Origin of the sequence: Cellvibrio sp. UBA7671, from assembly GCA_002483145.1 — a bacterium.
In the GTDB taxonomy this organism is placed as follows: Bacteria; Pseudomonadota; Gammaproteobacteria; order Pseudomonadales; family Cellvibrionaceae; genus Cellvibrio; species Cellvibrio fibrivorans.
On sequence record DLHJ01000003.1, the window covers coordinates 1 to 230,686 of the forward strand.

Sequence of the window (230,686 nt, forward strand, 5' to 3'; positions counted from 1 at the left end):
TGCCGGCGTGATGTTGGCGCGTACTGCTGAAGCACAGACCGGTACACCGACTAAAAGCTGTTTGGTATTTTCCGGTGGTGGTTGCCAAAAAGATCGTTGGTATCCAGTAAACGGCGTGTTCCCTGAGCAATCCGCGCCTTTGCAAACCCATTACAGCCGAATTGCGATGATGAAGAATGCATCGCTCACCGGCGCGGGTCACGGCATCATGTTCCATCGCTTTGATAACGCCAGCTTCTCGCGCGACAGCTTTGACGTAAACATGGGTCGCACCATCGGTGCCAACTATCCGGTGAAATACCTCAACGTAGGTACCACCGAAGAGTCGCAACTGAGCCGTGAAGGTTCAGCCAACAAGCCGACCATTACCAGCCCGCAAACTGCACTGGACATATTGTTCAGCGGCGGCACCAACACAGGCACTGGCACTGCACCAAGAAAATCGATTGTGGATTTGCACTACCCGGCGGTGAACAGTTTGAAAACCAAACTGGGCCAGCATGAAAAAGAAAAACTGGACAGCCACTTCACGGCGATTCAGGAAATTGAAGCTGCGATTGGATCTGGAACTGGCGGTGGCGGCGGTGGTTCATGCCCGAAACCGGCAAGTACTGCAGTTACCGGATTTGATGCACTGGCAAAACTGCAAACGGATATCGCTGTGCTTGCACTGAATTGTAATTTGACTGCGTCTGTGTCAATTGCCTTCGGTTCAGATGCGCACAACCATATCTTCGATAAGCTCGGCGGCCGTTCATCGCACCAGTCGCACCACTTTAACCAAGTGCAATACTCTGAAGATATTGCCTACATGCAGAGCTTGACCAAAAACCTGTTGGATAAATTGAATGCCAACGGCTTGTTGAGTTCGACTACGGTGTTCCAGATGTCGGATATGGGTATTGCGGACGCGCACGGCAATGATGATGTACCAATGATTCTCGCCGGTGCCGGTATTGCCGGTGGTCAATTGCTGGATATCGGCAAGAAAACCCAGGCAGATATTTTCCATACACTCGCTTTGAAAATGCGCGCCGACCAAAGCCCGAACAGTACAGCTTATCGTAACTGGGGCGGCTCGATTATCGCTGGCTTGTAATACCTGATTGCACCAGAGTGATAACAAAACCCCGACTTAAAAAATCGGGGTTTTGTTTTTTTGTGGTGGATTATTTAACGTTGTGCGATTTCCTTTTGATTTTTAGTTCGGCAGTTACCGCAGCAACATGATCTTTGGTTTAGCGTGGGCTACTTTTTCCATTTGCCAAATATCCCAAACCAAAACAAGCCCTCAAAAATAAGCCCCAATAGCAGAAAAACTACACCACCAGCAGGAATCCCGAAAAAATAACATCCGATAGCGGCAAATAAGCAAGCTACAACGATTACGACTCTAATGGTTGCTTTCAATTTAACGTCCTTTAATAAATTGGTTTAAAACAGCCGTTATAAATTCAAAATAACTGAGCTAGTTGCAATTGACACTCCTCATCAAGTGCGAATGGTGAGCGAAAAACTTTAAAGCAACTTATCCCTTTCCCTAAAGCCCAACAAATACAAAATCGCATCCAAACCCAAATTAGAAATCGCATGTTCTGCAGACGCTTTTACTAATGGTTTTGCGCGGAAGGCGACGCCGAGACCAGCAACACTCAGCATCGGCAAATCATTGGCGCCATCGCCCACAGCGATCACCTGCTCCAACGCAATACCTTCCTGTTTTGCGAGCATCGCCAACAATTCAGCTTTGCGTTGGCCGTCAACAACAATGCCTTTTACTTCGCCAGTGACTTTGCCATCCACAATATCCAGTTCATTGGCGTAGACGTAATCGATGCCGAGTTTGTTTTGAATATATCGACCAAAGTAATTAAATCCACCCGATAAAATCGCGGTTTTGTAACCGAGTTTTTTAAGCGAGGAAATTAATTTTTCTGCGCCTTCAGTGAAACGTAATTGCTCGGCAATTCCCGCCAGTACGGATTCATCCAAACCTTTAAGTAAAGCCATGCGCTGTGCAAAACTTTGCTTGAAGTCGAGTTCACCGCGCATGGCTGCTTCAGTAATTTCAGATACCAGATGACCTACACCTGCGGCTTTGGCGAGTTCATCAATGACTTCTGCTTCGATTAATGTCGAATCCATATCGAAACACACCAGGCGGCGGTTGCGGCGATAAACCGTATCGCGCTGGAAGGCGACATCGATATTCAAACGTGCTGAGAGCTCCATAAAATCCGCGCGCAATGCCATTAAATCTGCAGGCATTCCACGCACCGAAAACTCCACACAGGCACTGCTTTTTTGCTCTTCGCCTGCATCCAGATCCGCAAGCGGGACGCGACCGGACAAGCGGTTGATGCTGTCGATATTCAATCCATGTCTGGAAGTAACGGCGGTTAATTCAGCAATCATCGCTGCATCAATTTGGCGTGCAAGCAAGGTGACTATGTGACGGGTTTTGCCCTGTTGCTCGGCCCAATGCTCGTAGCTTTCAGCGGTGATGGTCTGGAAGCGCACCTGTATACCAAGTGGCTGGGTAGCTTGTTGGATCTGGTCAAGCAGTTGCGCACGCACGCTAGCAGCAATACGCAGCTCGACCAGAATGCCCAGCGCGAGGGTGTCGTGGATAACGGCTTGGCCTATATCCAGTACACGTGCACCACACAGGGCAAGGACATTGGTAATAGCGCGGGTGATGCCGGGCTGATCCTGCCCCGATGCATTAATCAATAAAAGTTCGTTCACAGTGCCTCTCTATAAGGGGTAACAAACATACGTATTGGCCCGGTGCGTGCTAACTTTTACTACCGGTCACCGCCGCATGTACTTGGGGGCGATTGCGCAAAGCGCGCATTCTAGCGGAATTCATGGCCGCTCACAGCAGCTTCCAGATACGAACTGTGCCTTAGCACGCATCGATAACTTAGGCTAGAATGCGATTCCACACGACATATTGCTGCCATTGCGGCGAGCATGTGTCTGACCACCGACCCCGGCAGGAACTGGGGTTGAATCATGAACGCAACATGACGAGCACGGACTTAACAACAAAATGGCATTGATCAATACCTACCGCACCTACCCACAGCTCAGCCTTTGCAGCCTGCTTCTGATCGCACTCGGTGCCTTTGGTGCCTGGGCCTATATTCACAACAGCGAACAAAACCAGCGCGAGCAGATCAGTCACTATGGCCAGGTGCTCGCCAACAGCGCAGCACGGCAAGCTGTGAATGCCACCCTGCAACAGGACTTGGTAAGCCTGCAGGCGATCCTCCTCGAAGTCGGCCAATATCCCAATGTAGTAGGTGCGACCATCCACAATGTGGAAAACCAGTTGCTGGTGCAAAGCGGTTTTAAACCCAACCAGGAAATTAAAGGGCGTCGCTACAATTTTTCAGCGCCCATCGCATTGCACAATAATGTCGCGGGTTATTTGGAAGTGACGCTGGATATGCCGGTTCACACCGAGCGCGACTATCGCTTTTTTATGCTGTGGATGGCGGCGGTATTTTTCTCGCTGCTGGTGATCTGGTGGTCGATCCAGCGCCAGTGGTGGTCGCAATTAAAAGATAAGCTACCAACCGCGAGTGAGATAGTCACTGCGGTAGTGGAGAAAATGCCTACGATAAACGAAGCGCCCGAACCCGAACCGGAATTACCAAAGCAAGTATCGGTGCGGTTGAGTTTGGACATTGTGAATATGGGCAAGCTTTACCAACAATTGAACAGCGAAAGTTTTGCCACTGTATTGCGCCGTTTTGAAAAACAATTGCAGGGCGTGTTGAATTTATACAGCGGCCAGCGCCAGATGTTATCGGGCGAAACACTCATTATCGATTTCACCGGCGAGGCCTTTTACGAGTGCAGTTTTCGCGCGGTGTGTGCGGCGCAATTACTCAATAGCCTCGCTGCCAAGAGCGTCAGCCCACGCTTGCATTTGGCCGCTGCGGTACATGAATTATCGGCGCCGGTGAGCTCCAATAAATCGCTGCTGAAAGATTTTGTGGTGCAACACAACAATCATTTGAAACCGGACAAAGGCGAAGTCTTAATTAGCCAGCGTTTGATCGATAGTGATCTACAGGAGCATCTGGAAATTGTGAGCGACAGCGGCAAGCTTATCGGTTTGAAAGAGCCCTATGCCGCGTTGCTGGCGAAGCAGGAAGAGCAGTTAGTGGGGGCGACGGCTTCTTAATGATTCGTGTTGCGGATTGCGGTGTCCTGTGCGAGACGCGCCGTAAATACATCCCTGTAGGCTCGACTGCTGCCGCTAGCGGACCTGCCAACAGGTAAACCTGTTGTCGTTCAGCTACGCGCAAAGCACGCTTTGCAAATGCTTGCTTCACCCATGCAGCAGACGGTCTCGCACAAGACACCGCAATCCACCTGCAAGATCTTCGCAATATTTCGAACATCAGTGTCACACACCTGCAACAATTCCATCACATAACCGTCACTGATTAGTCATAGCCTTGCAGTATCGCCCATCGCAAGGTTGTGACTGCCATGCTCAATATCGAACAATCCATTACTAATAAATTCCCCGGTTTTAACCAGCAAGCGCCGATTGTGCGCAACTCCACGCTCAGCATTCTGCGCAAGCTCACCCACGAGCGCGAGATCAATGCGTTTTTGCGCGAGCATGAAGGCAACCGCGGGATTGATTTTATCGACCGGATTTTTGAATATTTTAATTTCAGTTACAGCATCTCCCAGCGCGAGCGCAACAATATTCCCTCTCAAGGGCGGGTGATTATTATCGCCAACCACCCCATTGGCTCACTCGATGGTTTAGCACTGCTGCGGTTGGTAAGCGAAGTGCGCAAAGATGTAAAAATCATCGCCAACGATATGTTGATGGCATTTGAACCGCTGCACGATTTACTCCTGCCGCTCGACAACATGACCCGCGCGGCCTACAAGCAAAGTTACAAAAATATCCTGCAAGCACTCAATAACGACGAGGCGATTATTATTTTCCCGGCGGGCGAAGTATCGCGCGCAAGCCCTACCGGTATTAAAGATGGAAAATGGCAGGCGGGCTTTTTACACTTTGCGCGCAAAACCAACGCACCGCTGCTGCCGATATTTGTCTCCGCCAAAAATTCCATGCTGTTTTACAGCGCTTCCATGATTTTCAAACCGCTCGCGACTGCCCTGCTCGCCCACGAAATGTTTAACAAGCGCTCGGCGGAAATTAAATTCCGCGTGGGCGAGATGATTCCACATCACGCATTGGAATCCGATCAGCTGGCTGATAAAGCACTGATTAAACGCCTGAAAAAACATGTATATAAAATCGGCAAGGGCAACTCATCCAAAAAAAATAACGTTCCGGTTTTTGTAACGGAAAAAACCATCGCCCACCCTGAAGATCGCTCTGCGCTGAAAAAAGAATTTAAAAATGCGCAACTGATTGGCAGTACGCGCGACAATCACAAAATATTCTTATGTGATTACAACCAACATCCGGTAGTGCTGCGCGAAATTGGCCGCCTGCGTGAACAGACATTTCGCATGGTTGGCGAAGGCACCGGCAGCCGCCGCGATTTGGATAAATACGATCACTACTATCGCCATTTAGTCTTGTGGGACGAAGAAAAACTCTGCATCGCTGGCGCCTATCGTTTGGGTGAAGCGCACAAGTTGATGAAGAAAAAAGGCGCTAATGCGCTCTACACCGCAGAGTTATTTGATTTCCATTCCTCGCTCACACCTTATTTGGAACAGGGCTTGGAATTAGGCCGCAGCTTTGTGCACCCGGATTATTGGGGCAAAGCCAGCCTGGATTATTTGTGGCAAGGCCTCGGTGCTTATTTGTCGCATCACCCGCAAGTGCGCTTTGTGTTTGGCCCAGTGAGTATGAGCGCGCATTATCCAAAAGCCCTGCGCGATTTATTGGTGTTTTATTACGAGCGCTACTACTCAGTCAAAAATGCGAATGATGAAAACCTTGCAGAAGGCAATCATCCGCATGAAATCGATGAAGACGTGTTAATCGATTTACAACACCGCTTTGCCAAACTCGATAGCGAACAAGGTTTTGAACTATTACAGGAAGAATTCAAGAAACACGACTGCAAAATCCCCGTGCTATTTAAACAATATGCAAGCCTGTATGAAGAAGGCGGCTACCATTTGCTCGCCTTTAGTGTGGACTCGGAATTTGGCAATTGTGTGGATGGTTTATTTATGGGCGATTTGACCTGTATGAAAGAAGCAAAACGGAGCCGCTATTTAAAACCCACTCAATTAACCGAGTAACCAAACTCTTCCGGCTGAAACCAATAGCGGGAATCTTTGGCGTGAGTGTCAAATGGCAAACGCGGATTATTGATTTCAATCATGCGCAACCCTTTACTACCGGACAAGGGAAACGCCTTGCGAGTTAATGGATGTGCGTGCATATAGCGAAGAAATTCACCTGAATCAATCATGGCTTCCAAACCCTGCTCAATCCAGAGCGCCAGATCTTCATTCTTTTGATTGACAAAAAAATACAACCCAAAGGGATAGTGCAGCACCAAGGATTCATACAAGATTAGATCAGGGTGCTTTTTTTTGCGGGCATTGATTTCAGAATAGGCCTCAAAAAAGCCACGGGGAAAATAATCGCACTTAAGCAGGTCGAGCTGCTGAAACATGCGTTCAAAGCTCGCAACTTCAATCACGCGCAAACCAGCAGCACGTAAAATAGGAGTGTCCGGCCAGTCTTTTCCCTGACAGGCTACTAATGGCCTAAGGCCGCTAAGTGAATGTACGCCATCAAATACGTGTGTCATTGATTGGCGGGTAATAAAGCGGCGGTAGCCCAATAAACCGCGATCCAGGGGAATCCGGATTGCGCGCAGCTTTTCTTCGCGTTCAGGATCAGTTCCCATCCAATAAACATCAATAATTTTGCCTCGCACCATTTCTTGCAAGCCCTGCTTTTGCTCCATCAAACTGACCTGCTGAATTGCCGGTACTGGCCGCCCTTGCGCGCCCAGCTCAAGCGCACGCTTAAGTAAGCCGACAAAATAATCTTGTGCAATCGCGAATTCGGCTTTAGCCGATGCCACCCTGACTACCTGAGGTGCCAGGCTCTGCGCCAATACCAGGCTATCACCACAAAAAGCAATTAACAGTGCTAGCAAGGCGCGGCGAACCAATATCCATAACGCGGGCATGAATGAAAACTCCTCTCACATTCGTCCACGGCGGCAACTTGCTGGAAAGTATAGGTGAAGCACCAAAAGTAAAATCAAAACATCCATGTTAAATGTGACTAAGCATGGGGATTGATATTCTCAGCGCATGGGTCATGCCCTGAAGAAAGGATGTTGACAGGGTCAATTTTGCGCAGGGGAAGAGGCGCTATCCTGAACCACAAAATCACTGGATTGAAACCAATAGCGAGGATTTTTTTCATCCGATAGCGCGGGTAAATTGGAGTTAGGGAGCGTTAAAAAACGTTTGGGCTCAGCTCCAGACAATGGAAAAGCGTGACGCGTATGTTCTTGCTCTTGCATATAAGCAATAAGTTCGCCGTCATCGATCATTTTTTCCAGCCCATCCTGCAACCATTGCGCTAGGGCGTGATTTTTTGGATGCACGTAAAAATAAGTCGCAAATGTGTAATGCAGCATCAGCGGCTCATAGACAATTAAATCGGGGAAAGCGGCAGCGCGGCTGGACACCTCAACCTTACCCTGATGAATACCGCGCGGAAAATAATCGCAGCGTCCCGCCGCTAATTGTTTAAACAAGCTTTCGTAATTAACACTGGTCACCAAGGGCAAGTGCGCGGCGCGCAATATTTCTGTATCGCCCCATTGCGCGCCATGGCAGGCTTTAAACTTGGCCAAATCTGTCAGCGTTTTTATTGCATCAAATTCTGCAATACGCTCTTTGCGAATAATAAATTGGCGATAGCCCACCAAACCGCGCTCAAGTGGCACCGGCACCATCAATAAATCACGCGCACGTTCCTTACTGCCGCCCAACCAGAAAATATCAATAATGCGATCTGCTCTCAGCTCACGCACCATGCGATCTTCTGCCATCTCAATCGTTATAACGAGTTGCGGCACGGCGCGCCCCTTGGCACCCTTCTCTAAGGCTTTTTGCAATAATCCGGAGAAGTATAAATAGGCAGGATCATCCGAAGCGCGCGGCTTGGCAATGTGCAATACCGATAGCTCTGCGGCACAAAGCCATGAAGGCCAAAGCAGCACTAAAACACAGAGATTGGTAAACCATAATTTCATAAACAAACATCCAGACCAGCAACGGCAGTGAGACCCAATGACCCCTAGGCTGATAATTATTGTTGGAGAGATTGCGGTAATGCGCTTCCCCTGTGGGATTCAATTGACATCCCGTCGGAGCAGAGAGTTGCAATCATCGAAAAAGTATAGGTTAATCCATGCCATTAATCTGAACCCTTTAATCAGCACCTTCTTTCTTCTCACAGAGTTTTCTATGCATATTCATATTCTCGGCATCTGCGGCACCTTTATGGGCAGCCTCGCGCAACTCGCCAAAGATCTCGGCCACCGCGTCACCGGCAGCGATGCCAATGTTTACCCGCCCATGAGTACACAACTTGAGCAGGCAGGGATCGAACTGATTCAGGGCTTTGACCCAATCTATTTGCAAGCACCGCACATGCAAACCCCGCCAGATCTGGTGATCGTCGGCAATGCCATGAGCCGCGGCAATCCGAGTGTGGAATATGTGCTCGACCAAGGCATCGCCTACACCTCTGGCCCGCAGTGGCTGCGCGACCATGTATTACAAGGCAAATGGGTATTGGCGGTGGCGGGCACCCACGGCAAAACCACCACCTCTTCCATGCTGGCGTGGATTTTGGAATACGCGGGAATGGAACCGGGTTATTTAATTGGCGGCGTGACGAAAAACTTCCCCACTTCTGCGCGCTTGGGCGGCACCCCCTTTTTTGTGGTGGAGGCCGATGAATATGACAGCGCCTTTTTTGATAAGCGCTCCAAATTTGTCCACTACAATGCACGCACAGTGATTTTAAATAATCTCGAATTTGATCACGCCGATATCTTTCCGGATCTCGCCGCCATCCAAAAACAATTCCATCATTTGGTGCGCACAGTTCCCAACAACGGCCTGTTAATTTCGCCGACCAATGACAAAGCCCTCGCTGAAGTGATCAAACAAGGCAGCTGGACACCACAACAACAATTTGCAGTGATCGACAACACCAGTGACGCGACTACCGAAACAAATAATTCTGCCGCCGAATGGCAAGCAAAGTTGTTAGCAGCCGATGGATCGTCATTCGCGGTGCTACATAACGGCGAAGAAGTCGCGCAAGTACATTGGCAACAAACCGGCATCCACAATGTAAATAACGGCTTGGCTGCAATTATCGCGGCGCGCCATGTAGGTGTAACACCGGAACACGGTGCAAAAGCTTTGGAACAATTTGCCGGTGTAAAACGCCGCATGGAAATATTGGCTGATGTTCACACCATAAAAGTCTACGACGACTTCGCCCACCACCCCACCGCGATTAAAACTACCCTCGCCGGTTTACGCGCAAAAGTCGGCGACCAAAAAATTATCGCCATTATCGAACCCCGCTCTAACACCATGCGCATGGGTGTACACAAAGGCGCACTAAATCAAAGCGTCACCGATGCCGACGATGTACTTTGGTATCAACCCGCCAACGTAGATTGGGCAATGGATGAAGTCGTCAACAAAAGCCCCGTCCCCGCAAAACTCTTGCGCGATTTGGACGAATTAATTCACTGCGCCATATCACTCAGTGAAGCGAATACGCATATTGTGATTATGAGTAATGGTGGGTTTGGAGGGGTGCATCAGAGGTTGATTGAGCAGTTGAAGAAGCATACTTTGTAACTCGCATGACGCAGCGATCGAACGCGATCCACCGCAAATTATCAATACAAAAACAATGGTTAAAGGAGAATGGAGATGACCGAGAACAAGCCACAAGACTCATGCGTCACTAAAATAAAAAAGTGGGGCATAAATTTTTATACAGCTCCTTGTTTTTGGTTGAAGACAATTCCACTGTCAGTTCTTTTTGGTCTAGCAGCTATTGGCTTGTATCAAATAGTTACATCAGCATTTCACTACTTTAGTACACCTCTTTCTTATTTTGATCCTGAACGACTAGGACAACTTGGTGATTTTTTAGGTGGCACACTTAATCCTATTTTTGGATTTGTAACAGTGTGCTTACTCCTTTGGTCTGTTTTTATTCAAAGAAAGGAGCTGAGCCTAACAAGAAAAGAATTAACCAAATCTGCTACAGCGCTAAATAATCAAGTCAGGCTAGCAACGGATGAATACAACAGAAAACAAATAAATGAATCACTTTCAAAGCTCTACGAAACACTTGGCACTTTACACAGTCACCACATATCACCACCGCAACCATTTGATTATGTGAGGGGAGAGTTGAAATCCCAAAGTATTTTTACATGCCTGAGAGACGTATCAGTACTACCCACCAATGAAAAAACAGGTGCTTTAATTCAAATTGATGGAATTAGAGAAAAAATAGAAATATATCAAGATGTGAATTTATTCGACATAAATACATTACCCAAACTGCTAGCAACAATTCATATGGTGTTAGAGAACATATCAGCTCTTACGCAAGAAACGATAAAGCTAACACAAGTAAAATCAATTAGAAAAGCCAGCCACCTAGAAATTCAAAGAGAAATTGAAAAATTTCGAGAAATAAAAGTAATATCTAATCAGCAAGCCATAAACTTTATGATTCCAATAAATTCACTAATTTGAACTTCATACCTATGAAAACTCAGAATATTAAATAAACAATGAATTACAAAAGCGTAAACCTAGGCCTAATCATCGTAGCAACCCTACCCCTAGCCTGCCTACAAATGGCTTTCATCCTGCCAGAAGGCCTGCTCGGCGCGGGCAATACAATCGCAGAGCGTAATGAATTTATCCAAAACAATCTTAGATTGTGGCAATTGGGTTGGTTCAACTGGATGCTCGCCGCACTTGGGTTACTCACCTTTTGCATAATGCTACTACCGTTTATTCCAAAATCCGAATGGCGAGTATTGGGAATATTATTAGTGGCGCTTGGAATAGTGCCGGACACTAGTGCAGAAGTTATTTTTGCGTTTGTGATTCCGTACGGCCATACGATCGACCCAACCTTGGCAACAATGCAAACACTGGAATTAATTGCAGTGCAGCTCACCGGCACATTGGGTAATGGTCTCTATAACATTGGTGGATTGCTCTTAAATGTTTTACTGCTCAGCAACCAACGCCTACCGCGCAAATTAATTTTAATCGGTATTCCCGGTTGGTTTTTTGGTTTTGGTTTAAGTATCACCTGTGCAATGCAGGCATTGGATGCGGCGAAATTTTTCACTGCAGCGGGAATGGTGTGGAGTACCGCATGGATGTTTGCGCTGACGATTAAAGTGTTTCCGCGCTCACAGGAATTAAAAGTCGATTACTGATATGGCAACTATCGATATATTCGTTGCACTAAAAATTCTGCATATCGGCTCACTGGTTTTTTGGCTCGGGCCAAGCCTGGGTACATGGTTTATTCTGATGGCGATGCGCAAACAACTGGGTGAGATTACGCCCGCGACACATCTGGCGTATCGTATTTTTATAAAAATGCTTATTCTTGAACACGTTGCATTTGTAGCTTTGATTGTCAGTGGTATTGGAATGGCAATTCTGGTTTTTGGATTTAGCCAACCTTGGCTGCAATGGAAACTACTGATTATTCTGCTGTTAATTGTACCGCTGGAGATACTGGATATTTGGTATGGCAACATCAAGCTGCCACAAATTTTTTCTCGATTGAATGAAGTGGGCTACGACACAAAACAAACTCGCACACTCCATATCTATCACGCTTTTGTAACGCGTATTGCCATCGCGATTATTCCGCTCAGTGTATTAGTCATTATGTGGCTAGTGATTGCAAAACCGAGCTTAGCTAACCTCTGGTGAATATATTGATAGGTTTTAAAGATAGATATCCCACAAAATAGGGCGCAGCAAGCAGCCCCCTACGGATGCAATGTTATTTGTAGGGGCGCCGCTTGCTGCGCCCTTATCATTAAAACCACCCCTTCCCTTCAATTAACCCGCCGCCCCCTATATCATTACTACTTCTGCAAAAGATCGGTCATTACCAGCAAACAGTGCCGAAGAGCCTGTCACAAAACCCCTTTTCTATTCTGAGAGAGCTTTTGCCATGAAAATTGCATTAATGAACGAATTCAGCCAAGCCGCGAAAAACGCGATTGTGTTGCAGCAACTGCAAGAAGTCGCCGCTGTACAGCAACACAGCGTATTTAACGTGGGCATGAGTGATGACAACGACCACTACCTGACGTACATCCATCTGGGAGTAATGGCCAGTTTGTTATTAAACTCCAAAGCAGTAGATTTTGTTGTGAGTGGTTGCGGCACGGGTCAAGGCGCGATGATGTCTCTCAATGCTCATCCGGGTGTATTCTGCGGTTATTGCATTGAACCGACAGACGCTTACTTATTCGCACAGGTAAACAACGGCAATGCGCTGGCACTGCCATTTGCCAAGGGTTTTGGTTGGGGTGCTGAGCTGAATATCCGCACCATCTTTGAAAAAGCATTTACCGGCGTGCGCGGCCAGGGTTACCCTGCGGAGCGCCGTGAATCTCAAGTGCGTAATGCGGGAATTTTGACCAATATTAAAATCGCAACGGCAAAAAATTATTTGGATGGACTGCGCGCAATAGATCCTGAAATCGTAAAAACAGCGGTGACAGGGGAACGCTTCCAGACATGTTTTTTTGAAAACTGTCAGGACGACAGTATTCGCGCATTCGTCAGGGACGTATTAGGGCAATAACAATTTATGATTTTTTGGAGGCGACCATCAATAAACGAAGTCGCCTCTATTAATATTCAGAATATGTAATTTTTAATTATTTTTGACTATGCATGTGATCGTATTTGATAAAGTATTTGCGCGCGATGACGACCAATTGCTCATCGCTGGGGTGATCGCTCGGCACCACGCCGATGATTGCTTTTGCAATAATTGGGTCATGACGTTCGCAGTGAGCGCGAAATTCATCTTTGGCCTGCGCCGGGCCCGTCACTAGAATTTCTTTTACTTCCGTTAATGCCTGCGCAATTTTATGGTAGTAATCCTGATCGACGGTAGCGTGCCCGCCTTCCGGGGAGTGATGCCCGTGTGCGCTAGCGCGCCCATGCATATTTTGATGAGTTCCCGCGTGACCTCCGGGCGCAAGATGGTGGCTACGCGATTTGATACGCTCCAATTCAACAACTCCTTGTTCAAACGTAATAATGTGAGCCTCTTTACGATCCAACCAGACAACTGCGTGATAACTAGTCATGAGCCTTGCTCCTTTGAGAGTAGTATGCGATTAAAACGCGATATCAGCCGTTCAATTATACTGGCATGGCTGCGGACTTGCCGCTTGATTAATATCGACATAAGTTGATTTGCAGCAAGGATAGCGATATATAACAAAGCCTCATATCATGATAAGTAATAAGACGACGCAGGGATTAAATTCCCTGCATCTATACATCAACGAAGCAAATCCTTAAAAAGCGGAGCCAATCATGAAACCACGCTCAGTCACCCTCGCGATTACCGGCGCTTCCGGCGCCCAATATGGTTTGCGTTTGCTGCAGTGTTTGTTGGCAGCGGATTGCAAAGTATTTTTGATGATTTCCAGTGCTGCAGAAGTGGTAATTCGCACAGAGACAGATCTGGATTTACCGCGCGAGCTGGAGGAGCAGCAAGCGATGTTGTGTGAAATGTTTGGTGCCGATGAAGAGCAACTGCAATTGCTTGCAAAAGACGATTGGTTTGCAGCAGTTGCTTCGGGTTCAAGCTCGCCCAGCTCAATGGTGATTTGCCCTGCAAGCGGAGGAACACTTTCAGCCATCGCACACGGCGCCAGCAATAATTTAATTGAACGCGCTGCAGATGTAGCACTGAAAGAGCGCCGCAAATTAATTGTGGTGCCGCGCGAGACGCCCTACTCTGAAATTCATTTGGAAAATATGCTAAAGCTGACGCAGATGGGTGTGATTGTACTGCCCGCCAGCCCCGGTTTTTATATGCAACCGCAATCCGTTGAAGAGCTGGTGGACTTTATTGTGGCGCGCATTCTCGATCAATTGGGCGTACCACAAGATTTAATGCCGCGCTGGGGTGAGGATTAATTTTTATTATGAATTTACCGAAAAAAGTTCGCATTGTAGAAGTTGGCCCGCGCGATGGATTGCAAAATGAAAAGCAAGCAATCCCTACCTTTGCCAAAATTCAGCTAATTGAAAATCTTGTCGATGCTGGTTTGACTTATATTGAAGCAGGCAGTTTTGTAAACCCGAAATGGGTACCGCAAATGGCCGACAGTGGCGATGTATTTGCGGGCATCGCACGCAAACCCGGCGTCACTTACGCCGCACTCACACCTAACCTGCAAGGTTACGAGCGCGCGCTTGCCGTTAACGCTAATGAAGTGGCGATTTTTGCAGCGGCATCGGAAGCGTTTAGCCAAAAAAATATCAATTGCTCCATCAGCGAAAGCATCCAGCGTTTTGAAACATTGATTAATGCGGCTAAAGCACAACAAATTCCCGTGCGCGGTTATATCTCCTGCGTTGTAGGCTGCCCATACTCCGGCGCAGTTGATGTACAAACTGTTGCGAATATTGCAAAAGAATTATTAGCCATGGGCTGCTACGAAATTTCGCTGGGTGATACCATCGGCGTCGGCACGGCCGGGCAAATCAAACACTTAATTGAAACACTCGCGCGCGACATCCCGATCGAAAAAATTGCCGCCCATATGCACGACACCTACGGGCAGGCACTCGTGAATATTTATGCCGCACTGGAAATGGGCGTAAGTGTGATTGATTCGTCTGTCGCTGGTTTGGGCGGCTGCCCTTACGCAGTGGGTGCAACGGGCAATGTCGCTACGGAAGATGTGGTGTATTTATTAAATGGTTTGGGTATTGAACACGGCGTGAATTTGGAAAAATTAATTTATGCAGGCAACACCATCAGCACCGCGTTAAATAGATCGAGCAACTCAAGGGTTGCGCAGGCACTGAGTAAACAATAATGACCAACGAAATCGAACAACAAATCAATTTGGAAACCGCGCAAATTCACTGGCACGAACTGCAACGTTTTTTCGCCAGCGGCAATGCCATCGCCGTAGACGCAATACTGGATTTAACTCATGTCGCTGCACAAATCGTTGCAGATAACGCCGTACAAATAAAAATCTGGATGGACGCAGGTTTAGTCGATGCAGTAAAAGATAACCAAGCGCAATTATGGTACGAGCAAAATGCATTGGTATGGGCAGTGGTGATAAAGCCCTGGGTGTTGGTGCAGCCGATTACCGAGCAAGCGAATTAAATATGCGCAGCATTCGCCGAGCTACCAAAGACGACGCCGAAGCTATTGCCAATTTATACCGCGAGCTAAATACACTCTCGCCTGTTTCAGTATTGCCGGAGCGAATTGACGCAGTCGCGAAAAGCAGCAACACCTGCTTGCTAGTATGCGATGATTCAGGGCAAATAATCGCCACTGCGCTTATCTGCCTGTGTCAGGATGTCATGTTCGACAACCAGCCTTTTGCGCTGATTGAAAATGTAGTGGTCAGTGCTAACTATAAACGCGAAGGCATTGGCAAAAGCATGATGGACTATATTGAAGCGTTTTGTTTGGAGAAGGACTGTTCCAAGATCATGCTACAAACCAGCAGCGGAAACCGAAATGCGCGGAATTTTTATACGGCTATGGGTTACGACCCGGATGCCAAAATCGGCTTTATAAAATACCGTCGATGCTTTTCGCAATAAAATGTGTGTTTAATAATCCCCCCGACTAAAAACCATTAGGAAATTATTATGAATCTCACAGCCAGCGGCGTTGCATTGCGTTTTTTGTTCGCGCTCTTATTGGTACTACTCAGCTATAACCCCAGTGGCTATTCCTATTTTCACTGGGTTCACTATAGCTTCAGTGATATTACGCCTTACGTTGTGATTGCGGGAATCATTCTGCTGATTGGCTGGGGCATTTATATTAAGGCCACACTGAATTCGCTCGGGCTAATCGGCGTAATTGCACTTGCAGCACTGTTTGCTTGCCTTGTGTGGTTGTTTATCTATTGGGGGTTTTTAAGCGTTAACGATATATCAGCCATGGCCTGGGTGATTGAAGTTTTATTAGCGGCAATGCTCGCCGTCGGTATGTGCTGGTCGCACTTCACTCGCCGTATGAGTGGACAAGTCGATGTAGATGAGATTGAAGATAAATAATTTTTAGCCTTGGCTTGCAAGCTTTACTAAAACTTAACAGCTGAACTTTTTGTAAAAATAATCCTCCGCTAGTTAGCGGAGGATTATTTGGAGTAACGTAAAGTACTTCATTAAATAGCTGATTTGCCAACCGCTGCAGCGGGTAAATCGTCGTAACTAACTGCGGGATCTGCAAACATTCGCTTAGCCAAAGTTGCACCTTTCAAACCCTGGATCGACAACGTGCACAGAAGCCCACCAATCATGGCGCCAACCACTCCGCAACCAAGCGCATCCTGCCCAGTTAGATAAAGCCCTGCTATCTGCGTTTTTGGACGCAACCAGGTTTGATTGAAACGCTCGGGTGTGTGATCGAGGCCGTAAAGCTCTCCCCTGCCATAACGAGAAAACCAGTTGGTAGAAAGCGGAGTAGACACTTCGTAATAATCAATTTTTCCACGCAATTGCGGTAATTTTTTATAAAGCTCTTCCAATAATTGTGCTGCAATTTTCTCCTTCAATGCGTCATATTCTTCACCTCTTTTTCCCCATGCAGTGTCTTTCCATGATTCAAATATTTCATAACTGGTGGGTGCAACAATCTCAATAGTGGAAGTGCCTGGATAGCGACGCGCGTAACTTGGATCTTTAGTAGAAGGAAAAGAAATATAGACTAGCGGATATTCCCCTGTTGGATTTGCAAGAAAGCGCGCGACATTATCATCGTGATGCTCGTCTTGATAAATCCAGAAATTGGTATTGGGCAAATTCAACTCTTCAGTCGTGCCTTTCAGACCAATATAAAGACCAATATGCGGCATGGATTGATCCACTCGTTTACGTTGTTTTGCATAACCCGAACGCTTGACGCATTCTTCTGGCAACAACTTTTCAAATGTGTTGATCAAGCCGGCATTACTGATAATGGTGGTTGAGCGAATAACAGTTCCATCCACCATACGCACACCAACAGCACGGTTTTTCTCAATTACTATTTCCTTAACATCAGCGTAGGTGAATACGTCGCCACCACTGCGTTGAATTATTGGAATAATTTTTCGCGCTATTTCCGATGCACCGCCTACAGGATAAAAACCACCATTGATGTAGTGATTGGCAATCACGGAATGGGAAATAAAACTGGATTTTTTTGGTGGCACACCACAATCCCCCCACTGGCCTGTAATCGCGCCGATCAAGGCTTCATTTTTTGTCAGCCCGGACAATACACTGTACGTCGTTTTATTAAACCAACGTGGCAGTATCATTTTCAGTGCACTACTTATAAAACGCGGGACAATTTTACTCACTGCATACATCTGCATCGCGATAGTCGCTTTATCCAACAAACCAATGTAACGATCAATTGCATCCTCTTCTTCCGGAAAAGCATCTACAAATGTTTTACGAAAATTTTCTTTTCCGGCACGCAAATTTATTTCGCGCTTATCAAGATAAAAACGATCGTAATTTTCATCCATTGATGACCAGGCGAGCTTGCCATCTGTAACATAGTCAAACAGCTTTCGTGGTAGCGACTCAGGTAAATTCATTTCACCAACGTAATGTACCCCCACTCCCCATTCATATCCATTGCGCGAATAACTATGTGTATAGCCCCCAGCCGTATAATGCTGCTCAAGCACTAACACTTTCTTTCCTTCTTTGGATAAACAAGCTGCTGTCGTCAAACCACCTATACCCGAGCCAATCACAATGGCATCGTAATTAGTGTCCAAACGACTCACACGATAACGCCGGCCGACACGCACATCATTGGGACCGACATCAGAAGCCGCAGTAGATGTTGCAAAATTATTATTCATAAACCTGCTCCTTGTAGCCACATTTAATTGGAGCTTTACTATATAGATTTTATGTGACGGCGGAAGGTAAAAGATGTTTGCGGGTGATTAATGTCACGTATGGATAAGTCAATTCGTAAATTTAAACGTCAATTTAAGAATGATAAAAAAATAATGCGGATTTGATTACAAAATTAGTTGAAGGATACGCCAAGCCACGAAAAATAATTGCACCTTTTTTACTGAAAGGCTGCGTGAACACTCTGACAATATCATCAAAGCGCGCGTCCGAATGAATTTCAATCCACAAACGAACGCGCGCAGGGGCGGAAAAATAATACGTTAACAAGCCTCCTTTGTTACAACCCTAGGTTAGTGTGCGAGCAAACGAAATTCTTTGCGCAGTTCCCGCCAAACCTCCAGCCCTATGGCTAGAGCGATAGTCATCACCACCGAATACACAATCATCACATAGGCATAGGGTGCAACATTGTTCCAGGGGCGCGCGATCCCCAGATAACATGAGTAGAGCCAAGACACGAGCGATATCACAGCAGTGACAAGCACCAAAAACTGCGCCATGCGACTAGCACCAATAAAACCGGCGGGGGACGTTAACACGCGAAAACTGTAGTGGTGCAAAAATAGTCCGTTGAGTGTCAGTATGCTTACGACGGTAAATTTAGCCCAGAGTTTTTGGTTCATTAGGTAAGCCGGATTATCCAGGTAGCCGATAGCCACTATCACCAACCCTGAAACCCAGAGCACAACCAGTGCGAGCGTGACCAAACCGGAGTTGCGATGAAGATTCTCGATAGCGGCAGCATCCATCGCCCGCCCGCGCCATTTGGCGAGCGCTATGTCTTGCACAAGGAGAACGCCGATGGCGAGGCAAGCGGCGATTAAATGAATGTAGACCAGGAGTGTTTTAAGCATCGTCAGGTTCCTCTTTCGTTATTATTAAAACCGCCACCATTATCAATGGCTGTTTCCAGAGGATTTTTGATCTAGCGCAATAAAAACTATAAATGCTGCAATCCCAACACGATTATTTCGCGCTGGTCATATCCCGCTCCAAGCCACTTGGCCCGGCGGGTTTTTTAGGCTCCCATACCCAGATTAATCCGCGCACATAACCATCACCTTTGATGCCGGTGTGATCAAGCCCTTCCATCGCATAATTAAGCAACTCCAAACCCTGATATTTGCGTGCGGCCAGCTGTTTTTGAAAGTCGATGATTGGATCGCGAAAGGCGGGATATTCAGTGGTGCCGTAGGAGATAAACATGCGTCCGTTTAAAGCTTTATGTTTTTTGGCATAGTGGCTATCCACTTTTACAAGCGCTTGTTTATCCCACTCTACCGCAGGGCTCAGGGCGATATAGCCGGAAAAAAAACCAGGTGCTTGATAGGCAGCAGTCAGCGTCAGCAATCCACCCAGTGAATTGCCTGCAATCACGCGGTCGGTTTTTTCGCCGCGATATTGAGCTTCAATAAGCGGGGCAACTTCTTGCTGGATAAAATTCAAAAACAAATTCGCCTTACCGGATTTTTCATCCACCGCAGTAAAGGTGTAATCAATGCGCCGTTCTTTACCGTAATCCGCAGTTGAAGGATAAGACAAGCCCACCATAATAAATTCAGGCACCTGGTTGTCATAAATTAAATTGCCATAGGTTGATACGAGCAGCGGCGTATCCCAGTAGGCATCAAGATAATAGAGGACGGGATATTTTTTAGCGGGATTGGTTTTGTAGCTGGAGGGATAGACCACCACCAATTCGTGGTCTCGTCCGGTAATTTTTGAATGGATAGGAATAATTTCGGTGTTGTTTAATACAAACTGTTTATGGGCTTGCTGTGCAAAAGCGTGTGCTGTTATTCCTAGCAGCATGACCAACAGGAACACATATTTTTTATACATAGACACCTCGTTTTAAATTTATATTGATTCTGGTGTGCTTGACCTATTTATCTACCCCAATTAAGTCAATCAAGGCTTATTGTATAACTCCCAAGTCTCCTGCTTTTTCTTCTCGCTCTTACGCAGCAACACATAGGTTGCACCGAGCCAACCGTGACGTTTTTGCGCTGAATGGAATGCCATAACTTCATCCAGCTGCGGCAACCAATGCGCCACACAACTTTTAAGCTGTGCTGGCTGCTCCCGCCCTTCCCCTTTACCGTGCGTGATTAGGGCGCAGCGAATGTCATGTGTCATGCAATCCTTAACAAATTGAAATACCGCGCTACGCGCCTGCTCGATGGTCATATTGTGCAGATCGAGCCGAGCATCAATCTGATATTTGCCCATACGCAGACTGCGGTAAACGCCGTGCTGCACACCATCTCGTTTAAACTCAACAACCGCTAACGGATCAAGCGGCTCTATGTATTCACCTGAGAGGAAATTTTTGTCTTTCGCAAGCTCGGCAGTCGCCGCTTTGCGCCGGGTTTCTACGCTGGTTTTATCCAGGTGCGGGGATGCCAGGGTGACTTTTTCTTCCACTTTGATGGGTTTTACATCCTTCATTTGTTGAAGGAAAAGATCAGCATCGGGGGTTTTATTGGTCATAAAAATAGACTGGAACAAAAAGATCGGGGGTAGAATTGTGCAGGATTTGGCGCTGAACTGGTAGCGCAAATTACCCGGAGCAGTGTAGGCAGCACATATCGCGATATGCGCTGCCTCCCACCTTAAAGGCGGGTGTTGCTGACAAACGCAATCTGGGAGCCGTCGGGCGACCAGCTGGGCACATTGATACTGCCCTGCCCGCCATACACATAAGCGATAATTTCCGGATCACCACCCTCCGCTGGCATTTCGCGCAGATACACATGGCGATAGAAAGGATGATCACCTGGATCTATATCATCCATGTAACTCAGAAAAACAATTTTCTTACCGTCAGGCGATACATGTGGAAACCAATTGTTGTGATTGTCGAAAGTGAGCTGCTGTTGATTGCTACCATCCGCGTGCATGCGCCAAAGCTGCATCATGCCCGTGCGATTGGAATTGAAATAAATATATTTGCCGTCAGGGCTGAATTCGGAGCCATCATCCAGAGTGGGCGTGTCGGTCAATTGAGTCTCTTTGCCCGTTTTAATATCGACACTGTAAATATCGTATTGCCCCTTACGTTCGCCGGTAAAAATTAAGGATTTATCATCCGGCGAAAAACCATGCAGGTAAGAATGACCAGCACCTTTGGCAGTAATGCGCGTAGGCTTTTTGGAGCCTGTTATCGGCAGGGTATAAATCGTCGAGTGATTATTTTCGTCGGCAACGTGATGGCTAATACCAATTAATTTACCACTCCAGGAAAGCACGTGATCGTTATTATTGTTGTTCGCAAAACCCGATTCCAGCACCGTGCTTTTGCCGCTTTTGATATCGAAATTAAATAATAAACCTTTGGAATTATAAATCAGCGTTTTACCGTCCTGCGTCCAATTGGGAGCCTGAATCGAATCGGACGAGCGATACACAATGCGCCGATTTTTGGTTTTCATATCCATAATTTCCAGATTACTGCCAATGTAATCTTTATAGGGGCGAAAATCTTTTGCGGCGGGAAGGATAATTCTTACATTGGAGAAAACGGCTGTCTCTACTGCATCGGGATTGTGTGCGCACAGACTTAGACCTGCATAAATTTTTTCACCGAGTTTGATATTGGAAACTGAGGTCACCTGAAACGGCTGCCCCATTTTTGCTGCGCTCATAATATAGGTATCGCCACGGCGCTCCAGCTGAATCACATCGGGAGCTTTGATCGCCATCGGATACTCTTGCGTATCACCGCCCGCGCTCGCGCGAAATTGCAAAGAGGTTAGACCATCACCGTGCACTGTTGCATGAACATTGGGTGAGCCCGTATCGAGACTGGTGCGTAAATTCCAACCCACTTTTCGATGCGGATCGACACCTGTTCCCTCAAAAGCAACATGGGCACGCAAAATAAAATCGCCCGTCAGTTGGGTGTAGGCGTAATGTAATTCGTCTTCGCCCACCCACATGTTTTTACCCGAACCACTCATGCGATATTGCTGGGAAGCTGGATCATAGATCGCGGCGCCCTTGTGTTTGACTGCGCCTATATCACTGCTGGCAGAAAATTGACCAATGGATCCTGCACAAGCAAATAAAGGAGGTAAAAACCAGAGCATAACAATCACCCATAGCTTGGCTATTCTTATCATCACTATCCCCTCAGTGCAAAACGGTCGCCGATTAGCTTACAGATACTGCTCTACTTTTCCTCTACTACTGAAACCTTTTACCGATTTTTACCCTAAGGCCTCATTTTTTGTTGATGGGAATTTCATGAGATTAAAGTGCACTTACTAATAAAAAATTCCATAAAAAAAGGATGCAATTTCTTGCATCCTTTTGAGCTATGACTCGCATATTTACAATAGTGCGAAATTATTTATTTGCGCGATTCTCAATTAACTCATTTACCACCGCCGGATCGGCCAGAGTTGAAGTATCGCCTAGCGAATCCAATTCATTCGCGGCAATTTTGCGCAGAATACGACGCATGATTTTTCCGGAGCGGGTTTTCGGTAAACCCGGTGCCCACTGGATTACATCCGGACGCGCGATAGCGCCAATCTCTTTTACCACTAACGCCAGCAATTCTTTTTTCAACTCATCGCTTGGCTGCTCGCCCGCCATCAAAGTGACATAAGCGTAAATGCCCTGACCTTTGATATCGTGCGGATAGCCAACCACTGCGGCCTCGGCAACCTTATCGTGCAACACCAATGCGCTTTCCACTTCGGCCGTGCCCATACGGTGACCAGACACGTTGATTACATCGTCTACGCGGCCGGTGATCCAGTAATAGCCATCGGCATCGCGGCGCGCGCCGTCGCCGGTGAAGTAGTAGCCAGGATAAGTGCTGTAATAGGTGTCTATACAGCGCTGGTGATCGCCATACACGGTGCGGATCTGACTTGGCCAAGCGGCCTTAATGCATAGATTGCCCTCGCCTGCACCTACCACCTCCTTGCCTTCCGCATCCAGCAATACCGGCTGCACACCAAAGAAGGGGACAGTGGCCGAGCCGGGTTTGAGGTCGATCGCACCAGGTAATGGGGTAAGCATGTGCGCGCCGGTTTCGGTTTGCCACCAGGTATCCATAATCGGGCAGCGGCTATCGCCGATCACTCGGTAGTACCACTCCCATGCTTCGGGGTTGATCGGTTCACCTACGCTGCCGAGTATTTTTAAACTGGCGCGCGAGGTCTTGGTGACGTAGTCATTGCCTGCGCCCATTAATGCGCGAATCGCTGTCGGTGCGGTATAGAAGCTATTGACGCCGTGCTTATCGATGACCTGCCAGCAGCGGGAAGCATCGGGGTAAGTGGGCACACCTTCAAACATTAGCGTGGTTGCGCCATTGGTGAGCGGGCCGTAGACGATATAGCTGTGGCCGGTCACCCAACCTACGTCGGCGGTACACCAGTAAACATCGCCCTCGTGATAATCGAACACGTACTTGTGAGTCATGGCAGCTTGCAGCAGGTAGCCACCGGTAGTGTGCAATACGCCTTTGGGTTTGCCGGTTGAGCCGGAGGTGTAGAGGATAAACAGCGGATCTTCGGAATCCATGACTTCAGGTTCGCAATCATTTGCCTGACGCTCGACGAGATCCTCGTACCAGAAATCGCGCTTTTCATCCCAAGCGATATCGCCACCGGTGCGCTTGACCACTATGCAGGTATGGACGCCGGGGCATTGTGCCAATGCGATATCAGCATTCTTTTTCAGTGGGACGCGCTTGCCGCCACGCAGGCCCTCATCAGAAGTAATTACAACCTGACATTCCGCATCCTGGATGCGGTCTTTTAATGCTTCGGGCGAGAAGCCTCCGAATACGATTGAGTGAATTGCGCCGATACGGGTACAGGCGAGCATGGCATAAGCAGCTTCCGGGATCATCGGCATGTAGATGCATACGCGATCACCCTTTTTCACGCCGCGTTCGCGCAGGGCATTAGCGAGGCGACAGACTTGATCGTGCAATTCTTGATAGGTAATAAATTGGTCTTCGGAAGGGTCATCGCCTTCCCAAATAATGGCGGTTTGGTTGGCGCGGGCGGGCAAATGACGGTCGATACAGTTAACGCTGACGTTCAGTTTGCCATCGATAAACCAGCTCACTTCGCCTTTGCGCAAATCGCTTTTGGTCACTTGTGACCAGGGTTGCTGCCAGGTCAGGAAGGTTTTTGCCTGCTCCGCCCAGAAAGTGTCGGGGGCATTGATCGATTGGTCGTACATTTCCTTATAGCGCGCCAGATTGATCGCTGCCTTGGATTTGAAGCTTTCAGGAACCGGATACAGATGTACTTCTGACATGGTTTTATCTCACTGCCGTTATCTTGTTATTGATCGAAAGGGTAGCGACGGATGAAATTGGTGACGCGCAACATCCACGCTGTGAACTGGGGTCAAGCTTAGCAGGATTGGAGCTAAAAGCTCAATGACAACGTTGTCCAAAACAGTGCGAAAAGTGTAAATTTCGCACTGCAATGAAGCGTAAAAATGAAAAACTTATCCATTAGGGTTTCTTGAGACCCGGCCCTTCGCGATCCAGGCGCTCCAGCTCTTTTGCGTAGGCATCTATATCCTCCCAGTCAAACGCAGTACCGGCATTGATATGATCAGGATGGAGCGCACGTGCCTTGGCATTTTCTTGCAGCGTGTGTTCTTTTTCAGGCTCACCATCAACCTGCAAATCGTCAAAGCGCTTGAGAATATCGTCTGCTTTAGTGGTCATATACCTACTCCAGTGACACAGTAAATACAACAAAAAAAGGGCCGCATCGCGACCCTTTTCAATCCCGCCATCCAGACCCTACGCGACTTGCATAGGAATCGTATTGGACGTGCGATTCACGGTGTTATCTTCATTGAGATACACCAACTTCGGTTTGTGGTTGATCAGCTCAGCCTCGGTGAAATGGCCATAAGTCGCAATAATCACTCGATCGCCCACTGCCACTTTACGCGCTGCCGCACCGTTCATCGAGAAAGTACCTGAACCGGGCTCAGCAAGAATGATATAGGTGTGAAAGCGCTCGCCGTTGTTCACGTTGTAGATATCGATTTGCTCGAATTCGCGCATGCCGGCAAGGGCAACCAAATTGGCATCGATCGCACAGGAACCGTCATACCACAGCTCCGCCTGGGTGACTTTGGCCATGTGCAACTTGGCTTTGAGCATATGTGAAAGCATGGAATCCTCCGGGGAATCACTTGTGTAGCCTGCTAAAAATTAGCCCAGCACTACAGAAACGTTGTCAATTAACCGCGCGCCTTGCGTGTACATGGCGCCGAGTATAGTGATCTCCCGATCATCGTGTGCCGCCATTTCCAGAGTGCGGCTATTGCAAATACTGATGTAGTCCACCCGAAACCCGGCCGCTTCAATCTGCGTACGCGCTTCGTCCACCAGTACCGTAAAATCACGGCGACCATCAGTTATCGCCTGCTTGATCGCATTCAAACTGCGGTTGAGTACCGCCACTTTCGGGCGCTCATCCGGGGTAATAAACCCATTGCGCGAGCTCATCGCCAAACCATCGGTTTCGCGGAAGATCTCACCGGCAGTGATTTTAATCGGAATACACAGGTCTTCCACCATCCGGCGAATCACCGCCAACTGCTGGAAGTCCTTGATCCCGAACACCGCTTCATCCGGCTGCACAATATTAAACAACTTGGTGACTACGGTTGTCACGCCCTCAAAATGACCGGGGCGGCTCGCACCGCAGAGTACGTCGGTCATGGTCGGCACAATTACACGAGTCTGCTCGGCCATACCATTGGGGTAGATTTCTTTTTCATCGGGGCAGAACAGGTAATTACAACCCACGGCCTCCAATTTGGCCGAATCCGCTGCGAGGGTGCGCGGGTATTTATCCCAGTCTTCGTTCAAGCCAAATTGCAGCGGATTGACGAAAATACTGGCCACAACAATATCGCAGCTGCGCTGGGCGATTTTCACCAACTCGATATGGGCATTGTGCAGGTTGCCCATAGTCGGCACAAATCCGATACGTTTACCGGCTTTGCGCTCGGCGGCCAAGGCTTCACGAAGGGAGTGGATATGGTGAAAAACCTGCATATTCATGCCTCAAACTGCCCTTGAAATAGGCTTGGATTCGGGCGCGCGATCATACACGGTCAGGATGGAGAAGTACATTTTAAGATCAAAAATTGACCAAGCTTTCCACGCGAGTCAATTTACCTTACTAAGGGAAAAGTCGCTCTTGGCTATCGATTACGGGCAAACGAATAACCGCGTCCCCGACGCTAAAAGCACCGCCCTGAATCACTTTCGCACACAATCCGCCATAACCGAACATAGCGGCAGTGCCGCCCTTGCCAAGTGCTTCATCCATACGTGAACAGGGATGGCAGAGGGCGTTGGTTTCGAGGATGACATCGCCGATTTGCAACCGCTGATAGCGCAGCAAATTCATGTTCATACCAGAGATCACCAGATTGCGGCGCAGCAGGCGGGGGTCTATCGAGGAGTGTCCGGTGTGACGGCAAATTGCCTCAATGTATTCACTACTGATCAACGTAACCTGGCGCGCGGAACCCGGCGTTTTTTTCATCCGGTGATCGCCCACTAAACCCAGACCTACAACCGCTTCGGCTTGATCGATGACCACCACTTCGCCACGCCGTTCACTGCGCAAACCAATCCATTCCAGTTTTCCAGGAGCGATATTGGCGCAGAGCTTATCCAGTAGACGGGCTTGGCTATTCATAACCACCTTGATGGAGATATTCAGGTGCAAGGTTATCGAAACGGGTGTATTTGCCGACAAACGCGGCGCGGCAAGTGCCGATTTCGCCGTTACGTTGCTTGCCGATAATCAACTCAGCCATGCCCTTGTCCGGGCTGTCTTCGTTGTAGTATTCGTCGCGGTAGATAAACAGGATTACGTCGGCGTCCTGCTCGATGGCGCCGGATTCACGCAAGTCGGAGTTCATCGGGCGCTTGTTGGGGCGCTGCTCAACACCGCGGTTTAACTGCGAAAGTGCGATCATCGGGCATTCAAATTCTTTGGCGATACCTTTGAGCGAGCGCGAAATTTCCGAGATCTCTTGCGTACGACCTTCACCGCCACCGGCTACAGTCATCAACTGCAGGTAATCGACCATGATCATCCCGGGGTTGCCGTGTTCGCGCGCGATACGGCGGATACGGGCGCGCATCTCCTGCGGATTCAAGCCACCGGTATCATCGATAAACAATAGTTTGTCTTTCATTTTGGCAACGGCGGATGACAGTTTCGGCCAATCCTCCTCGGTGAGCTTACCGTTACGCATCTTGCCCTGGTCGATACGGCCGATGGAGGACATCATCCGCATCACCAGCGCCGCCGAGGGCATTTCCATACTGAACACCAGCACCGGTTTGGGCTGATTAAAGAGCGCACCCTCTACAAAGTTGAGCGCAAGCGCAGTTTTACCCATAGACGGACGAGCGGCGAGAATAATCAATTCGCCCGGCTGCCAACCTGAGGTGCGCTGGTCGAGATCGGTAATACCCGAGGGCACACCGGTGATATCGCTGCCGGAACGGAACAGTTCATCGATTCGCTGTACCGTGGCTTTAAGGAGCTCGTTCACCCCCACCAAACCGCCTTCTTTGGGACGATCTTCGGCAATTTCAGCCACGCGTTTTTCAGCGAGCTGGAGCAGGTCGTCAGAATCCAGACCGGCCGGATTCATACTCGATTTACTGATTTCCTGCGCCGCAGCAATCAGCTGGCGAAGGGTCGAGCGTTCGCGCACGATTTTGGCGTAAGCGGCGATGTTGGCAGCACTCGGGGTGTTGTTGGCCATCTCGACCAGATAACCCAAGCCACCCACGCGCTCCAGCTCATCGTGTTTGTGCAATTCTTCAGAGAGTGTGATGACATCGAGCGGCTGACCCGCTTCCTGCAGTTCAATCATCATGCGGAAGATGAGCTTGTGGTCATCGCGGAAAAAATCGCTTTCCGAGACCACTTCCAGCACCGCATCCAGACGATTGTTATCGAGCATTAACCCGCCCAGCACTGACTGCTCGGCCTCAACCGAATGCGGTAATGCAGCGTGGTTGGATAGCTCGCTGGCGAGGCGATCCTCAAAACTGGATGATTCGAAACTGGATTCAGGCATAGGTTTGCTTAGTTATTCGTCAATTCAAGTGCAAAAAAAATCGGACACTAGCGGTTCAACCAAAAGGTTGTCGATAGTGCCCGATTTCATATTGCTTGTCAGCAGATGCTGACGCGCAATGCTACTGCTTCCGGGTTATTACTCGGGAACAACAGCCAATTTAACAGCTTGGATCACTTCAGCATGCAACTGAACGTCGATCTCGTATTGACCGATTTCACGCAGTACACCTTGTGGCAAGCGAATTTCTGACTTGGCAACTTCAACGCCAGCAGCAGTAATTGCTTCAGCGATGTCGCGCGTGCCGATAGAACCGAACAGACGGCCTTCGTCACCTGCTTTAGCAGCGATGGTTACTTCCAACGCAGCCAATTTCTCAGCGCGTGCAGTAGCACCAGCGATTTTGCCAGCAGCAGCAGCTTCCAACTCAGCGCGACGCGCTTCGAATTCAGCGATGTTTTTAGCAGTAGCAGCAACAGCCTTGCCTTGTGGCAACAGGTAGTTACGGCCATAGCCAGATTTAACGGTAACTTTGTCACCAATAGCGCCTAAACGGCCTACTTTATCGAGCAGAATAACTTCCATCTCTATACCCCTTACTCGTGGCTGTCAGTGTATGGAATCAAAGCCAGGTAACGAGCACGCTTGATAGCAGTAGCCAACTGACGTTGGTATTTAGCTTTGGTGCCAGTGATACGGCTTGGAACGATCTTGCCAGTTTCGGTGATGTAAGCTTTCAGCGTTTCAACATCTTTATAATCGATGCGCTTGGTGCCTTCAGCGGTAAAACGGCAGAATTTGCGACGACGGAAAAAACGGGCCATGGTTATACCTCCTGCTCTTCTTCAAAATCATCTGCATCAACACCGTCTTCGTCAGACAGGTCTTCTGCGTCATCACGACGTTCAGCGCGTGGTGGACGTGCCTTGCGCTCGCGGCCTTCTTTCTCAGCCTTCATGATGAATGATTCTTCAGTAACAGCGGCATCTTCACGCAACACCATGCTGCGCAAAACGGCGTCGTTGTAACGGAAGTTGGTGGTCAGCTCTTCCAACACAGCTTCAGAGCATTCTACGTTCATCAGAATGTAGTGGGCTTTGTGCACTTTGTTGATTGAGTAAGCTAATTGGCGACGGCCCCAGTCTTCCAGACGGTGAACTTGGCCACCATCGTTTTTGATAGCAGAGCTGTAACGCTCAACCATAGCTGGAACTTGTTCGCTTTGGTCTGGGTGAACCAGAAAAACGATTTCGTAATGACGCATTTATAGCTCCTTACGGGTTAAAGTCTCCCGCCTTATCTATTAATAGTGAGGCAGTGAGACAAGGAGTAGCCAGTTTTCCGGCCTGCACAGAATGCAGTGCCATTCCCCCCGGCTGGTTTGGGGTGCGGAATTGTACGGATTCACCCCGGCAGATGCAAGGATAAAGAATGATCACGCCAAACCAAGCAATCGATAGCAGCCAACAATATAATGACAGCGATGTCAGGAACCGGTTTCATCGATTAAAAATGCGTTTACCTGTGGGTGAATATGAGCAATAACACGCATAACCCAATGGATATTCCGGATTTTTAGTAAATAATCCTGCGTTACCCTTGTGGCACAATAATCATCATTTCAACTGCCTACCTATACTAGGTGGAACTCTCGGGCACAGGGAAGCCGATAAATAATAAGCCGCCCCACTGGCGGAGAAAAACCCACAGAGTCAACCTGGATCCAGCATCCTCTAACTTGCGGGATCTGATTAACACGGCAAACTTCCTCTGAGACTCTAATAATGAAAAAACTCTTAAATAGCCCGTTGGCAGGCATTTCCCATTCAATTCGCAAATTCACCCGTGTCGCTGCGACAGTCGCTTTGGTTGCCCAAGCGGGTCATGCCATTGCCGATGTAGCGCCCCTGTCGGTACAAGGCAATAAAATTCTTGCCGGTGGTCAACCCGCCAGTTTTTCTGGCATGAGCATGTTCTGGAGCAATACCGGTTGGGGCGGCGAAAAATTTTATAACGCCCAAGCAGTTTCCTGGCTGAAAACCGATTGGAACGCCAAGTTGGTTCGCGCCGCTATGGGTGTGGAAGATGCCGGCGGGTATCTAACTGATCCAGCGAATAAAACCCGCGTAATGACTGTCGTTGACGCCGCGATAGCCAATGATATGTATGTCATCATCGACTGGCACTCCCACAACGCCCACCAATATAAAACCCAATCCATCGCATTCTTCAAAGAGATGGCGACCAAATACGGCAACAAAAACCACGTAATTTACGAGATCTATAATGAGCCGCTGCAAGTGTCATGGAGCAGCGTGATCAAACCCTATGCACAAGATGTCATAGCCGCCATACGTGCGATTGACCCGGATAACTTGATTATCGTGGGCACACCCACCTGGTCACAGGATGTGGACGCCGCCTCACGCGATCCCATCGCTGGTACCAATATTGCCTACACACTGCACTTCTACGCCGGCACCCATGGCCAATCGCTGCGCGATAAAGCCACCACCGCACTCAATAATGGCATCGCCCTGTTTGTGACCGAGTGGGGTTCAGTCAACGCCGATGGCAATGGCGGCGTTGCTAACAGCGAGACCAATGCGTGGGTCAGCTTTATGAAAGCCAACAACATCAGTAACGCCAATTGGTCATTGAACGACAAGGCCGAAGGCGCATCGGCACTAGTGCCAGGTGCTAGCCCGAACGGTAGTTGGGCAACTTCGCAGCTGACCGCATCTGGAGCATTGGCCAAAAGCATTACCCTCGGGTGGCCGAGTTACAGTGGCAGTACGGGCAGCTCGGCAGCACCCAGCTCACGCAGGAGTTCAAGCATTGCAGCTGTTTCGTCTTCTCGTTCAAGCATCGCCCCCAGCTCAAGTTCGCGCTCAAGTGTAGCGCCCGCGTCCAGTTCACGTGCTAGCTCTTCAGTAAGTGCAGGAAGCGGCAAATGTACACAAGTCGTGAGCAACCAATGGAACAACGGCTTTACCGGTGCAATCCGCATCTGCAATACCGGGACCAGCGCAATCAATGGCTGGAACCTTAGCTGGAATTACAGCGATGGAACACGTGTTACCAATAGCTGGAATGCCAATGTGACTGGCTCCAACCCTTACACGGCGACACCACTGAGCTGGAACAGCAGCATTCAGCCCGGGCAATGTGCAGAAGTCGGGTTCCAGGCCAGCAAACCGGGTGCAAATGTCACCACTCCAACCATCACCGGTGCAGTCTGCAAATAAATACCTTTTTGTACCGTCAAAGCCCGGTTATTGCCGGGCTTTTTTAATTGTTGCCCACGCCTTTCTTGCCCTTTCCCAACGGCCCGATACCGTCATCATTTTGTCATCAGATAAGCCTAGCGTGATGCGAATAACCCGCAATCCACCCGGAGCCTGCCCATGCCGAATGATTCCCCCAGCTACAGCATTGATTATGAGCGCCTGTTACAAGAGGAAATGCTCGACAACCTGGACGAAGAGCTGGAGTTGGAGCTTGATGACGACCGGCTGGAAGCCTTGGCTGAAGGTGAGGAGACCGGTGCAAGCATGGATCGCCGTGTCTATTTCCGCGAACTGTTGCGCCTGCAGGCAGAACTGGTGAAGCTGCAGGATTGGGTGGTCGATAAAAAGCTAAAAGTCGTCGTGTTATTTGAAGGCCGCGATGCTGCTGGTAAAGGTGGCGTGATCAAACGTGTGACACAGCGCCTCAACCCTCGCACTTGCCGTGTAGCTGCCCTGCCAGCTCCCAGTGACCGCGAGCGCAGCCAGTGGTATTTCCAGCGCTACGTATCCCACTTGCCCGCTGGCGGTGAAATTGTGTTGTTCGACCGCAGCTGGTACAACCGCGCCGGCGTCGAAAAGGTGATGGGGTTTTGTAACGACGACGAATACGAAGAGTTCTTCCGCACCGTGCCGGAGTTTGAACGGATGCTGGTGCGCTCCGGCATCATCCTGATCAAGTACTGGTTTTCCATCACCGATAGCGAACAGTACAAACGCTTTTTAGCGCGGGTGCATGACCCGCTCAAACAATGGAAGTTATCGCCCATGGATATGGAATCGCGCCGCCGCTGGGAGCAATACACCAAAGCGAAAGAGGTGATGATTGATCGCACCCATATTCCTGAAGCACCTTGGTGGATAGTGGAAGCGGTCGATAAGAAACGCGCGCGCCTCAACTGTATCAACCACCTGTTGTCACAAGTGCCCTACGGCGAAGTCGATCATCCGAGGGTCGAATTACCCGCCCGTGTTTACAACCCCGACTACTATCGCGCGCCGATTCCCGATGAGCTATTTGTGCCCTCTATTTATTAAATCAAGCTGTGAGGAGCCCCGATCAACCAAACTCAGTCACCCCCAAAAACCTCACTCCAGTGGCGTCAATTCGCATGGCTAACTCAGCCAAATGGCGGGTTGGCACCGCTGGAAACAAATGGTGTTCGGCGTGATAAAACATGCCGCAGGTTAAAAAATTGACCACCCGGGAACGACAGGAGCGCGCATTGACAGCTGAGCCCTCACACTGGCGATGTACTGCCCAAATACCGACCATGGGCGCCGATAAATTGGCCACCAGCATCATCAAACTGTAAAGCCCATACACGGGCGATTCGAACCACACGAGCATCATGCACTGCAACAACGCACTGACGGCAAGCTCGGCCAGTATCCAACGTTTTTGCAGCTTGGGCGCATCCCGCAAAGCAACGATATGGATATAAACGGGATAAATCGGGCTTTTAAGCAATGCTCGCCCAAACGGCAGAGTGGCCAACTCGCCTTCAACATCGCCTTTTTGCATGCAGTGTTTATGATGGTACATGTGGGTGTAATTGATCGCATGGGATGAGCCCAACATCATCACACTGATAACCCCCATGACCCAATGATCACCGCTGGGCGTCAAACCCAAGGTGCCATGAAACGCATTGTGTGCTACCCGCAAACCCAACATAAACACATAGATAACAGCGATACCCATCGCAACGATCCAACCCCACTGTACCGAACCAGTCGCACCCACTGCCGTTGCTTGCTGCCCGCAGACGACCGCTAACAACAACCAGGGCAAGGGCAAGCACAACTCGCGCGCCGTTTCAAAACGCTGATACTTGACCAAATCCTTCCAGCGCACCGACTGCGTATCAAGCAGAGCATGGGCATGGGCATGGGCATGGGCATGGGAATGACGATGAGAATCGAGATTATTCATTGCGGCTCCCTTCACACAGGTTGGTCGCACCGTCGATGCGGCTGAGTGCGCCGGGGCGCAGGCGGGTAAATAAGCGATAAAAACGATCGCATTGGGCGGCGAGGCGCGGGTACTTACGCAACAGGCGGGCAAGGTGACGGTAGCCCGGTAAATACGACCACATCACCAAATGCCCCGCGAGGCCGATATGCATCTTGCCCTGAGCATCCAGTACATGCAGCAGTTCCATCGCCGCTTCAAATTCCGCGCCCATGCTCTCCGCTAGTTGGCGCTGGCTGCGCAGGTCAATCCAGTCGATGCGCTGGTCTTTATCCAGAGTTTTACAAAAAGCGACTTCGCGCCGGCAAATAGCGCAGTCGTTATCAAAAAAGACACTTATCACTGCGGCGGGGTTTGATGGTGTGGACATGGCAGTCTCCTGAAAAGCGCTAATACGCTGGGAATGACTGCACTCTAGGGAAGTGAACGAGCAGTAACTTCCTTTTTGATAAAACAGGTGCAGATATCTCGATTAATAAATTTAAGTGTTTAAAATCATAAGGTTAGAAAATTACAGAATGATAAAAATGGAGTGAGTCATGAACAACAGCGAATCTCTCCGGTGGAGAACTACTGCAGATATTTATGAAGTGGCACTTACCACTTTAGGTCGCAACCTAAAGTAGGTGGTTTGCCTCGAGCACGAGGATTGAAATGACATCACCTTGTATAGGCAAGGCCCCCTGAATTACAGGGGCATGTTCAATGACACAACCCAGGTGAATAATAATGAACAATAATCGTCACGGTTGCGCGGCCACAGGTGCGCACCACTCTCGTCCACGTAAAACGCTGTTCGCAAGTCTGGTAGCCGGTCTTACCAGTGTTGTTTTTTGTAGTGCGGCCATGGCTGCAGTCCCGGCCTTACAGGTGCAAGGCAACAAAGTTCTGGTTGGTGGCAAATCTGTCAGCCTTGAAGGTGTCTCCCTGTTTTGGAGTAACACCGGCTGGGGCGCAGAAAAGTTTTATACCGCCGCTGCGGTCAAACGCGCTAAAACCGAATTCAACGCCAACCTGATCCGCGCCGCCATCGGCCACGGGGAAGGTGGTGGTATCCAGGATGACTGGAACGGCAACATGGCGCGCCTCGATACCGTTATCCAGGCAGCCATCGACAACGATATGTATGTAATCGTTGACTATCACAGCCACAAAGCACACGAGAATTGGGGTTCAGCAGAAGCCTTCTTCAAACAAGTGGCGCAAAAGTGGGGCCAACATAACAACGTCATTTACGAACTCTACAACGAGCCATTGGGTGTGGATTGGCACTCAGTACTCAAACCCTATGCAGAGCATGTGGGTGGCAAAATCCGCGCGATCGACCCCGACAACCTGATCATCATGGGCACGCCTAACTGGTCGCAAGATGTTGATGTCGCATCAACCAACAAAGCCAACGTCTCTAACCTGGCCTATACCGTCCATTTTTATGCCGACAGCCACCGCGGTTCCTATCGCGCCAAGGCACAGACCGCGCTCAACAACGGCGCGGCGTTGTTTGCCACTGAATGGGGCGTAGGCCATGCCAATGGTAGAGGCACAGTGAATCACGCCGAAACCTGGGCCTGGATTGACTTCCTGCGCGCTAACGGCATCAGCCATGCGGGCTGGGCGTTCCACGACAAAGAGCGCGACCAGGCGACGGGCGAAGTGGAAACCTCATCCTTTTTCTGGGCCGATGGCTCATTGAAAGAATCCGGCAGATTTGTGAAAGAAATTCTCGCTGGCCGTAAGCCGATAGATGGCGGTGGCGGAGGTGGTGGTGGCGACGGTGGCTCAACCGGTTCCTGCCAAAAAGCTGGTGTAGGCGATACCTTGCAAGCTGAAAACTTCTGCCAAGCCAGCGGAATACAAACGGAAACCACTAGCGATGCCGGCGGCGGCCAGAACGTGGGTTACATCGACAACGGCGATTGGCTGACCTATTCCGTCAACGTCCCTGCAACCGGCACTTATAAAATAAGTTATCGCGTTGCAGCGTCTGCTGGCGGCGGGCAATTCCAGCTGGAAAAAGCCGGTGGAAGCCCCGTTTACGGCAATGTGAATGTTCCTGCCACTGGCGGCTGGCAAGCCTGGCAAACCGTTTCTCACAACGTGGTATTACCAGCGGGCGAGCAGTTAATCGCTATAGCCGCGGTGACTGGCGGTTTCAACATCAATTGGTTAAAAGTGGAAAGTACTGGCACTCCTCCGGATACCAACCCAGGCCAAGTGATCACCACCCTACAAGCTGAAGATTACAGCCAGCAACAAGGTACCCAGCTGGAAAATACCACTGATGCCGGTGGCGGTAAAAATGTGGGTTATATCGACGCAGGTGATTGGCTGTCTTACGCCGGTACGCCAGTGAATATCCCCAGCACTGGCAGCTATGTGATCGAGTATCGCGTTGCCAGCCAAAACGGTGGCGGCAGTCTGGCATTTGAGGAAGCGGGTGGCGCTCCAGTGCACGGCACAATCGCTATCCCGGCCACCGGTGGCTGGCAGACCTGGACGACCGTCAAACACACCGTCAACCTGAGCGCGGGTAGCCACAAGTTCGGTATTAAAGCCAACGCCGGCGGTTGGAACATCAATTGGATTCGCATCAGCAAAGCGAATTAACAACAACAGAGTCCAGTAAGTGAAGTCATTGGCCGCCTTCGGGCGGCCTTTTTTATTTTGCCTGTACCGGAATCGAATTGACTGGCTTCAACATCTGCTTGCGATACTCCGACGGCGTCATACCCACCATTCGCTTGAAAAACCGGTGAAAAGCCGATTGGCTGTTAAAGCCGGATTTATACAAAATGTCCAACACTGTATCGCCCGCACATTCCGGCGCTGCCAACAAGCGCTTGGCCTCTTCCACTCGCTGGCTGTTGATGAACTCAAAGAAATTCTGCTGGTGATGGTCATTGATAATGGTCGATAGCTCGCGCGGCTTGATGCCAATCTGTTCAGCAAATCGTTCCAGATTGATCTGGCTCTCCAGATGCAATCGCAATTCGCTGATACCGCGCTGTACCGCCTGACGCTTTTCATCAACCTGTGGCATCTCCTGCAAACGATCCTTCTCCGGCTCTACTGCCACCACCAATTCCTGCTGCAACAGCTCGCGGGTATTGCGCCAGCCAAACAGGAACAGGCCATTAATTAACAATACCGTCAGGTAGTTATTCACTATGCCGAGTAGGTCATTGGTTTCGCCGCTGACATATCCACCCAGAAAATAGGCGACAAATGACCAGAGCCAGTGGATAAAAAATCCACCCAACACCCAATCCGCTAGACGCAATTCGCGCTCTGCGATGCTGGAATACATCTGCTTCAACTGCTTACGCAAACGGTATTCGGTGTAGAAACAGGCAAGCACATAGATAAGAGGGGAGCACTTCACCAAAAACCAGACAAAAGCCAGCGCCGCTCGATCAGCCACTGACAAAGCTGCCCAATGCCAGGGCAGCCAATCATAGATGCTGAGGTCGTAGGCAAAAATCACCCCTACGGCCAACAAGGCAGGTACCAGATGCACCCCATGGTGCCAGTGCTGAAGGTCAATCGCGCGCGACAGCGAACGCAGATAAAAGAACAATACCGGCCCCTGCAATAGCAGACAGGCTGACAGCAGCGCAGGTATCCATGGGTAATTAGCAATCGCCATAGATTGGAAACTGGCATTCCAGGTGATCAGCGTAGTGGCCAGCGTGCCCACCACCAACAGGAAGAAAACCTGTAACAAACGCCGCGGCTGCTTCCTTCCACCGGGCAAGATCCCAAGTGCGATACATAGGATCAGGGCTTCCAGAATGGTCAGAGCGATGACCACTTCGTGCAGGTTGAGTAGTAGATTCTTCATTATTTTTGTCTCTTGAGCCGGCACCCCGGTGGTCCGGCAGTCCTGTTGTTTTTATGAGTGAAATTATAAGCGACAAGAGTGCAAGGATCTGGGTGATCCAAGTCGTAATTATCGCCATAACCTGGCCTTCCCACCCGTCCCACTTTGCATTTTTACTAAGTGGGGCTTCTCAGTTTTATCTGGTATGCAAAAAACAGGAGGATTATCCCTTGTGCGAGGTGAAATAGTGATCACCAATGCAGCGACTGAATGCATTCAACTCTAACAATAATGAGAGGCTTCACTAATGAAAAAGCTAGCCAATGCTATTGGGCTACTCCCTATTGCACTTTTACCCCTGCTTATTGGACAAGCTGCTCAAGCACAAACCTGTGGTTGGAACCAGGTTTGGAAAGATGATTTCAACGGCACTGCCATTGACCGCAACAACTGGTCGCAAGAAGTGAATGGCGATGGCGGTGGCAATGGTGAACTCCAGTACTACACCGATCGCCCCGAAAACATGTGGGTGAGTGGTGGCATGCTGAACATCAAGGCAATCCGCGAAGCCTACAATGGCAAAAGTTGGACCTCTGCCCGCCTGCGTACCAAAAATGCGCAGGATTGGACTTATGGCAAGATCGAAGCGCGCATGCGCATGCCCAAAGCCTCTGGCACCTGGCCTGCATTCTGGATGATGTCTACCGAATCGCAACGCGATAGCCACGGCTGGCCGAACAACGGCGAAATCGACATCATGGAAGCCGCGGGTACACACGAAGATATCAGCGGCACATTGCACTATGGCGCCTACTGGCCCTACAACGGCAACACCGGCTGGCCGAATCCCGACAACCTGATCGTGCCCGAAGCTGGCCGCACCAAGACCGATTTCCATATCTACGCGGTGGAATGGTACGAAGACCGCATGGTCTGGTCGATTGACGGTGTACCCAAAATTTCCAGCTCACGCACCAAGCTCGACGGCGTAAACCCGGTGCGCTCCAACTGGGATTCTTTCTACAACCGCCCCTTCCACGTGATCCTTAATCTGGCGATTGGCGGCTGGTTTCCCGGCTTCCCTGACGGCAGTGAAGGCCCTGAACAATTGATGCAAGTCGACTATGTCGCCGTTTACAAAAACGACGAGAGCTGGTCGGTTGAGGGCGATACCTATATGTATCGCGGTGAGAACTTTAAAAAATACCGCATCGATGGCCCTACTACTGCGAGCTACAACTGGTCTGTTCCTGCTGGGGTTACCATTGTGTCCGGCCAAGGCACGCGTGAGATTGTGGCTTCCATCGGCAACTCAGCGCGCTCCGGCAACATCAGTGCAACCTTCAACTCCGGCTGTAGCGTTAAAACGGTCAGCAAACCCGTCACCATCGAGCAAGGCCGTACCCAAACACTTGCAGCCTATGAAAGCGGGTTAGGGCTTACTCACCTGCAAAACGGCGTGGCACTTACCAGCGGCGCTATTGTTAATAACCCGGCACCGGGTTCAGTCAACACTTCCAGCAAAGTACTGCACTATGTGCGCGATGCCAGCCAGCAGTGGGATAACCTCAAGCTCACCGGGTTTGGCAAGCTGAACGCAGGCGAATTGCGCTCTGGCCGCGCCAAGATTTTTGCGGATATCTACTACCCCGCAGGCGCCACTAATCTGCTTGGCAAAGAGATCGGCGGCGGGCTGGAAAACAACGCAGTAGTTAGTGTAACCCCGAGTTGGGATGGCAATACCGGCCGCCTCGCGCGCTTCAAAGGCACCATTGGTAAAGCCGGTGAATGGCATACGGTTGAGCTGGGCTTTACCGGCACGCCGGACTCGGGTATCGCCGCAAGCCAAGCCGATAATCTGGTATTGATGGTGGAAGCAGGCTTCAATCGCCCCGCCGATTTCTACATGGATAACGTCCGTATCGTGTGGCCAGATAATGGCTACACCCTGAAACAAACCATCGCCAACTTTGATGGCACCAGCAACGGTGCGATCAAAGCTGCCCCCGCCACCAGCGGTGTGCGCACGATTGTCGCCAACCCGGCACCTAACGCAGTGAATTCATCGCCAAATGTGCTGCGTTATGTGCGCGATGTGGGTGCGACTTACGACACTCTCGCATTCAACGGCATCACCGGCATTCCCGATGCGATGGATGCCCAACATGGCATGGTGCGCGTCGCCGTGGATGTTTACACCACAGCGCCAGTGGGCACGATCATTTCCATGAACCTTGAAAACGAGCTGCAAGTGAGCGCGGTTACCCCGGCAGATTGGCAAGTCGGCCGCCACAGCTTCTACCAAACCGAGACCACCAAAACCGGCCAATGGGAAACCCTGGAGTTCAACTACAACTTCGCGGCCGCCTTGGGCGATTGGGCGAATAACAAAGCGTCTGCGCCTTTCACCGGTGTCGATCAATTGATTTTCCTCATTACGCCCGGCGTGGCCAGCAGCGGTACTTTCTACTTCGATAACTTCCGCGTCATGGCATACAACAAGGATGCACCGGCAACTGTGGGCACCTCGTCGTCTACCACCAGCAGTAGCTCGATCGCACCACCATCCAGCGTAGCAAGTAGTAGTCGCAGTTCAGTTGCACCGAGCAGTGTTGCACCTTCTAGCATTGCGCCTTCAAGCACTCCACTGAGCAGCTCGCGCAGCAGCGTAGCGCCCAGTTCTGTAGCGCCAACAAGTAGTATCGCCAGCTCAAGCTCTGTCGGTTGCACCAACTGCCCACCGGTATTGGTATCACAAGGTCGCACCGTCACTGCCAGCACCGCATTGACTGCAGCAGCTAATGCGGTGGATGGCGATGGCGGCACTCGTTGGGAGTCGGCACATGCGGTTGATCCAAGCTGGATCATGGTTGATCTGGGCAGTTCACGGGCGTTGTCGCAAGTGGTAATTGATTGGGAAGCAGCAAATGCCGCCAACTATCAAGTTCAAGGCTCCACTAACGGCACCAGTTGGACCACCCTCAAAACCGTTACCGGCGGAGCCTTTGGCACCCGCACGGATACGCATGCTGTGAGTGGCAGCTATCGCTATGTGCGCATTTACGGCACCGCGCGCAGTGCAGGCAACCAATGGGGTTATTCCATCTGGGAACTGAAAGTCTATGCGCAAGGCACTCCTGCAAGCAGTTCCGCTGCCAGCTCAAGTGTGGCTCCAGCCGCCCTGCTGAATATTGCCAGCGCAACCGCCAGCACCGCATTAACACCAGCGGCTAATGCGATTGATAAAAACAGCGGCACCCGCTGGGAATCAGCTCATGCGCTCGACCCCACATCCCTGACCCTGGATTTAGGCAGCGCCAAAACCCTAAGTAGTATTGCGATTGATTGGGAAGCAGCCAACGCGGCGAATTACACCGTGCAAGGCTCGAATGACAACACAAACTGGACCACCCTCGCCACCCGTACCGGAGGCAGCTTTGGCAACCGCACCGACACCCTCGCCATCGCTGGCAGCTACCGCTATGTGCGCATTAACGGCACCGCGCGCAGTGTGGGGAATCAGTGGGGATATTCAATCTGGGAAGTGCGTGTACTGGGTTGGTAAAACCCAAATTTAACAAGATCACATCAACAACAATATTTACCACAGCTCCCTCAATCCATTCCCGCTGACCGGGCGGGGATGGAGGCTTCACACCCGGCATTGCCAGCAATGCCAAGGCCGGGTGATTTTTTAACGGAAGAACAACAAGGCCAGACAGTTTTAACAATAGCAAGCCACTCGTGTAGACCCGCCTGAATGCAGTGCGGCTTTTATCAACTCCTTACCAAATAAAAAATAATTCCCTTGGAGGAACTATGCGTTTCCTACTACAAAAACAACCACTTACTGCGGTAATCATCAGCCTTGGGCTGGGCGCAAGCGCGACCCAAGCCCAAACCGCCTACAACGATGCCTGGTGGGCAAGCCCCAACGCCAACACCAGCTTTGTCGATCAATTTGATGGTGTGAGCATCAACCGCACCAAATGGCTGGTAGAAAAAAACATTTTCGTTAACGGCGAAGATATTGATTATCAAGATGTGGAGTACCCCGCCGCTGACTGGACTTTCCGCGTCGGCCAGCCAGATGCAGGCGCGAGCGATGGCAAGGTACTGAACCTGAAAGCCCGCTATATGGATGGCCAGATCCAAGACTACTACGGTGGCACCGCCGGGCAAGGCAAGCCGCTGTTTATCCGCGCCGGCCGGATCGAATCACAAATCGCCGATGACTCCACTTTTGTATTCGGTAAATTCGAAGCCCGTATCAAAATGCCACCGGCGCGCAACGGCGAATTCCCCGCTTGGTGGTTATTAGGTAATTTTCCGGATGTAGGTTGGACTGCCTGCCAGGAACTGGACATCATCGAGTTCACCGGTGCCAACGCCAGCAAAGCCCCGCAAACCCGCTGGTCGGCGCCCTACCCGGCTTATGGCGGCAATCCGTTCGGCACCACTTACGCACAATTGGGCATTAGCCCGAGCGACCAGTACATCACCTACGGCGTGATCAAAACCCCCGAATACATCGAGTTCTATATCAACGGCGTCAAGACCTATAGCTGGACCAAAGCCGAGCGCGGCGACCAGCCCTGGCCCTACCTCACGCCCATGCGCATGATCCTCAACCACGCCATCACCCATGTGGAATGGCCGGATGTAGGCAACTACAACAAGTTCAGCACCGACGCGAACGTGGCCAACAAAACCGGCTACACCCGTGTGACCAACGGCGTGACTGAATACGAATACCTCGATACCGCGAGCATGAATACCAATATCGGCCGCGCTGGTACGGATTTCCTGGTCGATTACGTTGCGCACTGGCCGCTGCCAACCACCGACAGCTGGAAAAAATATACCGACGAGGGCAAATACAGCTTCTTCCGCCCAAGCAACAACACCAAGGGTTTCTACCCGCTAAAAGGCTGGATGGCGCCAGTGTCGGTCACTGCGGATGCTTACTTGCAAGAGGGCGATAACGCCTACCGCGACAACAGCGCCAAAAACGCAGCCGATGGCTACGTGGGCTCCAAATGGGCAACACCACGCGACGACAATATGCACTCGGTCACTATCGACTACGGCATGGATAAACCGATCAAATACTTCTGGATCGAGTGGAGTTGGAACCTGCCCAAGTCCTATGACATCTACGGCAAAACCTCGACCGGCAACTGGGAATTTATCCGCACCTCCGACCAACAAGCCGTCGGTTGGGCGACCCACACCTTCGACGTCAACAAGACTTACCGCTACGTCAAACTGGTGACCAAAGGGCGTATCGATAAAGCTGAGCCAATTTGGCTGCTGGAATTCAAAGCCTTTGAAGATGTTGCCGATGTCTATCCAAAACCGGCCGGTACTGCGTTGGTTGACCGCGCCATTAACGTACTGGGCAATGGCAACTTCGCCACTGACCTGAACGGCTGGGTCGGCGAGAACTATGACGGTTCAGGTGCGGCTTATTCAGTCGTCAACGGCGAAGCGCGCATCACTGCAGCGGCGCAAGGCACTGGCGCTGGTTCCTACCAGTTGCACACCCAAGGCTTTGGTTTGAAACGCAATTACCGCTACCAAATCAGCTTCCGCGCCCGTGCAGCATCGCCACGCAACATTCAAGTGCGCCTGTCAGAAGACCAGTTGAACCCATCGGCGGCCGGTACCTATTTGTTACAAACTGTCGCGCTTGGCACCACTATGAGCAATTACAGTTTTAATCTGGATTTCACTGGCGGCGACAACGCTGGTCGTCTCGCCTTCCTGTTCGGCGCTATGGGCAATGCGACTACCTTTATCGATGATGTTGTTATCCGCGAGATCGCCTATATCGGTGCCGGCGATCCATTGGTTCCTGCGATCAGCGCGACCAATTTCACCGGTGCCAGCAGCGGTTGGGAAACTGAGTGGTGGGGTGCAGCAGCGCGTGCAGTTGACGGCTCAACCGGCAACAAAGCCAGCGGTAAACCCGGCATAGCAGACAATCAGGATCTGTGGGTAAGCGTGAATATCGACCCGGATTTTGAAGTGAAAGAAGTGTTGGTTGCAGGCGATAAATCCGCGCCGCGCAGTTTGGCCCAGTTCAAAGTGGAATACGGCACCGCCAACAACACCATGATCAACTGGACCAACAGCAATAACGATGGCACCTATGAAGGCTTCACCGGTTTCAGTGCTTATCCACCAGCGAACGAGCGCAACTTCCGCTTCTGGTTCCGTCCACCGGCTGGCCAAGTAGTTGAAGTCGCTGACGTGCAGTTGATGGCAGTTGATCTGAAACCGCACCGCATCTACACCATCAATCTGGATAACGCGGGCAGCATCGCACCAGCGGGCACCCTCCGTTACAGCAAAAACAACACTGACTCGGCGACTTACACCTTCAATCCACCGGCGGGCCAACAAGTCGCCAACGTGATTGTGGACGGTGTTTCTCTGGGCGCGATGAACAGCTACACGTTCAACGCGATCTCCGCGAGCCACACCATTGCAGTGTCGTTCACCGGTTCAGTGCCAGCCTCATCGGCAGCGAGTTCCAGTGCACCCTCATCAACGCCATCAAGTGTGAGCAGTTCAAGCGCACCAGCGTCGGTATTGGTATCGCAGGGTCGCCCGGTTACTGCCAGCACCAGCTTCCAACCTGCCGCTAACGCGGTCGATGGTGTGGCCGGCACCCGCTGGGAATCCAACCACGGCGTGAGCCCAAGTTGGTTGATGGTGGATCTGGGTAGCAATCGTTCACTGACCCAAGTGGTTATCGATTGGGAAGCAGCCAACGCCGCTAACTATGAAGTGCAAGGTTCTACCAACGGCACCAGCTGGACGACCTTAAAAACCGTCACCGGCGCCGCTTTTGGCAACCGCACGGATACCCATGTAGTCAGCGGCGCCTATCGCTATGTGCGCGTCTACGCTACTGCACGCAGCACCGGCAACACTTGGGGCTATTCAATCTTTGAATTGAAAGTCTTTGCACAAAACGCAGCAGCGAGCAGCAGTTCTGCATCAAGCACCGCAACCCCTGCCCTCTTAACACCGGTGAGCGCGAATGCGAGCACCGCGTTAACCGCGGCGAGCAATGCGATTGATAAAAATGGCGGCACTCGCTGGGAATCGGCGCATGCGATTGATCCGAGTTGGATTACTTTTGACTTGGGCAGTGCAAAAACGCTCACCCAAATTACGATCGATTGGGAAGCAGCAAATGCTGCGAACTACACAGTGCAGGGCTCCAATGACAATGCTAACTGGGTCGATATCGCCAGCAGAACCGGCGGTGCTTTTGGTACTCGTACCGACACCCTCACACTAAGTGGCAACTACCGCTACGTGCGCATTAACGGCACCGCGCGCAGTGCTGGCAACCAATGGGGTTATTCAATTTGGGAGGTGCGCCTGACAGGATTTTAATTAAAAAACAATTCATTAAAAAACAGTTTCATTATTCGGTCATACCACTAAGCCGCCCGTATTTTTGCGGGCGGCGTTTTTACATAACAACAGAAAGAAAAGTACAAAACAAAAAAGCCTTATTAAAAATCAACTAATGGACGAAACAATCATGCACAAGACCAAATCACTTTTATTATCAATGCTACTGTCACTCGGCCTCGGCAGTGCAATCAGCGCCCAAGCTGCCGTTATCACCTTCGACGATTTACCCGCGACCGAACTCGATGCAATCCCCGATGGTTATCACGGATTTAACTGGGGTGCATCACACATGGTGAACGTCAATTATTTCCACAAAGACCTGCTGCCCAATACCGGTTTTGAAAACGGTGTTGTCTCAGGCGATTACGCAGCGTTTAATTTTCTCGCTACTACCAGCACCATCACCGGCAATCAATTTGATTTTAACGGCGCTTATTTAACAGCAGGCTGGAATGATGGTTTAAACATTGAAGTCACCGGTTTTTTAAACAACGCCTTATTGTTTACCCAAACCGTAATCGTCAACACCAGCGCCGCGCAGTGGTTTGACTTTAATTTCCTCGGCATCAACTCCCTCAGCATGCGGGCCTGGGGCGGAGTGCCAATTGATCCTGCTAATGGTGGTGAGATGTTCATCATGGACAACTTCACCTACAACGAACCCACCGCAGTCCCCGAGTCATCATCACTCGCGCTATTACTGCTCGGTGTAGCCGGAATTTTATTAGGCCGCAAAACCAGAAAAGCCTAATCACACGTCAGTAATAGCGTCCCAGCTTTGCCGCTACCAAGCGATTGGTGGCGGCGTTTTTGTTTTTGGGGTAGGCTCCCCCTCACTTTTTCACAGCCGATAATTACTTGGAATAATCTACGCATCTTCGTGTTTATCGTAGAGTGTGTAATTACTCGCGGTATGTGTTGTTAATAAATTAAAACAGAAGGGATTAATAATGATCGATCAAAGTACCTGTCATTGCAGCGCAATAAAATCTGAAGTAAAAAACTGCAACGGCTCGATCCGCAATAAAAGCAGTTTTTTACATTCGATCAGGCTGCATCGTCCTTTCCTTCGATTGATTGTGATGTTAACGGGGCTCTTCGTCCTGAACGCTGCTGCGCAGGAGGAACCGCGAGTACGAGCACGTGATCTAGGTGTTGCACCGGGTATCTTCAGTCCTGGCACTAACAACGCGATCACCGACGTCGCCGGTGTACGTGTCGGCCAGGTGACGTTACGAAAAGGCGACAAAGTCCGGACCGGTGTTACTGCGATCCTGCCACACCCCGGCAATGCCTACCGCTCACGGGTGCCCGCTGCACTGCATGTGGGCAATGGCTTCGGCAAATTCATCGGCACCACCCAAATCAATGAGCTGGGCGAGTTGGAAAGCCCGATCTTGTTGACCTGCACCTTATGCGTGTGGAAGGCGGCCGATGCCATGGTTGAGTGGATGCTGGCGCAACCGGATATGGAGCAGGTGCGCTCGCTGAATGTGGTCGTGGGCGAGACTAATGACGGCAGACTCAATGACATACGCGCACGCCCGATCACCGCTGCTGCGGTACGCACCGCATTGGAAAGCGCAAAGAGTGGGCCAGTGCAGGAAGGCAGCGTTGGTGCGGGCACCGGCACTACGGCCTTCGGCTGGAAGGCAGGTATAGGTACGTCATCGCGCAAACTGCCCGAGAGTTTGGGTGGATTTACGGTGGGTGTGCTGGTACAGGCCAACTTCGGTGGAGTACTGCAGGTGGCAGGTGCGCCCGTGGGGCGTGAGCTGCATCGTTATGCGTTCCAAAACGCAGTCGCTGCGCGGGAAAATACCCGTGGATTAGCCGATGACCGCGGCGATGGTTCAATCATCATTGTTATTGCCACCGATGCGCCCTTATCGGATCGCAATCTGCAGCGCTTGGCCTCACGTGGCATGATGGGATTAGGGCGTACCGGCAGTTCCGCATCCAACGGTAGCGGCGATTACATATTGGCATTTTCGACTGCCGAATCGGTGCGACGCCAGTTTGATGCGGCGCGGCTGCAGACTACCGAATTGGCGAATGAGCAAATGAGCGCTGTGTTCCAGGCCAGCGTGGATGCAGTGGAAGAGTCGGTCTACAACGCCTTGTTTATGGCGACCACAGAGAGCGGCAATGGTCAAACAGTTGAGGCTATTCCGCTGGATCAGGTGCGGAAAGTGCTGAAGGCACATGGTATAGAAGTACCTGCGCGATAGGGAGCGCAGATGCCAAGGTAACTATCCCGCAGCAATATCCATAAAAGCATAGGCACAACCAAATAGAATTTGGATAAAGACCAGGATTCAAACAACATGAAGTTTATTGATAGTAGAAATTTCAATAGCAGCTTGTCAGACATGGCCCAGAGGCTAACCAACAAAGGAATTCTGGTTTCCACAACCGACGACTATGCAAATATTCCAGGCAAAACATATGTTGCCCAAAAAATCAAAATGGGAATTTGGATTCATCTTAATCACCAGTACGATGATGCTATCGCTGTGATTGCCAATCCAAAACACGAACCAACCAGCAGGCTTACATTTGAACAAATGGAAAAAATTCGGACAGAAGCAAAACACCAATTTGGCAAGATAGTAGAAAGTGCTTTTACAAAATGCATAACTTATTTTTTAGCCCTGGGACTTTTGTTTTTACTTGGTTATATATTGATAAACATTTTATTGTAGGCTGATGGTGATGAACGTCCCCAACATGATCATTTTGCGGAGATATTCCGACGTGAAAAATATGCATTACCAAGCAGCGTTTGGGAACGAGAAAAATAGATGTAAAGATTTATCATGGTAGATTTGCGACGCTACAAAATTTGAAATTGAAGCGCCGGGTGAAGCAGAAAGCACTATTTACGCAAAATAGGTTTTAACCTTTGCAACCATTTGAGTGGCGGTCAAGTTATCGACCGTCTCACATCCAACAATACGGTTAGCAAAGCCCTTGAGTTCAAGACGTTTTTTAAATTCGCCTTTTGCTTCACCGGGGCCAAATATTAAAATAGACGTAGCGTCTTTCAAATGCGGTATGACCTCATCGTAATATTGATTAAGGCGATTAGCGTGGCGCCTTTCGCGCTGATCTTCTGATGGACTTGCGCCTTCTGTAGCATGTTCGGAATAACGAATATGCTTATCATTAGATGATTGCGCATCGGCTCTATCATCACCGTTGAACAACACAAATGCTTCTTTGTGATCGATCCAAACACCGACTTCTTGCTTTACCGCTTGTTGACTGCTCATGTTGTGACTCACCGTTTAGTTAAAACACCTAACTTACACGGCCTTACAACAAGCCTCTGTGCGTGAGCACACCTAGCCAGTTAGAATCACCATATGGCAATTTGAAAAACAGGTATTACCAACCAAAGCTTGGGAACGAGAAACAAGAGAGATTGAAATGATTTACCAAGGCACTTGCCATTGCGGCGCAATACAATTTGAAGTGGAAGCACCCGACGAAGTGGAGGTTGAAAATTGCAATTGTTCAATCTGCAATATGACGGGCTTTTTGCATTTAATTGTGCCACAGCGCAATTTCCGGCTTATCAGCGGTGAAGACAACATCACCACTTACACTTTCAACACTGGCGTGGCAAAACACACCTTTTGCAAAACCTGCGGTATCAAACCCTTTTACATTCCCCGCTCTAACCCCGATGGGGTGGATGTGAATATGCGCTGTTTAACTACGCAACCAAAATCCGTAAAGATTGTGAATTTTGATGGGCAGAATTGGGAAGCTAATGCGCATACCGTTGCGCATAGGAGCCTGTAGCGCTTAGGCATCAAGGACGATGCCCAAGAATCCGCGAAGGCAAAAACAAGATCGCGCGCAGAAATTCAAACACTGCATCAAACGCGATGCCGAGAATTCGGAAGGGAATGGAGATCAGCCAGACAATTGGCCAGAGCACCAGAGCAAGCAGCGCCAACGGCCAACAGATAACCCACAACAATAACCAGCAGATAAACGTCAACATACCAAATCCCCCAAGTGAGTAAGCTATTGTTATCTTGGACGCGATTTAAGGCAAATTGGATTCAGTAGCCCGTAATAAATACAGGCTACTGATGAGCAGTTAAGGAGCGAGGGTCAAACTGCCTTGCATGATGGCGATATGGCCGGGGAATGAGCAGAAGAAAGTGTATGCAGTACCAGCCGCCAGTTTGCTCACCGGAAAGGTCACTGACGCCGTTTCGCCGCCGCCGATCAGCTTGGTGAACGCGATTACGCGCGCATCGCCCGGTTTGACGTATTGGTTATCGACGCCTGCTGCAATACCTTCGCTAGCAACCGCTTTGGCATCATCCGCCTTACTCAGTACCCAGTTATGCCCCATCACCGTTTTTGGCAGCGTTCCGGTATGCGCCAGATTCAGGGTAAATTCCTTACAGGTTTTGGCGACCACAATGGCTTTTTGGTCAAACTGCATGGCGTCATTACTTTTAAGTGTGAAACTACACTCATCCGCCTGCGCAAATTGCGCTCCTGCCATCAATAAACCTGCTAATGCAAATGCATATTTTTTCATCATTAATCTCCGTTACCAGTTGCTGTAGTTAGCTAATAGTGTATACGCTACTTTACCCAAAAGCGGTCAAGCCAGGCATGATTATTTGTGATTAGATTGGTTAATTGCTACAGACGTATCTTTACTGTTACTGATAGTGGCTTTTACGATTGGGAGATTACACATGTTAAGCCTGCTCGGTTAAACGCCACGACTCTTTATTGCACCATTAAGATAAGATATTTGGTGAGATGTGGCGCAATTAGTATATAACCAGCTATTTTTTGGCGCGATTATGGCGCCACTCTAAAAATCGCGCCAAATATCATGAGGTTTGACAGGTCAAAATATGAAGATCACCAACAGGGATTGGATAATCCAAAGCTTGGGCCACGAAATAATCACGATGCAGAAACGGCGATGCTGAGATTGTTCAGAACACAAATAAAAAAGCCAGGCAATAAGCCTGGCTTTTTGAAGGAAAAAATAACGCTTAAAAAGCGAAATTAATACTCAAAGAATACATATCCAAGTCATCATTCAGCATGGTGTATTCCAACTCAGAAAAAAACCGATTAGTTAACTTATAGCCAACACCAACGCCGCCAGAAAAATCTGAGTCTTTGTCAGAAACTTTTTCGACGGGCAATTGACCAAAATCATCGAATTCTTCATCGCCTTCAGCCGCTGTAAAAACGATCGGAGCATTACCTAACACTTCCGCATAAAAATCGAATGCTGATGGTTTAATTGTCAAGGTAGTTTTTTCAGAGAGATAACCCGCTTTCACTTTAAAATAGAGATCACCGCTTGAGCGATACACACCATAAATTGCCGAGGTTTCAATACTTGCATCAATATTTACCGCAAGGTCAATCACAGCGTATGGAAATACACCTTGAATTTCGTTGAGCGTTGTACCTGGATTCATTTCCAGAATTGATTCCCACCACTCATCAGTGACATCAATGCCCTCCTCGATATAGGTTGCCTTGGCATTATTGACTGATTTCGAGTATTGACCCTCAATAAAGAAATTTTCCGAGAGCTTGTATCCAAGCTGGATAAAGCCATTATCTGCATCAGAAAAACTGATTTCATCATCTTCTGGAACAGCAACAGTTCCGTAACCTACACCAGCATAAAAATTCAATGGTTTTTCTTGAGCGGCAACCACACTGGAAATAAACACCCCTAAAACCCCAAGCGACAACAATGTCTTTTTCATAAATCAATCCTGTTTTTCTGGAAAATATCCAAATTATTGCCTAATAATGTCCGCACACTAGCGCGCGCTGACTCTATCACAAATTCCGGTAACAAATCAGCACCGGCAATAAAACGTGATGCGCGGTATTAAATGAGGTCGATACAGTAAGTACTCTCGACTTTCCTCTTGCTTATTAAAGGAAAAAACATGCTAATCCGCCCACACAACTCCAACGACACCGCCGCCATCTGTGCCATATACAATCACTATATTGAACATACCGTGATTACCTTTGAAGAAATTCCGATAGCGGTTGCACAAATGCGCGAGCGTATCGCGGCCTACACACAACTTTATCCCTGGCTAGTGTGTGAGGATGCAGGTGAAATAGTGGGTTATGCCTATGCAAGTAAATGGAAAGAGCGCAGTGCTTATAAACACACCGCTGAAGTTACTGTGTATTTAAAGCATGATGCGACACAAAAAGGCTATGGCAGTGCACTGTATGAAGAATTAATTGCGCAGCTTAAAGCAAAAGATTGCCATGTATTACTGGGTTGTTTAGCTATTCCCAACGAGCCAAGCGCAAAATTGCATGAGCGTTTTGGTTTTAAGCAGATTGCGCACTTTACCGAAGTGGGACGCAAATTTGAACGCTGGATCGATGTGGGTTATTGGCAGAAAGTGCTGTAGCGCACCGAGCAAGCCGATACATCAGACTTATACTCAGACTTATACTCAGACATAGAGATATTCGACTATCTGGTTGTTAGTAATCGTTTATTTTATTAATTAAAAAGACAGCGATATTTTTTACTATCTATTAACAAAGGAATTTCACGATGAACAAGACATTCTTAGGCATATTATCGACAGTGGTATTACTTAACACTGCCTGTGGCCCAAAACAAGACGATGCCCCAAACAGTACAATACAAAGCTCCTCTTTGCCCACATCATCCGCTTCAGCTGCAGCTGCCTCATCGGAAATGGCTGTAACGCCAGCAGAAACACCTAGCCCGCCCAATGGCGAGCTGCTCAACACTTATTGGAAACTTATCCTGATCAACGACACTGAAGTCACTGTGGTAGATAATCAGCGCGAACCACACATTACCTTCAATGCTGAAAACCGCGTATCCGGCTCAGATGGTTGTAACCGTTTAATGGGCAGCTACCTGTTAGAGGGAGACAAGCTTACGCTAGGGGAAATGGCAGGAACTAAAATGGCTTGTGCAGAGGGGGCAGAACAAACCCAAGCTTTTAATGAGGCATTGACGAAAGTGGCAGGCTACACAGTGCATGGCGACCAATTGGAATTGCGCGATGCTAGCGGGCTGGTTGTTGCCCGGTTTAAGGCGGTTGCGCTGCCTTAGCCGTCGAGCATCAAACTTACCCATTAAAAAGCCCGTTAGATAAACTATCTATCGGGCTTTTGTTTGTGTCATTCAAGGTAAATCGGATTAATTAACTATATCACCACGCTGCCGGTATTCCGTTGGTGTTACTCCGACCATACGTTTAAAAAAGCGGTGGAACGCCGAGGGGCTGTTGAAGCCGGATTTGTAAATAATTTCCAGAATCGTTTCGTCTTTTAATTCCGGCAAAACCAACAAACGTTTGGCTTCTTCTACACGATAGCGATTAATAAATTCAAAAAAATTCGATTGGTAATGCATTTTTAGAATCGCGGAAATATCGCGCGGCTTTAATCCTATCTGTTCAGCAAAGCGCTCAAGGTTGATGTTGCTTTCCAAAAATAATTTATCTTCGTGAATGGCTTTTTCGATGATCGCAACCTTGTGATCCATTTTGGTTGGCTGCACCGGTTTAGCGGTTGGCACTACATGTACGCTGAGTAATTGGCGGGTGTTGATCAAACCAAATACAAACAAACCATTCACCAACATGACCGTGAGATAGTTATCGATAATACCCAGCGTATCGCTCACCGATGCACTTACCCACCCCTCCAACAAATAGGCGAGTAGCGACCAAAGCCAATGCAGACAAAAACCCGCGAGCACCACATCGGCGAGTTTTAATTCCGACATCGAAATATCGGCATACAGATGTTTTAAATTGTCGCGCAATTTATATTCAGCAATCACGCAGGCAATGATGTACCCCAGCGGAGAAAGCTTCACCAGTGCCCACACAAATGCGACCGCCGCATTTTCCGCACCTGCTAATTCTGTCGCGGGCTGCCATTCCAAACTATCGATATCAAATACCACCAACAACATCACGGCAACGCATGCGGGGAAAAGGTGAATTATATTTCGCCAGCGCAACAGCTCAACTTGCTGCGACAGAGAACGCAAATAAAAATACAACACCGGCCCCTGCAATAATAAACAGGCCGATAAGATCGTGATGATAAATGGGGAATGGTTAATCGGCGTGGTTTTTAAATCGCCATTCCAGACAATCAGGGTGGTCGTTAATACCAGCGCAATCAGCAAAAAAAATCCGGACAAAATACGGCGCGGCTGAACGTGTTTGGCAGGCAACAAATTCAGTAAAACCGCCAACACACAGCACTCCACTGCCGTGAGGACCAAGACCAGGTCGTGGATATTTAGAAAGTTGGTTTTCATTAGACCTTTCTCGTGTAAGCACGGCCAATTACCCTCGTGGCAGGGCAAGTTCTCTCTGGCTGTGGATTCTAATTATAGGATGCAACGGCCTCTGCAGGCCTATTTGAACACGCAGTGCTTGGCGTAATCCTTAGCCTCGTTCATGGTGAGCTCGCCTTTGGGTTTTTCTTCGATGGATTTACACCACTCCGGGCTGCCTACTTTGGGCGCGCAGGCGGATACCAGGTGAACCAAGGTCACAACCAATAGCAACTTAACCATTCTTAAAAAAGTGGGCATAAAAAAATCCGATTATTGGAGTTATGAGGTAGGAGCCGCTTGCCAAGCGCATGCAATGAATCCGTCAGGTGAATTCACATGGGCAAGAATAGCAGAGGTTATCACCAATAAAAAACGCCCGCGGCTAAGAGCGGGCGTTTTGGTTTGGAACTGTGAGGGAGCTATCCCTCACGAGGGAATTACTAAGGCAACGCTTTCAAATGATTACCAACAGGCACTGAGAAGATACGGCCATCTTTTACATCCCAGTTGATCGACCAAGTCATTACACCACGGAAGTCAGCATAGGCAGCCAGTGGAGTATTGCTACCGCAATTGGTGCGTTTCACCAAACAATCCACTGCTTTATTGATATCAGCGGTAGTCGCTTGGCCCGAACCGGCAGCGCGTGGGCCAGACGGTAAGCCAAGCGCGACTTGATCAGGACGCAAGCCCTTGAAGTTACCGGCAGTACCGTTGGCCAATGGGAAGCCTTCAATCAGCATACGCGCAGATGCCACCATCATATCCACTGTGCCCGCTTGATAAGCTTGCGCCGCATAAGGTGTTGCCAAGCCGCCGTTGTTGTACAACTGCACGTGTAACAAATCCAGCTCGTTGCGCAATTGGTCGATCATCGGCAAATAAGCGCCCCAGATCCCGGTGTAGGCTACATAACCACCTTGTACATAGGGATGCTCAGGCGCCATGGAGACATACAGATCGGGATACATGGCGTTGAGTTGTTTGATCGCCGACACCATGTTGCTGATAACCGGCGCGCCGTGCATCACACCCGCACCACTTTCCAGGTCGATATCCACACCATCAAAACCGTACTCATTGATAATCGCCGCGGTGCTGTTAACGAAGTTGGCGAGATTGGTGGAGTTGTTCAAAGTCACAGTGCCTTTTTCACCGCCGTATGACAGCACGATGTTTTTACCTTGCGCGCGTTTTGCAGCAACATCAGCAATAAATTGCGCTTTGTTCAAGGCAGGATCCAGACGGAAATCCACCGAACCATTACCGGCATCATCCACGAAGGCGATCACAATCACATCCCAGGATGCATCGACATCGGCCAAACGAATCACACCGCTGCCGTTGTCAAAGTTATGCCAGTAGCCTACCAACGCATGTTTTGGCAGCGCTGCTGCATCGCCCGGTACGCGGTTATTGCCGCTGACGCTGGATGATGAACGGCTGCTTGTGCTACTTGCGGAAGAGGTTGAGGAAGGCGCAACCGAAGAGGATGATTTTGAGCTGGGCGCAACACTGCTAAGCACACTGCTTGATGCGGCACCGCAGGATTTCACCAACTCCCACGCCTGTTGCCAGTGCGCGCCGGTACCCGGGGCATACGCCCAACCGGCAGTTGAACCGCACCAACCGGCAATGGTACAACGATACTCACTCCCCGCGTTCTGCACTAACTGACCCGCCGCATACGCGGTACCAGCAGCATATTGTGGCGATGAACAATTGCCACCCGAAATTGATGAGCTGGAAGGAGCAATTGAACTGGAGGATTTTGAACTGGGTGCAACGCTACTCGGCGCAGATGAAGACGGCGCAACAGAACTTCTGGGGGAAGATGACACAGCGCCATCACAAGCACCCAGCAGTGTCCACTCTTGCCACTGGCCAGAGTAGCTGGCCGGGCTGTGGCCCTGCGACCACCAATTGGCTTTGTAACCCTTTCCTGCTTCTTGTACCTGGGTGCCGCCACCGTAAGCAGCGGGGCTGTTCCACACCGGAAAACCAGCACAACTTACTGCAAACGCGCTGGTTGATAAAAAACTCGCGCCCAAGGCGGCAAGTGCAATGACTGAACGTTTCATAGACCCCTCACTGTATTTGTATTTTTTTAGACAAAAGAATGCCGTAAAGAAATTGCGAAAATTTCTTTTTTGTTGATGCAATGCAACGAGATTTTTTGGCGGTTCCGGGGATCAAGTACTCGACGCTGCAAGGCGCAACGCCCGTCCGTACTTTTGGACACACACCCATCCTGTTTAAACGGTTGGTGAGCTCCCTCTGAAATTTCTCTCAGGCCGTGAATCCTGACGAATAATTTCTGGCGCGGCTTTCATTTATTTTTCCGCATGACAACGTTGCCATATATATCACCCGTTTCAGGCGATGGCAATCAGGGATATGACCAAAAGATGACAATTACGCAAAGTTTTTATTTCATTAGAATAAAAATTTTGCGTAACCGCGAAAAAGAATGGGGGATAGATGATTGGGAAATAACGGCTTATTGAGTGGCTGGTTTAGTTAGTCGGAACACGGCGCTGACGCACCGCCTCAAACAGACAGACACCCGTTGCGACTGATACATTCAAACTACTCACGGTGCCCGCCATCGGAATATTCATCAAATGATCGCACGTATCCTGCGTCAGACGCCGCAGGCCATCGCCTTCAGCGCCCATCAAAATTCCAATCGGCCCAGTGAGATTGCATTCGTATACCGACTGCTCCGCTTCACCCGCCGCACCGAATAACCAAATACCTTTTTCCTGTAAATTCTTCAGCGTGCGCGCCAAATTAGTCACAGGAATAAAGGGCAGCACTTCGGCAGCGCCGCAGGCAACTTTGCGTACTATGGGCGTAATGCCGACTGATTTATCCTTGGGTGCGATCACTGCATGCACACCCGCCGCTTCGGCAGAACGCATGCATGCGCCGAGGTTGTGCGGATCGGTGACGCCATCGAGGATCAATAAAAAGGCCGGCTCGTTAAGGTTTTCAATCAGCTTGAAGAGATAAGCTTCGTCGTAGGTTTCACCGGGCGTGCAAATCGCCACTACACCCTGATGGTTTTCATCGCCCACCAACTCGTCGAGTTTATTACGGTTGACTACCTGGCAGTGAATGCCATTGCTTTGCGCCGCGTTGACAATTTTTTGCAAGCGTTGGTCATTGCGACCCTGCACCATGTAAATTTCAATCACACGTTGCGGTGCACTTTTTAATAATGCCTGCACCGAGTGCAGGCCAAAAATATGTTCACGTTTCAAAACACATACCTAACTTTTAGTATTAACACTTGCGCAAGCTTAACGCTCAGAGAGCCGCGTTTCACGCTCGCGCAAGATGCGATCTTTCACAACATAAATTTCACGGTTCAGTCTTTCGTCGAGTACAAAGTTTTCACTTTGTAACCAGCGATCAATCCTTTGCCTTAGTCTTAGCCACCGGTTTTTTAGCAGTTGTCTTCGCAGCCCCAGTGACAGCCTTGCCTTTTGTTGCCTTTGGCGCAGGCGATTGAACTGTTGTTGGCGCTGCCTTGCTTGCAGTTTTCGCATTTTTACGGCCATGATCAACCTCACCTTTGGATTTTGCACTTGCAGGTTTCTGTGCTGATACTTTTTTCGCAGCAGGCGCTTTGGTCGCTATCACTTTCTTCGCTGGCGCCGGCTCTTTTTTCGCGGGTGCTGCAGTAGCATCCGCCACTTTTTTCACCACAATCTTTTTAGCAACAACGGTTTTTACGACTGGCGCTTTTACTACCGGTGCTTTTGCTGCCGGTTGCGCTGCGCTGGTCTTTTTGCCACCGGCATTAGTTTTAACTGCTGGCTTTGTAGTTTTGTCCGTTTTTACTTTTGCAGCGGATTTAGCATCTGTCGTTTTTGCGGACGATTGTTTAGTTGCCGGTTTTTCACTCGAGGCTTTTTTAACAACAATACCTGATGACGATTTTTTACTGTCTCCAGTTACACCACCAGACGTGGTTACAACGGGAGCTGCAAAATGTTTTCCGCCGCCAGCTTTTTTACCTTCTGTCTTTTTCTTATCGGGTGATTGAGATGCACCGCGTTTGGCAACCTTGGGTTTAACGGCCGATTTAGGACGACGAACTGCATCCGCTGATTCGAGTTCAAAATCAATTTTGCGGTTATCCAGATCCACACGCACAACACGTACAACCAATTCATCACCAAGACCAAATACTTTGCGCGTACGTTCACCCACTAACCGGTGTTGCGCAGGTTCGAATCGATAATAATCGTGCGGCAGTGAAGTGATATGGATTAAACCTTCTACATACAAATCATTCAATTCAACAAACAGACCGAAACTGGTAACCGCACTCACGTGACCCGCATAAACAGCGCCCACTTGATCGCGCAGGTATTCACATTTCAGCCAGCTGACCACATCGCGGGTCGCTTCATCGGCGCGGCGTTCGGTGCGTGAACACTGCTCACCAAATACCACCATATCGCTCGCGGTATAGGGGTAAATAAATTTCTTGGGAATTGCTTTGGCTGTGTCAACACGGCGCACATGGGTAGTCGGTTCAGTGCCGCGCACTACCGAGCGAATTGCGCGATGTACCAACAAATCCGGATAGCGACGAATCGGCGAAGTGAAGTGGGTATAAGCCTCATAACCCAAACCGAAGTGGCCGTGGTTTTCCACCTGATACATCGCCTGGCGCAAACTGCGCAACATCACTGTCTGGATTAAATGGCCATCGCTGCGATCCTGAATCATTTGCAGCAATTGTTGGTAATCGCCCGGTGTAGGCTTATCGCCACCGGCCAAGCCCAAACCTAATTCGGATAAGTACGCGCGCAAATTGGCGAGCTTGGTTTCCGTCGGGCCTTCATGCACGCGGAACAAACCAATCAAATTATGTTTTTCAATAAATTGCGCGGCACACACATTCGCGCACAGCATGCACTCTTCAATTAATTTATGCGCGTCGTTACGTTTGATCGGAACAATACGTTCGATTTTGCGCTCTTCATTAAATTGGATGCGTGTTTCAACGGTATCAAAATCAATTGCACCGCGTTCATCGCGCGCAATACGCAGGCATTGATAAAGTTTATGCAAGAGTTCGAGCTGCGGAACAACCGCTTTGTATTCTTCATGCAAAGCAACGCGTGTATCGCCCTCACCAGTGAGGATCTCTCCCACTTTGGTGTAGGTCAGGCGCGCATGGGAATGCATCACGCCTTCATAAAACTGATAGCCGGTGATGCGACCTGAATCGCTGATTGTCATTTCACACACCATGCACAAACGATCAACATGGGGGTTCAATGAACACAAACCGTTTGAAATTGCCTCGGGCAACATGGGCACAACATAATCGGGGAAATACACCGAGTTGCCGCGCGCGCGCGCTTCTATATCCAGCGCACTTTCTACCGGAACATAATGGGATACATCCGCAATCGCCACATACAAACGCCAGCCGCCTTTGCGACGCTCACACAAGACCGCATCATCAAAATCGCGCGCGTCTTCGCCATCAATAGTGACAAAAGGTAAATGACGCACATCAACGCGATGTAACTTATCTTTCTCCAAAACCTCATGAGATAACAGCGCCGCTTCGGCAAGCGCAGCACTCGGCCATTCGCTTGGAATACCATGGGCCTGGATCGCCAATTCGATTTCCATGCCCGGCGCCATATGGTCGCCCAACACTTGAATCACACGGCCAGTTGGCAAGCGGTTTTTATCCGGCTGCTGGGTAATTTCCGCAACCACAATTTGCCCGTGTTTGGCACCACCGTAGGCGCCAAAGGGAATCATGATGTCATGGGTAATACGCGGATTTTCCGGGCGCACAAACTGCACACCCTCTTCATTGAAAAAGCGCCCGGCCAATTGCGTGGTATTACGGATCAGCACATCAACAATCGCGCCCTCCTCCTTACCTCGATACTGCTCACCCGAAAGCCGGACAATCACCTCATCGCCATCAAACACTTTGCGCATCTGGCGGTTATGCAGGTAGATGTCTTCGCCACCATCGGCGCGAATCACAAACCCGTAACCATCGCGATGCCCCTGCACACGGCCGCGCACCACATCGATCTTATCAAGGCGCACATAGGCATCGCGGCGGTTGCTGATCAACTGGCCATCGCGCGCCATGGCAATCAAACGGCGGCGCAAGGCTTCAATCTGGTCTTCACCAGTGAGCTTGAGCATGACGCACATTTGTTCATGGGTAACGGGCTGATCGGCGCTATCGAGAAGGTCGAGGATATACTCGCGGCTGGGAATGGGGTTTTCGTATTTTTCGGCTTCGCGCGCGGCGAAAGCATCGCGGGGCGGGGTTTTACGTTTAGTCAATTGGGCATCCTGTGGTCAATTTTGGCGGTTTTTGAACGTTCCTGAAGGTCATGAAAGGATTATAGGGCAGCAATCATGACAAACCTACAAATAAAACCGAAAACCCTGTTGACAGCCATAAGGCCGATATTTATAGTGCGCGACCTCAGCCAAGGCTGAGTACGCCCAGATGGTGAAATTGGTAGACACGCCAGCTTCAGGTGTTGGTGACGCAAGTCGTGGAGGTTCAAGTCCTCTTCTGGGCACCAAACATGAAAAAAGCCCCGTTACGCAAGTGACGGGGCTTTTTGTTTTGGGCCTATTTATATATTTCACCGTAGATTGGGTGGCAATGCAAAGCATACAAATTAAAGCGCGTACTGAAATATACAAATGATTGAATAAACCCCACAGTAATTTCAACTCTTCTTTGAATGGAATTTTACCCAGATATAAACACCAAATTTGTAGGAGAAGAGAACCGTTCAAGCACAATCCCTTGCCATACAAATTTTTACATATTGTAAACGTTTGCTACAACTATAAAATGCGCTTGAGATTGCTGCTCAAACAACTCTCTTAAGATTTTATTAGTGCAAAAAGCTGCTGTGGTGTGCATTTTCCACGATGAACATCATCATGGCAGACATTACATAAAGTGATCAGATTGCTTACTATATTTTTACCGCCATCAGCATGATGATCAATATGATGTAATTCCAATAAATTTCTAATTCGATCAGCATGATTTCGATTTGCGATATTCCATCCGCAAAATTTGCAAGAAAAAGAATCCCGCTCAAGCACTTCAATTCTCACCGGGTCAGGAATTCTTCGATCATGAACTTCGGCCTGCCTATCCTCCTCTAACATATAAACACCAACATCCAAATCAGGCCTACCAGAGGCCCGAGTCATAACGGGCCATCCCTCTTCAGTCCTCAACTCACGAATACGCCTAGCCCATTCAGACTTTCCATTCGCAAGATAAATTAGCTCTTCACCAGTAACCTTTTTGCCAACATTCTCACGGAGATAACGTAATATTTTATCCTTAACAGAACTCGCATCTTTTCGGATAGTGTTCGCTATATTCCAACGTAGAGCAGAATCCCTATCTTGCTCTATAGAGGCAAGATAGTAGGTATCAGTCTTTGCCTCTTCAACTTGTTCAGATGTTAAATCAACATCCACATCTCTAAGAGTGGAACCACTCAGAATTGCCCACCCAAATTCAACTCTAAGCTCACGAATCCTACGAGCATATTCACTTATGCCAGCAACAACCATCAATTCATCGCCATGAAGAAGAACCAGTGGATATTTTTTGAAATAAGCTAGAATTCTATCCCGCGCAGAATTAACTCCCTCTTCATCTACCAAAGAACTACCAAGATCCCTAAGCACATGATTAGCAGGCACAAGAGCCTTTACCTGATCACGTAAATTTTCCTCTCTCAATTTACTTTCAAAATCATTTAATAACTTTACCAGCTCTGAGCGTAGGGCTTCAGGGTTTTTCCGCCTAGATCGTCTTGCCAATTTATGCCACCTTTATTTTTTTTGAACTAACTCGACACTCTAAAAGAGAATGGACATAGTTAGCTATGACGCCAGCAAATATAGGAGGGACAGCATTACCAATTTGGCGAGCTATTTCTATTTTGCTACCGACAAATGAAAAATCATCAGGGAATGACATCAATCTTGCCGCTTCTCTATGAGTAATTGGCCGGTTAGCCTTCGGGTGTAAATACCGACCTTTTTCAGGCTTAAAAAACTCAGTTCGTATAGTCACAGACGGACGATTCCACCACAAACGCCCAAACAGATCCGTCCCACCTGATGTTTTATTGATCCAACACTGGGGAGTAATATCAGGCCTGTTTCGTTGCAAATCAAAACGATTTCCACCAATTGGAACGGCCTTATATCGTTCCAAACTCATAGGGGTTGGTTTGCGCCCAAAGTGTAAATTTAGAGGAGCCCCTTCACTAACACGAATATCTGTACCTTGAGGCTTACTGGGTAAATCGCCAATAAACTCCTTCACAGTCTTCCATGCCGGTAGATTCGAGGCCTTACCCGGAGCACAATATGTAGGATCGGGAGGAAATGATGGCAGAGCAGTTAAAGCGAAGTCTGATCGTTTAATTCCAATTGCAATCGTTCTCTTTCTAGTCTGCGGAACCCCATAATCTGCCGTATTCAATATTGCAGAGGCCAAAATTTCGTAACCTAACTCATAAGCTTTTGCACAAATATCAAGAAACTCTGGACTCTTTAATAATCCCGGCACATTTTCCATGATAAATACAGAGGCGCCAGAGAGCTTAACTATCTCAAGATATGGCTCCCACAATGCTCTTCTAGCATCGCCACTCCGATTCTTATTCAACAAGCTAAAACCTTGACATGGTGGCCCACCAATAACTACGTCTGCAGACGGAACTTCACCGTTGTCGAGCCAATCCTCAATATTTGCCTGAACACAATGTTCATTGCGCCCAAAATTACTATTATAAGTCTGGGTAGCAGCCAAATCGTTATCGATCGCAAATATGCTTTGAAAATGCCCACAATAGCGCTTATCAACAAACCCAAGCGTCATTCCACCAGCACCGCAAAACAGATCTATCAACTTATATTTACGTTTCATCTATATCACTTTAATTTGAATAAACTTGGCAGGGGAGATTACGAAGGCACTGTATAATAATACAGTGATTAAATTCCCCTGAGCAACTACTTACCAGCCACATTAGATTTTACCAGCCACATTAGATTGAATTTTTACCGGATGTATTAATGAATTTAGCCTAAGTTGAGTCGCCCTTTGTACCCTAATGACACCATTTAGCCAACCTCCTTTTGGGGGATTACAATTAACCCATCAATCTATTATTTATTCGACATATGCCCTTTACCATCAATGCTTAAGTCGTATTCTGGCTTGCGTTGACAACCCCACCCTCATCCCCTAACCTGCCCCCGCTGCGGTAAAACCCGCAGCCGGGATTGCAACCCCCGCGCTTCTAACCGGCACGAGACGTGAGTCTTAGTGTCCTCGCACAGCTTTGCCTGTTGTTATGGCGGCTGGGTGAGGCCGCCTTCGGGCGGGCCGGTGTGGTTAGAGCCGGTGGTTGCAACCTCGCTCAGTCCGCCTCCATGAATTGCAACCTCATGAGGCATTTGGCAAATCTAACCCTGAGATTTTTATTATGGATAATGCAACCTCTTCCCCCGCTTTCCCCAATTCCTGTTCCATCAAACTCGATCAATCCCAATACGCGTTTTTTCAACAATCACGTCTTGAAATTCATTCGCCCGAAGGCAAAGTGCTTACGGTGATGAAAAAGCCTGTGCCGAATAAAACAGATGCCGATGCGGTTTACCAGTTGTGGTGCCAGGCGTGTTTGTTGGAGGTAGTGTTTGATGAAGTTAGGGACAAGATAAAACTACCGCCGAAGGCGATTAATTCTATTGCGCATGTGATTGACAGGATTGATTTGCATCTTAAACAACAGATGCGGATGTAGAAAAATTAAAGGCGGCTTTTTTGGCCGCCTTTAGTTGATATGAGAGGGAATAACGCTTTACTTGTCAGAAGCAGCAGAAGCTAGCTGCCAGAGCACCAATAACATTATCACTACCACTAAGAATCCCATATCTCCTCCCAGAGAATTATCTTTCGATGACGTTTGTACAAACATACAAGCAAGTTCAACCTCTAATGGCTAGCTAGTTTAAGTAATTGTTGGGTCGAGCGACCAGTGGGCGAAGGACATATTTCGTGTGAGATATATCTTACAAGACTCGGCACATCGATCGTCCGGTAACAGTATTAGCTCACTCGCACTGCATCATTTCCTACGCCATCAAACTCGACCAATCCCAATGCATCTTTTTCCAACAATTTCATCTTGAAATTTATTCATCCGATAGCGGAGTGCTTACGGTCATTAGTAAGCTGTGTCGAATAAAGTTGGCGGCGGTGTTTGATGAAGTTCAGTGCAGAATAAAATTACCGAAGAAAGCGACTATTAGTATCGCGCATTTTGTTGACAGGATTGTTGTGCACCTCCATCAGGCTCTGGAGCAATTTTAACGGCGTTGACGGCAGCATTTGAACAGGTACACTCCCGCTCATAACTGCCAGAAATCTAACCCGGCCTTGGCCCTAACCGTTTTTCAGAGCGAGGGGCTTCATTAATGATTTTGTCTCCCAGATAACCACGGGCACAAATTTGCCGAATACCTTTCAAGCTTTCACGCGCTTGTGGCCCAATAATTAAAGCATGGGTTCCAGGTGCACCATTAGCTTCCCTGAAAGTTTCATAACTATACTTCGTTCCTTCCTCATCTATATCCACCTCGGTCTTATAATCAGGAAAAATCAGCACCTTCCCCATTTTATTTATCGCGCTGATTGAAGCATCTTCATCTACCCCTCTGGGATACCCTGAAGAATGCTGCAATATATAAATTAAAAAAGCGCCCAGCTGCTCGTCTCCGTTAACCATTTCGATCAGCTCCACATTGGCAATACGAAATTTCAAGACGTCACGAGGTTCTTTACCTTTCTCTCCGAACTCATTTCGAATACCTTCGGCCGCACCGTCCTCATGACCTGTGACCGTATAAAACCCCTGCCCAAGCTCACCTTTGCTGGAGCCGTAGGTTGTATCTATACGTTTCGTCATCCAATCGCCTTTTTTTGATACGTGTGCCAATTCTGTATGGGTAGCCGGATCCAGTGCCCCTCTATCTGCTATATCCCAGGCCGCCAATCTGTTATACCCGGTTGCCGATTTAGCGCCTGCTAATTTTTCGGTTGGGTATTGTTCATCCATCAGCGTAAGTGGCGTATCTGTTTCATCATCCAGCTTTAGCCTCAATTTTAATTTGGTTTCAGCGTAGGTTTCGCGAACGTTATCCCATTCAACCTCAACATCAGATTTCGCCTGGTCAGTAAAAAACTTCAGCAGTAAATCTTCCCCTTCGGCTTCCAATTGTTTTTTAGTTGCACTCACCCATTGGCGAAGTTTTTTCGCCTTATCGCCTTTCGCGGTGAAATAATGTTGCACAACACTATTCGCATGCGACGCGGTGTCGATAGATTTTGCCTGCAAGGTTCGTGCGTGTGTTGAGAGTGCCTTAGCCCCCATAACGTCTGCCTCATGCTCCAAACCCTCATCATCATTAACCTGCACACCCTCTTTCATTTGCATAGTAGGTTTTACCCTACCCTGCGCCTGCTGGACGACATGCCATGCCTCATGCGGCAAATGTTGTTCCTGACCTGGGGCCACATGGATATCACTACCCTGTGCAAAAGCATGGGCATTTAATTGAGCTGGTTGCGATGAGTTGTAATGCACCTTAACGTGATCCATGCTCATGCCTGAGAGGTTTTCGATTCCGCTTTTTAAATTATCTGGCAAGCCAGTGCGGTTAGGCACGGAGGCCTGATCAGCATTAAGTTGTGGAGGATTTTTCGTATCAGGTTGTTGCTCTGTGAGGCCTACACGCTGCGTAGGCTTGGACGCCATCATAGCTGCGGCCTGTTGGTGTGCGTTCACCCGTGCACTATTGTCCATTACAGCTTTTGCTGCTTGCATTTGTTTTATACGAGGACTTGCATTTAAAACTGACTGCAATTTCTGTTGAACCACTGCGTCCGAACGTGCATCCTCAAAAGAGGAATCCAATAATGACGTCAACTGAGGCTCGCCAATATTGGATTGATTTGCCTTATCTGCTGATGCCGGTACATGCGCTTTCATGGGAATACCTTTTTTGTAAATATGTTTATGCAAAATTGATGATGCACATTTGAAAATAGGTTTCCCACAGCGCTTTGGATGAAAATAGCAGCATATTTCAAGGCACTGCAACTCCTGCTGAACCGCCGCATTAACCTATTTGTGCACGGCGCGCTGCCAAATGCTGTAGAAATTCACTTTTTTGCTTGGGTGAAATCATGATGGATTGACCTCGGCCATAATCAATTCGAAGCCGATCTAGCGACAGTGCCGGGCTAGAAAATGGGTTGCGAGTGGGCGTAATGCCATTAATTTCTTGAATGGGTATCTGCCACTTGAATGGCCCGCTTTTCACCAGCAGAGCCGAATCAGTCAATGTATAACAGGTAGTTGTCATAAGCCAAAGCGGAATGCCTGCGCCGATAACAAACGCGGGCAAGGTGGGCAACAGCTCGTCACTATTTCCCGATATGAGCGACAATAAAAACGGAACGGTGCATAAAATAATCGCTGCGGCCAGAACAACGACCAACCATGTATCGATTTTTGATTTATATACCTGAACCATCTACTCCCCTCCGTGCCCACTAAAACAATAAATAGAATCAATATCTAATGATCATAACTTATCACACGCGCCAACTGCCAACCTTCACCTACTTTCCGCCATATATGCGTAAATTTGAAAATCGCGCAATCCTGCTTGCCATTGTTAAGGCTGCAAAATCTATGCTCCCCGATTTGTAATGCCCCGTAATCTTTAATGGGATAAACCTGCAAGCTCTCACGAATCAATTCACGCTGCAGGGTTTTATTATTAGCAAACATGGATTTGGAATTTTCCAGATTTTTCTGGTAATCGGAAAAGCCGCCTTTATCGTGATAAAACTCGAGGTCTTTAGCAAATAAACTCGATGTAATTTTCAAATCGCGCCGGTTAAACGCATCGAAAAAAAGCGTGTCCATTCTGAGAATTTCATTGTAGAGCTCGGTTTGTGAAGACGGAGAACTTCCTTCCGGCGCAGATTGGGTATCGCTTGCAAATGACGTATTGGTAACAAATAGCAGAGTGAAGATTAACAACAACTTTTCCATAGTTATGCCTCAGGTTGAAAAGGATTGGAGCGTATTTCAGTGAAATACCCTGCTTAGACACAGCAACCAATCAACTGGATTCACAAACATGTAGATCGCAGCGAAGAAACCAACTTCATACACCGATACGCTTGTTTTTTTACGGGGTCTTTAAACGAGCGATATCAAGAGTTTCACGCGAACCTTGTACAGCCCACACCCCACCCGCCCTACTCCTTCAACTTAAATCGATAAAGAACCTTCACGAACTCCGAAATTTTAAGTGCCACTAATAATGCTGTGTCGCCTAAATCTCTCGCATATCGATTTTCTTACCTATAACCTCCTCAAATACGAATAATTCTCATAAACATCTGCATTAAATTGTTATTTATAGCCATCCAGCAAGGGACAACAAATGTACAACGATGCCATTTATGATTTTGTTGCTGTGGGTGTTGGGCCGTTTAATTTAGGCCTTGCATGCCTGTCATCAGCCGTTACTGATTTGCGTTGCGTTTTTTTGGATAAAGAAGAGGAATTTAACTGGCATCCAGGCATGCTGATCGGTGGCGTTACCTTGCAAAGCCCCTTTCTCGCCGATCTGGTTTCCATGGCAGATCCTACCAGCCCGTTCAGTTATTTAAATTACCGAAAGCAACAGGGCAGCCTGTTTAATTTCTATGTGCGTGAAAATTTTTATTTGGAGCGGCAGGAATTCAACCGGTACTGTCGATGGGCAGTTTCCCGGCTGGACAATATCCGTTTTAACCACCATGTCGAACAAGTGGTTTATGAACCTGAACAGCGCGTCTATCGGGTAACGGGAATTGAAACCAAATATAAAAAACCTTTTAGTTTCCTGACAAAAAAATTGGTTGTTGGTGTTGGTATGAAACCGCGCATTCCCGATTGCCTTGGCGCTATTCACCGTGGATTTGAATTACATTCATCACACTATCTGAAGAACAAACCGCAGTTACAGAAACAGAAAAAAATAACGGTTGTCGGCGGAGGACAGAGCGGTGCAGAAATATTTTATGACTTGCTGAAAGACAGCGAACATTTTGGTTATCAGCTTGATTGGGTGACGCGTGCGCCAAGATTTTTCCAAATGGAAACAGCAAAGCTGACGCTGGAAATTTTGTGCGGCGATTACGGTACTTATTTTCATGCGCTGGATAAATCTACAAAACAAAAAATTATTGAAGAACAAAAAAGTGTTTACTGCGGTGCAAATCAATCGCTACTCGATGAAATTTACGATTTTCTGGACATGAGCCGACACAGTAATTTGCCACAAGTCCAATTACTGTCGTGCATGGACCTGATCAAGGTTGAGCCAGATATCAGTGTAGATAAGAGCGTAAATAACCGCGCAAACGGATTCTTGCTGCAGTTCGCTCATACCCAGACCGGCGAACAGTATCAAACGCATACCGATGGACTGGTTCTATCAAGCGGACACAAGTACGAAGTCCCCGCGTTTATGGAAGGTGTTTTTGACCGCATCGAACGCGATGAACAGGGCAAATATCTGCAGAAAGAAAACTGGGCGGTAGATATTCATGGACGGGAAATTTTTATCCAGAACGCAGGTTTTGAAAGCCACGGTTTGATCAATCAGGATCTGGGAATGTCTTGTTATCGCAATAGCCGCATACTCCGGGAAATTACCGGACGGGATATTTATTCCGTCGAGCGCCGCTTCGCATTCCAGAGTTTTGTTCCCGGAAATGAATCCGGTTGGGAAGCTATAGGTAGTGGAGTGCCACGATGACTCTACGCATTGCCATCCTGATAATGTCTGCGTGCGGCGTTATCAGCGACTCTATTCTCATCGCGTTTTATCCGCAATTTTTTGAACTGCGTTACGGGCTGACCAGCCCGGTGCATGTGGGGGCTTACATAGCGGCTATTTCGATTGCCGTCATGTGCGCCTTACCTTTTTGGGCAAAACTCACGCGCCGAATTGAAACGCTACACCTGCTATGGATAACGCAATTTTTAGCGGGATCACTGGCTATTGCCAGCGCACATGCACCGACAGTACAGGTGTATTGGGTACTGACCATGCTGATGTTCATTATGAAAGCAAGTTATCTGTTGCTTTTCCCCTACTTGATGCGCGCAGAAAAACCTGAAAATCACGGACTGGTAATTGGCATGGTGGCTGTAGTTGTCCATGTCGGTGCAATTTTTGGGGCTTCTGTGGGCGGCTCTGTATTGGAACATCTTGGCCCCGAAGCAAGTATGTACTTGATGTCGGCAGGAGATTTTGTGCAGATGGGCATTTGCTTTTTTCTGATTTTTTCCGTTAGCAAAGCCAGAACAAGCGAAGAGAAAACCAGAGCAAATGATGGCAACCCCGAAATAAATAAAACCAACACGCAAACGGAAAAAAATGAACCATTGAAACGCCCTCCCGGTGCATGGATTGCACTGGCGAAACTCAGCGGCCTGATGTTGCTGTTCGATATGAGTGCCTATCTGGTGCGGCCATTCTTTTCTGTCTATTGGGAGTCGATTTACACTTCCGGCAACCAGACTGTTACCGGAATTGTTTTTGCGATACCGGGCATGGTGGCCATTATCGGCCTGATCATCAACAAATCATTTTTGAAAAATAAATTTCGCAATCTGGATCATACCGCGGTGAACCTGCTGATCGGTGCAACCGGTTTACTGTTGCAAGCATCCTCATCGCCCTTGTTTGTACTTATTGGCCGCTGTCTTTATGGGTGGAGCCTGTTTCAAGTTGTCGTCAAGTTGGAAGTCACGCTATTTCGTATTAGTCAGCCCGCTTTTTATGACCGCGATTTTGCCGTTACCAATTTTTTCCAGAATTTCGGCGTGCTCCTCGCCTCATTCGCGGCAGGGTATATCGTCAGTTGGATCGGTGTGCCTATGTCATTCGCGCTGGCTGCCGCTGGATTTATTTTCACTGCCATTATCGACCGAAGTGTATTTGGCGTTGACAGGCATCATCAACGCGGACTGGCGGCGCATCAACCACATCAACAAAAAAAGTTTGCCCTGGAGGAAGGATGAATAATTACGTTGAAGAATTTGGCCTGAACCCCTGGATAGATATTCGCTTATTGGATGTGGAAAAAGATATCGAAACGGTTCACTCCTGGTTTCTGATGGATTATGCCGCGTTCTGGAATATGCAGAACGCCTCCCTGGAAGAAACCCGGCACATCTATGCCGAGATACAAAAAGGAAACCACATGGAAGTTTATCTCGGATTTTATAAAAACCGCCCTGCTTTCTTAATGGAATGTTATTGGCCGGAATTGGATGAGGTTGGCCAACATTATCCGGTGGAGCCGGGCGATATTGGCATGCACTTTATGGTTGGCCCAGCTGAAAATCCTATTCCCGGGTTCACCCGCGATGTGCTGCGCCACATTATGGCCTTTTTGTTTTTCAAAAAAAATGCCAGACGTGTGGTAGTGGAACCGGATGTGAGAAATGACAAGGTGCATAAGTTAAACGCATTTGTCGGTTTCCATTATGACGGCACTGTCCAGCTGGAAAAAAAACAAGCCAGCCTCGGATTTTGTTCAAAAGAAAACTTTATAAACTCACTACAGAGGGTAAATACCAGTGAATCAATTTAATTATCAACAACCAGAATCCGCCGTAGCGCACCTGTCTCCAGAGTCCTGGGCACTGGCTAATCGCCACCTGGTTTGCAAAGCGCTAAGTGAATTCAGCCACGAGCAAATCTTCACCCCCAAATTGATTGAACGTATGGATGGTGGATGGGCGGTTTATCAAATTCAAGCAGACGAACCCAATTGCAGTTATTTTTTCAATGCGAAGAAAATGTATCTGCGTCACTGGCGGATAGCGAAAGAATCTATCAAACGAGTGGTCGCCGGCGAGCCGGTTAATTTGGATGCATTGGTGTTGATTAATGATTTTAAAAAAACGCTGGGGATAGCCGAAGAAAAATTGCCTATTTACCTCGATGAAATCAGCAGCACCTTATACGGCGCTGCATACAAAATGCGAAATTCCGATATTCCCTGTAGCGAGTTGGTTGATGCGGATTACCAAACATTCGAATCGTCCATGACGGAAGGACACCCAGGCTTCGTCGCCAATAACGGACGGATAGGGTTTGATGCCTATGATTATCAAGCTTACGCACCGGAAACAGGCAGTGATTTCAATATTATCTGGCTGGCGGTACACCGGGGCCACGCTGAATTTGCCTGCGTGAAAGAGCTTGAATATTACAGCTTTATCAAGCGCGAAATCGGTGCGGAGCTATTTGATAAGTACATTAACAAACTTGTCACTATGGGTTTAAACAGCGATGACTATTATTTTATGCCGGCGCATCCCTGGCAGTGGTATACCAAGTTAAGTATTGCGTTTGCTGCTTATGTGGCAAACAGAAAAATTGTTCCATTGGGAATCAGTACCGATAGTTATGCAGCCCAGCAATCCATCAGAACCTATTTCAATAAATCGAATACTGAAAAGAGTTATGTCAAAACTTCGCTCTCCATTTTAAATATGGGATTTATGCGCGGCCTTTCTCCGTACTACATGAAAGGAACGCCCGCTATTAACACGGTTTTGCAGGATATTATTGCTAACGATAAAACCCTGAACCGTCTTGGCTTCTCCATTCTGCGCGAAATCGCATCAATTGGTTTCAGAAATTATTACTACGAAACCGCGCTCACCAAAGACAGTCCCTACAAAAAAATGTTTTCCGGGCTCTGGCGTGAGAGCCCCATTCCATTGCTGAAAGACGAGGAGCGGTTGATGACCATGACGGCTCTTTTGCACGTGGATTATGACGGTAGGGCGCTGATCGCAGAATTGATAGAGCGTTCTGGTTTATCGCCAGAGGCCTGGTTGACACAATATTTTGATGCTTTCTTACAACCGCTTTTGCATTGTTTTTATGCGCACGATTTAGTGTTTATGCCGCACTGCGAAAATCTGATTGTGGTGCTCGATGGCTACACCCCAAAACGGGTGTTTATGAAAGATCTGGCGGAAGAATGTGTCATTTTGAACAAGGATGCCAAAGTTCCTGAAGACGCTGCGCGGATGGTGGTGGACGTACCGGAAGATTACAAACTGCTGGGTATTTTTATCGATGTATTCGATGGCGTATTCCGTTTTATGTCACACATTCTGGAAGAAAGCGGAACCATTGAAGAAGAGCAGTATTGGCGGCTAGTGGCGCGATGCGCACAAACTTATCAGGCGCAGCATCCGGAGTTAACACATAAATTCCAGCGCTATGATTTTTTTGCACCGACATTTATGCATTCTTGCCTGAACCGTTTGCAGCTTAAAAATAATTTGCAAATGATCAATCTCGCCGACCCTGCTTCCAGCTTGATTATGGCCGAACCACTCAGTAATCCGGTTGCGCAATTTGCGGATGAAAAACAAACCGTTTATCGCCAAAAAGAAGCTGCATGCTGAGATTTGTGACTTTGCTGTCGCGCACGAAGGATGAAGCCAATCAACTGATTCCTGAATGCGCGGTAGGTGTCGATACTGAATCATCCGTATGGATTACGCGCTACAGGCCACATTATTTTATTGATTAGAGGGGCAAACAATGGGCAGGTCAATGTACAAGTTGTTGGATAATGTGGATCGATACTCCGCCAGTTACAACGATATATGGCTCGTTCCCGAAGAGCAGTTGGCGCTGCCCATTGAAGCCTACTGTTCAGAAGAAATATTCCGCCAGGAGCAAGAAAAAATATTTTCCAGCGCATCAATTTATGTAGGGCATGAAGCCATGGTACCCAACATCGGTGATTGGCATGCCCTGCCGCACGAAGAAAACTCGCGCGTACTTATCAGGAATGAAAATGGGGTCGAACTTATTTCCAATGTTTGCCGGCACCGGCAGGCCATTATGTTGGGCGGTACACCAGACCCTGACAATATTCGCCGGGGTAAATTGGAATCGACAGGCAACCGTATTTTTTGCCCCATACACGCCTGGAGCTACGATCAAACCGGGAAGCTATTAAACGCACCGAAATTCGCAAAACAACCGCCTTGCGCAAATCTGCAACGGTTTCCATTAAGCAATGTGTCCGGCTTATTGTTCGAGGGGAAACGCAACCCTGCTGCAGATATGGCAACTCTGTTTGCCATGCCGGAATTCGACTTCAGTGATTATGTGTTGGGACATGTGGAGCCGCATTCGTGCGCCTACAACTGGAAAACGTTTCTTGAAATTTATAACGATGATTATCACATCGCCGCATTTCACCCGGGGCTGAGCCGCTACGTTAATAGCAAAGGTTTGAAATGGGATTACGGTGACTGGTTTAGCATGCAGCGGATTGGTGTCTCGCCCAACCTGAACCGTGCAGGCACAAAAACCTATGAGGCCTGGCACACCGACTTACTCTCCTACAATCAGGGATTAACACCTGAGTTTGGCGCGATCTGGGCAACCTATTACCCCACACACATGATTGAAGTTTTCCCTTACGCACTGGTGTTATCCACGCTCTATCCGAAATCTGTGCACAGCACGTTGAATGTTGTGGAGTTTTATTATCCAGAAAAATTACTGGAACAATATCCGGACCTCGCTGAATCCCACCGCAAAGCCTACATGGAAACGGCTCTTGAAGACGACGAAATTGCTGAACGTGTCGAAGCCGGACGACGGGCGTTATATCGACTCGGCGTGAATGAAGTGGGGCCTTATCAAACTCCCATGGAAGATGGTATTCGCCACTTTCACGGATGGTATAGATCGTTGATGAAATGACATGTGCGATGAAAAAGCTAGCAGAATGAGCCCAATCGAGATGAGCTCAAACTGCTTTTTTAATTTAAGAACGCTGAACTCCGCCAGGTAATTCAGCAGCTACTTCCTGACCAACTTTCCGTGCATTACGCGCTTTGTATCTTTTATGCCAGATAATCACTCCTGTGATACTCAGCATCGCAATAACCAAGCCCATTATTGAAATCAGGATGCGCCCGGGCAACCCGAGAATACGACCTGAGTGCAACGGGAATTGAGCTTGTACAAACAGGTCAGCCGCAGTCCCTTTCCAAGGGGTAAAGTCACCGAGCAGCTCGCCACTTTTTGCATCCAAAAATACGGCTTTATGCCCGACACCACCAGCACCATGCCCCTCTGCTGCAGAAAAAAACTCAATCCGGTATATGCCAAATTCGCGTGAGTACCAGACACTGTTTACTGGTTGGGACCACCCCTTGTCTGCTCCCGCTTGTTGCCCCAAGGCGATAGCCTGAGTGAAGCCGTAACCCGGTTCGATAGGGTTGTCGTGATCTGATGGAGTACGTTGATCAAAAGGGGTTGGGGTCACATCGGACACCATCGACATCACCGGGAAAAATACTTCCCGATACAGATTCAGGGAGAAACCCGTGAAGGCGATGACAAACAACAGCACCCAGGTCCAGAGGCCGAAAGCGCGATGCAGGTCGAAATTCAATTTGGTTGGGCCGCCGCTCCAGCGAATCTTCCACGCCGGTTTCCAGCGTTGCCAATAGCTGCCGCTGCTATCGCCAATGACGGGTGATGCCACTTGAGCGCTGCGTTTGCGTCTGGGTAAAGTCAGGTAAAACCCGATAAAACAATCGATGGTCCAGGTCAGGGCAACCACACCGAGCAACCAAATACCCCAGTGATCAGTGCCCATAAACTCGGGAATGTGCAAGCTAAAATGCAATTTGTAGAGAAAGGAGACGAAGTTTTCGGTGGTGATCGGCCAAACCGCGCCCCACTCCCTTTTACCCAATATCTCGCCCGACACCGGATCGACATATACCTGGTTAAAACCTGGCTCATATAGCTCTGCGGTTTCCGGGTTAACCCTGGGTTCCACCCAATAGTAATAGGCGTGCCCGGGCTCAACCGATAACTCGTAGTAGGTTACCTGTACTTGGGGATATTGCCGCTCCACCTGTTCGGCCAAATCTGTCGCACTCTGCGGGCTGCCAACCGTGGTGGCATCCAGCAAGTGCGGATTCAGCCAATCATCCAGCTCGTGATCCCAGGAAATAATGGCACCGGTCAACCCGGTAATAACCAGAAATCCGGCAATCGCGAGCCCGAAATAACGGTGAAGCAAGGTAAAGAAAGTGCGCATAGATTTGTCTCTTTAATTAATAGCGCCAGGTAATAGAACCCATTACATTGCGTGGCGCGCCGTAGTTGGCCTGCCCCCACTGTGGACTCAACAGGTATTTTTCATCGCCCGCGTTATTCACATTCAGCGCTAAAGTCAGGTTTGTTGTGACGGCATAGCGGGCAAAAAGATCCACGAGGGCGAGATCGCCCTGCACCTGGGTATCGCCGTAATAGAGCTCATTCTGCCAGTTCACCCCTGCGCCCACACGCAAGCCTGAAATTGCCGCCACATTGTAAGCCGTCGCCAACTTAAACTGATGAGTCGGAATAAAGCGGCGGGTATCTTTGCCGTTATCGTCCTGGACATTGACGTGGGTGTAACCAGTGCTGATATTCAAACCAGCTAACACTTCACCGGCCAGCTCCACTTCAAATCCGTCACTGTCAAACCCGACACCGCGATAGATATTTAAACCGGATGTGGTATCGCGGGTTACCCATTCGCCAAAGTTTTCCTGTCTGGATTCAAACATTGCCAAAGTGAGGACAGCGTTACCGGCAAAAACTTCTTGCTTAACACCGATTTCAGAACTCTCTCCGCGCACTGCGCCCAAGAGCGCCAAGTCGGCATCAACCCAAGTCTGGGGATTGAACACTTCGCTGTAGCTGGCGTAAAGCATAGTGCCCTGAAGAATTTCGTAGGTAATACCGGCATATGGCACAGTCTCGTCGTCGGACGCCGCCTGCGGAGCACCGTAACTAATACCGTCTTGTTCGATATCCACTGTGCGGGCACCCAACAGAACGGAAAGCGCATCGGTGAGGTTCAGGCGAGTCGATACATAGTAGGAATCTTGCGTCTGATCTATGTAGGTGGACTGGGATGCAGCATCGTAAACATCAAATTCCGGCAACGCCGTTTTGCCCTCAGCCCAGGCTGCACCCACAGGGTTGTAATTCCATTCATCGGTGTAAATGGAGCGCCCGGTCAGGGTGATATCCGCCAGATTAATACCGGCCACCAACTCGTGCTCTTGCCCCAGGAATGAAAAAGACCCGCTGACAAACAGATCGACGATTTCTTCTTCGTCTGCGGCCTGATAGAGGCTGGCGTGCGCCAGTAATCCCGCTTCAGTCACAGGATCAGGTGCGCCCGCCAGATAAAGTGATGTCCACTCGCTATCCAGATCGTTGCGCGTGAAAACCGCTTTCGCCGTCCAGTTCGCGCCCAAGCCCTGTTCCAGCTCAGCGAAGCTGCGGGTTTGCTCAACATCCTGATAGGCCCAGTCCGGGGCGGTATTAGTGGATACATCGTAATCGGTCAGGGAGCCATCGCTGTAAAACAGCGGCAAGGCGCCGGATGAATTGCCATCGCTGTGGCTGTCGTTGATGCTATGGCCCAGGGTGAAACGCGTGCTATCGGTGATTGCGCCACTGACGATGCCATAGAACACAGTCAATTCTTTGCCGTAGCGATCCAGATAGGAATCCCCATCTTGCTTGGCCATCACCAATCGCCCATTGAGCTTGTCAGCAATAATCGGCCCAGAGATATCGCCATCCAAGCGATATTGGTTCCAGCTACCGGCTGAGCCAACCAGCGACGCTTGCGTTTCGACAGTGGGGCGTTTGCGCAAATAGTTAATAGTCGCGGAGGGATTGGCGAGGCCGGTGATCAAGCCAGTCGCGCCTTTTACCACTTCAACTTGTTCGTAAATGGCCGTGTCTTCGTGACCCTGTGTCAGGCCGTAAGAGAAGGGAACACCCATGCCATCGGTTTGAAAGTTAACGATGTCAAAGCCGCGCGCCGTGTAATAAGTGCGACCGGTCTCTACTTGCTCAACGGTGACACCGGGAACATAGGCCAAGAGCGAATTCACCTCGCGCAGGGAAAAGTCATCGATCTGGTCGCGGGAAATTACCGACACCACCTGTGGGGTTTCCAGCACAGTCAGGTTCAGTTTGGTTGCGGTTTTGGTTTTATCGGCCTCGCCGTAAACATAGGTAGTTTCAATCTCGCCTTTGCTGGCGTCGCCGTAAGGCTGGTTAGATGCTCCCGATTGCTGGTTGGTTTGCGCTATGGCACCAGCTCCCCAAATAACACCCGCAACAGACAACGCTAAAGCGCTGCGAGATAACTTACGCATAACCACTCCTAAATAACGCTTGTTTCAGGCTGAATCGCCCCGGAAAAACATGTGAAATGTTGATATAAACGCAATACTAAATCATCAGCAAATGAGAATCAATATCACAATCATTATCAACATAATCATAAAACATGCTTCCCGTTGTCTGCGCATGGAGTCTTGGGAGAGCCGCGGGGACAAAGAGTCAGTCTTAGGTTCGCCAACACGGATGTCACCCCAGTTCACATTTCTTGAATCGCCCGCCCCTAATAACTAGTCATCTATGCGTTTTTACGCGGATGAGTAGAGTAAATCGCCCTCTTAATTAGTATCTGCAACAGGTCAGCCGCGGTGTTTGCCGCGTTTTTTTGACCGCATAAGTAACCGATTACATATAAATCCGATAAATATTGTAATCGTATTCAATTGGTGAATAGGCATTTATATGCCCTCCGTATCGATCATAAAAATAATCTCTAGAGGTATCTATGCATAAGCAATTTGCAAAGTGGTTTCCCGCTTCTGTGCTTGCGCTGAGTCTCTGCTCACCGGCGGCTCTGGCAGGGTTTAGTGTGCAAGGCGGTAAATTGGTAGAAGGTAACGGTGTTCCGTTTGTGATGCGCGGGGTTAACCACGCTCACGTTTGGTACAAAGACACCACGCCCCAGGCGCTGCGCGATATAGCTGCCACTGGCTCCAACACCGTCCGCATCGTATTGGCTAATGGCACTGGTGGATTGGGTGGTCGAGTGGGCGGCGCGGAAGTCGCGCAGGTCATCCAATGGTGTAAAGACAACAAACTGATCGCGGTGCTGGAGGTGCATGACGCCACCGGTTACGGCGATGGAGGCAATGCAGAGAACCCGCTCAATACCGTTAATTACTGGTTGAGTTCTGACATCCGCAGTGCACTCAACAATCAGGAAGATTACGTCATCATCAACATCGCCAACGAGCCTTTGGGCAATAACCGGGCGGGCGAATGGATCTCATTACAAACTCAATCTATCCAAAGAATGCGTCAGGCGGGCATCAAACACACCATCATGGTGGATGCGCCTAACTGGGGGCAGGATTGGTCAAACACCATGCGCAATAATGCAACCACAGTGTTCAATGCCGACAGCGAGCGTAACACCGTGTTTTCCGTGCATATGTACGAGAGTTACGGCAACTCCTCTGCCGTTCAAAGCTATTTGCAGGATTTTAAAAATAAGAATCTGCCCGTGGTCGTGGGCGAATTTGGCGCCGACCACAAGGGCGCCAATGTCGACGAAGATGCCATTATGGCGGTCAGCCAACAGCTGGGCTTCGGTTATTTAGGTTGGTCCTGGTCGGGCAACAACGCCGAAACCAAATCGCTGGATATCGTCAATAATTTCAACGTGAATAGCCTCAGCTCCTGGGGTAACCGGTTGATCAACGGTACTAACGGCATTAAGCAAACCTCCAAATTGGCGACGATTTTCGGCGGCCAATCCAGCTCCAGTAGCGCATCGTCTACGGTTCCAAATATCGCCTTTGGCAAACCGGCCAGCGCTTCTTCATTTGAAGGCGCAGGTTATGAGGCAGCAAAAGCCTTTGATAACAATGGCGCGACCCGTTGGGCTTCGGCACTGACAGCGGGAACCGCCAGTTTGTCGGTGGACTTGGGGGCTTACTACGACATTACCGGCCTGCGCTTGAGCTGGGAGGCGGCCTATGCCAGTGGCTACAACATCCAGATCTCCAGCGACAATGTGAACTGGACCAACCTGTTCAGCAAAACCAATGGCAGCGGTGGGGTAGAGAACATCAGCATCACCGGCCAAGGTCGCTACCTGCGCATCAATATGACCACCAAGGCCAATCCGGCTTGGGGCTACTCACTCTGGGATATAGCGATTTTTGGCACAGGGGCGAACGGTTTTAGTTCAAGCGCCCCCTCAAGCATCTCGTCCAGCAAATCATCCAGCAGCTCGAGTATCACAAACGCCACGGGCCGTTTGGTAAGCCAGAATGGTCGCTTGCGCACCCTCAACGGCCGGCTGGTAAATGAGCGCGGTCAGGCATTCCAGTTGCGCGGCATGAGCACCCATGGTTTGCACTGGTATCCCCAGTTCGTGAACTCCAGCAGCTTCAAATGGTTGCGGGATGACTGGAATTCCAACGTCGTACGCTTGGCGATGTACACCAAAGAAGGCGGCTACCTCGATAATCCCGCCGTACTGGATACACTTTGGAAAGGTATTGATGCCGCCATCGCCAACGACCTTTATGTGATTGTGGATTGGCATATTTTGAGCGACGGTAACCCGCTGACTCACAAAGAACAGGCCAAAACCTTCTTCCAACGAGTCACCGCCAAATACGGCAATATCCCCAACATTATTTATGAAATTGCCAACGAACCTAACGGGGTAGATTGGGAATCCTCGATCAAACCCTATGCCAACGAAGTGATTCCGGTGATTCGCGCCGGTGCTCCCGATGCTTTTGTGATTGTGGGAACCGCCGTGTGGAGCCAGCGCCTGGATCAGGTGGTTGCCAGCCCGCTTACCTTCAACAATGTGGCTTACGCCCTGCACTTTTACGCCTGCTCGCCGGAACATCAGGAACCACTGCGCGCCATAGTGCGGGCGGCGGCCGATGCGAAGTTGCCAATCGTCTCAACCGAATGGGGCAACAGTGAGTACACGGGCAACGGCAGCATCTGCCCGGATCAAACCAATATCTGGCTAAACCTGCTGGATTCCTATGGCATTAGCTGGGTTAACTGGTCGCTGTCAGACAAGAATGAAACCTCTGCGGCACTCAGGGCTGGCGCTAGTGGAACCGGCGGCTGGAGCAGCGCGCAACTGAGCGATTCCGGCAACTTCGTGCGCAACCGTTTGCGCTCTTACGGAGTGAACGTGCCCTCGTCCAGCTCGTCCAGCAGTATCAGTTCTTCGCTTCCACCTTCCAGCTCCAGCAGCTCGATTATTTCTACCAGCCCGCTCACCTGTGTGGTCACTCAAACTGGCAGTTGGCAAGGCGGTTATCAGTTGGATGTGAAAGTCACCAACACCGGCGCTGCGGTGCAAAACTGGACGGTTTACCTGAATTATCCGCAAACCGCTGCGATCACCAACAGTTGGAACGCCACCCTGACCGGCAGCGGAACCAACCGGGTTACCGCAACCAATGTGAGCTACAACGGCAACCTGGGTTCAGGTGCATCAACCACCTTTGGTTTGACCGGCAATACCTCCGGCGCGCTGATTCTGCCAAGCTGTTCCGGCCAGCCGGTGGTGGTGACCTCATCGTCCGGGCCATCCAGCTCGGTTGCACCCAGCTCGCGCTCGTCGGTTGTACCCAGCAGTTCAGGTGTGACAACGACCTCCAGCTCAATTCCTTCCACTAGCTCTTCAATTGCACCCAGCTCTCGCTCAAGTTCATCAGTATCGAGTGTTGCACCGGGTGTACGTCTGGATAACCCGTTCGTAGGCGCCCAGTGGTACCGGGACCCAGTCTGGTCAGATAAGGCGCAGGCAGAACCCGGTGGTTCGAAGATCTCCGGCTACAACACCGCCGTATGGATGGACCGCATCGGGGCTATTGCACCGACCGACGGCAGCTGGGGCCTGCGCGATCACCTGGATGCCGCGCTGGACCAAAATGCCAACGTGATTCAGGTAGTGGTGTATGACCTGCCCAACCGCGATTGCCATGCGCTGGCGTCCAACGGTGAGTTAAGACAAGGCGCTGAGGGTTCAAACCGCTATCGCACTGAATACATTGATGCTTTAGCAGCAATTTTTGCCGATCCCAAATATCGCGACCTGCGCATCATCGCGATTATTGAGCCGGACTCGCTCCCCAATCTGGTGACCAACCTGAGCACACCCGCCTGCCAACAAGCGGCTGACGCGACCCATGGTTATGTCGCCAATACCCGTTACACCCTAAGCAAGTTGTACGCGATTCCGAACGTCTACAGCTATGTGGATATTGGTCACTCCGGCTGGTTAGGTTGGAGCGAGAATTTCGGCAAGGCCGTAACCTTGATAGGCGACGCGATCAAGGGCGCAACGGGCGGCGTTAACTCCATCGCCGGATTTGTCTCCAACACCTCTGGCTACACACCTTTGTACGAGCCCTTCCTGGATTCGCTGGCCAATAGCACCTTCCCCGGTGGTAGCAGCCAAACCCGTCAAGCCAAATTCTACGAGTGGAACCCGCACTTCAGCGAAGTCTCCTTCGTGCAGGCGTGGCGTTCGGCGATGATCTCGGCGGGCTTCCCATCCTCCATAGGTATGTTGGTGGATACCTCGCGCAACGGCTGGGGTGGTACTAACCGTCCAATTGCGCGCTCTACCAGCAGTGTGCTGGACACCTTTGTCGATCAATCGCGTATTGACCGCCGCGCGCATCGCGGCAACTGGTGCAACCAGCCCGGCGGTGTGGGCGAGCGCCCGCAAGTTGCTCCTCTGGCCGGTATTGACGCCTATGTATGGGTAAAACCACCAGGCGAATCAGACGGCGCGGCCTCGCTGGCATTGTCATACGACCCGCAAGATCCAGCCAAAGGTTTTGACCGCAACTGCGATCCCACCTTCACCAATGCTGCCGGTACCACTACCGGCGCACTGGCCAACGCACCCGTTGCTGGCCGTTGGTTCAAAGAAGGATTTCAGGTGCTCTTGAAAAACGCCTATCCACCCTTGTAGCCCCCCGGTCTTTCTTGCGCTGGCATTTTGCTCGCGCTTGATTGGCTTTCTTGAGCTTGCCCAGGGACGGGCTCTTTTTAATCTTCCCGGCCGCCCGCTGTAGAACAGGGCGGCGCATAAACAGGCAGACACTATTATGAAAAAACCATTTCTTGCAGGATTCATTATCAGCGCCGCCAGCAGCCTGCTGGCGAATAGCGCGCTTGCCCAAAGTAGTTGTGGCCAGACACCGGCTGATCCGGATGCAAACCTGCAGGCCAAAAACCTGCTTTGCTACCTGAAAAATAACAGTTTTATCTCCGGCCAAACCGATATGCCCGATGCCGATAAAGTCCAACAGTGGACCGGGCGTTACCCCGCAATCATCGCGTTCGATTTTTATCGCTACACCGACGGCGATACCTCTGAAACGCAAAAGGCCATCGATTTTGCCAAAATCAAAAAAGGCATAGTGGCCTTTCAATGGCATTGGAAATGCCCGCGCGGTGGCGAGTACTACACCGATTGCGCTTTTGATCAGGACATGAATAACCCCAACTCCAAGCTGTATCAGGATATCGACGTAGTTGCGCGCGAACTGAAAAAAATGGGCGATGCGGGTGTGCCGGTATTGTTCCGCCCGCTCCATGAAGCTAACGATAATTTCATGTGGTGGGCCAAAAAAGGCGCCGACAATTACAAGCGTTTGTGGAAGCTGATTTACGATCGCGTCAACGCGCAGGGCGTGAATAATGTGCTTTGGGTATTCAATGGCATGGCCAGCACCGGCGGCTATCGCAGTAATATGCGCGACTGGTACCCCGGCGATAACATGGTGGACTCGGTCACTTCGGATTACTACCAAAGCTGGACTGACTACAACACGCTCAAAGCCATCGGCAACAATAAAATCGTCGGCATCGCCGAAACCTTTAACGCACTCAATCCCGCTAACGAACCGCCCTTTTCATTTTCAATCGTTTGGGCATTTCGCGATTGTTATCGCACCCAGGGGCAACCCAGCTCTGGCGATGTAAAAGGTTGCGAAAACTCCTGGCGCACCGCCATGAGTAACAGCAAAACCATCTCCATCGATCAGTTGCCGGATTTCTCCGCCACCAGCAGCTCCAGCTCGTCCGCCGGACCGGTTAATTTAGCGCTGGGTAAGGCAGCAGTTGCCAGCTCCACAGAAGGTGCGGGTTACGAGGCCGCCAAATTGGTTGATGACAATGGGGCGACCCGTTGGGCATCGGCATTAAATGCGGCGAATGCATCGGTGACGATTGATTTGGGCAGCTATTACGACTTGTCCGGCGCGCGCCTGCAATGGGAGGCCGCTTACGCTACCGCGTATAACATTCAAATTTCTACGGACAATGTGAATTTTTCCAACCCCATTTTTAGCAAAAATAATGGCGCGGGCGGCATTGAAAATCTGTCGTTCGTTGGGCAAGGACGCTACCTGCGCATCAACCTGACCGGCAAAGCCAATCCCAACTGGGGCTATTCGCTGTGGGAGGTCTCAGTCTTTGGCGATTCGACCACTGCCTCCTCGGTGAGCAGCGCAGCTTCTTCGAACAGCATAAGTTCAGCGGCGATTAGTTCATCGGTAGCGAGCAGCTCATCAAGAGCAGCCAGCTCTTCTGTCGCCAGTAGCGCATCCAGTGCTGCGCCCAGCCAATTTACCTGCACGGTTACACGTACGGGCAGTTGGTCGGGCGGCTACCAGGCAGATGTGCGGGTTACTAACACAGGAGCTGCGGTAAATGGATGGAAGGTTTATTTAAATTTTGCGCAAAATGCACAAATCACCAGCGGCTGGAACGCAACACTGGCGGGTAACGGTACCACTAAAGTGACTGCAACCAACGTAAGTTATAACGGTACTTTGGCGAGCGGCGCATCCACCAACTTTGGCTTTACCGGAAATACTGGCGCTAATTTTTCATTGCCTGGCTGCTCTGGCACAAGCAACTAATACTACCGATTTGCTTTACTTGATCACGGTCGCACACATCTGTGTGTGACCGTTTTTTTGTGCGCAAAATTATTCTGTCAAAGCCGTAGATGAACGTGCGTTGCGCCGATATTCACTCGGCGTACATCCGGTAGCCCGCTTAAAGATCCGCTGAAAAGATGACTGGCTGTTGAATCCGGATTTATAAATAATGTCGAGGATGGAAACATCATCCATGTCCGGTGTGCTGAGCAAACGCTTGGCTTCCTCGACGCGCAAACCGTTAATAAAATCAAAAAAATTCAGTTGGTAATGGGTGTGCAGAATCGCGGACAACACCCGTGGTTTAAGGCCTGCAGCTTCCGCGAAGCGGTCGAGGTTGATGTTATTTTCCAGATATATTTTTTGTTCGTTAATCGCGCGCTCAACCAATGCTATTTTGGAATCATCCAGCGGTTGGTTGCCAATTTTTTTAACATCGTATTGGGTTACGTTCAATAACTCTTTGGCGTTAATCAAACCCAAAACCAATAGTGCATTGAGTTGAACGACGACGAGATAATCCTCCATATTGCCGATGACGTCATTCACTTCCTCACTCAGGAAATTGCCTACCACATATTGGAAAAACGCCCAGCTCCAGTGGGTGACAAAACTCCACAATACAAAATAATCCAATTTAAACTTAGCGGGTGATACCACCGAATAAAGATGGTGTTGTTGTTCATGCAAACGGCGGATAACGGAGAAGCAGGCCACTATATACACAATCGGCAAGCAGCGAATAATGGTCCATGCAAAGCGCGCTGCCGCCTCGCGCTCGGCAGGCATTTCTGTTTTTAAAATCCAGGAGACACCGTCTACATCAAATACAATCAAGACCAGCGTCACCAAACCAAAAGGCGATAGATGCAACCAAATTTTCCACTGTTTGAAATCAATAGTTTCGATCAATGAGCGAAAATAAAAATATAAACAGGGCCCTTGCAATAACAACGCGAAAGCAGTGAACACGGGCGCAACCAAGGTGGTGTTGATCCAGAGCACGCGCAGTTGGTCATTCCAGGAGAGCAGCGTCACCACCACCCAAATAGCGTTCAGCACAAAAAAGAATGACAAAAGCATGCGCGACTGGGGTCTTGCAGTCGGCAACACTTTAAGTAGCCCAACTAAAAACAGGCACTCAATAAACGTGAGAATTAGGACCGCGTCGTGAAGATTGAGAAAATTTGCATTCATTATTATTAATATCCAAAACGTCATTCCAGCACTGCCATAAACGGCAACTTCCGTAATCCGGGATGTAGCGCAATGTCATATTAAGATGTAGGCTTTGGTAAAACAATGAGATAAACCTGTAACAGGAAGATCATCCTCATGGCCGACAAGCGCCAAAGTATTCGCGCAGCTTTTTTGAAGGCGACATTTAGTTTTTTGGGGTATATCGCCAGTTGCGACGGACAAATCAACCGTGAGGAAGTGAATCGCATTAAAGTCCATATGAAAAAGATGCACTTGTCCGAGGATGAGCAGCGCAATGCGCTGCTGTTATTCAAATCTGGCACTGCACCCGACTTTAATGCGAGTCAGGCCTTGGTGGAGTTTCGCGCAGCAACAACCCCCAAACTGATCCAGATTTTATTGGTGCACCTGCTCACCATGGCGCGTGCTGATGGGTTCCTGATGGAAAAAGAGCTGCATGCGCTGCTGTGGGTCGCACGGGAACTTGGTTACAAAAGCATAGTGTTCAATCACTTGTTAAAAATGATTTACGAGCAAGACCAACTCGCCCTGAGCCGCAATCCGCCGCAGCCTGCACAACCCGATACCTACAGTGCACCACAACCTGAGCCAAATAAAGAACAGAAAAAAGCAAACACCAACGCCCATCAACCAACTGGCAATCGCCATCAGGACCTACACAAGGCCTACAAAATACTGGGTGTGACGACTGAGATGACTGAAGATGAAATCCGGCGAGCCTATAAAAAACTGGCGAGCCAGCTCCATCCCGATAAATTAATGAGTCAGGGTCTGGCGCAAGAACAAATGCATATAGCCACCGAACGTTTTAAACGGGTTCAGGCTGCCTATTCTTTTATTAAGAAACATCGCTCAATCTACTCCGCCCGTTAAATTGGCGCTGCCAATCACCCCCTCGGTATTTTCTAAAAAAAGAGCTGACGCATAAGCCTGTCTCTCTCAAAAAAAATTGTAGAAATATCGGTGTAACCGAAATCATTTGCTCATCACTAGCACACTAGTTCACCAGCCTCGAACGATTTACACACGCAATTGATTGATAAGCATATTGAAATATTGTATGTTTTAATTATGGTAATATTGACTACAAGATAGATTGATCACAATAGCTGTGCTTCCTGGATGATTTGTCAGGTGTATTCACATAGTGAGGATCGATTTGGAGGCGCAGAGAATTTTTGATGCCGCTTTTTAGCGATATATAGGCGTAATTTTATTATTTGGAAATCAAATGCTCAGCGTATCAGTCTACGATCTTATAAAAGTCAAAATCGCATCCATGGAATATGCACCCGGCAGCAATTTCTCGGAAATGGAATTAGCCAATGAGCTGGGCATACCTCGAGGAAAAGTAAGGGAAGCGTTTAATTTGCTGTCGCAAGATAAGTTGGTTCAGGTTATCCCGCAAAGATGCACCACTATCTGCAAACTGGAGCTGGGAAATATTTTAGATTCGATCTTTATCGTCAGGTCAATACTGATTGCGATCGTTAAAGATGTGCATCTCGCCTATCTTGACAAGACCTTGCCGTTGTCGCGATTACGGGAAAATTTATTAGCTCTGGAAAAGAACAACAATTTTTCAGAGGTAGCATTTTTCAAGCTCGATCACGACTTTCATCTAACACTGTCGGAGTTAAGTGGATTCCCGCGTTTAAATAAAATTATTTTTAAAGAAAAACTAAATATTGATAGAACCTTGAGGCTATCGGTAAAACGGCAGGCAGATTACGTAACCATCCTCAGGATTTATGGGAAAGTGATTGACACTTTACTGGCAGGTGCGCCCGACAAATCAATTAAGGCCCTGTGCGAATTAGCCAGCATGCTTGAGACATGCGCAAATGCCGCAGTCAAAAATCATCCGCATTTGTTTAAATAAGCTTATAAAAAAATAAAAGCACGTTTTTTTCCTCTCAACTATAAAAATGTTTGTTAATCGGAGTCCTCCCTATGCAGCGGCAATTTATTCGTTTTTTTCAATCGTTAGTCTTGGGTTTTTGCCTGGTCAGTAGCGCAGCATTTGCCCAGGATGGAAAAATGTACCCCATAGAAGCGCCGAAAGAACCTGGCGCTATTCCTCTGGGTACAGGCGGTGTCGATGATCAACCGGCGAAAGAATCCTGGTTTCGCCAATGGGGCGACCCTATGGCGAGAAATATTTCAACGGCAACATTAACGCCCTTTCTCGCCGACCCCAAAAAAGCAACCGGCACCAGCGTCATAGTTGCACCCGGTGGCGGGTTTATGTGGCTGTCGATGGGCAATGAGGGCTGGGAAGTTGCTGAAGCACTTGCAGCGCGCGGCATCAATGCATTTGTATTGAAATACCGGTTGCAACCAACCGCTGACTCATTGGAAGCATTTGAAACACAAATGACCCAGCGATTTGCAGAAGCAGCAAAAAATTCGAGCGATAAAACGCCGCGTGCAAGACCCGGTGGAAACCTTGAAAACCAATTGGAAGATGCGGAAGCCGCCTATGCGCTAATTGAGAGCCGCGCTAAAGAGTGGAATGTCGATATGAAGAAAATTGGCATGATGGGCTTTTCTGCTGGAGCAGGCTTAACCATGGCAACCACACTGCAATCGAAAAAAGTAAAGCTGGCTTTTATTGCGCCTATCTACGGCGGCATGAACGCGGTTGAAGTGCCCAAAAACGCACCACCCATGTTCGCGGCAATCGCGGTTGATGATTTCCTTTTCCATGGTGAATTCGGATTAATAAAATCCTGGTATGACGCCAAGGTTCCAGTGGAATTTCACCTGTACCAAAACGGTGGACATGGTTTTGGATTAGGCAATCCGGATCGCACTAGTAACAAATGGTTCGATGCGTTTATGCATTGGCTGGATGTGAATAAATTTATCCAACATTAAGATCATTCAATTAACGGAGCGGGCTTCTCTGTAAGCCTGCTCCGTTGTGTTAGCCTGCAATACAAATCCCCTCCTATAGATTACGCTGATTATCCACTTCACATTTCGCGCGCAAGCTATTTAACGCCTGTTATCCTTTTTTAAAATTTAAATAATAATTTTTAGTCAATTTTTACTTGCTTCAAAATCGGTAACTATTAATCTGGCTGACATAGACGCGGCATTAACTGCACACAATCACACCTGCAAAAAAATATTCACATTTCAAAACTAAAAATTGCGCAAAAATTTTTACCTTTAAATAATTTTTCCCTGGCAATGCTTTTTGATTATGCCTGGCACTTAAATAGTAGAACCAGATCATAAAAAAACACTTCCCATGCCCGATTTGTAGAACCAGTTTGCTAAACCGACACTTTTGTAAAAAACCCCAATATCCATATAAACATACAATATTTAAAATTCATGCGGTCGAGACAGATCGCCAGCCACAATTCTCCAGCTGACCCGCACATAACAACAGCATTCCAACTCTCGATTAAAAAAACCTGCTCCTACCGATCAGGATGCGTCAACACACCAGTTTCCATTCATCCGCAATGGAAGCCCTTCGGAGATCAATAATGACATTAACTACCCGGCAGTTTAATCACGCTTATTCATGTGGAGGTAATTCCCAATGAAATTGACAACACTAAAAAAAATGGTCGGCCTTTCGGCTTTGGGGCTCGCCACTTTGTGTTCCACCTCGGTAAATTCTCAAACACTGAGCAGCAATTCCACTGGCACCAACAATGGTTTTTTTTATTCATTCTGGAAAGATTCCGGCAGTGCAACCATGACGTTATACGGCAGTGGCCGCTATGCATCGCAATGGAATAACAGCACCAATAACTGGGTTGGCGGTAAAGGTTGGAATCCCGGCAATAGCTCAAGAGTCATTAGCTACAGCGGAAATTACGGCGGGAGCAACAGTCAAAATACTTATCTTGCACTCTACGGTTGGACACGCAGTCCATTGATCGAATATTACGTGATTGAAAGTTACGGTTCGTACAATCCCGCGAGTTGTTCTGGTGGTACTGATTACGGCAGCTTCCAAAGCGATGGTGCAACCTATAACGTACGCCGTTGCTTGCGTACGCAACAGCCTTCTATCGATGGAACCCAAACCTTTTATCAATATTTCAGTGTAAGAAATCCTAAAAAGGGATTCGGCAATATTTCCGGCACCATTACGTTTGCGAACCACGCTAATTTTTGGGCGAGCAAAGGATTAAACCTGGGCAACCATGATTACCAGATCGTGGCGACTGAGGGTTATCAAAGCACCGGTAGTTCCGACATCACCGTTAGCCAAGGCCCTATCAATGGTGGCAGCAGCAGTGTTGCGAATAACTCTTCAAGCGCGAATAGCAGCGCCACGAGTATTGGCGCAGGTAGCGTTGTCGTACGCGCACGCGGTGTTACTGGAACAGAACATATTTATCTCAGAGTGGGCGGCGTGAATGTTGGCAGCTGGACGTTAACCACCAGTTACCAAAATTATGTTTACACCGGTGCTGCATCCGGCGATATCAACATCGAGTACGACAATGATTCTGGCAGCCGCGATGTGCAAGTCGATTACATCCAGGTGAATGGTGAAACTCGCCAAGCGGAAGATATGACTTACAACACTGCGCTTTACGCGAATGGGTCTTGCGGTGGCGGTGGCAATAGTGAATTGATGCACTGCAATGGAGTTATTGGATTTGGTTCAACCACAGATTGTTTCAGCGGAAACTGTGGTGGAGGTATTAGCAGCACTGCTAGCAGCATCAACGCCACAAGCAGCGCACGCAGTAGTATCACAGCAACCAGCAGCAGTGTTGTCACTACAAGCAGCAGCGCAAATCAATGCCAATGTAACTGGTACGGTACTTTGTACCCAAGTTGTATAACTACGCAGAGCGGTTGGGGCTGGGAAAATAACAAAAGCTGCATCAGCAATACCACCTGTAACAGCCAGCCGACGAATCAGGGCGGCCTGGTGTGTAACACCGCCAGCTCGGTAAGAAGTTCGTCCAGTGCGATCAGTTCATCTCGCTTCAGCAGTTCATCAAGCGTGATGAGCTCGTCCAGTGTGCTTAGCTCATCAAGTTCAAGCCGCGTTTCCAGCTCGAGCAGTTCACGCGCGGCAGAAACATTTGTCTATGCCATTAACGCAGGAAATTCATCGGCGGCAACATTAAATGGCGTCGTGTATCAGCCTGATCGCTTTGCGTCTGGCGGTACAACACAAACGGTGACGGATGGAATTGCGGGAGTGACAGAAGACGCACTTTATCAATCCGAACGTTACGGCACTTACAGTTATGAAATTCCGGTGAGCAACGCTACTTATAATGTTGTGCTGCATTTTGCCGAGCTGTATCACAACGGTGCAGGTGCGCGCGCATTTAATATCAGTGTTGAAGGGCAAGCTGTACTTTCCGATTTTGATTTATTCGGTTTGGTTGGCCGTAACACTGCCTATGATCAACGCGTTAATAATATCGCCGTGACCGATGGCAAGCTGACAATCAACCTTACAACAATTGTCGATAACGCCACCCTCAGCGGATTTGCGATTTATTCAACCAATGGCGGAACCTTCACCGGCTCAACCGAACCCGAATGCACTACCGCAGATCGTCAGACACCCACTGCCATCGACTACAACAGAGCGGTAACGCGGCAAGAACAAAAGAATCCACCATCGGGTGCTTTTGGTTATGCCATCGAACATGCAACGCAAACCCTATCGAATCACACGATTTATCGTCCGGACTTGAATCGCGCGAATAATATCCCGATTGTGGTGTGGGGTAATGGCGCCTGCTCGAATGTCGGTACCGAACAAGCCGATTTCCTGTTGCAAATTGCGTCCAATGGCTATCTGGTTATCGCCAATGGCGGACCTTTTGGTTCAGGCTCCAACGACCAACATGAAACAGAACTTGTTAAGGCAATTGATTGGGCGGTGAAAGAAAACAGCCGCAAGTGCAGTCAGTATTACGGCAAACTTAATGTCGATAAAATTGCGACTATGGGTTGGTCCTGTGGTGGTGGTATGGCGCACTTCGCCGCCGTAGACCCACGTGTGGATACCGCAGTCGCATTGAACAGCGGCCTCGGTATTTACGGTGATAGATTCAGTTACTACCCGCGCTTCCACTCACCCATCGCCATTTTTAACGGCGACTCACGCGATGTTGCTTACAATCCAGGATTACAGGAATACAGCGAAGTGAACAATGTCCCTGTGTATCACGCCAATTATCCACAAGGCCATGGCGATGCCTATTTTCAGGATAACGGTGGCGAATTCGGGATAGTTGCCGTAGGTTGGTTAAATTGGATGTTAAAAGATGACCTGACGGGTTCAGGTAAAGGTATGTTCATCGGGACTAACTGCCGCTTGTGTCGCTCGCCTTGGGTGAGCAAATACAAAGGGTTTTAATCCGGAACATCACACCCTCTAACAACGCCCCGCAGCCAAGCTGCGGGGCGTTTTTGCAACTATATGCCCCGTGTTAAACCTGCCCGGTTCACAAACTCATACAACAAAAATAACCCTGCGCCAGACTTGTATTGCCCCCCGCTTATCGCATAAGGTCACCCCTTCCAAAATCCCGCATTACTGCCTTATTCGCCCCGGCTTATCAAGAGGCGCATAACGCTTTCATAATAAAAAGGAAATTCTCACCATGAATGAAGACCTAAAGATCGAAAAATTTCAGGAGGAAGTTTTCCCGCAGGAGCTGTTAGAAGTGGCAAAACGGCGAGCTAATCGCGCTGAAAACCAGAGTGCAGACTCCCTGAAAAATACTTTTACCACCGACAATGATCTGGTTGGACTTGCCTGCTCCGGCGGCGGTATTCGCTCTGCATCATTTTGTTTGGGCGTGATCCAACATCTCATCAGCCACAAGCTTTTTTCCAAAATCGATTATCTGTCCACTGTGTCCGGCGGTGGTTACATTGGCAGTTGTGTCAGTGCGCTGGCCAAAGATAATTCAGACAATCTACATCTGTTAACCGATAAAAATGGCCGCAATGAACCCGATGCCTTGAACCATATTCGCAATTACAGTGAATATCTGCGCGCGGGTGGATTTATGAATGGCCTTAGGACCCCCGTTTTATTTGTAGAAGGGGTTCTGCGCAGCGTATTGACCTTTTTTCCGCTCGTTATTCTGGCGGTATTTGCCACCGAATTATTTTTGGAAATGATTGGCCACTTCAGCGCGGAAATTCAATTTTTCTTTCCGCTGCTGCTGGGAATATTACCGCTGATTGGCGGTTTTATACTTCGTCCTTTGTATAAAGATAAGCTGAGCTGGTGCGGGCGCGACCGCGCCGATGGCCGTTTGGTCATCTACACCGTCATCGCACTCACTGCGATTTTAACAATCCCGCTGCTGCATTTCCTGCGCAATATTGTTGGCTACAACGCCACCACTTTATTGATCGATATTAATCACTTTGTAAAAACCCAAGCCAATGGCATCGCCATCACCGGTGTGGTGCTATTGCTGGCATTTGTGGTGGGCTATATAAAACTACGGGCAAAATTAATTCTTATACTCAGCAGTTTGCTGGCGCCGGTATTGCTGGTATTAATCTATCTTTTCTTTTGCATCCAGGCAGTCAATTCGCCCTTCAGTTATCACCAGGGTGATAAATTGAGCGATAAAGTGGGCTTGAATTACGCAGGCAATGCGTCGGGAGTACTCGACTACTATGAGCAAAACATCGCCTACCAGCCCTATGTGTTTGATGCCGCCGTTGCAGCGCAACTGCAGACATTGCTATTGCCGATCCTCACGAGCAAATATATTGATACCCAAGGCTGTGCAGTAACCGCTTATGGCAATAACACTATTCATTTTGATTGCCCACCCACACACTGGACACATATTTTTACTACCGAAAGACAAGCTGAAATCGACGTAGTAATTGCCGATGAGCTAAGTCTGGGTTTTCTACTGCGCCAAATGGGATGGGAGAAATTGGCCAGCGCGTTACACCTGCCCGCCAACAAAACCATGCTGCGTGTTAACCAATTGCAATTGTCACGCGGGCATGCCGAATGGTGGATTTATCTGATGGGGCTGGCCGTGTGGCTGTACAACTTTATCTGCATCAGTATTAACCGTTTTTCATTGCATCCATTCTATCGCGATAGGTTGAGCCGCACTTTTTTAATTAGCCCAAAAGATAAAAAGCTTGTACACGTTGATCAATTAAAAATGAGCGAGTTAAACGGCGCCAACAGTAGCGCGCCCTATCACATCATTAATACCACATTAAATTTACAGGGCAGCTCCAACCCACAATTGCGCTCGCGCCGGTCAATCCCTTTTATTTTGACCAAGCATTATTGCGGCAGCGATTTTACCGGTTACTGCCCCACTACCGCATTGGAGACAGCAGACAAACACTTTAACCTGGGCACCGCTGTGGCTATTTCAGCAGCGGCGGTTTCACCCAACATGGGTGTGGGCACTATTAATCCATTGCGCTTTTTGCTTACCCTGTTAAACCTGCGCTTGAATTATTGGTTACCCAACCCCGGGAAATTCAACCAAAAAGGTAAAAAATATAATTTCCGTTTCCGCCCACCAGGGCTGCCCTATTTGATACGGGAAGCGTTCGGATTTGCCAGCGAGCGCACCGCTTATATCAATTGTTCCGACGGTGGGCATTTGGAAAACTTAGGGGTTTACGAATTGCTCAAGCGGCAATGTAAAACCATTATTTGTATTGACGCTGAAGCGGATCCCACATTAGCTTTCGCTGGCCTCATTACATTGCAGCGTTACGCCGCAATTGATTTCGGGATCAATATTAAATTGGATGTGTCCGCCATACGTCCGGCTGATCGCATCTCCGCCAGTAATTTTGCTGAAGGTATTATTGAATACAGCAACGGCGAGATTGGGCGCTTGTTGTATTTGAAGCTGGCATTTACCGGGCGCGAACCGGAATATTTGCATTACTATCGCAATGCCAATCCCCTGTATCCACACGAAGCGACCAGCGACCAATATTTTGAAGAAACCCAATTTGAGGTTTATCGTGCACTGGGGCATTTTGTGGCGCATTCTGCAGCGGATAACCTGAAGAATTTGCTGCGCTAAATTTATTGCAACGACACTCAATCTACATCCAGTACAGGAGCAAACTGTGGATCACTGCGTTCAACCCGGCCTGCTGCCAATCGAAGAGGCACTCGCGCGTATTTGCAATCAATTAAATCCCGTGCAGGAAGCTGAGACGATTGGGTTGCACTCTGCATTGGATCGTGTGCTGGCTGCACCTATTACCGCTCCGATCAACGTCCCTGCTGGCGATAATTCCGCGATGGACGGCTACGCCCTGCGCACGCAGGATTGCACCGCAGCACTGAATGTTATCGGCCAGTCGCTCGCTGGCCATCCATTTACCGGCGCGCTCGGCAGCAATCAAGCAGTGCGCATTATGACCGGGGCGTTAGTGCCCGCCGGTGCCGATACAGTGGTGATGCAGGAGAATGTGCAGCGCACTGGCGATCACATCACCCTCACACAATTGCCTGAAGCGGGCGAAAATATTCGGCGTGCAGGTGAGGACATTAAATCAGGTAGCCAGGTGTTAGCAGCAGGGCAGCGTTTATCTGCGCTGGATATTGGTTTGCTCGCATCGCTCGGAATAGCGCAAGTGACGGTGGTGCGCCGCCTGCGTGTGGCAATTCTCACCACCGGCGATGAATTGTTGCCCGCGGGCGCGACACCCGAGCAAGGGAAAATTTATGATAGCAATCGCCCCCTGCTCGCTGCGCTCTTAACACGCATGCCAATTGATCTGATCGATTTGGGAATAATTGCTGACGATCTCCCCGCTCTGCGCAGCGCATTTACTACCGCCATGCAGTGGGCCGATGTGGTGATTTCTACCGGAGGCGTTTCGGTGGGCGATGCGGACTATACCAAAGACGTACTTGCAGAATTAGGTGAAATTGATTTTTGGAAAATTGCGATGAAACCGGGCAAGCCTTTTGCGTTTGGCCGCTTGGGGCAAGGTTGGTTTTTTGGTTTGCCGGGTAATCCGGTTTCTACTGCAGTGACTTATCACCAATTAGTCGTACCTGGCTTGCGCCATTTGGCAGGGGAGACAATCTCACCACCGCAAATGCTCAGCGCTATTGCCGGTCATGCATTAAAAAAACAACCGGGGCGCACCGATTTCCAACGCGGAATTCTCTCCAGCAATAACGGCATCACCACGGTGATTAGTGCAGGCTTGCAAAGCTCCGGCGTATTGAGCGCGATGGCGCAAGCCAATTGTTATATCCGCCTTGAAGCGGAGCGCGGGTCGGTAGCGGAGGGGGAGACTGTTAACGTCATTCCCTTTGACAGGTTTATTCGCTAGGAAAACTTCCCTGATTGTTTAAATTGTTCTACGGATTTTTATTTTTAAATAAGCGCAGCAAGGTAAAAGCATTTACCAAAAGACCCGGGTAGCGCACCGATAATTGCCGCACGGCAAGTTCAGTTAATAATTTCAAACCTGTGCGCCCAGAGAGAAAACGCATTGTGGCGCTGCGTGGGAACTGCTGTTCAGCAGCGGCAGATTCACACAACTGCTCAATAATTTGTTGCCTTTGTAAACGTAATTGTTGCTGCAACAAACAGCGTCGTGCGCTCAGGCTTGGCTCAACAGGTAAACTCATAACTGGCTCCGTATTAGCGCCAAATCGGCGGCAACTTCCTCGCGCGTAGCAGCAAAAGTCGCTGAACCGCGTGCAGCAAGGCAAGTAAAACGATAAGCGCACACACCGAATCCCACAGTGTAAAGTGCAAGCATCACCGCGATTGTATGAATGCGATAGTCAGAAGTCCAGGTGAGTGCAACAGCAAAAATCCCGACAAACAACAGCGCACAAAATAGGAAGATGAACCCCAGCAGGGAAATAGCGAGCAACTGCTGTAACCGCTGCCGCTCTTCCGCCCACTCGACACTCATAAGCTGCCCATGCAGCTCCAGCCGGGTCATCACGATTTTAGCCATTGAGCGCAGGCGCTTAATTATTTCCATGGATGTTCTACTCCAATGTGTAATCACTCAAACGCGGTGACTAAGGGATATTGCACATCCTTGATATCAAAAAAAATGCATTCAAAAGAATGCATCCTTGTTAATCACTGCCGGCGGAATATTTACGAGCGACGCGCCAACAAATAACCGAGCAACAAACCTACCGCAGCACTGGCACCTATGGCATTCCACGGCTGTTCATGTACGTAGGTATTAGTGGTTTCTGCAGTTTTACGTGCGCGATTAACAATTGTTTCGCCCATATCCTCTACAGTGGTTTTAGCTGATGCAATGCGTTGGTTCAATTTGGCTTTAGCGCGGTTTAATTCATCGCCAGTGAGATTGGTAGTCGCTTTAATGAGATCCTCTATGTCAGCCACAAAACTGTGAAACTCACGTGCAACACCTGAACTCGCGTCACCTACACTGGTGTCTTTGCTATTGGCGTTCGAAGCGGGATTATTTTGAGTAACTTGCATAATTAATTCCTAATAATAAGTTGTTTAAATAAGTATTCATTTCGTCCACCACAATCAGGTAATGCTCAATGCTTACCTCAACCGGGAACAGAATACTGATATTAATCCGCAAGCCCACCTTCGTCTGTTCGCCAGCGCACTCATCCGCTGCAATTCACCTAACCCGTTCGCCCAATCCATTTACCTATCCCATTTACTTATCCCATTTAACTAACCAATTCACCTAACCAATTCACCTAACCAATTCCCTTAACTAATAGCAGGGTGCGCCAGCGCACCGAAAAATGCGGCGCCCGCTGTTAACGTGTCTTTATCCGCTAATTCGCCTGTCCCACACACTGCAATTCAAGGTGTAGCCCAGAGAAGCTTCAACTGAAGGATCAGGTTATCCCCCCTACCTATTAATACGCATTTTTGTAGCGGCATAACCTTTCGATTTATTAACCCTAACCGGGTTCTTGGAGAAACACTTGAAAAACTCATTACATAAATTACTCACTCCCGCTGTCGCGTTTTCGCTGATCATTATGAGCAGCGCTTGTTTCTCCGCTACACCCTCGCAAGAGGTGGTTAATGCGCGTCAGGAAACACAGATCTGGACAACTTATGCACTCAGCCCTTATTTGCGCGCAAACGATATCAAAGTATCAGTTGATGCAGGCAAGGCAACTTTAACCGGTACCGTAGAAGAAGATGTGAATAAGGATTTGGCTACCGCCATCGCAAAAGGCGTAACCGGCATTAAAGATGTCGATAACAAAATTGAAGTGCTGGCCGATTACAAACCTGCCGCAACGGGACGCGGTTATGGTGATCACATTGATGACCTTACTATCACCAGCACCGTGAAATCAAAATTGCTGTGGAGTAAATACACCGATAGCCAATCCATTGAAGTGGAAACGAATGCTGGCAAGGTGACGCTCGTTGGCACCGCCGACACAGAAGAAGCTAAAGCGCTCGCTGGCCGTTTGGCAACCGGCACACACGGTGTTACATCGGTAGACAACAAACTCGTCGTCAATAAAACCCCCGGCGTTACCGGAATGGCCAAAGCATCCACGAAAGAAATGAGTAAAACCATTTCTGATAGCTGGATTACCACCAAACTGAAATCGACTTATATGTACTCGCGCAATGTGAATGGCTCTGACATCAACGTTAGCACCAACGCCGGTGTCGTCACCTTGAGCGGCAAACTCGATAGCGGTGTTGAACGCGCACTCGCCATTGAGCTTGCACAAAATATTCGCGGCGTAAAAAGCGTTCAATCAAAAGAATTGATTAATTAATCGCAACAAAACCGCCCACCCACTAAAGGTAAACATCATGAATCCATTAACACACACTACTACTGCCAGAGGTCCACGGATGTCAATCCTGCACCTCATGGCGCTAGGCACAAGCTTATTACTGCTCGCCGCTTGCGCATCAAAACCACTGCCACCAACGCAAGAAATTAGCGCTGCCGAACAATCCCTGACCGATGCAGAACAGGCGCGTGTTGCCGAATATGCATTACCGGAAATGCAGGAAGCGCGCGAACAATTGAGCGCTTCACGCGCGGCAGTATTAAAGGAAGATATGGTACTGGCAAAACGTTTGGCCCAGCAGGCGAGTATGAATATCAAACTCGCGGCCGCTAAAGCAGAACTTGCCAAAGCCGAAGAAGTGAATACGGATATGACTAAAAACATTGATGTTCTTAAAGAAGAAATGCAGCGTAAAACAGGGGATGCACAATGAAATCATTAAAACTGAACTCCACCAAAAACTCGCTGCGTTTGCGCACGCCGATATTGATCGCTTTCACCAGCCTGTTAATTCTAGGCGGTTGCGCCAGCGCACCTAAAACACCTGAGGGTGCCGTTGTTGCGCGTGAAAAACTCACGCAGCTGCAAAATGACCCGGCGCTCGCAAGCAAGGTGTCGGTCGCCATCCGCAACGCGGACACAGCCGTAAAAGAAGCGGAAATTCCGCGTAAAGATAAAGCGCTCTCTGACCACTTGGTGTTTGTTGCTGCGCGTGAAGTAGATGTCGCCTGGGCGCAAGCCAAAACGCGACAACTGGAAGACCAGCGCGCCGGCTTGACTGAACAACGCAATACTGAGCGATTGGATTCGCGCACCCGTGAAGCCGATCGCGCGCAGGACGCCGCTGAACAAGCCCGTCTTGATGCCGATATGGCACGCGAAGACAGCGATGCATTGCGTCGCCAAATTGCCGAGCTGAATGCAAAAGAAACCGAACGCGGTTTAGTGGTGACACTGGGCGATATGCTGTTTGAAACCGGCAATTCACAATTGAAAGGCAATGCGGCAGAAAACCTGGCGAAATTATCCAGCTTTCTTAAAGCCTATCCTGAGCGCACGCTGATGATTGAAGGCCACACCGACAACGTGGGCAGTGAAGAGAGTAATTTATCGCTCTCGCAACGCCGCGCCGAATCAGTTCGCACCTATCTATTAGAGCAAGGCATCAGTACCAGTCGCCTGGGCGCTTATGGCAAGGGAGAAAATTCACCCGTCGCAAGCAACGATTCAGTTTCCGGGCGCGCATTGAATCGCCGCGTGGAAGTGATCATCGCGAATGCAACAGCTGCACAATAAAACACTCGCCTGATCGATGCACTAACATCGGTCAGGTGAGACTATTCATTATTAAAAATTGAGGAAAAGTATATGAGCGTAGGAACAATTTTATTAATTGTGTTGATTTTAATGTTGATAGGTGCGATTCCCAGTTGGCCGCACAGCCGCAGCTGGGGCTATGGCCCGAGTGGTGGTTTAGGTTTGGTGGTAGTGATCATACTGGTATTGGTATTAATGGGTCGACTGTAATATTTTTGGAGGCAAGTGCACCATGTTTCGGCAAAGTTTTTTCAATCGCTATCCGCGTATGGTTCTTAGCCTTATTACAATAATGACGTTAGGTATTATCGGCTTGGGTATTCTGGCGCTTAGCGCTGGATACCTTGGTTAATCCAGCACTCGATTATTGTCATTCTGTATCTCGTTTATTGTTTGAATATTTATCTCCGTTTTTATTTTTATCTGCTTATCAATATTTTAAATTCCATTCTGGTTGTGCATTGACTTGCTCCGAGCGCAACAGCATACCCAAGCGATACATTCGCAGTAAGTGGTAAAAAAAATGTGCGCATGGGCTAAACCCAGCGCACATTACTTGACGGTTATTTATCAGGCGACTATGGCACCCATATCTGGACGTTCACTAAAACGGTGAGCGGCTACGGCATCGATAAATGACCTCACAAAATCGTCGGTTGGCGTATTGGGACCAGCGGTAATAACACCTGGCCCTTTAAATACATCCGACATGACTGATGAGCGCGCTGCACGAGTAATTAACATACCGCCCTCGTTGCTCGCAGCGATTGCCTTGCCATGCTTATAAGCTTCTTTGACAAACAGCACTGCGTTGGCATCCTTACAGAGAGCTTCAACACTACGGTGCCCACCGGGAATGTAGACTGCATCGAACATCACCGACCCGACGGTGGCGAGGCTCTTATCAATCTGCAGCGCACGCCCCTGACTGCATTTAACTTCACCAAGGCGCGAGCCAATTATTTTTACACTTGCGCCACCGGCCACCAATTCCTCGCGCAATGCAATGAGGCGCGCACCTTCGAATCCATTGCCAACCAATACCGCAACACACCGACCGACGAGAACATTCTTGCGTGTGTGCGCCATACTCAATGACGACTCTATAAATTCAATGTTCGCAACCGATAAAGATTCAGAGACCGGCAGAGTGATCCCCAAACCCTCAGCGACACGTGCAGCCAATGTGTTATCTACCTGCATCAGGTTAGCAACCATACGTTCGCGTATTTCTGGCACGCTCACCTTGGCCAATTCAAAACAAAATGCCGCAACCATATGGTTCTGCTCCCACGCTGACTGGCTGCGCCAAAACAGCGCGGCTTGCGTAAAGCGGTCACTGAATAATTGATTGGTTGCCAGTTTTTTTTCACTTGATAGCGTTTCTGGAAAGTTAACAGGATCGCCGACCGCCAAATATTTTTGCATTGGGTTTTCAACGGAATAAAGTTCGCAACTTGAGCTGTCGGAATTCCTGAATGCGCGCAACTGGATGTCGCGTTTAAGCTTATCAATCATCGTACGCGAACGGTTAAGTGGTAATTCTGTAAAATTGGCGCTGCAAAGACGCGACATTTGTATATCGGAATCAGAAAATGCTTTTACGGAGTGTTCGTTATTGAGTTCAATTCCAGGAACCAGATTGTCTGTATGAAAAGCTACCTGCTCAATTTCATCAAAATAGTTTTCCGGATTTTGGTTCAGAGTGAGCTTGCCGACAATACGCACAGGCACCAGGGATTCCGGAATCAATTTAGTCGCATCCTGCAGATCAAAATCAAATTTGTAGCGATCTTCTTCCAGAACTATCTGCAAACCCAATTCCCATTCGGGAAAGTGCCCTTGATCGATTAACTCCCACAGATGGCGCAAATGAAAATCAGCATCCTTGGCTGCCAGTTTTACCGCCTCATCCCACACCAATGAATGCACTCCCAGCACTGGCTTCCAATGAAATTTCACCCAATAGGATTTGCCGCGCGCGTTAACAAAGCGAAACGTATGCACACCAAAACCTTCCATCATTGCGAAGCTGCGCGGCAGCGCGCGATCCGACATAGTCCACATAACTTTATGCATGGATTCCGGGTTCAGTGAAATAACATCCCAAAATCGGTTATGCGCGGATGAAACATGGGGCGCCTGGTTATCCGTTTCCGGTTTTGCCGCGTGAATCAGGTCGGCGAAGGTTGCACCATACTGGCTATACATCACCGGCAGGTTACTGCCGACTAAATCAAAATTCCCCTCACCAGTAAAGAAGCGCACCGCAAAACCACGCGGAGTGCGCGTGCAGTCACCCGAACCACGCACGCTGGCAAGGGTAGAAAAACGTACAAAGACCGGGGTAGTAGTGGCAGGGTCCTGTAGAAACACTGCTTTGGTGTATTGACATTGGGACTCATACAGCTGAAATATTCCATGCGCCGCTGCAGCACGGGTATTGATTCTGCGTTCGGGCTCAAAACGCATTATTTTTTCGCTCAATGCGTGCCCTTCAACCATCTTGATTGCCTGGGTATCACCCTTGAAATTTGCCATTCAACTATCCTCGTAGAAACTTTTAATGCCACGCTCTTCATACCAAACAGTTAAAAATCAAATAAGGCAAAAAAACATTCCTAGTGTAAAAATATCCAGATTCAAATAATGCCTGATATTCATATTACAAACTGATGTGCCAAATTATCGCGTCTACCCGATAAAATCGGCATTTTTTAACTAAAAACTTTTAAAAAAACCGTGATTGGCATCGCGAAAAAAATTAACTAATAATTAATAAAATCCGCTAGTGAAAACCGTTGCGATAGTAACAGCAACATATGAACAAAATAAGAATCACATCTGCAAATGTGATTGTACTCACACCACTGTAAATCAAATGAATTAGAACTGCAGAATCCATAAAATAATGGCGTTTAAGAAAGACCATCCACATCGCACAATGTGCAACGAGACGATAAAAAGAAATGAAATCTGTGCGGTATCATCCAATCCAACTATTTTTCCAAACAAAAATCCTGCATTCAGCTTTGATTCAGAAAACAATTAAAAACTTCAATATTGTCACCGAAAAATACATTTGCCTTAATTTTGCTCTTTTATCCCCAGCACATCTTCCACTGACTCAACACCTGCCACGCCCCTTGCAGTTCTTACGGCGAGATCATGCTGTGCTTGATTATCCACAATGCCGCGTAAACTCACCTCACCATTGCTAACCATTACGGCAATATCAACATCAGCCAAGGATTCTTGCTCGGCCAGTGCTACTTTTACGGCGTGCGCCAATTCCATATCGACTACCTCTGCAGTCACACTGGCCAGAGTATCTTCTGAGCTGACAATACCCTCAGATTTATCGCAACCACAAAACCCCATTACCAATACGGCAATAACGGCTACATTCAAACCCAGTGATCGCTGCCGCTTGGTCATTTAATGTTATCTCCATTTACCGTTAACGAGTCATCGTAGAGGCAAGCATTAGACTACCTGACTCGTCGGTTTTCCGTGCGATACCGAACCCAAGGCACATATCTTGATGCCATTTGAGGCTATTGCTATATATCTTTCCTGCATAATTGGATGTAGCCTAGGGCTGCAGGACTCCTTTTCCCAATCCGCGAGAACTATCATGAGCAAAGCACAAGACAGCAAAAAGGAAACCAAGAAACCCGCCGCTAAGACAGCAAAAGAAAAACAGGAAGCAAAAAAGGCCAAGAAAGCAGAGAATGCACGTAAAGAGTTTTAATCGTGCTATTTAGCGATGCCAATTATTTATGTGCGCGCTACAGAAATTCTTGAACGATATATCCAGCATTCGAATAAAGAAGAGCAGACTAATGTCATTCGCATTAGCCTGCATTCCATTTAAACTTACGGCTGCAAATACTCGCGCTCGGATTCGCTGCAAAAAAAGTAACCGGCAGTGTGAGGGCAGTCAGTAGTTAAGCCGTATATTACAAAAGCAAAAAAAAGTACGCCTACAACAGCTACTGCTATTTTTAATCCTTTTGTCAGATGCATTGTCAGCTCCGGTTTTTCAGTTGATAACAAACTCACTTACGTTTGATTTAGGGAAATCATCTAACCAATCCGCCAACTCATCTGCATGCGACTCTTCCATTGCTAAAATTTCCTCGAGCATACGGCTGGTGGTAGGATCGTCATTGCCAAGGTATTGGATCAGGTCGCGATAGCTGTCAATCGCAACACGCTCGGCGATCAAATTCTCCCTGATCATTTCAACCAAAGAATTGGCAGAAGCAAACTTGACATGGCTGCGTGTATTAAGTCCATCGGGTGAAAAGTTTGGCTCGCCTCCCAATTGCACAATACGCGCAGCGATCATATCGGCGTGCGCCAATTCTTCGCTAGCGTGCACTAAAAATTCCTGTGCAATACCTTTGGCGTGAATGCCGCGCGCCATGAAGTGATGTGAGCGATAGCGCAGCACACAAATCAATTCAGTTGCCAAGGCTTCATTGAGATAATAAAGAACCTCATCAACATTAGCGGAATAACCTGCAGTAACCGCACCCTGCTCTAAATTCTCCAGCGCTTGATCGCGCAAGCTTTCTACAATGTTTTCATTGGGTTTAATTTTCATGATCATATTTCCTGAAGATGTACCCCAGCTTGCCCTGCGGAAAATATTGAGTCGGTGCGCAACCGCACAAACGGGGTCTCAATAGCGACAAACAGGTGCTTTGTGGTGTACCGAACAGAGGCATGTGAATTGATTCGACAAACTAGGGAAGCGAGATTGTACGGCACCTGTCTCGCGCCCTTGTTGGCGCCGCAGTGCTATATGGAAGAATTAAATGCACCAGCCATCGGACTCGCAAAAACCACAGCCATTGGAACCAGCAACCAACCGATTATTGCAAGGATTGCCACCAAAATTGCGCGATCATTTACTCAACTCTTGTGAACTGGTTAATCTACAATTTGGCACGATTTTGTGCGAAGCAGAACGTCCGTTTAAATACGTGTACTTCCCTCTTACAGCATTTATTTCTTTAGTTACCCTTATTGACGGGCATCAACCGCTTGAGGTGGGTTTAATCGGCAATGAAGGTATGCTGGGCTCAACATTGTCACTGGGTATTCCCACTGCGCCACTGCGCGCCCTTGTGCAAGGTTCGGGCAAATCATTGCGCCTGAGTGCGGCACAATTGCGCCGCGAACTTCATGCGGCACCGGCACTGGTTAACCAATTGAACCGTTATGTGTATGTGCAGCATGAACAATTAGCAAAAACAACAGCATGTATTCATTTCCATGAAACAGAACCGCGGCTCGCACGTTGGTTATTAATGACGCATGACCGCACACATGCTGACCAATTGCATTTAACACAGGAATTCCTTGCAGATATGCTCGGTGTACGTCGCAGTAGCGTTACCGTCGCGGCAGGTGCTTTACAAACGAAAAAAATAATCCACTACAGTCGAGGCGAAATAATAATTCTCGACCGCAAAGGTTTGGAATCTGCAGCCTGCGAATGCTACAACATGATGATTCGGGATTATGAAAATATATTTTCATAAGGAATGGCACAGCAAACCTGCAAACCTGCAAACAATCTTTAATGACTTTAACCACTTCGCGCGATTGGGCATGGATTAGATGGGCTTATATCAGCGCGGTAAAACTGGTAATTATTTCGCCCATAGGTTTTAGCGCAATACATAGCAGCATCCGCGTGTTGAAATAAACTCTCCACATCGTTGCCATCGTCAGGATAGATGCTCACACCAATACTCAAGGTCACGTCTAATTCACACTCATGGATAGTATGTGGTGCTGCAAATGCAGTAATCAGTTTTTCGGCAACTTGTGCTGCATCCTGACGTTGAGCTATTTCTGTCAGCAATACTACAAACTCATCCCCTCCCTGACGGCACACAGTATCGGTAGCACGCACAACATCCGTCATACGTTTTGCAACTGACTGCAGTAATTTGTCACCTACAGCATGACCGAGCGTGTCGTTGACAAGCTTAAAGTTATCCAAATCTATAAACAGTAGTGCGACTTGCTTTTTCTTGCGCTGGGCTAACCCCACTGCACGGGTTAAACGTTCGGTCAGGAGTGCGCGGTTAGCGAGTCCGGTAAGGAAATCGTGCTGCGCCATATGCAACATTTTTTGTGCCATTGCGCGCGTTTCGCTGACATCGTGAAACACAATGACCGCACCTGTCACCTGGTTATCGCGGTTGTGTATAGGAGCAATCGAATCTTCGATAGGTGATTCAGTACCGTCTCGACGCACCAGCAAACAATTCGTCGGCAACTTTACGGTGGTATCCGCTGTAAGTGCGCGTGCGATAGGATTTTCTGGCGTCTTGCGCGTTTCAGCGTCGATTAGGGTAAACACTTTTTCCAGCGGCAACCCCAAGGCATCTTTTAGCGTCCAGCCCGTCATTGTTTCTGCAACACGATTTAAATAACTGACTTTACCGGCAAGATTAGTGGTAAGCACACCATCGCCTATCGAATTCAAGGTAACCTGCGCGCGCTCTTGCTGCTCAAAAACTGTTTCTTCCGATAAACGCAAAATCATCTCAATGGATTTTCGGTCGCTGATATCTTCGACAATTTGCACAAAACCTTGCGATTTTTTTCCTTCGCCACCTGTACGAATTGCAGCGGCATTTAAACGTGTCCAGATTACTGATTTATCTTTACGCAAAAAACGCACTTCGGCGATAAAAGGGGTTTGGCAGCGCACCGCATCGCCCCACTCTGAAATAGCCTGCAAGCGATCATCAGGATGAATGGCGCTGGTCCAATTAGTACCGAGCGTCTCCTCAAGGGTTTGCCCGGAGATGGTGTGATAAGCGGCGTTAGTGTAAATGCAGTTTCCCTGTGCATCCGACACAAAAATGCCGAGCGGCGATGCATCGCTCATCGCCCGAAAACGTTCATCGCTTTCATGCAATGCGATACGCGATACTTTTCGCTCCAAAATATATTTCAGCGCACGCGGTAGCCAATGTGCATCGATATGACCTTTAGCAAAATAATCGTGTGCTCCGCGCTTCATGGCCGCGCGCATTAACTTGTCATCACTCGCCGCGCTCAACACTAAAATCAACGCATCAGGTGCAGCAGCAATCACTTTATCGAATACATCCAAACCTTTGCCGTCGGGTAGCGCAAGATCCAGCAAAATAACCTCAATGGAGTTTTGAGCAAGATGCTTCAACGCATCTGCAAGTGAGGTCACCCACTCCACCATAAACGCAGTGCCGTCGTCGCGCAGCGCATCTTTTATCAATTTGGCATCAGCGGGATTGCTCTCAATTAGCAATAAATGGGTCGCGGGGATCATCATGACAAAACATCACCCAATACAGGAAAGATGCATGAGATTAATGCGATAGGCCGTTGATGTCAGTGCGCTGACGTACGGAGATGATTTTGGCGATAAAGGGTGAGAATAAATAAAGCGGATCGCATTATTTAACCTGAACCGAGTCTCACCTCCACTCGTCGCTCCCTCCCATCTTCTACCAACGGAATTCCCGTACCTTCCAATGCGACACCATCAAGCAGGATTTTGCTTTCACCCCCATCACGCTGAATGATTTCAATACGATAAACCGTATTACCAAACCGATAATCCAGGCTGTAACCCGGCCAGTCTTTTGGTAAGCAGGGTTTAATGTGCAGCTCCGTACCTTGGCGAGTGATGCCGAGCAGGGATTCCACCATCAGACGATACAACCAACCCGCCGAGCCGGTGTACCAACTCCAGCCGCCGCGCCCGGTATGGGGGGCGATGGCGTAGACGTCGGCAGCGACGACATAGGGTTCGGCTTTGTAAAGCGCGACCGCAGCGGCACTGTTGCCATGGTTTACAGGGTTGATGATGTTGAACAGCTCCCAGGCGCGTTGGCTATCGCCCAATTCGGCGAACGCCATGGTCGCCCAGATGGCGGCGTGGGTGTACTGGCCGCCGTTTTCGCGCACGCCTGGTACATAACCCTTGATATAGCCGGGGTTCATGGCGGATTTATCGAACGGCGGATCGAGCAGTTGGATAATGCCCTGATCGCGGCGCACCAAATGCTTGTCGAGCGAGGCCATGGCTTGGCGCGCGCGCATGGGATCGCCCGCCCCTGAAAGCACCGACCAGCTTTGGGCGATGGAATCGATCCGACACTCATCGTTAACGGCTGAACCTAGAGCGACACCATCGTCGAACCAGGCGCGGCGGAACCAGGCGCCGTCCCAGGCGTATTGGTCGATATTGTGTTGCAACAGTTTTGCCTCGTGCATACAGCGATCAGCAAAGACCAGATCGTGGCGTTGATGCGCGATCTTGGCGAAGGCGAGCAGCACTTTGTAGAGCATAAAACCGAGCCAGACGCTCTCGCCTTTGCCGTGGATGCCGACCAGATTCATGCCGTCATTCCAATCGCCCGAGCCCATCAGCGGCATGCCGCGCTCGCCAAAGCGCAGACCGTGTTCGATGGCGCGCTGGCAATGTTGATAGAGGCTACCGGTGTCGGTGCTCTGCCCCGGCAAGTCGTAGTAGGACTCTTCATCCTCATTGAGCAAACGCCCGGTGAGGTAATGCAATTGTTCGTCGAGTACACCGGTATCGCCAGTGTTTTGCACGTAGTGGCAAGTCACCAACGGCAGCCAGAGGTAGTCGTCCGAACAGCGGGTGCGCACGCCGCGCCCTTGAGGAGGATGCCACCAATGTTGCACATCGCCTTCGTGATATTGGCGCTGGGCGGCGCGCAATAATTGCGCGCGCATCATGCCCGGTTGAGTGTGGGCGAGAGCCATAGTGTCTTGCAATTGATCACGATACCCGTAGGCGCCGCCGGATTGGTAATAACCGCTGCGCGCCCAGAGGCGACAGGCTAATGTCTGGTAGAGCAGCCAACCGTTGGCGAGCACATTGAAGGCAGGATCAGGGGTTTTGACTTGCACAGCACCGAGGGTGCGCGTCCAGTATTCGTGCACTTTAGCGAGCGCGGCGCGAGCCGAACCCAGATGACGCATCCGCTGTGCCAACGCGCGAGCCTGTTCGATATCCTGCCCCGCGCCGAGGCGGAAAATAATCTCGCGCGACTCTCCCTCGCCCAATTCAAACGGTACCTGGATGGCGCCGCAGGGATCCAACCCTGCGCCTAAACGCCCTGAAAGCCGCGCACGCGTGAGCGCATCCGGGTTGCCGAGCGAACCGTTGCGACCGAGGAATTCGGTGCGGTCGCCGGTTAAGGTGCGGGAGTTGTCGTCCACATCAAAAAAGCAGGCGCGCCCGCCAAATTCGCTGTTGTAGGCATTGCGGGCAAAGAGTGCGCCACTCGCAGAATCGATTTCAGTCACCGTATGCAACGCGGATTTGGTGCGCAAGTCGCCCAATACCCACTCCACGTATCCCGTTGCAGATAAGCGCCTCCTGCGGCCGGATAGGTTAGTGACTTTGAGTACGGAGAATTTGACCGACTCTTCCAAATCGACATAGACCCAGAGTTGCGAGCAGACATCATCTTCCGTGTGTTCAAACACACTGTAACCAAACCCGTGCCGGGTGACGTAAGGCGTATGGCCGCGTTTGGGCAAAGGTGTGGGCGACCAGAAATGGCCGGTGTCTTCATCGCGCAGGTAAATTGCTTCGCCGCCGGAGCTGCCCACGGGATCATCGCACCAAGGCGTCAACCGATATTCATGCGCATTTTCGCTCCAGGTATAGGCGAGGCCGCTCTCTGAAATCACGGTACCAAAGTTAGGGTTGGCGATAACGTTGACCCAAGGCAGCGGTGTCACTTGCGCTTGGGTAGTGGTAATGATGTATTCACGGCCGTCGGCGGTAAAACCGCCGAGCGGATTGGTGAGGATCAAATCCGCACGCGGAGCGATTTGTTGGGGACGGTTAGCCTCAACCGCCGGTTTGCGATTCGGCACCAAGCGCGCAACTTTCTTCTCTGCCAACCCTTTCCAATTGACCTGCTCCGCCAAACTGCCATTGGCACCGTCGATAATCGCCCGCGCCACAGATTGCAGCAGGATGCGGTCTTCATGGGAAATCTGTTCCGCCGAGCGCACAAAAATACCGCCGGGGCGGTCAATCGCATGGCTTTCGCTGCCAGTGGCGATCAAACCCATAATCTGGTCCTGCAGGCGCTGGCGGTAGCCGATGTGGTCTTCATTCCAGATCACCAGATCGACCGACAAGCCTTTCAATCGCCAGTAGGCGTGGCATTGGATCAACTGCCGCGCCAGCTCGATGTGTTCACTGGTGGCGATTTTTAACAACACGATGGGCAGGTCACCGGAGATGGCATAGCCCCACAAACCTGACTGCCCGCGCCGGTTCTGGACCAACACACTCGCCTCGGCCCGCAGGGCGGAGTGAGCGTAGAGCACGGCGCTGGCCAAGCGGCGATAAATCTGTGCATCGGCCTCGCTGGCGTTGATCTGGCGGAGTGTGACACCGCTATGAGTCGCGGCAAGGTCAAACACCCGATCGGCCAAATGGCGATCCTGATAACGGCCGACCAGGGTCATGCAAGACTCGCGGTTGTCGGCAGTGCCACTCACCAGATCGAGCGTCGCCACCTGCCCGGCTTCCAGAGTTATGCGGCAGCGAATGGCAACAATCGGGTCCAGCACCGAGCCTTGGCTACCTGAGAGTTCACCGCCATCGGTAACGGCTTGCGGCGCCATCAAGGTGCGGCCGCGGCCGGTAAAGCGCAACCGGTCAGTCTCGTAAGAAAACTGATCCACTGGACTGCCATTCGGTGAGAGCAGATGAAACATCCAGGGCGTATGCTCACCCACGGAACGCGGGCGACGGGTGCAAAGTAACGCACGTCGCTCGGGCAGCATTTCCGTCTGCACAAACAAATTGCCAAAGGCGGTTTGGGTCGCATCGGCCGCCGGTAACGCCAGCACCACTTCGGCATAGCTGGTGAGTTCCAGGGTCCGGGTGCGCGACGAACGGTTGGTGATGCGCAGGCGACGCAGTTCGATATCGTCCTCGGGGGAGACGACCAGTTCGGTATAGGTTTCGATGTCGTGGTCGCGACGGCGGAATTCGGCGCGGCCTTCCGAGAACATCGCCTCGTAATTGTCAGCGCGCTTGAGTGTGGGTTGATGGCTTGCCGACCAGAACTCGCTGGTGGTGGTATCGCGCAGGTAGACAAACATGCCCCAGTTGTCGCGCGTGGCATCTTCGCGCCAACGGATCACCGCCAGATCTTTCCAGCGGCTGTAACCACCACCGGCGTTGGTGACCATCACCTGGTAGCGGCCGTTGGATAACAACTGGACTTCCGGCGTGGGGGTATCCGCCTCCAAAGGCGCGTAGATGGCGGTTTCGACCTGATCAAATAGGGCGGCGCCATCGGCATGGTCAGCCACATGGGTGTGCAATACCGATGCTTTGGGTATGCGCTCCTGCAACAACAGCAAGGTCGCCTGTAACAGCGGGTCAGCTTCAAACCGGCGCTGCATGGGGCGATCCAACAACAGATAGGCGAGCGCCAGGAGACTCATGCCCTGGTGGTGAACCATAAACGAGCGCACACAGGCGCTGGTCTGGCCACGCGCCAAGCGCGAGGGGGTGTAATCCACCGCTTCATAAAACCCGAAGCGCCCTTCCACGCCATTGCCGGCGAGCCATTCCAGATTTTCGCAGGCTGCTTCGGGCGCGACCATCAAGGCCATCACCGAGGCATAAGGGGAGATAACCGTATCCTCCGCCAAGCCGCGTTTGAAGCCCAACCCGGGTACACCAAAGGCGTGATACTGGTAATTCAAGCTGGCATCAAAGGTGTGATAACCGGATTCCGAGATCCCCCAGGGCAGATTGCGCTGCTTGCCATAGGCGATCTGGCGGCCAACGGCGGCGCGACAGGTTTGGTCAAGCAAAGTGCCGTCGTAACTGGGCATCACCAGCATCGGCATCAGGTACTCAAACATGGAGCCGCTCCAGGACATCAACACTGGCTCGCCCTCCGCCATGGTGCGCAACCGCCCCAAAGCAAACCAACTCTCTTGCGGTACCTGGCCCTGGGCGATAGCGACGAAATTACACAGACGCGCCTCCGAGGCGAGCAGGTCGTAAAAGCTGTTGTCGCGGCGATAATCGTCGAGGTTGTAACCTACGGCGATGAGGTGGCGGGTGCGGTCGTACAGGAAGTCGTACTCCATCGCCGCAAACTCATTGGCCTGTGCGGCCAGCTCCATACAGGTGGCGATGCGCTCATTGGCACGCTGGCTGGCAGTGACTATCAAGCCGCGCAATTCGAGCAACCATTCCCGTTCGGCCACCGTACCGGGCCGCAACAATTGTGCATCCAATAGCGGCACCAGCCCCAGGTTGTAGGTAGTCAACAGGCGCAGGCTGGGAATCCGGTTCAAGTCGATCCCGGGGGTGAAATGCGCGAGGGTGGCCACAAACCCACCCAGTACAGGTGGCGGGGCGCGCAGCCCTAACCAGGGAGCAAAAAATAATAATTCATCGAGCGCGGAGCGGCTCTGTTGGGCAAGTGCTGCCCCCCAGGTTTTAGCTTCATGGGCAAGCCCCACATGATCAATCACCGGAGCGCCGAGCATATCGTTCAGAAGCGCTCCGCTCACCGCCAGTTTGACGTTAGGCTGCACGGCTAGATAGGCATTGATACTCACTGCCGCGTTCATAACCCCTTCCAGGCAATGCAAGAGCGCCGGCAAATTGTTGATACGCTCGGCGTGGGTGTGAGCACAAGCAGAATTCAACAAGCTGCGCAGGCGGATGATCGCCGCCTCTACCACATGCGGCAGATCGTCCAGCATATGCGCAAACTGCAAACTATCGGTGAGCACCGCGAGGGTATCGGCCAAGCCATGGAAGACACGTTCGTGGGGAATCGTCTGATCAGGCAGCGCCACTAACCCGGCGCGCAGGGTGAGCAGATGCCCGGCGAGGTTGCCGCTGTCCACCGCCGAAATGTAGCGCGGTGGCAATGGCCGTAAGGTGAGCGTGTCGTACCAATTAAAAAAATGGCCGCGATGGCGCTCCAGCTTGCCCATACTGCCAAAGGTATTGGCCGTGCGTTCGAGCAACAGGTTGGCGGAGATAAAACCAAAATCGTAAGCCGATAGATTGCCCAGCAGCGCCAGCCCGATATTCGTTGGCGAGGTGCGATGCGCAATCACCGGGCCGGGATTTTCCTGAAAGTTATCGGGCGGTAACCAATTGTCTTCAGCCACCACAAAACGTTCAAAATAAGCCCAGGTTTTACGGGCGATTTTGCGCAAAAACTGCGTCTGCTGCCCGGATAAACTCGCCTCTTTCCGCTCCAGCGGCAGACCTAGCCACCACACACTGAAGGGTGCGATAAACCACAACACCAACAGCGGCGCTGCGCTGGGCAAGGCGGTGGGTTGCAATATCACCAGCGCAGCAGTTACCGCCAGAGCAATCGCCGGCGCCGACCACAGCAGGTCCCAACTCGCCAGCAAACTGCCCTTGGTTTTGCGTTCCTGCTCAGCCGAAGCACACCACTCCAGCAGCAATCCCGGTGCACACCACAAGCGCCACAGGCTGCGCAGAATCGCCGTCAAACTAAAACAGGCTTCATGGGGCAAACAGCTAATACGGAACAGCGCCTGCAGAAAATGGCGCCGCGCATTGGCAAATACGGCGGCCAAATGTTCCGCCAGAAATATCTCGCGCGGCTTGCGCAGTGCATCGACCACGGTAACCAGCATCGGTGGCAACAGGATGATGCCCAGTGCAGCAAGCGTCCAAAGTTCGGGGGCGGGCAACAGTGTCCAACCGATCAACAGCAGCAACAGCAATGCCACGGGTGCAAGGCTGCGCAGCAAATTGTCGGCGATTTTCCAGCGCGACAAAGCCGACAGCGGATTCGCCAGCCGCTGGCCATTGGCGCCCGGTACGCGCGGCCACAACCAACTGGCAATTTGCCAATCGCCGCGCATCCAGCGCTCCCGCCGAGCGACATCCAACTCGTAGCGAGCGGGCGAATCTTCGTAGAGATGAACATCGCTCAGTAAGCCCGCGCGCGCATAACAGCCCTCGAGTAAATCGTGACTCAGGATGCGGTTGTCAGGGAAACGCCCACCGAGCACTTGTTCGAAGGCGTCCAGATCATAAATGCCCTTGCCGATAAAAGAGCCTTCGCCAAACACATCCTGATACACATCCGATACCGAGCGGGTGTAAGGATCAATCCCCGCTTCACCACCGTAGAGCTGCACATAGCGCGAGCAATTGGCGGCCGATAGCGTCGCCGCCATACGCGGCTGCAAGATGCCGTAACCACGGCGGATTACATGATGCTCAGGGTCGTATACCGGGCGATTCAGCGGGTGCGCCATAGTGCCAACACACTGGCGGGCAGCATCGCGCGGTAGCTGGGTATCTGTATCCAGCGTGATCACGTAGCGCAGTTTGGGCAGCGCTGTGATGTCGCCAACAATCAGTGAAAATGCTTCCGAATGCCCACGCCCTTCGCGCAACAGCTGGTTTAAATCAGCGAGCTTGCCGCGTTTGCGTTCATAACCCATCCAGCGTTTGACGGTAGGGTTCCACAGGCGCGGGCGATGGAAAAGGAAGAAGCGATTGCTGGCACTGCTGGATGGATAGGCTTTGTTGAGCCGCTCAATACCTGCGCGCGCGCGCGCTAACAATGGCTCATCAGCCGGTAAGGTTTCACTGTCCGCATCGCCAAAATCGGTGAGCAAACCAAAATATAACTGCTCATCGCGGTTGCCCAGGAAGCGCACTTCCAGCGCCTCCAACAAGTCATCGATACCCTGGGTGCTGGTGAGCAGCGTTGGCACCACCACAAGTGTCGCCAATTCTTCGGGAATACCTTGCACAAAATCCAGGCGCGGCAAACGCTTGGGTTTTACCACCAAGGTAACTACCCAATTGACCAGCGCCGAGGCGAGTGAGGTTGAAGCGATCAAGGCGAGCAAGGTCAATACACCTAGCTGCCAATTGCTAATGTTGTAACTCTGCGCCACCAGGAAAAATCCGGCTGTGGTGAGCAATACCAGTGACACTATTGCCCCAAGATACAGGGGCAAACGCACATGGGAACAACCGCGCCGGAATCGCTCTGCCAGTGGTAAACGCACCGCAACCGCGCGCTCCAATTGCGGCAAACCGCGATCAACCAGGTAGTAACCAACATGGCGCGTATGCGCGTCAGGTGTATCGCCCGCATGCTGCGCCAGTTCGATCGCCACGCGCGCAATACCCGCTTCAGAAATTTTGCTGCGCTTGGCAAGCCGGTCGATCACATGGCGATATTCATCGCGCGTCGCAAAATCCATGCGGCGATAAATGCCGTCCCTGTCCTCCAACAAAATCTGCTCGACGATGCTCATGGTTTCCACAAACACGCGCCAATCGTAAGCACCTAAAAAACGCAAACTGCCGATACTGTTGCTAATCGACACCTGATCAACCGCCTGCTGCTGGGTTTCCGCCTGCACCATTTGCTCAATGGTCAAACTCTCCTCCGCCAAGCGCTGTTCAATCCAGGTCAGCGGCAACGCGAGTGCGGGGCCATGCCCTTGCAAACGGCGCACTAATTCAGCGATAAACGCACTCACCATCGGCGGGTTAGAACGCGCCATATCGGCAATCACCACAATCAGATTTTTCGGATCGCTCTCGGCCACTTCCACCATCTGGCTCGCCCATTCGCGCGCCTGATTCAAATAGCTGCGCGCATGGGTAATACGCAAACTCACACGGCGCAAATTTTCAATCAGTGCGAGGCGCAACATGATCGGAATTGCCCAGAGTTCACCCAGTGTTAGTGGTGTGACGGTTTGATAAGCCGCAACAAAACGGCTGAGGATTTCAGCATCAATGCGGCCATCACCATGGGCGATAGCAGCGAGCGCCAAATCGTAAACGCGCGGCAACCCGGCAGATCGCCCCGCGCTTAAACGCGGCAATTCACGGCTGTAATTTTTGGGGAAATGGCGCTTGGCTGTGCGGATTTGTTCTTCAATCATGTAAAAGTTGTCGAGCAACCATTCACCCGCAGGCGCGATGCGCGAACGCGCTTTTACTGCAGCCGCGAGCAACTCGCAGCCGCTAATCAACACCTGCTCGTTTTCATCCAAGCGCGTCAGCAAACGGTCGCGCGTGCGCGCCTTACTCAGGCTGTGCTCACTCGCCAGCACTTTGCCGAAATGTTCCATCTGGTCGGCACTGAATAACTCCGCGCGCAGTGGATTGAGATCTTCCGGACGCTGTGCGCGCCGGTCGTACACCCGGCTGCGCCAGGAACTGATACCCGAAGTGAAAAAGCGGGACAAGGTTTTACCCCAGTTTGCGTTCTGCATAATTAAAACCTTGGGGGAAGATGGTTCTACCAAGCTTGGGCAATTCGCGGGGGGCTGTCTGTTCGTTAGCGAGCTTTGGCTTTTACATGCTAGTGATATAGACGCTCTATGCGACGCAACTGCACACGGACATGATTTTTATTCGGTTCATTGCGATGGCTGTGATGAGATTTTTTTTCGTCATCATCATAGCTTTGTGAATCCTGCGCATATTTATGCACACGGGCATCAGATCGACGCGGTTGCGCGCCTAATTCATGGAAAGATTTTTCACTCTGAACATGATTGTTTTTATTGCTATGGGTATCTCTTTTCATTTCTCAGTCCACCTGTGAATTTACTGACTATTATTAAGCGTTAATAAATAATTCAGAAAAAGTGTGCGCCAGAAAACAGATCGCACGCGCAAACAATAAGGTGGGAATTTACAAAGATCAGTGCGCTAACCCGCATAAGCAAAACAATGGGAGAGTGTGTGTTTTCGTACAGACATGAACAGTGCCAGTTTATATGTTAGCGATTCACAAACTGATGGGAGCTTGAAATGGAAACACAATTTGCACAACGCCCGGACAATAATTACCGCGAAGGCATCATTAGCACTCAGCCAGAAAATAACAGCGCCGTTGCATGGTGTGCTGTGTTTGCCGGTGCAGTCGCTTCTGCGGCCTTGTCGTTAATTTTATTATTACTCGGCACCGGTTTTGGATTAACGCTGGTGTCCCCCTGGTCGAGCGAAGGAATTAGCAGCACGAGTTTTGGTGTGTCGAGTATTGTTGGTATCACCTTGATATCGGTAGCCGCATCAGCGCTTGGCGGTTATCTCGCTGGCCGATTAAGAACCCGCTGGCTCAACACTCATAACGACGAAGTCTATTTTCGCGATACCGCACACGGATTTTTATCTTGGGCAGTAGCCACACTCGGTACCGCCGCCTTACTCACTTCCGTCATTAGCGGCATCATGGGCAGCGGTGTTAAGGCGGGTGCAGCAGTAGCTGGTGGCGCAGCGACGGCGGCCACCAGTGCGATTGCAAGTGGCACGGCGGCAGCGCTGGCTTCAGATAACAGTGAAGGCGATACCACCTTGCCATACCTGTTGGACACACTGCTGCGCAAAGATCCAAACACTGCTGCAGATACTTCCCCGCAACAGCCGGTCACTTCACCCGACCCTGTCGATGGTGCCCCCGCTACCGAACCAGCACCAGCACCACAAGCAAATGAAAATACCACTGCTGCGGAAAACGATGCAGCCAAAGGCGAACTCATGCGTATTTTTGTTCACGCAGTAGCAACTGATTCGCTGCCACAAAACGATGTGGAATACGCGGGGCAACTTGTGGCACAAGTAACTGGCACAGATCAACAAACCGCTGAAAAACGCGTCGCAGACAGCTTCAACACATTAAGAGAAAAATTAGACGAAGCTGAAACCGCCGCACTCGCTGCCGCTGACAAAGCACGTGAAGTAACAGCCTATACATCGCTGTGGTTATTTATTTCATTATTAAGTGGTGCGTTTATCGCGAGCTTAATGGCCATATACGGCGGACGCCAACGCGATCTTAATTAACAATATTTTTTCTTAAGGAGAAAAATATGCGCTCAATACTCTTGTACTTTCTCGGCATCCCAATTCCTATCATTATCCTTATCGCCATACTCTTGTAATTAAAAAAAATAGCCCGGAGGCAATTCGCTTCCGGGATTTTTTATTGCCACCCGAAATTTTTCTCAAGATCAAACTACTCCTACCTCCAGCTCTCCCACTCGCTCACATGCTTCAGATAAGCCTAACAACTTGGCTCCGCGCTTAATGCCAGCTGGCAAGCTTTGAATCGCTTACTGCGCAGACCCTTCGCGTGGGGAATATGTAATGGGCGGTAATTACATCGGTAGCGGAGATCTGTTATTTAGCTCACCTACCCTTCGATGCTCATTTACGTTCTTTACCATGCTCAAAAGCACTACCAAGATAAAAACTAATCCTTTATAGTCAACGGCTTAGCGTGTTGACCAGGGTAAATACCTTGCCCCCACAAGGTAAATAATGCGCATGCCCGTTTTTCACCAGTCGTTGTTTGACGCAACCGAGCTGAATTTTTATTTAAATCAGTTGCTTAGGCAGATTTTTTATAAAAATCAGAAATGAGAAAACGCGCATGCGCGGTATACAAATGTTATGCATCACAGTGAGGGTCTATCTTTGAATTTTCAGCTATTGGGTGGAATTTTTTTCATGGCTCTATCTTTAGCTATGTTTTTTCATTCAGTTAGAGAGTTAAATAAAGCTAAAAGTAGTATTAATTGGGTAAAAACATTAGGAAAAATTAAACAGGTTCGGTTATATGGAGTACGCATTGTGAATGGAAGCCGAAAAAATGCTGAAACCCTAGACTTAGAATATGAATATATTGCAAATGAAAAATCATACAAATCTAGTCGAATTGCGTTTTACACACTTCATTTCCCTGATTCATATAATTTTTCATTAGGTAAAATTGTTGGTGAAAATATAAATGTATACTATAACCCTGAAAATCATGGTGAATCTGTTCTAATCGTTGGCGCTCAAAGCGGAAAAGAATTTAGTGGGCATTACCTAAGCATTATCTGTTTTATTATTGGCGTCATTACCTTAATTTTTTCTTTTTAAAGCTTAGCATAACAAGCCGCTCCAGCACCGCACACTTCGTGTGCTCGACAGGTTGTAAGGTAATATTTTAGTGTTGTAATCGCACTTGGTCGGTGTTATGACGAAAAGCGTTTGCAGTTTCTATTGCATCACCTGCCGTCCGGTCTAACCTGTGGTCGAGTGCTGAAAGTTCACGTGGGTTTCACTGCCGTGCTAAATTCGCCGCAGTGTTAGTGAAATTTGAAATTGAATTAAAGTTAATCGCGCTCGGATACAGCTCCATCAAGTCCGCGCGTTGAACAAAATAATTGAGTGCGGTTTTCGTAAGAGTTTGCACTTTGTAGAAACAACTAAAGTCCAGCTTACAACAAGGCGTTGAATACGCGCACTGCGTGCGCTGGACAGTTTTTAAGTCGCAGCTTTGTGGTTTTGCTGCGCAAAAGTAACCCACAAAGCCGCAACTTAAAAACTGCCGTTGTACACGGCGTTGTAAGGTAATATTTTAGTTTTTTTCGCACTTGGTTGGTGTTGTGAATAAAAGCGTTTGTAGTTTCTATTGCATCACCTGCCGTCCGGTCTAACCTGTGGTCGAGTGCTGAAAGTTCACGTAGGTTTAAATATCGTGCTAAATTCGCCGCAGTGTTAGTGAAAGCAGAAATTGAATTAAAGTGAATCGTGCTTGGCTACAGCTCCATCAAGTCTGCGCGTCGAACAAAATAATTTGGTGTGGTTTTCGTAAGAGTTTGCGCGCTGTAGCAGCACCGGTTCGTCCGGCTTACAACAAGGCGTTGAATCCGCGCACTGCGTGCGCTGGGACAGTTTGTAAGTCGCGCATTTGGTGAATCGTTGCGGAAAGGTTATCGCAAGCGCAACTTACAAACTGCCCATTAACTAAGCGTTGAAGCTGTAGAAAAACCCCACAATTCGATTCAATTTCATTAAAATAGCGCAATCTCACAGGAGTGCGCTTATGCCAAAGTTTATTCCTTACAATCATGATCAAAACGCAATGGTAGTGATTAATTTTCGCGATCAGTTGCAACCTGGCACTTTCGAGCATGCCATTCACTACTTGATTCACGAGAAGCTTGATCTTTCTATCTTTGATTACGCTTATCGCAATAAAGATGGCGGCCGACCTGCGTATAACCCGGCTATTTTATTGAGCGTTGTGCTGTTCGCTTACTCCAAAGGCATTACTTCCAGCCGCGAAATAGAATGGTGCTGCACCAACAATATTATTTTCAAAGCGCTCTCCTGCGATACCGTTCCCCACTTTACCACCATCGCCAGTTTTATCAGTAGCCACCCTCAAGCAATCGAATCCTTGTTTGAACAAATCCTGTTGGTGTGCCATGAACAAGGTTTATTGGGCAATGAACTGTTTGCGATTGACGGCTGCAAAATGCCCTCGAATGCATCGAAGGAATGGTCTGGAACCTTTAAAGAATTGCAGCAGAAGCGTGCCAAATTAAAAAAATTGATTCGCCACCATATGCGTGAGCACAGACGTATCGATAAAACCGAATCTGCCGATGCAGAAAAGCAAAAGCGCACAACTCAAACCATTGAAACGTTGAGTAAAGCGCACGATAAAATTGATAAATTCCTAAAGACAGCAACCCCAAGGATGGGGCAAGCAAAACGTCCGACTGAAGTAAAAAGCAATATTACCGATAATGAATCAGCCAAGATGACGACCAGTAAAGGTACCATCCAGGGCTATAACGGTATTGCGACGGTTGATAAAAAGCACCAGATCGTTATTGATGCACAAGCCTTTGGTGCAGGCCAGGAACACCACACCTTACAGCCTGTTATTGAGCGTATTAAGGTTCGCTATCAAAAATTGAAAATTGCGCGCAATATCTATCGGAAGAACGTATTGGTCACTGCTGATACTGGTTTTGCGAATGAAGCCAATATGGAATATCTCCACGATAATAAAATTAATGCCTATGTTCCCGATAATAAATTTCGCAGTCGCGACCCCAAATTTGCAGATCAGAAAACGAAATATGGCAAGCGTCAACCCATTAAGAAAATACAAACCCGTTATAAAGAGGTCATTCCTGCCAGTGAATTCCACTTGGATGCGCAGACAAAAACTTGCATTTGTCCTACAGGGGAAACCATGTGGTTAAAGCGCGAAGGGACGGATCGTTATGGCAAACATCAAAAGTTGTACTTTGAAGGAAGGCTCAGCAAGTGTCGGGTATGCCCGTTAAAAACGCAGTGCATGCAAAATCCGGATTCAGCTAATCACCGTAGCGGCCATGGTCGGCAGGTATCTTTTATTATTGATAAGGAAAGAAAAAACAAATACACAGAATGGATGAAGGTGCGGGTAGATAGCGAATTGGGGAAAATGGTTTATAGTCATCGGATGTCCACTGTTGAGCCTGTGTTCGCTAATATAGGTACAAACAAAGGGCTAAAACGCTTCAGCTTGCGAGGCAGGGCCAAAGTTCAGGGGCAATGGCAGCTGTTTTGTATAATTCACAATATTGAAAAGCTGGCGAATTACGGTAATTTGACTAGAGCAAAGCGAAAATAGCAGTTAATAGCGGTTGATTTGACGTTTTTTGATTGCATTGCGTTAGTTGAGCAAGATTGATTGAAAATCAGAAAATAATTGGGCAAAAGTTAGTCAATTAAATATTAATCAATTGGCTGCAGGAAAAATTAGTGGTTATTAGGTTTTTCTACGGCTTCGTTAGGCAATACACTAATGAACTTCTTCGCAAGAAAATTAATTCCTATTCACTTGATAGGAACAGAAGTCTGATGAATGCTCGAAGGAACACAAAAAATGCCTACCGCTAACGAAAATCCAAAAATGAACAGTAATTTTCTTATTAGTTCAATTCTGCTTTCTCTATTTGTGGGCTGGCTCTGCAACAGAAGTTATGAATTGTTGCCGGGATTAATTTCAGTATTCTTCGGTGGTGCTGTAGTGTGGTTTTTTCTTGCATCTCCGTTTATGTATAGGTACTACACTCATAAATTAACTTTCATTCGTTATATTTCAATGGGTATAGCAATAGTGCTATTTTTAACACTCCAAAGAACGGTAATTCCTTGGCTAAATCAATTGGCCATATAAATGCCATACAAGCGACTGTGGTAAAAATCGATACCTGTAACGCAAATTTAGCTTGCTTACCACTCGCATTTATCCCGCACCATGGCATTTAAAATCGTCATCCTCTGCACTGCTTGCGCCCTGACTCGCAAGAGCGAATGAAAAAATCGATTTCGGCAATCCGTGTATTAAGACGCCAAGCGCTTAATCTCTTGCGTGATATCTGGCATCTCATCACCCATTTAATAACAACACCTTCTAAATATGCTACAAGAGATTGCTCCTGCCTTAATCTGAAATAACTCGCGTTTAAAATCTGTTTTCCACGTTGTACTCGGTGTCAGGCCTTAGGCTTGGCGTTATTTTTTTATAAATATAAGGATCATCTATGTGTATTAACAATCTGGCGATTAAAAGATGCTACGCATTTTTTAAGTCGCTTCACTCATCCAATCAAACGATACTATTTTTCTGCACACTATTTTTTTTCTCACTCTCTACTCATGCAGCGATTGTCACCTTTGACGTTGCTATTACGGCGCAAGGTCAAGAGACGCGTAGTTTTGAACAACGCACTTACTCTGGCCACTTTCCTTATTTTGATATTCGCGGCGGCACTTTTGGTGGATGGCCTTCACGCACTGAGTCGGTAGAGTTTTGTGTGCCGACTGAAGTTCGCCAACAATGTACGATTGATACCAGCAGAAGTTCCGGCATAGGCGGGCCAGGTTATGGTATCGATGTACTGAGCATAAACTCTCCCGGCGGTGACCCGGTTCAATCCTATTCTTTAAATTCCACGACTATGTGTTTGACCTCAACGGTCACTGTTCGCGCTAAACGATTGCAGCGTGGCTGGTACGAAGGCAATCACCAGATTTACGTCACTTGCCCGGTGCGTGCGAATTGGTCAAACACTGAAACCAAAGGCACATTCACACTCGATAGTGCGAGCGGCTACAGTTACATCACCAATTACACTGGCCCGATTGGCTCACCCCAGGCGTTACCCGGCACAGCAACTGTGAATGCTGTGAACGGATACACAGTGACACTGTTAAATAAAAATCCCGCGAATGCAGTAGTGACCTCAGGTATGTTTCAAAATACACCGGCACAAGGCAACAACGGCCCACGTTTGTACGCACTGTTTGCCGCCAATGATGTGATGGCGCGCGGTATGGAAGTAACACAAGGCGTACAAAATCTGAATAACGATATGCCCTTAGTCGCATGGCGCAGAACCTATGTGCGCGTGTATGCAAGCGCAACGAATGCGGTAACCGATATCAATGCCGAACTACGCGCATTCAGAAATGGTGTTGAGTTAGGGGGATCGCCCATTACTCCCGAAAATACAATTCCAGTGCGCAGTACTGGTATAGACAGAACGCAATTGAACCATGCATTTTTATTTAAATTACCACCGCAGTGGACAGCGGCAGGCAATATTGAATTGCGCACAACAGTTAATCCAACCGGACTAAATGTTGATGCCAACAGCATTAACAACACCTGGAGTGACTCTCTGCAATTCCAGAATGCGGCGATGAATGTTCACGTGGATGTGCCTTTGCGTATCCACCAAAATGGTGATCGCGATCAGCCTTATTTTATTTACGAAAACACATCGACAACCTTTTATCCCATCGTGTCCAACCTCACACGCATGCACCCAATTCCCGGACAAATCCATTTGGATTGTGGCATGAGGGCACTGCGCCCCACCATTGGACAATGGGATGTTTCTTCAAGCGGTGACTGGGGCAAAATGCTGTGGCGCGTGTCGCTGGCCAGATTCCTGAATGGTTGTGGAATTTCCGGTTCTTATTGGCATGGCATGGTACATCCTCTGCTGAACAACCCCACCAATAACGGTATTGCTTACGGCGGCAAACAAAGTTCAGTGACGCTCATGTCAGGCCAATTTAATGAGTGGGCCATGCCGCGCGGAGCTACGTTTGCGCATGAGCTAGGCCATAACAAAGGGCTTGATCATGTGTGCGCTATCGGCAGCCCCGACGACATGGACTCCGGTTATCCTTACAACGATCCTTGTTTGATGGCACAAGGTGCAGCGTCATTTTTTACAAATGGCAACGACGGCTATTTTATGATGGATGTGTATCACGACTACTGGGGATTAAATGAGCCTGCGATTCTGGGTAATTCTCCTGGTGTTGCATTCCCTGCCAATCGCCGCGCATTTCCGATGATGAGTTACAGTGCGCCGCGTTGGATATCGCCTTACAGTTATTGCAAACTGTTGAATGAGCAAGGCATCAATTGCAATAAAGCCTTAATCAGCGGCCGCAACAAAAAAACGGATAACGATGCGATTGTAAAAAACCATAGTGACTCACCGCATGGTGTAGCCGCGGATCGCAATCCTGGAGCGCCGGCTGTGCCACCTTACACTCAAGCGTATCCGATAGCTGCAGCAGTGTTACCAGCGAACTTTATACCAGCACTGGTACGCACGAATATGCCTGCATACCTATTAGTGAGTGGTCATTACAATGTGAGCAAACCAACACTCGACAGCTTTCAGGTAATGAAACTCACGAGTTTGCCGGGCGTGGCAGGCATAGAAGAAACCAATAAACTGCAAACCGCATTGCGTGCAAAAAACACCAGCGTGTATACCAATGTGGTGGTGCTCAACCAATACAACAATGCAACGTCGCGCAGCTTATTAAAGGCTGATATTGTCAGTGATTTTAATATCTCCGACGATGACTCCGGCATGCCGGATCGATTCATTACTGGCTTGGTAGAATTAGCGTCAGGTGCAACCTATTTTGAGTTGGCCTACGGTCCGAACGTGATTGCCAATTACGCAATATCGAACAACGCACCGACAATTAGCATCACGCCATTTTCAGAAGCTGAGTTGACAGCGAATTCACAGCTTCGTTGGACTGCACAGGACGCCGATAATAATCCACTCTCATTCACTCTCTATTATCGCCCCAATGCCGCGACAAACTGGCAACTTGTAGATACCGACATTACCGCTAACGTTTACACCATGCGCGATAATTTGCCGGCCACTGAAACCAATCCTTTGCGTTTTTATGCAGGCAGCCCGGCCGGGCAGTTCCGTGTGGTGGCATTCGATGGATTCCACACTGTAGCGGCTGATTCCAATCCAATTAGAGTCCCCTACAACGCACCGCGAGTGGCGATTATGCAAGGTGATGGATTAAGTATTAAACCAGGGCAAACGTTATATTTAAACGGTTCGGCTACTGACACCGAAGATGGTCCGATTCCATCGGTTAGTGAAATCCAGAACGCGATGTTAAATGGAACGCTCAATGCGTCTACTAAATTGCGCTGGACGTCCAATATCAATGGCCACTTGGGCTATGGTTCGCAATTGACTACCCGTGCGTTGTCGCAAGGTATTCATACCATCACCTTGTCGGTTACTGACAACAGTGGAGCTGTGGGTAGTGCGCGAATTACCGTGTACGTCGGAGTGGACAAAACAAGTATTACAAAAAATATTGCGCTTACAGCAACCGCTACTGCGTCATCTACTTATTGCCCCTCGCCCACAACGCCGCTGCATTGTTATTACGCCTCACGTATCAACGATGGCAGCACCAGTACCACACTCGGTGGCGTGGATAGCTGGGTTAACGTGGGTGGCGGTTTGCCCCAGTGGGTGGAGCTGCGCTGGCCGAACAAGGTGGCGATAATCAGTACCGAGCTTTATACGTCCGCTGGTTATCCAATCCAGGATTACGATTTACAGTATTGGAATGGCATTGAGTGGGTAGCGTTTAATCAGGTTCGCGGAAATACCGCCTTGCAAAACGCTTACACACTACCGACGACTGTTACGACTGACCGTGTTCGCGTGTTGGGGCTTAAAGGACCTGGAGTCCAATTAAGTCATGTCCGCGTGAACGAATTAATCGTGAATGGTTATGTGTTGGGTGCTACAGGTACCGGCCCTGCATTATGAGAAATGTTCAATGGTGTGATGAGACAGTACGCCATTGAATAAACACTTACTGATTACCCGGCCACCGGCCGGGTTTTTTATTTGACGACCACAACTGCTTTTATTAAATATGCCGCTGAACAAACACCGTCAACTAACCCCCAGCAACCGCTGTGTCTCCTTCCGCACTACCGCATAACACTCGCAAGAACATTTCTCCAAATCTTTGCGATTAATCACTGAAATATGTCCGCGCCTGTAACTAATACAACCAATATCCTGCAAGCTGGCCGCAGCGGCGGTGACACTTTCGCGACGCACGCCGAGCATGTTGGCGACTAATTCTTGCGTGAGTACAAATTCGCCCGAGGTGATTCGATCTAACGTGAGCAATAGCCAGCGGCTGAGTTGTTGCTCAACGGAATGGTGGCGATTGCACGCGGCAGTCTGTGATACCTGGGTAATTAACGCCTGGGTGTAACGCAACAAAATTTGTTGCAGTTTTCCGTTGCGATTAAATTCCGTTTTTAATTGCGATCGCTCCAAACGATAAGCGTAACCGCTGGTGTGAACCATAGCGGAACTGGGCGTGGTATTGCCGCCGGTAAATAGCGAAATGCCCACCATACCTTCATTACCGACGCCGGAAATTTCTGATGATGCGCCCGAGGCAGTTACATAGTGCAATGACACTATGGCGCTGGTGGGAAAATACGCATGCTGCAATTGCGTATTAGGCTCGTAAAGCATGTCACCGAGGCGCAAGGGCACCAGTTCCAAATGTTCTGACAGCGACGCCATGTCAGCCGCAGGTAAAGTGCCCAACAAATAATTCAGGCTGGGATTCTGCGCCTTTTCAGCGGCAAGGATGAACGCACCTTTGGGTTTTGCTGCGGCGGAATTCGCGGCCGCAGACTTGCGTAAATCCGGATTAAGAACTGGCGGTATTATTGATACTGGCATTGCTGTACACCATTTGTTTGCATTCCACGCCTATGCCGCGATAACCAATAAAACGGCATGATTGATCGAACATAGGTTCGCCACTCACGCGGTAATGCTGCTGTGAACCATCGGGATAAGTGCGACTGAATGCGAAATCGATAAAAGGTTGGCGAGCCTCTATGGCCGCATGTAATTGCGCGCGCTCTGCTGCATCCCAACCTTCGTGAGTATTTTCGTTGGCGCTGCCATCGAGGGTATCAACGCGGATGCCAAGCATATCCAGCACCGGGCCTGACACTTTTGTGAAATAGCCGTGTTCATCCTGCTCCCAATACCAGTCCGAGGCTAGCTCGGTCAGGCTGCGAAACCGCGCTTCACTTTCACGCAACTCCGCCGTGCGCTCTGCCACCTTTTCTTCCAAAATTTTGCTGTAATCCTCCAATTTTTTGTAAAGCAAACGCACTTCCAGCATATTGCTGATGCGCGTTTTTACTTCAAGTAAATCGAAGGGCTTGCTAATAAAATCTTTTGCCCCGGCTTGCAGCGCACGCAGTTTATGCGCGGGCTGCGCTGTTAAGACTATGACGGGCAAATAGGCATCGGTAATATTGGTGCGCAACCCAGCCATGACTTCAAAACCGTCCATACCCGGCATTTGTAAATCCAGCAGAATTAAATCGTATTGATGCTGGCGATGCAGTGCGCAAACTTCGGTTGGGTTGAGCGTTGCGGTTACATTTTTATAACCCGCTTCACTCAATAATTGCTCCAACAATTGCACATTGGTAAGTTGATCATCGACGATCAAAATCCTGGCGTTGAGCAGATCCTGAGTGGTGAGCATCATAACGCTTGCTCTGCTTGTGTTACCGGTGCTGGATGAGCATCCGCATATTTGAGTGTGAGATCGAGCGTGTCCATAAATTCATTCACTTTAATGGGTTTAGTGAGATAGCGAAAAAAACCCGCCTCCAAACCCTTGGCGATATCGCGCGGCATCGCATTAGCGCTCAGCGCCACAATGGGAATATGTTTGGTGGTGGGATCTTTCGCAAGAATAAGTAAAGCAGTAATGCCGCTGATACCGGGCAAATTAATATCCATCAAAATCATGTCGGGCAGAGCGCTGCGCGCCAGAGCAACACCTTCAAGGCCATCGCGCGCGGTAATTAATTTAATATCCGGGCGACGCGCAATCAGGTCTTCCACCAACATTAAATTCGCAGGATTGTCTTCTACATACAGCAGCAAGTGTTGCGCTGCGTCGGTTTGACGATAGGTTTTGGCGGGCTCATCGGTGACTGCATCCGCCTCGTGCATACGGGCATGGGTTAAATCCATTTCAAACCAAAATGTACTGCCTTGGCCGACAGTACTTTCCAAACCAATTTCACCGCCCATTAGTTCCACCAACCGTTTGGTCATCACCAAACCTATGCCGGTGCCCTCCTCCGCATTGGCTTCTTGCCCAAGGCGATTAAAGGGTTGGAATAATTGTTCGATTTGCTCGGGCGCCAAACCTGAACCTGCATCTTCAACGGCAATGCGAATACGACCCGGCACCCGCTCCTCGCAAGTTACCGTGACGCTGCCACCAACGCTGTTATATTTGATCGCGTTGGACAGCAAATTAATCAACACTTGTTTCACACGCGTGCGGTCGGCTTTTACAAAATGGCGCATACCTAGTGGTGGAAAAGTCACTCTGATACCGCGCTTGTGCGCTTGCGGTTCAATCATCGCCGCGCATTCCAGCATTACATCAGCAAGACCCATAGGCTCAAGCGAGAGCGATAATTTTCCTGATTCAATTAACGCGAGATCGAGAATTTCGTTGATCAATTCCAGCAGATACCAACCCGCTTGCAATATCTGGTCGATGCTGCGTTTTTGCGTGGCCGTTGGCGGTGGATTGCCCGACTCAATTAATTGTGCAAAACCTAAAATCGCACTCAGCGGAGTGCGCAATTCATGGCTCATGCTGGAGAGAAAATCGGATTTGGCAAGATTGGCTTTTTCTGCCACTGCCATCGCCTGGGTTAATTTCAACTCCGCTTGTTTGCGCTGGGAGTTGTCGGTGCCAATCAATAAATAACCGATCAAACCATCATCGTCATCGCGCAGCGGCGTAATCGATACTATCGCCGGAAAACGGCTGCCGTCTTTGCAAATGTAGGTGAGCTCGTAAATATCTTCAATGCCGCGCGATGCCTTGAACGCGAGCGCTTCAAAACCGGGTTTGATCTCCGTATTCAGCTCCAGGCTCAGCGCCTGCGCACGCTCCAGCTCCTCCTGAGGGTCATGAATATCGCTGGGGGTAATTTTATTGACGACATCGGCGGCAGCGTAGCCCAGTGTGCGCTCGGCGCCGATGTTAAATAACTGGATAATGCCGGTTTCATCAGTTGCGATAATGGAGAAATTTGCACTGTTCAAAATCGCATTTTGCAGGGCGCCAGTCTTCAACAGCGCCTGTTGCCGCTTGATTTCACTCATACTCTCTGCACTGCGTGTATTGGTTGGGGGAACAGCATTCTCTTCTGTATTCTTCATGTACCAATACCTAAAAATAAATGATTATTCAAATATAACCTGCAGGGAAAGTTGAAATTTGAACGCCTTCTCGAGGCAACCGCGAATAATCATGATTTTTTAAGGTGCTGTCTGTACGCTACCGAACATATGAGAAAAATAAATACCGCGCTAAATAGACCTCCAAAAATACAAAAAGCCAGCAATTGCTGGCTTTTTGTATCTCCCGGCTGCGCGTTAACACATGTTAACAGCGCAACGCAGAGGGATAATTACTTCTTGGGGTAAGTAAAAATCACATTTACACGGCGATTATCTTGCTGGCCAGCAGCACTGGTGTTGTACGAGTAACGACGGCTTTTACCAAAACCTTCCGCGGTTAAACGTGAACGTTCAATACCTTCGTTAGCAACCAGATAATCCACCACATTTTGCGCGCGCTTCAGGGAAATTTCCTGTGCGAGTGCGGGCGTTGTTTGCAAATTAGCAGTGTGGCCTTCAACTGTTGCAGTCACAGTTTTATTTTCTTTCAAAAATTTTGCCACCTTGGCCAATTCACTGTGGTACTCAGGCTTAACATTGGCACTGTTGATATCAAACTCAACCAGCATGCCCATAGTTACGCGTGCTGCAGCTGGCGACAGGCCTTCAATATCATTGGCACAGGCGATCACGGTATTAATGCGACGGTTGGCGCGCTTGCCATCTTCAGTTGAATTATCCGCGATCGGACGGGTATCGCCGTAACCGACGGCAGAAACACGGTTGCTCGCAACGCGCTGCTCGCGCACCAAATAACTCATCACACTTTCAGCGCGGTCACGCGACAAGCGCTGATTCGCTTCCGGCGTACCGACGTTATCAGTGTGACCTTCAACAACAGCTGTTGTATCAGGATATTTTTTCAGGAAAGTGCCAACAACTGCCAGGCGCTCCAAATCTTCGCGCTGAATTTCGTCGTTATTAATTTCAAACTGGATATCCAGGACGCTGCAATATTCTTCCGTGAGTTTTTCACTGCGCTTGGTAACAGGCTCAGCCACTACGGCTCTTGCCGGTGCTGCATTTTGCTCGCCAAAGCGATAGAGCGCACCGAGCGAATACATGCTGATTTTGCCGTTGTTACCAATCACATCATTGATCGCATAACGCTCTGCTTCAAGGCGCATGGCAAATTTTTGGGTGAAGTCATATTGCAGACCGCCGCCCCATTTAAAATCGACGTCGCGTTCGCGGCGATGCTGATCGCTAACGACATAGCCGTTGCCACCTTGAAAACGGTCTTTCGCTTCATAGTAATGCGCACCAGCACGAGCAAAAGCCGATAATTTTTCCGTCATTGGCAATGAGCCAACTAAATCCAGGTTAAAACCTCGGGTTTTAGCGCGAGTCTTTAATGAGCCTTCCGGACCTTTTACTGCACGCGAACCGAATTGACCTAAATCAAAATAACCAGCTTCTAGCGCAAAATTATCATTGAGGTGATAACCGGCAAACAATTTGTAACCATTGTCGCGGTCGTCATCAGTAAGCGATGTTAAACCGCCACCCATTTCATCAGTGGCAATCGCGCCATCGTTGATGCTTTCATGAGTTTGGCCGATGTTCAAACCACCGTACCAATTCGAAGTAAGGTCGTATTTGTTGCCGTCTTGTGCCAACAGCAGCGGGCTAGCCACCATCGCTGCAAGGCTGATAGCCATTGCAAGACGAGTTGGTTTAAGGAACTGGCTGCGCGAATGAATTTGTGTGTTTGTGTGTTGCATGTGTAACTCCGGGAGATGTGCCGTCCATGATTGCGCAGGTTGCGCAGACTGACCTTAGGCTCATTAAGTTGAGCGGCTTCTTCGGTGGTCAGTATCGGAGTTTTTAAAGGCGGGGTCGGTGCGCTGGCATACGCTGACAGCGTTATTTTTAAAGAGTTGCAATGATCAAGCAGAAATTTTTACATTTTCTAATAATAGTGATTATGGATTAACGAATAATTTTTACCAGCCATTGCGCGAGCGCTTCGTTTACGCGGGTTGGTTGCTCCAATGCAGAGAGATGTCCGCAGTTATCGATGATACTTAATTCTGCCCATTCAATTTCGGTCACCATTTCCTGATGCAAGCCTATAGGCGTAATCGCATCATCGCGCCCGCACAACACCAGTGTTGGACAGTGGATAAATGCCAGGGAGGGAATGCTATCGATACGACCGGCTATGGCGCGCTGCTGGCGAATAAATGTTTTATTGCCAAGGCTCATCGCCATATCGGTAATCATGCTCACCATTTCTGCGTCTGCCATGTGCTGAGGATGTAGTTGTTTGGGCATCAATTCTTCAATCACTGCCTGATAATTACTTTCCGCTTTCTCAATCGCAATACTGCGATTTTCCAATGCAGTAGGCGTATCTGGCCGCGCACTGGTATCAAGGAGCGCCAAAGCCAGAATCCGCTCCGGCGCCTGGCGCATAATTTCCAGCGCAACGTAACCACCCATCGACAAACCGGCCAATGCAAATTGCCCCGCTGGGGCACTGGCTAAAACGTCAGATGCCATTTCAGCAATGGTGTGTCCTTTGGTTAAATCACCCACAGACACACGTGCAATGTCCGCCAACCCGGAAGCCTGGTGTTGCCATAGACGTGAATCATTGACCAAGCCAGGCAATAAAACGAGATGCGGACATTGAGTGGTTAACATGTATTTCTCCAGCACGATTAAGAATAAATGGACAAGGAATTATTTAACTCGCATGTCATTCTTGACCGATTTAACGCCTTCGACTGAACGCGCAATGGTCGCTGCTCTATTAATGTCGCTTTGTGAGCTGACAAAGCCACTCATCTGCACAACACCTTTAAAAGTTTCGACATTAATTTCGGTAGCTTTTAATTCTTTGTCTTCCAATATCGCCGCTTTAACTTTAGTGGTGATCACCGTATCGTCAATATATTCACCTGTGCTTGATTGTTTGGAGGTCGATGCACAACCAACAATTGTCGCCAACAACATTGCCGCTAAAAAAGCAATGCCAAAAAATTTGAAAGTAGATTGATTAAACGTATTCATTATGAACTCCAATATTGATTAATAGTATTTCGTATAGTATGTCGTATTGAAGTCTGATGATTTAACACCAACAATTCTGTTCGCCAGAACACAGAGAGTGTAAAAAGGCAAAGATTAGCAGCCAATTATTATGTGCGGTTGCGCACCGACAGTAATTGGTACGGACGACAAACTAAAGCTGTTAATCACTAACCACTGGTCATTAACACCCATGCGGTTCCACCAGCAGGATGCAGGTCGCATACGCTCAATGCATGTCAATGGAATGGTAATGTGTTGTGTCATGGAAATGAGTACAGTGCGGTAAGAAACACTCTTCACTGTACACACGGAGGTAATCTGACCACACCAGGCCGGAGTGCCGGGCGCAGCGATGCAGCAGGTGTCAAAGGGCTTGGCATTAGCCGGTCAGTTTCTTTTTTTACCACGGCGTAACATTCACAGCTTAGATGTTCAAGTTGAGCGCGATCCAACACAGTAATTTGTCCGCGCGAATATTCGATTACGCCCAATTTTTGTAATTTGCCAGCGGCCTCAGTTACGCCTTCACGCCGCACACCTAGCATATTGGCAATAAGTTCTTGCGTCATGGTCAAGCGATTCGTTGGTAAACGATCAAGCGACAGTAGCAGCCAGCGACAAAGTTGTTGATCAATAGAGTGATGGCGATTGCATACCGCCGTTTGCGCCATTTGGGTAATTAGCGATTGTGTGTAACGCAAGAGCAACATCAGCATTTCACTGTGGCGATTAAATTCTTCTTTAAATTTGTGTGCGAGCAAACGATAGGCATAACCACCACTTTGGATAATGGCTCGGCTCGGCGTGCTTTCACCGCCCATAAATAAAGCAATGCCAATAATACCTTCCCGGCCGACCACAGAAATTTCAGCCGATGAGCCATTTTCCATCACGTACAAAAGGGACACTATGCAATCAATGGGAAAATACACATGGCGCATGGTATCGCCCGATTCGTAAAGCACTTTGCCTAAAGGTAAGGCTACCAGTTCAAGGTTGGGCGTTAGTCGCGCGTGCACCTCGTGGGGTAAGGCAGCAAGCAGATGATTGATCTGTGGTTTAGGCGGTTGAGGCATAGTTAATTCTCCAAGTGATGATAGTGAGCTTCCAAGTGCGCGAATAATACGGCAGCGCTAATGCTCGCTATGTACGCTATCGAACAGACTACTCCCAATTGACTGGCAGCAGTTTTTTAATTCAATTAAAGAGAGAAAAAAATGGCTGGAATGATTGGATTTATGCTCGTTATTGTTGGTGCTATCGGTTTTGCGTCGTCTTACGGCTGGAGTGGACTGTTCGGATTTTTACTCACGGCAATTATTATCGCGCTACTTTTACGCGCCAGAAAGCTACGCCGCATTTGATCCTCGACTGTTTTCGCCATCGACCTATTGAGTGCCCCCGCACTGGCGGTCACCAAAAAAAGCCTTAAAGGCATTTGGCACAATGCAAAGCGGTCGCTATGCTTATAAGAAGGTTACAGCAGTGCATTGCAACCTTGCGCGACCAAAAGATCCTTCCTTTACCTATCAGCGGAGAATCATTATGAGCAAGTCACACGACACCAAAAAAGAAGGCAAAAAACCTGCCACCAAAACCGCGAAAGAAAAGCATGATGCCAAAAAGGCAAAAAAAATCGAGCAAGCCCACAGAGAGTTTTAATACTCAACCATATTTTTCGATTATGAAAGAAATCAGGCTAATGCATTTGCATTAGCCTGTTTTTTTATAGCGAAGATTTTTACCCTATATGCTTTGTAATGTTGCCTTTTTATAACAGTTCCTGGCTTATAAGGGCTCCAGCGCGAAGGCGGCCAAATCTGATGCATCCAGATACGAGAGCCGATCATAGCCGTTGGTTGCCAGTGCGGTTACATACACATGTTCAGCAAAAGCAGCCTTTCCTCCAGCAACACAAACACCTAACAATTGCGCGGGCGAAAATCCCTCGCGGTAAATGCTATTGCTATCGCGCGTGTAATTATCCGCATTGCCAATCACCATGCCACTGGCATTGGTAAAGCCTTGTTGCAATGCATCATTGCAGGTGCCTTTTTTCACCACAAAACTAAAGGTTGCAAAATTGTGTGGATGATAGGCGCGGAAGGCAACTTCAATATTGGCATTAGGCGGATAAGGCACAAAGCCACAGCAGTCAGACGAAACTTCGCTGCCATTCACTTTGATTTTATAAATCGTCGCTTCACAGCGTTGGTTATCCACACGTGCACTCATGGTAAAGCCATCGGCATTGGCACCGTTCACTAACAAATACTCATCCGGTGCATCGATGGAAGGCGCAAAGCTGGTGTAGTGCGGCACTTGGAAAATGTGTTTTGGAATTACTGCCAATTTGTTGCCGTTGACATCAAACAATTCCAGCACAAATTCGTACAGGCCATCGGCAAATTGTGTTGAATCCACGCTCGCCGTAATGGTGTTTTGATCCCAGAGCGGGCTCAACTCCGGCGCATTAACCGGATTGGATGCCGGAAATGCAGGCGGGATTATGTATAAATCATCCTGGCCGTTGAGCGATACCGGACCCAACTTAAAGGTATTCTGGCCAAAATGTTTATGGTTAAGTGCATCAAAATATTCATAGGTATAGGCCTTGTGTAGCGCCTGGCCTTTATGCAGAGACATTAGCGCAGTTGCAGGCGAATTGGACAAATCCGCATTGCGCAATTGACGATAACTCCAGCGGTAATAGTACATGCCATTCGCGGGCAAACCGCTGCCAAATTGCACAACAAAATTGAGTGTGCCACCAAACGGCCGGCGATAATTATCCAGCGCACTGCTGCCACCGGTCATAAACACATCGGTCAAACCCACATGGTTAAATAATTTCCCCTGGATCACCGAGTATTGATCAGCCTGTTTGATATGGTTAACGCTTGCGCTGGAACCAATGGTTTTAATCCACACAATATCGCCATCAATGACATCATTACATTCCCAGCGCACACGCGGATCGGTAACGCGGATTGTGACTGAACTGCCGCACAGATAATCCCAATAAGTATTGCAAGGCACCGAGGGTTTATAAACGGTTGTCCAGACACCATTGATTAAATATTCCACCCAAAAATACAAATCCGGTTTGTCACCATCATTCCAATAATGGAAAGTGACATCAAAGGCGCCGTTCAAATCGGTATAAGCCAAAGCGACTTGGTCGTAGCGGTAAAAATACGGCCACAGCCAGGAGACATGGCAAAAATAGGGATGGAAAAGTGCAAAATTTTCCACAATCGATTTGCGAATGGCCGCTGCGCTACCTGAGTTTAATTGGTTAAGGATTTTTGGTGATGAGAGTATCGCAGTCTGCGCGGCAACCAATTGCGCTGGCGCACTGGCCGCCTCCTCTGCAGTTTGTTTGCGCTCAGTTAAACGGCTCAATGGCGAACGGGAGCGCGCGCTCAACTCGGATGCTGCATTAAAATTAAAAGCGCGCACACCCGGCGGTTCTGGTTGCGGATTCAGCTCAGCAATCACTGGGCCTACTGGATCGAATATAGATGGATCAAAGGGTTCTGGCTCTGGAATCGGGAACGGCCATTGCGGTGTTGCGATAATTTCGGGAATTTTAATAATGATGCGATCCGGAATTTTACTGATTAATAGCCAGATCCTGTCCACTTCGCATATATGCACCCGCGCATGGCAAATACCGCGATCTTGCGTGAGCGTACCGAGCGAAAAATTTTTAATTACGCGCCCGCGCACCCGGCAGGAGCGACGCAACCAAAGCAGCGGATAATCGCGGGGAATTAACACCGGGTTGAGAAGCCCTTCGCGGTTGAAATCCAACACCACTTCAAAAGGTTTGAAACGCTCAAGCTCAGCGATAGTGGCAATGTCATCTATCGCTTTATCACCTGCAGGAGCGACCAACACTTTATACAAGCGCGGGTTCGCGCCCGCCGTTTTAAACTCCACGGCTTCACCGCGCACGGCGGTTTTTTCCAGCAACTTACCGCTGCGGGAAAACAAAAAAGCAACCAGGGGAATATCTTCCTCAGGTTTTCCATCGAACCTAAGCGGAATAACAAGATTGTCAAATGATGTGTTCATGAAAAAATCCTCTCAAGAAAAATGTTGGCCTTAATAAGCAAGGCATAAAACACATTTACGTAGTGAGGAAAATTGCTGTATTCGCCAGCCGGATAAATGCTTCACCGCAGCTTTCCCAAAAGGAAAACCACGCTGCACTACAAAGGCGCGACGAATAAGAAAGATAAAAAACACTAACCGGCAAATTTCCTTTTACGACTGGTGAATGGTTCCACAGCCACTGGAAGTATCTCCTCTGGCGCTTCATCCCTGGTGCATCTGCGGAAGCGCCTTCATCCCAAAGGCAACGACTACCACACACTGTGATGCTAAGCCTCCATACACACAGAAAGCTGTGATTTATTCATATCCCGTTCGGGTAATTAATCACAGTAAACAGCGCTCTTTTTTCACCGCCATCGCTTGCAGAGAAAGAGAATAATTTGAGGTAAGGGCAAAACGCCTTTCACTAGCAAGGAGGCAAGTTTTGTTCTTTAATCCCATTAATCTTTTTAGGAGAAGGACCATGTCAGAAGATAAATCAGTAGATACCAAAATCGATGAATCTGCCACTAAAGAGCGTCGCGATTTTTTGCGCAACTCAGTGCTGGCAGCAGGTGCGGTGGCTACGTTGGCGGTAGCGGAATCTGCCAGCGCGCAAACCTGCTATGACGCGGGTGGCAATGTGATAAAAGCCACCGGCACTCAGGTTATCGATGTAGCCTTTAATAGCAGTGACCTGGTGATGGATGATTTGTACAGTGTTATCAAACAATTAGGCAAGCTGACCGGCTGTTTAAATTGCGGCTTTAACGGTTTTGATTTACGTTTTCGCATCAATCCGGTAATCCGCCTGGATACACGTATTCCCGCTGCTGCAACCCTGTCACAACGCTAAGCCTTTTATTGCGCCGGTAAGTGCCCAGCGCATTTATCGGCGCGATTAATGTCGGGAGAAGGAAATGCTGCCACAAAAATCACTGCGCAAACTCGGTGTAGGGGTTAATTATCACTGGGATTTTCAAGATCTCATCTACACTCACCTCGACCGTATCGATTACATCGAAGTAAGCCCGGACATTTTTTGCGAAGAAGTTATCGCAGCAAACAACAGCCGTCACTTTCAGCTGGATGCGCGTAAATTGCAGGACGCACTCGCACTGGGGCGCAAATGCCCGGTAATTGTACATGGACTCGGTTTATCGCTCGGTTCTGCCAGTGGTTGGAATGCTGACTATTTAACAATGCTCGACAATTACGAGGAACAACAACCTTTTTGTTGGCACAGCGAACATCTGGGTTTTACTCTGGTAAAAAATCCGGATGGATCGGAAGACCATGCTGGCTTGCTGTTGCCAATGCCGTTTACAGCAGAAGCATTGGATTTACTTTGCCCGCGCATCCAACATTTGTGTACACGTTACAGCGCACCTTTCCTGATCGAGAACACCACCTATTATCTGCCGCATTTTTCCAGCCATGCACAGGCTTGGGATGAAATTGATTTTTTAAACCAACTACTCGCCCGCACAGATTGCGGACTCTTACTCGATTTATATAATTTTTATTGCAACGCGATCAATTTTGGCTTTGATCCTTACGCGGCATTGGCCCGTTTACAGTTTGATCGTGTGATAGAAATTCATATTGCCGGTGGCGTTACTCATGAGGGTTTTCTATTGGATGTACACAGTAGTGAAGTGCCGGAAGAAGTATGGGCGCTGCTCGAATGGATTTTGCCGAAGTTGCCCAATCTTTGTGCCATCACCTATGAGTTACTTGAACAAGCATTGCCGCTAATGGGCGAGGCTCGCATTATCGCGCAATTGGATCGCTGCAAATCCCTGTGGAATTATTATCTGGATTGCCGCAAGGAGTTGGACAATGTCGCTGCTTGATGTACAGCGCAGTCTGGTGGGTTTGACGCGCGGCTCAATGGGTGCGTATGAAAATGCCCTTCAGCTCACACCGGGTGAGCAAGAATGGTTAACGCAGATTCTGGATTCAAAAGGGTTGCAGGTTACCCAGCAAATTCAGCAGTGGTGGCGCATGAGCCGCGTATGTTCAACTGCCCCCCTGACAATAGAATTACTCAAACGCACTGGCCTTACCGACGTGATTGTTGAATACATCACTAACCAACCAGTACGCACCTTATTTTTTGCGGCGGAGCTGGAACAGTTTAAACAATTTTTAGAAAACCACGCACAGGTCGATACCACTACTAAAACGCTGATTGCATTTGAAGCGGGCATAAAATCCGCTAGCCAACTGGCGTCTGCCAATTTAACGACACCGACTTTTTCACTATCGCTCAAATTTGAACAGAATCCGCTCGAACTTTTTACCGCCCTGCTCACGGGAACGCCGTTGCCCTCCGCAGATTCCCAAGGGTTTCAACTTGTTGTTGATTCAACTCTGGAGACGTTATGGCGCTGCTATCGCAACGGCGCCATCTCAACACATTCGCCTTATGAACAAGTTGCCGCCCGATAACACTGGGGGTACGCCAGCGAACAGACTATCTCTCCGCCAAAAATTACAATGAAATCTGTCTATCACAACGAGCAATACATCATGAACACTACAAAAATAATTGCCATCGCCCTGCTTGTCCTTGGCATATTAGGTTTGGCTTACGGCGGATTCAGTTATACCAAAGAAACTCACGAGACCAATATCGGCCCACTGAAGCTAAGCGTTAAAGAAGAGCAACGGGTCAACATTCCCATTTCATTGGGTATTGGTTGCTTGTTGTTTGGCAGTTTGTTGTTGGTATTGCGCAATAAATTTTAATTCTCCGCCTCGCCAGAGCGCGTACGCCGTGCGCGCAATAGAATAAAATCCAATCTTGTTAACAACACCTCTATGCGCTATCACCCCGGATAGCCTACACTTCGCTCACCAGTCATTTTCTGGTTGAATAAAAAACTACACCTCCTGTCGCTTCCAATTAATATCCGGGTTTTATTGAATGCACCAATTCATGTGGATACTTGTGCTGGCAATTATTGCCGGTGTTGCCAACGCTCAAGCTCCTGCAAATCCCGCCCCACAGACCTTGGTTGTGACGCATAAACTCCCCGATTTTGGCGATTTAAAACGCAAAACCTTCGAGCAGCAGGTTATTCAATTGGCACTGGAAAAAACCCAGAAAAAAGTCGGTGCATTTGAGATGGTGCCTGTGAACGTCATTTCCCGCACCCATGCCATAGCTGCACTCAGCCAAAACCTCTACCAAAATTTTGTGATGGTACTCAGCTACGAAGATGCGCTGGTAGAGAGCGGCAACCTTATCTATATTCCGTTTCCCGTCGAGTTAGGTGCGCTGAGTTATCGCATCTGCTATGCCAATAAAAAATTCACTACGCAAGTGCAGCAGATTGAAAATTTAAGTCAGCTTAGACACTACAAAATGGGTGTGGGCGCCGGTTGGCTGGATGCAAAAATTTTACAGCACCACGGCGTGCCGATTGTGGAGGGGAGCAATATCACCGGCCTGTTCCGTATGACCCAAGCCGGCCGCGCTGATCTATTCTGCCCCAGTCCGACCGAATATTTTCATGAGTTGAAGACGGCCAAAATATCCGATCTTCAATTGGAAAATAAACTCGCCCTCTATTATCCCCTGCCTAAATTTTTGTTTAGTCACAAGAGCAATCAAGTACTGATGGATCGCCTCAAAGAAGGTATTGAGATCGCCTATAAAGATGGCTCTTATCAACATTTATGGCGCGCAGCGCATGAGGAAGATTTAAAGCGCGCAAAATTGGACGAACGCCATTTTATTAACATGGACAATCCTTTTATTACGACACTGAAGGATGATTACAAACAGTATCTGTTCAATCCGCTTACATATTGAATTGATCGACCACCAGCCGGTGCTCGCCATCAAACACCGGCAGGCACCACCCCTATCTGCAAAAAAACCCTCCTCTCTGTAACCAAACGTCGGGAAATGTAAAAAGCATTGCGGGCTTATTCCTTGCATACTAGCCTCACAACTTAATGCGCCACGTTTCAATTGCTGGCTTTTCAACAGAAAGATTGCACCAGCAACATAAGCCGATTGTTTACTAAAAGAATTGCTTCAAATTAATCAACTGATGGATATGTTCATGTTTGCGTCTGTAAATCGTTTGTCGCGCGGCCAGCGCTGGTTAGCGGCTATCGCTGTGGTTCTCGTCTTGCTACTGGTGTGGTTTTTTGGTGTGCGTAAACCAGCGGAAAAACTACCGCCGCCACCGAATCCCTGGATGGGGCCTACCCCTGTACATGTGGTGAAAGTGACCAAAGAAGATTTGAAAGTGCACATAAAAGCGATTGGCAACGTAGCGCCACTCAATACGGTGACAGTGCGCAGCCGCGCCGATGGGCAATTGCTGCGAGTGTTGTTTGAAGAGGGGCAGCAGGTGAAAGCAGGCGAGTTATTGGCCGAGATCGACCCTGCGACTTATAAAGTCCAACTGGATCAAGCGGAAGGGACGCTGCAAGAAACCCGCGCGCAGTTAAAAAACGCGGAAGAAGACTTACGCTTATACGAACAACTGCTGACCAAAAATTCCATTGCCAAACAACAGTATGACAAGCAGGTTTCGCTGGTAGAGCAATTGCGCGGCACGTTAAAAAATCATACCGCACAGCTGGATGACGCGCGCCTGCAGCTGTCTTACACACGCATTACCGCCCCCATTACCGGGCGCCTGGGGCTGCGCCGCGTGGACGTGGGCAACCTGGTAAAAACCGGCGATGCCAACGGCTTAGTGACTATCACCCAAACCCAGCCGATTGCGGTCTCTTTCACCATACCGGAAAACCAATTGGTGGCCGTGCGTGGTGCATATCTGGCCGCTGAAAAAGCCTCTACGGCGTTAACGGTTGAAGCCTGGGATCGCACTGAGCAGAGTTTATTAGCAACCGGCAAACTCACTACGCTCGATAACCAAATCGATACCGCCACCGGTACCCTGCGCTTGAAAGCCCAGTTCGACAACACCGACGACAGCCTCTTTCCCAATCAATTTGTGAATGCGCGCCTGCACTTGAGCACACTTGATGGCGCTGTGACCATTCCTATCGATGCAGTGCAATACGGGTCCAAAGGGACTTATGTGTATGTAATTGAAGAAGGCAAAGCCAAGATCCGCCCGATTAAATTGGGCTCACTTGAAGGTCCGCGCACCTCCGTATTGGAAGGTTTGACCGAAGGTGAGCAGGTGGTGTTGGAGGGGATCGACCGCCTCTGGGAAGGCAAAGAAGTGAAGGTGATGGAATAACGTAGGTTGCTGCGGGCCGCGCAGGCTGAGGAACGAACCTCAACGTGACCATCTCGCCACCTGCACCGAAACTCTATTCAAAGCTCCATTTGGTTTTTGGTGGGCGCGGCGAGATGGATATGTTGCGGTTCGCAGGCTCAGCCTGCGCGGCCCGCAGCAACCTAAAAAGCGCCCTGTTTGAAGTTTCTTATTAATTAGAGATAACCAATGAGTTTGTCCCGCCCCTTTATTTTGCGCCCCGTCGCCACTTCGCTGGTGATGCTGGCGCTATTACTTGCCGGAATTCTGAGCTACCGCCTGTTGCCGGTCGCCGCTCTGCCGCAAGTGGATTACCCGATTATTCAGGTGTTCACCTTTAACCCCGGCGCCAGCCCCGATGTGATGGCGCGCACCGTGACCGCGCCGCTGGAGCGCAGCCTCGGGCAGATTCCCGGTTTGAAGCAGATGTCGTCCACCAGCTCCACCGGAGCTTCCATCATCACCCTGCAGTTTTCGCTGGAAGTGGATTTGGGAGTAGCTGAGCAGGAAGTGCAGTCGGCCCTGAATACGGCGAATAACCTGCTGCCGAATGATCTGCCCACCCCGCCGATTTATCGCAAAGTAAATCCCGCTGATGCACCGATCATGACTCTTGCCGTTACCTCGGCGAGCCTGCCCTTGCCGGAAGTTTACGATCTGGTGAACTCGCGCATGGCGCAAAAACTGGCGCAATTGCCGGGTGTGGGGATGGTTACTCTAGCGGGTGGCCAGCGTCCGGCGATCCGTATCAAGGTCAACCCCAATGCACTCGCCAATACCCAGATGAGCCTTGAGCAGGTGCGCAACGCCATAGTCGCCGCCAATACCAACCAACCCAAAGGCAGCTTCGACGGCGCGCAGCGCTCCACCATGCTCGACGCCAATGACCAGATGCGCTCAGTTGAGGAATACCGCGATTTACTCATCAGCTGGCGCGATGGCTCACCCCTGCGCTTGGGCGATTTGGCGACCGTAGAAAACGGTGCTGAAGACCGCTTCCTCGCCGCCTGGGCAAATGATCAACCGGCGGTGCTGATTAATATCCAACGCCAGCCCGGCGCCAACGTAATTGATGTGGCGGACAGCGTACAAAAACTGCTGCCACAACTCACTGCGACATTACCGGCAGCGGTGAATGTGGCCATGCTCAGCGACCGCACACACAGCATCCGCGCCTCGATTCGCGATGTGCAAAAAGAACTGATTTTTGCGATCTGCCTGGTGGTAGCCGTTACTTTCGTCTTCCTGCGCTCGGTGCCCGCCACCATTATCCCCAGCCTCGCGGTGCCACTCTCCTTGGTCGGCACTTTTGCGGCTATGTACTTCCTCGACTTCTCGATCAATAACCTGACCTTGATGGCACTCACTATCGCCACCGGATTTGTAGTTGACGACGCGATAGTGATGCTGGAAAACGTCGCCCGTCACCGCGAGCAAGGCGAATCGCCAATGAACGCAGCGCTCAAGGGCGCGGGGGAAATTGGGTTTACCTTGGTATCGCTCACTATTTCATTGATCGCCGTGCTGATTCCGCTGTTGTTTATGGGTGATCTGGTCGGGCGATTGTTTCAGGAATTTGCGATTACGCTGGCAGTGGCGATTGGGATTTCGCTGCTGGTATCGCTCACCCTCACCCCCATGATGTGCGCGCGTATGCTCAAACATGCGCCGGTGCACAACGACGCCCAACCGGATTTTATGGAGCGGCTGATCGCCAGCTACGGGCGAGGCTTGGATAAAGTCCTGCAACACCAAACGGCGGCTATGGCGGTAATGATCGGCACCGTATTGCTCACTGCCGGTCTTTATCTCGCCGTGCCCAAAGGCTTTTTCCCGATTCAGGACAGCGGTGTAATTCAAGCCGTAACCGAAGCGCCGCAGGATACCTCCTTCAGTGCCATGGCCGAGAAGCAGCAAGCCTTGGCGGAATTGATTCTCAAAGATCCGGATGTAGAAGGGCTTTCATCGTTTATCGGTGTGGACGGCAGCAATATCACCCTCAACTCTGGCCGCCTGCTGATTAACCTCAAGCCCCACCACGAGCGGGATGCGAGCGCGAGCGACATCATCGACAGGTTGCGGGAACAGATCAAAGGCGTCGCCGGTGTTACCGCCTGGTTCCAGCCAGTGCAGGAATTGAGTATCGAAGATCGCGTCAGCCGCACCCAATACCAATTCAGCCTGACCACGCCGGATTCCGCATTATTGGATGAGTGGGTACCGCGCGTGCTGGAACGTTTGCGGCAAGAACCGGCGCTCGCCGATGTCGCCGCCGATCTGCAAAACCGTGGCCTGCAGGCCTATGTGGAGATTGATCGCGACGCTGCGGCGCGCCTCGGTGTGCGTGTAAGTGATATCGCCGGAGCACTGCAAACCGCCTACGGCCAGCGCCAAATCGCCACGCTGTTTACCCAAGCGAATCAATATCGTGTGGTGCTGGAAGTCGATCCGGATTACGCCCAAGGCTTGAAAGCGCTGGAAAATACCTACGTCGCCAGCAGCTCCGGCAAACCGGTCGTGCTAACCACCCTCGCCAAAATCACCCAGCGCCCGGCGCCGCTGTTGATCAATCACCAGAGCCAATTTCCCTCAACTACCATCTCTTTCAACCTCGCGGGCGATGCGTCCCTCGGTGAAGCAATCGATGCAATTGAAGCGGCGCAGGCCGAGCTGGATTTACCCGCTGCATTGGAGCTGCGCTTTCAGGGTGCGGCAGAGGCTTTCCGTGCATCGCTAAGCAATACACTTTGGTTGGTGCTCGCGGCGATAGTCACCATGTATATCGTGCTGGGGATTTTGTATGAGAGTTTTATCCACCCTGTGACCATTCTGTCCACCCTACCCTCGGCAACTGTGGGCGCTTTGCTCGCACTTCTACTGACGGGCCAGCCGCTGGATTTGATTGCGGTGATTGGCGTGGTGCTACTGATCGGCTTGGTGAAAAAGAACGGCATCATGATGGTGGACTTTGCACTCGAAGCCCAACGCAGCCTCGGCCTCAGCCCGCGCGAGGCGATTCATCGCGCCGCGTTAATGCGCTTCCGCCCGATTTTAATGACCACCCTCGCCGCCTTGTTCGGCGCCATACCACTCATGCTCGCCAGCGGTTCCGGCGCGGAATTGCGCCAGCCTTTGGGTTTGGTGATGGTGGGAGGGTTGCTGGTAAGCCAGGTATTAACCCTGTTTACCACGCCGGTGGTGTATTTGTTTTTTGATCGCTGGGTTAACAAAAACCCCACCAACGAATTGATTCCGGAGGAGGTGTAGGTTGCTGGTGAGCTTGCGAACCGCAACATGGCCATGTATCCGCCCGCACCGAAACCTGATTTAAAGCTCCATTTGGCTTTTGGTTGGTGCAGCACATGGTCGTGTTGCGGTTCGTTCCTCACCAGCAACCTACGGTAAACCGTTATGTTCATCGCTGATCCTTTTATAAAACGCCCGGTCGCCTCCAGCTTGTTGGCGGTCGGCATTGTCCTGCTAGGTTTATTAGCATGGCGCATGCTGCCGGTCGCGCCCTTGCCGCAGGTGGATTTCCCCGCCGTGCAAATCTACGCAGGCTTGCCCGGCGCTAGCCCGGAAAGTATGGCGGCGACGGTTGCGACACCGCTGGAGCGCGCGCTCGGCAGTATTCCCGGCGTGACGGCGATCAACTCCAACTCGACCCAAGGCTCAACCTTTATCTGGGTGGAATTCACCCTCGACCGGGATCTGGATTCCGCCGCGCGCGATGTACAAGCCGCACTGAATGCAGCACGTGGCCAATTGCCTGCAGGTATGCCGGGCAATCCGGGGTATCGCAAAATAAGCCCCTCGCAAGCGCCGATTATGGCGCTCGCGCTCAGCTCGCCTAACCTCTCACCCGCAGCTCTGTATGACTCAGCCGCGACCATACTCGCGCAAAAACTGTCGCAGATTAAAGGCGTCGGCCAAGTGGGAATCGACGGCGCTTCCCTGCCCGCCGTGCGCATCCAACTCAACCCCAATGCCCTCGCCAATTACGGCATCGCCCTGGATGAAGTGCGCAACGCGGTCGCTAACGCCAATGTGATGCGCCCGATTGGCATGCTCGAAGAAAATGACACCCGCTGGCAGGTGCATACCAATGAAAGCCTGCGTTCAGCCAAGGATTACCAAACCCTCGTAATCCGCTACGGCGACGAAGGCGGTGTCGTGCGCCTGCAGGATGTCGCTACCGTTACCGACTCAGTCGAGAACCGCTACACCGATGGTTTCCACAACCAAAGTTCAGCGGTGACCCTGACCGTTAGCCGTCAGACCGGTGCCAATATCGTTGAAACCATCGACGCGATTAACGCTCAACTGCCCGCACTGCGCGCCCTTATGCCCGCCGATACCCAACTCAAAGTAGTAATGGATCGTTCACCCGGCATCCGCGCCACGCTCAAAGAAGCGCAGATCACCTTGGTGCTTTCAGTCTTGTTAGTGGTCGGTGTGGTCTGGGTATTTCTCGGCAGTGCGCGCAGTGCACTTATCCCGAGCCTAGCAATTCCGGTGGCGATTATCGGCGCCTTCGCGGTCATGTATCTCTACGGATTTTCGCTCAACAATTTGTCGCTGATGGCACTGATTGTCGCCGCGGGATTAGTTGTAGACGATGCAATCGTGGTGCTGGAAAACATCAAACGCCATATCGAGCGCGGCCTTTCGCCCTTTCAAGCGGCGATCCAAGGCACGCGCGAAGTGGGCTTTACGCTGCTGGCGATGAATATCACCCTGGTGGTGGTATTTATTTCGATTCTGCTGATGGGCGGCGTGGTGGAAAAACTCTTCCGTGAATTCTCCATCACACTCGCTGCGGCGATGATTATTTCGCTCGCGGTTTCGCTTAGCCTCACCCCCGCGCTCTGTGCTCAGCTGCTAAAAGCTGAGCCTAAAAGAGAACATAAACCCGGTATTTTTGATGACATCAAACAGGGCTATTCCATCGCACTGAGTTGGGCGCTGCGCCATAGCCGTATTGTGTTATTGATTCTCGCGGGCGTCATCGGCCTGAATATTTACCTCTACGTCGCCATTCCCAAAACCATGCTGCCCGAGCAAGACACCGGCCAAATGACCGGCTGGATTCGCGGCGACGACGGCTTCTCGTTTCAATTGATGCAACCGAAAATCCAGCAATTCCGCCAACTGTTATTAGCTGATCCGGCGGTAGAAGATGTGTTCGGCGCAAGTGGTGGCGGCAACGGCGTCAGCAACGCCTGGATGCGCATCAGCCTCAAACCCATGGCCGAACGCGGCGTGTCGGTGCATGAAGTGGTGGACAGATTGCGTCGCCAAATACCGAGTATTCCCGGTGCTATGTTGATGATCGGCCCGGATCAGGACATCCGCCTCAGCTCGCCCTTTAGCCGCAGCGAACAGGAACTCATGTTGCTCGCCGACGATTTAAAACTGTTGCACAAATGGGCCGCAAAAATCACCACGGCGATGGAAAAAATGCCGGAGCTGACCGAGATCGACGGCGTAAAAGAAGAAGGCACCCAGCAAGTCGTACTCACCATTGACCGCGAAGCCGCGCAGCGCTTGGGCGTGAATATGAACGCGGTCGCCAGCATGCTCAACAACTCCTTCTCGCAGCGGCAAGTTTCCACCATGTTCGACGAGATGAATCAATACCGAGTGGTGATGGAACTGGAGCCCGGCTACACCGCAACGCCCGCTGTACTAGAACAACTGCAAGTTATCACTAACGATGGCAAACGCGTTCCGCTCTCGACTTTTTCCAGTTTTAATTACGGATTGGCAGAAGACCGCGTGCGCCACAGCAATCAATTTGCATCCGAGAGCATTGGTTACGGCGTGGCGGAAAATTTCACTGAAGAACAAGCCCGCGCCGCAATCGAAAATAAAATCGCCGAGCTGATGGTTCCTAAAGAAGTCTACCTCGCACCCGCTGGCAGCAGTCGCCCCGGTTGGGGCCCGAGCACACCTGGCATGGCGCAAGATCCGGCGGTATTAATTGCCTGTGTATTGCTTGCGGTCTATTTAATTCTGGGGATTTTGTACGAGAGCACCATTCACCCGCTCACGATTTTATCGACGCTGCCTTCAGCGGGAATCGGCGCATTGCTCGCTTTGCGCTTGAGCGATACACCCTTCAGTTTGATCGCCATGCTCGGTTTATTTTTATTGATCGGCATAGTGATGAAAAACGCAATTTTAATGATTGACTTTGCCTTGGAATTAGAGCGCAAAGAGGGGTTGTCATCGCGTGATTCCATTTTCCAGGCCGCTCTCCTGCGCCTGCGCCCGATCATGATGACCAACCTCGCCGGCCTGCTCGGTGCGCTGCCGTTAATTCTCAGCTTTAACGAAGGCTCCGAACTGCGCACCCCACTCGGCATTACAATCATCGGCGGCCTCGCTGTCAGCCAATTGCTTACCCTATTTACGACGCCGGTGGTGTATTTGTATATGGAGAAGGTGCGGAATTGGGGGCTGGCCATAAGGCACATTTCCGAAACAAAAGAAAAACAAGCATCAACTAGCCATAACCTATAAACACAGTAAAAAGGATACGGATACATATGGGGGCTTTAGCAATTATTTTTGCAATAGATGTACTGATATCCACCTTATGCATTTGGCTTGCAACAAAATTCAGTTTCGTAAACTTAGAAATTAAGCTAGTACCTATAATCGTTTTACTCGCGTCCGCCGTCTCATTAATACCCGTTATTGGTTGGCTAGCAGGATTTTTATTGTTCGTTTACTTATTAATGCAACTATCGCAATGCTCTGTAGTGGATGCACTGTGGGTTGTATTATTCACGAAACTATTTTCATTTGTGGCGATATTAGTCACTACACCTTTGTTCAATACCGCAGTGTAGAAATACATTCCGACCCCGCAATACGTTCTACCCTCTTACGAGCGTAGCGGAAGTTAACAAATATTTACTGCCGTGTCGTACATGACGGGATTTAAGTCTCTAAAAACTAGACTAGAATCCCAGTCGTCGCACACTCTACAAAACTAACAAGCGGCGCTCTTCCACCTCACTAATTAGCCTGACAATCAGCTCGCACCAGACGGGCGAATAAAACCAATAACACTTACTGTCGACGACAAGAGAACACCACCATGAAACTATCAGTTACCCGCTGGTTGCAAGTCTCCAGCCTGCTTGTGCTCAGTTTAGGAATTTCGCAATTATCTCTCGCAGCAGAATTACCTTTACAGGCACAATCAATTCAAGCATATGGACGCGATGCAACCTCTCTCAACGGCGAATGGAAAATCATCGTCGATCCTTACGAAAACGGTTACTACAACTATCGCTACGAACCGTTTGACCAGCAGGAAAATCCGTCCGTTAATGCGTTCTTTACCGATTCAAAACAAAAAACACCCTCGGATCTGATTGAATACGATTTCGATAAAGCAGACACATTGCAAGTGCCCGGTGATTGGAATACCCAAAAAGAAAAGCTCTATTACTATGAAGGGAGCGTTTGGTATCGCAAAAAATTTGATGCGCCTGCTGCAAAAAAAACTGATCGCCAATTTATCTACTTCGGTGCAGTAAACTATCGCGCCGATGTGTATTTAAATGGTAAAAAACTCGGTGTACATATCGGTGGTTTTACGCCTTTCCACTACGAAGTAACCGGAAAATTAAAACCTAAAGACAATTCATTAATTATTAAAGTAGATAACAAACGCCATGCCGATGCCGTACCCACACTCAACACCGATTGGTGGAATTACGGCGGCATTACCCGTGAGGTAAAACTCTTTAATGTCCCGCGCACCTTTATCCGCGATTACAAAATCGCACTCGACTCATTGGAGCAAAAAACCGTAACCGGTTCTGTGTTATTGGATGGTGCCAAAGGCGGCGAGAAAGTCCAATTGCGTTTGCCTGAATTAAATATCAAACAGACACTCACTGCCGATAAAAACGGCAGCGCCAGTTTTTCATTCGCAGTACCCGATGCACAACTCTGGTCACCGGAAACGCCAAAACTCTATTCCGTACAAATCAGCAGCGGCAGCGACAAGCTAACTGACAACATTGGCTTACGCACCATCACCACCCAGGGCAAACAATTATTGTTGAACGGCAAACCGCTTTTCTTGCGCGGCATTTCAGTGCATGAAGAATATTCTGCCGATGGCGGTGGCCGCGTGAGTAATGCCAAAGAAGCGCAAACCTTATTGGGCTGGGCAAAAGAGTTAAATGCAAATTTTGTGCGCCTCGCCCACTATCCACACAACGAAGATATGGTGCGCCTCGCCGACCAAATGGGTTTGTTAGTCTGGTCAGAAATTCCTGTGTACTGGACCATCAACTGGAAAAACGAAGCCACTTACCAAAACGCTGAAGCGCAATTGGCAGCGATGATTGAGCGCGATAAAAACCGCGCCGCCGTGATTATCTGGTCGCTCGCCAATGAAACGCCTGTGTCGGATGTGCGTAACCAGTTCCTCGCGCGCCTTGCAAAAAAAGCGCGCGCATTGGATAACACACGTTTGTTAAGCGCAGCGATGGAAAAACATTACCGCAGCGATAATCCTAACATCGCAGTAGTAGAGGATCCCCTCGCCGATTTGGTCGATATGGTGAGTTTCAACCAATACATCGGCTGGTACGATGGCTTGCCCGAAAAAGCCGATAGGGTGACCTGGGAAATCAGCTACAACAAACCGGTCTTTGTCAGCGAATTTGGCGGTAGCGCAAAACAGGGATTGCACGGCGATGTAAACCAGATTTTTACCGAAGAATTTCAGGAAAACCTCTATCGTAAAACCTTGGGCATGATCGATAAAATCGACGGTTTTGTCGGCACCTCACCCTGGATACTCGCCGACTTCCGCTCACCGCGTCGTCTGCTCGATGGAATCCAGGATGATTACAATCGCAAGGGTATCTATTCCAATGAAGGCGTTAAGAAAAAATCGTTTTTTGTGTTGCAGGAATTTTATAAGCGCAAAGCAGAACAATCGAAAAACGCCGAATAATATGCAACATTAGCCAGTGCATACCGAGTGGATGCACTGGCTTATAATTTTTTACTTATTTTTTAGTGTTGGCTCGCTGCCAATAACGACAAGATATTAACGATAATAATGCGGATAAAAATAATATCGGTGCTGATGGTTCATCGATAGCTGTGCGGGTGATATCCAGTTCCCAACGTGCTTCATCTAACCATAAATTATCGGTAGATGCCGCAATGCCAATACCGAATTGCCCCGTTTTTACTGGATCATAATCACACTCAAACATACCCCAAATAACACAAGTATCTTCGCCGGGAAAATAATCGCGCACGAACTCAAAGCTTTCGTTATCGACATCGGGATACACATGCATTCGCGCACCGAATAGCATCGTATAAAATATCACGAACTCGCTGGTATCCGAGCCCGGCATATCTATATCGCTATCATCAATTATTTCGTGGACACGGACAAACAAGCGCACGCTGTTAACAATATCCGTTTGCGGGTTATAGCCCAGCGCGATCATATCTGTGGAAAAGCCATCATAGCCTTCCCTGATCGCGGCATCTTTGCGTACATCCGTAATTATTAGCGCATGGGATTGAAAAGAAATCAGTGTCAACAACACAGGAAGTATGAAAATTATATTTTTCATCGTAAGCACCATCCTTAACTAAAATCAGCTCTGTAGAATCCACAACAGATTCCGCCCCTTTCTATTGAAATCTTCAATTTATTAATCAAGAAAGTAACCACTCTTTTACACAATCCCGGGAGTAATAAATGCGATCGCACGCACGCTTGGCTGTACCTGTGTCACCCAAAATAACAACGCACGCAAATTATTACAGGGCATTACATCCCATCGTCTAACCAAGCTTTCCACAGGATCAAATAGTTATTAAAATTTATTAATATGTACGCCACAGCCATAAAAACAGACGTTTAATTAATATTTTCACGCAATAATAACGGTGCTCATCACTTTGGTTCTAACAATCCTAACTTACGCCCAAAATACTCTTGCAGTCACTTCGACACACTGATTAGCCGCTGCTATATTTCAACGACCAGCCTGTTAACCACAGAGTTACCCTGCATCAGGGAGTTTTGCGAGAAGGAATAGTTGAAATCAATGACAGCCGAATTTTCATCGGACAACTCAGAGCTTTATCGCCGCGCACTTGCCCAATGGCAGGCGAAAGATTTGCGCGGAGGAAAACCACTGCCCGAACTCAGCGGGCAGCAACAGCTTGAACGCGAACTGCAAATTTACAAAATGGCGCTGGAATTACAGCGCGAAGAACTGCAGGCACTGGAAAAAAACCTCACCGAACTCAGTCAACACCAGCACCATCAATTGGAAGCTTTGCGCACCAGCGCGCGCATATTAGAGGCATCCCAAGCCATCGCCCATGTCGGCGGTGTGGAAATGGATGTGACGACACGCAGTATTTATTGGACCGCCGAAACCTATCGCATCCACGACACCACTCCTGAAGAGTACACCCCTCGCCTCGACGAAGGTTTTTCCATGTATCCACCCGAATCGCGCGAGCGCATTTCGCGAGCCTTGCGCCGCGCCATGGAAACCGGCGAAGTGTTTGATATTGAAGTGGAAAAAATTACCTTCAAAGGTCGCAAAATCGATATCCGCACTACCTGCACTGCGCATATGGAAAATGGCAAGGTCGTGCGGCTGACCGGAATTTATCAAGACATCAGCGAACGCAAACAAGCGGAGCGCCGTCACCATCACCACAATCGCGTTTTGGAAATGCTGCTCGCCAAAGTGGCGCTGCATGACATACTTACAACACTTGCGCTCGATATTGAAACGCTATTACCGGGGAGTTTTTGCAGCATTATGATGCTCGATAGCGAAGAGAAACATTTGCATAACGCTGCGTCGCAAGGTTTACCTGATTATTTTATTCAGGCGATTGATGGCCTGCCGGTTGGAGAAGGGATGGGCGTGTGTGGCAGCGCTGCTTTTTTTGGCCACCGCGTCATCATCGCCGATGTACATAACCACCCTTGGACAAAAAGCTTCAGTGATATTGCGACCCGCGCCAATGTTAACTCCTGCTGGTCACAACCTATCATGTCAGCACAGGGCAAAGTGTTGGGCACCTTTGCGCTCTACCACAGCCACATGCGCAATCCCACTGACGACGAGATCCGTTTAATTGAAAGCGAAGCGCGCCTGACATCACTTGCCATTGAGCAATCGCTCGCCGAGTCGCGTTTGCATCTGGCCGCAAGTGTATTTACTCACGCGAGCGAAGGCATTTTAATTACCGATGCCCAGGGCAACATTATTGAAACCAATGACGTCTTCACTGAAATCACCGGTTATAGCCGCGATGAAGTCATCGGAAAAAACCCCCGCCTGCTGCAGTCCGGTCGCCACAATCAGGAGTTTTATTCATCGCTATGGCGCGATTTGATTAACAAAGGTGATTGGCAGGGAGAGATTTGGAACAAGCGCAAAAACGGTGAAATTTTTGCATCCATGATGACCATTAGCGCCGTGCAAGATATCCATGGTATTGCGCAAAATTATGTGAATTTATTTACCGATATTACTCCCATCAAAGAACACCAACGCCAGCTCGAATACATCGCCCATTACGATGCGTTAACCGGTTTACCCAACCGCGTTTTACTTGCGGACCGGTTAAAACAAGCCATGGCACACAACCATCGCACAAGTGGCTCAGTGGCTGTAGTCTATCTCGACCTGGATGGATTCAAAGCCGTCAACGACCAACACGGCCATGACATGGGCGATCAGCTACTGGTCAATATCGCACATCGTTTAAAAGAAGTTCTGCGTGAAGGCGATACACTCGCGCGCATTGGCGGCGATGAATTTGTGGTGGTGATGGTAGGTTTGGAAAACCCAAACGATTACGAAATTATATTGAATCGCCTGCTGGTTGTTGCTGCCGAACCTGTGATGCTCAACCAACAATTTTTGCGCGTCTCTGCCAGTATTGGCGCAACACTTTATCCACAGGATAACGCCGATGCCGACCAACTCTTGCGTCACGCCGATCAAGCAATGTATATCGCCAAACAAGCGGGCAAAAATTGTTATCACTTATTTGATGTCGCAAAAGATATAGCCACCAAAAATCAACGCGAATCGCTTGAACATATTCGCACCGCGCTCGATAAAAAAGAATTTGTATTGTTCTACCAACCCAAGGTCAATATGCGCACCGGAGAAATTATCGGTGCCGAAGCACTGGTGCGCTGGCAGCACCCCGAGCGCGGCTTATTAGCACCCGCCGCTTTTTTGCCGGTGATCGAAGACCATCCACTCAGTATCGAGCTGGGCGATTGGGTGATCGACGATGCGCTGCGGCAAATCGCTCTGTGGCGCAACTTGGGTATGAATATTCCGGTGAGCGTAAACGTAGGTGCGCAACAATTGCAGCAGGGAAATTTTGCTGCGCGCCTCGCCGCCCAATTGTCCATGCACCCTGAGGTTCCTCCGGATTTTCTGGAATTGGAAATCGTAGAGACGAGCGCGTTGAAAGATATCGCCGAAGTCGCGGAATTAATGCGCTCATGTCGTGCTCTGGGCGTGCACTTTGCGGTGGATGATTTCGGCACTGGCTATTCATCGCTGACCTATTTAAAACGCCTGCCCGCCGAACTGTTAAAAATTGACCAGACATTTATCCGCGATATGCTCGACGACCCGGATGATCTGGAAATTGTGAAAGGTGTAATCGGTTTAGCCAATGCATTCCATCGCAAAGTTATTGCAGAAGGTGTAGAGACTGTCGCCCACGGAGAATTGCTGATCCCACTCGGCTGCGAACTAGCGCAGGGTTACGGCATCGCCCGCCCAATGCCCGCTGCCGACTTACCTCACTGGGCAGCAACATGGAAGCCCGATCCTGCTTGGACAAAGCTGTACCGCTTGGTCTAAATCTCCTCCCAATCTATAACCCTGAGCAGAATTCTCAGATTGTATTATTAACGAGAAATCGTTAATCTTCGTCCATCTTTTTCGTCTAGTAGAGCAATGACAACGATGGCAATCCTCGACCGCAATTTCAACCTTTCCCAACGCATGGTACAAGAGCTGGGGCGCACAATTATTTGTGGTGAATTTCCGGATGACAGTTTGCCGACTGAAGCAGAACTCTGCGATAAATTTGGTGTAAGCCGCAGCGCTGTGCGCGAAGCAGTAAAAATGCTCTCTGCAAAAGGATTGATCTCCAGCAAGCCGCGTCAGGGCATCCGCATTTTGCCAGAAGATCAGTGGAATATTTTTGATCCGGATTTACTGCGCTGGGTATTGGAAAGCAAACCTTCGCTGCTGGTATTAAAAGAATTTTTGCAAGTCCGCATCGCCATCGAACCCGAAGCCGCCGCCCTCGCCGCACGCTACGCCGACCAAACCAAATTAGACAATATTGAAAAAGCCCTCGAAGGTATGCGCAAAGCCGAAGGCAATAGCAAAGAAGATCTGGAAGCCGACATCGCCTTTCACGTCAGCATCCTCTACGCCAGCAACAACCGTTTTTACATCCGCCTGCGCGATTTTATTTCCACCGCCCTGCGTGTCAGTATCAGCCACACCAGCCCCATCAAAGGCAACCACGAAGGCATAGTGGAAGACCACGCAAAAGTTTTCAATGCGATTAAAAACCGCAACCCTGAACGCGCGAAACAATCTATGCTGGCGCTGATCGATGAAGCATTGAATTTTATTGAGGATGCGATTGCGGCGGGGAAATAGGTTTTCGTTCTTTGCAAAACACAAAATTCAAAAGCCAACATTGCTAAACAATGTTGGCTTTTTTGTTTAATCGACCACAGCAATTGCTGGACATTATCTCGTTCCCAAGCTCCGCTTGGTAATGTATACGTTGTCATAATTAAGTCAACGGGTGCACTCACTGAGCAAGCCGCCGCAATGTATAGAGCTGCCAAAAGCGAAGGTTTTTCACTCAGCCCTAATTACCTAATCAGCAATGCAATCTCGTTCGAACAACATGCTATTTACACCATCTTCGCCGGCATGAACAACAGTATAGTTTGAATAAGCTTCGTTATGCTCTACGGATGTGATGAATTCAAGAGAAGTACCACCAGGGGCGATCACAGAAACCTGCCCTTTTTTTGCCAAAGCGATCACTAACGATTCGATTAAAATCCCATAATCCCAAGTCTCAAAATTATATTGAAGCAGATCTTTATTTTCAGTTAAATCCAGATCAGATTTTATCTTGTTGATTAATTTATAGGATGGAAGCTCCTTATTTTTAATATCAAACAAACCTAAATAGCTACCCATATCTTCAGGAGAAATAAACACCACCCAAGATTCGGCAACATAGTAAAAAGAAGGTTTATTTGAGAAAGGTTTTATAGCCACCTTTGTGACTATTTTACTTGGGTATGCAATTTCATCATTACAAGTTCCTTTCGTCTTTAAGGAAGTGCATGAAAACAATAAGAAAGGTAAGAAAATTAAAATTATATATTTCATAAAATCCTAATGCCGGAGATCAACGGTAATTGGTTATAACTTATTTAGCCTTAGATTTCAAAACCCAAAATGGTTAAAGTCAAACCAGTTTCTTCATCTCTTCTGTACCAAATTCAGAAACCACTTTTCTAATCTCATCCAAGTTAGCCTTAGCACATACATACCCGCATGCGATACAGCAAAAGGTTTGCGGACTAACATCAAATGACGACCGCTTCAGCAATGTAAGTTTAAATCTCTGCCCCTTTAGCGAGAGTCTGTTGCGGTGCTCCCAATAGGCATCTGCCTCAAATACACTATTTTCATGGCAATTGGGGCAGGATTGCAGATCAAACTTATCTCTTTGCAGGGAATCTTTTTCGCGTTGAGTCATAAAGTGCATAACTGCCGGAATCCCACCCAGCAGAACCACAAACACTACAATAAAAATGATAACCGTAATCACTGTATCCATATCTCATCCGAATGAACTTAATTATCAGGCAGAATATATAACTCTTTCCAAAGATAAAATAGAGCCTGCACAACCAGGGGGAGTAGAAAACAAAAAAAGCCAACATTGCAAAAACAATGTTGGCTTTTTGATGATTCAACTAACCATCCCTGGCGCTATCAAATTTAATTCAACGTCGGTGTAGTCCAATCCACCCAATCGTTGATATTTGCCGTTGCGTTTGAGCGCGCAGTTAAACCGCCCGTGGTCGCCGATTCTTTTTTCAGGAAGCGGCGGATGTTGGCTTGCATTGGTGCTTTGTGTTCCGGGCGAATAGCGCAGTGAGATCCGTCGGCTACGTTAGAGTGGTAGGTGATGGAACTGGCTGCACCAAGCGCTTTGTAAACTTCTGCACCAGCGAGTGCAGCAGCGTGCGCTGATTTTGGCCCGAGGTTGGCGATGTGTGGATTGTCCATAATGAACAGTCCGCGCGGTGCTACCAGTGCAATAATTTGATGGGTGTCTACCGGTAATCGTTTTGTATCAGCGGTGTAATTGCTGAAGGCATCTCCTAACCAATAGGTTTCACCGTAAGCACTGCTTGGGCTTTGTGCGCCTTCGCCTGGAATGCCGCGCCAGATCGGAACACCACCGCTACCAGATTCAAACGGCATGGTTAACGCGATGCGTTGATCCAACGCGCCGATTGCGAATGCGCCTTTACCGAAACGCGAACAACCTGTTACTCCGATTGCATCGGGCTTCAATATGGTTGCGCCGGATTGTTCCAAGACGTCGATGATACGGCTCACACCCCAACTCCATGCTGCCAATAATCCGGTTGTACTTCTGTTGCCGTAAATCGTGTAGAAGGCACCGGTTTTGTTGGTACGGCTGCCAGACTCGGCGCCGACAACATAAGGATCATAAGTAATGATTGCTACACCTTCTGCCTTAATGGTTGCAGTATCGCCACCAAAACCACCGAGCACAACAACCGCCGGTACCGGGCCGCTCACATTGCTCGGCATTTCTATTCTGGCGCTAAAGCTGGCAGTTTTACCTTGATGCTGAACATTCACGGTAATTTGCGAATTGCTAACGGTGCCGGTTACTGATTCTGGCTTGCCGGGTTTTGTGCCGTAAATTGATGCTTCAACTTGTTTTAACGTTTCCTGACGCTGGCAGCGCCAATCCGCTCTGGAAGTGATGCGTGTACCGTTATATTTTTTAAATGGATCAGGCAGTTTTGCGTTGCTGCTTGCTACGGGCGTATTACCGATTGCGCAATCTGCACCTTCATTTTCTTTGCTGGCAGTACCGGGATTAATTGGCGGAGTCGTTTCCACCAGTTTGCCACCGGTTGATGAATAAATCGCAAATCCTGCGAGCGTTGCATTATCGACCAGCGTAGCCAAATCAATATTCAACTTACCATCAGTCACTTGCACATCTTCCACTCTATAGGTGTAAGCCGCATTCGCGCCGATTAATGAATAAAGATCCACTTGATACATTTCTTGCTGGCCTTCAACTGCCACATTGAACGAGCGACGCCCCACAGTTGTTTGATAAATTTCCGCAAAATGTAATTCGATTGAGTAGGTCGAATTCGTCACCGGAATTTCATAACCGTAAGTACCGTAGCGCTCGCTTTGAAAGAGTGCGCCTTCAGCAACATTGCTGATGCTGCTGGTAGTGCTGTTCGCCGTACCGCCAGTGCTGTATTGGTCTGCCTTATATTGCACCCCGTTGTAATTGACTTGCGCACCACCAGAATTAATTGCAACAACCAATTGCGGCTGTGTCGAAATAATCGAACTGGAACTGGATGAACGCAATGAACTTGAAGATAGGCGCGAACTACTGGTGGAACTCGCGGGCACAATCACACTTGATGATGAACTGGAAATTACCACTGATGATTGACTCGATCTGGATGAGCTAGCGACTGAACTGGGTACAGAACTTTGGCTCGACGGGTTTGTAGTTGCAAGATAATTCATCAGCCAGGTCATCGCCGGGCGGAATGTTCCGTTGTCCTGGATCAGGCCGGTACCCTCGCGCCAGGTTTTTCCAACAACGTAGCCCCACAAGGTAATACCTTTCACTGAAGCGTGGTTATAGAACAACGGGAATTGTTGTTGCATCACCTGCAATTGTTCCTGGTCATTGGTTTTTTCGATGTCATATTCAGAAATATAAATCGGTAAACCCAATGCCGCGATTTGATTCAGTTTGGTTGTGGTTTCTGATAGTGGGCGATCAGCAAGACCGTGGGATTGCGCACCCAATGCATCCACTACACCGGCAGCGATAACAGGTCTGGCGAGCGTGATGAATTTATCGGTATCCCAACTTAACACGTTGTAGTCGTTCAAAATCAAAATCGCGTTAGGGCAATATTGGCGTGCGAGCTGGAAGGATTTAATAATCCAATCATTACCAAATGCATTTTGTGCGTAGGCAGCCGGTGCATGGCCAGGAATCGCTTCATTTACCACATCGATCATTGCGGTGTCCGGATAGCGCGCGCAGTAATCGCGAATCCACTCTTCAATTTCTGCCGCTTGTTCAGATGCACTCAAATTAGTAATCCAGCTTGGAAATTGGCTGCCCCACACAAAGGTATGGGCTTTCACTGGAATATTATGTTCGCGCGCGTAGGCATAAATCCGGTCGAGCGGCGCCCAGTTGTACTGATCGCGCGTGCCTTCAACTGAACCCCATTTGCCTTCGTTTTCCGGCGTAATTTGATTCCAATAATTAATAAAGTCTGGTCTCACCGCACCTGAAGTGGTGATGTTACCAACGAATTTGCGTGTAGTCGGTGCAACAGAAGATCGGCTACTTGAAGTTACTGCAATCGAGCTGGGCGCCACTGAGCTGGGGGCGATTGAACTGGGAGCAACCGAACTTTTTGGCACTGAGCTGGGTGCAACCGAACTGGGAGCAACACTGGATCTTACCGACGACGCAGTACCACCAGCACACACAGTGCCATTGATGGTTGGACGCTCCGCAGTAGCACCGTTTTTATTGCCCTGAAAACCAAAGGATATCGATTGGCCGGCAGCGATATTGCCATTCCAGCCAATATTGGTCGCTGTGTAAGGATTGGAACCGGTGAGGTTAGCATTCCAGGAACTGGTAATCCGGTTAGTGGAATAGCTCCAATTAATGTTCCACCCATTGACCGCTGCACCCGTATCATTTTTGATAGTGATGCTCGCGACAAAGCCAGTGTTCCATTCATTATCAATGGTATAGGTACAGGCAGCTGACGTACCTTGTGCTGTGATTGCCAGCAGAGCGCCCGCCGCAACCAGGGTGCGAGTTCGTTTAAACGCCTGCGTAATATACTCAGGAAAAATATTTATTGTGTGCATTGTCTTAATCTCCGATAAGAGTAGCGATGGAGTGATAGAAATTTTTTAACCAATAGTTGTTGGCATAAAGCTAACAATCGATGTGAGGGTTTGAGCGAACCGGTATTATTGTTATGTGACTAGCGAACCCACAATGAAGGGGTGGAGAGATGCGGACGATATAGAGAAATAAGCTGAAATCTTTTCATTTTTCGCACAACCTCTTATTGCGATGCGAAAAATGAAAGCTCTTGTGCGAAAAATGACAGAGAAGTAAGTGACCAGGCTTATTCTACGAGAGGGGAATATTAAAATATTTTTCGCTAATAAAACTGCTGTAGATTTTTTACTACAGCGGATCTTTTGACTGATATAAGGTTTTGAAGGTTTTTGGCGCGCAACCGTACTCTTGTTTGAACAGCTTATTAAAGTAAGGGACGTTGTTATAACCCACCGCGTAGGCGATTTCAGAGACGTTCACATGGCTGCTCTCAGTCAATAACCGCGCCGCTTCAGTCAAGCGTAACTTATTTAAGTAGGTAGTGAACGTCAGACCCAACTCTTCTTTTAAAATGTCATTAATTTTATTGCGGTTAATATTGAGCGATGCAATGGCTGCATCAAGGCTTAAGTCATGGTTGGTATATTCCGTCGCCATATAACGCAGCAGCGCATCTTTTTCTTTATCCTTTTGCGGCTCAATAAATAATTTCTTGTAGGCCATTAGCGGTTGGTCATCCTTCACCCGCGTGCGAATTTCCCGCGTCAACACTCGCGTATAGCGGCGCAATTGCCACACAAAAAATAGCACCCATAAACACACACAAACAGCAATGGCCGCATAAATAGTGCGCGGCTCGTAACCCGATAACTGGATATCGGTGAGCTTTACATTGGAGAGGGTGTTAGCAGGGCTTTGCAAGGAATTAACCCAGGCGAATCCCATGGATTTATCGAGCCGGTAACCTTTTTCACTGTAGTCAAAGCCGTATTGACTTAACCACCACTGCGGCGTTTCAAGATCATCCAGCGCAATACTGACCTTGGTCCAGCTCTGGGTGCAAGTGACTGCAGTGGAGGATACACGGCGGGTAACGAGATTTTTCAGATCGGTCACCTTGTCGTCAAAACTGAACAGAGTAAACAGGAGCACATTTTTGGGGTCGCAGATAATGTTAAACGACACCCTTTGGTAGCGCGTTAGATCGACCTGCAGCGAGGTTTGGATCGCATCGACAAAATAAATAGAATAGTGGGTATAAGGAAACCGCTGCTCAGGATCAAGGACAAAATCGTACTCGATATTACCGACTTCATTTCTGAGCGATAATTGTGTTTTTCCTTTTGGCTGCTCAGGCTCAACCGATGTTTTCCAAACCAAACCCTGATCGCGCGCGGGAAATAATGACGTTGCCAACTGTGATTTTTTATGGCCGATAGTCAACAAGCATGCCGTCAGGATCACCATCACTAATGAGCCGAGGGCAAAATTCCGGTAAAACGTTATCATTGATGAAAAACCAAGGGGTATCCGGCAAAAAACTGCCGATTATCGTAGATGTCATGGGAAGACATTACGAAGCAATTATTGTAGTTGGGTTAGTTGTTCACTTGTATACATGTAGCAACAGGGATTGTCAAATGAAGGGAAATTCAGGAAAAGATTAATGAGCGGTGAGCTGGCTAATAATTGGGAGGTGGTGTTGTGCACTCCCAAGCAGAGCTTGGGAGTGAGGAAGAGTTGCAAACTGGGAGCGAGGACCAATCGGTTTTTAATTAATCGGCTTTAACTGGAATTTTTGGCAATTGGAATTTAACCATTGGCCTTGTGCAAAATTGGTGTGGTTTGCCAAACCGCAGTGCGCTAAATCCAATACCAGATTACTTTTGCGGTTCGCAAATTTAACCGTGCCATCGCTTAAAAAATCCACCTGCCACTGGGTGTGGATATCGCCACAAGCAGCCAGCTCGACATTGCTGCCGGGCACTATGGATTTATTGGCAATCGCCATGCACAACTTGGCATCTACACTGGACTGAATGTAGTAGTAACCATCTTGTGTATTCACCAATAGCCAGCGTTGGTTCGCGTTGTTGTTCCACTCATTCTGTTCGATATTATTACCCGCTTTTGCAATAGCACCCGCTGAGGTAACTGCTTTACCACTTTGGATACTGGTGATGGCAACTTCTCCCAATGGTTGTACACGCCAGAGTGTGCAGGCCGATTTTTTCTCGATGAATTGTGGCACATCTTCTACGGATTTTTTTCCGCTCACCGCAAGTGCAGGTTCTTTGCAATCGGCAAATTGTAACTCCTGTTTTGATTGTGCATTCTCCAAGGTTAACCAACCTTTATCGTGCGGCACTAATTGCCATTGCTGGCAGAGTTGGTTGTGCCATGGAGCACTATTAAAATCGGCAGATGTGCTGGAAGTACATTGATCTCCGCCCTGCCCCAAAAATAATCCGGCCGCATTTACCAAACGGTAATTACCGTTGGTGGTGTAATCCAGAGTCCAACTCGCCTGCGTGCTGTCGCAATCGGCACTGCTGATTTTTCCATTCACATTGGTTACACATTGCTGATCGGCTTTGCTCACCAATTGCACCTGCGTGCCTTGCACTTTTGTTATCAATGGGCCATTTTCACCTGCAGGCGAAACAACCGGTTTCCCGGCTGCAACTGGTTCGCCAAAATTCGGGGTGCCGTCATCGTTCCAGGTGAATTTTTGCGCACGCAGCGAACGGGTACTGCTGCAGCCTTCCAACTCGCTAGCATTACCGTGATAGATCAACCAATCTTCACTGCCATCGGGCGATTTAAAAAAGCCGTTGTGGCCGGGGCCATAAACACCATTGGCTTTACTGAAAACGGGTTTATCAAATTTATGCCAGGATTCAGGTTTAAGTGGATCACTGCCCGTTAATTCAACCAACCCCAATTTATAATCCGGCGTGTTACAAAAACTCGCGGAATACACCATATAAGTTTTGCCATTGCGTTTGATAATTTCCGGGCCTTCATTTACTTTCATGCCGGAAAATTCCCATTCGTATTGCGGATGGGAAATCATTACCTTCTCGCCCGTTACTGTCCAGGGATTAGACATTTTGGAAATCCAAATGGTCTGCTCGTCTTTTACCCACTGCGACCACAGTAAATATAATTCACCATTATGTTCAAAATAATTGCCGTCGATATTCCAGATATCCGGCATAGGCGAACCTTTGTAAGTGTAAGGCCCAAGCGGATCATCGCCTTGGCTTTCAATCACACTTAAATGTTGTCGATCATAATTTTCGGCGATGCCGGAAGTGTACATCACATACCAGCGATAACCCTTTGGTGTATTCAAGCGATGGAATTCAAATGCCCAAAAATTACAGCAGCGCTCCAATTCGCTTTCTGACCAGATATGGATGGGTGTTGCTGTAGCGAGACCTGCGAGTGTGGGCGATTTGCGCATCACCAACTGCGATGTCCAGGTAGTGGTGGTTAAATAATAATTGCCCTGAAAATATTCCAACCAGGGGTCGGCACCATTGGGGTAGATGGGATTGGTGAAGGTATTGGGATCTGCCGTAATTTTATCGGGTGTTTTACTTGGCTCTTTGGTCGCACAACCGAATAAAATAATGGGCAGTAACAGGCCGGTTAATAATTTTTTCATACTTGTGTTTTCTCTCTCACTGGTTACATCTTTTTTTAATCTTTTGTAGGTTGGTGCGGCCCGCGTAGGGTGAGCCTGCGAACCGCAACATGACCATCTGTAAATTCACACCGAAAACTTATTCAATGCTTTTGATTTGCACGGCGACATGGTCATGTTGCGAATGCATGATCATGTTGCGGTTCGTTCCTCAGCCTACGCGGCCCGCTTTACCTACAGTAAACAATTACTTCAACACCACTACAAAACCGGCGTTTGGTCGCAAGGTAATTGTTTGTGAGGTTTTGCTATTGATCTCCTGCTGCACAAAACTGCGCTCGGTTTCACCGCTGCCAATCAACACCCCTTTTTGATCGCCCGCAAAACTCAAATCCAATGTCAGTGTTTTGCTTTCTGCTTCGGCGTTAATACCAGCGATATACCAAGCTTCATCTGCTCTACGTGCCAGCACCAGATACTTACCTGGATATCCATCAATAAATTTCACATCGTCCCACTCGCGCGGCAATTCGCGCAAAAAATCCTTAACGTAGTCCGGCACTGTCGCCATGCCTTCGGGAATTTCTGCAAAATGTTGGATACCGGAGATCATCAATACCGATTCCGCTAATTCAAATGAGTTTTCCGTTACACGCTTGATATTGGGAATATCGCCAAACGCCATAGGGGTAAAATCCATTGGGTCAAACACATTGCGCGCAAACAGCGCCATGGCAACATGTTTGGCGACCGGGTCTTGATCCGCCTGCGAGAAAGTAGTGAATTCAAACCCTTTGATCGATTCCATGGTCATTAAATTGGGATAAGTGCGCTGCCAGCCGCGCGGCAGAGTTGCACCGTGAAAATTCACCGACAAGTTAAATTCAGCCGCGTCTTTTAAAATATCCACGTAGTAGGCAATCATGGATTGGCCATCGCCGGCAAAGAAATCAATTTTTAAACCTTTAACGCCTATATCACGCAAACGCGTAAAAACGGCTGCTCGCTGTTCGCGGGTTAACAATTCGCTCTTGGGGCTATAGGGCGTTTGGTTCCAATCGCCTGAGGAGTTGAACCACACTAAAATTCCGATATTTTTTTGCGCAGCGTAATCCACCAGCTCTTTTAATTTTTCGTAGCCGATTTTTTTATCCCAATCAGCATCGATCAAGGTGTAATCCCAGTGCATATCCGCGGCGTAATCGATAAATTTTTTCTGTACATCAAAGGTAGTGAAATCGTCTTTTAAAATCGCCCAACTCCATGAGGCATGGCCGGGCTTTATAAAATCATTTTTTAAAGTAATGGCAGGGATTGCCAGATCAGTTCCTAACGTCGATTGCATAATCGTCGGCAAATCACCTATTGCCAAAATACGCCAAGGGGAAATTAATTTATCTGTACCACTTGCCAGCAATCCTCCATTGGTAAACACCTCTGGTGCCTGCGGCGGAGCGACAGTGTATGCGCCATTGGCAGATTCATGAGATAACCGCGATGCGTGCCAGCTGCCATCCATTCCTGTTTCAGAGACTAACACCCAATTATTATTGGTATTAAATAAACCGGGAAAAGCCCAACCCGCACCCAAAGTAGATGGAGTGCCGACGGGAATATCCATTTGATAATGCTCTTCGTAAGAAGGATTGGTATTGCTCCAACCAGTTTGCGCTACCGACATAGGTTGCAACCAAGCTTTTGCGGTTGGTGCAAAATGGAAGCCGGTGGTTTCTTTTACAAATTGTTTTTGTGCAATCACAGGATCGGTCACTGCATAGCGAAAGGCGACACCGTCATTGGAAACACGGAAGGTGACCTGTAATTTTTGTTGCTGTGCATTTTCAATAACAAAGGTTTGCTCATTGGCGCTGTAGGCAATCTTGCTCTTTTTGCCCACACGCATGCTGTACTCATCAGTTACGGGAGCAACTGGCGATTGGGATTCAATAGCAACACCCTGGGTAAAATCAGCAGCGGTTAATTGCAACCCTAAATCCGATTCGAGAATAACCGGCTGTGCTGCGCGATCAATTGAATAGGCAAGTGCACTTTGCTTTGTAACAAACACTTTCACGTGCAATTGTTTATCGGGGCTGGTAAGCAAATCAGGCGCGGGCTTGCTGCACCCGGCTAATACGCACACACTGAAGATGACCAAATAACTGCCTATTTTTTTCATTTTTACCTCGTTTTATTAAAGTCCATTAAAAAACTACAGCGCATTACATGCGCTGTAGCTTCTCTGATACAAAAAATCTATTTCAGTCGAGTCAAACTAAATTGCTGGTTCGTTGCACCAGTTGCAGTCCATTGAATAATTTGCGCTCCGTTAGCTGTGTTTAAATTCAACACATCGAGCGGCAAATTACTCAATTGCGATTTCACCGTGTAATAACCACTGTTGCTGGTCAGGCTCCATTTTTGTCCTGCCCCGCCCCAATAGTCCCACTGGGCGATATTCGCACCGGCGGCAGTGGAATTGTTATACACATCCAAACTTTTCAAACTCGCAGCATTAATCACACTGTAATAACCAGTACCTTGGTTGATCAGATACCACTGTTGCGCGCGATAACTATTCCAGGTTTCTTGCTGAATCATCGCGCCGTTTGCGCTGGATTTAGCCGCAGGCAATAAATCCTTACCGCTATGCCGTGCAGTGATCCGATACAAACCATCGCTTACACCACCGCAACTCGCCACCGAAAAATTGCGCGTTAATGTGGGCCAGCCATTGCTATAAGTCATTTTTAAAATATCGAGCTTGGCTGCACCGTTATCATTTAAATCGTAGTAGTGCGTAGAAACATAATTACAGCCGTCTTGTTTCAACACACCAATATGGCCGGGGCCTTTGTATTTGCCATCGGTATTGGGCAGCAGTGTGCGCACATCGGTGTAAGGGCCGGTGATGGACGTTGAGCGCGCCACTTGCACGTAATAGGTGCTGCTTGCACCGTTACAGCAAGCCCCGCGATTGATAAACAAATAATAATAATCGCCGTTGCGTGAAATATAGGGCGCTTCAATATCGGCATGGTTGCCGCCATAAATTTTGGTCACGCTGCCATTTAATTTGCCGCTGCTTTGATTTATTTCTGCGATACCTATCCCGCCAAAAAAGGAGCCGTAACTCATGTACACCTTGCCATCGTGGTCGCGGTAAAGCGCAGGGTCGATGGCATTAATCTCGGAGCTGCCGCCCCAGGATTCGACCACAATGCCCAAATCCGTCCAGCTGGGTGACGTAAGCGAGGCAGTGCGCGCAACACCAATCGCGGACACTGAAGTCCCAAACGTCGAAACCGAGTAATAGAGGTAGTAGTAGCCGTTCATGTGAATTACATCCGGCGCCCAGAATGATCCACTGAAGTTACTCACCTTGTTGTAAATCCATGACGGATAAGTAGTGAACACCGGGCTGGCGGCGCCCGTCCAAGTGGTGAGGTTGGTCGATGTGGAATACCAAATCCCCGTACCGGTCGTGAAATGGAAGTAAGTACTTCCATCTTTAGTGATAGTGCCGGGGTCGTGCGAGTTGATTAAACCGGAGAGGGTGATAGCTGAAGCGGTGAAGCTCAGCACCCATAGGCCAAGGCCAGCGAGCAAACGTGTAAACATAGTGATCACCTGCAAATTATTGTTATGAAGCGAGGTTGTGTTTGATATTGTCTTAATATTATAAGACAAATAGATTCTACCCAGAAATGGGGGATTAAACCAAGCTTTTTGAGCATATTTACAGTTTGAATAAGGGAAATATAAAACCCGCCCGCTATACCTTTTGTTCGCTAACGCACCGCCACTAAGCCCCCTTCCTTTGTATGATGCAGGCGACTTACGCGTCATGGATTGTTCGACAATAAGCATCCTTACCGGATTAAAAAAAGCACATGTAAATGACGTGCGCTCACCAATCTTTAGCCATTTTTAAAGGAAAACAATATGGACTCTCTTATTAACTTAATCGTCTATCTGGTCGTGTTCGGCCTTATTTGGTGGCTGGTATCCCTGCTGCCATTACCTTCGCCCGTTGCACAAGTGGTAAGGGTGTTGTTCATTATCTTGCTTATCCTGATTGTCCTCTCGGTATTCGGAGTTCTTCCGGGCGGCTACTTACCGCGACTTAGTCTCTAGCTTAGGTCGATAAGCGGCAACAAAAAGCCCCGCCTTTCAGTTGAAAGGCGGGGCTTTTTGTTGCAAAAGTTTAAAGTTTTATTCAGTAAAATATTCACTGACATCAAAGGAAAAGCTACCAGAGATACTCTTATTATCTGATTCATGCAGTAGGAAACTGCCTCTCATTCTAAGTGGCTCAATACGATCAAGACGCAACTCCCCGTGACTGACTGAAATATGCCATTGCGGATCAACATCTAAGCCTGCATTTGCCGGAAGCACTTCTACAGCAGCGCTATCAATTAACATAGGATCATTAAAATCATGTGGAGCCAAATCATACACACCAGACTTCCAAGCACTTTTAATATTTCTAAAATAAAATAAAACTGAATGCTTATTGATGCCTGTACGTAATTGAATGCCGTTGAATACATGGGCATCACTTTCAAGCTGTATATCCCTGCCCTGCGCATCCAAAGACCAAAATTCGAAATGAGACAGATTCCAGTTAAAACAACCGGACTGTGGCACTTGTGCGCCGCCGAGTATCAAACCATTATCGTTAAACGCCGCTACCGACGATACTTTGACCAAGCGCGTGGTAGCAACTAGCTCACTGCCGCAGTGATACTCAACCGTATAGGAACCATCTACCTCACGAAATAGATGATCGTCAGTTACACAATAAAGCTCATTGGCGACCGGCGTATCAAACAACATATTTCTAAACCCGTCCTTTGTTTGCTCAGGGTCAAGAGGAAAAACACATAAGCCTTCTGCAATCTCATTCGATGCTGGCGTAAATAGATACGTATTTACCGAGGTTTCAGTTAAGCGTGTTTCCAGAAACGGTTTTTGTGGATCATCCTGCGCAAAACGATTACGAGCATCCACTTTGGTATAACCTAGCCATAAACCCGCCTCTTGAAAAAATTTGGCTTCGCGAGGGTTAATTTGCTGCCGGATTGCTGTCGCACTACTAGAGGACGCTGTAACGCTTGATGAGGATGTCGTTGCTATCGAGTTAGCCAGAGATGAGCGACTTGAAGAAACCGAAGAACCGGAACCACCACAGGCGGTAATAAAACAGACACAAATAAGTAACGAAATGAATCGTATTGCCATAATAAAATTCCCTATTACTGGTTGTTGTGTAAAACCGCACGGTTGATAGCATCTAGAGTTTTATTGTTTTATGTGCGCAGACTATGCAAAGTCGATGCAGGAGTCAAATCATCAGTTTTACTCTATCTTTGGGGGAAATAAAAAACGCCCTGCACTTTTAAATACAGGGCGTTTTTTATTAGGGCTTCAGCTAAAACGCTTTTTAAGCGGCGCCAATGCGTAAAACAATATCCAGCAAAACCAGGAGAGCGCTAAACAGGCAAAAATCCACATCAGCTTTTCATCCTTATCCACTCTGGAAGATCTGGCTATATCAATAATCGTTAACAACCACACCAACAATATCGCCACTAACATACCTAACTGTAAGCTACTCATCACATCTGCTCCTTGATAAACAATTGAACCCTTAGCTTACCGAAAGTTTAAAAATCGTGCGAGTTTTATATTCCTCACCCGGACGCAAGACTATCGACGGAAATTGCGACTGGTTAATGGAGTCCGGTGCATGCTGCGGCTCCAAACAAAAGCCAGTGCGTTTTTGGTAGGTAATACCTTTGCCGGTTAATGTGCCATCTAAAAAGTTGCCGGAATAGAATTGCACGCCCGGCTCTTCAGTGAATACTTCCAGTGCGCGACCTGAAGTTGCTTCTTCAACACGCGCAGCCAAGGTTAATTCTTTGTAAGTTTTTTGATTGATCAGAAAATTGTGATCGTAACCAAAACCGTTTTTAATTTGTTCGTGCCCGGTATTAATTAATTCGCCGATAGGACGCGGGTTGCGGAAATCAAATGGAGTATTAGCAACTGGCATAGGTGCGCCAACGGGGATTTGAACTTCATTTACCGCGTTAATATGGTCGGCAAATATTTGCATTTTGTGATTAAGGATATCGCCCTTGCCCGCAAGATTGAAATAGGTGTGCTGGGTTAGATTTACTGGTGTAGCCTTATCGGTAGTGGCGAAATAATCCACGATGATTTCGTCATCATGCGTGAATTGATAAGTGACAGTTACATCCAGATTACCGGGAAAACCCTGATCGCCATCTTCACTCAACAAATGTAATTTCAAAATGGGACCATTTGCATCGTCTGCGGTAATTGCGCTCCAGACTTTTTTATCAAAACCAATTGGCCCGCCGTGCAAATTATTGCTGCCATTATTCGCGGTCAGTAAATAGGTTTCACCATTCAATGTGAATTGTGCATTGGCGATACGGTTGCCAACACGGCCAATGAGTGCACCAAAATAGGGGCCGATATCCAGATAGGGTTCGAGGGTATCAAAACCCAAGACCACATCGGCAAGCGCGCCGTTTTTATCGCGCATATGCCACTCGGTGATGATGCCGCCGAGGTTAATAATTTTTACGCTGCTACCGCGTTTATTGGTCAAGGTATATTCATTTACTACTTCACCGGCAGCTGTGGTGCCGAATGGTTTTTGGGTAATTGCCGTGGTGGTTGTCATTAACAATAGACTCTCAGATTTTTTCAATTTGATAATTAATGGGATTATTCGGTGTCCGGTTTATTCTGCCCAAAATCCGGAAAACCTTCGTTCGTCCAGCCGAGGCGGCGAATATAAGTATGTCGATTGGGATCGGTAAGCGGAGTGCCCTGCAGTTCTAAATAATCGCGTGCATGATATACCATAATGTCGGTTTGACCATCATCCGCCAGGGTAAAACTATTGTGGCCGGGCCCGTAACGATGCAGGGATTCATTGGTGGTAAACACCGGTTCCGGCAACTTATGCCAGGAGGATGCCGCGAGCAAATCGCTATCGGCGTCTGCCCACAGTAATCCCATCGCATAGCGGTGATCAGTGGCGCTCGCAGAATAACTGATAAAAATTTTACCGTTGCGCACAATCACCGCTGCACCTTCATTGACTTTATAGCCCTGGATTTCCCAGTCCAATTGCGGGCGGGAAATTTCAGTTTCCACTTCGCCGACTTGCGTAGGTGAAATTAATTTGGCGATGTACAGCGCCGAATTTAATTTTTCCTCTGGATCTTTTTGCGCCCACACCAGATAGCGCTGGCCTTTATGTTCAAAACTGGTAGCGTCGAGCGCAAAGGAATCGCGCGCGGTTTTTACGCGGCCTAATTCTTTCCACTCGCCTATTAATGGATCAACCGATTCATTGGCCAATACATACATGCGGATCAACCAGGGTTTTTCGGCATCGCCCGCGGCAAAATAGATGTACCAAGCGTTGTTAAAATAATGTAATTCCGGTGCCCAGATATTTGCGCCCATCGCGCCTGTGTTGCGTTTACGCCAAACGGTTTTGGTCGCTGCGGTTTTTAAATCCGCGAGTGAATCAGCAGCGCGCAATTCAATGCGGTCAAACTCCGGCGCGGTGGCAATAAAGTAATAGCGCCCCTCAGGTGTGCGATGGATAAACGGATCAGCCCGTTGTGCCACCAAAGGCTCCGCAACGGACAACTGAGCCGCTGGCGGTGGGAGTTCGCACACAGGCGTACATGACATCAACAATCCACTTACTAATCCAATCGCGGACAAGGCCGCTACACTCAACACAGACTTCATGGGATTACCTCGGCTACGCGTATCAACCTGGCCTGACCGGCTTTACACGGGTTAACTATTATTCTCAATAGATTAATATTATATTACATATTCTAAGAATTAGACCAATACGAGAGAGACTTATGCAATCAACCCAGCCCGCTACCCCTTCCCTAAACCAGCGCTTAGCCAGATTTCTTGGTGTTGCCGCCCTAATGATCACAGCGCCTTTCACGAACGCCAAACAAGTCGATGTACATGACCCGGTTATGGCGCGCGAAGGCGATACCTGGTACCTATTCAGCACCGGCCCAGGTATCACCATTTACAGCTCCAAGGATCGTGTGAATTGGAAGCTGTCAGATCGCGCCTTTGCCACTGAACCTACCTGGGCAAAATCCGTAGCACCCAGTTTTAACGGCCACCTTTGGGCGCCCGATATTATCCAGCGCAACAACCAGTTTTATTTGTATTACTCGGTTTCCGCCTTCGGTAAAAATACCTCGGCGATTGGCGTAACCGTTAATAAAACCTTAAATCCCAAATCGCCGGATTATCGCTGGGAAGATAAAGGCATAGTGATTCAATCGGTGCCCAATCGCGATATGTGGAATGCAATCGACCCCGCCGTAATTGTGGATGAACAAGGCGCCGCCTGGATGAGCTTTGGCTCTTTCTGGAGCGGGCTGAAAATATTCAAGCTCAATGATGATTGGACACGTCCTGCCGAACCACAAGAATGGCACAGCATTGCCAAACGCGATCAGGTGCCCGCAAGTGCCAGCAGCAATGCGGGTCCCGGAGAAATTGAGGCGCCATTTATTTTCAAAAAAGGTGATTACTATTATTTGTTTGCGTCATGGGGACTCTGTTGCAAAGGTGCGAACTCTACTTATTATTTAGTGGTCGGTAGATCCAAAAATGCGATTGGCCCTTATTTGGATAAAACCGGTAAAGACATGAATGACGGCGGTGGCAGCTTATTAATCAACGGTAATAAAAACTGGGTTGGCCTTGGCCACAACGGGGCTTATAGCTGGGATGGCAAAGATTATTTAGTGCTGCACGCCTATGAAACCGCAGACAACTATTTGCAGAAACTCAAAATACTGAATATCAGCTGGGATAAAGAAAGCTGGCCAATTGTAGACGAAGAAGAGTTGGATTTATATAAAAGCAAACGGTTGAAATAATCTCAGTAAAATTTATTACCGCACTTAACGGAATAAGTGCGGAAGATCACAAAAAAATACAAAATTATTTTTTCATAACTTTTTGATCATAAGCATTTCAGTTTATGAACATTAACTCTTTGTTTAAAAAACACATTGGGGCTAGGCTGTAACTACACATGGTAAACACCCCTGTAGGGAATGTGGTTTTTAACGGAGGTATATGATGACCAGAGAAGATATTTTACGTGAAGAGCAAGGCGAGACCGCGCGTGAACTGGCTGAGTTATTGCGGCTTGGACAAGAGATGGGGCGGCGTTTAAGTAACGAAACTCACGGCGAAATGTACGATGAAGTGCGGATGCTTATTTCATTACTCCATCAAACCCGCGCGCAAGCCGATTTAATTGATGCAAAATTAAATTCCGCCGACCCGGTGGCAGATCTTATGGCACGACGCCAACAACACTAAAAACCATAATCAAACTCACTTGCAGCATTATCGCTTCGCGAGGCAGGTAAGTATTGGCAAGGGGGATTAGGCAACTTATTCCCGCAGCAACCTCACACCGTAAACTCCACCGGCGATCGAACCGGTTTCGGCAACAAATTTCAGGGTATATTTACCCTTGGCACTTTTTACCAATTTCGCTGGAATTGCATAATCCACCGTAAAAAAATCCTGGCTATTAGCCTGCGAACGTACCTTGGCGATAACAACATCGTTCAGCCAGATTTCAAAACGGCGACCGCTATCGATTCCCGCATAGGTAATCCGCAGTGTTTTTGCTTCCTGCTGTTTATCATTTAATTCGTAACTAAACCAGGCGCGCGCGTGGCGCCAGTGGCGACCCTTGTAAATTCCTGTTTCGCTTTGCTCACCTTTATAAAAATGATCGGATTCAGGTTGTTGTTCGCCCGGGGCGACCTGATCAATCGTTTTTGCCTGCAATGTGAGGCGCGCTTGTTCATCGGCAGCGGCCTTAGCGCGCGACTTTTCCAAATTTGCTGCTGTGGTGTAGGGCCAATAAATCGCATAGCGTGATTCATGCAGCCGGAAGAAGGGGATTAATTCAATCTGCTGTAAATTCTGGCCATTGATTAAACCCGATGCGTTAAAGGTGAGCGGCTTACCTGCCACAGGTTTTAATTGTTGGATAAACTCGCGGCTATTACCCAATAAAAAGGGAGCAGCTTCCAAAGGGCACATTTTCCCTTGGGCGATGTGCCCCATGCGCGAATCGTCGGCAAAATAATTCAATTGCTCATTGGCAAAGGGTTGGGTTTTAGCGGCAAGTACAATTGGCCCATGCAGTATCGCGTAGTAGTTGGAACCATCGGGCATTTTTTCCAACTCGGTGTGCATCGGCAGGGTCAACTCAACTGTGTCGCCTTTTTTCCAGCGGCGTTCCAGTGCGATATAGTCACCTGGCAGTTGCGTTACATCGGCTTTTTTACCATTAATACGCAATTCTAATTTACCTTGCTCGACCCAATTAGGGTAACGCAAATGCAAACTAAAGCGCGCTGATTTATCTATTACGATTTGTGTCGCTGCCTCATCGGGAAAGAGTGTTGTTTGTGTCAGGCTTATGCCCTGCTCCTTCCATTCCATTTGCGATGGGATAAATAAATTGACGAATACATCCGGGTCTTTTTTAGGTCTTTTATCGCGCGCATAAATAAATTCGGCGTATTTTGAGTGGCTCTCCAACCCCGACCCCACACAACACCACATACCATCGTGCACTTGCGAATAAACGCGATAGTGATTGGGGCGCATAGGGGTAAAATACACAAAGCCGCCGGTAGTGGGATTTTGTGAACCTAAAATATGGTTGTAGAGTGCGCGCTCGTAATAATCTACATACTTAAGCTGCGATGAATTTTTAAGGCCCGATGCTTGATTGTCGAACGACTGGTTGCCAGAAGAAAGGTACAACAACTCGGTTAGTTTGAGCATATTGTAGGTATTGCAAGTTTCAGGCCCTTCAACCTCATTGACCATCGGCGAGAAATCTTGCGTATCGTGAAAATGCTCCTTTACGCTGTTTCCACCAATGGCAACAGTGCGCTTGTCGATTACCGTTTGCCAAAAAAATTCCGCTGCACGCTTCCACTCAGGGTTATTAGTCGCATCGGCATAGCGTTTAAAACCGATCACCTTGGGAATTTGGGTGTTGGCATGCAAGCCGGTTAAATGGTCATGCGATTTTTCCAACGGTTGTAAAATCGCTTGATGGGAAAATGCTTGTGCAAGGGCGAGGTATTTTTTATCGCCAGTAATTTCCGCTACATCGACAAATATTTCATTCATACCGCCATGCTCGGTGCGCAGCATGGCTTGCATCTGCTCAGGCGATAATGTTTTGGTTAATTCGATTGTCCAATCGGATAATTTCACCAACATTTTTTTTGCATCGACGCTATTCGCATAGATATAAGCATCGCGCAGGCCGGCGTATATTTTATGCAGGTTGTACCAGGGCACCCAGCGCTCATTGGTAGAGAAGTTATCCGCGCGGATATCCCCCTTCGCAATTTCGCTCCACATTTTGTTACTGGCGGGAATACCACCAATATAACCGGAACCTATTTTGTCCTGACATTTCTTTAATTCGGCGATGACATAATCCAAACGTTCCAATACAGCTTTATCACGTGTAGAGGCATACATCAGCGCAAGCGCGGAAACATAATGACCACCCATATGGCCATCCAATCCGGTCGATTCCCAGTTGCCGTAAGTTTCTTTAAAAGGCAACCCTGCCTCGCGGCGAAATGGCGCAAGCAATTTTTCAACATCCAATGCCATCAAGTAATTTTTATTAGTGTTTTGCGCATGTAGGAATGGACTTTCCAATAACTGCACATCGCGCAATGGCACAAGCTCCAGCGAGAAAACCGGAGCTATGTAAATACTGAAACCTAGCGCAATTACGCGACATGCATTAAGTAGATTCATTATAAAGTTCCTGAAAAATATTCCCACCAATAGGTGGGAATATAATGCTTATCGTTATTTCTGACACAGGATTAACGTAACTTTTCAACGAGTGAAGCCCTGTTAAAATTACTGCGCCTGCAAAGTAAACATTTGATTGGTGCTGTTCGCCACACATTGCCATTGATACAGATTGGCACCATCCGCTGTAGATGCACCCGCAATATCCAAACATTTTTCACTGTTGCGATTGATAATTCGATAACGGCCGGAACCCGCAGACTGGAAACGGAATTGTTGATTGTGGCCGCCAGCATATGTCCACAACATCAGGTTAGCGCCATCAGCAGTTGAGAATGAATTTACATCGAAAGCTTTGTCGCTTGCATTGGCAGGCGAGATGCGGTGCCACACATCATCAACACGCGTAACAATAAATTTCTGGCAGCTGTTATTGATCCAGCTCCACTGGCGCATATTGGTACCGTTAGCCACCGCACAATTTTCTACGTCCAACGATTTTCCACTGTGCGCAGGAGTAATACGATAGGTACCGCTAATGCGCGCATTACCATCGCTTTTTATTGAAAAGTTGCGATTGAATACCGGCCAACCATTGGCGAAAGTCATTTGCAATAAATCCAAACGTGCAGGCCAACCATTTGCAGTGCTGCCATCGTAGTAATGGATCGATGCGAGATGCTGGCCATTGTTATAGAAATAACCAAAGTGGCCTGGGCCGATATAATTACCATCGGACATTAATAGTGTGCTGCCGCCGTAATTCCATAAACTTTTACCATTTTTATCCAAAAACGGACCCGTTGGACTGGTGGAGCGGCCAGTGACTATGTAGTAATTGCTTTGATTGCCCAGACAGCATTCACCCAGATTCACGAACATGTAGTAATAACCGTTGATATATTTTACCTGCGCCGCTTCGTATTCATGCCACGCATAATTATTGCCTACTACCGGGTAACGGGTGCTATTCATCAGCTTGCCAGTGGCAGGATTAATTTGGCGAACAAAAATTCCTGCATAGTGTGAACCGTAAACCATCCATACATTATTTTGCGCATCGCGGTATAAACCAGCATCAATCGCATTCACTGGCTGCCCATTGAGAGTGCCCTCATCGACAGTAGACACTATCATGCCCAAATCTTGCCAGTTGGGATTATTCAGAGAGCTAGTGACCATAACTCCAATTGCAGAACGCATGCCCGAGGTGGATGAAAATGCGGAGTAATACAAATAAAATTTTCCGTTCATTTCAATCACATCCGGCGCCCAAAAATTTCCATCAAAGCCAGGCACTTTGTTGCTGATCCATGATGGATAGGTATTGGCGGGAATGGGCGATGCGCCACGCTTCCAATTAATCAAATCAGTTGAGTAAAGTGCGTTAATGGGGAAATTACTTGCGCCACCACCAGTGCCAAATGTCCAGTAGGTATTGCCATCTTTAATAATGGTCGATGGATCGTGAATATCGGTAGTGCCGGTGAACGTGATTGCAAATACATTAAAACTAATGGCTAAAATTGCTGCCGCAGAAATTATCGCTGTTGATATATACCTGAATAAACGAACAACGCTGTACATAGTGAGACCCTCGGTTATTAATTATTTTTAAAGGCACAAAAAAATGAGTTTCACCATTGCCTGTTGACATCAACAGCAAGAGTGAAACTCAACGACAAAGGCCAATGATTGACCTTTATGAGTTTGTTTAAACACTCAGCAGTAAAACTGCAAAGTGTTTAAACAGAAACGAGATAAAAATTAGAAGGTCAAACGCGCTCCAATAGCAAAGGTACGGCTGTAAAGTGCAGAACCAAAGTTATTGGTTTTTGAACCGTTTTCGCCGTAATAGCTTTGGTAAATTTCTTCAGTCAAGTTAGTGCCATCAAACGTCAGTGCCAAATTGTCATTGACCTGATAGCTAATTTGCAGATCCATACTTGACTCTGGTTTTCTCCAGACTTCCAGCGGGTTCGCAAACAATGCCGCTTCGTAGTTATTCAGGAATTCGCTGCGCCACGCGTAGGACAAACGAACACCGACATCGTATTTGTCGTAGGCCAACACAACACTGTATGACTCATCAGACACACCGAACAAATCTGTTTCTTTGGTCTCAATAATGACACCTTTGGAATCAGTGATAGGTGTTGACTGCGATGATTCCAATGCGGTGTAGCTCGCTTGAATACCAAAGCCATCTAACACATTGGGTAGATTTTCCGGGAACCACACTGCACCCAGTTCCAATCCGGTCAATTCCCCATTCGATGCATTGTAGGGTTGGCTGAGTACATAAGTGCCCATCTCACCCGTTGGTGTTTCGTGCTGTACTTGGCGACGGAAATCAATAACAAAGCCTTCAATCTCACGCTTGAACAAGGTTCCGTACACTGAACTTGCATCCGCAAAATACCATTCCAATGAGAAATCATAGTTTTGCGATTCAGTAGGTTTCAGATCCGGATTGCCACCACCGGCAGTACCGTAACCAATGCCGGTAACATCTTCGTTGTAAACAATACGCGAGTTTAATGATGCAAAGTTTGGACGACGCAAAGTTTCGGTGTAAGCCAAACGTGCAAACAAATCATCAGTCAACGCATAGCGGAGCGATAAACTGGGCAACACTTTAGTGGTGCTCGCTGAATCGTCATACACCTCTTTTGCTGCTGAGGCAGTATCAGTGAATTCCATATCGGTATCTGAGCTGGTGTAGCGCAGGCCAATTTCACCATCTAATGTTCTACCTGCGACTTCTGCTTCATATTTTGTCGTGACGTAAGCAGACGCCGTTAACTCGTCAATATTAAAACTCTCAACCAGTTCCAATTGTTGCAAGTTATAGGCTGCACGCATTGCATCGGCGTTTGAGCGCAGGTAATAGCCGTTGGCTACAGCCCATGTGGTAGGCACCTTGGCATTGCCATCGAAGAAGCCATTATTGATATAGGCCAATTCTTCAGTGATAGCGACATTCGGATTAAAGCCTTCCTGACGGCTAAATGATTCAGCTGCAGTGCGTTGGTCAACGCGAACACCGACATTGAATTGTTTAAAGATACCGGCATCCGCATCGTAGGTAGCATCGGTAGTGAAGGTAACGGCATCGCCTTCGTTTTTGTTGGCATTGTCATACAGCTGTGCAGTTCTCCAATTGGCCACGTCAGATACATCGGCTTCATTGAGTCCAGTAGTTGCAGGGTTATCGATAAAACTAAACGCAGGAATTCCACCACCCGCATTGAAATCTACATTCAAACCGTAACGGGCATTCTCAAAGCGCGCAGCGATAAAATCAGATTCAAAGGTACTTTCCTGATAAACAACTTCTGACTTCACCTGAAGGTTATCTGTCAGCTCCCAATCGCCACCCAAGGCGTACACAAAGCTGTCAGTTTTTCCGGTAGTTAAATCGCCGCTGGTGAATGACCAGTTATCTTTTACACTTCTGGATCTAACAATATTAGTGCCTTCAAACAGTACGATGTTCGCATCGGCTTTTGCCGTTGGGCTATTTGCGTAAGAACCCCACCAGTCGGCAAAAGAGAATAAAAGTGAATTGAATGATTCATTGCGATAACCGTTGTAGAAAGCTTCAAAGGTGTATTCCGATGTATCATTTGGTGCAAATTGCAAAGACACATTGGCAGCAGAGCGCTCGCGCTTGCCGGTAAAATCGCTGGAGAAAATCGCATCGCGACCAAGGATATATTCCATTGGTTGGCCATTTACATTGAGCGTTGAACCCGCCGCATTTGGCAAGCCATCTAACAGACCTGGAGTCCAGATAGGATTCTCAGCAACGCCGGGTTTATCGAGAAAAATACGCTCGTAATTACCGAACGGGGCAACCGGGTCATCAGTGGCAAACGGCACCATCGCACCCGCAGTGATGCTTTGGTCGCGGTAATTGGTTTCGGCATACGACAAGTTTACTAACGCACCAAATTCGCCAGAGCCAGTCTCCCAACGATTGCTCGCCAAACCACTAATGTTTGGATCAATCTCATCAGCCTGCTCTTGATTAATCGCACGTGCTGCAACTACAAATTTTTGGCCATCAAAATCAAATGGGCGCTGGGTTTTGATATCGACCGAACCGGCAATACCGTTTTCAATTTGCGAAGCAGAGCGGGTTTTATAAACATCGACTTGTTTGATCAAACTGGCAGGCACATCTTGCAGTGCTACCGCGAGACCCGATGCCGTAAAAATATTGCGACCATTCACAGTGGTGTTGATGTCAGTCAAACCGCGGATCGAAATGCCGGAAGTTTCACCTGAGCCACGATTGGTTACCTGCACACCGGTTACACGCTGCAAGGATTCAATCACGTTGTTGTCAGGGAATTTACCAATGTCTTCAGCAACAATTGCATCAACGATTTGGGTGTTGTTGCGCTTTACATCCAAAGCCTGCGTCAAACTGCCGCGAATTCCCGTCACTACAATTTCTTCCACCTGGTCTTCTTCCTGCGCAACTGCAACATAAGATGAACCTAGAGCGGCGATCATAGCGATAGATAAGCTAAGTGTTTTTTTCTGGAACATGAGTGATCTCCCGTGTTCGATTACTACTTGAGCCGAGGGGTTGGATCGGTGCAGTAATCGTTATTATTAAGTCGGTGCTTATATTTGTCTTATAAAAAAGTCCGGCTGCTACTGGTATCTCACAGAGGTGGGGATGGTGCTTACCCTTGTTAATAACCATAAACCGTCGAATTATTATGCATATTGTAAGACAAATAAAATACTATCCCTCTGAGCATTAATCGTCAACAGGTAAAAATATATTTTTATGTAAAAATGAAAGGCAAAAAAAAGCCGCCACAGCGAGCTGTAACGGCCTGAAAAGTGGCATAACAAAGGCTGTTACGCCATCCAACGACAAAAGGATAAGACTCCGGGCAAAACAACAACGAACAAGCTGGCAGATAGATAAATCAAATCACGCCTTATTTGTATTATTATATACAAGTATTAATAATATGCCAGTTTTTTCTAGTTAAAACGAGTAACGCGCGCCCACCGCAAAGGTTTTGGAGTAGATGGCACTGCCGAAGTTAAACAGATCCTCGTTGCCTTCACCGTAGTAGCTTTGGTAAACATCGTCTAACAGGTTGGTGGCATCGAAGGTGACTACCAAGTTGTCCGTGACATCGTAGCTAACTTGCAGATCCAAACTCTGCTCCGGGCGACGCCAGAATTGGATGGGGTTAGCGAAGATAGCGGCCTCGTTGCCAGCGTAAAATTTCTCGCGCCAGACATAGGACAAGCGCGCATCAAAGACATCTTTGTCGTAGGCCAACACCACACTGTAAGACGAATCGGATACGCCCGACATTTTTGAATCTACGTAACCGGAAATATCGCCCGCCAAACTGTACTCAGGTGTTTTTTGCGATGAGTCCAGCAAAGTGAAACTGGCTTGCACACCCAGACCATCGAGTGTTGTAGGTAAATTATCCGGGAAATAAACCAGCCCGACTTCCAAACCGGAAAGCTCACCATCAGCTGCATTGACCAGCGTAGTCAGTACATAGTCGCGTGTTACACCGTCGTTACCGGTGCGGTTGACGGTTTTTTTGCCGCCAATCACCAGACCATCGATTTCGCGTTTGAACAGGGCGCCGTACAGCGAACTGCCGTCGGCAAAATACCATTCAAGCGAAACATCATAATTGGTGGATTCGGTCGGTTTTAAATCCGGGTTGCCGCCACTGCCAGTGCCATAGGGAATTGAGGTCAGGGGATCCTGGAAATATTGCAGCGGATTTAAATCCCCAAAGTTAGGCATGCGCAGAGTTTGGGTATAGGCGAAACGCCCCACCAGATCGTCAGTCACATTCCAATTCAATACCAGACTCGGCAATACTTTGTCCGCCTTGCCGGTACCGGTATTGTTATTGAAGATATTGGTGTTAGTGCCCGTCTCTGACCAGAACTCCATATCCTGTTCGTAATTCACGTAACGCACACCGAACTCTCCGCTCAATGCATCGCTCAGGTTAAATTTGGTAGTTGCATAAAGTGCGGCAGAATCTTCAGAGACATCAAAGTTTTTATTGACGCTTTCTTTTTCCAAACCATACACGCTGCGCACTGCATCGGCATTAGCTAACAAATAGCTGCCATCAGCAGTAATAAAGCTATCAAAAATATTCGCGCGGCCTGCAAAATAGTCATCCACCGTGAAGATCAAACCGGAGCCATCGCCCGACGCACCTGCAGCAACCAAATCATCCATCAATTCAGTCACAGTGCCGGCGTAACTCCAGGAATCTTGTCCGCGCCCAAAATCTTGTGCATTGCGCTGCTCAAGGCGGCCACCGACTTTTAGCGTTTGGATAAATTGGCCATCCAATTTCCATTCAACATCGGTAGTCACACTGGATGAATCACCTTGATTGCCACCGCCGTTGTCCCACATGCCGGAGGCATTCCAATTGCCCACTGCAGCCATGTCCGATTCATCCAGTGCACTGGTGGCAGGATTATCTTTAAAAATAGCGGAAGGCACACCGTCGCGATCGTTGTAATCCACATCCAAACCATATGCAGTGCGCGCAAACCGCATCGCAAAAAATTCAGAGGTAAATTTACTGTCTTGATAAACAATTTCAGAATTGACCGTTACATTGTCACTTGGTGTCCACTTGGCACCAAGCGCATATAAATAGCTGTCAGTTTTGCCAGTGGAATAGTCACCACTTTGGAAGCCGCCGTTGGCATAACCCTGATGTTCTTTTACAACATTAGTGCCGTCATAAACGAGAGGGATATCGATATTGCCATTTTGGTGTTCAAGCGTGTTGGTAAACCACATGGCATTTTGCGATGTATTTCTGTAGCCCGTGTAAAAACCTTCTGCAGTCACTTCCAACTCATCATTCGGTGCCCACTGCAAAGAAACGCTGGCGGCCGGGCGCTCGCGATTACCGGTGAAAGATGTACCGAACACCGCATCGCGCATCAATAAATAATCGTAGTCTGCACCATCCAAGGTCAGGGTTGAACCTGTTGCAGAGGGAAGGCCATTCTCCAAACCGGCTTGCCACACGGGTGTATTGTTGTGCGAGTTGGGAATCATTTGGTAGGGCGCATAATCCAAATGCGGATTGGCACTGAAAAAAGGAAACACGGCACCCGCCGTCATAGTCTCATCGCGATAATTGGTTTCTGCAAACGACACATTCACCAATGCACCGAATTCGCCACCGCTTTCCAATTCCCAGCGATTGCTAAATAGCGCACTGATATTTGGATCAATTTTATCGGGCTGATCAGCGTAGATGCCGCGCCCCGCCAATACCATTTTTGCGCCATCAAAATTAAAGGGGCGATGGGTTTTTACATCAATCGATCCGGCAATACCGCGCTCCACCTGATCAGCCGAACGGGTTTTGTAAACATTCACATTGGCTAACAAACTCGCTGGAATATCTTGCAGCGCAACCGCGCGGCCCGCGCCGGTAAATACATCGCGGCCATTTACGGTAGTGTGCACATCAGTTAAACCGCGAATTGACACTGCCGATACTTCGCCAGCTCCACGGTTAGTGGTTTGCACACCCGTCACACGCTGCAATGCTTCAACGACGTTGTTATCGGGAAACTTGCCGATATCTTCGGCAACAATGGAATCGATAATTTGTGTGCTGTTGCGTTTGATATCCAAGGCTTTGGTTAAACTGCTGCGAATACCCTGCACGATAACTTCTTCTACTTGTTCATCGGCTACAGGTTGTGAGTTTTGCGCTTCTTGGGCGCTGGCGATTTGCGCCATCATTGCGGCCAGCACAGCGCTGACCAAGGCTGATTTCTTATACATAATAAACTCCAAAATTTTTTGTAAATTTTGAGTTAATGTTTTATCCATTAACTCCATCAAAAAGAATTCAAGGCGAGGGAGAATAATTTTCTCCCTCGCTACTGCGATTACTGGGCAGTGGAACCTTCTTGATACAGTGAGTTAATGCGTTCGTTGCTAATGGTGCCGGTGAACACTTTGAGTTCATCGATAGCGCCGTTGAAAGGTGTATCCCAATAGTTCACACCCAATGCAAATTCATTGGTATCACCCACCACTGTCATCACCCGTGGGAAGCCAGTAGATTCAAGCTGCTGCACACCATTCACAAAAATTTTGATGGTGTTGTTATTTTCGCCATCGACCATGATCACCAAGTGCGTCCATTGATTGGCGGGAATACGATTGCTTAATTCCGCGTTGTCGTAGAACGCCGGGCCGTTCGCCCATACGCGGGTTTTTTCCGTGCCGTTCATGGAGGGGACCAAACTCAACCAATAGTTGGCATTAGCTCCACCAAAAAATGCGGTGGTGTAATTGGTAAACGCAGTGGGTTTTAACCAGAGCGAAATACTGTAGCTAGCGGTGGTAATTAAATTGTCGGGCAGACGCACACCGGATGTGCCATCCAGATTGACCGCTGAACCTTTAACACCCTGCACGTAGCTCACTGCCCCGCCAGTGTTGTGCATAAAGTTACCGGTGACTGTGCCTGCCGCTGCAACTGCATTTTTCGCGGTTAAGTCACCATCAAAACTGTATTCCGCTGGCGCTAAGGATTTAATCGTTACAGTAAATTCTTTAGTGTCAGTAAAACCCTGGTAATTGATGTGTGCAGTCAAGGTGACAGTTTTGTCGCCCTCATCGGCTGTCGGTTGCTTAACGACCGCAATACCGTTGGTGGGCTTCAAATAATTTTCGTTGCTGGATGTCCAACTAATGCCAGAAACAAATGGCCCTACGCGAATCAATTCAAAATTTTCGCGCACGGCGGACATATCGCCCAGCTCCAATGCTTCTTTTACAAAACCGGCAAATTGTGCGGGATTGGTGAGATTGTTAATTGCTGCACCGTTGATATCCAAATTACTCAAGGCGTAGTCGTACACAATTAATTCATCGATTTGGCCGACAAACGGCAAATCCCAACCGAAGTTGACACCCAGTGCAAACTGTCCGCCACTCGCGCTGAAAATATCATCGCGCGGCATTGCACCGACCAGGGTACCGTCGATGTATAACTTCATTGTGGTGTCAGCATAGGTGATCGCCACATGTTGCCATTGATTTACCGGCGCTGTTGCAGTGTGTACAACCTGATTCCAGTTGCCGAGGAAATTACTCCAGATCAATGAGGTCGAGGTAAACCAGGCATTGCCCGGAATAAAACTGATCCAGTGATCAAAATCACTCGCGGCAAAAAAGGCGGGCGTATGGGTGGTGAGCGATTCCGGTTTCATCCAAAAGGACACAGTGTAGGCATTGGAGTGAATAATGTTGTCCGGCAAACGCACGCCGTTGGCACCATTAAAATCGTAAGCCTGCCCACTGTAACCGGCAGCAAAAGTGGGTGCCGTTGCATCGACATTAAACAGGTTGTTGTCAGTAGTTTTCGCAGCAGCAAAATAGCCCACTGAATCGGTTAAGGTATTTTCAAATCCATAATGCGCTACTGCATTTTTAAACGGCGGGCGTGCGGTTAAATGCACTGAAAACGTTTTTGTAGTGGTCTGGCCATTTAATGAAAGATTGGCAGTGAGCGTAACGGTTTTATCGCCGAGGTCTGGCGTTGGAATAAATACATTACCCATGGAGTCGATAAAGTATTCATTGCTGCTCACCCAATTAATCGCAGTGCCGCTTTTGCCAATGGTCGGCAGCGAATAACCTTCATCGGCAATAGTCAATTCGGTTTTGATATTCAGTGCATCTTTTACACTATTCAAAGCTGCAGTTGTGCCCGCGATGGAATCCGTGCGGGTGCCAAATACCGAGGCGCCATCTTTTGCCATTGCAGAAAACACGGGAACCAATTCTTTGCTGCCGTTATCCCACTGCCACTTGATCACACCAAAGTAGGTGCCGGAATCCAATACCAGTTTGATGGAATCATCGCCCTGTGACATCCAGGTGCCTTTTTCACTACCGGTGACGGTACGGTCTTCACGCAAGGTGATATAGCCGGATTTAATCGCGGTTTTATTAACGGCTTTACCTTGATTCACAAACTTATAGTGACCGGGCACTTGCGCGAGATCGACCAGGTTATTGCCGTTAAGCGGAACATAGCGCTGGGGCGAGACCACTAACCAACCGTCTTTACTCACAAACATTTCATGGGTGCGTACGGCATGGGCTTCGATGTTACCGGGATATGTAGTAGATGACGCCGGGAAGCGAGTGTGGGTTACCAGCAGATGACGCTTTGTTGCTTCATCGTAATAGGCCGAGTTGTGACCGGGTGATTGATAACCCCATGAAAGACCTGGCTCACCTAATGCTTGGGTAAATTCAAATCCGCCCAGCAACTTGCCGCCAATCTCCAAACCGATGCCCATAGTGGCGATGTCTACGCCAGCAGGATCAAGGTAAGGGCCTTTGGGCGTTTTGGAGCGGGCAATGCGGATGGAATAGCCGCCATTTGCATCAAAGCCAGCTACTGAGTAGAACAAGTAATAGTAATCAGCGACCGGGCTGTAGATCACATAGGCGCCTTCAATCGCGCGGAAATCGCCCCCGACCAAATGCTTGCCATAACCTTGACCCGCTTTGGGTTTACCCGTGGCGCCGTCCATTTCCAGAATAAAGATACCGCCAGAATAGGAGCCGTAGACCATCCACAATTTGTTGTCTTTATCGTAAAACGCGGTGGGGTCAATCACATTGGGGTCAACCGCACCATTCCAACTGGTTTGGCCGTTGTCGAGCGGGAAGCTAGTGAATTCACCGGCATTGCGGTAACCACTGCGCAGGAATACGCCTTTATCCACATAAGGACCTGCAACAGAGTCAGCCTCTGCCAGACCTAAGTAGGAGCGGTTCCAGCAGCCGCCATTGTCCGCTTCTACTTGGGCGCAGTGGTTGTAGTAGAACCAATATTTGCCATTGGGCGCCTTGATTACATTGGCTGCCCAGTTGCCTTTAAAGCCATCACTCCAGGCGATGCCTTCAGAGATTTCGCTGGAATAGGTATTAAACAGCGGGCTCTCATCAACCTTATCATTGGCTGACAGCACCGAAATATATTCCCAGTTAATCAAATCAGCCGATTTGGCCGCTGCCAGGTGTGAGCCGAAAATGTAGTAATCGCTACCGGCTTTGACGATGGATGGGTCGTGTACACCTATATCCAACCAATTGACCGAGCCGTCTTGCGCCAGCGGGATTCCGCTTGCCAGCGTCGGCTTGGAATAAACAGGTTCAGGGGATGCAGGAACTGGCTTGGTTGAGGCGTTGTTGTCGCTACCGCCACCGCAGCCGCCCAATAACAGCAGACTGCCAATGACAAGCGTAAGGCTTGTTAGCTTCATGTGTTTGACCTTCTCTCGTGTAGTTATTGCTTATTTATAATTCCCGGCGCAGCCACTTTTAAGACTTAGGATGAAACGCCACGTCGGGTCTAGTAGTCGCATGAACTATATGTCATACAATATTACTATCAAATATTATTGTCATACAATTAAACAGAAGTAAAGCTGCAGTCAGTGCTTTTTATGTCTATAAATGGTGCTCGAACGAAGGGCAATAAAAAAACCCGCACAAAGCGGGTTCTTCACAATATCTTTGGTCAGCGAATATATTAGCCCGCCGATCTCGCTTTAAAAGCACGTACAACCTGGTTGAAATCGTCAGCAAATTTTTTCAAATCATCCAGCTCTTTTTTCTCATCCGAGCGCCCCAGACCAGCACACCCCAGGTAGGCCTCCATGTCTTTTACATAGGCCTTCATATCATTGTTCGCTTTTACCATTTGTGCAGTAACCACAGTAGCTGCATCAGGAATTTCTGGTTTAGCGGCGGGCTTTTCGCTAGCTGCAGCAGCCATTGAAGTTACAACGCATGATGCAAAAAAAGTAGCAGCGATAACAAACGATCTCATGAATTTTCCTCTCAACAAAAGAACAAGATTACATAATTAACAAAACAAACATTCACAACAAAATTAAACCCGGAAACGCCCAACCAACTCCGCCATACGCGCCGCCATTTCAGCCAGGTTGCCTGTATTGGTAGTAATGCGACTGGAGCTTTCTGCCGTATGAGTAGCAACTGAAGAAATACGATCAATATTGTTTTCAATTTGGCGTGTAGCTGCGCTCTGTTGTTCCGATGCAGCCGCAATCTGATTGGTCCTATCGCGAATCACACTTACAATTTCGGTAATATTTTCCAGGGCGTGACTTGCATCGCTGGCTTGCACTACCGCATTGCCCGCCTGGTTAGTACCTGCCGCCATCATTTCTACTGCTTTTTGTGAGCCTGATTGCAAGCGCTCAATCATTTCGCGAATTTCAGTGGTGGAGCTTTGCGTTTTAGATGCAAGCGTGCGCACTTCATCGGCAACTACCGCAAAGCCGCGCCCTTGTTCACCGGCACGCGCCGCTTCAATCGCCGCGTTCAATGCGAGCAAATTAGTTTGCTCGGCAATACCACGAATCACATCCAGCACCGAGCCGATACTCACTGTTTCTTGACGCAGACGGTCAATTACATCGGCTGCCGTTTTAATATCACCCGACAGGTTGGTAATTTGCCCCATAGTATTGACCACTAGGGTTTTACCTTCTGCTGCTGCATCGTCAGCTTGTAAGGACTTATCAGCGGTTTCCGTCACACTCACAGTCACATCTTGCACCACACCCGCCATCTCTTTCACTGCACCAACAATGTGTTGGATCTCAGTTTGCTGGGTGCGAATTTCGCGTTCATTTTCACGTGATAATTGCGAGAGGCTCACTGCACTATCACTCACATCGCGCGCGGTATGTGCCACGCTGGCGATAATCGATTGCAGACGCTCTACAAACTGATTAAAACAACGCGCCAGTTCTGATACTTCGTCATTACCGGTTACCGGTAAGCGACGGGTTAAATCGCCCTCGCCTTCAGCAATATCGCGCAACGCAGTCACCACATTATTTACCGGGCGCACAATACTCAATTGCACCGCATAGGCGAGCGATGCCGCTATCAGGCTGATAATAAAAACCAAGCCCAATGCGGAGTAAATTGCATCAGTCACTATCACATCTACCTCGCTCATATCCACACGCAAACTGATGGCACCTATAGTGGCGCCGTCAGATTTAATCGTTTCAGTAATCAACAAAAGCTCGCCTTCAACTTCAATGCCAGTCGCGCGCGGAGTGCCTGATAATTCACGCGGCACTATTTTGGAGTCGGTATTTTTTTCATACCAGGCAAAAGGTTTTTGGGCGCTATATACAACCGCGCTCAACACGCGTGGGCTTACACGCAAAGCACCCAGTGATGCGTTAACGGTGCGCTATCGTCAAAAGTCATTGCCCCAACACTTGCCTCTCCTAACACCTGCGCAAGCGTGCGTGTGTCTTCAATAATGGCGGATTCTGTTGTGGCAATACCGGTGCGCACAGTTACCAAAGTTGTTGCAATAACAGCGGCGATACAGGTCAAGGTCACGCTGAGCAGAATCTTCCATTTAAGTGATAGATTGTTCACTTACACCTCGGTTAGCACATGAATAAACTAAGAAAAAGCCTTTGTGATGCTGATCACAATTTGCGCGTAAGACTAGCAGACAATTTTTTTAATGCATCTTTTTTTATTCCATTTTTTGAATAAAAAATAATAATTGTGCAATTGCAGAGCAGATCCGAAATAAGCAGATTCACTGCAGTCAATAAACTGGCGAACCGTTAACTAACCCAAGATGCAAGTGAAGAATAGACAGCTTTTCGACACCCCAATAAGTGAGCGCAACCCACAAACAAAAAATCCACTCACCGAAAAACAATGAGTGGATTTTTTGTTTGCAAGCACTAATGAAAATATGGTGCGACTGGTTTTAATCCGCCATAGAAGGCTTGCCAAATACCGGCATGCCTTTGTCATTCCAGCGCAAGGGTTTTACAAAAGTATGGCGATCAGGATTCCATAAAGGATCGCCAATTATTTCAGTATAAGTACGTGCGTGATAAACCAACATCACCGTGTCGCCATCTTCACCATAAGTAAAACTGTTATGGCCAGGGCCGAAAATTTTGTTGGGGATATCCGAACAAAGTACTGGTTCTTTGGATTTGGTCCATGATGCAGGATTCAGTAAATCGGAGTTTTCATCTGCCCACAATAAACCCATCGCATAATTTTCATCAGTCGCACTCGCAGAATAACTGATAAATATTTTTCCATTACGCTTTAATATCGATGGCCCTTCATTAACCCAGAAACCGCGAATCTCCCATTCGAACTCCGGTTTGGTGAGCAGCACGGGTTCACCAGCCAATTGCCAGGGTGTTTTCATCGGCGCGATATACAAATTGGAATTGCCGCGAATATTTACATCTTTTTGCGCCCACAAATAATAGAGCACGCCATCGTGGGTAAAGGTGGTGGCATCCAGGCAAAAGGTATCTATACCGCTATCGATCTGCCCCATAAATTCCCACTCACCTTCCAGCGGATTCGCATTTTTGTTGCGAACGCAGTACATACGGTGTTGGAACAAATCGAATTTTATTTCACGGCTGGGCGCTGCGGCGAAGTAAACATACCAAGCAGATTCACCGGATTCAGGATCTTTGTTGAAATGAAGTTCCGGTGCCCATAATAATTCGCTGTAAGGACCGGCTTCGGGTTTGTGCCATGCATCAACCGTCTTAGCAGTTGCCAATTCAGCAATTGTTTTTGCGCGGCGCAATTCAATGCGGTCGTATTGAGGCACTGATGCAGTGAAATAATAATAGCCGTCGGTGTGTTTATAAATAAACGGATCGGCGCGCTGGGGGATCAGGGGTTTTAATAATTCGCTCACAACATTCTCCAAACTCTTTTAATTTCGTATTTAATTCCGCGCAATATAACCTTTAAGTATCATGGTACCTTTCAGCTCGGCGTAATAGCGGTCATTAATGCGGTACATAAACATCAGCAGACCCATCAAAGCATGAAAGAATCCGGGTATGACGGACAACATAAGTGCAATACCCATCATTGAGGTTTCTGATTGCTCCTGGTTGGGCACATATTGGAAATAGGTCAGCAACCAACCCACCATCAAACCCGCAATCCCCATACCCGCTTTTTGTCCTACCGAAATACCACCATAGGCAAAACCGGATACACGCTTGCCATTTTTAACCTGGCCATAGTCAATCGTTTCAGAAATAATTGACCAGAATACTGGCGCATGCAGATCGACAACAAAGGACAACAGGAAATACAAAATAAAAGCCAGCAAGACATCTTGCGGATCAACAAAGACATAGATCGCCACACTCAAGCCAGCCACTATCAACTGGGTGTAGCGGAATAAATTAATCTTGCAATAAAACTTGGTGATCCAGGTGGATGCAATCATCGCCAGAATCGCCGCCACAACGCCGGTGGATATAAACGCTGATACAAGCGTGTCATCTCCGCCCAAGTAATATTTCGCGTAATAAATTGCAACTGAGCCGCGGATTACATAACCAATGGTGCCGGTAATACACACTGCCACCAGGATTAACCATTGGTCGTTTTTTAATAGTTGCAAAAACTGGCTGAGCAGCGGTTGCGGCTCGACGACATGCACAACACGCTCTGAGGTATTGAAATAGCAAAATAAAAACATTGCAGCGCCAATGAACGACATAATTGCCATCGCGATTTGATAGCCCAAGGCTTTGTCTTCCCACATACCTGATACAACAGGCACAACTGCAGCCACCATAAATGCGCCGATTTTGGCAAGAAATAAACGATATCCATTGGCCGATAATTTTTCTTTAGGGTCACTGGTGAGTGCGCTGGGCAAGGAAATATAGGGAATGCCTACACCCGACGTAATTAAAGTCATCATGATGTAGGTGGAATACGCCCAAATTAATTTTGCGTCGTATTCCCAATTAGGCGTGGTGAATACAAAAAACACGCTCACAGCGTAGGGAATTGCCAACCACAATAACCAAGGGCGGTAGCGGCCTTGCAGGAAAGTAAACCGATCAGTGATTTGCCCCATTACTAAATCGGAAATGGCACCGACGATTTTTACAGTGAAAAATAAAATCCCCATATCCATCGGGGTTAGACCAAAAATATCAGTGTAATAAAAAGTGATGATTAACATCATCGACGAGATCACTACGTTCAACGCCATGTCGCCAGCGCCAAACCCTACTTTCTCGGTAACCGATAATTTATCGGTTGCGTGCACATTGGAAGCTTGCATTTATTATAGTGACCTCGTGTTGTTATTAAAAAAAAACGGCAATACCAAACAGAGTTCTGCCGTATTGCCGCTTCCTTTATCTCTCACCGTTTTGTACGGTTTATAGTGTCCGAATAATCCGGCTCGCTCTAGTTTTTACAAAAAGTAATCGTTCTCTACCGCATGGACTAATAACACATCGATTCCTGCCATGCCTGCACTCGCTGCTGCTTGCAACCCGAGTTTTGAATCTTCAAATACCACACACTGTTTGGGATCAACGCCCAATAATTCTGCACAGCGTAAAAAGGTATCCGGTGCGGGTTTTGGATTTTTTACCTGGTCAGCACCGACTACAGCACTGAGGTATTTTTCCAAACCACAAATCTTCAAAATGGTTTCGGCTTCCTGGGTATAAGCCCCAGTACCAATCGCCATGGGTTTCACGCCGTGGTATTTCTGAGCAACTTCAAGCAGTGCAGTTGGTTTTACATATTTGTGCATATTCTCGTGCACGACCTGCTCTTTAAAATCATTCATTTCATCAAGGCTGGCATCGACCTTGAGATTGAATTTTTCGAGCAGAATTTCAATCGTTCCTTTAGTGGGAACGCCCGCCAATGAACGCATAAACGAGCGGTCAATGGGGATGCCGTATTTGTTCAGCATGGTGGTCCATGCAAATTCATGTAATTGGCCGCTATCGACTAGCGTACCGTCCATATCAAAAATCAGTGCTTCGTAATGGTCGTACATCTTTTGCTCTCATTTCATTGTTGCCGGGTAAGGTAGAAATTAGAGCACAAACCAGCGTTAAGTTCGAAAGGAAAAGACCTGACTTTACAACTTTCTGATCTTGACTGCGTATGCGAGCCGGTAGTGGTTTCCGGGTTAGGTAGAGGCATGTGCGACACGCCGTGAATACATCCATGTAGGCTCGTTGTCGACATCCATGTCGCCAAACGGTCTCACATGCCTCTACCTAATCCCTCACATATCAGTTCTTTTCAAGCTCGTTAAAAGCAAAAGCGCTTAAACACCATCTTTCAAATGAAAGTAAGCCGCATTGTGGCGCAATTCGGTTTTGAAATTGCGTACAGTGGTATCCGCACCAATTACCAGCGCTTCAATTCCTGCCATTTCCGCGTAGTCTACGATTTCGTCAGCAGTTACACCTTGGGTGTAGGCGCTGTGGTGCGCGCCGCCGGCTTGAATCCAGGCTGCAGCAGAAATCTCCAGATTGGGGCGTGGTTCCCACAGCGCTTTTGCCACTGGCAACTTCGGCAATTCTTGTGGTGGATTTACGGTGTCTACTTCATTGATGATCACGCGGAAACGGGTGCCGATATCAATCAAGGAAATGCACAGTGCTGGACCTGCTTTGCCGGTGAAAATCAAGCGGGCGATATCATTGCGGCAACCGATGGTGTGCAAATGCACTTCCAGTTTTGGTTTTGCTGCAGCGATCGATGGACAAACTTCCAACATATGCGCGCCCAGTACTTGATCCACAGCACCGAAGTGATAAGTGTAATCTTCCATAAAGGATGAACCACCCACACGGCCTTTAGACATCACTTTGCAGATGTGTACCATCGCAGCGGTTTTCCAATCGCCTTCACCGCCGTAACCAAAACCAGCCGCCATCAAGCGTTGTGTTGCAAGACCAGGAAGGTTGGTCAAACCAGTCAGGTTTTCAAAGCAGTTGGTGAACGCACCGAAGTCGCCGTCGGTTAAAAACTTCAACATGCCCAATTCCAAACGCGCTTCGTTTTTCAGCATTTGGTATTGATGCGCATCATCAAAAATCGCAGGATTTACATCGTATTCTTTTTTGTAGATTTCAATTTGTGCAGCAACTTGCTCATCGGTGACTGCATCAACTACTTTTTGCAGATCGCCCAAACCATAAGCGTGAACTTCGTAACCAAATTTAATTTGCGCAGCAACTTTATCGCCATCAGTAACAGCTACTTGACGCATGTTGTCGCCAAAGCGTGCCACTTTTAAATTCTGGCTAGCGTACCAACCCATAGCAACGCGGCACCAACTGTCGATTTGCTTTTGCACTGATTCAGTTGCCCAATGGCCTACAACCACTTTGCGCTCCTGGCGCAAACGTGTGCTCACATGACCAAATTCGCGGTCGCCATGTGCAGACTGGTTGAGGTTCATAAAGTGCATATTGATTTCAGCAAACGGCAGCTCAGCATTGAACTGGGTGTGCAAATGCATGTAGGGCTTGCTCAATGCGCTCAAACCGGCGATCCACATTTTCGCCGGAGAGAACGTGTGCATCCACAGAATCAAACCAACACAGTTGGGATTGCTATTAGCCGCTTGGCATACAGCAAGAATTTCTTTGGGAGATTTAACCGTATCCTGTGCAACAACTTTGATTGAAATATTGTTGGATTCAGTCAAACCCGCCGCAATTTTTTGACTGTTCTCGGCGACTTGTTTTAATACGCCTGGACCATACAAATCTTGTGAGCCGGTGACCAACCAGACTTCTTTATCGCCGTAGATTTTCATTTTGTTTTCCTCAAAAATATTTTGTATTCGTTTAAATAAAAATGTGGGTTTATTACTTCTGCCCGTAATAGGCATTTTTCCCGTGTTTGCGTAAATAATGTTTGTCCACAATGCCTTGTTTTAACGGCGGAGTGTTTTGCTGTAAGGTTTTGGTTAAATAGGCCATGCGCGCAATTTCTTCGAGGATTACCGCGTGGTAAACCGCATCGGCACCGCTCTTGCCCCAGGTAAATGGCGCGTGACCGGCCACTATCACCATAGGAACTTCTTTCGGGCTGCGCGTTTTAAAGCAATCGGTAATTTGCACGCCGGTTTCTTCTTCGTAATCGCGCTCGATTTGTTCATCAGTCATTACCGCGGTGCATGGAATTTCGCCGTAGGCGTAATCAGCATGGGTAGTGCCGTAGCAAGGAATAGCCTGTTGGGTTTGCGCCCAGGCAGTGGCGTAAGTTGAATGAGTGTGCGTCACTCCGCCAATCGATTCAAAGTGGTGATACAAATGCGTGTGGGTTTTGGTATCGGAAGAAGGACGCATCGCTCCTTCTACGATATTGTTTTCCAAATCGACAATCACAATATCGTCAGGCGACAATTTTTCGTAGGCCACGCCGCTTGGCTTGATAGCAATCACACCTTTGCTACGATCAATTTGCGATACATTACCCCAGGTATACACCACCAGATTGCGGCGCTGTAATTCCATATTGGCTTCGTAGACTTCGCGCTTTAATTCGGTGTAACTCATTAAGCGTTACCTCCAACACCACCAGCAGAGACAAAAGTGCCGAGCTTGAGATATTTTTGATACAAGCCTTCATAGATAGCGGCAGCATTGGCATTGGGCGTGTAGGTTTTGCACACACTGGATGCCATCACTTTTTGTGCACTTGCAACATCGGGATAAACTCCACCGGCAACCGCAGCAAAAATCGCAGCGCCCAGTGCACAGCTTTGCTCGCTCTCCAATACTTCGATGGGGCAGTTCCATACATCGGCGCAGGTTTGCATTACAAAATCCGATTTTTTCGAGATGCCGCCAATCGCCACAACAGAATTGATCGCCACGCCTTCTTGTTTAAAGCGCTCGATAATCGCACGCGCACCATAAGCTGTTGCTTCAACCAGCGCGCGGAAAATATGCGGTGCACTGCTGCCCATTTTCAAACCTGCGATGGCCATGGCGACCGACTGATCAGCATCGGGAGTGCGGCGACCATTCACCCAATCCAGTGCGGTAATACCCGCTTCACCGATAGCTAATTTGCTCGCCGCGTTACTCAATGCAACCAGCGTTTGATCTTCAATTTCTTGTGCGAGTTTTTGTTTGGTGTCTTCATCAAGCAATGAAGAGTTTTGCAAGATGTTAGTAACCGGCCAGTTCACCAGATTGCGGAACCAGGCATACAAATCGCCAAATGCTGACTGCCCTGCTTCAAGGCCAACGAATCCTGGCGTTACCGATCCATCAACCTGGCCGCAAATACCGGCGATACATTTATCGCCAATATCGTCGTAGGTTGCGACGGTAATATCGCAAGTGGATGTACCCATAATTTTGGTGAGCACACCCGGTTTTACTTTTGCGGCAACCGCGCCCATATGACAATCGAATGCGCTAAAACCGACAGGGGTATTTATTGGCAACCCGAGCTTGTCCGCCCATTTTGCTGAGAGGCCACCGCAGACTTGATCTGAAGTAAATGTCTCGGCCGGTAAACGGTCACGCAAACCATTTAATAGAGGATCAATGCCCACAAAGAAATCATTCGGTGGATAACCACCCCAGCTTTCATGCCACATTAATTTGTGGCCAGTGGCGCAGCGGCCCATACGCAATTTGCTTGGGTGCGTAGTATCAGTCAGCATTGCTGACATCCAATCACAATGCTCCACCCACAGGTAAGCGGCTTTGGCGACTGAAGAGTCTTCACGCAATACGTGCAGGGTTTTTGCCCAGAACCATTCAGAGGAATAAATTCCGCCTTCGTACTTTAAATAGTTCTCGGATGATTTATGTGCAGCCGCCGTAATTTCCTGCGCTTCTTTAATCGCGGTGTGGTCTTTCCAAAGCACAAACATAGCGTTGGGGTTTTCGGCAAATTCCGGTTTGAGTGCGAGCGCAACGCCTTCGCTATCGACCGCAACCGGCGTTGAGCCGGTGGTATCAAAACTGACGCCGACAACCTGCTGAGCAGCACCTGCTGGTGCCTTGCTCCACAATCCCCGAACAACTTGTTCAAGGCTCTCCAGATAATCGAGCGGATGCTGGCGGAATTGGTCTTTCGCCGGTACGCAGTACAAGCCTTTTTTCCAGCGTGGGTAATAGACCACATTGCTGGTTACTTCTTCACCGGTCAGGGCATCTACTAACAGGGCTCTGACGGAGTCAGTACCGTAATCCAGCCCCAAGGCATAAGAGGTCATAACATCACCCATTTTTATACTGTTGCCTCACCAGAGGATATTAATATTGTATGACAATATTATTCAGATTAGATATCCCCATGTCAATTGGTTTCATGGGGAGGCGGAGCGCTTAAACGCTTATTTCTGCAGCGGCTTGACGGCTTTATTTGCCGTTACGCCTTCGCTGGTCATGACAATACGCTTGATAGTGCCATCCGGGTTATAGAACAGCTCATCGATAGCCACCGAGCGGCGATATTGGCCACCATCCGGACGCCCTGCGCCGGTGTGATAAATGAAGTAGTGCTTGCCGTTAAATTCAATAATCGCCTGGTGGTTAGTCGGCGTATTGCCCGCGACTTCATTGAGAATCCCCTTGTATTCCCAAGGGCCGGTGATGCTCTTGCTCATCGCATAACCCAGCTTCTCGGGGAAGCCCATGGCATAGGAGAGATAATAGTTGTCGCCGTATTTGTGCACCCAGATTGCCTCGGTGAATTCCGGCAGGCCTTTGATATCCACAATCGGTCCATCCAGCTCGATCATATTGGGCTTGAGCTTGGCGTAACGCGGCTTGCTGTTGCCCCAGAACAGATAGGCTTGGCCGTTATTATCGATAAACACTGACGGGTCGATATCATCCCAGTCGTTGGGGGTATCAGTGGTCATATCGTTGGTTATCAATGCCTTACCCAGCGCATCTTTAAATGGCCCGAGCGGGCTATCTCCCACCGCCACGCCTATGGCAAAACCCGGCTTGGTGTCGTTGTGGCGCGCGGTGATATACCAGTAAAACTTGCCATTCTTTTCAATAATCTGGCTCGCCCAGGCATCACCTTTAGCCCATTTGAAATCTTTTATATGCAGGCGCGGGCCATGGGATTCCCAATTGACCATGTCATCCGAGGAGTAAACCAGCCAATCGTGCATCTCAAAAAACTTGGTGTTGTCTTTCGCCTCGTCGTGCCCCGCATAGAGGTACACCTTGCCGTTATGCACCATGGCCGCCGGGTCGGCAGTGAAGACATCGGTAAAAATCGGGTTGGCGGCCTGCGCGGCGCCAGCAAGCACGGACAAGGCTAAAAACATCGGTTTAATCAGGGTGCGCATTATTCACTCTCACTCTTATTGTTGGTGATACCCGTTTTTTGAAGGGGTTGATTTATATTGATATTATAATACAATTAAATCAAGTATTGGCAGTGAAAAGTTTTGTCCAAATCCGAAGCAGCGCCTGTATTTAAACGGTAAACCTGCGTAATTAGGATTGCGGCAGCTTAGCCCAGCTCTTATATTGTCTGACTTTAATAATAATTGATGCCCTGACTGGGACAAGGTTAGGGCTGATCCTGCCATAGCTGTGGCTCCATAAGATGTAGCAGCCTTGTATGAACCAAGATAATAAGACAAAAAAAGCCCCCACTTCAGCGCAAAAACCGCTGCGAAGTACCCAATGGTTCGGCACTCAGGACAAAAACGGCTTTATGTACCGCAGTTGGATGAAGAACCAGGGCATCCCTGAACATCACTTCCAAGGCAAGCCGATTATCGGCATCTGCAATACCTGGTCAGAACTCACCCCCTGCAACAGCCACTTCCGCGAACTCGCCGAAAGCGTCAGGCGCGGCATTTTGGAAGCGGGCGGCGTGCCGGTAGAGTTTCCAGTTTTTTCCAATGGCGAATCCAACCTGCGCCCAAGCGCCATGCTCACGCGCAATTTGGCGGCGATGGATGTAGAAGAATCGATTCGCGGCAATCCTATCGACGGCGTGGTCTTATTGGTCGGCTGCGATAAAACCACTCCCGCATTAGTGATGGGCGCCGCCAGTTGCGACCTGCCTACTATCGTTGTGACCGGCGGCCCCATGCTCAACGGTAAACATAAAGGTAAAGATGTCGGCTCAGGCACTCTCGTGTGGCGCATGAGCGAAGATTACAAAGCGGGAAAAATTTCCCTGCAGGAATTTATGGATGCCGAAGCGGATATGTCCCGCTCCACCGGCACCTGCAACACCATGGGCACGGCATCGACTATGGCCTGCATGGTTGAATCACTCGGTTTATCGCTGCCGCAAAATGCCGCGATTCCCGCAGTCGATGCGCGCCGCAAAACCCTCGCCTATATATCCGGTATGCGCATTGTGGAAATGGTGCAGCAAGATTTACGCATCTCGCAATTGCTCACGCGCGAAAGTTTAATCAACGCGATTCGCACTAACGCGGCGATTGGTGGCTCAACTAACGCAGTCATCCATTTAAAAGCCATAGCCGCGCGCATGGAGTTGCCGCTCACGCTGGAAGATTGGCAAACCTACGGCCAGCAAATTCCCACGCTGGTAAATTTGCAGCCCTCCGGCCAATTTTTAATGGAAGATTTTTATTACGCCGGCGGTTTGCCCGCGGTATTAAAACGTCTGGGCGATGCAGGTTTACTCTACAAAGACTGTCTCACCGCAAACGGAAAAACACTTTGGGAAAATAACCAGCAAGCGCCCTGCTATAACGATGATGTAATCCGTACGATTGATAATCCGCTGTGCAGCAACGGCGGCATTTGCATTTTGCGCGGCAACCTTGCACCGCGCGGCGCGGTATTAAAACCGAGCGCAGCATCGCCACACCTAATGAAACATCGCGGTCGCGCAATCGTGTTTGACAGTTTTGATCACTACAAAGAGCGCATTATGGATGATGCACTCGATGTTGATGCAAACAGCGTAATGGTATTAAAAAATTGCGGCCCCAAGGGGTATCCCGGCATGCCGGAAGTGGGCAATATGGGGCTGCCACCCAAATTATTGCGCGCAGGTATTACCGATATGGTGCGCATTTCCGATGCGCGCATGAGCGGCACTGCTTTTGGCACCGTAGTTCTGCATGTCGCACCTGAAGCACAAGAGTTTGGCCCGCTTGCTGCGGTAGAAGATGGCGATTGGATCGCATTGGATACCGATGCAGGCTCACTTGAATTGGAAGTGAGCGCAGCAGAAATTAGTGCGCGTCTGGATACCTTGCGCCAACAAAAAATCCACAAAAAAACCGGTGGTTATTTACAGCTTTATATCGAACACGTGATGCAAGCCGACGAAGGCTGCGATTTTGATTTTCTCGTGGGTTGCCGTGGCGCCGATGTGCCCGGCCACTCCCATTAAGGTGATGCGGCTATGACACTCACCAACCAGTATCCGAGCCTGAAATATAAAGTGGTGTTAATCACCGGCGGCGCTTCCGGTATTGGTGCCAATCTGGTTGAAGCATTTTGCCATCAAGGTGCGCAGGTGTGTTTTATCGATATTCTCGATGATGACGCGCGCAAACTTGTCGAGCAACTGAGTCATCGCCCCGATAACACACCGCCGCGCTACTATCGTTGCAATCTGTTAAATATTCCCAAACTGCAGGCGACGATCAAACAAATCTACAACGATGTTGGCCCCATCAACATATTAATCAACAATGCCGCCAATGATACGCGCCACGATTTCCGCGAAGTTACCATCGATTACTGGAACGAGCGTTTGGCGGTGAATTTGCGCCACCATTTTTTTGCAGCGCAGGCGGTGTATGAACATATGCTTGAACTCGGCAGTGGCTCGATTATTAATTTGGGCTCAATGAGCTGGTACGCAACCCAGGGCGGCATGCCTGGTTACACCAGCTCCAAAGCGGCGATAGAAGGTTTAACACGCGGGCTCGCACGTGATATGGGCGGCAATAATATTCGCGTAAATACGCTGGTGCCGGGCTGGGTGATGACCGACCGCCAGATGGCGATGCTCACTAAAGATAAATCTGCCAAAAATATTTTAGATAACCAATGTTTAAAAAAATCGGTGATGCCGGAAGACATTAGCGCTATGGCGTTATTTCTGGCATCGGATGATAGCCGTTTATGCACCGCCCAGCATTTTATTGTCGATGGTGGGTGGATTTAACCTAACAATAATTTAACGATACGAGAACTTACTATGAAAACGATTTTTAAAACCCTGACACTTGCCGCTGCCATTGGCATCAGCGCTACCGCAAATGCATTGACCGTTGGATTCGCGCAAGTGGGTTCCGAATCCGGTTGGCGCACCAGTTTTTCTGAATCGGTAAAAGCCGAAGCAGAAAAACGCGGCATCACATTGAAGTTTTCCGATGCACAACAAAAGCAGGAAAACCAGATTAAAGCCGTGCGCAGTTTTATTGCGCAACGTGTGGACGCCATTTTAATTGCGCCAGTGGTAGAAACCGGTTGGCAACCGGTGTTGATGGAAGCTAAGCGCGCGCGCATCCCGGTGGTTATTCTGGATCGCAATGTATCGGTTACTGACCAATCACTTTATCTCACACGTATCGCGCCAGACTTTGAAGTGGAAGGCCAACGCGCCGCCAGCTGGCTCACTGAAAAAACCCAGGGCAAGTGCAATATTTTAGAACTGCAAGGCACTGTAGGTTCAAGCGCGGCGATTGGGCGCATGAAGGGTTTTAACGATACCATCGCTAAATTTCCGGAAACCAAAATTGTGCGCAGCCAAACTGCCGAATTTACCCGTGCAAAAGGTAAAGAGGTAATGGAGACCATGCTCAAAGCAGAAGGCGGCGGCAAAAGCATTTGTGCAATCTGGGCGCATAACGATGAAATGGCGTTAGGTGCAATCCAGGCTGTGCGCGAAGCGGGTTTACAACCGGGTAAAGATATTTTAATCGTATCGGTTGATGCGGTAGACGATGCATTGAAATCGATTGTTGCAGGCGAGATTAATGTGTCGGTGGAGTTAAGTCCACACCTCGGTGGCCCGGCGTTTGATGTAATCAATGAATTCCGTGCAGGTAAAAAAGATTTTGAAAAATGGATTCGTATGGGTGGTTCTGTGTATACCGCTGAAAATGCGGCGGCTGAATTGGTGAAACGCGGAGCTAAGTAATTTAGCCGGGAGTCGTCATCCTCACGTAGCGGGGATCCGCACGATAACTACTGGATGCCTGCATTTGCAGGCATGACGAACACATGAGTAATTGTAGATACCACTGCGAATTGATTTAAAAAGGGAATCGTCATCCTCGCGAACGCGGGATCCACTAAACAGCAGCTGGATACCTGCGTTCGCAGGTATGACGATGATTGCATTAATTGAGAATAATCAAATGTCAGATCAAGCAACACCAGTCTTACAACTCAAAGGAATTCATAAAATATTCCCCAGTGTCCATGCTCTGAAAGGTGTGGACTTCAGTTTGCGCGCAGGAGAAATTCACGCGCTACTAGGTGAAAATGGTGCCGGTAAATCGACACTCATCAAAGTGATGACGGGTGTTTACCAGCGCGATGGCGGCGATATTTTATTGGAAGGCAATCCCATATTCCCCAACAACACTGGCGATGCACAAGACCTCGGCATTAGCACTGTGTATCAGGAAGTGAATTTGTTGCCCAACCTTACCGTTGCGCAAAATATTTATCTTGGCCGTGAACCGCGCCGCTTCGGCTTAATCAACTGGAAAAAAGTCAATCAAGACGCAGCGCAATTACTCAAAGGTTACGATTTGGATATCGATGTAACCCTGCCGCTCTCGCACTACTCCATCGCCGTTCAGCAATTAATTGCGATTGCGCGCGGTGTGGATATGTCCGCAAAAGTATTGATCCTCGATGAGCCCACCGCGAGCCTCGATGCAGATGAAGTGCAATCGCTATTCCGCATCATGCGCGATTTAAAAGCACGCGGTATCGGCATTGTATTCGTAACCCACTTTCTCGATCAGGTGTATGCCGTATGCGACCGCATTACCATTTTGCGCAGCGCAGAATTGGTAGGCGAATTTGTTGCCGCAAATTTATCGCGCACTGAATTGATTGGCCATATGCTCGGCAAAGAGCTTGCTGAATTGGGTGAGCACAAACCACAAATCGATTCAGCATGCGGAGATTCATTATTAAATGTGCAAGGTATTGCGCGCAACGCCACCCTCTCCCCTGTCGATTTACAAGTCTGCAAAGGTGAAGTTGTAGGCCTCGCCGGTTTGCTCGGTTCCGGCCGCACTGAATTATGTCGCTTGATTTTTGGGGTGGATAAAAAACACAGCGGCACAGTGATGTTTAATGGCAAAACCGTAAACTTTTCTTCGCCACGCGATGCAATAGACGCAGGCATGGGCCTCTGCCCAGAAGACCGCAAACACGATGGTATCCTCGGCCAACTTTCTATCCGTGAAAATATGATCCTCGCTCGCCAGATTAAACAAGGCTGGTGGAAATTTATTTCGCGCAAAGAACAGGAGGAGATCGCCAACCAATACGTTAAAGAATTAAGTATCGCCACATCGGATATTGAAAAACCAATTGAGCAGTTAAGTGGTGGTAATCAACAAAAAGTGATTCTCGCTCGCTGGCTTGCTGCGAATCCGTCACTGTTAATTCTCGACGAACCTACCCGCGGGATTGATATTGGCGCCCACGCCGAAATCATCCGTTTGATCCGCAAACTTTGCGACCAGGGTTTGGCCTTGGTGGTTGCATCATCGGAGTTGGAAGAATTGGTCGCATTCAGTAGCAAAGTGATTGTGCTGCGCGATCGCCATAAAGTCGCTGAGCTGGAAGGCAGTGACATTAATCCGCAGCGGATTATGCAGGCGATTGCGGCAAGCTAGATAATCGCTGAAAAGTATATATTTTTCGTCATACCCATGAACGGGGGTATCCATAACAATCAACACCTGGATCCCTGCGTCCGCAGGGATGACGACGGATATATCAAGCAGAATATAAATGGGAATTGTCATACTCGCGAACGCGGGTATCCATAGAAACGAAGAGAACATTATGAACCTAACCAAAAACCAAAACCTGCGCCGCTATTTGTGGCCCTGCGCCGGTTTACTGGTGCTGTTAATTATCAACGCCATTATTTCACCGGAATTTTTCCAAATTGAATTTAAAGATGGCCGCTTTTACGGCAGTTTGATTGATGTACTCAATCGCGCCGCGCCAGTTGCATTACTCGCTATCGGTATGGCTTTGGTTATCGCAACTGGCGGTGTCGATTTATCCGTGGGTTCGATTATGGCAATCGCTGGAGCAGCAAGTGCTTATTACATCACCAAAGGTGTGGATAATCTTGCGATTATTATTGGCGCAGGGTTAGTCGCTGGATTAATTGCCGGAATTATCAATGGCTTTCTAGTGGGCTACATGAGCATCCAACCGATTGTTGCCACCTTAATTTTAATGGTGGCCGGGCGCGGTATTGCGCAATTAATGAATGAAGGTCAGATAGTCACCTTTGATCACGCCGGATTTGCTTTTTTAGGTACCGGCGATTTTCTTGGGCTGCCCTTCCCTGTCGTGCTGGTGATTATCACATTTATTATTGTGCAATTATTAACGCGCAGAACTGCATTGGGTTTGTATATTGAAGCGGTGGGCGCAAATCCATCGGCAAGCCATTACATGGGCTTGAATGCCAAAGCTATTAAGATGAGCGTGTATTGTGTAGCAGGGCTTTGCGCTGCACTGGCCGGTATGATTGCAGCGGCCGACATCAAAGGTTCCGATGCTAACAACGCCGGTTTGTGGTTAGAACTGGATGCCATTCTCGCCGTGGTTATTGGTGGTGCATCGCTAATGGGCGGACGCTTTTCTATTTTTCTCGCGGTAATTGGTGCGCTGATTATCCAGACACTGACCGTCACTATTATCCTCAGCGGCATTCCACCGAAATTTAATCTGCTGATTAAAGCCAGCGCTATTATTATCGTGCTGTTAATGCAATCACCGCGTTTCCAACAGCAGCTGAGCCAGTTGAACTTCTGGGCAAAGAAGAAGGAGAGCAACCGTGCTTAAACTAAATCCCAAATTTATTCCGCTCGCCGTCACCTGCGCACTGTTTTTTGTATTGTTTGGTGTAGGTGCAATCCAATTTGATGGTTTTGGCAGCTCGCGCGTATTTTTTAATTTACTCAGCGACAACGCATTTTTAATTATTGCCGCTGTCGGCATGACCTTTGTAATTCTCTCAGGTGGTATCGATTTATCAGTAGGCGCTGTGATTGCATTAACTGGCGTAGTGTGCAGTGTATTAATCAGCAAATACCAATGGCATCCACTGGTGGTATTTCCCGTGGTATTAATTGGCGGCACTGCATTCGGTGCAATCATGGGTGCAATTATTCACTACTACAAAATGCAGCCGTTTATTGTGACGCTCGCGGGAATGTTTTTCGCACGCGGTTTGGCGAGTGTAATCAGCGAAGAATCCATTCCTATCGAACACGAATTTTACAATCAGGTTGCTGAATTTGGTTTTATGTTGCCCGGCGATGCCTGGATTGGAACCTCAACGATCATTTGTTTGCTGGTGTTATTCGCGGCAATTATTGTCGCCCACTACACCCGCTTCGGCGGCCGTGTTTACGCCATAGGTGGCGATGCAAATTCTGCCGCATTAATGGGCATCCCACTCGCACAAACCACCATCCGCATTTACGCCATCAGCGCCTTCCTTGCCACGCTCGCAGGCATCGTCTACTCCTTCTACACCTTCTCCGGCTACTCACTCGCCGCCGTCGGCGTAGAGCTTGATGCAATTGCCGCAGTGGTTATCGGCGGCACCTTATTAACCGGTGGTTACGGCTACATGTTCGGCACCCTGATGGGTGTACTGATTATGGGTGTAGTGCAAACCTATATTTCATTTGATGGAACGCTAAGTAGCTGGTGGACGAAGATTGTGATTGGATTGTTGCTCTTCTGCTTTATTGCGTTGCAGCAGTTGTTGGTGCGGGGAAAACCGCGATAGGTTTAGATTACTTCTAGTGAAATGAAAAAGCCCAAGGTGAAAGCCTTGGGCTTTTTTACTTTACATAAACATGATCATGCTGGGGCTCATCCATCGCCTGCGCAACCAGCACCAATCTACGAATCTCTTATTAATCCCCATCTGCCCCCAACTTTTGCATCTTCGCAAACCATTTCTGCGCAGTTTTTTCATCCATGTTGCCGACATTGCCAATCAAGGTTTCATTGATGGGGGCAATGCCGACAAAACCTAAAATATTGCGCTCTAATGATTTCAAACTGTGCGCGCGAAAATACCAGCGGTACACCAATGCCGGCATCCCCATGGTGACCACTACACGGGCGGAGCGGCCAGTTAAGCCTTTTTGCGCGAAGGGATTTTTACCATCGGATGTGAATGCAAAATCGGGGCGGGCGATTTGCTCTAAAAACCCTTTGAGTACGGCGGGCATATCACCGAGCCAGAGCGGAAAAAATAACACTATATGCTCGGCCCAATGAATATCATCTTGCGCAGGCTTTAAATTGACGGGGAGCAAGCCATGCTCCCATTCTTGCTGGCTGCGCAATAAGGGAAAATCGATTGCGGCGACATTGATGTGACGAATTTCATGGCCAGCATCAGTCGCACCGCGCGCGTAAGACCGCTCTAGCTCGTTACAGAGGTGATGCTCCTGTACATCGGGATGCCCCTGGATCAATAAGATATTTTTGCTCATAAATGTCACCTCAAATGTGGTGATGGAAAATAAAGCAGGAAGATCAATTGTTAGGCTACGCCAGAATCATGGAACTTTTGTTGATGCAAAACAAGTTTTACCGGCTATCGCTCGCAGATGCGTACCGATGGGCGGTAAGCTATGATGCACCGCATAATTTTGTAGGACATTCGTTTATCGAGCTTAAGATTTTTATAGCATCCAGCACTAATAGAAAAACTGTATTTAATATTTGGTTTTATCGTCCTTTATGCGCCACTTTTGTATGCCACTTGTTTTGTACATCACTAAATGGGAACACACATTGAAACAACTGCCCAGCTCCATTTTGACTCACCACCCTTGGCTATCAGTGGCAATAGTGATGCTCATTGCAGTGATGCCGCACAGCAGTATTGCCGAGCAGGCCATTGTGGCAGCGGTTGATGAAGACATTATTGCGGATTACCAATTGTTTGTTGGCGAGCGTGATCCATTGCAGATTAATTACTATGGCGGACCCGGTGCACGGCGCGATGTAATTGAAATCATATTGTTGCAGCAGGCGCTGGCCTTGGGTGGATTTAAAGAAAAAATCACACTGCGTCCAGAAAATAGTTATTTACGTATTTTAAAATTAGTAGCTGATGGAGATATAGCTTTATCCGGTGCACTTAAGTGGCGCGAAGATATAAAACCTTACGCATCGCATTTATTTAAAACCAAAGCAATAGTGAAAGAAGGAGATTTTATTGCCGGTCTATATACGCGTGCCGATAACCAACGCGCATTGCAAGCAAACACACTCGATAAAGTTAGCCACCTGAGCGCGGCCTCTAATAACCACTGGAATGCCGATGTAAAAACATTAACCGAATTAGGCATTCGAAAAATTCACTTCTCCACTTACTGGGTACAAATTGTGCGTATGGTGGTAGCAAATCGTGCAGACGTAACACTTGCTCCCTTTCAGATAAATCCTGATATGAAAGTAATGGTAGATGGTTTGGAGCTGGTACCTATTCCCGGAATTAAAATTGCACTACCTGGCAGCCGCCACTGGCCAGTAAGTAAAATTCATCCCAAAGGAAAAGCAATTTTTGATGCATTGGAGCGTGGCATTGAAGAACTGGAAAAGAAAAAAATTATCCAGCGTGCATACGAAGAGTGTGGATTTTTTCACCCACAAGTTAAGGACTGGAAATTATTGAATCCTCCCCGATAAACCACCACGAAGCAATTCACATCTATTCCAACCTCCAGCAAATCATTACATATTAAGGCTTAACAACGACTTGTTTAATCGCTACCCTTGAGTCACTTACATTCTTCCAATAACACTATTTTATGCCCGCCAGTATCGAAGCTTTAATCAATGGACTTTATCGCAGCGAATCGCGCCGAGTGCTCGCGACCTTGATCCGCCTGCTGAAAGATTTTGATCTCGCCGAAGAGGCCCTGCAGGACGCCTTTGCCGCTGCACTACAACAGTGGCCGGTTGATGGAGTGCCGCTGAATCCGCGCGCATGGTTGGTATCCACCGGTCGCTTCAAAGCGATTGACCATATCCGCCGCCGCGCGCGTTTTAATACCTCGCTCGACGATGTTGCCGAAGAGTTGGAAGAAGCATTGAGCGAAGAGCAAGAATGGTCTGACGAGCATATCGAAGATGACCAATTGCGTCTTATCTTTACTTGCTGCCATCCAAGCCTCGCACCCGAAGCGCAAATGGCGCTCACCCTGCGCGAAATTTGCGGCTTGACGACTGAGGCCATTGCGCGTGCGTTTTTAACCTCGCCCAGCACACTGGCGCAGCGCATAGTGCGCGCGAAAAACAAAATCCGCGAAGCAAAAATCCCCTACGAAATTCCTGCGCGCAGCGAATTGCCTGACCGCTTGGACGCGGTGCTGCACGTGATTTATCTGGTATTTAACGAGGGTTATTCTGCTTCATCTGGCACAGAATTAATCCGCCAGGAATTAGCACAGGAGGCGATCCGCCTCGGGCGCCTGCTCGCCACTTTATTGCCCGACCCGGAAGTGCTGGGTCTACTCGCATTAATGCTTTTGCAGGATTCGCGCCGCCACGCGCGCATCGATAACAGCGGGGATTTGATCCGACTGGAAGATCAGGACAGAAACCTGTGGGATCGCGATCAAATCGCTGAAGGCTCAGCATTAATCCGACGGGCATTAAGCGGTGGCAGCGCCGATATTTACTGCCTGCAAGCCGCCATAGCCGCACTGCACGCTGAAGCACCCAGCTTTGCACAAACCGACTGGCAGGAAATTTGTGGTTTCTACGACTTACTCTTGCACCTCAACCCATCGCCCATTATTGAACTCAATCGCGCTGCCGCTATTGCAATGCGCGATGGCCCCTCAGCAGGCTTAAACCTGCTCGACGACCTGCTCGCACGTAAGCAGCTCCTCGATTACTACCTGCTCCATGCCGCACGTGCCGACTTACTCGCCCAATTGGGGGAACTTGATGCCGCTACCGCCGCCTATGCCACGGCACTGGAATTAACCGGGCAGGAACCCGAGCGCCGATTTCTGCACAAGAAGATGAGCGGTTTGAAACGGTTATGATCCCTGCTTAGCTAAAACACCCGTAAAAAGTCGGCCCTTTTAAGATTCACGTAAGAATTGGTCGATAAAATCCATAGCAATGTCCGTTTAACGCACCTGTTAAATATACCTCTCATCATTGCCGTGGGTGATCACTGTGTACAACTTCACTACACCGCTGCTTGAAGTAGCGCCCTATGCAACCTTTTGCATATTGCTGCTCATGGTTTTTTCCACCCTTTATTTACGCAGCCAGATCCTCAAGTACGCCGAAAAAAACCTGCCCCAATGTTTTACGGAATTCAAACTCTATGAAGAACAACAAGAAGATACAACAAGCCTGGCACTATACCGCTACATTATGTCCAACACCTTTCTACAGACCAATGACCCGGTTTTCATCGCCCTGTGCCAGCGCTACATTCGTTGGGGGCAACTATTTATTTTGTTTTTTGTCGCCGCGATAGCGGATATTGATTTTATCAATGCCTTTTTTTAATCGGCGGGACGAGTGAGAAATTTTTAATCACTCGCGCTAAAACAGCCTCTTACAGCGACTTATGATGTCCAAACTCGCATCGTACACATGGGTTTGCAGGTTTAACATTCCCAGCACAGTGTGGAACAAATTGTCGTGAGAATATGGGTTTACACTGAGATCGCGCATACAATCGCTATCAATATGATTAGCCGCTGAGTAGCCCGCTGACAGCCACATAAAAAAAGGAACTTGCTTCTGCTCTTTTGGCGCAATCGAATAGGGCATTCCGTGCAAATATAAATTATTTTCTCCCAGAGATTCCCCGTGGTCAGATAGATAAATGAATGAGGTATTGTAATAGTCACCCTTGCTTTTTAGCCATTCTATTGTTTTATTGAGAAAATAATCGGTATAACGAATGGTATTGTCGTAGGCATTGACCACTTCGGCCTTCGTACAATTTTGCAACTGATTGCTTTTGCAAACCGGCGCATAAAATTCGTTACCCTGAGGGTAGCGCTTAAAGTAATCAGGGCCATGGCTACCTTTTTGATGCAGCACGATAACCTTACTGCCAGCAGCAGAAGCGACCTGCTCATCTAACTGATGCAATAAAATTTCATCAAAGCATTCGCGCCCAGTGCACAATTCCGGAACCTGCAGATGTTGCATTTCTTCATAATTAACCCGGTTACAAGCACCCTTACAACTTGAATTATTGTCCCGCCACAAAACAGAAATACCTGCGTGGCTGATTACATCGAGCAAGCCTTCTTGTGAATTGGCTTTGGAATCGGAATAACTACTTCGCCCGAGATTGGAAAACATACAAGGCACCGACACAGCAGTTTCAGTACCGCAGGAAATCACTTTCGGAAAATTAATTATGTTTTGCTGGGCAATCAATGGCGTGGTATTACGCTCATAACCATTAATCCCAAAGTGGTCAGCGCGTGCAGTTTCACCCACCACTAAAATAAACAACGTTGGCTTTTCCTGCGCTTTTCCTGCGGCGCTGATAGCTGCATCATTTTCAATTGGTTTTACTTCGATGATGCGATCATTCGTCGTCGCATAAGATAGCCCTGCATAAATGAAATTAAGCGGGTTTGCCATTTGACGGATTTCTTTATGGTTGCGAAAAAAAGAGGCATAATCCATCGACATACTCAAAATCAACGTCAGGCAACTTAAAAATGCAACAGCGATAAATTTAGATTTTCGCAACAACTCGACACTGAAGTTTCCGTAGCGGAGATTAATTTTCAGCAACAGCATTGATGGCAATACACCTAAAGCGACCATATACAACAACAGGTTCATGTTGATCAGATCTCTGGTTTCCGAATAATCAGTCTCCAGCACACTCTGGATCATCAGACGGTGAATCACCACACCATAAGCATCCATAAAATAAGCAACGCTCGCTCCACCAATACACAATACAGACAAAATAGGTTTGGCCAAATAGGGCAAGGTAGCCAAAGCAATAAAAATTGCAGTCAGCAGCCAGAGCACAAGGCTCACATTGGCAATAAAAATCACGCCCCTGAAACTGGATAGATCAATCAGAGCAATTACATGCTCAAAAAATGTGGCGTTATAAAAAATCACAAAAAATAGTGCTGCCGCTAGTGAAAACTGTGCAGAATTAAAACACTGCTCTGATTCTTTACACTCGACGGGTGCGACAATACTTATTGACATATCAACTCTTTTTGCAGGTCCAACTATTGCATTGAACAAAAATAATCCTTCACCATTCGATCAGGATCGACCGCTGAAATGTAAACGGAAATAGACAATAGCCCGAACATGGGTATTAACCCATGAGCGACCAGAAATGATTTGAAATTCAGCATCACTACTACACCAAAGGACGAAAGGCGTGCGTACCGGTAGATAAGCTATCGGTACTCTTAATAGCGATTTTAGGGGAGGAAAATTAAGAAAAACTTAAGACTGGTGCGAATGTAAAAAAGATAAGCAGAGGCCAGCAAAGGGGGCTGGCCTTACCTATAAAACAAAAAATTAAAAGGAATAACCAACACCAAGCATATACACAAGCGGATCAATAGCCACATCGACATTTGCGGCATGGGCGCCATTGACAGAAATATGCGCGGTGGTTTCGATATCGATTTTCCACACAGCCGCATTCAAATACCAGTTATCCGCGATCTGGACATCTGCCCCCAATTGGAACGCGATGCCTGTTGAATCATCCAAAGAAATATCGGTTGTGCCATTCAGTGCTGAATCCAAAGTATCGCTGGTATTGCTGTCAAAAAAGGTAGTGTAATTCAGGCCGACACCAACGTAGGGCTGAAATGTTTTTCCTGAGAGTGGATAATACTGCAGCGATAGGGTTGGCGGTAAATGCTTGGTACTACCAATATCGACTCCTTTTAATGCACCAGTACCCACTATGTCGTGTTCGAAGGGCAACGCAGCCAAGACTTCAATACCGATATGCGGCGAATAAAACCATGTGCCAGAAAATCCCAGGCCGGTTGCATCATCTACATCCACACCGCCACCCAATACGCTGCCGCTCTCGGCATCAGGCGCAACCTGTGCAGCACCAACACGCAGAAAATATTCCCCTGCCTCATGTGCTTGAACAACACCCGCCACACAACTGCTCCCCAATAAAACTGCCAGTACTAATTGACGCATTTGCTCTTCCTCTGTTGTTTAACGACAGAGGTAGTGTTACCAATATGCACATGCTTTCGTTTGATATATATCAAATACAAAGGCAACCCAGAAATATAACCCAGGTTGAATGGCAAGTTTGATCTAAAGCAAATACGTACATAAATCGCACACTATATTGATCAATCAAGATTTTTTCTGAATTGTATTTTTCATTACAGCTGAACATCCTTGCTAAATAACTCTTTTAATTCCTTCCGGCTTTTTTTCACTAGTTCCGCTAATTCTTTCGGGTCTTTACTAATCGCGATTGCCTGGTGAAGCAAGCTTTGGTCGTGTTCACGGAAAATATCAATGGCGTTTTGCGATTGCCCTTCGGTGTAGCCCACCTCTGTTAATGTGCGCATAGCGGCGCTGAGACTGGATTCATAAATTTCGCGAATGGGATTTTCAACACCCAGCTCCGCCAATTGATAAGCATGAGCGCGGTCTCGCGCACGGACAATTAAAGTGATGTGTGGAAAATGTGCTTTCACCAACCGAACAACAGCTAATGATGCTTCAATATTCACCAGAGCCACCACTAGTACTTTAGCAGCCCGAATTCCGGCTGCCTCCAGTAATTCAATCCGTGTGGCATCACCGTAATAACTTTTAACGCCGTAATTTTTCAGAAATTCAATATGGTCGGGATTTTTATCCAGCGCATTAAACGGAATATTGCTGGCGGTGAGGATACGACCAATAATTTGGCCGAAGCGACCAAACCCGGCGATGATCACTTCAGCTTTGGAGGCGTCCGGTTGCTCCAATTCTTTCAATGCATTTTCTGCCTGCAGCGATTCATGCTGAGCATTCTCTTGCATGGTTCGCTTGCGACTAATCAACTCATACAGCATAACTAATGGGCTTGTTAGCGCCATAGATATTCCCACTACCAACACAACATAATTGCCAATTTCTTTGGGGATAAATGCCGATTGCTCAGCAGTCGCCATAACAACAAAGGCAAACTCACCACCTTGCGCAAGCATCACACCCATTAACAAACTGTCTTTCGATGGAAATTTGCGAATGCGCAGGATGAGCGCCACCACTAAAATTTTCACTAGCATTAATGTGAGGGCGAATACTAAGATCAATAAGGGTTCGGCAAATAACAAGCGCAGATTTAGTGACATGCCCACAGCAATAAAAAATAAACCGAGCAGCAATCCTTTGAAGGGTTCTATATCTGCCGCCAATTGATGACGAAAGCTGGATTGGGCCAGCAGCATCCCGGCAAGGAATGCACCCATACTCATAGAGAAGCCGACCATCTGCATTAAGTAGGCAACACTCAACACAATTAATAACCCGGCGGCGGTAAGAATTTCGCGGCTGCCGTATTTAGCTACAACCTGTAACAGCGGATTAAAAATTCTCGCGCCAGCTAATAATAAAAAAGCAACAGTGCACAAGCCCAACCACCAAGGTACTTGATGCTCTGCATCGCCCGAGGGCGCCCAGTTGGCGAGCAGCAATAGAATAGGAATGACAGCAAGGTCTTGTAATAGCAGAATTGAAAATCCCTTACGACCAATCGGCACCCCCATGATTTTATGTTCTTCCATCAAGGGCACTGCAAACGCGGTGGATGAAAGCGCGAGAGCGAGACCAATCATAAATCCCTGCTGCCAGGTCAAATCCAGGAACACCGCAATCAATCCCGTAATCGCGAGTGCCGTGAGTAGCATTTGTGCACTGCCTAATACCCCGACATCCAACCGCATCTTCCATAACTGGTGCGGATTTAATTCCAGGCCGATAACAAACAACAGCAACACCACGCCCAACTCGGAAAATTGAAAGGTAGCTTCCGGTTGATAAATCAATCCCAATTCGTGTGGACCGATAATCGCCCCCGCCACCAAATAGCCGAGAATCGCCCCCAAACCCAGGCGCCGAAACAAAGGCACTGCGATGGTAGCAGCGAGCAAATAATAAATAGCGTGCAGAAGAGATTGATGCTCGTCCATTAAACTGACTCGGAATAAATTAATGAAACGGTTGGATTAAAAATCCCGCCCATTAAAATGGGTGACTGGAATTTTCTCCAGATCAATATTTTCGATACAGCGGATATTCACCGCAACAGAGCGATTGCCCTGCGGATCTTTTCCTTCTGAATAGGGGCTAATGCCGCAGACCTGACAAAATTTGTGGTCGATAACATGTTTATTAAACAGGTAAGACCCCACATTCTCACCCAAACTTAGCAGAGTAAATTGATCGCCTGAAAAAAAAGACAACAGCGAACCTTTGCGCTGGCAAATTGAACAATTGCATGACAGAGCGCCGTCAATCTCCCCCTCCACTTCAAACTTAATATTGCCGCAATGACAGCTACCTTGATATTTCATAGCGATGCTCCTTACAGAGTTAATGAATGCTGTTTTGATATTTCAAAAATAACTACTAAAGAAAATAGTGACTCAAAAAAATTTATGGTGGGTGTTTTGTGGTAGTCAATAAAATCCCTGGCAAGATTACCCAGGGATTTTCAATAAATCAGAAATTAATAGCGACCGACACTAACCTCGTAGCTGCCAAGATTATCGCCAATCTCTGCTGGTGTAGTTTTATCGTTAACGGCAAAAAATAATTCGCCGGCACGATCTGCATTTAATACATAATTTTCACCCGCAACCAACCAGCGCCCATAAGGGCCAATTTTCACCAACAGTGCACCTAAATATGCGCCGGGAAGGAGACAAAGCTGCCCGCAGTGTTCAGTACCTCTAGGTGAAGAAAGTGGATAACCTACATTGCTGGGCCATACATTAATCCGCCCGGCCGATTTGATTATTACGCGCTGACCGGCAACCACTGAAATATTGGCTGATGTATTGAAACTTGTCCCTCTCACTACAAATCGCTTCGGTTCTGGCGCACCCGCAAGATCATAGAATTTACGCTGGCTTTTACTGAGATGATAAGAAGCCTTGGCAACGTAAATTGGCTCATTAAATTGCTGAATGGAAATTTTTAATTCATTGATACCTTCAACGAAAGGGGTGTAATCCGAGCTTTTGCACAGCAATACACGCTCGTTTACCGCTAGTGCCCAATGTTGCTCTATACATTCATGAAACCAAGCGCTCACATCATAGTTATTAACTGACGCGTATATTTTCAACGCTGATGGCCCACGTTGCGGTGCCAGCGCTGGTGACGGGTAAGGTAGCGGGTAAATAGGCTCAAAATCGGGTCGATTTACCGGCAGCTGAATGTTATAGGGAAGGTATACGGCGATATCAAACTTTTGCCCGACCAATACATCGGCAGTCTTTGGCTCTATCCTTAAAGTTGGGTCTATCCCGGGCTCATCCTGCGCCATCAGGTGACTGCCTACTGTTAATCCTGCAATAACACCAAATAAAGAAAATATTTTCTCAAAAGTCATACTTATATCCTATTAGTTATCCAAACAATGGTTTTTTGAGCAATTCGATAATCCAAACGCCGTCTCCTTGCCCCATTACTCTCTTTTATTAATACCGCCTTTTTAAAAGGCGGTATTAATCTAGAGAGATTCATTTTAGCGGTGAATCCTGCTGGCGCATAAAGTTTTTCCAGATTCTGACCAAATGCACTCGTAAGGGAAAAACCCAACAATCGTGCATGTTAAGCAGCAATATGCAGATATTTATAATTTTCTTCACGCGGCTGTCGATTTCCCCCGACGCCATTCGACTAATCAGTGAAACACCTCATTATTAACCTGAAGGAGAACTACTATGAGCCACTATGTTGATGGTTTTTTACTGCCCCTCGCATCCGAAAAGCTGGCGGAATACCAGCAAATGGCGAATAAAGCCGGTGCCGTTTGGAAAGAGCATGGTGCTATTGCCTATTGGGAATGCGTGGGTGATGACCTGGATATTCAGGACATGACCTCCTTTCGCACATCGGCGGGCTGCAAAGACAATGAAACCGTTGTTATTGCCTGGATTGTTTACCCCTCGCGTGAAGAACGCGACCGCATCAATGCACTGGTGATGGCAGACCCGCGCCTGGCCGACATGTGCGACAAAGATAATCCACCCTTTGATTTCAAGCGCATGGCCTACGGTGGATTTAAAAGCATCGTACGCTACGAATAAAAACGTAACTATTTTAAACCGACTAGCAGGAGCAACCAGACTATGCCAACGCAAGTATTTATCAACTTTCCGGTTAAAGATCTGGAAAAATCCAAAACTTTTTTTGGAAATCTCGGCTATACATTCAACCCGCAATTCACTGACGAACATGCCGCCTGCATGGTGATTAGCGATACCATTTATTCCATGTTGGTGACCGAACCCAAATTTAAAACCTTTACATCAAAAGAGCTTGCCAACGGCCACGCAACCAAGGAAGTAATTGTTTGCCTCTCTTGCGAAAGCCGCGAAAAAGTCGATGATACGATAAGCAAAGCGGTAGCCGGTGGCGGCAAAGCCTGGCCTGCCGAGCCGCTTGATTATGGGTTCATGTATTACCACGGTTTTGAAGATCTGGATGGTCACCACTGGGAGATCATGTATATGGACCCCAATCACGTACAGTCCTGATTTTTAATTGTTAATGGAGTTGCTATGAAATATCTGTGCATGGTTTTTTATGATGAAAATATTATTAACAATATGACATCGAGCGAATGGAAATCACTGAACAACGAATGCGTCGCTTGCGGTGAAGGCCTGCGCGCGAGTGGAAAAATGATTGGCGGCAACGCACTGCATCCAACCGCTACCGCCACCAGCCTGCGCATCCGCGATGGCAAAACCGTCATTACCGACGGCCCCTTTGCGGAAACTAAAGAACAGCTAGCAGGATTTTATTTGCTCGATGCGCGCGACTTGAATGAAGCACTGCAACTCGCCAGTAAAATCCCGCCGGCGCGTTTTGGCACCATTGAAATTCGACCCATCCGCGAACTGGACCCAGAAAAAGATGAACGATTCCAACAGCATTTTGCTTGATCCGAACGCGGTCTTATCTCCGCGTTTTGAAACTGCAGGTCCGTTATTAATTGCCGGTTTGCGTGAACAATTGGATGAGCATGCCGCACAAAAAATCCCGCAACTCTGGCAGCGGTTGGTTGCCTGCTGGGATGCAATTCCACAGCGTGTTGGTGTTACAGATTATGGTTTGTGTATTCATCTGCAAGGACATGAATACTATTACATGGCTGGTTGTGCGGTATGGGATTTCACCGGACTGCCAGACACATTTAGCCCGTTTATTATTCCCTCGCAAACCTATGCTGTATTCACCCATGAAGGTCACATCAACCACATCAGGGATACAATTGGCTTTGCATTTGACCAATGGCTACCAAACTCTGATTATCGCCAGGCAACTGCACCTGAAAATGCATTGCATTTTTTTGAGCGATACGGCGAAAAATTTGACCCGCAAATTGGCAAAGGAGATGTTGAAATATGGTTACCGGTTACACACCGTTGATGCGACCAAATAAAAAAGGAGCCTTGCGGCTCCTTGGTAGTTTTGTGTGCTTCGGCTTAGTCTTTGGTGCTTGGTGCAGATAGCGTATTGAGTGAGACAATGCGCGTTTTGCTGATTTTGTGGCGATAGATTTCACGTAAGTATTTAATCGCCTTCTTCACACTGTCGCGCGACAGGCGAATATCGTTGATAGAGCAGAATTTATCGGCGTCATTGATCAGTTCGCGATATTTTTTCTCGTACATGGGTTTGATCGCGTACCAGTTGGTATCGAGAATCTTGGCAGGGTTTTCATACTCATTGAGCATTTTATCCACTAACTTTTCATCGAACTCTTCGGCGCGGATAAAATCGAGCATAGCCGTGTCCAATTGCTCATCAAACCGGTACGGGTCTTTGGCAAAGCAGCGTTTAATAAAGGCCACAATCAGGGTGAGGAAATCATCACTCAAGCAAGGGCTTTTTACGATCAATGTGGTCAATGAAATATTGGCTGATGCACCGATCACCAAGGCGTAGCGTTTCAATGTGGTGTTGGGGAATAAGGCATTCAAATGGGATTTGAGTTTATTCAAATCCATGTAGGACAACTTGTAATCTTTTGGCAATGAGATAATTGACACAATTGACGAGCAATTTTTAAAGAAATGCAGGTCTTTCAACTCCTCAGCGTCATAGCCTTTCTGTAAATATTTTGCCAGCGAGTCGCGGTAACGGCCGGATTCGATGGGCAGCAAACTAATGCCCTCAATTGCCTGGGTTACTTTGTTAAAGTGCGGCAAATCAATTGAGCGGTAGAACAAATCATCAATATTTAATTCGCCAATTTTTTTGGTGTCTATACCGCGCAATTTATCCACGCCCTGCGGCATCATATTCGGAATGACAGACTCGGCATAAGCAACAGCTACGGGGCCCGCCAAACTCATAAATAAATCATTGGCGTCGAGGCGAATGGTTTCGCCGATATCAATTCCCGCGCGACGGAAATAGTTCTCGTCGTAATCAGTCGTTACCGCCTGGGCGGTGAGAATGTTGAAAATTTGCTGGGAAATATATTGGTTGGCGTATTTCTCCATAGCGTTGACATCAATGTGCTGAATGTTGCCATCATCAGTTGCTTCAGCGTAGCGCATGATGTCGTTGGAGATCAGCATCATCGCATTCCAGGGGCGGATGCGATGCATCACACTGGCTTCGCTGCTGTCTTCGTTGTCGAAGTTGTAAGAAAAATCCCATTCTTCCGATAAGTATTTACACAGCAAACGTCCCGCGTTGATATGCAGCGCTTCCGACATTTCTACGCCATGATCAGAAATATTGGGCAATATGCAAATACCACTGGTGAAGATGGGCTCGAACACAAATGAGTGGCCGCGATTTTCTGCGTTTTCGCTTTGCGCGCGCGCATCGAAAGTTTTGCTCATGTAGGCATACTGCTGAGCCAAGCCAAATTCACTCGCCATGCCTGAACCGGTGCCACCACCAGCGCTGAAAATATAAAAATACAGGCGCGATTGGTTAGCTTTAATACCGCAGGAATCAATTAAATAGGAGTGCACAAATTTCCAATCGGGATTGGAAAAGCGTTGGGTATCTTTATTGAGAATTATTTTGGCGAGATATTGGCCGAGGATCGGCGCATTACCGGAACCACCGGCATGGACTTCAGACAAGTCCATGATTTTCATTTTGGTGTAATCCTTGAGGAAACCGGAGCGCTCACCTTTGTGCGAAAAACGAATCCGGCCTTCGATGTCTTTATCCAAATCGCCGAGCATCACCAACGGCTCGATTAAAAACACCGGCTTAAGTTGGTGGCCACCTTTTAAATGCAAACTGCGCTTGATCCAGCGCATGGGTTTATCTTGTTCGCGGGTTTCTTTTTCTTCGCTATTAAATTCGTTGAGGTAAAAATTGCGCGCGTTGTACACCAGCGAGGCGACATCCAATGCGATATTGGAACCGCAGCGACCAAGGCCAATGAGGCACACCGAGGGAAATTGCGGCTGCTTGAAATTCTCTGCATCTTGAATGTTGGCAAGATGCGGGTAGACGCTGGAGCGCAGGGTATCCAGGTTGAACAGGATTTTGTTCAGGTCCCGCTCGGTGAAATACATATAGCCATTGCTGGGCGCTGGCGTGAGCAGGTTAATGACCTCTGCATCTGGAGGTGAATCCAGGGTAATCAAATCATCCTGTTCCAGTGTCTCAGTCGTGCGCGAGGTCTTTTTGGTGGCCATTTGGTGTTGATCCTTGGTGAGCTATTACGCGTGGGACTTTTCTTACAAGCCGGCTAGTCAAAAAACAATTCGGCTTATGGTCTAAATTCCTATTAACGCTAGTCGCGACTTGGCATAAATACAAATTTGCATGCCGCGATCACTCAATAAGTCACCAAAATCTACTCTTTTCGCTCACTTTTCAGGCTAACTACGCTTATTCAGGGCGGCGAGTACCTTGGCGTCGCGCGCATAGATATCCGGCTTGAAGGCAATTTGGGTTTCGCTGACGGCATCTACTGTCCAATAGGCGAGCAGTATGGGCACACGTTTGGCCAGTGTGACATTGCGGGTTTTACCGGTTGCCAGAGCCTTGTTGATCGCCGCTGAATCCCAAGAGGGCGTCTCAGCGAGCAGCAATTCAACCAGCTCCAATGCCCGCTCCACGCGGATGCAACCCGAACTAAACGCGCGCTGGCTTTTATTGAACAGTTTCTGGTGCGGCGTATCGTGCAAATAGACAGCGTAAGCATTGGGGAAGCGAATCACCGCTTTGCCGAGCGCCGCATCCTCGCCGGCGTCCTGGCGCAGCGTGATATTGCCCGGCTTGTACCAATCGATTGTGGCGGGATCGAGCTGCTTGCCGCTGCTGTCCAGCACGCGGATGTTATGCTCGCGCAGGTAGTTGATATCCTTGCGCACCTTGGGCAGTACATCTTTGCGCAAAATCGTGGGCGGTACCGTCCAGGTCGGGTTGAGGGTGATGTAATTCACTTCTGACTTGAAAATCGGGCTGGTGCGATAAGCCATACCCACTTGCACGCGCGAACGCCAGATCGGTTGGCTGGCTTTGAAGTAGGTGATTTTAAACCCAGCGACATCGACCAACAGCATTTCCGGCGGGATGTTGTGCAACAACCAGCGCGCACGGTCGAGGTTGACGCGAATCTGGTCAATACGCGATTGCACCGACACATTGAGCGCCGCGCGTGTGGCTGGGCCTATAGCGCCATCTACTTCCAAATATTGCTCGCGCTGGAATTTTTTTACCGCTTCCACCAGATATTCATCAAATACTTCATCGGGATTCATTGGCGCAGCGCTGGAGGATTGTGCCGAAGACTGACTGCTAAAAACCGCTTCCTCAGTAAACACTGAGTCTACAGAACTGGATTGCCCCGAGCTGCGCATAGTGGGCGATAGCTCGTCGGCAACAGAACTGGCGGCTCTGCTAGACGCAGCCAATGAGGCCGCTTTAGCGTTGGCGATTAAACAGATCTGGGCAGGCGATTGATTCACTCCAGCATCAGGCAATACCGGATCGATATACTCCCCCGTCACCCGCAGACGCTGGCGCAATATCGCAACCTGCGGATCAACAGCGCAGGGTTTGAGCGTCGCCCCAACGGGCAAAGACGGCCAACCACCCAAGAGCGCCAGTTGGCGATACTGCTGTAAACCCGCCTTTAAGCTGCGATAAATCGGATGCTGTGGCCGGGTTTGCTCGAACAGCTGGGCAATTTGCCCGGTCTCAATACTATCGGCTACGCGCGCGCCATCGGCTACCGGAGCCATATCCTGCAATTCAAAATTCCATTGCGGGTCGAGGCCGGCGGGATCGACCTTGCCGTTATAAAGATGATAGAGCGCACGCAGATAGGCATTGGTCGCGCGCAGCTCATCGGCAACGCGCAAAGGAATGGCCTCGGGGGAATTGTCGCCCAACAAAGGCAAAGCATGGCGCAGCTGCTCAACCTGGTAGTCATCGGGCGTAAGGCCGTCCGCCTCCACTGACTCCAGGGCACCGATCAACTGCTCAAGACGCCCCGCTTGATCCCAAATCGGGCGATATTGGCGCTGCTCGTAAAAGCCGATTACCGCCTGGGTCAAATGGCGGGAGTCGAGTGTCTGGCGTCCCTCTGCGACATCCAACTGCAAAGCCACCATCTGCACCTCAATTTCGCGGGCGATTAAGGTAGAGGAACTGAGCATTTTGCCCAATTCAGTGGTGGTTGGATTACTCCCCTCAGCTGAGGTGGTCATTGCACAACAGCCGATTAACAACAACGACAATCTTTTCAGCAGAACCGAACCTGGCCTCCACCAACAACACACCCAGAAACCAATTGCCAGCATAAACGAGCGCTCCTGCGCGCTTAATACAACGAGGGTTTATTCCCTAAAATTAGAACGAAAACGCAAAATATGGTCTACTTTTTGAACTTTAGTTATTTGCTGCATTCCTATCTGGATGCTAGCATTCCAGCATCACCAGTATTAACTGGTACAACCATAAATTTCCATAGCAAGGCCGCTACAACTTTAATTACCCAGAGTATTCGGGGCTATCCATGTTGTACACGACCCTTAAGGGCCTGATTTTTTCGGCCTGCATAAGTTTTTTATTCGCGTTAAATGCCGCTGCGACACAAGATCGCCCTGCAAACCCTTTTAGCTACACCCCCTTCAGCAAAGACCAGACGCCCCTTGCACTGCTCAATAAACTCAGCCGCGCTGCGCCCGCCGCCAACCCCAAAGTGATTGGACTGGCATTGTCTGCACTCGATTGTGCACTAACCCAAGGCATGTCACCCGCGCGCAACCTGACAGTGATTGATTACTCGCTGGTCTCCACCAAACCGCGCCTTTGGGTGTTCGACTTGGTCACCGGCAAACTCCTGTTCCAGGAGCTGGTCGCCCACGGTATGAATACCGGCAAAAATTTTGCGCGCAATTTTTCCAATACCTACGGTAGCCGTCAAACCAGTTTGGGATTATTCCGCACCAAAGAGACCTATGTTGGCGCCAATGGCTACTCATTGCGCATGGAAGGTTTGGAAAATGGCTTTAATGACAAGGCAATGGAGCGCGCGATTGTGTTCCACGGCGCCGACTATGTGGATTTAAAGCTCGCTAAAAAATTAGGCCATCTCGGCCGCAGCCATGGCTGCCCGGCAGTGCGCAGAGGCGTAGCACGCAAAGTAATTGATACCATCAAGGGCGACCAATTTTTATTTTCTTATTATCCCGATCAGCAATGGTTAGCTAAATCCCAGTTTTTAAATTGTTCGGGCAGCCAACGCTGGGCACAAAAGTAATTTCCACTTCTCGCATTCCCCCTGTTTACGGCGCTTTTACAGCGCCAATCCCGCTCTGTAAAGCTGTGTTAACAAACCCTCTATTTATCAGATAATTTTATCAAGCTGTGTAAAAGCATTCGCCCAGTCTGCATTTAACCGCTATAACTAAAATCAAAAAACACAACCATAACAATCACCACAAAAAACTTCAGGGTCAAACTCCATGAACAAGCGTTTTTTACAGCGAGGATTAGTCCCCGCCATCGGCATTATCAGCACTGTATTTGTTTGCTCGGCAACCTGTGTAGCTGCCACAGAAAAAAAAGAACCTTGGCAACTCGCCGAGGAGACCGAGGTATGGGAACCTGTTCCCGCTGTTATCAGTGTACCGTCATCGGGCATCCCCTCTGACGCGACTGTCTTGTTTGATGGTAAAAACCTGAACCAATGGCAAGGCGCTGAAGGTGGCGAAGCCAAATGGAAAGTGGCCGATGGCACCCTGACCGTTGTCCCTAAAACGGGCGACATTAAAACCAAAGAATCTTTTTGCGATGTGCAATTGCACGTTGAATGGAAAACCCCAACGCTGATTACCGATGAAAAGGGTAAATTGCTAGAGAGCCAGGGGCGCAATAACAGCGGCGTATTTTTGCAAGAGCGCTACGAAGTGCAGATGCTGGATTCCTACAACAACAAAACCTATCCCAATGGCCAGGCAGGTTCGATTTACAAACAATCGATTCCGTTGGTGAATGCGTCGCGCGCGCCGGGCGAATGGCAAACCTACGATATTATTTTTACTGCCCCCAAATTTGATAGCGCACAAAAACTTACATCACCCGGTTATGTGACTGTGCTGCACAACGGTGTGTTGGTACAAAACCATTTCGAAATCCAGGGCGCCACCGAATGGATTGGCAAACCTGTCTATAAAGCCCACGGCTGCGCCCCTATTCGTTTGCAAGATCACGGCAATGCGATGAACTTCCGCAACATCTGGGTGCGCAAACTCTAATTTCCCGCTCTATCCGCTGACAGTTACTTATTGCTCTAACTGTCGTCTGTTTGCGCCGCAGTGAATTCACTGCGGCGCTTTTTTAATTAGATCACAGGTATAGATTATGTCTCTCCTGAAAAAAATATTGCTCGGGTCCTTTGTGATTTTCAGCACACAGGTTTACGCACAAAACCCCGCAGATTATTTCAAAGCTAACAGTAACTGGATCAATGCCAGCAAAGTCAGCGCAGTCGGAAATAAATTGCAAGTAACACCAGCCAAAGATGGCAATATTCTTGTGCTTAATGCCAAAGGCAGCAGCGAACACTTGAATGCGAATGAACATATCGGCGACTCAGTATTAGAAACAGAATTTCTGGTACCCGAAGGCAGTGACGCAAAACTCTATGTGCAAGGTCGTTACGCAATAGACCTCAAAAATGTCAACAATGAATGGCAACGCCTTTACGTTACATTTCGCGCGCCGCGCTATAACGAAGCCAGTGCGAAGGTCGATGCGGCATTAATTATGGAAGTGCGTGTCAACGGTGAAACTGTGTTGGTAAATGATATCCGCACAGGCATGAGCGAAAACGCCAACATCGGATGGGAGAATCCTGCTGGCCAAACCAGCTTTCTGGTGAAAAAAGGCCAGCTCGCATTGCGCAATTTCTCCATTGCGCCTGCAGATTTTTCATTGATCACCATGCCGAAAAAATCCGGTGAGGTGACCAACGAAAAAGAGCTGGTCGATTTTGTTGCGCTCGGAAAAGAAACCTTCGAATCAGTTGGTTGTAACGCTTGTCACTCAGTGATAAAAAACGATTCCGGTGTAAGTACCGGCCCCAACCTCTACGGTTTGTTTAAACGCGAACCGCGCGACCGCGAAATTGTGGAAGGTGGTGAAGGCCATAGATTTACGATAAAAGCAGATCGCCAATATCTGCATCGCAGTATTCGCGCCGCTACCGATCAGTTAGCCGTTGCTGAAAGCGGTGCAAAAAAAGGCGAAGCCTTTATGCCAATCATGCCCGCATTTTCAGCACAGGTTTTAAGTGATTTACAAATCAGTGCAATCGGTGATTACCTCGCCACACTCAATGACCTACGCGACCAAGGCCCAATCATTAAATTGCTCGCGCAATCGGGCGCAGAAGAATACGACCCGCTTGCTGATCGCTTGCAATTGTTGGTCGATGATGAAGTGCGCATCCAACGCGGCCCGCTAGTTGGTGTTTCCGGCCGTGCAATTCACGTGGGCTCCCCATGGGGCGTTAACTATTCATTTGATCCGCGCCTGCTTGCCATTACCAAAATTTGGCAAGGCGGCTTTTTGGATATGACCGGCGAATTTACCAATCGCGGCGGCAAAGGGTTGAAGATGGGTTTTGAGAGCCGCGAAATTAATTTTGGCGGTCAGGAGTTTTTATTCGCACCATTAAATGCGCAAGGCAAGATAATCGACTTCTCGTTTAAAGAGGCAAAATTCGGCGATGTAGAAACTATCAAGGCATCGCTCAATAGCAAAGAAGATCACCTGGCCCGCGTCGCGTCTATGGATGCGCAATTTTTAGGTTTTACGCGCAACTCCAAACAAAAAAATGAGCTGCCAACCTTTAATTATCGCGTCGGCAAAAACACCCTGAAAGTCCAAACGGCAATTGCCGCCAATGGCGATGTAAAAATCACCTTGAATGGCGATATAAAAACGGCGCAGCAATTTTTACTCAACACGCAACTCCTGCAAAACGTAGCAGTGAGTAAAGGTGAAATCAGCAACGGCCAATGGACTTTACCTGCGGGCAGCAACTCCGCGACGCTCACTGCAAAAATGCAAGTTGCGGCCAACGTCTGGCATGCAAAAAAATCAGCATTTGATTACCGCAAACAACCTATCAGAATTACCGAAGCCAAAGCGGATTTGCCTGCAGGCTATAGCATCGAAAGTTATTATCCGCCCAAAGATAATTTTGGTCGCGAGCAATTATTTGAAGCACTGGGTTTATCGCTAACGCAAGACAACACGACGGTCATTGCTACACGCACTGCGGGAATCTGGCGCATGGTGAAAGGCCAATGGCATTTATTCGCCGAAGGTACTTTTGACAGCCTTGGTGTATTAGTCGAAGACAAAAAAGGCCTCACGGTTATCGCAGGACAAAAAGCGGAACTCACGCGCATCAGCGACACCAACGGTGACGGTATTGCTGACAGTTACGAAACCTTATTCGATGCCCACTCCTATCACGGCAATTACCACTCTTATATGCACGGCCCTGTGCGCGGTGGCGATGGTGCTTACTACATCAGCATCAACCTCGCCGATGGTGGCGACGGCTCCACGTATAAAGCCGGTGGTAAATACATGGGGTCTCAAGGTGGTTTATCTGGCTGGAATATTCGCGTTGAACCCAACGGAAAATTCGCACTCTGGGCGAATGGTTTGCGCAGCCCTGCCGGTTTGGGAACTGGCCCTGATAATCGTCTCTGGTATTCCGATAATCAGGGAGAATATATGGGCACCTCGAAAATTTTTGTGATTGAAAAAGATAAATTTTACGGTCACCCATCAGGCCTTGTTGATTTGCCAGGCATGACACCTGACTCGCCCGACATTGCCTGGGATAAAGTCCAAAACAAACGCACCAATGCAGTTATTTTGTTGCCGCACAACCGTGTTGCCAACTCACCGGGCAATCCTGCGTGGGACACCACCAAAGGAAAATTCGGCGCGTTTGCCGGGCAAATGTTAATGGGCGACCAAACCCAGTCGAATTTGTTGCGCATCGCGTTTCAAACAGTTGATGGAGTTGAGCAAGGTAGTGTGATGCCGTTTATCGATGGTTTGGAATCCGGCGTTATGCGCCCGCTCTTTTTGAAAGACGGCAGTTTACTGCTCGGCCAAACTGGCCGTGGCTGGCAGGCAAAAGGCGGCCACGTTGCGAGTCTGCAGCGTATTGTGTGGGATGGAAAAACCATTGCTCCAGCAATTACCCAAATGCTTGCAACACCAAGCGGTTTTGCCATAGAACTAACGCAAGCGGTTGCAGCCAACATCGACGCTGAACAGTTGAAATCCTTGCTGACAGTTGAATCCTGGGTCTATCGCGATGCACCGGATTACGGTTCAGATGAATTAGGTTTGCAGCAAGATGCCATCAAGTCAGTTGCCCTGAGCGAGGACCGCAAAACTATTCGAATTGATCTGGCATCACTGGCGCAAGCAAAAATTCACCCGCAACAAACCGCGCGGGTTTATCATGCCCAGCTGAAAACCAAAACGCTGTTCACTGGCAACGCACCGGAAAAAATGGATGCGTATTACACCTTATATAAGTTTCCTGCTACAAAAAATTAATCAGATAAATTACCCAAGAGCGATGAAAATGGATTCCGGCATTTGCTTTGAGACCGTGCGCAGCATGGATGCTGTGCCCGAGCCTACAGGGATGTATTCACGGCGAGTCTCAGAGTGAATGACGGAGTCCATTTGTCTCCCAGCTAAATACCAAATTACCAAACACAGAAATTAAGGCTTTAAATGAAAAATTTCCGTTCATCTCCATTATTCCTTGCATTAATCGCTTTACCCGCTTTCTCCGCCACCGAAGAACTTATCGTCACCGGCAGCTATAGCCCGGTGACTAATGAACAATTATCCTCTTCTGTTTCGGTTCTTAATAAAGAAGATTTGCTGCAACTCAGCAACCACAGCTTGATTGATGCATTGCGCCAAGTGCCCAGCCTCTGGGTGGAAGAACAAGGTGGCCCCGGCGGTATTACTTCAATCGCATTGCGCGGCGCTGAAGCAAACCACACATTAGTATTGCTCGACGGAGTGCAACTCAATGATCCCACCAATACCCGCGGTGGCGCATTTGATTTAAACGGAATTAATATTGAATCTATCGAGCGCATTGAAATTATTCGCGGCGCACAATCAGCGGTATACGGTTCAGATGCCCTCGCTGGTTTGATTCATATCATCACCCAAACACCTGGGAAAAAATCCACCACATTAAATGCCAGCCTTGGCAGCGATGATTACAGCAGCGTCGGTGTATCCACCAGCGGCAGCATCAACAAACTCGGTTACGCATTCAGTTTGCAGGGCAAAGATGCAGGCGAACCCGTTGAAGGCAGTACCGCAAAAAATACCGAATTTACCAGCCGTTTAAATTGGCAAAAGGATATCCACGCACTGAATTTCAGCTACCGTTATTTTGACGGTGAACGCACCAGCTTCCCTGAACAAAGTGGTGGACCGGAGTTTGCTGTTGGGCGCGATTTGGATGTCAGCGAATATAAAGACCAAAGCGCTGCATTAAATTGGGTAGCGCAAGTTAACAACATCTGGCAAAGCAAGGTGAGCGCCAGCTGGTACCAACGCGATGAAGACCTTACCTCCCCCGGCATAATCCCTTTCGATGCAGTTCCGCCCAATGGTTCTGTAATTGACTTTAATCGCACCCAATTTAGTTGGGTCAACACCCTCGGCGACCAACAAAAAATCTGGGCAAACCTTGGTGTAGAAACCAAGCAAGAAGATGGCACCAGTGAAGGATATTTATATTCACCCGATGTATATCCCATTAATTTTGCACTGGACCGCCAGATCGATAGCGCCTTTATCAATCTAAACACCTATGCAACTGAAGCCTGGTTAGTTCAAGCCAGTATTCGCCGCGATGATACTGACGGTTTTGATGCAAATGATAGTGGCCAAATCGGTACCAAATTTACGCTAAACGATAATTGGACGTTATTTGCTAATTGGGGTGAAGGCTTTAAATTGCCGAGCTTTTTTGCACTCGGCCATCCGCTGGTTGGCAATCTTGATTTGCAACCTGAAACAGTAACGACGCGCGACGCCGGTTTTGAATTTAATCAAAATACATTCAGCGCACGCGTCAGTTATTTTGACCATCACTATCGCAACTTAATTGATTTTGATTCCGAAACGTTTAAAAACGTTAACCGTTCACGTGTAGAAACCAGCGGTGTGGAAGCTGAATTTAATTGGCAAGTACAACAAGACCTCAGCTTACGCGCACATGCGAGCTACACCGATATCGATATGATTTCTTCTGACAATCATTTGCTCGGCCGCCCACAAGTAACTTACGGCACATCCGTTAACTATCAATTAAATGATGCATGGAGGTTCGACGCGCAGTATATGCGCGTAGATGAGCGCTTCGCCGTGAGCCGTTACACCGGTACCGATATTGAACAAACTCTGGCTGCTTACAACCGTTTTGATGCAAGCATACACTGGCAACTCAATGCGCAAACCCGGCTGGGTTTAACGTTGGAAAACCTTGCAGATGAAGACTACTACACCGACATAGGTTTTCCCGCATCAGGGCAGCTCGCCAAATTGAACCTGCGCCTAAACTTTTAGGTTTTAAGCCACATAAACAAAAACGCCCAAGTACTGTTCTTGGGCGCTTTCATCTGTAGGTTGTACACGCCTCGCAAGATGAGCTTAAGAGCAAGCATCCCCTTCGGTCATGTCAGGTAGACAGACCCCCTTCGCTTCAGATCAGCGCTATCCAAAACACCTCATCCCGCCGCTCAAATTTCAGTCGAAAAAATTTACATCGCCCCTTAAACATCCTCCTCAACAATATACTAACCATTTGTTTTTAATAGTAAAAAATCACATGGCACACATTATGCTGCCAGCACCGTGGCTTAGGCTATTTTTAACTCACTCATTTTGGCTAAAGTAAAAAGGACGACTAACATGAAACTTATCAAGATCGCAGCTGCGGCGCTCATTACATTGAGCTCATTCGCAGCACAAGCAGGACTGATGTACATTGATGGGGGCGCCAACTTACCGGTACCCACAAACAATTACTTCAAAAACGTGCTCAACCCACAGACCTACAATATCGGCGGCAACCTCAAAGCCAACCAAACAGAATCCCTGTTTTTAAGCTTTGAATTCCTGGGTAAAGAAGCTGGCTGGACCAACACTTTCACCTCTGAAGGCAATACCATCACCACCAGTGGCGGCTCCTTCTCATACAGCAAGGCTTACACCCTGGGTGAATTGATCCAATTCACCTTCAAAACTGGTGGTGCCGTTGTCCCTAACACTGTAGCTAACGGCAACAACAATGACGGTGAAGAGCTTGTATCATTTGCTATTGCATTGGACACTGAGTTTGACGGCGTTATGTATGATGCCATCCTGTTCTTTGATGACACAGGCGGCTACAAAGATGACGACAACCACGACGACTTGGTAATCGGCATCAAGGCAAGTGTCCCAGAATCATCAACTTTTGTATTGATGTTGATGGGCTTGGCGGGCTTGTTTGCGGCGCGTCGATTGAAGGCTTAGTTAATTTGAGCCGAAATAAAAAACCCGACTTCACGTCGGGTTTTTTAAACGTTATTGATATTGGATAAATAATTATACTTAGCAAGTGCTGCAAGAAAACTAAAATCTAGCTAAGTCTTAAACTGCTAGATACTTATGACTATCAGCTTAAATTTAAATTAGTGCATACACTCATGCCCGATCACTCAATCTATTTTTCTGCTTTACAGTTCTCCGCAATGTATTGTGCATGGGTCGGCATGTAATCTACCGATTTATCGATGACTCGCTTGACACTTGCGAGCCGCTGGGAAATCTCTTCTGTTGTCATTCTATCCACTAACGGGTGATACGAACGAGGACGAATACCTTGTCCATGCATCACCTCAAACCAACTAAGATCATTAAACATTTCATTATTGTTGCGATAAATGCGTCCATTTTTTTTAAATTGCTCAATCTTCTGAGTAAGTGATTCGGGCACATCCATTGTCCGGCAATAATTCCAAAAATCTGAGTCATTGCGTTCGGTCGCATGATAATGAAGTATCAGGAAATCGCGAATTTTTTCAAATTCGAAATCAGCCTGACGATTGAATTCGTCGATATCCTCTTGATCAAAATTTCTATTCGGAAAAAAGCTCATAAAGCGCGCGATAGCCGACTGAACTAAATGGATACTAGTAGATTCCAATGGCTCCATAAATCCGCTCGCCAAACCGATAGCTAGACAATTTTTATTCCAGAATTTTTTGCGTTTACCCGTTAAAAATTTCAATAGCCTGGGCTCTGCCAAAGGTTTGCCATCCAGGTTGTTCAGCAATACTGATCTAGCTTCATCTTCACTCATAAAATTATTTGAAAATACATGTCCATTACCAATGCGGTGCTGCAACGGAATACGCCACTGCCAGCCGGCGGCATGCGCAGTTGAGCGGGTGTATGGAAGGGGGTCTCCGGCACTCTCACAGGGGACCGCCCATGCGCGATTACAAGGCAACCAATGACTCCAGTCCTCATAGCCAGTTTTTAAAGCCTGCTCAATCAATAGTCCACGAAAGCCCGAGCAATCAATATAAAAATCTGCTTCATAGTTTTCGCCAGACTCCAACTGTAGGGATTTTATAGAACCGGTGTCCGAGTTTAGAATGACATCGACGACCTTACCTTCAGAGCGAATTACACCGCGCTGCTCAGAGTACTCACGCAGAAAGCGTGCATACAAACCTGCGTCAAAATGGAATGCATAAGCAATGTTGGATAAGGGCGAATTGCCTGCATCAAATGGTCGCATGAATTTACCCTGCTCACTTGCAGCACCACTGATGGTGTAACTCCCAAGTTCCTGTGCATTTCCCTCCTGCGCCATTTTCAGCCAGTAGTGATAGAATTGAATTGACTCCATATCCTTACCCAAATCACCAAAGGCATGAATATATCTATCTCCTTTGCGCCCCCAGTTTACAAATTGAATGCCCAACTTAAATGTACCTTGAGTTTTGCGGACAAATTCATTTTCATCCAAATCCAATAGCTTATTAAACAATTGTATCTGCGGAATTGTTGCCTCACCCACACCCACTGTCCCTATCTCTTCAGACTCGATAAGTCTTATCTGACAATAGCCAGGCTTAATCAATTTAGCTAGGGCGGCGGCAGTCATCCAACCCGAGGTTCCACCACCAACAATAGCTATGCGTCTAATATTATTATCTTGCATAAAACCCACCTAATTGCGTTACAAACGTAACTCTGAAGAAAAAGACTAATTTCTTAAAAAA

At 48.4% G+C, this 230,686-nt stretch carries 175 protein-coding genes, 1 tRNA gene and 2 pseudogenes (1 of these 178 cut by a window edge); 84 read left to right on the forward strand and 94 right to left on the reverse strand.

Translation table 11 applies throughout. The features are described 5' to 3' along the window. The coding region (locus B4E62_RS02675; protein ID WP_331350966.1) for a DUF1552 domain-containing protein at positions 1–1,099 on the forward strand (1,099 nt) is incomplete at its 5' end. Positions 1,100–1,518: 419 nt separating this feature from the next. On the opposite strand, the gene serB is transcribed toward B4E62_RS02675, so the two are convergent. Continuing rightward, complete coding sequence (gene serB / locus B4E62_RS02680) at positions 1,519–2,748, reverse strand: phosphoserine phosphatase SerB (RefSeq protein WP_310075994.1); 1,230 nt, start codon at positions 2,746–2,748, stop codon at positions 1,519–1,521. Between the two features lie 307 nt (positions 2,749–3,055). Here serB and B4E62_RS02685 point away from each other — a divergent pair, with 307 nt between their 5' ends. Together B4E62_RS02685 and B4E62_RS02690 are read left to right on the forward strand one after the other, a co-directional pair. Then, entirely contained in the window at positions 3,056–4,198 is a 1,143-nt protein-coding gene (locus B4E62_RS02685; protein WP_331350967.1) for a hypothetical protein, read from the forward strand. Between the two features lie 311 nt (positions 4,199–4,509). After that, a complete protein-coding gene (locus B4E62_RS02690) occupies positions 4,510–6,267 on the forward strand; it encodes a lysophospholipid acyltransferase family protein (protein WP_331350968.1) in 1,758 nt (585 codons plus the stop codon). On the opposite strand, the gene B4E62_RS02695 is transcribed toward B4E62_RS02690, so the two are convergent. Next, positions 6,252–7,172 carry a hypothetical protein gene (locus B4E62_RS02695; protein WP_331350969.1) on the reverse strand — a complete coding sequence of 307 codons (921 nt, stop codon included), beginning with the start codon at positions 7,170–7,172 and terminating at the stop codon, positions 6,252–6,254. The two genes, B4E62_RS02690 and B4E62_RS02695, sit on opposite strands and share 16 nt — an antisense overlap. A 162-nt stretch (positions 7,173–7,334) precedes the next feature. Next, positions 7,335–8,252, reverse strand: a complete 918-nt coding sequence (locus B4E62_RS02700; RefSeq protein ID WP_331350970.1) for a hypothetical protein — start codon at positions 8,250–8,252, stop codon at positions 7,335–7,337. Between the two features lie 214 nt (positions 8,253–8,466). Between B4E62_RS02700 and mpl the strand changes: the two genes are divergently transcribed. The 5 genes from mpl (at position 8,467) to B4E62_RS02725 (ending at position 12,895) form a co-directional block, all read left to right on the forward strand. Further along, positions 8,467–9,885: a UDP-N-acetylmuramate:L-alanyl-gamma-D-glutamyl-meso-diaminopimelate ligase gene (gene mpl, locus B4E62_RS02705; RefSeq protein WP_331350971.1), complete on the forward strand. Its 1,419-nt coding sequence runs from the start codon at positions 8,467–8,469 to the stop codon at positions 9,883–9,885. A 75-nt stretch (positions 9,886–9,960) separates the two neighbouring features. After that, complete coding sequence (locus B4E62_RS02710) at positions 9,961–10,800, forward strand: hypothetical protein (protein WP_331350972.1); 840 nt, start codon at positions 9,961–9,963, stop codon at positions 10,798–10,800. Between the two features lie 104 nt (positions 10,801–10,904). Next, positions 10,905–11,501: a hypothetical protein gene (locus tag B4E62_RS02715; protein WP_331350973.1), complete on the forward strand. Its 597-nt coding sequence runs from the start codon at positions 10,905–10,907 to the stop codon at positions 11,499–11,501. A gap of 1 nt (position 11,502) precedes the next feature. Next, entirely contained in the window at positions 11,503–12,009 is a 507-nt protein-coding gene (locus tag B4E62_RS02720) for a DUF2269 family protein (protein ID WP_331350974.1), read from the forward strand. Positions 12,010–12,256: 247 nt separating this feature from the next. Further along, positions 12,257–12,895 (forward strand): RpiB/LacA/LacB family sugar-phosphate isomerase, encoded by a 639-nt coding sequence (locus B4E62_RS02725; RefSeq protein ID WP_310076013.1) that lies wholly within the window; start codon positions 12,257–12,259, stop codon positions 12,893–12,895. A gap of 76 nt (positions 12,896–12,971) precedes the next feature. On the opposite strand, the gene B4E62_RS02730 is transcribed toward B4E62_RS02725, so the two are convergent. Then, a complete protein-coding gene (locus B4E62_RS02730; RefSeq protein ID WP_310076015.1) occupies positions 12,972–13,409 on the reverse strand; it encodes a hypothetical protein in 438 nt (145 codons plus the stop codon). 232 nt (positions 13,410–13,641) lie between these two features. Between B4E62_RS02730 and B4E62_RS02735 the strand changes: the two genes are divergently transcribed. Genes B4E62_RS02735 through B4E62_RS02755 form a run of 5 tightly spaced genes read left to right on the forward strand, consistent with a single transcriptional unit; the run spans position 13,642 to position 16,371 of the window. Beyond that, positions 13,642–14,250 (forward strand): flavin prenyltransferase UbiX, encoded by a 609-nt coding sequence (locus tag B4E62_RS02735; RefSeq protein ID WP_310076018.1) that lies wholly within the window; start codon positions 13,642–13,644, stop codon positions 14,248–14,250. An 8-nt stretch (positions 14,251–14,258) separates the two neighbouring features. After that, positions 14,259–15,158, forward strand: coding sequence for a hydroxymethylglutaryl-CoA lyase (locus B4E62_RS02740; protein WP_331350975.1), 900 nt, complete (start codon positions 14,259–14,261; stop codon positions 15,156–15,158). Next, a complete protein-coding gene (locus B4E62_RS02745) occupies positions 15,158–15,460 on the forward strand; it encodes a DUF2288 domain-containing protein (protein ID WP_331350976.1) in 303 nt (100 codons plus the stop codon). The genes B4E62_RS02740 and B4E62_RS02745 overlap by 1 nt, the downstream gene beginning before the upstream one ends. Continuing rightward, on the forward strand, positions 15,400–15,909 hold the full coding sequence (locus B4E62_RS02750; protein ID WP_331350977.1) for a GNAT family N-acetyltransferase: 510 nt from the start codon (positions 15,400–15,402) through the stop codon (positions 15,907–15,909). The genes B4E62_RS02745 and B4E62_RS02750 overlap by 61 nt, the downstream gene beginning before the upstream one ends. A gap of 48 nt (positions 15,910–15,957) precedes the next feature. After that, positions 15,958–16,371 (forward strand): DUF6524 family protein, encoded by a 414-nt coding sequence (locus tag B4E62_RS02755; protein ID WP_331350978.1) that lies wholly within the window; start codon positions 15,958–15,960, stop codon positions 16,369–16,371. A gap of 110 nt (positions 16,372–16,481) precedes the next feature. On the opposite strand, the gene B4E62_RS02760 is transcribed toward B4E62_RS02755, so the two are convergent. The 14 genes from B4E62_RS02760 to rpsF form a co-directional block, all read right to left on the reverse strand. Beyond that, positions 16,482–18,176, reverse strand: coding sequence for an NAD(P)/FAD-dependent oxidoreductase (locus B4E62_RS02760; protein WP_331350979.1), 1,695 nt, complete (start codon positions 18,174–18,176; stop codon positions 16,482–16,484). A 351-nt stretch (positions 18,177–18,527) separates the two neighbouring features. Then, complete coding sequence (locus B4E62_RS02765) at positions 18,528–19,091, reverse strand: DUF2214 domain-containing protein (protein WP_310076032.1); 564 nt, start codon at positions 19,089–19,091, stop codon at positions 18,528–18,530. Positions 19,092–19,203: 112 nt separating this feature from the next. Then, a complete protein-coding gene (locus B4E62_RS02770) occupies positions 19,204–20,079 on the reverse strand; it encodes an alpha/beta hydrolase (protein WP_331350980.1) in 876 nt (291 codons plus the stop codon). Between the two features lie 69 nt (positions 20,080–20,148). Next, positions 20,149–20,730 (reverse strand): DNA endonuclease SmrA, encoded by a 582-nt coding sequence (gene smrA, locus B4E62_RS02775; RefSeq protein WP_331350981.1) that lies wholly within the window; start codon positions 20,728–20,730, stop codon positions 20,149–20,151. Positions 20,731–20,852: 122 nt separating this feature from the next. Then, positions 20,853–22,361: a hypothetical protein gene (locus B4E62_RS02780; protein ID WP_331350982.1), complete on the reverse strand. Its 1,509-nt coding sequence runs from the start codon at positions 22,359–22,361 to the stop codon at positions 20,853–20,855. A 226-nt stretch (positions 22,362–22,587) separates the two neighbouring features. Beyond that, positions 22,588–24,525 (reverse strand): acetate--CoA ligase, encoded by a 1,938-nt coding sequence (gene acs / locus B4E62_RS02785; protein WP_331350983.1) that lies wholly within the window; start codon positions 24,523–24,525, stop codon positions 22,588–22,590. A 202-nt stretch (positions 24,526–24,727) separates the two neighbouring features. Then, positions 24,728–24,946: a hypothetical protein gene (locus B4E62_RS02790; RefSeq protein WP_331350984.1), complete on the reverse strand. Its 219-nt coding sequence runs from the start codon at positions 24,944–24,946 to the stop codon at positions 24,728–24,730. A gap of 78 nt (positions 24,947–25,024) precedes the next feature. After that, positions 25,025–25,405, reverse strand: a complete 381-nt coding sequence (panD, locus tag B4E62_RS02795; RefSeq protein WP_310076052.1) for an aspartate 1-decarboxylase — start codon at positions 25,403–25,405, stop codon at positions 25,025–25,027. 39 nt (positions 25,406–25,444) lie between these two features. Continuing rightward, positions 25,445–26,296, reverse strand: a complete 852-nt coding sequence (gene panC / locus B4E62_RS02800; RefSeq protein WP_331351341.1) for a pantoate--beta-alanine ligase — start codon at positions 26,294–26,296, stop codon at positions 25,445–25,447. Between the two features lie 127 nt (positions 26,297–26,423). Further along, on the reverse strand, positions 26,424–26,948 hold the full coding sequence (locus B4E62_RS02805; RefSeq protein WP_331350985.1) for an MOSC domain-containing protein: 525 nt from the start codon (positions 26,946–26,948) through the stop codon (positions 26,424–26,426). Further along, positions 26,941–28,350, reverse strand: a complete 1,410-nt coding sequence (gene dnaB, locus B4E62_RS02810; protein WP_331350986.1) for a replicative DNA helicase — start codon at positions 28,348–28,350, stop codon at positions 26,941–26,943. The genes B4E62_RS02805 and dnaB overlap by 8 nt, the downstream gene beginning before the upstream one ends. A 138-nt stretch (positions 28,351–28,488) precedes the next feature. After that, complete coding sequence (gene rplI / locus B4E62_RS02815; protein ID WP_310076060.1) at positions 28,489–28,935, reverse strand: 50S ribosomal protein L9; 447 nt, start codon at positions 28,933–28,935, stop codon at positions 28,489–28,491. An 11-nt stretch (positions 28,936–28,946) separates the two neighbouring features. Further along, positions 28,947–29,174 (reverse strand): 30S ribosomal protein S18, encoded by a 228-nt coding sequence (gene rpsR, locus B4E62_RS02820; RefSeq protein ID WP_007643439.1) that lies wholly within the window; start codon positions 29,172–29,174, stop codon positions 28,947–28,949. Positions 29,175–29,176: 2 nt separating this feature from the next. Continuing rightward, positions 29,177–29,614 carry a 30S ribosomal protein S6 gene (gene rpsF, locus B4E62_RS02825; RefSeq protein ID WP_310076068.1) on the reverse strand — a complete coding sequence of 146 codons (438 nt, stop codon included), beginning with the start codon at positions 29,612–29,614 and terminating at the stop codon, positions 29,177–29,179. 520 nt (positions 29,615–30,134) lie between these two features. On the opposite strand from rpsF, the gene B4E62_RS02830 reads away from it, so the two are divergent. Continuing rightward, entirely contained in the window at positions 30,135–31,598 is a 1,464-nt protein-coding gene (locus tag B4E62_RS02830) for a cellulase family glycosylhydrolase (protein WP_331350987.1), read from the forward strand. A gap of 159 nt (positions 31,599–31,757) precedes the next feature. Then, positions 31,758–32,675 carry a polyphosphate kinase 2 gene (gene ppk2, locus B4E62_RS02835; protein ID WP_331350988.1) on the forward strand — a complete coding sequence of 306 codons (918 nt, stop codon included), beginning with the start codon at positions 31,758–31,760 and terminating at the stop codon, positions 32,673–32,675. A gap of 22 nt (positions 32,676–32,697) precedes the next feature. Here ppk2 and B4E62_RS02840 read toward each other — a convergent pair whose 3' ends face one another. Beyond that, positions 32,698–33,573 (reverse strand): fatty acid desaturase, encoded by an 876-nt coding sequence (locus B4E62_RS02840; protein WP_331350989.1) that lies wholly within the window; start codon positions 33,571–33,573, stop codon positions 32,698–32,700. Then, positions 33,566–33,982 (reverse strand): DUF393 domain-containing protein, encoded by a 417-nt coding sequence (locus B4E62_RS02845; RefSeq protein ID WP_331350990.1) that lies wholly within the window; start codon positions 33,980–33,982, stop codon positions 33,566–33,568. The genes B4E62_RS02840 and B4E62_RS02845 overlap by 8 nt, the downstream gene beginning before the upstream one ends. A 359-nt stretch (positions 33,983–34,341) precedes the next feature. Between B4E62_RS02845 and B4E62_RS02850 the strand changes: the two genes are divergently transcribed. After that, entirely contained in the window at positions 34,342–36,219 is a 1,878-nt protein-coding gene (locus B4E62_RS02850) for a carbohydrate-binding protein (RefSeq protein ID WP_310076081.1), read from the forward strand. A 52-nt stretch (positions 36,220–36,271) separates the two neighbouring features. Here B4E62_RS02850 and B4E62_RS02855 read toward each other — a convergent pair whose 3' ends face one another. After that, complete coding sequence (locus tag B4E62_RS02855) at positions 36,272–37,453, reverse strand: AraC family transcriptional regulator (protein ID WP_331350991.1); 1,182 nt, start codon at positions 37,451–37,453, stop codon at positions 36,272–36,274. Between the two features lie 286 nt (positions 37,454–37,739). Between B4E62_RS02855 and B4E62_RS02860 the strand changes: the two genes are divergently transcribed. The 5 genes from B4E62_RS02860 to B4E62_RS02880 all read left to right on the forward strand — a co-directional run bounded on the left by B4E62_RS02860 (position 37,740) and on the right by B4E62_RS02880 (position 47,574). Next, a complete protein-coding gene (locus tag B4E62_RS02860) occupies positions 37,740–40,997 on the forward strand; it encodes a discoidin domain-containing protein (protein WP_331350992.1) in 3,258 nt (1,085 codons plus the stop codon). A gap of 254 nt (positions 40,998–41,251) precedes the next feature. After that, on the forward strand, positions 41,252–44,845 hold the full coding sequence (locus B4E62_RS02865; RefSeq protein WP_331350993.1) for a discoidin domain-containing protein: 3,594 nt from the start codon (positions 41,252–41,254) through the stop codon (positions 44,843–44,845). A 151-nt stretch (positions 44,846–44,996) separates the two neighbouring features. Continuing rightward, complete coding sequence (locus B4E62_RS02870; RefSeq protein ID WP_331350994.1) at positions 44,997–45,620, forward strand: PEP-CTERM sorting domain-containing protein; 624 nt, start codon at positions 44,997–44,999, stop codon at positions 45,618–45,620. Between the two features lie 199 nt (positions 45,621–45,819). Continuing rightward, a complete protein-coding gene (locus B4E62_RS02875; RefSeq protein WP_331350995.1) occupies positions 45,820–47,100 on the forward strand; it encodes a P1 family peptidase in 1,281 nt (426 codons plus the stop codon). Between the two features lie 96 nt (positions 47,101–47,196). Continuing rightward, positions 47,197–47,574 (forward strand): hypothetical protein, encoded by a 378-nt coding sequence (locus tag B4E62_RS02880; protein ID WP_331350996.1) that lies wholly within the window; start codon positions 47,197–47,199, stop codon positions 47,572–47,574. Positions 47,575–47,751: 177 nt separating this feature from the next. Here the strand turns inward: B4E62_RS02880 and B4E62_RS02885 are convergent, their stop codons facing one another. Continuing rightward, positions 47,752–48,144, reverse strand: coding sequence for a hypothetical protein (locus B4E62_RS02885; RefSeq protein WP_331350997.1), 393 nt, complete (start codon positions 48,142–48,144; stop codon positions 47,752–47,754). 157 nt (positions 48,145–48,301) lie between these two features. On the opposite strand from B4E62_RS02885, the gene B4E62_RS02890 reads away from it, so the two are divergent. After that, positions 48,302–48,679 (forward strand): GFA family protein, encoded by a 378-nt coding sequence (locus B4E62_RS02890; RefSeq protein WP_331350998.1) that lies wholly within the window; start codon positions 48,302–48,304, stop codon positions 48,677–48,679. A 10-nt stretch (positions 48,680–48,689) separates the two neighbouring features. Here B4E62_RS02890 and B4E62_RS02895 read toward each other — a convergent pair whose 3' ends face one another. The 3 genes from B4E62_RS02895 to B4E62_RS02905 form a co-directional block, all read right to left on the reverse strand. Next, positions 48,690–48,884 (reverse strand): hypothetical protein, encoded by a 195-nt coding sequence (locus B4E62_RS02895; protein ID WP_310076101.1) that lies wholly within the window; start codon positions 48,882–48,884, stop codon positions 48,690–48,692. A gap of 99 nt (positions 48,885–48,983) precedes the next feature. Then, a complete protein-coding gene (gene azu / locus B4E62_RS02900; RefSeq protein WP_310076103.1) occupies positions 48,984–49,439 on the reverse strand; it encodes an azurin in 456 nt (151 codons plus the stop codon). A 469-nt stretch (positions 49,440–49,908) separates the two neighbouring features. Then, on the reverse strand, positions 49,909–50,643 hold the full coding sequence (locus tag B4E62_RS02905) for an outer membrane beta-barrel protein (protein WP_331350999.1): 735 nt from the start codon (positions 50,641–50,643) through the stop codon (positions 49,909–49,911). Positions 50,644–50,832: 189 nt separating this feature from the next. Between B4E62_RS02905 and B4E62_RS02910 the strand changes: the two genes are divergently transcribed. Both B4E62_RS02910 and B4E62_RS02915 read left to right on the forward strand, forming a co-directional pair. Continuing rightward, positions 50,833–51,318 (forward strand): arsinothricin resistance N-acetyltransferase ArsN1 family B, encoded by a 486-nt coding sequence (locus tag B4E62_RS02910; protein WP_331351000.1) that lies wholly within the window; start codon positions 50,833–50,835, stop codon positions 51,316–51,318. 149 nt (positions 51,319–51,467) lie between these two features. Next, complete coding sequence (locus B4E62_RS02915) at positions 51,468–52,001, forward strand: META domain-containing protein (RefSeq protein ID WP_331351001.1); 534 nt, start codon at positions 51,468–51,470, stop codon at positions 51,999–52,001. Positions 52,002–52,088: 87 nt separating this feature from the next. On the opposite strand, the gene B4E62_RS02920 is transcribed toward B4E62_RS02915, so the two are convergent. The 5 genes from B4E62_RS02920 to rnr all read right to left on the reverse strand — a co-directional run bounded on the left by B4E62_RS02920 (position 52,089) and on the right by rnr (position 59,591). Further along, on the reverse strand, positions 52,089–53,225 hold the full coding sequence (locus tag B4E62_RS02920; RefSeq protein ID WP_331351002.1) for a helix-turn-helix domain-containing protein: 1,137 nt from the start codon (positions 53,223–53,225) through the stop codon (positions 52,089–52,091). Positions 53,226–53,324: 99 nt separating this feature from the next. Beyond that, a complete protein-coding gene (locus B4E62_RS02925) occupies positions 53,325–53,504 on the reverse strand; it encodes a DUF3012 domain-containing protein (protein WP_310076115.1) in 180 nt (59 codons plus the stop codon). Positions 53,505–53,686: 182 nt separating this feature from the next. Next, positions 53,687–55,327: a glycosyl hydrolase family 18 protein gene (locus tag B4E62_RS02930; protein ID WP_331351003.1), complete on the reverse strand. Its 1,641-nt coding sequence runs from the start codon at positions 55,325–55,327 to the stop codon at positions 53,687–53,689. A 435-nt stretch (positions 55,328–55,762) separates the two neighbouring features. Beyond that, positions 55,763–56,512, reverse strand: a complete 750-nt coding sequence (rlmB, locus tag B4E62_RS02935; protein ID WP_331351004.1) for a 23S rRNA (guanosine(2251)-2'-O)-methyltransferase RlmB — start codon at positions 56,510–56,512, stop codon at positions 55,763–55,765. A gap of 151 nt (positions 56,513–56,663) precedes the next feature. Continuing rightward, positions 56,664–59,591 (reverse strand): ribonuclease R, encoded by a 2,928-nt coding sequence (gene rnr / locus B4E62_RS02940; RefSeq protein ID WP_331351005.1) that lies wholly within the window; start codon positions 59,589–59,591, stop codon positions 56,664–56,666. Between the two features lie 163 nt (positions 59,592–59,754). On the opposite strand from rnr, the gene B4E62_RS02945 reads away from it, so the two are divergent. Beyond that, positions 59,755–59,839 (forward strand) — tRNA-Leu (locus tag B4E62_RS02945). Positions 59,840–60,149: 310 nt separating this feature from the next. Here B4E62_RS02945 and B4E62_RS02950 read toward each other — a convergent pair. Both B4E62_RS02950 and B4E62_RS02955 read right to left on the reverse strand, forming a co-directional pair. Further along, complete coding sequence (locus B4E62_RS02950; protein ID WP_331351006.1) at positions 60,150–61,112, reverse strand: HNH endonuclease signature motif containing protein; 963 nt, start codon at positions 61,110–61,112, stop codon at positions 60,150–60,152. Between the two features lies 1 nt (position 61,113). Further along, the gene (locus B4E62_RS02955; protein ID WP_331351007.1) at positions 61,114–62,229 is read right to left on the reverse strand and encodes a DNA cytosine methyltransferase; all 1,116 of its coding nucleotides are present in this window, start codon (positions 62,227–62,229) and stop codon (positions 61,114–61,116) included. A gap of 562 nt (positions 62,230–62,791) precedes the next feature. Here B4E62_RS02955 and B4E62_RS02960 point away from each other — a divergent pair. Beyond that, positions 62,792–63,109, forward strand: coding sequence for a hypothetical protein (locus B4E62_RS02960; RefSeq protein ID WP_331351008.1), 318 nt, complete (start codon positions 62,792–62,794; stop codon positions 63,107–63,109). Positions 63,110–63,733: 624 nt separating this feature from the next. Here B4E62_RS02960 and B4E62_RS02965 read toward each other — a convergent pair. The 3 genes from B4E62_RS02965 to B4E62_RS02975 all read right to left on the reverse strand — a co-directional run bounded on the left by B4E62_RS02965 (position 63,734) and on the right by B4E62_RS02975 (position 66,430). Beyond that, positions 63,734–65,356, reverse strand: coding sequence for a DUF4157 domain-containing protein (locus tag B4E62_RS02965; RefSeq protein WP_331351009.1), 1,623 nt, complete (start codon positions 65,354–65,356; stop codon positions 63,734–63,736). 130 nt (positions 65,357–65,486) lie between these two features. Next, on the reverse strand, positions 65,487–65,903 hold the full coding sequence (locus B4E62_RS02970) for a PH domain-containing protein (RefSeq protein ID WP_331351010.1): 417 nt from the start codon (positions 65,901–65,903) through the stop codon (positions 65,487–65,489). A 44-nt stretch (positions 65,904–65,947) separates the two neighbouring features. After that, complete coding sequence (locus B4E62_RS02975) at positions 65,948–66,430, reverse strand: nuclear transport factor 2 family protein (protein ID WP_331351011.1); 483 nt, start codon at positions 66,428–66,430, stop codon at positions 65,948–65,950. A gap of 397 nt (positions 66,431–66,827) precedes the next feature. On the opposite strand from B4E62_RS02975, the gene B4E62_RS02980 reads away from it, so the two are divergent. From B4E62_RS02980 to B4E62_RS03005, 6 genes are read left to right on the forward strand one after another with little or no spacing between them, the layout of a single operon-like run. Next, positions 66,828–68,189, forward strand: coding sequence for a lysine N(6)-hydroxylase/L-ornithine N(5)-oxygenase family protein (locus B4E62_RS02980; RefSeq protein ID WP_331351012.1), 1,362 nt, complete (start codon positions 66,828–66,830; stop codon positions 68,187–68,189). After that, positions 68,186–69,460, forward strand: coding sequence for an MFS transporter (locus B4E62_RS02985; RefSeq protein ID WP_331351013.1), 1,275 nt, complete (start codon positions 68,186–68,188; stop codon positions 69,458–69,460). The genes B4E62_RS02980 and B4E62_RS02985 overlap by 4 nt, the downstream gene beginning before the upstream one ends. After that, complete coding sequence (locus tag B4E62_RS02990) at positions 69,457–70,035, forward strand: GNAT family N-acetyltransferase (RefSeq protein WP_331351014.1); 579 nt, start codon at positions 69,457–69,459, stop codon at positions 70,033–70,035. The genes B4E62_RS02985 and B4E62_RS02990 overlap by 4 nt, the downstream gene beginning before the upstream one ends. Next, a complete protein-coding gene (locus tag B4E62_RS02995; RefSeq protein ID WP_331351015.1) occupies positions 70,022–71,872 on the forward strand; it encodes an IucA/IucC family siderophore biosynthesis protein in 1,851 nt (616 codons plus the stop codon). Before B4E62_RS02990 ends, B4E62_RS02995 begins: the two co-directional genes overlap by 14 nt. After that, positions 71,866–72,000 (forward strand): hypothetical protein, encoded by a 135-nt coding sequence (locus tag B4E62_RS03000; RefSeq protein WP_331351016.1) that lies wholly within the window; start codon positions 71,866–71,868, stop codon positions 71,998–72,000. Before B4E62_RS02995 ends, B4E62_RS03000 begins: the two co-directional genes overlap by 7 nt. An 11-nt stretch (positions 72,001–72,011) precedes the next feature. Then, positions 72,012–73,190: an aromatic ring-hydroxylating dioxygenase subunit alpha gene (locus tag B4E62_RS03005; RefSeq protein ID WP_331351017.1), complete on the forward strand. Its 1,179-nt coding sequence runs from the start codon at positions 72,012–72,014 to the stop codon at positions 73,188–73,190. A gap of 64 nt (positions 73,191–73,254) precedes the next feature. Here the strand turns inward: B4E62_RS03005 and B4E62_RS03010 are convergent, their stop codons facing one another. Next, positions 73,255–74,544, reverse strand: coding sequence for a PepSY-associated TM helix domain-containing protein (locus tag B4E62_RS03010; RefSeq protein ID WP_331351018.1), 1,290 nt, complete (start codon positions 74,542–74,544; stop codon positions 73,255–73,257). Between the two features lie 16 nt (positions 74,545–74,560). Then, positions 74,561–76,672, reverse strand: coding sequence for a TonB-dependent siderophore receptor (locus B4E62_RS03015; RefSeq protein ID WP_331351019.1), 2,112 nt, complete (start codon positions 76,670–76,672; stop codon positions 74,561–74,563). A 470-nt stretch (positions 76,673–77,142) separates the two neighbouring features. On the opposite strand from B4E62_RS03015, the gene B4E62_RS03020 reads away from it, so the two are divergent. Further along, positions 77,143–81,342, forward strand: coding sequence for a cellulase family glycosylhydrolase (locus tag B4E62_RS03020; RefSeq protein WP_331351020.1), 4,200 nt, complete (start codon positions 77,143–77,145; stop codon positions 81,340–81,342). 136 nt (positions 81,343–81,478) lie between these two features. Next, positions 81,479–83,299, forward strand: coding sequence for a glycosyl hydrolase (locus B4E62_RS03025; RefSeq protein ID WP_331351021.1), 1,821 nt, complete (start codon positions 81,479–81,481; stop codon positions 83,297–83,299). Positions 83,300–83,368: 69 nt separating this feature from the next. On the opposite strand, the gene B4E62_RS03030 is transcribed toward B4E62_RS03025, so the two are convergent. Beyond that, positions 83,369–84,403, reverse strand: a complete 1,035-nt coding sequence (locus tag B4E62_RS03030; RefSeq protein ID WP_331351022.1) for an AraC family transcriptional regulator — start codon at positions 84,401–84,403, stop codon at positions 83,369–83,371. A gap of 252 nt (positions 84,404–84,655) precedes the next feature. Between B4E62_RS03030 and djlA the strand changes: the two genes are divergently transcribed. From djlA to glp, 6 genes are all read left to right on the forward strand, one after another. Next, positions 84,656–85,414, forward strand: a complete 759-nt coding sequence (gene djlA / locus B4E62_RS03035) for a co-chaperone DjlA (protein WP_310076235.1) — start codon at positions 84,656–84,658, stop codon at positions 85,412–85,414. A 358-nt stretch (positions 85,415–85,772) separates the two neighbouring features. Continuing rightward, positions 85,773–86,423, forward strand: coding sequence for a GntR family transcriptional regulator (locus B4E62_RS03040; protein WP_310076237.1), 651 nt, complete (start codon positions 85,773–85,775; stop codon positions 86,421–86,423). A gap of 71 nt (positions 86,424–86,494) precedes the next feature. Then, a complete protein-coding gene (locus B4E62_RS03045; protein ID WP_310076239.1) occupies positions 86,495–87,421 on the forward strand; it encodes an alpha/beta hydrolase in 927 nt (308 codons plus the stop codon). Between the two features lie 679 nt (positions 87,422–88,100). Further along, complete coding sequence (locus B4E62_RS03050; RefSeq protein ID WP_414633247.1) at positions 88,101–90,905, forward strand: glycoside hydrolase family 11 protein; 2,805 nt, start codon at positions 88,101–88,103, stop codon at positions 90,903–90,905. A 247-nt stretch (positions 90,906–91,152) separates the two neighbouring features. Then, the gene (locus B4E62_RS03055) at positions 91,153–93,588 is read left to right on the forward strand and encodes a patatin-like phospholipase family protein (RefSeq protein ID WP_310076241.1); all 2,436 of its coding nucleotides are present in this window, start codon (positions 91,153–91,155) and stop codon (positions 93,586–93,588) included. 46 nt (positions 93,589–93,634) lie between these two features. Continuing rightward, a complete protein-coding gene (gene glp / locus B4E62_RS03060) occupies positions 93,635–94,858 on the forward strand; it encodes a gephyrin-like molybdotransferase Glp (protein ID WP_331351023.1) in 1,224 nt (407 codons plus the stop codon). A gap of 28 nt (positions 94,859–94,886) precedes the next feature. Here the strand turns inward: glp and B4E62_RS03065 are convergent, their stop codons facing one another. From B4E62_RS03065 to B4E62_RS03075, 3 genes are all read right to left on the reverse strand, one after another. Continuing rightward, positions 94,887–95,159: a hypothetical protein gene (locus B4E62_RS03065; protein ID WP_331351024.1), complete on the reverse strand. Its 273-nt coding sequence runs from the start codon at positions 95,157–95,159 to the stop codon at positions 94,887–94,889. Continuing rightward, complete coding sequence (locus B4E62_RS03070; protein WP_331351025.1) at positions 95,156–95,524, reverse strand: phage holin family protein; 369 nt, start codon at positions 95,522–95,524, stop codon at positions 95,156–95,158. Before B4E62_RS03070 ends, B4E62_RS03065 begins: the two co-directional genes overlap by 4 nt. Positions 95,525–95,646: 122 nt before the next feature. Continuing rightward, complete coding sequence (locus B4E62_RS03075) at positions 95,647–96,003, reverse strand: DUF883 family protein (protein ID WP_310076247.1); 357 nt, start codon at positions 96,001–96,003, stop codon at positions 95,647–95,649. Between the two features lie 470 nt (positions 96,004–96,473). Between B4E62_RS03075 and B4E62_RS03080 the strand changes: the two genes are divergently transcribed. The 4 genes from B4E62_RS03080 to B4E62_RS03095 all read left to right on the forward strand — a co-directional run bounded on the left by B4E62_RS03080 (position 96,474) and on the right by B4E62_RS03095 (position 98,843). Next, positions 96,474–97,295 (forward strand): BON domain-containing protein, encoded by an 822-nt coding sequence (locus B4E62_RS03080; protein ID WP_310076249.1) that lies wholly within the window; start codon positions 96,474–96,476, stop codon positions 97,293–97,295. Positions 97,296–97,332: 37 nt separating this feature from the next. Further along, positions 97,333–97,749, forward strand: coding sequence for a DUF4398 domain-containing protein (locus B4E62_RS03085; protein ID WP_310076252.1), 417 nt, complete (start codon positions 97,333–97,335; stop codon positions 97,747–97,749). Next, positions 97,746–98,612, forward strand: coding sequence for an OmpA family protein (locus B4E62_RS03090; RefSeq protein ID WP_331351026.1), 867 nt, complete (start codon positions 97,746–97,748; stop codon positions 98,610–98,612). The genes B4E62_RS03085 and B4E62_RS03090 overlap by 4 nt, the downstream gene beginning before the upstream one ends. A 72-nt stretch (positions 98,613–98,684) precedes the next feature. Continuing rightward, positions 98,685–98,843 (forward strand): DUF3309 family protein, encoded by a 159-nt coding sequence (locus tag B4E62_RS03095; protein WP_310076255.1) that lies wholly within the window; start codon positions 98,685–98,687, stop codon positions 98,841–98,843. A gap of 360 nt (positions 98,844–99,203) precedes the next feature. Here B4E62_RS03095 and B4E62_RS03100 read toward each other — a convergent pair whose 3' ends face one another. The 3 genes from B4E62_RS03100 to B4E62_RS03110 form a co-directional block, all read right to left on the reverse strand. Continuing rightward, positions 99,204–101,174 (reverse strand): catalase, encoded by a 1,971-nt coding sequence (locus tag B4E62_RS03100; protein WP_310076257.1) that lies wholly within the window; start codon positions 101,172–101,174, stop codon positions 99,204–99,206. A gap of 546 nt (positions 101,175–101,720) precedes the next feature. Continuing rightward, on the reverse strand, positions 101,721–102,071 hold the full coding sequence (locus tag B4E62_RS03105; protein WP_310076259.1) for a BON domain-containing protein: 351 nt from the start codon (positions 102,069–102,071) through the stop codon (positions 101,721–101,723). 607 nt (positions 102,072–102,678) lie between these two features. Further along, positions 102,679–103,245: a ferritin-like domain-containing protein gene (locus tag B4E62_RS03110; RefSeq protein ID WP_310076261.1), complete on the reverse strand. Its 567-nt coding sequence runs from the start codon at positions 103,243–103,245 to the stop codon at positions 102,679–102,681. A gap of 214 nt (positions 103,246–103,459) precedes the next feature. Here B4E62_RS03110 and B4E62_RS03115 point away from each other — a divergent pair, with 214 nt between their 5' ends. Then, positions 103,460–104,188: a Crp/Fnr family transcriptional regulator gene (locus B4E62_RS03115; RefSeq protein ID WP_331351027.1), complete on the forward strand. Its 729-nt coding sequence runs from the start codon at positions 103,460–103,462 to the stop codon at positions 104,186–104,188. Between the two features lie 47 nt (positions 104,189–104,235). Here the strand turns inward: B4E62_RS03115 and B4E62_RS03120 are convergent, their stop codons facing one another. The 3 genes from B4E62_RS03120 to B4E62_RS03130 all read right to left on the reverse strand — a co-directional run bounded on the left by B4E62_RS03120 (position 104,236) and on the right by B4E62_RS03130 (position 115,294). Beyond that, a complete protein-coding gene (locus B4E62_RS03120; protein ID WP_310076266.1) occupies positions 104,236–105,978 on the reverse strand; it encodes a diguanylate cyclase domain-containing protein in 1,743 nt (580 codons plus the stop codon). 128 nt (positions 105,979–106,106) lie between these two features. After that, positions 106,107–114,977: a GH36-type glycosyl hydrolase domain-containing protein gene (locus B4E62_RS03125; RefSeq protein ID WP_331351028.1), complete on the reverse strand. Its 8,871-nt coding sequence runs from the start codon at positions 114,975–114,977 to the stop codon at positions 106,107–106,109. A gap of 89 nt (positions 114,978–115,066) precedes the next feature. Then, the gene (locus tag B4E62_RS03130) at positions 115,067–115,294 is read right to left on the reverse strand and encodes a hypothetical protein (protein ID WP_331351029.1); all 228 of its coding nucleotides are present in this window, start codon (positions 115,292–115,294) and stop codon (positions 115,067–115,069) included. Between the two features lie 227 nt (positions 115,295–115,521). On the opposite strand from B4E62_RS03130, the gene B4E62_RS03135 reads away from it, so the two are divergent. From B4E62_RS03135 to B4E62_RS03155, 5 genes are all read left to right on the forward strand, one after another. Continuing rightward, positions 115,522–116,553, forward strand: coding sequence for a hypothetical protein (locus tag B4E62_RS03135; RefSeq protein WP_331351030.1), 1,032 nt, complete (start codon positions 115,522–115,524; stop codon positions 116,551–116,553). Positions 116,554–117,219: 666 nt separating this feature from the next. Beyond that, on the forward strand, positions 117,220–117,636 hold the full coding sequence (locus B4E62_RS03140) for a DUF3592 domain-containing protein (protein WP_422653146.1): 417 nt from the start codon (positions 117,220–117,222) through the stop codon (positions 117,634–117,636). Positions 117,637–118,585: 949 nt separating this feature from the next. Then, on the forward strand, positions 118,586–120,172 hold the full coding sequence (locus B4E62_RS03145; RefSeq protein ID WP_422653147.1) for an IS1182 family transposase: 1,587 nt from the start codon (positions 118,586–118,588) through the stop codon (positions 120,170–120,172). 255 nt (positions 120,173–120,427) lie between these two features. After that, the gene (locus tag B4E62_RS03150) at positions 120,428–120,721 is read left to right on the forward strand and encodes a hypothetical protein (RefSeq protein ID WP_331351032.1); all 294 of its coding nucleotides are present in this window, start codon (positions 120,428–120,430) and stop codon (positions 120,719–120,721) included. A gap of 367 nt (positions 120,722–121,088) precedes the next feature. After that, positions 121,089–124,676, forward strand: coding sequence for a hypothetical protein (locus B4E62_RS03155; RefSeq protein ID WP_331351033.1), 3,588 nt, complete (start codon positions 121,089–121,091; stop codon positions 124,674–124,676). Positions 124,677–124,805: 129 nt separating this feature from the next. On the opposite strand, the gene B4E62_RS03160 is transcribed toward B4E62_RS03155, so the two are convergent. The 7 genes from B4E62_RS03160 to B4E62_RS03190 form a co-directional block, all read right to left on the reverse strand. Then, entirely contained in the window at positions 124,806–125,618 is an 813-nt protein-coding gene (locus B4E62_RS03160) for a Crp/Fnr family transcriptional regulator (RefSeq protein ID WP_310072552.1), read from the reverse strand. Next, positions 125,587–126,447 (reverse strand): response regulator, encoded by an 861-nt coding sequence (locus B4E62_RS03165; protein ID WP_310072554.1) that lies wholly within the window; start codon positions 126,445–126,447, stop codon positions 125,587–125,589. Before B4E62_RS03165 ends, B4E62_RS03160 begins: the two co-directional genes overlap by 32 nt. Then, positions 126,444–128,153 carry a PAS domain-containing hybrid sensor histidine kinase/response regulator gene (locus B4E62_RS03170; protein WP_331351034.1) on the reverse strand — a complete coding sequence of 570 codons (1,710 nt, stop codon included), beginning with the start codon at positions 128,151–128,153 and terminating at the stop codon, positions 126,444–126,446. The genes B4E62_RS03165 and B4E62_RS03170 overlap by 4 nt, the downstream gene beginning before the upstream one ends. Before the next feature lie 251 nt (positions 128,154–128,404). After that, a complete protein-coding gene (locus B4E62_RS03175; RefSeq protein WP_310072557.1) occupies positions 128,405–129,898 on the reverse strand; it encodes an OmpA family protein in 1,494 nt (497 codons plus the stop codon). 208 nt (positions 129,899–130,106) lie between these two features. Continuing rightward, complete coding sequence (locus B4E62_RS03180; RefSeq protein ID WP_331351035.1) at positions 130,107–130,823, reverse strand: alpha/beta fold hydrolase; 717 nt, start codon at positions 130,821–130,823, stop codon at positions 130,107–130,109. Between the two features lie 39 nt (positions 130,824–130,862). Continuing rightward, positions 130,863–131,192 (reverse strand): BON domain-containing protein, encoded by a 330-nt coding sequence (locus tag B4E62_RS03185; protein ID WP_331351036.1) that lies wholly within the window; start codon positions 131,190–131,192, stop codon positions 130,863–130,865. A 317-nt stretch (positions 131,193–131,509) separates the two neighbouring features. Continuing rightward, on the reverse strand, positions 131,510–132,289 hold the full coding sequence (locus B4E62_RS03190; RefSeq protein WP_331351037.1) for a Crp/Fnr family transcriptional regulator: 780 nt from the start codon (positions 132,287–132,289) through the stop codon (positions 131,510–131,512). A gap of 141 nt (positions 132,290–132,430) precedes the next feature. Here B4E62_RS03190 and B4E62_RS03195 point away from each other — a divergent pair, with 141 nt between their 5' ends. Together B4E62_RS03195 and B4E62_RS03200 are read left to right on the forward strand one after the other, a co-directional pair. Continuing rightward, a complete protein-coding gene (locus B4E62_RS03195; RefSeq protein WP_310072565.1) occupies positions 132,431–132,577 on the forward strand; it encodes a hypothetical protein in 147 nt (48 codons plus the stop codon). Between the two features lie 82 nt (positions 132,578–132,659). Continuing rightward, positions 132,660–132,875: a hypothetical protein gene (locus B4E62_RS03200; protein WP_310072567.1), complete on the forward strand. Its 216-nt coding sequence runs from the start codon at positions 132,660–132,662 to the stop codon at positions 132,873–132,875. Positions 132,876–133,001: 126 nt separating this feature from the next. Here the strand turns inward: B4E62_RS03200 and B4E62_RS03205 are convergent, their stop codons facing one another. Then, a complete protein-coding gene (locus B4E62_RS03205; protein WP_331351038.1) occupies positions 133,002–135,293 on the reverse strand; it encodes a hypothetical protein in 2,292 nt (763 codons plus the stop codon). 505 nt (positions 135,294–135,798) lie between these two features. Between B4E62_RS03205 and B4E62_RS03210 the strand changes: the two genes are divergently transcribed. The 9 genes from B4E62_RS03210 (at position 135,799) to B4E62_RS03250 (ending at position 149,558) form a co-directional block, all read left to right on the forward strand. Continuing rightward, a complete protein-coding gene (locus B4E62_RS03210; protein ID WP_310072571.1) occupies positions 135,799–136,170 on the forward strand; it encodes a hypothetical protein in 372 nt (123 codons plus the stop codon). Between the two features lie 64 nt (positions 136,171–136,234). After that, positions 136,235–137,170, forward strand: a complete 936-nt coding sequence (locus tag B4E62_RS03215) for a DUF692 domain-containing protein (RefSeq protein ID WP_331351039.1) — start codon at positions 136,235–136,237, stop codon at positions 137,168–137,170. Further along, the gene (locus B4E62_RS03220) at positions 137,157–137,768 is read left to right on the forward strand and encodes a hypothetical protein (protein ID WP_310072575.1); all 612 of its coding nucleotides are present in this window, start codon (positions 137,157–137,159) and stop codon (positions 137,766–137,768) included. Before B4E62_RS03215 ends, B4E62_RS03220 begins: the two co-directional genes overlap by 14 nt. An 81-nt stretch (positions 137,769–137,849) precedes the next feature. After that, the gene (locus tag B4E62_RS03225; RefSeq protein WP_310072577.1) at positions 137,850–138,068 is read left to right on the forward strand and encodes a hypothetical protein; all 219 of its coding nucleotides are present in this window, start codon (positions 137,850–137,852) and stop codon (positions 138,066–138,068) included. Positions 138,069–138,246: 178 nt separating this feature from the next. Next, complete coding sequence (locus B4E62_RS03230; RefSeq protein ID WP_331351040.1) at positions 138,247–139,137, forward strand: hypothetical protein; 891 nt, start codon at positions 138,247–138,249, stop codon at positions 139,135–139,137. Positions 139,138–139,393: 256 nt separating this feature from the next. Continuing rightward, entirely contained in the window at positions 139,394–140,551 is a 1,158-nt protein-coding gene (locus tag B4E62_RS03235; RefSeq protein ID WP_331351041.1) for an MdtA/MuxA family multidrug efflux RND transporter periplasmic adaptor subunit, read from the forward strand. 207 nt (positions 140,552–140,758) lie between these two features. Next, the gene (locus tag B4E62_RS03240) at positions 140,759–143,836 is read left to right on the forward strand and encodes a multidrug efflux RND transporter permease subunit (protein WP_331351042.1); all 3,078 of its coding nucleotides are present in this window, start codon (positions 140,759–140,761) and stop codon (positions 143,834–143,836) included. Positions 143,837–143,980: 144 nt separating this feature from the next. Then, positions 143,981–147,094 carry an efflux RND transporter permease subunit gene (locus B4E62_RS03245; protein WP_331351043.1) on the forward strand — a complete coding sequence of 1,038 codons (3,114 nt, stop codon included), beginning with the start codon at positions 143,981–143,983 and terminating at the stop codon, positions 147,092–147,094. 583 nt (positions 147,095–147,677) lie between these two features. Further along, entirely contained in the window at positions 147,678–149,558 is a 1,881-nt protein-coding gene (locus B4E62_RS03250) for a glycoside hydrolase family 2 protein (protein ID WP_331351044.1), read from the forward strand. A 55-nt stretch (positions 149,559–149,613) separates the two neighbouring features. Here B4E62_RS03250 and B4E62_RS03255 read toward each other — a convergent pair whose 3' ends face one another. Next, the gene (locus B4E62_RS03255; protein ID WP_331351045.1) at positions 149,614–150,198 is read right to left on the reverse strand and encodes a hypothetical protein; all 585 of its coding nucleotides are present in this window, start codon (positions 150,196–150,198) and stop codon (positions 149,614–149,616) included. A gap of 480 nt (positions 150,199–150,678) precedes the next feature. On the opposite strand from B4E62_RS03255, the gene B4E62_RS03260 reads away from it, so the two are divergent. Beyond that, entirely contained in the window at positions 150,679–153,489 is a 2,811-nt protein-coding gene (locus tag B4E62_RS03260; RefSeq protein WP_331351046.1) for an EAL domain-containing protein, read from the forward strand. Positions 153,490–153,585: 96 nt separating this feature from the next. Continuing rightward, positions 153,586–154,305 carry a FadR/GntR family transcriptional regulator gene (locus B4E62_RS03265; protein ID WP_310072590.1) on the forward strand — a complete coding sequence of 240 codons (720 nt, stop codon included), beginning with the start codon at positions 153,586–153,588 and terminating at the stop codon, positions 154,303–154,305. A 225-nt stretch (positions 154,306–154,530) separates the two neighbouring features. Here the strand turns inward: B4E62_RS03265 and B4E62_RS03270 are convergent, their stop codons facing one another. The 9 genes and pseudogenes from B4E62_RS03270 to B4E62_RS03300 form a co-directional block, all read right to left on the reverse strand. Beyond that, positions 154,531–155,058, reverse strand: a complete 528-nt coding sequence (locus tag B4E62_RS03270) for a hypothetical protein (RefSeq protein WP_331351047.1) — start codon at positions 155,056–155,058, stop codon at positions 154,531–154,533. A 79-nt stretch (positions 155,059–155,137) separates the two neighbouring features. Then, positions 155,138–155,512 carry a hypothetical protein gene (locus B4E62_RS03275; RefSeq protein ID WP_331351048.1) on the reverse strand — a complete coding sequence of 125 codons (375 nt, stop codon included), beginning with the start codon at positions 155,510–155,512 and terminating at the stop codon, positions 155,138–155,140. Between the two features lie 164 nt (positions 155,513–155,676). Next, positions 155,677–157,509 carry a malectin domain-containing carbohydrate-binding protein gene (locus tag B4E62_RS21370; protein WP_414633249.1) on the reverse strand — a complete coding sequence of 611 codons (1,833 nt, stop codon included), beginning with the start codon at positions 157,507–157,509 and terminating at the stop codon, positions 155,677–155,679. Further along, positions 157,486–158,316 (reverse strand): annotated as a pseudogene (locus B4E62_RS21375) (endo-1,4-beta-xylanase); the annotation flags it as partial. The gene B4E62_RS21370 and the pseudogene B4E62_RS21375, both read right to left, overlap by 24 nt. Positions 158,317–158,493: 177 nt before the next feature. Continuing rightward, positions 158,494–158,880: pseudogene (locus B4E62_RS21380) on the reverse strand (cellulose binding domain-containing protein); the annotation flags it as partial. Between the two features lie 328 nt (positions 158,881–159,208). Beyond that, complete coding sequence (locus B4E62_RS03285; protein WP_310072596.1) at positions 159,209–160,369, reverse strand: helix-turn-helix domain-containing protein; 1,161 nt, start codon at positions 160,367–160,369, stop codon at positions 159,209–159,211. Between the two features lie 262 nt (positions 160,370–160,631). Beyond that, entirely contained in the window at positions 160,632–162,533 is a 1,902-nt protein-coding gene (locus B4E62_RS03290; RefSeq protein ID WP_331351050.1) for a family 43 glycosylhydrolase, read from the reverse strand. Between the two features lie 226 nt (positions 162,534–162,759). Further along, complete coding sequence (locus B4E62_RS03295) at positions 162,760–164,691, reverse strand: glycoside hydrolase family 97 protein (protein ID WP_331351051.1); 1,932 nt, start codon at positions 164,689–164,691, stop codon at positions 162,760–162,762. 77 nt (positions 164,692–164,768) lie between these two features. After that, the gene (locus tag B4E62_RS03300) at positions 164,769–166,133 is read right to left on the reverse strand and encodes a family 43 glycosylhydrolase (protein WP_331351052.1); all 1,365 of its coding nucleotides are present in this window, start codon (positions 166,131–166,133) and stop codon (positions 164,769–164,771) included. 324 nt (positions 166,134–166,457) lie between these two features. Between B4E62_RS03300 and B4E62_RS03305 the strand changes: the two genes are divergently transcribed. Then, positions 166,458–166,649 (forward strand): Thivi_2564 family membrane protein, encoded by a 192-nt coding sequence (locus B4E62_RS03305; RefSeq protein ID WP_331351053.1) that lies wholly within the window; start codon positions 166,458–166,460, stop codon positions 166,647–166,649. Between the two features lie 78 nt (positions 166,650–166,727). On the opposite strand, the gene B4E62_RS03310 is transcribed toward B4E62_RS03305, so the two are convergent. The 4 genes from B4E62_RS03310 to B4E62_RS03325 all read right to left on the reverse strand — a co-directional run bounded on the left by B4E62_RS03310 (position 166,728) and on the right by B4E62_RS03325 (position 170,321). After that, positions 166,728–167,759 (reverse strand): hypothetical protein, encoded by a 1,032-nt coding sequence (locus B4E62_RS03310; protein ID WP_331351054.1) that lies wholly within the window; start codon positions 167,757–167,759, stop codon positions 166,728–166,730. A 186-nt stretch (positions 167,760–167,945) separates the two neighbouring features. Next, positions 167,946–168,137: a hypothetical protein gene (locus B4E62_RS03315; protein ID WP_331351055.1), complete on the reverse strand. Its 192-nt coding sequence runs from the start codon at positions 168,135–168,137 to the stop codon at positions 167,946–167,948. Positions 168,138–168,168: 31 nt separating this feature from the next. Beyond that, positions 168,169–169,233 (reverse strand): aldose epimerase family protein, encoded by a 1,065-nt coding sequence (locus tag B4E62_RS03320; protein WP_331351056.1) that lies wholly within the window; start codon positions 169,231–169,233, stop codon positions 168,169–168,171. A 44-nt stretch (positions 169,234–169,277) separates the two neighbouring features. Next, a complete protein-coding gene (locus tag B4E62_RS03325) occupies positions 169,278–170,321 on the reverse strand; it encodes a glycoside hydrolase family 43 protein (RefSeq protein WP_331351057.1) in 1,044 nt (347 codons plus the stop codon). A 122-nt stretch (positions 170,322–170,443) separates the two neighbouring features. Here B4E62_RS03325 and B4E62_RS03330 point away from each other — a divergent pair, with 122 nt between their 5' ends. Both B4E62_RS03330 and B4E62_RS03335 read left to right on the forward strand, forming a co-directional pair. Next, positions 170,444–171,493 carry an arabinan endo-1,5-alpha-L-arabinosidase gene (locus B4E62_RS03330; protein WP_331351058.1) on the forward strand — a complete coding sequence of 350 codons (1,050 nt, stop codon included), beginning with the start codon at positions 170,444–170,446 and terminating at the stop codon, positions 171,491–171,493. A gap of 202 nt (positions 171,494–171,695) precedes the next feature. After that, positions 171,696–171,944, forward strand: a complete 249-nt coding sequence (locus B4E62_RS03335) for a hypothetical protein (protein ID WP_310072613.1) — start codon at positions 171,696–171,698, stop codon at positions 171,942–171,944. Positions 171,945–172,019: 75 nt separating this feature from the next. Here B4E62_RS03335 and B4E62_RS03340 read toward each other — a convergent pair whose 3' ends face one another. The 15 genes from B4E62_RS03340 to B4E62_RS03410 form a co-directional block, all read right to left on the reverse strand. Continuing rightward, positions 172,020–174,437 carry a glycoside hydrolase family 127 protein gene (locus tag B4E62_RS03340; protein WP_331351059.1) on the reverse strand — a complete coding sequence of 806 codons (2,418 nt, stop codon included), beginning with the start codon at positions 174,435–174,437 and terminating at the stop codon, positions 172,020–172,022. A 108-nt stretch (positions 174,438–174,545) separates the two neighbouring features. Next, on the reverse strand, positions 174,546–176,024 hold the full coding sequence (locus B4E62_RS03345) for a family 43 glycosylhydrolase (protein WP_331351060.1): 1,479 nt from the start codon (positions 176,022–176,024) through the stop codon (positions 174,546–174,548). 180 nt (positions 176,025–176,204) lie between these two features. After that, on the reverse strand, positions 176,205–178,997 hold the full coding sequence (locus B4E62_RS03350) for a TonB-dependent receptor (RefSeq protein ID WP_310072616.1): 2,793 nt from the start codon (positions 178,995–178,997) through the stop codon (positions 176,205–176,207). 454 nt (positions 178,998–179,451) lie between these two features. Next, positions 179,452–182,277, reverse strand: coding sequence for a TonB-dependent receptor (locus B4E62_RS03355; RefSeq protein ID WP_331351061.1), 2,826 nt, complete (start codon positions 182,275–182,277; stop codon positions 179,452–179,454). 107 nt (positions 182,278–182,384) lie between these two features. Further along, positions 182,385–185,786, reverse strand: coding sequence for a LamG-like jellyroll fold domain-containing protein (locus B4E62_RS03360; protein WP_331351062.1), 3,402 nt, complete (start codon positions 185,784–185,786; stop codon positions 182,385–182,387). Positions 185,787–186,055: 269 nt separating this feature from the next. After that, entirely contained in the window at positions 186,056–186,355 is a 300-nt protein-coding gene (locus B4E62_RS03365; protein WP_331351063.1) for a hypothetical protein, read from the reverse strand. Positions 186,356–186,418: 63 nt separating this feature from the next. Further along, positions 186,419–187,735, reverse strand: coding sequence for a methyl-accepting chemotaxis protein (locus B4E62_RS03370; protein WP_331351064.1), 1,317 nt, complete (start codon positions 187,733–187,735; stop codon positions 186,419–186,421). Then, complete coding sequence (locus tag B4E62_RS03375) at positions 187,726–187,956, reverse strand: hypothetical protein (protein ID WP_331351065.1); 231 nt, start codon at positions 187,954–187,956, stop codon at positions 187,726–187,728. The genes B4E62_RS03370 and B4E62_RS03375 overlap by 10 nt, the downstream gene beginning before the upstream one ends. A gap of 346 nt (positions 187,957–188,302) precedes the next feature. Beyond that, positions 188,303–189,271: a glycoside hydrolase family 43 protein gene (locus B4E62_RS03380; protein ID WP_310072622.1), complete on the reverse strand. Its 969-nt coding sequence runs from the start codon at positions 189,269–189,271 to the stop codon at positions 188,303–188,305. A 30-nt stretch (positions 189,272–189,301) separates the two neighbouring features. Continuing rightward, positions 189,302–190,669, reverse strand: a complete 1,368-nt coding sequence (locus tag B4E62_RS03385) for an MFS transporter (RefSeq protein ID WP_310072623.1) — start codon at positions 190,667–190,669, stop codon at positions 189,302–189,304. A gap of 135 nt (positions 190,670–190,804) precedes the next feature. After that, entirely contained in the window at positions 190,805–191,404 is a 600-nt protein-coding gene (locus B4E62_RS03390) for a beta-phosphoglucomutase family hydrolase (RefSeq protein ID WP_331351066.1), read from the reverse strand. A gap of 276 nt (positions 191,405–191,680) precedes the next feature. Beyond that, complete coding sequence (gene araA / locus B4E62_RS03395) at positions 191,681–193,183, reverse strand: L-arabinose isomerase (RefSeq protein ID WP_331351067.1); 1,503 nt, start codon at positions 193,181–193,183, stop codon at positions 191,681–191,683. 52 nt (positions 193,184–193,235) lie between these two features. Next, entirely contained in the window at positions 193,236–193,928 is a 693-nt protein-coding gene (locus B4E62_RS03400; RefSeq protein ID WP_331351068.1) for an L-ribulose-5-phosphate 4-epimerase, read from the reverse strand. Next, positions 193,928–195,607, reverse strand: coding sequence for a ribulokinase (locus B4E62_RS03405; protein ID WP_331351069.1), 1,680 nt, complete (start codon positions 195,605–195,607; stop codon positions 193,928–193,930). The genes B4E62_RS03400 and B4E62_RS03405 overlap by 1 nt, the downstream gene beginning before the upstream one ends. 120 nt (positions 195,608–195,727) lie before the next feature. After that, complete coding sequence (locus tag B4E62_RS03410) at positions 195,728–196,699, reverse strand: glycoside hydrolase family 43 protein (protein ID WP_310072628.1); 972 nt, start codon at positions 196,697–196,699, stop codon at positions 195,728–195,730. 278 nt (positions 196,700–196,977) lie between these two features. Here B4E62_RS03410 and B4E62_RS03415 point away from each other — a divergent pair, with 278 nt between their 5' ends. The 6 genes from B4E62_RS03415 to yjfF all read left to right on the forward strand — a co-directional run bounded on the left by B4E62_RS03415 (position 196,978) and on the right by yjfF (position 204,372). Then, entirely contained in the window at positions 196,978–198,741 is a 1,764-nt protein-coding gene (locus B4E62_RS03415) for an IlvD/Edd family dehydratase (RefSeq protein WP_331351070.1), read from the forward strand. Between the two features lie 12 nt (positions 198,742–198,753). Next, positions 198,754–199,524: an SDR family oxidoreductase gene (locus tag B4E62_RS03420; protein ID WP_310072630.1), complete on the forward strand. Its 771-nt coding sequence runs from the start codon at positions 198,754–198,756 to the stop codon at positions 199,522–199,524. 33 nt (positions 199,525–199,557) lie between these two features. After that, the gene (locus B4E62_RS03425) at positions 199,558–200,502 is read left to right on the forward strand and encodes an ABC transporter substrate-binding protein (RefSeq protein WP_331351071.1); all 945 of its coding nucleotides are present in this window, start codon (positions 199,558–199,560) and stop codon (positions 200,500–200,502) included. A 193-nt stretch (positions 200,503–200,695) separates the two neighbouring features. Further along, a complete protein-coding gene (locus B4E62_RS03430; protein WP_331351072.1) occupies positions 200,696–202,225 on the forward strand; it encodes a sugar ABC transporter ATP-binding protein in 1,530 nt (509 codons plus the stop codon). A 172-nt stretch (positions 202,226–202,397) separates the two neighbouring features. After that, on the forward strand, positions 202,398–203,417 hold the full coding sequence (locus tag B4E62_RS03435) for an ABC transporter permease (protein WP_331351073.1): 1,020 nt from the start codon (positions 202,398–202,400) through the stop codon (positions 203,415–203,417). Continuing rightward, positions 203,410–204,372 carry a galactofuranose ABC transporter, permease protein YjfF gene (yjfF, locus tag B4E62_RS03440; protein WP_331351074.1) on the forward strand — a complete coding sequence of 321 codons (963 nt, stop codon included), beginning with the start codon at positions 203,410–203,412 and terminating at the stop codon, positions 204,370–204,372. Before B4E62_RS03435 ends, yjfF begins: the two co-directional genes overlap by 8 nt. Before the next feature lie 130 nt (positions 204,373–204,502). On the opposite strand, the gene B4E62_RS03445 is transcribed toward yjfF, so the two are convergent. Then, entirely contained in the window at positions 204,503–205,090 is a 588-nt protein-coding gene (locus tag B4E62_RS03445) for an NAD(P)H-dependent oxidoreductase (protein ID WP_331351075.1), read from the reverse strand. A 304-nt stretch (positions 205,091–205,394) separates the two neighbouring features. Between B4E62_RS03445 and B4E62_RS03450 the strand changes: the two genes are divergently transcribed. The 3 genes from B4E62_RS03450 (at position 205,395) to B4E62_RS03460 (ending at position 208,139) form a co-directional block, all read left to right on the forward strand. Then, a complete protein-coding gene (locus B4E62_RS03450; protein ID WP_331351076.1) occupies positions 205,395–206,294 on the forward strand; it encodes a hypothetical protein in 900 nt (299 codons plus the stop codon). A 122-nt stretch (positions 206,295–206,416) separates the two neighbouring features. Beyond that, complete coding sequence (locus tag B4E62_RS03455) at positions 206,417–207,661, forward strand: RNA polymerase sigma factor (RefSeq protein ID WP_331351077.1); 1,245 nt, start codon at positions 206,417–206,419, stop codon at positions 207,659–207,661. Positions 207,662–207,797: 136 nt separating this feature from the next. Continuing rightward, complete coding sequence (locus tag B4E62_RS03460) at positions 207,798–208,139, forward strand: hypothetical protein (protein ID WP_331351078.1); 342 nt, start codon at positions 207,798–207,800, stop codon at positions 208,137–208,139. Between the two features lie 36 nt (positions 208,140–208,175). On the opposite strand, the gene B4E62_RS03465 is transcribed toward B4E62_RS03460, so the two are convergent. The 5 genes from B4E62_RS03465 to B4E62_RS03485 all read right to left on the reverse strand — a co-directional run bounded on the left by B4E62_RS03465 (position 208,176) and on the right by B4E62_RS03485 (position 214,224). Beyond that, positions 208,176–209,828 carry a phosphoethanolamine--lipid A transferase gene (locus B4E62_RS03465; RefSeq protein WP_331351079.1) on the reverse strand — a complete coding sequence of 551 codons (1,653 nt, stop codon included), beginning with the start codon at positions 209,826–209,828 and terminating at the stop codon, positions 208,176–208,178. 324 nt (positions 209,829–210,152) lie between these two features. Beyond that, positions 210,153–210,800, reverse strand: a complete 648-nt coding sequence (locus B4E62_RS03470; RefSeq protein ID WP_331351080.1) for an OmpW/AlkL family protein — start codon at positions 210,798–210,800, stop codon at positions 210,153–210,155. Between the two features lie 194 nt (positions 210,801–210,994). Continuing rightward, positions 210,995–212,797, reverse strand: a complete 1,803-nt coding sequence (locus tag B4E62_RS03475; RefSeq protein WP_331351081.1) for a monovalent cation:proton antiporter-2 (CPA2) family protein — start codon at positions 212,795–212,797, stop codon at positions 210,995–210,997. A gap of 36 nt (positions 212,798–212,833) precedes the next feature. Then, entirely contained in the window at positions 212,834–213,181 is a 348-nt protein-coding gene (locus B4E62_RS03480) for a GFA family protein (protein ID WP_331351082.1), read from the reverse strand. 155 nt (positions 213,182–213,336) lie between these two features. After that, complete coding sequence (locus B4E62_RS03485; protein WP_331351083.1) at positions 213,337–214,224, reverse strand: hypothetical protein; 888 nt, start codon at positions 214,222–214,224, stop codon at positions 213,337–213,339. A 334-nt stretch (positions 214,225–214,558) separates the two neighbouring features. On the opposite strand from B4E62_RS03485, the gene B4E62_RS03490 reads away from it, so the two are divergent. Genes B4E62_RS03490 through B4E62_RS03505 form a run of 4 tightly spaced genes read left to right on the forward strand, consistent with a single transcriptional unit; the run spans position 214,559 to position 216,272 of the window. Further along, positions 214,559–214,924 carry a DUF1428 domain-containing protein gene (locus B4E62_RS03490; RefSeq protein WP_310072661.1) on the forward strand — a complete coding sequence of 122 codons (366 nt, stop codon included), beginning with the start codon at positions 214,559–214,561 and terminating at the stop codon, positions 214,922–214,924. Between the two features lie 42 nt (positions 214,925–214,966). Continuing rightward, positions 214,967–215,374, forward strand: a complete 408-nt coding sequence (locus B4E62_RS03495; RefSeq protein ID WP_310072663.1) for a VOC family protein — start codon at positions 214,967–214,969, stop codon at positions 215,372–215,374. A 24-nt stretch (positions 215,375–215,398) separates the two neighbouring features. After that, complete coding sequence (locus B4E62_RS03500; protein WP_310072665.1) at positions 215,399–215,785, forward strand: YciI family protein; 387 nt, start codon at positions 215,399–215,401, stop codon at positions 215,783–215,785. After that, on the forward strand, positions 215,757–216,272 hold the full coding sequence (locus B4E62_RS03505) for a GyrI-like domain-containing protein (RefSeq protein WP_331351084.1): 516 nt from the start codon (positions 215,757–215,759) through the stop codon (positions 216,270–216,272). The genes B4E62_RS03500 and B4E62_RS03505 overlap by 29 nt, the downstream gene beginning before the upstream one ends. Positions 216,273–216,328: 56 nt before the next feature. Here B4E62_RS03505 and B4E62_RS03510 read toward each other — a convergent pair whose 3' ends face one another. Both B4E62_RS03510 and B4E62_RS03515 read right to left on the reverse strand, forming a co-directional pair. Beyond that, a complete protein-coding gene (locus tag B4E62_RS03510; RefSeq protein ID WP_310072667.1) occupies positions 216,329–218,515 on the reverse strand; it encodes a hypothetical protein in 2,187 nt (728 codons plus the stop codon). 186 nt (positions 218,516–218,701) lie between these two features. Beyond that, positions 218,702–220,537: a L,D-transpeptidase family protein gene (locus B4E62_RS03515; RefSeq protein ID WP_331351085.1), complete on the reverse strand. Its 1,836-nt coding sequence runs from the start codon at positions 220,535–220,537 to the stop codon at positions 218,702–218,704. Positions 220,538–220,845: 308 nt separating this feature from the next. Between B4E62_RS03515 and B4E62_RS03520 the strand changes: the two genes are divergently transcribed. The 5 genes from B4E62_RS03520 (at position 220,846) to B4E62_RS03540 (ending at position 228,926) form a co-directional block, all read left to right on the forward strand. Next, positions 220,846–221,592: a murein L,D-transpeptidase catalytic domain family protein gene (locus tag B4E62_RS03520; protein WP_331351086.1), complete on the forward strand. Its 747-nt coding sequence runs from the start codon at positions 220,846–220,848 to the stop codon at positions 221,590–221,592. A 205-nt stretch (positions 221,593–221,797) separates the two neighbouring features. Further along, positions 221,798–222,589 (forward strand): DUF1080 domain-containing protein, encoded by a 792-nt coding sequence (locus tag B4E62_RS03525; protein ID WP_331351087.1) that lies wholly within the window; start codon positions 221,798–221,800, stop codon positions 222,587–222,589. A 106-nt stretch (positions 222,590–222,695) separates the two neighbouring features. Continuing rightward, the gene (locus B4E62_RS03530) at positions 222,696–225,929 is read left to right on the forward strand and encodes a hypothetical protein (protein ID WP_331351088.1); all 3,234 of its coding nucleotides are present in this window, start codon (positions 222,696–222,698) and stop codon (positions 225,927–225,929) included. A gap of 183 nt (positions 225,930–226,112) precedes the next feature. Beyond that, positions 226,113–227,975 carry a TonB-dependent receptor plug domain-containing protein gene (locus tag B4E62_RS03535; RefSeq protein WP_331351089.1) on the forward strand — a complete coding sequence of 621 codons (1,863 nt, stop codon included), beginning with the start codon at positions 226,113–226,115 and terminating at the stop codon, positions 227,973–227,975. 345 nt (positions 227,976–228,320) lie between these two features. Beyond that, positions 228,321–228,926, forward strand: a complete 606-nt coding sequence (locus B4E62_RS03540) for a PEP-CTERM sorting domain-containing protein (protein WP_310072676.1) — start codon at positions 228,321–228,323, stop codon at positions 228,924–228,926. Positions 228,927–229,116: 190 nt separating this feature from the next. Here B4E62_RS03540 and B4E62_RS03545 read toward each other — a convergent pair whose 3' ends face one another. Beyond that, positions 229,117–230,625, reverse strand: coding sequence for a tryptophan 7-halogenase (locus tag B4E62_RS03545; protein WP_310072677.1), 1,509 nt, complete (start codon positions 230,623–230,625; stop codon positions 229,117–229,119). Positions 230,626–230,670: 45 nt separating this feature from the next. Beyond that, positions 230,671–230,686, reverse strand: partial view of a tryptophan 7-halogenase gene (locus B4E62_RS03550; RefSeq protein ID WP_331351090.1) — the 3' portion only. Its footprint extends 1,466 nt past the window's final position; only the last 16 of its 1,482 coding nucleotides appear in the window; its start codon lies beyond the right edge, outside the window; the stop codon is at positions 230,671–230,673.

What these genes read in the sequence shown, in the direction of transcription:
- B4E62_RS02685 (WP_331350967.1), top strand. Translation starts at nt 3,056, where the DNA reads ATGGCATTGATCAATACCTACCGCACCTACCCACAGCTCAGCCTTTGC.
- B4E62_RS02690 (WP_331350968.1), top strand. Translation starts at nt 4,510, where the DNA reads ATGCTCAATATCGAACAATCCATTACTAATAAATTCCCCGGTTTTAAC.
- B4E62_RS02695 (WP_331350969.1), bottom strand. Translation starts at nt 7,172, where the DNA reads ATGCCCGCGTTATGGATATTGGTTCGCCGCGCCTTGCTAGCACTGTTA.
- B4E62_RS02700 (WP_331350970.1), bottom strand. Translation starts at nt 8,252, where the DNA reads ATGAAATTATGGTTTACCAATCTCTGTGTTTTAGTGCTGCTTTGGCCT.
- mpl (WP_331350971.1), top strand. Translation starts at nt 8,467, where the DNA reads ATGCATATTCATATTCTCGGCATCTGCGGCACCTTTATGGGCAGCCTC.
- B4E62_RS02710 (WP_331350972.1), top strand. Translation starts at nt 9,961, where the DNA reads ATGACCGAGAACAAGCCACAAGACTCATGCGTCACTAAAATAAAAAAG.
- B4E62_RS02715 (WP_331350973.1), top strand. Translation starts at nt 10,905, where the DNA reads ATGGCTTTCATCCTGCCAGAAGGCCTGCTCGGCGCGGGCAATACAATC.
- B4E62_RS02720 (WP_331350974.1), top strand. Translation starts at nt 11,503, where the DNA reads ATGGCAACTATCGATATATTCGTTGCACTAAAAATTCTGCATATCGGC.
- B4E62_RS02725 (WP_310076013.1), top strand. Translation starts at nt 12,257, where the DNA reads ATGAAAATTGCATTAATGAACGAATTCAGCCAAGCCGCGAAAAACGCG.
- B4E62_RS02730 (WP_310076015.1), bottom strand. Translation starts at nt 13,409, where the DNA reads ATGACTAGTTATCACGCAGTTGTCTGGTTGGATCGTAAAGAGGCTCAC.
- B4E62_RS02735 (WP_310076018.1), top strand. Translation starts at nt 13,642, where the DNA reads ATGAAACCACGCTCAGTCACCCTCGCGATTACCGGCGCTTCCGGCGCC.
- B4E62_RS02740 (WP_331350975.1), top strand. Translation starts at nt 14,259, where the DNA reads ATGAATTTACCGAAAAAAGTTCGCATTGTAGAAGTTGGCCCGCGCGAT.
- B4E62_RS02745 (WP_331350976.1), top strand. Translation starts at nt 15,158, where the DNA reads ATGACCAACGAAATCGAACAACAAATCAATTTGGAAACCGCGCAAATT.
- B4E62_RS02750 (WP_331350977.1), top strand. Translation starts at nt 15,400, where the DNA reads ATGGGCAGTGGTGATAAAGCCCTGGGTGTTGGTGCAGCCGATTACCGA.
- B4E62_RS02755 (WP_331350978.1), top strand. Translation starts at nt 15,958, where the DNA reads ATGAATCTCACAGCCAGCGGCGTTGCATTGCGTTTTTTGTTCGCGCTC.
- B4E62_RS02760 (WP_331350979.1), bottom strand. Translation starts at nt 18,176, where the DNA reads ATGAATAATAATTTTGCAACATCTACTGCGGCTTCTGATGTCGGTCCC.
- B4E62_RS02765 (WP_310076032.1), bottom strand. Translation starts at nt 19,091, where the DNA reads ATGCTTAAAACACTCCTGGTCTACATTCATTTAATCGCCGCTTGCCTC.
- B4E62_RS02770 (WP_331350980.1), bottom strand. Translation starts at nt 20,079, where the DNA reads ATGTATAAAAAATATGTGTTCCTGTTGGTCATGCTGCTAGGAATAACA.
- smrA (WP_331350981.1), bottom strand. Translation starts at nt 20,730, where the DNA reads ATGACCAATAAAACCCCCGATGCTGATCTTTTCCTTCAACAAATGAAG.
- B4E62_RS02780 (WP_331350982.1), bottom strand. Translation starts at nt 22,361, where the DNA reads ATGATAAGAATAGCCAAGCTATGGGTGATTGTTATGCTCTGGTTTTTA.
- acs (WP_331350983.1), bottom strand. Translation starts at nt 24,525, where the DNA reads ATGTCAGAAGTACATCTGTATCCGGTTCCTGAAAGCTTCAAATCCAAG.
- B4E62_RS02790 (WP_331350984.1), bottom strand. Translation starts at nt 24,946, where the DNA reads ATGACCACTAAAGCAGACGATATTCTCAAGCGCTTTGACGATTTGCAG.
- panD (WP_310076052.1), bottom strand. Translation starts at nt 25,405, where the DNA reads ATGCTTTCACATATGCTCAAAGCCAAGTTGCACATGGCCAAAGTCACC.
- panC (WP_331351341.1), bottom strand. Translation starts at nt 26,296, where the DNA reads ATGCAGGTTTTTCACCATATCCACTCCCTTCGTGAAGCCTTGGCCGCC.
- B4E62_RS02805 (WP_331350985.1), bottom strand. Translation starts at nt 26,948, where the DNA reads ATGAATAGCCAAGCCCGTCTACTGGATAAGCTCTGCGCCAATATCGCT.
- dnaB (WP_331350986.1), bottom strand. Translation starts at nt 28,350, where the DNA reads ATGCCTGAATCCAGTTTCGAATCATCCAGTTTTGAGGATCGCCTCGCC.
- rplI (WP_310076060.1), bottom strand. Translation starts at nt 28,935, where the DNA reads ATGGAAGTTATTCTGCTCGATAAAGTAGGCCGTTTAGGCGCTATTGGT.
- rpsR (WP_007643439.1), bottom strand. Translation starts at nt 29,174, where the DNA reads ATGGCCCGTTTTTTCCGTCGTCGCAAATTCTGCCGTTTTACCGCTGAA.
- rpsF (WP_310076068.1), bottom strand. Translation starts at nt 29,614, where the DNA reads ATGCGTCATTACGAAATCGTTTTTCTGGTTCACCCAGACCAAAGCGAA.
- B4E62_RS02830 (WP_331350987.1), top strand. Translation starts at nt 30,135, where the DNA reads ATGAAAAAACTCTTAAATAGCCCGTTGGCAGGCATTTCCCATTCAATT.
- ppk2 (WP_331350988.1), top strand. Translation starts at nt 31,758, where the DNA reads ATGCCGAATGATTCCCCCAGCTACAGCATTGATTATGAGCGCCTGTTA.
- B4E62_RS02840 (WP_331350989.1), bottom strand. Translation starts at nt 33,573, where the DNA reads ATGAATAATCTCGATTCTCATCGTCATTCCCATGCCCATGCCCATGCC.
- B4E62_RS02845 (WP_331350990.1), bottom strand. Translation starts at nt 33,982, where the DNA reads ATGTCCACACCATCAAACCCCGCCGCAGTGATAAGTGTCTTTTTTGAT.
- B4E62_RS02850 (WP_310076081.1), top strand. Translation starts at nt 34,342, where the DNA reads ATGAACAATAATCGTCACGGTTGCGCGGCCACAGGTGCGCACCACTCT.
- B4E62_RS02855 (WP_331350991.1), bottom strand. Translation starts at nt 37,453, where the DNA reads ATGAAGAATCTACTACTCAACCTGCACGAAGTGGTCATCGCTCTGACC.
- B4E62_RS02860 (WP_331350992.1), top strand. Translation starts at nt 37,740, where the DNA reads ATGAAAAAGCTAGCCAATGCTATTGGGCTACTCCCTATTGCACTTTTA.
- B4E62_RS02865 (WP_331350993.1), top strand. Translation starts at nt 41,252, where the DNA reads ATGCGTTTCCTACTACAAAAACAACCACTTACTGCGGTAATCATCAGC.
- B4E62_RS02870 (WP_331350994.1), top strand. Translation starts at nt 44,997, where the DNA reads ATGCACAAGACCAAATCACTTTTATTATCAATGCTACTGTCACTCGGC.
- B4E62_RS02875 (WP_331350995.1), top strand. Translation starts at nt 45,820, where the DNA reads ATGATCGATCAAAGTACCTGTCATTGCAGCGCAATAAAATCTGAAGTA.
- B4E62_RS02880 (WP_331350996.1), top strand. Translation starts at nt 47,197, where the DNA reads ATGAAGTTTATTGATAGTAGAAATTTCAATAGCAGCTTGTCAGACATG.
- B4E62_RS02885 (WP_331350997.1), bottom strand. Translation starts at nt 48,144, where the DNA reads ATGAGCAGTCAACAAGCGGTAAAGCAAGAAGTCGGTGTTTGGATCGAT.
- B4E62_RS02890 (WP_331350998.1), top strand. Translation starts at nt 48,302, where the DNA reads ATGATTTACCAAGGCACTTGCCATTGCGGCGCAATACAATTTGAAGTG.
- B4E62_RS02895 (WP_310076101.1), bottom strand. Translation starts at nt 48,884, where the DNA reads ATGTTGACGTTTATCTGCTGGTTATTGTTGTGGGTTATCTGTTGGCCG.
- azu (WP_310076103.1), bottom strand. Translation starts at nt 49,439, where the DNA reads ATGATGAAAAAATATGCATTTGCATTAGCAGGTTTATTGATGGCAGGA.
- B4E62_RS02905 (WP_331350999.1), bottom strand. Translation starts at nt 50,643, where the DNA reads ATGAAAAAGACATTGTTGTCGCTTGGGGTTTTAGGGGTGTTTATTTCC.
- B4E62_RS02910 (WP_331351000.1), top strand. Translation starts at nt 50,833, where the DNA reads ATGCTAATCCGCCCACACAACTCCAACGACACCGCCGCCATCTGTGCC.
- B4E62_RS02915 (WP_331351001.1), top strand. Translation starts at nt 51,468, where the DNA reads ATGAACAAGACATTCTTAGGCATATTATCGACAGTGGTATTACTTAAC.
- B4E62_RS02920 (WP_331351002.1), bottom strand. Translation starts at nt 53,225, where the DNA reads ATGAAAACCAACTTTCTAAATATCCACGACCTGGTCTTGGTCCTCACG.
- B4E62_RS02925 (WP_310076115.1), bottom strand. Translation starts at nt 53,504, where the DNA reads ATGCCCACTTTTTTAAGAATGGTTAAGTTGCTATTGGTTGTGACCTTG.
- B4E62_RS02930 (WP_331351003.1), bottom strand. Translation starts at nt 55,327, where the DNA reads ATGAAACGTTCAGTCATTGCACTTGCCGCCTTGGGCGCGAGTTTTTTA.
- B4E62_RS02955 (WP_331351007.1), bottom strand. Translation starts at nt 62,229, where the DNA reads ATGAAACGTAAATATAAGTTGATAGATCTGTTTTGCGGTGCTGGTGGA.
- B4E62_RS02960 (WP_331351008.1), top strand. Translation starts at nt 62,792, where the DNA reads ATGGATAATGCAACCTCTTCCCCCGCTTTCCCCAATTCCTGTTCCATC.
- B4E62_RS02965 (WP_331351009.1), bottom strand. Translation starts at nt 65,356, where the DNA reads ATGAAAGCGCATGTACCGGCATCAGCAGATAAGGCAAATCAATCCAAT.
- B4E62_RS02970 (WP_331351010.1), bottom strand. Translation starts at nt 65,903, where the DNA reads ATGGTTCAGGTATATAAATCAAAAATCGATACATGGTTGGTCGTTGTT.
- B4E62_RS02975 (WP_331351011.1), bottom strand. Translation starts at nt 66,430, where the DNA reads ATGGAAAAGTTGTTGTTAATCTTCACTCTGCTATTTGTTACCAATACG.
- B4E62_RS02980 (WP_331351012.1), top strand. Translation starts at nt 66,828, where the DNA reads ATGTACAACGATGCCATTTATGATTTTGTTGCTGTGGGTGTTGGGCCG.
- B4E62_RS02985 (WP_331351013.1), top strand. Translation starts at nt 68,186, where the DNA reads ATGACTCTACGCATTGCCATCCTGATAATGTCTGCGTGCGGCGTTATC.
- B4E62_RS02990 (WP_331351014.1), top strand. Translation starts at nt 69,457, where the DNA reads ATGAATAATTACGTTGAAGAATTTGGCCTGAACCCCTGGATAGATATT.
- B4E62_RS03000 (WP_331351016.1), top strand. Translation starts at nt 71,866, where the DNA reads ATGCTGAGATTTGTGACTTTGCTGTCGCGCACGAAGGATGAAGCCAAT.
- B4E62_RS03005 (WP_331351017.1), top strand. Translation starts at nt 72,012, where the DNA reads ATGGGCAGGTCAATGTACAAGTTGTTGGATAATGTGGATCGATACTCC.
- B4E62_RS03010 (WP_331351018.1), bottom strand. Translation starts at nt 74,544, where the DNA reads ATGCGCACTTTCTTTACCTTGCTTCACCGTTATTTCGGGCTCGCGATT.
- B4E62_RS03015 (WP_331351019.1), bottom strand. Translation starts at nt 76,672, where the DNA reads ATGCGTAAGTTATCTCGCAGCGCTTTAGCGTTGTCTGTTGCGGGTGTT.
- B4E62_RS03020 (WP_331351020.1), top strand. Translation starts at nt 77,143, where the DNA reads ATGCATAAGCAATTTGCAAAGTGGTTTCCCGCTTCTGTGCTTGCGCTG.
- B4E62_RS03025 (WP_331351021.1), top strand. Translation starts at nt 81,479, where the DNA reads ATGAAAAAACCATTTCTTGCAGGATTCATTATCAGCGCCGCCAGCAGC.
- B4E62_RS03030 (WP_331351022.1), bottom strand. Translation starts at nt 84,403, where the DNA reads ATGCTTTTGTCATTCTTTTTTGTGCTGAACGCTATTTGGGTGGTGGTG.
- djlA (WP_310076235.1), top strand. Translation starts at nt 84,656, where the DNA reads ATGGCCGACAAGCGCCAAAGTATTCGCGCAGCTTTTTTGAAGGCGACA.
- B4E62_RS03040 (WP_310076237.1), top strand. Translation starts at nt 85,773, where the DNA reads ATGCTCAGCGTATCAGTCTACGATCTTATAAAAGTCAAAATCGCATCC.
- B4E62_RS03045 (WP_310076239.1), top strand. Translation starts at nt 86,495, where the DNA reads ATGCAGCGGCAATTTATTCGTTTTTTTCAATCGTTAGTCTTGGGTTTT.
- B4E62_RS03050 (WP_414633247.1), top strand. Translation starts at nt 88,101, where the DNA reads ATGAAATTGACAACACTAAAAAAAATGGTCGGCCTTTCGGCTTTGGGG.
- B4E62_RS03055 (WP_310076241.1), top strand. Translation starts at nt 91,153, where the DNA reads ATGAATGAAGACCTAAAGATCGAAAAATTTCAGGAGGAAGTTTTCCCG.
- B4E62_RS03065 (WP_331351024.1), bottom strand. Translation starts at nt 95,159, where the DNA reads ATGAGTTTACCTGTTGAGCCAAGCCTGAGCGCACGACGCTGTTTGTTG.
- B4E62_RS03070 (WP_331351025.1), bottom strand. Translation starts at nt 95,524, where the DNA reads ATGGAAATAATTAAGCGCCTGCGCTCAATGGCTAAAATCGTGATGACC.
- B4E62_RS03075 (WP_310076247.1), bottom strand. Translation starts at nt 96,003, where the DNA reads ATGCAAGTTACTCAAAATAATCCCGCTTCGAACGCCAATAGCAAAGAC.
- B4E62_RS03085 (WP_310076252.1), top strand. Translation starts at nt 97,333, where the DNA reads ATGAATCCATTAACACACACTACTACTGCCAGAGGTCCACGGATGTCA.
- B4E62_RS03090 (WP_331351026.1), top strand. Translation starts at nt 97,746, where the DNA reads ATGAAATCATTAAAACTGAACTCCACCAAAAACTCGCTGCGTTTGCGC.
- B4E62_RS03095 (WP_310076255.1), top strand. Translation starts at nt 98,685, where the DNA reads ATGAGCGTAGGAACAATTTTATTAATTGTGTTGATTTTAATGTTGATA.
- B4E62_RS03100 (WP_310076257.1), bottom strand. Translation starts at nt 101,174, where the DNA reads ATGGCAAATTTCAAGGGTGATACCCAGGCAATCAAGATGGTTGAAGGG.
- B4E62_RS03105 (WP_310076259.1), bottom strand. Translation starts at nt 102,071, where the DNA reads ATGACCAAGCGGCAGCGATCACTGGGTTTGAATGTAGCCGTTATTGCC.
- B4E62_RS03110 (WP_310076261.1), bottom strand. Translation starts at nt 103,245, where the DNA reads ATGAAAATTAAACCCAATGAAAACATTGTAGAAAGCTTGCGCGATCAA.
- B4E62_RS03115 (WP_331351027.1), top strand. Translation starts at nt 103,460, where the DNA reads ATGCACCAGCCATCGGACTCGCAAAAACCACAGCCATTGGAACCAGCA.
- B4E62_RS03120 (WP_310076266.1), bottom strand. Translation starts at nt 105,978, where the DNA reads ATGATGATCCCCGCGACCCATTTATTGCTAATTGAGAGCAATCCCGCT.
- B4E62_RS03125 (WP_331351028.1), bottom strand. Translation starts at nt 114,977, where the DNA reads ATGCAGAACGCAAACTGGGGTAAAACCTTGTCCCGCTTTTTCACTTCG.
- B4E62_RS03130 (WP_331351029.1), bottom strand. Translation starts at nt 115,294, where the DNA reads ATGAAAAGAGATACCCATAGCAATAAAAACAATCATGTTCAGAGTGAA.
- B4E62_RS03135 (WP_331351030.1), top strand. Translation starts at nt 115,522, where the DNA reads ATGGAAACACAATTTGCACAACGCCCGGACAATAATTACCGCGAAGGC.
- B4E62_RS03140 (WP_422653146.1), top strand. Translation starts at nt 117,220, where the DNA reads ATGGCTCTATCTTTAGCTATGTTTTTTCATTCAGTTAGAGAGTTAAAT.
- B4E62_RS03145 (WP_422653147.1), top strand. Translation starts at nt 118,586, where the DNA reads ATGCCAAAGTTTATTCCTTACAATCATGATCAAAACGCAATGGTAGTG.
- B4E62_RS03150 (WP_331351032.1), top strand. Translation starts at nt 120,428, where the DNA reads ATGCCTACCGCTAACGAAAATCCAAAAATGAACAGTAATTTTCTTATT.
- B4E62_RS03155 (WP_331351033.1), top strand. Translation starts at nt 121,089, where the DNA reads ATGTGTATTAACAATCTGGCGATTAAAAGATGCTACGCATTTTTTAAG.
- B4E62_RS03160 (WP_310072552.1), bottom strand. Translation starts at nt 125,618, where the DNA reads ATGCCAGTATCAATAATACCGCCAGTTCTTAATCCGGATTTACGCAAG.
- B4E62_RS03165 (WP_310072554.1), bottom strand. Translation starts at nt 126,447, where the DNA reads ATGATGCTCACCACTCAGGATCTGCTCAACGCCAGGATTTTGATCGTC.
- B4E62_RS03170 (WP_331351034.1), bottom strand. Translation starts at nt 128,153, where the DNA reads ATGAAGAATACAGAAGAGAATGCTGTTCCCCCAACCAATACACGCAGT.
- B4E62_RS03175 (WP_310072557.1), bottom strand. Translation starts at nt 129,898, where the DNA reads ATGCAACACACAAACACACAAATTCATTCGCGCAGCCAGTTCCTTAAA.
- B4E62_RS03180 (WP_331351035.1), bottom strand. Translation starts at nt 130,823, where the DNA reads ATGTTAACCACTCAATGTCCGCATCTCGTTTTATTGCCTGGCTTGGTC.
- B4E62_RS03185 (WP_331351036.1), bottom strand. Translation starts at nt 131,192, where the DNA reads ATGAATACGTTTAATCAATCTACTTTCAAATTTTTTGGCATTGCTTTT.
- B4E62_RS03190 (WP_331351037.1), bottom strand. Translation starts at nt 132,289, where the DNA reads ATGCCTCAACCGCCTAAACCACAGATCAATCATCTGCTTGCTGCCTTA.
- B4E62_RS03195 (WP_310072565.1), top strand. Translation starts at nt 132,431, where the DNA reads ATGGCTGGAATGATTGGATTTATGCTCGTTATTGTTGGTGCTATCGGT.
- B4E62_RS03200 (WP_310072567.1), top strand. Translation starts at nt 132,660, where the DNA reads ATGCAAAGCGGTCGCTATGCTTATAAGAAGGTTACAGCAGTGCATTGC.
- B4E62_RS03205 (WP_331351038.1), bottom strand. Translation starts at nt 135,293, where the DNA reads ATGAACACATCATTTGACAATCTTGTTATTCCGCTTAGGTTCGATGGA.
- B4E62_RS03210 (WP_310072571.1), top strand. Translation starts at nt 135,799, where the DNA reads ATGTCAGAAGATAAATCAGTAGATACCAAAATCGATGAATCTGCCACT.
- B4E62_RS03215 (WP_331351039.1), top strand. Translation starts at nt 136,235, where the DNA reads ATGCTGCCACAAAAATCACTGCGCAAACTCGGTGTAGGGGTTAATTAT.
- B4E62_RS03220 (WP_310072575.1), top strand. Translation starts at nt 137,157, where the DNA reads ATGTCGCTGCTTGATGTACAGCGCAGTCTGGTGGGTTTGACGCGCGGC.
- B4E62_RS03225 (WP_310072577.1), top strand. Translation starts at nt 137,850, where the DNA reads ATGAACACTACAAAAATAATTGCCATCGCCCTGCTTGTCCTTGGCATA.
- B4E62_RS03230 (WP_331351040.1), top strand. Translation starts at nt 138,247, where the DNA reads ATGCACCAATTCATGTGGATACTTGTGCTGGCAATTATTGCCGGTGTT.
- B4E62_RS03235 (WP_331351041.1), top strand. Translation starts at nt 139,394, where the DNA reads ATGTTTGCGTCTGTAAATCGTTTGTCGCGCGGCCAGCGCTGGTTAGCG.
- B4E62_RS03240 (WP_331351042.1), top strand. Translation starts at nt 140,759, where the DNA reads ATGAGTTTGTCCCGCCCCTTTATTTTGCGCCCCGTCGCCACTTCGCTG.
- B4E62_RS03245 (WP_331351043.1), top strand. Translation starts at nt 143,981, where the DNA reads ATGTTCATCGCTGATCCTTTTATAAAACGCCCGGTCGCCTCCAGCTTG.
- B4E62_RS03250 (WP_331351044.1), top strand. Translation starts at nt 147,678, where the DNA reads ATGAAACTATCAGTTACCCGCTGGTTGCAAGTCTCCAGCCTGCTTGTG.
- B4E62_RS03255 (WP_331351045.1), bottom strand. Translation starts at nt 150,198, where the DNA reads ATGAAAAATATAATTTTCATACTTCCTGTGTTGTTGACACTGATTTCT.
- B4E62_RS03260 (WP_331351046.1), top strand. Translation starts at nt 150,679, where the DNA reads ATGACAGCCGAATTTTCATCGGACAACTCAGAGCTTTATCGCCGCGCA.
- B4E62_RS03265 (WP_310072590.1), top strand. Translation starts at nt 153,586, where the DNA reads ATGACAACGATGGCAATCCTCGACCGCAATTTCAACCTTTCCCAACGC.
- B4E62_RS03270 (WP_331351047.1), bottom strand. Translation starts at nt 155,058, where the DNA reads ATGAAATATATAATTTTAATTTTCTTACCTTTCTTATTGTTTTCATGC.
- B4E62_RS03275 (WP_331351048.1), bottom strand. Translation starts at nt 155,512, where the DNA reads ATGGATACAGTGATTACGGTTATCATTTTTATTGTAGTGTTTGTGGTT.
- B4E62_RS21370 (WP_414633249.1), bottom strand. Translation starts at nt 157,509, where the DNA reads ATGACCTGGCTGATGAATTATCTTGCAACTACAAACCCGTCGAGCCAA.
- B4E62_RS03285 (WP_310072596.1), bottom strand. Translation starts at nt 160,369, where the DNA reads ATGATAACGTTTTACCGGAATTTTGCCCTCGGCTCATTAGTGATGGTG.
- B4E62_RS03290 (WP_331351050.1), bottom strand. Translation starts at nt 162,533, where the DNA reads ATGAAAAAATTATTAACCGGCCTGTTACTGCCCATTATTTTATTCGGT.
- B4E62_RS03295 (WP_331351051.1), bottom strand. Translation starts at nt 164,691, where the DNA reads ATGAAAAAAATAGGCAGTTATTTGGTCATCTTCAGTGTGTGCGTATTA.
- B4E62_RS03300 (WP_331351052.1), bottom strand. Translation starts at nt 166,133, where the DNA reads ATGTTTACACGTTTGCTCGCTGGCCTTGGCCTATGGGTGCTGAGCTTC.
- B4E62_RS03305 (WP_331351053.1), top strand. Translation starts at nt 166,458, where the DNA reads ATGGACTCTCTTATTAACTTAATCGTCTATCTGGTCGTGTTCGGCCTT.
- B4E62_RS03310 (WP_331351054.1), bottom strand. Translation starts at nt 167,759, where the DNA reads ATGGCAATACGATTCATTTCGTTACTTATTTGTGTCTGTTTTATTACC.
- B4E62_RS03315 (WP_331351055.1), bottom strand. Translation starts at nt 168,137, where the DNA reads ATGAGTAGCTTACAGTTAGGTATGTTAGTGGCGATATTGTTGGTGTGG.
- B4E62_RS03320 (WP_331351056.1), bottom strand. Translation starts at nt 169,233, where the DNA reads ATGACAACCACCACGGCAATTACCCAAAAACCATTCGGCACCACAGCT.
- B4E62_RS03325 (WP_331351057.1), bottom strand. Translation starts at nt 170,321, where the DNA reads ATGAAGTCTGTGTTGAGTGTAGCGGCCTTGTCCGCGATTGGATTAGTA.
- B4E62_RS03330 (WP_331351058.1), top strand. Translation starts at nt 170,444, where the DNA reads ATGCAATCAACCCAGCCCGCTACCCCTTCCCTAAACCAGCGCTTAGCC.
- B4E62_RS03335 (WP_310072613.1), top strand. Translation starts at nt 171,696, where the DNA reads ATGATGACCAGAGAAGATATTTTACGTGAAGAGCAAGGCGAGACCGCG.
- B4E62_RS03340 (WP_331351059.1), bottom strand. Translation starts at nt 174,437, where the DNA reads ATGAATCTACTTAATGCATGTCGCGTAATTGCGCTAGGTTTCAGTATT.
- B4E62_RS03345 (WP_331351060.1), bottom strand. Translation starts at nt 176,024, where the DNA reads ATGTACAGCGTTGTTCGTTTATTCAGGTATATATCAACAGCGATAATT.
- B4E62_RS03350 (WP_310072616.1), bottom strand. Translation starts at nt 178,997, where the DNA reads ATGTTCCAGAAAAAAACACTTAGCTTATCTATCGCTATGATCGCCGCT.
- B4E62_RS03355 (WP_331351061.1), bottom strand. Translation starts at nt 182,277, where the DNA reads ATGTATAAGAAATCAGCCTTGGTCAGCGCTGTGCTGGCCGCAATGATG.
- B4E62_RS03360 (WP_331351062.1), bottom strand. Translation starts at nt 185,786, where the DNA reads ATGAAGCTAACAAGCCTTACGCTTGTCATTGGCAGTCTGCTGTTATTG.
- B4E62_RS03365 (WP_331351063.1), bottom strand. Translation starts at nt 186,355, where the DNA reads ATGAGATCGTTTGTTATCGCTGCTACTTTTTTTGCATCATGCGTTGTA.
- B4E62_RS03385 (WP_310072623.1), bottom strand. Translation starts at nt 190,669, where the DNA reads ATGCAAGCTTCCAATGTGCACGCAACCGATAAATTATCGGTTACCGAG.
- B4E62_RS03390 (WP_331351066.1), bottom strand. Translation starts at nt 191,404, where the DNA reads ATGTACGACCATTACGAAGCACTGATTTTTGATATGGACGGTACGCTA.
- araA (WP_331351067.1), bottom strand. Translation starts at nt 193,183, where the DNA reads ATGAAAATCTACGGCGATAAAGAAGTCTGGTTGGTCACCGGCTCACAA.
- B4E62_RS03400 (WP_331351068.1), bottom strand. Translation starts at nt 193,928, where the DNA reads ATGAGTTACACCGAATTAAAGCGCGAAGTCTACGAAGCCAATATGGAA.
- B4E62_RS03405 (WP_331351069.1), bottom strand. Translation starts at nt 195,607, where the DNA reads ATGACCTCTTATGCCTTGGGGCTGGATTACGGTACTGACTCCGTCAGA.
- B4E62_RS03410 (WP_310072628.1), bottom strand. Translation starts at nt 196,699, where the DNA reads ATGCGCACCCTGATTAAACCGATGTTTTTAGCCTTGTCCGTGCTTGCT.
- B4E62_RS03415 (WP_331351070.1), top strand. Translation starts at nt 196,978, where the DNA reads ATGAACCAAGATAATAAGACAAAAAAAGCCCCCACTTCAGCGCAAAAA.
- B4E62_RS03420 (WP_310072630.1), top strand. Translation starts at nt 198,754, where the DNA reads ATGACACTCACCAACCAGTATCCGAGCCTGAAATATAAAGTGGTGTTA.
- B4E62_RS03425 (WP_331351071.1), top strand. Translation starts at nt 199,558, where the DNA reads ATGAAAACGATTTTTAAAACCCTGACACTTGCCGCTGCCATTGGCATC.
- B4E62_RS03430 (WP_331351072.1), top strand. Translation starts at nt 200,696, where the DNA reads ATGATTGCATTAATTGAGAATAATCAAATGTCAGATCAAGCAACACCA.
- B4E62_RS03435 (WP_331351073.1), top strand. Translation starts at nt 202,398, where the DNA reads ATGAACCTAACCAAAAACCAAAACCTGCGCCGCTATTTGTGGCCCTGC.
- B4E62_RS03445 (WP_331351075.1), bottom strand. Translation starts at nt 205,090, where the DNA reads ATGAGCAAAAATATCTTATTGATCCAGGGGCATCCCGATGTACAGGAG.
- B4E62_RS03455 (WP_331351077.1), top strand. Translation starts at nt 206,417, where the DNA reads ATGCCCGCCAGTATCGAAGCTTTAATCAATGGACTTTATCGCAGCGAA.
- B4E62_RS03465 (WP_331351079.1), bottom strand. Translation starts at nt 209,828, where the DNA reads ATGTCAATAAGTATTGTCGCACCCGTCGAGTGTAAAGAATCAGAGCAG.
- B4E62_RS03470 (WP_331351080.1), bottom strand. Translation starts at nt 210,800, where the DNA reads ATGCGTCAATTAGTACTGGCAGTTTTATTGGGGAGCAGTTGTGTGGCG.
- B4E62_RS03475 (WP_331351081.1), bottom strand. Translation starts at nt 212,797, where the DNA reads ATGGACGAGCATCAATCTCTTCTGCACGCTATTTATTATTTGCTCGCT.
- B4E62_RS03480 (WP_331351082.1), bottom strand. Translation starts at nt 213,181, where the DNA reads ATGAAATATCAAGGTAGCTGTCATTGCGGCAATATTAAGTTTGAAGTG.
- B4E62_RS03485 (WP_331351083.1), bottom strand. Translation starts at nt 214,224, where the DNA reads ATGACTTTTGAGAAAATATTTTCTTTATTTGGTGTTATTGCAGGATTA.
- B4E62_RS03490 (WP_310072661.1), top strand. Translation starts at nt 214,559, where the DNA reads ATGAGCCACTATGTTGATGGTTTTTTACTGCCCCTCGCATCCGAAAAG.
- B4E62_RS03495 (WP_310072663.1), top strand. Translation starts at nt 214,967, where the DNA reads ATGCCAACGCAAGTATTTATCAACTTTCCGGTTAAAGATCTGGAAAAA.
- B4E62_RS03500 (WP_310072665.1), top strand. Translation starts at nt 215,399, where the DNA reads ATGAAATATCTGTGCATGGTTTTTTATGATGAAAATATTATTAACAAT.
- B4E62_RS03505 (WP_331351084.1), top strand. Translation starts at nt 215,757, where the DNA reads ATGAACGATTCCAACAGCATTTTGCTTGATCCGAACGCGGTCTTATCT.
- B4E62_RS03510 (WP_310072667.1), bottom strand. Translation starts at nt 218,515, where the DNA reads ATGGCCACCAAAAAGACCTCGCGCACGACTGAGACACTGGAACAGGAT.
- B4E62_RS03515 (WP_331351085.1), bottom strand. Translation starts at nt 220,537, where the DNA reads ATGACCACCTCAGCTGAGGGGAGTAATCCAACCACCACTGAATTGGGC.
- B4E62_RS03520 (WP_331351086.1), top strand. Translation starts at nt 220,846, where the DNA reads ATGTTGTACACGACCCTTAAGGGCCTGATTTTTTCGGCCTGCATAAGT.
- B4E62_RS03525 (WP_331351087.1), top strand. Translation starts at nt 221,798, where the DNA reads ATGAACAAGCGTTTTTTACAGCGAGGATTAGTCCCCGCCATCGGCATT.
- B4E62_RS03530 (WP_331351088.1), top strand. Translation starts at nt 222,696, where the DNA reads ATGTCTCTCCTGAAAAAAATATTGCTCGGGTCCTTTGTGATTTTCAGC.
- B4E62_RS03535 (WP_331351089.1), top strand. Translation starts at nt 226,113, where the DNA reads ATGAAAAATTTCCGTTCATCTCCATTATTCCTTGCATTAATCGCTTTA.
- B4E62_RS03540 (WP_310072676.1), top strand. Translation starts at nt 228,321, where the DNA reads ATGAAACTTATCAAGATCGCAGCTGCGGCGCTCATTACATTGAGCTCA.
- B4E62_RS03545 (WP_310072677.1), bottom strand. Translation starts at nt 230,625, where the DNA reads ATGCAAGATAATAATATTAGACGCATAGCTATTGTTGGTGGTGGAACC.